At 68.8% G+C, this 224,713-nt stretch carries 218 protein-coding genes, 1 tRNA gene, 57 pseudogenes and 1 riboswitch (1 of these 277 only partly in view); of the genes and pseudogenes, 175 read left to right on the plus strand and 101 right to left on the minus strand.

Features of this window, described 5'->3' with window-relative positions; genetic code table 11:
- The first annotated feature begins 67 nt into the window (after positions 1-67).
- The 11 genes and pseudogenes from KAE78_RS06705 to KAE78_RS06750 all read left to right on the plus strand — a co-directional run bounded on the left by KAE78_RS06705 (position 68) and on the right by KAE78_RS06750 (position 8,282).
- Positions 68-901, plus strand: coding sequence for an NAD(P)-binding domain-containing protein (locus KAE78_RS06705; protein WP_223172252.1), 834 nt, complete (start codon positions 68-70; stop codon positions 899-901).
- A gap of 44 nt (positions 902-945) precedes the next feature.
- Positions 946-1,467: an NAD(P)/FAD-dependent oxidoreductase gene (locus KAE78_RS17480; protein WP_262927794.1), complete on the plus strand. Its 522-nt coding sequence runs from the start codon at positions 946-948 to the stop codon at positions 1,465-1,467.
- Positions 1,464-1,940, plus strand: coding sequence for an NAD(P)/FAD-dependent oxidoreductase (locus KAE78_RS17485; RefSeq protein WP_262927795.1), 477 nt, complete (start codon positions 1,464-1,466; stop codon positions 1,938-1,940). The genes KAE78_RS17480 and KAE78_RS17485 overlap by 4 nt, the downstream gene beginning before the upstream one ends.
- Positions 1,937-2,274 (plus strand): annotated as a pseudogene (gene fdxA / locus KAE78_RS06715) (ferredoxin). The gene KAE78_RS17485 and the pseudogene fdxA overlap by 4 nt, the downstream one beginning before the upstream one ends.
- A 593-nt stretch (positions 2,275-2,867) precedes the next feature.
- Entirely contained in the window at positions 2,868-3,563 is a 696-nt protein-coding gene (locus KAE78_RS06720) for a cytochrome P450 (protein ID WP_223172253.1), read from the plus strand.
- Positions 3,564-3,674: 111 nt separating this feature from the next.
- Complete coding sequence (locus KAE78_RS06725) at positions 3,675-4,061, plus strand: hypothetical protein (RefSeq protein WP_223172254.1); 387 nt, start codon at positions 3,675-3,677, stop codon at positions 4,059-4,061.
- Positions 4,052-4,630 carry a hypothetical protein gene (locus KAE78_RS06730; RefSeq protein WP_223172255.1) on the plus strand — a complete coding sequence of 193 codons (579 nt, stop codon included), beginning with the start codon at positions 4,052-4,054 and terminating at the stop codon, positions 4,628-4,630. Before KAE78_RS06725 ends, KAE78_RS06730 begins: the two co-directional genes overlap by 10 nt.
- On the plus strand, positions 4,582-5,034 hold the full coding sequence (locus KAE78_RS06735) for a hypothetical protein (protein WP_223172256.1): 453 nt from the start codon (positions 4,582-4,584) through the stop codon (positions 5,032-5,034). The genes KAE78_RS06730 and KAE78_RS06735 overlap by 49 nt, the downstream gene beginning before the upstream one ends.
- Before the next feature lie 373 nt (positions 5,035-5,407).
- The gene (locus tag KAE78_RS06740) at positions 5,408-6,328 is read left to right on the plus strand and encodes an NAD(P)/FAD-dependent oxidoreductase (protein WP_223172257.1); all 921 of its coding nucleotides are present in this window, start codon (positions 5,408-5,410) and stop codon (positions 6,326-6,328) included.
- A gap of 74 nt (positions 6,329-6,402) precedes the next feature.
- Complete coding sequence (locus tag KAE78_RS06745) at positions 6,403-7,239, plus strand: amidohydrolase family protein (protein WP_262927796.1); 837 nt, start codon at positions 6,403-6,405, stop codon at positions 7,237-7,239.
- 213 nt (positions 7,240-7,452) lie between these two features.
- Positions 7,453-8,282: pseudogene (locus tag KAE78_RS06750) on the plus strand (Ldh family oxidoreductase).
- A gap of 30 nt (positions 8,283-8,312) precedes the next feature.
- Here KAE78_RS06750 and KAE78_RS06755 read toward each other — a convergent pair.
- Together KAE78_RS06755 and KAE78_RS06760 are read right to left on the minus strand one after the other, a co-directional pair.
- Positions 8,313-8,941, minus strand: a pseudogene (locus KAE78_RS06755) (3-oxoacid CoA-transferase subunit B).
- Positions 8,942-8,950: 9 nt separating this feature from the next.
- A pseudogene (locus KAE78_RS06760) lies at positions 8,951-9,712 on the minus strand (CoA transferase subunit A).
- Positions 9,713-9,965: 253 nt separating this feature from the next.
- Here KAE78_RS06760 and KAE78_RS06765 point away from each other — a divergent pair.
- The 7 genes and pseudogenes from KAE78_RS06765 (at position 9,966) to KAE78_RS06795 (ending at position 14,456) form a co-directional block, all read left to right on the plus strand.
- Entirely contained in the window at positions 9,966-10,745 is a 780-nt protein-coding gene (locus KAE78_RS06765) for an enoyl-CoA hydratase/isomerase family protein (RefSeq protein WP_223172259.1), read from the plus strand.
- A gap of 12 nt (positions 10,746-10,757) precedes the next feature.
- Positions 10,758-11,533: pseudogene (locus KAE78_RS06770) on the plus strand (electron transfer flavoprotein subunit beta/FixA family protein).
- 10 nt (positions 11,534-11,543) lie between these two features.
- Positions 11,544-12,484: pseudogene (locus KAE78_RS06775) on the plus strand (electron transfer flavoprotein subunit alpha/FixB family protein).
- A 54-nt stretch (positions 12,485-12,538) separates the two neighbouring features.
- Positions 12,539-13,165 carry a hypothetical protein gene (locus KAE78_RS06780; protein WP_223172260.1) on the plus strand — a complete coding sequence of 209 codons (627 nt, stop codon included), beginning with the start codon at positions 12,539-12,541 and terminating at the stop codon, positions 13,163-13,165.
- Positions 13,162-13,416, plus strand: coding sequence for a hypothetical protein (locus KAE78_RS06785; protein WP_223172553.1), 255 nt, complete (start codon positions 13,162-13,164; stop codon positions 13,414-13,416). Before KAE78_RS06780 ends, KAE78_RS06785 begins: the two co-directional genes overlap by 4 nt.
- The gene (locus KAE78_RS06790) at positions 13,416-14,111 is read left to right on the plus strand and encodes a cytochrome b/b6 domain-containing protein (RefSeq protein WP_262927797.1); all 696 of its coding nucleotides are present in this window, start codon (positions 13,416-13,418) and stop codon (positions 14,109-14,111) included. The genes KAE78_RS06785 and KAE78_RS06790 overlap by 1 nt, the downstream gene beginning before the upstream one ends.
- Before the next feature lie 24 nt (positions 14,112-14,135).
- Positions 14,136-14,456 (plus strand): ArsR/SmtB family transcription factor, encoded by a 321-nt coding sequence (locus tag KAE78_RS06795; RefSeq protein WP_223172261.1) that lies wholly within the window; start codon positions 14,136-14,138, stop codon positions 14,454-14,456.
- A 256-nt stretch (positions 14,457-14,712) separates the two neighbouring features.
- Here KAE78_RS06795 and KAE78_RS06800 read toward each other — a convergent pair whose 3' ends face one another.
- Both KAE78_RS06800 and KAE78_RS06805 read right to left on the minus strand, forming a co-directional pair.
- Entirely contained in the window at positions 14,713-15,183 is a 471-nt protein-coding gene (locus tag KAE78_RS06800) for an alpha/beta fold hydrolase (RefSeq protein WP_223172262.1), read from the minus strand.
- Positions 15,184-15,235: 52 nt separating this feature from the next.
- Complete coding sequence (locus KAE78_RS06805) at positions 15,236-15,586, minus strand: ArsR/SmtB family transcription factor (protein WP_223172263.1); 351 nt, start codon at positions 15,584-15,586, stop codon at positions 15,236-15,238.
- Between the two features lie 232 nt (positions 15,587-15,818).
- Between KAE78_RS06805 and KAE78_RS06810 the strand changes: the two genes are divergently transcribed.
- The 4 genes and pseudogenes from KAE78_RS06810 to KAE78_RS18530 all read left to right on the plus strand — a co-directional run.
- Positions 15,819-16,238, plus strand: a complete 420-nt coding sequence (locus KAE78_RS06810; RefSeq protein ID WP_223172264.1) for an arsenate reductase ArsC — start codon at positions 15,819-15,821, stop codon at positions 16,236-16,238.
- Positions 16,228-16,884: an arsenate reductase ArsC gene (locus tag KAE78_RS06815; protein WP_223172265.1), complete on the plus strand. Its 657-nt coding sequence runs from the start codon at positions 16,228-16,230 to the stop codon at positions 16,882-16,884. Before KAE78_RS06810 ends, KAE78_RS06815 begins: the two co-directional genes overlap by 11 nt.
- Complete coding sequence (locus KAE78_RS18525) at positions 16,881-17,096, plus strand: aquaporin (RefSeq protein WP_317451886.1); 216 nt, start codon at positions 16,881-16,883, stop codon at positions 17,094-17,096. Before KAE78_RS06815 ends, KAE78_RS18525 begins: the two co-directional genes overlap by 4 nt.
- A gap of 17 nt (positions 17,097-17,113) precedes the next feature.
- Positions 17,114-17,323 (plus strand): annotated as a pseudogene (locus KAE78_RS18530) (aquaporin family protein); the annotation flags it as partial.
- A 506-nt stretch (positions 17,324-17,829) separates the two neighbouring features.
- Here KAE78_RS18530 and KAE78_RS06825 read toward each other — a convergent pair.
- Both KAE78_RS06825 and KAE78_RS06830 read right to left on the minus strand, forming a co-directional pair.
- Positions 17,830-18,114: an AsnC family protein gene (locus KAE78_RS06825; protein ID WP_317451918.1), complete on the minus strand. Its 285-nt coding sequence runs from the start codon at positions 18,112-18,114 to the stop codon at positions 17,830-17,832.
- A complete protein-coding gene (locus KAE78_RS06830; RefSeq protein WP_223172266.1) occupies positions 18,066-18,506 on the minus strand; it encodes an Lrp/AsnC family transcriptional regulator in 441 nt (146 codons plus the stop codon). The genes KAE78_RS06825 and KAE78_RS06830 overlap by 49 nt, the downstream gene beginning before the upstream one ends.
- 235 nt (positions 18,507-18,741) lie before the next feature.
- Here KAE78_RS06830 and KAE78_RS06835 point away from each other — a divergent pair, with 235 nt between their 5' ends.
- The 3 genes and pseudogenes from KAE78_RS06835 to nhaA all read left to right on the plus strand — a co-directional run bounded on the left by KAE78_RS06835 (position 18,742) and on the right by nhaA (position 21,583).
- Positions 18,742-19,194 (plus strand): thiamine pyrophosphate-dependent enzyme, encoded by a 453-nt coding sequence (locus KAE78_RS06835; RefSeq protein ID WP_223172267.1) that lies wholly within the window; start codon positions 18,742-18,744, stop codon positions 19,192-19,194.
- The gene (gene speB, locus KAE78_RS06840) at positions 19,191-20,162 is read left to right on the plus strand and encodes an agmatinase (protein ID WP_223172268.1); all 972 of its coding nucleotides are present in this window, start codon (positions 19,191-19,193) and stop codon (positions 20,160-20,162) included. Before KAE78_RS06835 ends, speB begins: the two co-directional genes overlap by 4 nt.
- A 79-nt stretch (positions 20,163-20,241) precedes the next feature.
- Positions 20,242-21,583: pseudogene (gene nhaA, locus KAE78_RS06845) on the plus strand (Na+/H+ antiporter NhaA).
- A 29-nt stretch (positions 21,584-21,612) separates the two neighbouring features.
- Here nhaA and KAE78_RS06850 read toward each other — a convergent pair.
- Positions 21,613-21,840: a hypothetical protein gene (locus KAE78_RS06850; RefSeq protein WP_223172269.1), complete on the minus strand. Its 228-nt coding sequence runs from the start codon at positions 21,838-21,840 to the stop codon at positions 21,613-21,615.
- A 245-nt stretch (positions 21,841-22,085) separates the two neighbouring features.
- Between KAE78_RS06850 and KAE78_RS18535 the strand changes: the two genes are divergently transcribed.
- Positions 22,086-22,706 (plus strand): hypothetical protein, encoded by a 621-nt coding sequence (locus tag KAE78_RS18535; RefSeq protein ID WP_317451887.1) that lies wholly within the window; start codon positions 22,086-22,088, stop codon positions 22,704-22,706.
- 13 nt (positions 22,707-22,719) lie between these two features.
- Here the strand turns inward: KAE78_RS18535 and KAE78_RS06860 are convergent, their stop codons facing one another.
- Both KAE78_RS06860 and KAE78_RS06865 read right to left on the minus strand, forming a co-directional pair.
- On the minus strand, positions 22,720-23,076 hold the full coding sequence (locus tag KAE78_RS06860; protein WP_223172270.1) for a cupin domain-containing protein: 357 nt from the start codon (positions 23,074-23,076) through the stop codon (positions 22,720-22,722).
- A 7-nt stretch (positions 23,077-23,083) separates the two neighbouring features.
- Positions 23,084-23,287, minus strand: a complete 204-nt coding sequence (locus KAE78_RS06865) for a hypothetical protein (protein WP_223172271.1) — start codon at positions 23,285-23,287, stop codon at positions 23,084-23,086.
- 78 nt (positions 23,288-23,365) lie between these two features.
- On the opposite strand from KAE78_RS06865, the gene KAE78_RS06870 reads away from it, so the two are divergent.
- A complete protein-coding gene (locus tag KAE78_RS06870) occupies positions 23,366-24,031 on the plus strand; it encodes a GAP family protein (protein ID WP_223172272.1) in 666 nt (221 codons plus the stop codon).
- 17 nt (positions 24,032-24,048) lie between these two features.
- Here the strand turns inward: KAE78_RS06870 and ctlX are convergent, their stop codons facing one another.
- Both ctlX and KAE78_RS06880 read right to left on the minus strand, forming a co-directional pair.
- A complete protein-coding gene (gene ctlX / locus KAE78_RS06875; RefSeq protein WP_223172433.1) occupies positions 24,049-24,852 on the minus strand; it encodes a citrulline utilization hydrolase CtlX in 804 nt (267 codons plus the stop codon).
- 117 nt (positions 24,853-24,969) lie between these two features.
- Positions 24,970-25,969, minus strand: a pseudogene (locus tag KAE78_RS06880) (ornithine cyclodeaminase).
- A gap of 213 nt (positions 25,970-26,182) precedes the next feature.
- Between KAE78_RS06880 and KAE78_RS06885 the strand changes: the two are divergent.
- Complete coding sequence (locus KAE78_RS06885) at positions 26,183-26,554, plus strand: Lrp/AsnC family transcriptional regulator (protein WP_262927840.1); 372 nt, start codon at positions 26,183-26,185, stop codon at positions 26,552-26,554.
- A 6-nt stretch (positions 26,555-26,560) separates the two neighbouring features.
- On the opposite strand, the pseudogene KAE78_RS06890 reads toward KAE78_RS06885, so the two are convergent.
- Together KAE78_RS06890 and KAE78_RS06895 are read right to left on the minus strand one after the other, a co-directional pair.
- Positions 26,561-27,189, minus strand: a pseudogene (locus KAE78_RS06890) (GyrI-like domain-containing protein).
- A complete protein-coding gene (locus tag KAE78_RS06895) occupies positions 27,176-28,156 on the minus strand; it encodes a squalene cyclase (protein ID WP_223172434.1) in 981 nt (326 codons plus the stop codon). The pseudogene KAE78_RS06890 and the gene KAE78_RS06895 overlap by 14 nt, the downstream one beginning before the upstream one ends.
- Positions 28,157-28,444: 288 nt before the next feature.
- On the opposite strand from KAE78_RS06895, the pseudogene KAE78_RS17490 reads away from it, so the two are divergent.
- The 4 genes and pseudogenes from KAE78_RS17490 to KAE78_RS06910 all read left to right on the plus strand — a co-directional run.
- Positions 28,445-28,645: pseudogene (locus KAE78_RS17490) on the plus strand (3-ketoacyl-ACP reductase); the annotation flags it as partial.
- Positions 28,646-28,788: 143 nt separating this feature from the next.
- Positions 28,789-29,133, plus strand: coding sequence for an SDR family oxidoreductase (locus KAE78_RS17495; protein WP_262927841.1), 345 nt, complete (start codon positions 28,789-28,791; stop codon positions 29,131-29,133).
- 3 nt (positions 29,134-29,136) lie between these two features.
- Positions 29,137-29,520 carry an ArsR/SmtB family transcription factor gene (locus KAE78_RS06905; RefSeq protein ID WP_223172274.1) on the plus strand — a complete coding sequence of 128 codons (384 nt, stop codon included), beginning with the start codon at positions 29,137-29,139 and terminating at the stop codon, positions 29,518-29,520.
- A complete protein-coding gene (locus KAE78_RS06910) occupies positions 29,517-30,182 on the plus strand; it encodes a cation transporter (RefSeq protein ID WP_223172275.1) in 666 nt (221 codons plus the stop codon). The genes KAE78_RS06905 and KAE78_RS06910 overlap by 4 nt, the downstream gene beginning before the upstream one ends.
- 30 nt (positions 30,183-30,212) lie before the next feature.
- Here KAE78_RS06910 and KAE78_RS06915 read toward each other — a convergent pair.
- The 18 genes and pseudogenes from KAE78_RS06915 to KAE78_RS19530 all read right to left on the minus strand — a co-directional run.
- Positions 30,213-30,910: pseudogene (locus KAE78_RS06915) on the minus strand (response regulator transcription factor).
- The gene (locus KAE78_RS06920) at positions 30,903-31,181 is read right to left on the minus strand and encodes an ATP-binding protein (RefSeq protein WP_223172276.1); all 279 of its coding nucleotides are present in this window, start codon (positions 31,179-31,181) and stop codon (positions 30,903-30,905) included. Before KAE78_RS06920 ends, KAE78_RS06915 begins: the two are co-directional and overlap by 8 nt.
- Before the next feature lie 98 nt (positions 31,182-31,279).
- Complete coding sequence (locus KAE78_RS06925; RefSeq protein WP_223172277.1) at positions 31,280-31,792, minus strand: sensor histidine kinase; 513 nt, start codon at positions 31,790-31,792, stop codon at positions 31,280-31,282.
- On the minus strand, positions 31,729-32,178 hold the full coding sequence (locus tag KAE78_RS06930) for a hypothetical protein (RefSeq protein ID WP_223172278.1): 450 nt from the start codon (positions 32,176-32,178) through the stop codon (positions 31,729-31,731). Before KAE78_RS06930 ends, KAE78_RS06925 begins: the two co-directional genes overlap by 64 nt.
- A gap of 10 nt (positions 32,179-32,188) precedes the next feature.
- Positions 32,189-33,052: an ABC transporter permease gene (locus KAE78_RS06935; RefSeq protein ID WP_223172279.1), complete on the minus strand. Its 864-nt coding sequence runs from the start codon at positions 33,050-33,052 to the stop codon at positions 32,189-32,191.
- A 1-nt stretch (position 33,053) separates the two neighbouring features.
- Positions 33,054-33,961, minus strand: a pseudogene (locus KAE78_RS06940) (ATP-binding cassette domain-containing protein).
- A gap of 95 nt (positions 33,962-34,056) precedes the next feature.
- Positions 34,057-35,028: an acetylxylan esterase gene (locus tag KAE78_RS06945; protein WP_223172280.1), complete on the minus strand. Its 972-nt coding sequence runs from the start codon at positions 35,026-35,028 to the stop codon at positions 34,057-34,059.
- Positions 35,029-35,151: 123 nt separating this feature from the next.
- Complete coding sequence (locus tag KAE78_RS06950) at positions 35,152-35,370, minus strand: hypothetical protein (RefSeq protein WP_223172281.1); 219 nt, start codon at positions 35,368-35,370, stop codon at positions 35,152-35,154.
- On the minus strand, positions 35,322-35,504 hold the full coding sequence (locus KAE78_RS06955; protein ID WP_223172554.1) for a hypothetical protein: 183 nt from the start codon (positions 35,502-35,504) through the stop codon (positions 35,322-35,324). The genes KAE78_RS06950 and KAE78_RS06955 overlap by 49 nt, the downstream gene beginning before the upstream one ends.
- Before the next feature lie 11 nt (positions 35,505-35,515).
- Positions 35,516-37,453, minus strand: coding sequence for a DUF1349 domain-containing protein (locus tag KAE78_RS17500; RefSeq protein ID WP_262927798.1), 1,938 nt, complete (start codon positions 37,451-37,453; stop codon positions 35,516-35,518).
- A 105-nt stretch (positions 37,454-37,558) separates the two neighbouring features.
- A complete protein-coding gene (locus tag KAE78_RS06965; protein ID WP_223172282.1) occupies positions 37,559-37,825 on the minus strand; it encodes a hypothetical protein in 267 nt (88 codons plus the stop codon).
- Positions 37,780-38,364, minus strand: coding sequence for a carbohydrate ABC transporter permease (locus tag KAE78_RS06970; protein WP_223172283.1), 585 nt, complete (start codon positions 38,362-38,364; stop codon positions 37,780-37,782). The genes KAE78_RS06965 and KAE78_RS06970 overlap by 46 nt, the downstream gene beginning before the upstream one ends.
- 120 nt (positions 38,365-38,484) lie before the next feature.
- Positions 38,485-39,435: a carbohydrate ABC transporter permease gene (locus tag KAE78_RS06975; protein ID WP_223172284.1), complete on the minus strand. Its 951-nt coding sequence runs from the start codon at positions 39,433-39,435 to the stop codon at positions 38,485-38,487.
- A 6-nt stretch (positions 39,436-39,441) separates the two neighbouring features.
- Positions 39,442-40,518, minus strand: coding sequence for an extracellular solute-binding protein (locus KAE78_RS06980; protein ID WP_223172285.1), 1,077 nt, complete (start codon positions 40,516-40,518; stop codon positions 39,442-39,444).
- A gap of 270 nt (positions 40,519-40,788) precedes the next feature.
- Positions 40,789-41,289 carry an FAD-dependent oxidoreductase gene (locus KAE78_RS17505; protein ID WP_262927799.1) on the minus strand — a complete coding sequence of 167 codons (501 nt, stop codon included), beginning with the start codon at positions 41,287-41,289 and terminating at the stop codon, positions 40,789-40,791.
- Entirely contained in the window at positions 41,289-42,413 is a 1,125-nt protein-coding gene (locus KAE78_RS06985; protein ID WP_262927800.1) for an FAD-dependent oxidoreductase, read from the minus strand. Before KAE78_RS06985 ends, KAE78_RS17505 begins: the two co-directional genes overlap by 1 nt.
- On the minus strand, positions 42,400-42,864 hold the full coding sequence (locus tag KAE78_RS06990; protein ID WP_262927801.1) for a substrate-binding domain-containing protein: 465 nt from the start codon (positions 42,862-42,864) through the stop codon (positions 42,400-42,402). Before KAE78_RS06990 ends, KAE78_RS06985 begins: the two co-directional genes overlap by 14 nt.
- Before the next feature lie 541 nt (positions 42,865-43,405).
- Positions 43,406-43,513, minus strand: a pseudogene (locus KAE78_RS19530) (LacI family DNA-binding transcriptional regulator); the annotation flags it as partial.
- Between the two features lie 253 nt (positions 43,514-43,766).
- On the opposite strand from KAE78_RS19530, the gene KAE78_RS07000 reads away from it, so the two are divergent.
- The 10 genes and pseudogenes from KAE78_RS07000 to KAE78_RS07040 all read left to right on the plus strand — a co-directional run bounded on the left by KAE78_RS07000 (position 43,767) and on the right by KAE78_RS07040 (position 49,865).
- Positions 43,767-44,741 carry an NAD(P)/FAD-dependent oxidoreductase gene (locus KAE78_RS07000; protein ID WP_317451888.1) on the plus strand — a complete coding sequence of 325 codons (975 nt, stop codon included), beginning with the start codon at positions 43,767-43,769 and terminating at the stop codon, positions 44,739-44,741.
- Between the two features lie 52 nt (positions 44,742-44,793).
- The gene (locus tag KAE78_RS18540; RefSeq protein ID WP_317451889.1) at positions 44,794-44,988 is read left to right on the plus strand and encodes an FAD-dependent oxidoreductase; all 195 of its coding nucleotides are present in this window, start codon (positions 44,794-44,796) and stop codon (positions 44,986-44,988) included.
- A 174-nt stretch (positions 44,989-45,162) separates the two neighbouring features.
- A pseudogene (locus tag KAE78_RS07005) lies at positions 45,163-46,148 on the plus strand (arsenic resistance protein).
- Positions 46,145-47,323: a PQQ-dependent sugar dehydrogenase gene (locus KAE78_RS07010; protein WP_317451890.1), complete on the plus strand. Its 1,179-nt coding sequence runs from the start codon at positions 46,145-46,147 to the stop codon at positions 47,321-47,323. The pseudogene KAE78_RS07005 and the gene KAE78_RS07010 overlap by 4 nt, the downstream one beginning before the upstream one ends.
- A 36-nt stretch (positions 47,324-47,359) precedes the next feature.
- The gene (locus KAE78_RS07015) at positions 47,360-47,584 is read left to right on the plus strand and encodes a hypothetical protein (RefSeq protein WP_223172555.1); all 225 of its coding nucleotides are present in this window, start codon (positions 47,360-47,362) and stop codon (positions 47,582-47,584) included.
- Complete coding sequence (locus tag KAE78_RS07020) at positions 47,581-47,994, plus strand: hypothetical protein (RefSeq protein WP_223172556.1); 414 nt, start codon at positions 47,581-47,583, stop codon at positions 47,992-47,994. Before KAE78_RS07015 ends, KAE78_RS07020 begins: the two co-directional genes overlap by 4 nt.
- Positions 47,991-48,350, plus strand: coding sequence for a hypothetical protein (locus tag KAE78_RS07025; protein WP_223172287.1), 360 nt, complete (start codon positions 47,991-47,993; stop codon positions 48,348-48,350). Before KAE78_RS07020 ends, KAE78_RS07025 begins: the two co-directional genes overlap by 4 nt.
- 381 nt (positions 48,351-48,731) lie before the next feature.
- Positions 48,732-49,145, plus strand: a complete 414-nt coding sequence (locus KAE78_RS07030) for a hypothetical protein (protein WP_223172288.1) — start codon at positions 48,732-48,734, stop codon at positions 49,143-49,145.
- A 23-nt stretch (positions 49,146-49,168) separates the two neighbouring features.
- Positions 49,169-49,426, plus strand: a complete 258-nt coding sequence (locus KAE78_RS07035) for a DUF6364 family protein (protein ID WP_223172289.1) — start codon at positions 49,169-49,171, stop codon at positions 49,424-49,426.
- A 13-nt stretch (positions 49,427-49,439) separates the two neighbouring features.
- Positions 49,440-49,865 (plus strand): PIN domain-containing protein, encoded by a 426-nt coding sequence (locus tag KAE78_RS07040; RefSeq protein WP_223172290.1) that lies wholly within the window; start codon positions 49,440-49,442, stop codon positions 49,863-49,865.
- A 12-nt stretch (positions 49,866-49,877) separates the two neighbouring features.
- On the opposite strand, the gene purB is transcribed toward KAE78_RS07040, so the two are convergent.
- Together purB and KAE78_RS07050 are read right to left on the minus strand one after the other, a co-directional pair.
- Positions 49,878-51,338: an adenylosuccinate lyase gene (purB, locus tag KAE78_RS07045; protein WP_411156001.1), complete on the minus strand. Its 1,461-nt coding sequence runs from the start codon at positions 51,336-51,338 to the stop codon at positions 49,878-49,880.
- Complete coding sequence (locus KAE78_RS07050; protein ID WP_223172291.1) at positions 51,274-51,783, minus strand: low molecular weight protein-tyrosine-phosphatase; 510 nt, start codon at positions 51,781-51,783, stop codon at positions 51,274-51,276. Before KAE78_RS07050 ends, purB begins: the two co-directional genes overlap by 65 nt.
- Before the next feature lie 172 nt (positions 51,784-51,955).
- Between KAE78_RS07050 and KAE78_RS07055 the strand changes: the two genes are divergently transcribed.
- The 3 genes and pseudogenes from KAE78_RS07055 to KAE78_RS07065 all read left to right on the plus strand — a co-directional run bounded on the left by KAE78_RS07055 (position 51,956) and on the right by KAE78_RS07065 (position 54,549).
- A complete protein-coding gene (locus tag KAE78_RS07055; protein WP_223172292.1) occupies positions 51,956-52,531 on the plus strand; it encodes a hypothetical protein in 576 nt (191 codons plus the stop codon).
- 277 nt (positions 52,532-52,808) lie between these two features.
- Entirely contained in the window at positions 52,809-53,453 is a 645-nt protein-coding gene (locus KAE78_RS07060) for a hypothetical protein (RefSeq protein WP_223172293.1), read from the plus strand.
- A gap of 97 nt (positions 53,454-53,550) precedes the next feature.
- Positions 53,551-54,549 (plus strand): annotated as a pseudogene (locus tag KAE78_RS07065) (IS481 family transposase).
- Here KAE78_RS07065 and KAE78_RS07070 read toward each other — a convergent pair.
- Genes KAE78_RS07070 through KAE78_RS18545 form a run of 5 tightly spaced genes read right to left on the minus strand, consistent with a single transcriptional unit; the run spans position 54,546 to position 56,082 of the window.
- A complete protein-coding gene (locus tag KAE78_RS07070) occupies positions 54,546-54,947 on the minus strand; it encodes a phage holin family protein (protein WP_223172294.1) in 402 nt (133 codons plus the stop codon). The pseudogene KAE78_RS07065 and the gene KAE78_RS07070 sit on opposite strands and share 4 nt — an antisense overlap.
- Before the next feature lie 21 nt (positions 54,948-54,968).
- Positions 54,969-55,325 carry a type II toxin-antitoxin system death-on-curing family toxin gene (locus KAE78_RS07075; protein ID WP_223172295.1) on the minus strand — a complete coding sequence of 119 codons (357 nt, stop codon included), beginning with the start codon at positions 55,323-55,325 and terminating at the stop codon, positions 54,969-54,971.
- Between the two features lie 4 nt (positions 55,326-55,329).
- Positions 55,330-55,536 (minus strand): ribbon-helix-helix protein, CopG family, encoded by a 207-nt coding sequence (locus KAE78_RS07080; RefSeq protein WP_223172296.1) that lies wholly within the window; start codon positions 55,534-55,536, stop codon positions 55,330-55,332.
- 52 nt (positions 55,537-55,588) lie between these two features.
- Positions 55,589-55,936, minus strand: a complete 348-nt coding sequence (locus tag KAE78_RS07085; protein WP_317451891.1) for an Lrp/AsnC family transcriptional regulator — start codon at positions 55,934-55,936, stop codon at positions 55,589-55,591.
- A complete protein-coding gene (locus KAE78_RS18545; RefSeq protein ID WP_317451892.1) occupies positions 55,933-56,082 on the minus strand; it encodes a winged helix-turn-helix transcriptional regulator in 150 nt (49 codons plus the stop codon). Before KAE78_RS18545 ends, KAE78_RS07085 begins: the two co-directional genes overlap by 4 nt.
- Positions 56,083-56,206: 124 nt before the next feature.
- Here KAE78_RS18545 and ald point away from each other — a divergent pair.
- From ald to KAE78_RS07165, 16 genes and pseudogenes are all read left to right on the plus strand, one after another.
- Positions 56,207-57,321, plus strand: a pseudogene (ald, locus tag KAE78_RS07090) (alanine dehydrogenase).
- A gap of 83 nt (positions 57,322-57,404) precedes the next feature.
- Positions 57,405-58,487 carry a histidinol-phosphate transaminase gene (locus KAE78_RS07095; protein WP_223172297.1) on the plus strand — a complete coding sequence of 361 codons (1,083 nt, stop codon included), beginning with the start codon at positions 57,405-57,407 and terminating at the stop codon, positions 58,485-58,487.
- Positions 58,423-59,681, plus strand: a pseudogene (locus tag KAE78_RS07100) (thiamine pyrophosphate-dependent dehydrogenase E1 component subunit alpha). The gene KAE78_RS07095 and the pseudogene KAE78_RS07100 overlap by 65 nt, the downstream one beginning before the upstream one ends.
- Positions 59,682-59,692: 11 nt before the next feature.
- A pseudogene (locus KAE78_RS17515) lies at positions 59,693-60,656 on the plus strand (alpha-ketoacid dehydrogenase subunit beta).
- A gap of 25 nt (positions 60,657-60,681) precedes the next feature.
- Complete coding sequence (locus tag KAE78_RS07110; protein ID WP_411156002.1) at positions 60,682-62,034, plus strand: dihydrolipoamide acetyltransferase family protein; 1,353 nt, start codon at positions 60,682-60,684, stop codon at positions 62,032-62,034.
- Between the two features lie 264 nt (positions 62,035-62,298).
- Positions 62,299-63,366, plus strand: a complete 1,068-nt coding sequence (locus tag KAE78_RS07115; RefSeq protein WP_223172298.1) for a metal ABC transporter solute-binding protein, Zn/Mn family — start codon at positions 62,299-62,301, stop codon at positions 63,364-63,366.
- A 25-nt stretch (positions 63,367-63,391) separates the two neighbouring features.
- Positions 63,392-64,224: pseudogene (locus tag KAE78_RS07120) on the plus strand (metal ABC transporter ATP-binding protein).
- A gap of 16 nt (positions 64,225-64,240) precedes the next feature.
- Positions 64,241-65,107, plus strand: a pseudogene (locus KAE78_RS07125) (metal ABC transporter permease).
- 10 nt (positions 65,108-65,117) lie between these two features.
- On the plus strand, positions 65,118-65,552 hold the full coding sequence (locus KAE78_RS07130; protein WP_223172299.1) for a Fur family transcriptional regulator: 435 nt from the start codon (positions 65,118-65,120) through the stop codon (positions 65,550-65,552).
- 62 nt (positions 65,553-65,614) lie between these two features.
- Positions 65,615-66,573, plus strand: a pseudogene (locus KAE78_RS07135) (permease).
- Positions 66,566-66,907 (plus strand): hypothetical protein, encoded by a 342-nt coding sequence (locus KAE78_RS07140; RefSeq protein ID WP_223172300.1) that lies wholly within the window; start codon positions 66,566-66,568, stop codon positions 66,905-66,907. Before KAE78_RS07135 ends, KAE78_RS07140 begins: the two are co-directional and overlap by 8 nt.
- Positions 66,908-67,207: 300 nt before the next feature.
- Entirely contained in the window at positions 67,208-67,420 is a 213-nt protein-coding gene (locus KAE78_RS07145) for a hypothetical protein (protein WP_223172301.1), read from the plus strand.
- Positions 67,421-67,746: 326 nt separating this feature from the next.
- Complete coding sequence (locus KAE78_RS07150; protein ID WP_223172302.1) at positions 67,747-68,061, plus strand: Ig-like domain-containing protein; 315 nt, start codon at positions 67,747-67,749, stop codon at positions 68,059-68,061.
- Between the two features lie 98 nt (positions 68,062-68,159).
- A complete protein-coding gene (locus KAE78_RS07155) occupies positions 68,160-68,513 on the plus strand; it encodes a hypothetical protein (RefSeq protein ID WP_223172303.1) in 354 nt (117 codons plus the stop codon).
- Entirely contained in the window at positions 68,510-69,073 is a 564-nt protein-coding gene (locus tag KAE78_RS07160) for a hypothetical protein (RefSeq protein WP_223172304.1), read from the plus strand. The genes KAE78_RS07155 and KAE78_RS07160 overlap by 4 nt, the downstream gene beginning before the upstream one ends.
- Complete coding sequence (locus KAE78_RS07165) at positions 69,070-69,792, plus strand: DNA-3-methyladenine glycosylase (RefSeq protein ID WP_223172305.1); 723 nt, start codon at positions 69,070-69,072, stop codon at positions 69,790-69,792. The genes KAE78_RS07160 and KAE78_RS07165 overlap by 4 nt, the downstream gene beginning before the upstream one ends.
- Before the next feature lie 124 nt (positions 69,793-69,916).
- Here KAE78_RS07165 and KAE78_RS07170 read toward each other — a convergent pair whose 3' ends face one another.
- Together KAE78_RS07170 and KAE78_RS07175 are read right to left on the minus strand one after the other, a co-directional pair.
- On the minus strand, positions 69,917-71,083 hold the full coding sequence (locus KAE78_RS07170) for an RtcB family protein (RefSeq protein WP_223172306.1): 1,167 nt from the start codon (positions 71,081-71,083) through the stop codon (positions 69,917-69,919).
- A gap of 310 nt (positions 71,084-71,393) precedes the next feature.
- Entirely contained in the window at positions 71,394-72,011 is a 618-nt protein-coding gene (locus KAE78_RS07175; RefSeq protein ID WP_262927803.1) for a DUF4386 domain-containing protein, read from the minus strand.
- A gap of 525 nt (positions 72,012-72,536) precedes the next feature.
- On the opposite strand from KAE78_RS07175, the gene KAE78_RS07185 reads away from it, so the two are divergent.
- The 8 genes and pseudogenes from KAE78_RS07185 to KAE78_RS18555 all read left to right on the plus strand — a co-directional run bounded on the left by KAE78_RS07185 (position 72,537) and on the right by KAE78_RS18555 (position 76,601).
- Complete coding sequence (locus KAE78_RS07185) at positions 72,537-72,890, plus strand: TetR/AcrR family transcriptional regulator C-terminal domain-containing protein (RefSeq protein ID WP_262927804.1); 354 nt, start codon at positions 72,537-72,539, stop codon at positions 72,888-72,890.
- A 150-nt stretch (positions 72,891-73,040) separates the two neighbouring features.
- Positions 73,041-73,277, plus strand: coding sequence for a 50S ribosomal protein L28 (rpmB, locus tag KAE78_RS07190; protein WP_223172308.1), 237 nt, complete (start codon positions 73,041-73,043; stop codon positions 73,275-73,277).
- Positions 73,277-73,447: a 50S ribosomal protein L33 gene (rpmG, locus tag KAE78_RS07195; RefSeq protein WP_223172309.1), complete on the plus strand. Its 171-nt coding sequence runs from the start codon at positions 73,277-73,279 to the stop codon at positions 73,445-73,447. The genes rpmB and rpmG overlap by 1 nt, the downstream gene beginning before the upstream one ends.
- Positions 73,448-73,449: 2 nt before the next feature.
- The gene (gene rpsN / locus KAE78_RS07200; RefSeq protein ID WP_223172310.1) at positions 73,450-73,755 is read left to right on the plus strand and encodes a 30S ribosomal protein S14; all 306 of its coding nucleotides are present in this window, start codon (positions 73,450-73,452) and stop codon (positions 73,753-73,755) included.
- A 316-nt stretch (positions 73,756-74,071) separates the two neighbouring features.
- A complete protein-coding gene (locus KAE78_RS07205) occupies positions 74,072-74,356 on the plus strand; it encodes an HU family DNA-binding protein (protein WP_223172437.1) in 285 nt (94 codons plus the stop codon).
- 196 nt (positions 74,357-74,552) lie between these two features.
- Positions 74,553-75,974 carry a copper resistance D family protein gene (locus KAE78_RS07210; protein ID WP_317451893.1) on the plus strand — a complete coding sequence of 474 codons (1,422 nt, stop codon included), beginning with the start codon at positions 74,553-74,555 and terminating at the stop codon, positions 75,972-75,974.
- A pseudogene (locus tag KAE78_RS18550) lies at positions 75,925-76,397 on the plus strand (cytochrome c oxidase assembly protein); the annotation flags it as partial. The gene KAE78_RS07210 and the pseudogene KAE78_RS18550, both read left to right, overlap by 50 nt.
- Positions 76,398-76,430: 33 nt before the next feature.
- Positions 76,431-76,601 (plus strand): hypothetical protein, encoded by a 171-nt coding sequence (locus KAE78_RS18555; RefSeq protein ID WP_317451938.1) that lies wholly within the window; start codon positions 76,431-76,433, stop codon positions 76,599-76,601.
- A 73-nt stretch (positions 76,602-76,674) separates the two neighbouring features.
- Here KAE78_RS18555 and KAE78_RS07215 read toward each other — a convergent pair whose 3' ends face one another.
- Together KAE78_RS07215 and KAE78_RS07220 are read right to left on the minus strand one after the other, a co-directional pair.
- Entirely contained in the window at positions 76,675-76,992 is a 318-nt protein-coding gene (locus KAE78_RS07215) for a hypothetical protein (RefSeq protein WP_223172311.1), read from the minus strand.
- A 210-nt stretch (positions 76,993-77,202) separates the two neighbouring features.
- Positions 77,203-77,685, minus strand: a complete 483-nt coding sequence (locus KAE78_RS07220; protein ID WP_223172312.1) for a hypothetical protein — start codon at positions 77,683-77,685, stop codon at positions 77,203-77,205.
- A gap of 85 nt (positions 77,686-77,770) precedes the next feature.
- On the opposite strand from KAE78_RS07220, the gene KAE78_RS07225 reads away from it, so the two are divergent.
- A complete protein-coding gene (locus KAE78_RS07225) occupies positions 77,771-79,156 on the plus strand; it encodes an ATP-dependent RecD-like DNA helicase (protein WP_223172438.1) in 1,386 nt (461 codons plus the stop codon).
- A 162-nt stretch (positions 79,157-79,318) separates the two neighbouring features.
- Here the strand turns inward: KAE78_RS07225 and KAE78_RS07230 are convergent.
- Together KAE78_RS07230 and KAE78_RS07235 are read right to left on the minus strand one after the other, a co-directional pair.
- Positions 79,319-79,963: pseudogene (locus KAE78_RS07230) on the minus strand (heme oxygenase (biliverdin-producing)).
- Positions 79,964-80,033: 70 nt separating this feature from the next.
- Entirely contained in the window at positions 80,034-80,339 is a 306-nt protein-coding gene (locus tag KAE78_RS07235; protein WP_223172313.1) for a DUF2470 domain-containing protein, read from the minus strand.
- A 304-nt stretch (positions 80,340-80,643) separates the two neighbouring features.
- Here KAE78_RS07235 and KAE78_RS17520 point away from each other — a divergent pair.
- The 6 genes and pseudogenes from KAE78_RS17520 to KAE78_RS07260 all read left to right on the plus strand — a co-directional run.
- Positions 80,644-80,853, plus strand: a pseudogene (locus KAE78_RS17520) (serine hydrolase); the annotation flags it as partial.
- A gap of 104 nt (positions 80,854-80,957) precedes the next feature.
- A complete protein-coding gene (locus KAE78_RS07240; protein ID WP_262927805.1) occupies positions 80,958-81,716 on the plus strand; it encodes a serine hydrolase in 759 nt (252 codons plus the stop codon).
- A 2-nt stretch (positions 81,717-81,718) separates the two neighbouring features.
- Positions 81,719-82,585: pseudogene (locus tag KAE78_RS19535) on the plus strand (EamA family transporter).
- A gap of 37 nt (positions 82,586-82,622) precedes the next feature.
- Complete coding sequence (locus KAE78_RS07250) at positions 82,623-82,856, plus strand: type II toxin-antitoxin system Phd/YefM family antitoxin (RefSeq protein WP_223172314.1); 234 nt, start codon at positions 82,623-82,625, stop codon at positions 82,854-82,856.
- A complete protein-coding gene (locus KAE78_RS07255) occupies positions 82,856-83,242 on the plus strand; it encodes a type II toxin-antitoxin system VapC family toxin (RefSeq protein WP_223172439.1) in 387 nt (128 codons plus the stop codon). Before KAE78_RS07250 ends, KAE78_RS07255 begins: the two co-directional genes overlap by 1 nt.
- Before the next feature lie 35 nt (positions 83,243-83,277).
- Positions 83,278-84,126: an SDR family NAD(P)-dependent oxidoreductase gene (locus tag KAE78_RS07260; RefSeq protein WP_223172315.1), complete on the plus strand. Its 849-nt coding sequence runs from the start codon at positions 83,278-83,280 to the stop codon at positions 84,124-84,126.
- Positions 84,127-84,142: 16 nt separating this feature from the next.
- On the opposite strand, the gene KAE78_RS07265 is transcribed toward KAE78_RS07260, so the two are convergent.
- From KAE78_RS07265 to KAE78_RS19540, 3 genes and pseudogenes are all read right to left on the minus strand, one after another.
- Positions 84,143-84,562: a type II toxin-antitoxin system VapC family toxin gene (locus tag KAE78_RS07265; protein ID WP_223172316.1), complete on the minus strand. Its 420-nt coding sequence runs from the start codon at positions 84,560-84,562 to the stop codon at positions 84,143-84,145.
- Entirely contained in the window at positions 84,559-84,807 is a 249-nt protein-coding gene (locus KAE78_RS07270; protein WP_223172317.1) for a hypothetical protein, read from the minus strand. The genes KAE78_RS07265 and KAE78_RS07270 overlap by 4 nt, the downstream gene beginning before the upstream one ends.
- Before the next feature lie 38 nt (positions 84,808-84,845).
- Positions 84,846-84,950: pseudogene (locus KAE78_RS19540) on the minus strand (hypothetical protein); the annotation flags it as partial.
- A 227-nt stretch (positions 84,951-85,177) separates the two neighbouring features.
- Between KAE78_RS19540 and KAE78_RS07275 the strand changes: the two are divergent.
- Positions 85,178-86,350: pseudogene (locus KAE78_RS07275) on the plus strand (thiolase family protein).
- A 16-nt stretch (positions 86,351-86,366) separates the two neighbouring features.
- On the opposite strand, the gene KAE78_RS07280 reads toward KAE78_RS07275, so the two are convergent.
- A complete protein-coding gene (locus KAE78_RS07280) occupies positions 86,367-86,513 on the minus strand; it encodes a hypothetical protein (protein ID WP_223172318.1) in 147 nt (48 codons plus the stop codon).
- Positions 86,510-87,190: pseudogene (locus tag KAE78_RS07285) on the minus strand (LysE family translocator); the annotation flags it as partial. The gene KAE78_RS07280 and the pseudogene KAE78_RS07285, both read right to left, overlap by 4 nt.
- Between KAE78_RS07285 and KAE78_RS07290 the strand changes: the two are divergent.
- Positions 87,086-87,538, plus strand: a complete 453-nt coding sequence (locus KAE78_RS07290) for an Lrp/AsnC family transcriptional regulator (protein WP_223172319.1) — start codon at positions 87,086-87,088, stop codon at positions 87,536-87,538. The pseudogene KAE78_RS07285 and the gene KAE78_RS07290 overlap by 105 nt on opposite strands.
- 215 nt (positions 87,539-87,753) lie before the next feature.
- Here the strand turns inward: KAE78_RS07290 and KAE78_RS07295 are convergent.
- A tRNA-Gly gene (locus KAE78_RS07295) sits at positions 87,754-87,827 on the minus strand.
- A gap of 95 nt (positions 87,828-87,922) precedes the next feature.
- Here KAE78_RS07295 and KAE78_RS07300 point away from each other — a divergent pair.
- From KAE78_RS07300 to KAE78_RS07310, 3 genes and pseudogenes are all read left to right on the plus strand, one after another.
- Positions 87,923-88,117: a hypothetical protein gene (locus tag KAE78_RS07300; RefSeq protein ID WP_223172320.1), complete on the plus strand. Its 195-nt coding sequence runs from the start codon at positions 87,923-87,925 to the stop codon at positions 88,115-88,117.
- Between the two features lie 87 nt (positions 88,118-88,204).
- Positions 88,205-88,809, plus strand: a pseudogene (dcd, locus tag KAE78_RS07305) (dCTP deaminase).
- Positions 88,810-89,447: 638 nt separating this feature from the next.
- Positions 89,448-89,708: a GNAT family N-acetyltransferase gene (locus tag KAE78_RS07310; RefSeq protein WP_262927844.1), complete on the plus strand. Its 261-nt coding sequence runs from the start codon at positions 89,448-89,450 to the stop codon at positions 89,706-89,708.
- Between the two features lie 192 nt (positions 89,709-89,900).
- On the opposite strand, the gene KAE78_RS07315 is transcribed toward KAE78_RS07310, so the two are convergent.
- Complete coding sequence (locus KAE78_RS07315; protein WP_223172322.1) at positions 89,901-90,572, minus strand: hypothetical protein; 672 nt, start codon at positions 90,570-90,572, stop codon at positions 89,901-89,903.
- An 87-nt stretch (positions 90,573-90,659) separates the two neighbouring features.
- On the opposite strand from KAE78_RS07315, the gene KAE78_RS07320 reads away from it, so the two are divergent.
- Positions 90,660-91,160 carry a MarR family winged helix-turn-helix transcriptional regulator gene (locus KAE78_RS07320; RefSeq protein ID WP_223172323.1) on the plus strand — a complete coding sequence of 167 codons (501 nt, stop codon included), beginning with the start codon at positions 90,660-90,662 and terminating at the stop codon, positions 91,158-91,160.
- A 66-nt stretch (positions 91,161-91,226) separates the two neighbouring features.
- Here KAE78_RS07320 and KAE78_RS07325 read toward each other — a convergent pair whose 3' ends face one another.
- Both KAE78_RS07325 and KAE78_RS07330 read right to left on the minus strand, forming a co-directional pair.
- Positions 91,227-91,658 carry a sulfurtransferase gene (locus KAE78_RS07325; protein ID WP_223172324.1) on the minus strand — a complete coding sequence of 144 codons (432 nt, stop codon included), beginning with the start codon at positions 91,656-91,658 and terminating at the stop codon, positions 91,227-91,229.
- A gap of 133 nt (positions 91,659-91,791) precedes the next feature.
- A pseudogene (locus KAE78_RS07330) lies at positions 91,792-92,031 on the minus strand (sulfurtransferase); the annotation flags it as partial.
- A gap of 294 nt (positions 92,032-92,325) precedes the next feature.
- Here KAE78_RS07330 and KAE78_RS07335 point away from each other — a divergent pair.
- Genes KAE78_RS07335 through KAE78_RS07345 form a run of 3 tightly spaced genes read left to right on the plus strand, consistent with a single transcriptional unit; the run spans position 92,326 to position 94,535 of the window.
- Positions 92,326-93,228, plus strand: coding sequence for an ABC transporter permease (locus KAE78_RS07335; protein ID WP_223172325.1), 903 nt, complete (start codon positions 92,326-92,328; stop codon positions 93,226-93,228).
- Positions 93,228-93,971, plus strand: a complete 744-nt coding sequence (locus KAE78_RS07340; RefSeq protein ID WP_223172326.1) for an ABC transporter ATP-binding protein — start codon at positions 93,228-93,230, stop codon at positions 93,969-93,971. Before KAE78_RS07335 ends, KAE78_RS07340 begins: the two co-directional genes overlap by 1 nt.
- Positions 93,972-93,992: 21 nt before the next feature.
- On the plus strand, positions 93,993-94,535 hold the full coding sequence (locus tag KAE78_RS07345) for a hypothetical protein (protein ID WP_223172327.1): 543 nt from the start codon (positions 93,993-93,995) through the stop codon (positions 94,533-94,535).
- A gap of 204 nt (positions 94,536-94,739) precedes the next feature.
- Here the strand turns inward: KAE78_RS07345 and KAE78_RS07350 are convergent, their stop codons facing one another.
- The gene (locus tag KAE78_RS07350) at positions 94,740-94,919 is read right to left on the minus strand and encodes a hypothetical protein (protein WP_223172328.1); all 180 of its coding nucleotides are present in this window, start codon (positions 94,917-94,919) and stop codon (positions 94,740-94,742) included.
- A 366-nt stretch (positions 94,920-95,285) separates the two neighbouring features.
- Here KAE78_RS07350 and KAE78_RS07355 point away from each other — a divergent pair, with 366 nt between their 5' ends.
- From KAE78_RS07355 to KAE78_RS19545, 11 genes and pseudogenes are all read left to right on the plus strand, one after another.
- Positions 95,286-95,939 carry a hypothetical protein gene (locus KAE78_RS07355; RefSeq protein ID WP_223172329.1) on the plus strand — a complete coding sequence of 218 codons (654 nt, stop codon included), beginning with the start codon at positions 95,286-95,288 and terminating at the stop codon, positions 95,937-95,939.
- A gap of 38 nt (positions 95,940-95,977) precedes the next feature.
- Entirely contained in the window at positions 95,978-97,387 is a 1,410-nt protein-coding gene (locus KAE78_RS07360; RefSeq protein ID WP_223172330.1) for a sugar-transfer associated ATP-grasp domain-containing protein, read from the plus strand.
- Entirely contained in the window at positions 97,384-97,629 is a 246-nt protein-coding gene (locus tag KAE78_RS07365; protein WP_223172331.1) for a hypothetical protein, read from the plus strand. The genes KAE78_RS07360 and KAE78_RS07365 overlap by 4 nt, the downstream gene beginning before the upstream one ends.
- The gene (locus KAE78_RS07370) at positions 97,629-98,510 is read left to right on the plus strand and encodes a CDP-glycerol glycerophosphotransferase family protein (protein WP_262927845.1); all 882 of its coding nucleotides are present in this window, start codon (positions 97,629-97,631) and stop codon (positions 98,508-98,510) included. The genes KAE78_RS07365 and KAE78_RS07370 overlap by 1 nt, the downstream gene beginning before the upstream one ends.
- Positions 98,498-98,752 (plus strand): hypothetical protein, encoded by a 255-nt coding sequence (locus KAE78_RS07375; RefSeq protein WP_223172333.1) that lies wholly within the window; start codon positions 98,498-98,500, stop codon positions 98,750-98,752. Before KAE78_RS07370 ends, KAE78_RS07375 begins: the two co-directional genes overlap by 13 nt.
- On the plus strand, positions 98,746-98,916 hold the full coding sequence (locus KAE78_RS07380) for a hypothetical protein (protein WP_223172334.1): 171 nt from the start codon (positions 98,746-98,748) through the stop codon (positions 98,914-98,916). The genes KAE78_RS07375 and KAE78_RS07380 overlap by 7 nt, the downstream gene beginning before the upstream one ends.
- Positions 98,868-99,542 (plus strand): sugar-transfer associated ATP-grasp domain-containing protein, encoded by a 675-nt coding sequence (locus tag KAE78_RS07385; protein ID WP_223172335.1) that lies wholly within the window; start codon positions 98,868-98,870, stop codon positions 99,540-99,542. Before KAE78_RS07380 ends, KAE78_RS07385 begins: the two co-directional genes overlap by 49 nt.
- Before the next feature lie 10 nt (positions 99,543-99,552).
- Positions 99,553-99,762, plus strand: a complete 210-nt coding sequence (locus tag KAE78_RS07390; RefSeq protein WP_223172337.1) for an NTP transferase domain-containing protein — start codon at positions 99,553-99,555, stop codon at positions 99,760-99,762.
- Positions 99,759-100,091 (plus strand): hypothetical protein, encoded by a 333-nt coding sequence (locus tag KAE78_RS07395; protein ID WP_223172338.1) that lies wholly within the window; start codon positions 99,759-99,761, stop codon positions 100,089-100,091. Before KAE78_RS07390 ends, KAE78_RS07395 begins: the two co-directional genes overlap by 4 nt.
- 401 nt (positions 100,092-100,492) lie before the next feature.
- Positions 100,493-101,182, plus strand: a complete 690-nt coding sequence (locus KAE78_RS07400; RefSeq protein ID WP_262927807.1) for a leucine-rich repeat domain-containing protein — start codon at positions 100,493-100,495, stop codon at positions 101,180-101,182.
- 227 nt (positions 101,183-101,409) lie between these two features.
- Positions 101,410-102,427 (plus strand): annotated as a pseudogene (locus KAE78_RS19545) (CapA family protein).
- Here the strand turns inward: KAE78_RS19545 and KAE78_RS19550 are convergent.
- The 5 genes and pseudogenes from KAE78_RS19550 to KAE78_RS07430 all read right to left on the minus strand — a co-directional run bounded on the left by KAE78_RS19550 (position 102,407) and on the right by KAE78_RS07430 (position 108,462).
- Positions 102,407-102,649 (minus strand): hypothetical protein, encoded by a 243-nt coding sequence (locus KAE78_RS19550; RefSeq protein WP_411156003.1) that lies wholly within the window; start codon positions 102,647-102,649, stop codon positions 102,407-102,409. The pseudogene KAE78_RS19545 and the gene KAE78_RS19550 overlap by 21 nt on opposite strands.
- Positions 102,553-103,773: a Mur ligase family protein gene (locus KAE78_RS07415; protein WP_223172340.1), complete on the minus strand. Its 1,221-nt coding sequence runs from the start codon at positions 103,771-103,773 to the stop codon at positions 102,553-102,555. The genes KAE78_RS19550 and KAE78_RS07415 overlap by 97 nt, the downstream gene beginning before the upstream one ends.
- 369 nt (positions 103,774-104,142) lie before the next feature.
- Positions 104,143-104,709, minus strand: a pseudogene (locus KAE78_RS19555) (CapA family protein); the annotation flags it as partial.
- Positions 104,710-105,133: 424 nt separating this feature from the next.
- Positions 105,134-106,123, minus strand: a complete 990-nt coding sequence (locus tag KAE78_RS07425; RefSeq protein ID WP_223172557.1) for a hypothetical protein — start codon at positions 106,121-106,123, stop codon at positions 105,134-105,136.
- On the minus strand, positions 106,048-108,462 hold the full coding sequence (locus KAE78_RS07430) for a CapA family protein (protein WP_223172341.1): 2,415 nt from the start codon (positions 108,460-108,462) through the stop codon (positions 106,048-106,050). The genes KAE78_RS07425 and KAE78_RS07430 overlap by 76 nt, the downstream gene beginning before the upstream one ends.
- 554 nt (positions 108,463-109,016) lie before the next feature.
- Here KAE78_RS07430 and KAE78_RS07435 point away from each other — a divergent pair.
- Both KAE78_RS07435 and KAE78_RS07440 read left to right on the plus strand, forming a co-directional pair.
- A complete protein-coding gene (locus KAE78_RS07435) occupies positions 109,017-109,538 on the plus strand; it encodes a helix-turn-helix domain-containing protein (RefSeq protein WP_223172342.1) in 522 nt (173 codons plus the stop codon).
- Complete coding sequence (locus tag KAE78_RS07440; RefSeq protein ID WP_223172343.1) at positions 109,538-110,101, plus strand: DUF6036 family nucleotidyltransferase; 564 nt, start codon at positions 109,538-109,540, stop codon at positions 110,099-110,101. Before KAE78_RS07435 ends, KAE78_RS07440 begins: the two co-directional genes overlap by 1 nt.
- A 12-nt stretch (positions 110,102-110,113) precedes the next feature.
- On the opposite strand, the pseudogene KAE78_RS19560 reads toward KAE78_RS07440, so the two are convergent.
- Positions 110,114-111,525, minus strand: a pseudogene (locus KAE78_RS19560) (MFS transporter).
- 71 nt (positions 111,526-111,596) lie between these two features.
- Positions 111,597-111,770 (minus strand): RIO1 family regulatory kinase/ATPase, encoded by a 174-nt coding sequence (locus tag KAE78_RS07450; RefSeq protein ID WP_223172344.1) that lies wholly within the window; start codon positions 111,768-111,770, stop codon positions 111,597-111,599.
- Positions 111,771-111,838: 68 nt separating this feature from the next.
- Between KAE78_RS07450 and KAE78_RS07455 the strand changes: the two genes are divergently transcribed.
- Both KAE78_RS07455 and KAE78_RS07460 read left to right on the plus strand, forming a co-directional pair.
- Complete coding sequence (locus tag KAE78_RS07455) at positions 111,839-113,110, plus strand: ATP-binding protein (RefSeq protein WP_223172345.1); 1,272 nt, start codon at positions 111,839-111,841, stop codon at positions 113,108-113,110.
- A 491-nt stretch (positions 113,111-113,601) separates the two neighbouring features.
- Positions 113,602-113,817, plus strand: a complete 216-nt coding sequence (locus KAE78_RS07460) for a hypothetical protein (RefSeq protein ID WP_223170398.1) — start codon at positions 113,602-113,604, stop codon at positions 113,815-113,817.
- 584 nt (positions 113,818-114,401) lie between these two features.
- Here KAE78_RS07460 and KAE78_RS07465 read toward each other — a convergent pair.
- Together KAE78_RS07465 and KAE78_RS07470 are read right to left on the minus strand one after the other, a co-directional pair.
- The gene (locus tag KAE78_RS07465; RefSeq protein ID WP_223170399.1) at positions 114,402-114,560 is read right to left on the minus strand and encodes a hypothetical protein; all 159 of its coding nucleotides are present in this window, start codon (positions 114,558-114,560) and stop codon (positions 114,402-114,404) included.
- 100 nt (positions 114,561-114,660) lie between these two features.
- Positions 114,661-114,903, minus strand: a complete 243-nt coding sequence (locus KAE78_RS07470; protein WP_223170400.1) for a hypothetical protein — start codon at positions 114,901-114,903, stop codon at positions 114,661-114,663.
- Here KAE78_RS07470 and KAE78_RS07475 point away from each other — a divergent pair.
- The 14 genes and pseudogenes from KAE78_RS07475 (at position 114,892) to KAE78_RS07540 (ending at position 139,993) form a co-directional block, all read left to right on the plus strand.
- Positions 114,892-117,309 (plus strand): beta strand repeat-containing protein, encoded by a 2,418-nt coding sequence (locus KAE78_RS07475; protein ID WP_223170401.1) that lies wholly within the window; start codon positions 114,892-114,894, stop codon positions 117,307-117,309. The genes KAE78_RS07470 and KAE78_RS07475 overlap by 12 nt on opposite strands.
- On the plus strand, positions 117,246-121,781 hold the full coding sequence (locus KAE78_RS07480) for a beta strand repeat-containing protein (RefSeq protein WP_223170402.1): 4,536 nt from the start codon (positions 117,246-117,248) through the stop codon (positions 121,779-121,781). Before KAE78_RS07475 ends, KAE78_RS07480 begins: the two co-directional genes overlap by 64 nt.
- Positions 121,757-123,280, plus strand: a complete 1,524-nt coding sequence (locus KAE78_RS07485) for a beta strand repeat-containing protein (protein ID WP_223170403.1) — start codon at positions 121,757-121,759, stop codon at positions 123,278-123,280. The genes KAE78_RS07480 and KAE78_RS07485 overlap by 25 nt, the downstream gene beginning before the upstream one ends.
- Before the next feature lie 229 nt (positions 123,281-123,509).
- Positions 123,510-124,061: a hypothetical protein gene (locus KAE78_RS07490; RefSeq protein ID WP_223170404.1), complete on the plus strand. Its 552-nt coding sequence runs from the start codon at positions 123,510-123,512 to the stop codon at positions 124,059-124,061.
- Positions 124,010-124,936 carry a hypothetical protein gene (locus KAE78_RS07495; RefSeq protein ID WP_223170405.1) on the plus strand — a complete coding sequence of 309 codons (927 nt, stop codon included), beginning with the start codon at positions 124,010-124,012 and terminating at the stop codon, positions 124,934-124,936. Before KAE78_RS07490 ends, KAE78_RS07495 begins: the two co-directional genes overlap by 52 nt.
- A gap of 875 nt (positions 124,937-125,811) precedes the next feature.
- Positions 125,812-129,063: pseudogene (locus KAE78_RS07500) on the plus strand (beta strand repeat-containing protein); the annotation flags it as partial.
- Between the two features lie 134 nt (positions 129,064-129,197).
- Positions 129,198-131,393, plus strand: coding sequence for a hypothetical protein (locus tag KAE78_RS17535; protein WP_262927584.1), 2,196 nt, complete (start codon positions 129,198-129,200; stop codon positions 131,391-131,393).
- Positions 131,390-134,113, plus strand: a complete 2,724-nt coding sequence (locus KAE78_RS07510) for a hypothetical protein (protein WP_262927846.1) — start codon at positions 131,390-131,392, stop codon at positions 134,111-134,113. Before KAE78_RS17535 ends, KAE78_RS07510 begins: the two co-directional genes overlap by 4 nt.
- Positions 134,110-135,144: a hypothetical protein gene (locus KAE78_RS07515; RefSeq protein ID WP_223170408.1), complete on the plus strand. Its 1,035-nt coding sequence runs from the start codon at positions 134,110-134,112 to the stop codon at positions 135,142-135,144. The genes KAE78_RS07510 and KAE78_RS07515 overlap by 4 nt, the downstream gene beginning before the upstream one ends.
- Positions 135,145-135,146: 2 nt before the next feature.
- Positions 135,147-135,470, plus strand: coding sequence for a hypothetical protein (locus KAE78_RS07520; RefSeq protein ID WP_223170409.1), 324 nt, complete (start codon positions 135,147-135,149; stop codon positions 135,468-135,470).
- A complete protein-coding gene (locus tag KAE78_RS07525) occupies positions 135,467-137,443 on the plus strand; it encodes a beta strand repeat-containing protein (protein WP_223170410.1) in 1,977 nt (658 codons plus the stop codon). The genes KAE78_RS07520 and KAE78_RS07525 overlap by 4 nt, the downstream gene beginning before the upstream one ends.
- 53 nt (positions 137,444-137,496) lie before the next feature.
- On the plus strand, positions 137,497-138,039 hold the full coding sequence (locus tag KAE78_RS07530; RefSeq protein ID WP_223170411.1) for a hypothetical protein: 543 nt from the start codon (positions 137,497-137,499) through the stop codon (positions 138,037-138,039).
- Entirely contained in the window at positions 138,036-138,776 is a 741-nt protein-coding gene (locus tag KAE78_RS07535) for a hypothetical protein (protein WP_223170412.1), read from the plus strand. The genes KAE78_RS07530 and KAE78_RS07535 overlap by 4 nt, the downstream gene beginning before the upstream one ends.
- Positions 138,689-139,993, plus strand: a complete 1,305-nt coding sequence (locus KAE78_RS07540; RefSeq protein ID WP_223170413.1) for a hypothetical protein — start codon at positions 138,689-138,691, stop codon at positions 139,991-139,993. The genes KAE78_RS07535 and KAE78_RS07540 overlap by 88 nt, the downstream gene beginning before the upstream one ends.
- Here the strand turns inward: KAE78_RS07540 and KAE78_RS07545 are convergent.
- Entirely contained in the window at positions 139,882-140,364 is a 483-nt protein-coding gene (locus KAE78_RS07545; protein ID WP_223170414.1) for a hypothetical protein, read from the minus strand. The genes KAE78_RS07540 and KAE78_RS07545 overlap by 112 nt on opposite strands.
- Positions 140,365-140,483: 119 nt before the next feature.
- On the opposite strand from KAE78_RS07545, the gene KAE78_RS07550 reads away from it, so the two are divergent.
- The 8 genes and pseudogenes from KAE78_RS07550 (at position 140,484) to KAE78_RS07590 (ending at position 145,126) form a co-directional block, all read left to right on the plus strand.
- Positions 140,484-141,215 carry a hypothetical protein gene (locus tag KAE78_RS07550; protein ID WP_223170415.1) on the plus strand — a complete coding sequence of 244 codons (732 nt, stop codon included), beginning with the start codon at positions 140,484-140,486 and terminating at the stop codon, positions 141,213-141,215.
- Positions 141,216-141,270: 55 nt separating this feature from the next.
- On the plus strand, positions 141,271-141,585 hold the full coding sequence (locus tag KAE78_RS07555) for a hypothetical protein (RefSeq protein ID WP_223170416.1): 315 nt from the start codon (positions 141,271-141,273) through the stop codon (positions 141,583-141,585).
- The gene (locus KAE78_RS07560; RefSeq protein WP_223170417.1) at positions 141,576-141,764 is read left to right on the plus strand and encodes a hypothetical protein; all 189 of its coding nucleotides are present in this window, start codon (positions 141,576-141,578) and stop codon (positions 141,762-141,764) included. Before KAE78_RS07555 ends, KAE78_RS07560 begins: the two co-directional genes overlap by 10 nt.
- Positions 141,761-142,564, plus strand: coding sequence for a hypothetical protein (locus KAE78_RS07565; RefSeq protein ID WP_223170418.1), 804 nt, complete (start codon positions 141,761-141,763; stop codon positions 142,562-142,564). The genes KAE78_RS07560 and KAE78_RS07565 overlap by 4 nt, the downstream gene beginning before the upstream one ends.
- The gene (locus tag KAE78_RS07570; RefSeq protein ID WP_223170419.1) at positions 142,561-143,160 is read left to right on the plus strand and encodes a hypothetical protein; all 600 of its coding nucleotides are present in this window, start codon (positions 142,561-142,563) and stop codon (positions 143,158-143,160) included. The genes KAE78_RS07565 and KAE78_RS07570 overlap by 4 nt, the downstream gene beginning before the upstream one ends.
- Positions 143,123-143,290, plus strand: coding sequence for a hypothetical protein (locus KAE78_RS07575; RefSeq protein ID WP_223170420.1), 168 nt, complete (start codon positions 143,123-143,125; stop codon positions 143,288-143,290). The genes KAE78_RS07570 and KAE78_RS07575 overlap by 38 nt, the downstream gene beginning before the upstream one ends.
- Positions 143,287-143,841, plus strand: coding sequence for a hypothetical protein (locus KAE78_RS07580; RefSeq protein ID WP_223170421.1), 555 nt, complete (start codon positions 143,287-143,289; stop codon positions 143,839-143,841). Before KAE78_RS07575 ends, KAE78_RS07580 begins: the two co-directional genes overlap by 4 nt.
- Before the next feature lie 200 nt (positions 143,842-144,041).
- Positions 144,042-145,126 (plus strand): annotated as a pseudogene (locus KAE78_RS07590) (MFS transporter).
- Here KAE78_RS07590 and KAE78_RS07595 read toward each other — a convergent pair.
- Positions 145,051-146,232, minus strand: a complete 1,182-nt coding sequence (locus KAE78_RS07595; RefSeq protein ID WP_223170424.1) for a helix-turn-helix domain-containing protein — start codon at positions 146,230-146,232, stop codon at positions 145,051-145,053. The pseudogene KAE78_RS07590 and the gene KAE78_RS07595 sit on opposite strands and share 76 nt — an antisense overlap.
- Positions 146,233-146,414: 182 nt before the next feature.
- Here KAE78_RS07595 and dnaK point away from each other — a divergent pair.
- From dnaK to KAE78_RS07615, 4 genes and pseudogenes are all read left to right on the plus strand, one after another.
- A pseudogene (gene dnaK / locus KAE78_RS07600) lies at positions 146,415-148,282 on the plus strand (molecular chaperone DnaK).
- A 2-nt stretch (positions 148,283-148,284) separates the two neighbouring features.
- Entirely contained in the window at positions 148,285-148,950 is a 666-nt protein-coding gene (locus KAE78_RS07605; RefSeq protein ID WP_223170425.1) for a nucleotide exchange factor GrpE, read from the plus strand.
- 10 nt (positions 148,951-148,960) lie between these two features.
- A pseudogene (locus KAE78_RS07610) lies at positions 148,961-149,936 on the plus strand (DnaJ C-terminal domain-containing protein).
- 121 nt (positions 149,937-150,057) lie between these two features.
- Positions 150,058-150,498, plus strand: a complete 441-nt coding sequence (locus KAE78_RS07615; RefSeq protein ID WP_223170426.1) for a heat shock protein transcriptional repressor HspR — start codon at positions 150,058-150,060, stop codon at positions 150,496-150,498.
- A gap of 385 nt (positions 150,499-150,883) precedes the next feature.
- Here KAE78_RS07615 and KAE78_RS07620 read toward each other — a convergent pair whose 3' ends face one another.
- From KAE78_RS07620 to KAE78_RS17545, 3 genes and pseudogenes are all read right to left on the minus strand, one after another.
- Complete coding sequence (locus KAE78_RS07620; RefSeq protein WP_223170427.1) at positions 150,884-152,719, minus strand: hypothetical protein; 1,836 nt, start codon at positions 152,717-152,719, stop codon at positions 150,884-150,886.
- A 186-nt stretch (positions 152,720-152,905) separates the two neighbouring features.
- Positions 152,906-153,799 (minus strand): DUF2252 domain-containing protein, encoded by an 894-nt coding sequence (locus KAE78_RS07625; protein WP_262927586.1) that lies wholly within the window; start codon positions 153,797-153,799, stop codon positions 152,906-152,908.
- Positions 153,796-154,295 (minus strand): annotated as a pseudogene (locus KAE78_RS17545) (DUF2252 family protein). The gene KAE78_RS07625 and the pseudogene KAE78_RS17545 overlap by 4 nt, the downstream one beginning before the upstream one ends.
- An 80-nt stretch (positions 154,296-154,375) precedes the next feature.
- Here KAE78_RS17545 and KAE78_RS07630 point away from each other — a divergent pair.
- Together KAE78_RS07630 and KAE78_RS07635 are read left to right on the plus strand one after the other, a co-directional pair.
- Positions 154,376-155,452 carry a DUF998 domain-containing protein gene (locus KAE78_RS07630; RefSeq protein ID WP_223170428.1) on the plus strand — a complete coding sequence of 359 codons (1,077 nt, stop codon included), beginning with the start codon at positions 154,376-154,378 and terminating at the stop codon, positions 155,450-155,452.
- Positions 155,449-156,528 (plus strand): AI-2E family transporter, encoded by a 1,080-nt coding sequence (locus KAE78_RS07635; protein ID WP_223170429.1) that lies wholly within the window; start codon positions 155,449-155,451, stop codon positions 156,526-156,528. Before KAE78_RS07630 ends, KAE78_RS07635 begins: the two co-directional genes overlap by 4 nt.
- Here KAE78_RS07635 and KAE78_RS07640 read toward each other — a convergent pair whose 3' ends face one another.
- The 4 genes and pseudogenes from KAE78_RS07640 to KAE78_RS19565 all read right to left on the minus strand — a co-directional run bounded on the left by KAE78_RS07640 (position 156,529) and on the right by KAE78_RS19565 (position 159,576).
- Entirely contained in the window at positions 156,529-157,101 is a 573-nt protein-coding gene (locus KAE78_RS07640) for a hypothetical protein (RefSeq protein ID WP_223170430.1), read from the minus strand.
- Positions 157,102-157,157: 56 nt separating this feature from the next.
- Complete coding sequence (locus KAE78_RS07645) at positions 157,158-157,985, minus strand: mechanosensitive ion channel family protein (RefSeq protein WP_223170431.1); 828 nt, start codon at positions 157,983-157,985, stop codon at positions 157,158-157,160.
- A 42-nt stretch (positions 157,986-158,027) separates the two neighbouring features.
- Entirely contained in the window at positions 158,028-158,975 is a 948-nt protein-coding gene (locus tag KAE78_RS07650; RefSeq protein WP_223170432.1) for a sulfatase-like hydrolase/transferase, read from the minus strand.
- Between the two features lie 11 nt (positions 158,976-158,986).
- Positions 158,987-159,576: pseudogene (locus KAE78_RS19565) on the minus strand (sulfatase-like hydrolase/transferase).
- Between the two features lie 101 nt (positions 159,577-159,677).
- Between KAE78_RS19565 and KAE78_RS07660 the strand changes: the two are divergent.
- Positions 159,678-160,805 carry an HAD family hydrolase gene (locus tag KAE78_RS07660; RefSeq protein WP_223170433.1) on the plus strand — a complete coding sequence of 376 codons (1,128 nt, stop codon included), beginning with the start codon at positions 159,678-159,680 and terminating at the stop codon, positions 160,803-160,805.
- Here KAE78_RS07660 and KAE78_RS07665 read toward each other — a convergent pair.
- Positions 160,802-161,702 (minus strand): annotated as a pseudogene (locus tag KAE78_RS07665) (formylglycine-generating enzyme family protein). The gene KAE78_RS07660 and the pseudogene KAE78_RS07665 overlap by 4 nt on opposite strands.
- A gap of 117 nt (positions 161,703-161,819) precedes the next feature.
- Between KAE78_RS07665 and KAE78_RS07670 the strand changes: the two are divergent.
- From KAE78_RS07670 to KAE78_RS18605, 4 genes and pseudogenes are all read left to right on the plus strand, one after another.
- Positions 161,820-163,026 (plus strand): annotated as a pseudogene (locus KAE78_RS07670) (glycosyltransferase).
- A gap of 8 nt (positions 163,027-163,034) precedes the next feature.
- Positions 163,035-163,769, plus strand: coding sequence for a glycosyltransferase family 4 protein (locus KAE78_RS18595; protein ID WP_317451723.1), 735 nt, complete (start codon positions 163,035-163,037; stop codon positions 163,767-163,769).
- Positions 163,766-163,909, plus strand: a complete 144-nt coding sequence (locus KAE78_RS18600; protein ID WP_317451724.1) for a hypothetical protein — start codon at positions 163,766-163,768, stop codon at positions 163,907-163,909. Before KAE78_RS18595 ends, KAE78_RS18600 begins: the two co-directional genes overlap by 4 nt.
- Positions 163,906-164,286: a glycosyltransferase gene (locus KAE78_RS18605; RefSeq protein ID WP_317451725.1), complete on the plus strand. Its 381-nt coding sequence runs from the start codon at positions 163,906-163,908 to the stop codon at positions 164,284-164,286. The genes KAE78_RS18600 and KAE78_RS18605 overlap by 4 nt, the downstream gene beginning before the upstream one ends.
- A 12-nt stretch (positions 164,287-164,298) precedes the next feature.
- On the opposite strand, the gene KAE78_RS07680 is transcribed toward KAE78_RS18605, so the two are convergent.
- Positions 164,299-164,994 (minus strand): NRDE family protein, encoded by a 696-nt coding sequence (locus tag KAE78_RS07680; RefSeq protein ID WP_317451726.1) that lies wholly within the window; start codon positions 164,992-164,994, stop codon positions 164,299-164,301.
- 130 nt (positions 164,995-165,124) lie between these two features.
- On the opposite strand from KAE78_RS07680, the pseudogene coaBC reads away from it, so the two are divergent.
- Positions 165,125-166,327 (plus strand): annotated as a pseudogene (gene coaBC / locus KAE78_RS07685) (bifunctional phosphopantothenoylcysteine decarboxylase/phosphopantothenate--cysteine ligase CoaBC).
- 46 nt (positions 166,328-166,373) lie between these two features.
- Here coaBC and KAE78_RS07690 read toward each other — a convergent pair.
- The 6 genes and pseudogenes from KAE78_RS07690 to KAE78_RS07715 form a co-directional block, all read right to left on the minus strand.
- Entirely contained in the window at positions 166,374-166,982 is a 609-nt protein-coding gene (locus tag KAE78_RS07690) for a hypothetical protein (protein ID WP_223170435.1), read from the minus strand.
- A gap of 373 nt (positions 166,983-167,355) precedes the next feature.
- Entirely contained in the window at positions 167,356-167,718 is a 363-nt protein-coding gene (locus KAE78_RS07695) for a TraR/DksA family transcriptional regulator (RefSeq protein ID WP_223170436.1), read from the minus strand.
- Positions 167,719-167,903: 185 nt separating this feature from the next.
- Positions 167,904-168,041 carry a hypothetical protein gene (locus tag KAE78_RS07700; protein ID WP_223170437.1) on the minus strand — a complete coding sequence of 46 codons (138 nt, stop codon included), beginning with the start codon at positions 168,039-168,041 and terminating at the stop codon, positions 167,904-167,906.
- Between the two features lie 153 nt (positions 168,042-168,194).
- A pseudogene (gene purL / locus KAE78_RS07705) lies at positions 168,195-170,496 on the minus strand (phosphoribosylformylglycinamidine synthase subunit PurL).
- Between the two features lie 246 nt (positions 170,497-170,742).
- Complete coding sequence (locus KAE78_RS07710; protein ID WP_223170438.1) at positions 170,743-171,135, minus strand: type II toxin-antitoxin system VapC family toxin; 393 nt, start codon at positions 171,133-171,135, stop codon at positions 170,743-170,745.
- Positions 171,123-171,392 carry a hypothetical protein gene (locus tag KAE78_RS07715; RefSeq protein ID WP_223170439.1) on the minus strand — a complete coding sequence of 90 codons (270 nt, stop codon included), beginning with the start codon at positions 171,390-171,392 and terminating at the stop codon, positions 171,123-171,125. The genes KAE78_RS07710 and KAE78_RS07715 overlap by 13 nt, the downstream gene beginning before the upstream one ends.
- A 108-nt stretch (positions 171,393-171,500) precedes the next feature.
- Between KAE78_RS07715 and KAE78_RS07720 the strand changes: the two genes are divergently transcribed.
- The 9 genes and pseudogenes from KAE78_RS07720 to KAE78_RS19570 all read left to right on the plus strand — a co-directional run bounded on the left by KAE78_RS07720 (position 171,501) and on the right by KAE78_RS19570 (position 176,701).
- Positions 171,501-171,677 (plus strand): hypothetical protein, encoded by a 177-nt coding sequence (locus KAE78_RS07720; protein ID WP_223170440.1) that lies wholly within the window; start codon positions 171,501-171,503, stop codon positions 171,675-171,677.
- 120 nt (positions 171,678-171,797) lie between these two features.
- Positions 171,798-172,478 (plus strand): DUF433 domain-containing protein, encoded by a 681-nt coding sequence (locus KAE78_RS07725; protein WP_223170441.1) that lies wholly within the window; start codon positions 171,798-171,800, stop codon positions 172,476-172,478.
- Entirely contained in the window at positions 172,478-172,894 is a 417-nt protein-coding gene (locus KAE78_RS07730) for a hypothetical protein (protein ID WP_223170442.1), read from the plus strand. The genes KAE78_RS07725 and KAE78_RS07730 overlap by 1 nt, the downstream gene beginning before the upstream one ends.
- Before the next feature lie 6 nt (positions 172,895-172,900).
- Entirely contained in the window at positions 172,901-173,548 is a 648-nt protein-coding gene (locus tag KAE78_RS07735; RefSeq protein WP_223170443.1) for an NAD(P)H-hydrate epimerase, read from the plus strand.
- Positions 173,549-173,724: 176 nt separating this feature from the next.
- Complete coding sequence (locus KAE78_RS07740; protein ID WP_223170444.1) at positions 173,725-174,597, plus strand: Rossmann-like and DUF2520 domain-containing protein; 873 nt, start codon at positions 173,725-173,727, stop codon at positions 174,595-174,597.
- A pseudogene (panC, locus tag KAE78_RS07745) lies at positions 174,594-175,444 on the plus strand (pantoate--beta-alanine ligase). The gene KAE78_RS07740 and the pseudogene panC overlap by 4 nt, the downstream one beginning before the upstream one ends.
- Positions 175,444-175,833 (plus strand): aspartate 1-decarboxylase, encoded by a 390-nt coding sequence (panD, locus tag KAE78_RS07750; protein WP_223170445.1) that lies wholly within the window; start codon positions 175,444-175,446, stop codon positions 175,831-175,833. The pseudogene panC and the gene panD overlap by 1 nt, the downstream one beginning before the upstream one ends.
- A 29-nt stretch (positions 175,834-175,862) precedes the next feature.
- Positions 175,863-176,579, plus strand: a complete 717-nt coding sequence (panB, locus tag KAE78_RS07755; protein ID WP_411155916.1) for a 3-methyl-2-oxobutanoate hydroxymethyltransferase — start codon at positions 175,863-175,865, stop codon at positions 176,577-176,579.
- The gene (locus KAE78_RS19570; protein ID WP_411155917.1) at positions 176,576-176,701 is read left to right on the plus strand and encodes a hypothetical protein; all 126 of its coding nucleotides are present in this window, start codon (positions 176,576-176,578) and stop codon (positions 176,699-176,701) included. Before panB ends, KAE78_RS19570 begins: the two co-directional genes overlap by 4 nt.
- A 52-nt stretch (positions 176,702-176,753) precedes the next feature.
- Here the strand turns inward: KAE78_RS19570 and KAE78_RS07760 are convergent, their stop codons facing one another.
- The 3 genes and pseudogenes from KAE78_RS07760 to KAE78_RS19575 form a co-directional block, all read right to left on the minus strand.
- Complete coding sequence (locus KAE78_RS07760; RefSeq protein ID WP_411155918.1) at positions 176,754-176,972, minus strand: ribbon-helix-helix domain-containing protein; 219 nt, start codon at positions 176,970-176,972, stop codon at positions 176,754-176,756.
- Positions 176,957-178,168: an ATP-binding protein gene (locus KAE78_RS07765; protein WP_223170446.1), complete on the minus strand. Its 1,212-nt coding sequence runs from the start codon at positions 178,166-178,168 to the stop codon at positions 176,957-176,959. Before KAE78_RS07765 ends, KAE78_RS07760 begins: the two co-directional genes overlap by 16 nt.
- A gap of 146 nt (positions 178,169-178,314) precedes the next feature.
- Positions 178,315-178,808, minus strand: a pseudogene (locus KAE78_RS19575) (DUF4188 domain-containing protein).
- Between the two features lie 71 nt (positions 178,809-178,879).
- On the opposite strand from KAE78_RS19575, the gene KAE78_RS07775 reads away from it, so the two are divergent.
- On the plus strand, positions 178,880-179,512 hold the full coding sequence (locus KAE78_RS07775) for a MerR family transcriptional regulator (protein WP_223170447.1): 633 nt from the start codon (positions 178,880-178,882) through the stop codon (positions 179,510-179,512).
- 117 nt (positions 179,513-179,629) lie between these two features.
- On the opposite strand, the gene KAE78_RS07780 is transcribed toward KAE78_RS07775, so the two are convergent.
- The 4 genes and pseudogenes from KAE78_RS07780 to KAE78_RS07795 all read right to left on the minus strand — a co-directional run bounded on the left by KAE78_RS07780 (position 179,630) and on the right by KAE78_RS07795 (position 183,270).
- Entirely contained in the window at positions 179,630-180,652 is a 1,023-nt protein-coding gene (locus tag KAE78_RS07780) for an RES domain-containing protein (protein WP_223170448.1), read from the minus strand.
- 13 nt (positions 180,653-180,665) lie between these two features.
- Positions 180,666-181,594 (minus strand): annotated as a pseudogene (locus KAE78_RS07785) (sce7725 family protein).
- A gap of 11 nt (positions 181,595-181,605) precedes the next feature.
- A complete protein-coding gene (locus KAE78_RS07790) occupies positions 181,606-182,529 on the minus strand; it encodes a sce7726 family protein (RefSeq protein WP_223170449.1) in 924 nt (307 codons plus the stop codon).
- 201 nt (positions 182,530-182,730) lie between these two features.
- Positions 182,731-183,270, minus strand: coding sequence for a YaeQ family protein (locus KAE78_RS07795; protein WP_223170450.1), 540 nt, complete (start codon positions 183,268-183,270; stop codon positions 182,731-182,733).
- Positions 183,271-183,579: 309 nt separating this feature from the next.
- Here KAE78_RS07795 and KAE78_RS07800 point away from each other — a divergent pair, with 309 nt between their 5' ends.
- From KAE78_RS07800 to KAE78_RS19580, 14 genes and pseudogenes are all read left to right on the plus strand, one after another.
- Positions 183,580-183,768, plus strand: a complete 189-nt coding sequence (locus KAE78_RS07800; RefSeq protein ID WP_223170451.1) for a helix-turn-helix domain-containing protein — start codon at positions 183,580-183,582, stop codon at positions 183,766-183,768.
- A 55-nt stretch (positions 183,769-183,823) separates the two neighbouring features.
- The gene (locus tag KAE78_RS07805) at positions 183,824-186,508 is read left to right on the plus strand and encodes a DNA methyltransferase (RefSeq protein ID WP_223170452.1); all 2,685 of its coding nucleotides are present in this window, start codon (positions 183,824-183,826) and stop codon (positions 186,506-186,508) included.
- The gene (locus tag KAE78_RS07810) at positions 186,505-187,617 is read left to right on the plus strand and encodes a DEAD/DEAH box helicase (RefSeq protein ID WP_223170453.1); all 1,113 of its coding nucleotides are present in this window, start codon (positions 186,505-186,507) and stop codon (positions 187,615-187,617) included. Before KAE78_RS07805 ends, KAE78_RS07810 begins: the two co-directional genes overlap by 4 nt.
- 26 nt (positions 187,618-187,643) lie before the next feature.
- Positions 187,644-188,471 carry a hypothetical protein gene (locus tag KAE78_RS07815; RefSeq protein WP_223170454.1) on the plus strand — a complete coding sequence of 276 codons (828 nt, stop codon included), beginning with the start codon at positions 187,644-187,646 and terminating at the stop codon, positions 188,469-188,471.
- Positions 188,468-189,622: a GIY-YIG nuclease family protein gene (locus tag KAE78_RS07820; protein ID WP_223170455.1), complete on the plus strand. Its 1,155-nt coding sequence runs from the start codon at positions 188,468-188,470 to the stop codon at positions 189,620-189,622. The genes KAE78_RS07815 and KAE78_RS07820 overlap by 4 nt, the downstream gene beginning before the upstream one ends.
- A 38-nt stretch (positions 189,623-189,660) precedes the next feature.
- A complete protein-coding gene (locus KAE78_RS07825; protein ID WP_223170456.1) occupies positions 189,661-191,520 on the plus strand; it encodes a DUF262 domain-containing protein in 1,860 nt (619 codons plus the stop codon).
- A 180-nt stretch (positions 191,521-191,700) separates the two neighbouring features.
- Positions 191,701-193,098 (plus strand): IS30 family transposase, encoded by a 1,398-nt coding sequence (locus tag KAE78_RS07830; RefSeq protein WP_223170457.1) that lies wholly within the window; start codon positions 191,701-191,703, stop codon positions 193,096-193,098.
- A 244-nt stretch (positions 193,099-193,342) separates the two neighbouring features.
- Entirely contained in the window at positions 193,343-193,504 is a 162-nt protein-coding gene (locus KAE78_RS07835; protein WP_223170458.1) for a hypothetical protein, read from the plus strand.
- Positions 193,505-193,584: 80 nt separating this feature from the next.
- A complete protein-coding gene (locus tag KAE78_RS07840) occupies positions 193,585-194,205 on the plus strand; it encodes a hypothetical protein (RefSeq protein WP_223170459.1) in 621 nt (206 codons plus the stop codon).
- Positions 194,145-195,323 (plus strand): hypothetical protein, encoded by a 1,179-nt coding sequence (locus tag KAE78_RS07845; protein WP_223170460.1) that lies wholly within the window; start codon positions 194,145-194,147, stop codon positions 195,321-195,323. The genes KAE78_RS07840 and KAE78_RS07845 overlap by 61 nt, the downstream gene beginning before the upstream one ends.
- An 81-nt stretch (positions 195,324-195,404) precedes the next feature.
- Entirely contained in the window at positions 195,405-195,899 is a 495-nt protein-coding gene (locus KAE78_RS07850; RefSeq protein ID WP_223170461.1) for a TM2 domain-containing protein, read from the plus strand.
- On the plus strand, positions 195,866-196,657 hold the full coding sequence (locus tag KAE78_RS07855; RefSeq protein ID WP_223170462.1) for a hypothetical protein: 792 nt from the start codon (positions 195,866-195,868) through the stop codon (positions 196,655-196,657). Before KAE78_RS07850 ends, KAE78_RS07855 begins: the two co-directional genes overlap by 34 nt.
- 153 nt (positions 196,658-196,810) lie before the next feature.
- Positions 196,811-197,269: a nucleotidyltransferase domain-containing protein gene (locus tag KAE78_RS07860; RefSeq protein WP_223170463.1), complete on the plus strand. Its 459-nt coding sequence runs from the start codon at positions 196,811-196,813 to the stop codon at positions 197,267-197,269.
- Positions 197,266-197,544, plus strand: a pseudogene (locus KAE78_RS19580) (hypothetical protein); the annotation flags it as partial. The gene KAE78_RS07860 and the pseudogene KAE78_RS19580, both read left to right, overlap by 4 nt.
- Before the next feature lie 75 nt (positions 197,545-197,619).
- On the opposite strand, the gene KAE78_RS07870 reads toward KAE78_RS19580, so the two are convergent.
- Positions 197,620-198,474: a LuxR C-terminal-related transcriptional regulator gene (locus tag KAE78_RS07870; RefSeq protein ID WP_223170464.1), complete on the minus strand. Its 855-nt coding sequence runs from the start codon at positions 198,472-198,474 to the stop codon at positions 197,620-197,622.
- Between the two features lie 148 nt (positions 198,475-198,622).
- Between KAE78_RS07870 and KAE78_RS07875 the strand changes: the two are divergent.
- From KAE78_RS07875 to KAE78_RS07885, 3 pseudogenes are all read left to right on the plus strand, one after another.
- Positions 198,623-200,577 (plus strand): annotated as a pseudogene (locus tag KAE78_RS07875) (AMP-binding protein).
- Positions 200,578-200,641: 64 nt separating this feature from the next.
- Positions 200,642-201,018, plus strand: a pseudogene (locus KAE78_RS07880) (DUF485 domain-containing protein).
- Positions 201,015-202,602: pseudogene (locus tag KAE78_RS07885) on the plus strand (cation acetate symporter). Before KAE78_RS07880 ends, KAE78_RS07885 begins: the two co-directional pseudogenes overlap by 4 nt.
- Positions 202,603-202,776: 174 nt before the next feature.
- Here KAE78_RS07885 and KAE78_RS07890 read toward each other — a convergent pair.
- The 4 genes from KAE78_RS07890 to KAE78_RS07905 form a co-directional block, all read right to left on the minus strand.
- Entirely contained in the window at positions 202,777-203,307 is a 531-nt protein-coding gene (locus KAE78_RS07890) for a single-stranded DNA-binding protein (protein WP_223170465.1), read from the minus strand.
- A 113-nt stretch (positions 203,308-203,420) separates the two neighbouring features.
- Positions 203,421-203,780, minus strand: a complete 360-nt coding sequence (locus tag KAE78_RS07895; RefSeq protein WP_223170466.1) for a hypothetical protein — start codon at positions 203,778-203,780, stop codon at positions 203,421-203,423.
- Positions 203,705-204,415, minus strand: coding sequence for a hypothetical protein (locus tag KAE78_RS07900; protein WP_223170467.1), 711 nt, complete (start codon positions 204,413-204,415; stop codon positions 203,705-203,707). The genes KAE78_RS07895 and KAE78_RS07900 overlap by 76 nt, the downstream gene beginning before the upstream one ends.
- Before the next feature lie 55 nt (positions 204,416-204,470).
- A riboswitch (SAM riboswitch) is annotated at positions 204,471-204,587 on the minus strand.
- Between the two features lie 156 nt (positions 204,588-204,743).
- Positions 204,744-204,926, minus strand: a complete 183-nt coding sequence (locus tag KAE78_RS07905; RefSeq protein ID WP_223170468.1) for a hypothetical protein — start codon at positions 204,924-204,926, stop codon at positions 204,744-204,746.
- A 339-nt stretch (positions 204,927-205,265) separates the two neighbouring features.
- Between KAE78_RS07905 and KAE78_RS07910 the strand changes: the two genes are divergently transcribed.
- Positions 205,266-206,090, plus strand: coding sequence for an HNH endonuclease signature motif containing protein (locus KAE78_RS07910; protein ID WP_262927849.1), 825 nt, complete (start codon positions 205,266-205,268; stop codon positions 206,088-206,090).
- Positions 206,091-206,172: 82 nt separating this feature from the next.
- Here KAE78_RS07910 and KAE78_RS07915 read toward each other — a convergent pair whose 3' ends face one another.
- From KAE78_RS07915 to KAE78_RS07935, 5 genes and pseudogenes are all read right to left on the minus strand, one after another.
- Positions 206,173-206,469 carry a DUF503 domain-containing protein gene (locus tag KAE78_RS07915; RefSeq protein ID WP_223170470.1) on the minus strand — a complete coding sequence of 99 codons (297 nt, stop codon included), beginning with the start codon at positions 206,467-206,469 and terminating at the stop codon, positions 206,173-206,175.
- A gap of 30 nt (positions 206,470-206,499) precedes the next feature.
- On the minus strand, positions 206,500-206,964 hold the full coding sequence (gene sufU / locus KAE78_RS07920; RefSeq protein ID WP_223170471.1) for a Fe-S cluster assembly sulfur transfer protein SufU: 465 nt from the start codon (positions 206,962-206,964) through the stop codon (positions 206,500-206,502).
- A pseudogene (locus tag KAE78_RS07925) lies at positions 206,961-208,237 on the minus strand (SufS family cysteine desulfurase). Before KAE78_RS07925 ends, sufU begins: the two are co-directional and overlap by 4 nt.
- Before the next feature lie 48 nt (positions 208,238-208,285).
- Positions 208,286-208,516, minus strand: coding sequence for a hypothetical protein (locus tag KAE78_RS07930; RefSeq protein ID WP_223170472.1), 231 nt, complete (start codon positions 208,514-208,516; stop codon positions 208,286-208,288).
- A gap of 2 nt (positions 208,517-208,518) precedes the next feature.
- Positions 208,519-208,827 (minus strand): zinc ribbon domain-containing protein YjdM, encoded by a 309-nt coding sequence (locus tag KAE78_RS07935; RefSeq protein ID WP_262927590.1) that lies wholly within the window; start codon positions 208,825-208,827, stop codon positions 208,519-208,521.
- A 128-nt stretch (positions 208,828-208,955) separates the two neighbouring features.
- Here KAE78_RS07935 and KAE78_RS07940 point away from each other — a divergent pair, with 128 nt between their 5' ends.
- The 3 genes from KAE78_RS07940 (at position 208,956) to KAE78_RS07950 (ending at position 212,363) form a co-directional block, all read left to right on the plus strand.
- On the plus strand, positions 208,956-209,303 hold the full coding sequence (locus tag KAE78_RS07940) for an ArsR/SmtB family transcription factor (RefSeq protein ID WP_223170473.1): 348 nt from the start codon (positions 208,956-208,958) through the stop codon (positions 209,301-209,303).
- A gap of 11 nt (positions 209,304-209,314) precedes the next feature.
- On the plus strand, positions 209,315-210,298 hold the full coding sequence (locus KAE78_RS07945; protein WP_223170474.1) for an SRPBCC family protein: 984 nt from the start codon (positions 209,315-209,317) through the stop codon (positions 210,296-210,298).
- A gap of 109 nt (positions 210,299-210,407) precedes the next feature.
- A complete protein-coding gene (locus tag KAE78_RS07950; protein ID WP_223170475.1) occupies positions 210,408-212,363 on the plus strand; it encodes a BCCT family transporter in 1,956 nt (651 codons plus the stop codon).
- Between the two features lie 112 nt (positions 212,364-212,475).
- On the opposite strand, the gene KAE78_RS07955 is transcribed toward KAE78_RS07950, so the two are convergent.
- Both KAE78_RS07955 and KAE78_RS07960 read right to left on the minus strand, forming a co-directional pair.
- A complete protein-coding gene (locus KAE78_RS07955; RefSeq protein WP_317451727.1) occupies positions 212,476-213,783 on the minus strand; it encodes an Nramp family divalent metal transporter in 1,308 nt (435 codons plus the stop codon).
- A 148-nt stretch (positions 213,784-213,931) separates the two neighbouring features.
- Positions 213,932-214,866, minus strand: a pseudogene (locus KAE78_RS07960) (dihydrodipicolinate synthase family protein).
- A 174-nt stretch (positions 214,867-215,040) separates the two neighbouring features.
- Between KAE78_RS07960 and KAE78_RS07965 the strand changes: the two are divergent.
- Entirely contained in the window at positions 215,041-216,069 is a 1,029-nt protein-coding gene (locus KAE78_RS07965; RefSeq protein ID WP_223170476.1) for a LacI family DNA-binding transcriptional regulator, read from the plus strand.
- Here the strand turns inward: KAE78_RS07965 and KAE78_RS07970 are convergent.
- A pseudogene (locus KAE78_RS07970) lies at positions 216,066-218,567 on the minus strand (DEAD/DEAH box helicase). The gene KAE78_RS07965 and the pseudogene KAE78_RS07970 sit on opposite strands and share 4 nt — an antisense overlap.
- Positions 218,568-218,687: 120 nt before the next feature.
- Here KAE78_RS07970 and KAE78_RS18620 point away from each other — a divergent pair.
- The 8 genes and pseudogenes from KAE78_RS18620 (at position 218,688) to KAE78_RS17565 (ending at position 223,569) form a co-directional block, all read left to right on the plus strand.
- Positions 218,688-218,834 (plus strand): hypothetical protein, encoded by a 147-nt coding sequence (locus KAE78_RS18620; protein ID WP_317451728.1) that lies wholly within the window; start codon positions 218,688-218,690, stop codon positions 218,832-218,834.
- Entirely contained in the window at positions 218,813-219,724 is a 912-nt protein-coding gene (locus KAE78_RS07975) for an ABC transporter substrate-binding protein (RefSeq protein ID WP_317451729.1), read from the plus strand. The genes KAE78_RS18620 and KAE78_RS07975 overlap by 22 nt, the downstream gene beginning before the upstream one ends.
- Positions 219,724-220,766, plus strand: a pseudogene (locus KAE78_RS07980) (FecCD family ABC transporter permease). Before KAE78_RS07975 ends, KAE78_RS07980 begins: the two are co-directional and overlap by 1 nt.
- Positions 220,763-221,820, plus strand: a pseudogene (locus KAE78_RS07985) (FecCD family ABC transporter permease). Before KAE78_RS07980 ends, KAE78_RS07985 begins: the two co-directional pseudogenes overlap by 4 nt.
- Positions 221,817-222,617: an ABC transporter ATP-binding protein gene (locus KAE78_RS07990; RefSeq protein ID WP_223170477.1), complete on the plus strand. Its 801-nt coding sequence runs from the start codon at positions 221,817-221,819 to the stop codon at positions 222,615-222,617. The pseudogene KAE78_RS07985 and the gene KAE78_RS07990 overlap by 4 nt, the downstream one beginning before the upstream one ends.
- Positions 222,607-222,978 (plus strand): annotated as a pseudogene (locus tag KAE78_RS07995) (siderophore-interacting protein); the annotation flags it as partial. The gene KAE78_RS07990 and the pseudogene KAE78_RS07995, both read left to right, overlap by 11 nt.
- Before the next feature lie 73 nt (positions 222,979-223,051).
- Positions 223,052-223,471 (plus strand): siderophore-interacting protein, encoded by a 420-nt coding sequence (locus KAE78_RS08000; RefSeq protein ID WP_262927850.1) that lies wholly within the window; start codon positions 223,052-223,054, stop codon positions 223,469-223,471.
- The gene (locus KAE78_RS17565) at positions 223,468-223,569 is read left to right on the plus strand and encodes a siderophore-interacting protein (RefSeq protein ID WP_262927851.1); all 102 of its coding nucleotides are present in this window, start codon (positions 223,468-223,470) and stop codon (positions 223,567-223,569) included. Before KAE78_RS08000 ends, KAE78_RS17565 begins: the two co-directional genes overlap by 4 nt.
- 25 nt (positions 223,570-223,594) lie before the next feature.
- On the opposite strand, the gene deoD is transcribed toward KAE78_RS17565, so the two are convergent.
- Complete coding sequence (gene deoD, locus KAE78_RS08005; protein ID WP_223170478.1) at positions 223,595-224,305, minus strand: purine-nucleoside phosphorylase; 711 nt, start codon at positions 224,303-224,305, stop codon at positions 223,595-223,597.
- A 153-nt stretch (positions 224,306-224,458) separates the two neighbouring features.
- Between deoD and KAE78_RS08010 the strand changes: the two genes are divergently transcribed.
- A protein-coding gene (locus KAE78_RS08010) for a DUF998 domain-containing protein (protein WP_223170479.1) crosses the window boundary here: on the plus strand, positions 224,459-224,713 show its beginning. It continues 705 nt past the right edge of the window; 255 of the gene's 960 nt are visible here — the first part of the coding sequence; the start codon lies at positions 224,459-224,461; its stop codon lies off the right edge, out of view.

Genomic DNA, 224,713 nt, shown 5'->3' on the forward strand with positions numbered 1-224,713 from the left:
TCGCGTCCGCGACCGCCGCGGTCGGCGGGCAAATCGAACACTGTGGACATGGAGAGGAACGGGATCGATGAGCGATGTTCGAAGGACGAGCGATGAGAGCATCGCGCTGGTGGGCCTGGGAAGCCTCGGATCGAGGATCGCGAGCCGACTGACGGCGTGCGGCGTCCGAGTCATCGGTGTGGATCCCCACCCGACGCAAGGCGTTGCCGCATCGGTCGACATGATCCTGTCCGACATCGGCGAGGTGAGCCTCAACTCGGTCGGGCGCATCCTCCTCGTGGTGCGAATGCCCGATCAGGTCGAGCTGATCCTTGAGCGCCTGATCGGCATGGGGATCACTGAGGCGATGCCGGTCCATGTGGTGACCACCCTCGACGTCGACTACGCCCGGTCGCTGGTTCGTTGGCGTGATCGAGGGATAGCCGTGATCGAATCGCCGGTCTCGGGCGGGTCCACCACGGCAACGGGTGAGCTGACGGTGCTGATCGCGGGTGCGCACACGGAGATCGAGCGTGCCTTCTGGAGCGAGTACCTGGCATCGTCGATCTTCACGTTCGCGGACTACGGACAGCCCACCGTCGCCAAGCTGCTCAACAACGCCACCATGGCCATCAACAGTCGAATCGTCATCGAGTTGCTCCGCGTCGGTGTCCAGCTGGGGATCGACGCACCAACCCTCTTCGAGATCGTCCGTTCGGGGTCGGGCCGGAGCCGGGCGGCAGAACGTCTTCCGACTCTGGACGGCGCGCTCCTCGATAAGGATCTTGGACTGCTTCACAGCGCGGTCGCCGGCCTCGACGTCGGTCCGCTGCTCGACGCCTCCTTCGCCGTCATCACGGATCTCGCGGGTGACCTGGATTCGATCCGTCCTCGGCTCGAATCCGCCGGTGCGACCGCCTAGTCTATAATACTCATTACTATGAATGAAGCGAAGGTTTGATGGCGATGATCAATACCGACCTGGCCATCATCGGCGCAGGGCCCGTGGGTCTGTTCGCCGCTTACTACGCCGGTTTCCGCGGACTGCGCTCGGTCGTGGTCGACTCGCTCACCGAGGTCGGGGGTCAGGTGAGCGCGCTGTACCCCGAGAAGATCATCGAGGACGTCGCCGGAATGCCGGGCATCAAAGGCCTCGACCTCATCACGAACCTGCGGCAGCAGGCAGACCGGTTCTCACCGGCGTACCTGCTCGGCACTACGGTGACCTCGCTCGAACATGAGGCGGAGGGTGTCGTCCTCGAAACCGATCGCGATGTCCGCGTCCGCTGTAAGGCGCTCATCATCGCCGCAGGGATTGGACGGTTCACCCCGCGTTCTCTCGCGGTGGGCGACGAGTTCCACGGCAGAGGACTGAGCTACTTCGTCACCGACCTCGAGTCCCTCGCGGGGCAGGATGTGATCATCGTCGGCGGGGCGACAGCGCTTTCGACTGGGCTATCGCGGCATCCAACCTGTCGGCCCGCGTGACCCTCGTCCACCGCCGCGATCGGTTCCGAGCCCACGCTGCCAGCGTGGAGCTCGCACGCGACCTCGGCGTGTCCATCCGCACGTTCCACGAAGTCACCGCCATCGAAGGCGATGCCGGCGTCGAGCGCGTGACGCTTACGGACGTCCGCACCGATGAGAAGTCCGTGATACCGGCGGGCCGAGTGATCGCCGCCCTTGGGTTCGCGGCCGATCTCTCCGCGATGCGGCACTGGGGATTGACCTTCAGTGAGCGTCACGTCGTCGTCGACAGCCGCATGTGGACCGGTGTCGACCGGGTGTACGCAGCGGGGGACCTGACCGAGTACGCCGGCAAAGTGCGCCTCATCGCCGTCGGATTCGGAGAGGCGGCAACCGCGGTGAACAATGCCGCCGTGCGGCTGGACCCGAGCCAGGACCTGTTCCCAGGTCATTCGACGGATCATGCCAACGAGATGATCGGAGCTGCTACGTGACCTACGTGATCGCATCCCCTGTGTCGACGTGACCGACCAGGCCTGCGTCGAGGAGTGCCCTGTGGATTGCATCTATGAGGGCGACCGAAAGATGTACATCAATCCGACGGAGTGCATTGACTGCGGCGCCTGCGAGTCCGTGTGCCCGGTCGATGCGATCACTGCGGATCGCCGCACTCCTCCAGAGCGGATGGAGCATCTGCACGACAACCGCGCATTCTTCGAGACCATTCTTCCGGGACGTTCCGTCCCGATCGGCAATCCAGGCGGCGCTGCCGTCCTGGGTCGCGTCGGTGTCGACACGCCCCTTGTGTCGGCACTTGAAGAGTCTTGAACCGCGCCGAGGGGAGAGGATATGACGATGAGAAGAGTTCTGCCGAGCGTTCTTTCGACCGCGAACACGGAACCGTTCTCCTATTTCGATGAGCTTCGGGAGTCGGACCCCGTCCACTGGGACGAGGGTATGAAGGCGTGGGTGGTCTCGGACTTCGAGCTGGCCAAGGACGTGATGCGTCGAGACAAGAAGGACTTCCGGCATCCATTCGCCGATATGAAGACCGAGGCGATGATCGCCATCGAAGGCGGTCCGCGTGCGCGAAACTTCCAGCACGGTGAGACGCATCTGGGGATGCATCGCTGGATCCTCAGCCAGTTCCATCCTCGGATCGTGGACGCGTGGCGCTCGACGATCATCCGTCCCGTGACCGACCGGCTCATTGGCCGCTTCGCGGATGACGGCCACGCCGACCTCATGAAGCAGCTGGCGGATCCCCTGCCCATCAGGATCATGGCCGCGGTGATGGATCTGCCGTGGGAGGACGACGACTGGATCAACCGCTGCAAGCACCTGATGGACGCCAAGCTGGAGTATCTGCAGCACCAGGGCCAACAGGAAGACCCCAGCTCGCGCAGCGCACGATCAATGCGATGGCGGAGCTCGACGACATGCTTCGCCCTTTCGTCGATGCCAGACGGCACTCCGACGCACCGGACTTCATCAGCGAGACGTGGCGCAGCGGCTCGACCCTGCTGGAGGACTGGGGTGAGCGCGACACCCTCGGAATGGTGACGGGGATGTTCTTCGCCGGCAGCGACACCACGATGCACACCCTCTCCAACGCGTTCGTGCTGCTCCTCACCAATGACGAGCTCATACAGCGGGTGCGAACCGGTGGCGATGACACGATCGAGCGTTTCGCCGAGGAGGCGCTGCGCCTGCACGGCGCCGTCCAGTTCCGCCTCCGCAAGGTGAATCACGACACCGAGATCGGTGGTGTGCACATCGGAAAGGACGAAACCGTCATGAACCTTCATGCGGCCGCTAACCGCGACCCGGGTCAGTTCGCTCACCCGGGGAGTGTGGTCCTCGACCGGCAGTCGCCGAAGCGGCCGCAGGATCATCTCGCGTTCAGCTTCGGTCCTCGTTCCTGTGCCGGCGCGGCATTGGCGCGCGCAGAGGTGCAGGAGACGGTTCGCGCCGTGCTCGAGTGGTTCCCTGACATCGCGCTGGCCGACACCGCAGAACCGATCGGCCCGTACACCGGATACGCGCTCAGGTCGTACTCGCGGGTGGAGACCACGTTCACGGCGCAGCACGAGCGCGGGGCCGGACTCGCCTCCTAACGGTCGTGAGGGTCCCGGCGATCACTGCCGTTGGGCGTTGCCGCCTTGAGGAGAACGCGCTACCCTTATCATGGTTAGCATAAAACGCTTGCAACGACGTGAGGAATGAGTATGTCAGAGCCCGTCTTCCAGACGGTCTGGCCAGAAGCGCCAGCGGTCGACAATTCGATGAGCGGACTGCGCAACATCGATTCGCTGCAGGGGTCACGCATCGCATTCATCTGGGACGACTTGTTCCGGGGCCAAGACATGTTCAGCGAGTTCGAACGCGAAGCCGAACGCCGGGGAAAGTCGTTTACCGCGATCCCCTGGGAGATCTTCGGCGACATCCATGGGCACACAGACGAGCACGACGTGCTCGAAAGGCTTCCCCGTCTCCTCGCGGAACATGAGGTGGATGCTGCGGTGATCGGTGTCGGCGCCTGCGGCAGCTGCACGCCCGCGGTGATGCGCGCGGCGGAGGCCGTGGAGGCGGCGGGGTTCCCTCATTGGCGCTGATCTCGAGCGGATTCGTCCGGCAGGCCAGGTCGATCGGTCGCTCGCTCGGAATCGAGCACGTCTGGATCGCCGAGTATCCCGGAGTGATCCCGAACGACCCGGAGGACGTGTTCCGGCAGAAGACCCGCGACGCAGTCGTTCCGAGCCTGTTCGAGGGATTCGACCGGCTCGAGACCGGGTTCCGGATCGATGATTCGACGGTCGCCGCGGAGCCGAGACCCCGGGAGACCGTCTTCAGCGGCACGCTCGACGAGGTCCAGGACTTCTATGACGAGCGCCTCTGGAGCGATGGGCTTCCCGTCGTACCGCCGACGATCGAGCGCGTCGACGCCTTCATGAGGTTCACCGATCGCTCCGCGGATGAGGTCATCGGCGTGCTCCTGCCGGCGAGTCGGCAGGCAACCGTGTGGTCCGTGGCGGTCAACGGTGTGCTGGCTGGGTGCCGACCTGAGTACATGCCTATTCTGCTGGCCATAGCCGAGGTGCTCTGCGATCCGCAGTGGCGCATCGAGGATGCGGGATGCACGCCGGGCTGGGAACCCTCGTTGTCGTCAGCGGACCACTGGTGAAGACACTCGACTTCAACTACGAGGGCGGCATGATGCGTGTCGGTCGGCGAGCGAACTCGTCGGTCGGACGTTTCGTCCGCCTCTACATGAGGAACGTCGCCGGCCTTCGCACCGAGCCGGGGGTGACCGACAAGGCGGCGATCGGCCGGACGTTCAACGTGGCTCTTGCCGAGAACGACGATCTCACGATCGAGGTCGGCTGGAACCCCGACCGCGTTGACGCCGGATTCGCGTTGGAGGACACGGTCGTATCGGTGCAGAGCGTGGTAGGTATCAGCGGCCCGGCCTACTCGGGGGAGCGCCCGAAGAGCAGCTGGCCGTCCTCGCCCGCTTTGCGAAGGACACGATCGGCGGCTGGGGGTTCACTCACATCCTTTTCCATGCCAGCTCTACCCTCCTCCTGATGAGCCCTAGTGTGGCGGGATCGTTTGCGGAGCGTGGGTTCTCCAAGAGCGACATCCGCAGATATCTGGCCGAGAACGTCAAGGTTGAGGCCGACCTGATGGAGCGCTTCGGGACGATGACCCGGGGCAACCCGTTCACGTTCAAGGAGATGGTCGAAGCGGGTCGGATCCCGAGCACTTCGCGGAGTCGGATTCGCCCGACAGACTGCTGCCCGTCATCGCGGACGAGCACGAGATCCGCATTGTCGTGGCCGGCGACCCTGCCCGGAACCAGAACCGCTTCTACGCGAACAACCATGCGCAGGGCCTCCCCAGTACCGGCGCGTGGAAGTGAACTCGGCGATGGCCGAGCTCCACGGCTGAGGCCTCCCCGATGGCACATGTCTCGCTCGTCGTGATCGGCGCCGGCGTCGCAGGCCTGAGCTGTGCGACGACGGCTCGCGAGTTGGGGATGGAGGTCGCGCTCATCGAGGCGCTCGCGCCCGGTGGCGAGACGGCCTCGCTCGCTCAGATCGATGGCAATCCCGGGTCCGCGGATGAGATCACGGGACCCGACTTCACCGCATCGCTGCTCGATCGCGCCCTCGACAGCGGCGTTCAGTTCGAGTACGCGGAGGTCTCCCGTTTGAGTTTCGGGCCGCTCGGCACCTGGCTGGTGGACGACGGTCGATTCGAGTCGGACGCGGTAGTGCTCGCGACCGGCTCGGAAGTGGGATTCGCCGTGGTCGACGGCGCTCAGCAGCTCTATGGGAGCGGCGTGTCCATCTGCGCGAGCTGCGATGCGCCGCTGTTCAAGGGCAAGGACGTCGCGGTGATCGGCTCCGGGCGGGATGCGGCGTACGAAGTCGGCGTGCTGCGTCAGTTCGCGAGCAGCGTGATCGCGCTCGGCGACTGGTTGAGCGCTGGCTCGGAGGTGCGGCGCGATGCTGCGGGTGCTTCGCTGGAGTACGTCCAGGCGGCGGAGGACCTCTCGGTCTTCCGTGCTGACGACGGTCGGCGGGTCGCTGTGTCGCGGGGAAACCGCGCCGCGGATTTCACGGTCGATGGTGTGTTCCTCGCCGTACCTCGGGTGCCAAGGCGGTCTCTTCTCGCGTCGCTCGTGGGCGGCGACGGCCCCGTGCTGGTCGACGCGGCACTTCGAGTGGTCGGAGTCGGGGCGGGCGGCGGGAGCCTCTACGCGATCGGCGACCTGCGCGCCGGGTCTTCCCTGACGGTCGCGGGCGCCGTCGGGGACGGTGTGACAGCGGCCTGGAACGTCTGGCGAGAGCACCGGATGCGAGAGGCGGACGTGTGACAGAAACGCCCGTCGTCGACACCCATGCGCACTATTGGCGGCTGCCTCCGTCCGGATCAACCGAGATCCAGCCGATGGACCGCCCGCTCACGCCGACGGCGCTCGTCGGACTGATGGACGCCTCGGGTGTCTCGAACCTGCTGCAGGTCACTCGCTACTTCGATCCCACCGACGACTATTCCCTGGCGGGCTTCGCCGAGCATCCCGATCGATTCCGTGTCCTCGGACGATTCGACGCCTCGCTGCTGCATGATCAGGAAGAGCTGGCCGCTCGAGTCGCGCGTCCCGGAATGGTCGGCCTGAGGATTTTTACCTATCCGACCGACGCGCGCCTGTTCGCGGATGCCGCCGCGGCGTTCTGGGCGATGGTCGAGTCGCTTCACCTTCCGATCTCGATCTATGCGCCGGGGCACATCACTGCCATTCGCGAGGTTGCAGTGTCGTATCCCCACATTCCGATCGTCCTCGATCACGGGGGCACCGATGTGTTCGTGGGAACCGATCCGGAGCGACGATTCGACGAATGGGATGCAGCGCTCGAGATGGCGGCACTGCCCAACGTCAGCATCAAGGCGTCTGCCCTTCCCGAGGCCACCTCGGAGGCGTTTCCCTATCCGGACGCGCAACGGCGATTGCGGGAACTGTGCGCGGCGTACGGGTCCGGTCGGGTGATGTGGGGTCCAACTACCCGCCCGCCGCGAGGGTCGGCTCGTATGCGCAGATGGTCGAGTTCGCTCGGCTCGCGGTCGTGGCGCTGTCGGAGCCCGAACGAATGGACGTCCTCGGCGCGACCGCGGGGCGCATCTTCGGCCTCACAGGCTGGATCGAGGGGACCGGAAGTACACCGAGCGCCTGACCGCGCCGATGCCACCGCTGATCGAAGGGACCATTGTGCCCATATTCCACGCTGACGACGTCGAGTCATTCGCTGTCGACATCCTCTCCGCCGCCGGTGTTCCTCACGGAGACGCGGCTATCATCGCCGCGCACAGCGTCGCCTCACTGCTGTCAGGCGAACAGCTCCACGGAATGGATCTGGGCACCGGCTACCTGCCTCTCATTCGCGAAGGCATCCTGAAGCCGGGCGCGCCCTCGAGATCGTCAAAGAGACGCCCACGACCCTGATGGTGGACGGGCACTTCAACTTCGGGCACGTGGTGAGCCACCGCGTGATGGGCAAGCTCATTGAGAAGGCGGGCGAGTCGTTCGTGGCCGCGGCGAGCATCCGCAACCAGACCCATGTCGGCTGCCTGATCGACTACACCGGCATGGCAGCGCGCGCGGGCATGATCGCGATCATGATGACCGACGGATCGTGGGGACCGAAGCTCATGGCGCCCCACGGTGGTCGCGATCGCCGCCTGGGCATCAACCCTGGTCGATGGCGATTCCCCGTGAGGAGGGCGAGTACGTCGGCTTCGGCATGACGTCGGGCGCCGTGTCAATGACCAAGGTCACCCGCGCGGCGGAGGAAGGCCGCGCGATCCCGGAAGGCTGGATAATCGACGCCCGCGGCCGTCCGACGACCGACCCGCGCGATCTGCTTGACGGAGGATCCGTGCTTCCGCTCGGTGGCGCTCAGGCCCATAAGGGATACGTGCTGAGCTTCATCATCGAGGCGATGGCCGACGTGCTGTCGGGGATGGAGTTCCGCGAGGACCTCTCGCGGCCATGGCCCATCATCGACGGATGCTTCATGGCGGTGTTCAACGTCGAGGCGTTCCGACCGCTCTCGGACTTCCGGCGGGACCTGCGCGACATGACCGACTATGTTACGAGCAGCCGGCCGGTCGTGGCGGGCGAGCGGGTCTACTATCCGGGAGAGCGCAGCAGGCTCCATCGCGCGCATGCCCGTGAGCACGGCGTGGAGATCCCGGATGACGTGTGGATGCGGATTCTCGCCGTCGCGACGGAGTCTGGAGTCGTCGAAGCCGCTCCGACGCCGATCGGGTGAGCGCATCCGGCTGGTCGAAGTTCGGAACGATCACTCGAGCAGATCTGCCCCGGTCTTGTCGATCACTTCGGCGCGCGAGACGCCCGGGGCGAGCTCCACGAGGCGAAGACCGGCTGGCGTGACGTCCACGACTGCGAGGTCGGTGATGATGCGATCCACGACGCCGCGGCCGGTGAGGGGAGTGTGCACGTCTCGACGATCTTGGGCGAGCCGTCGCGGGCGACATGCTCCATCAGTACGATCACCTTTGCGGCGCCGTGCACGAGATCCATCGCCCCGCCCGGGCCTTTGACCATCTTGCCGGGAATCATCCAATTGGCGAGGTCACCGGATGCCGAAACCTGCATCGCCCCGAGGATCGCGGCATCGATCTTGCCGCCGCGAATCATCCCGAAACTCGTCGCCGAATCGAAGAACGATGCGCCTGGGAGCACGGTGACGGTCTCTTTGCCAGCGTTGATCAGATCAGGGTCGACAGAGTCCTCGGTGGGGTAGGGGCCGACGCCGAGGATGCCGTTCTCGGACTGTAGAACAACATCGACGCCGTCCGGCACGAAGCCGGGCACCAGCGTCGGCAGCCCGATCCCGAGGTTGACGTAGCTGCCGTCCTGCAACTCCCGTGCGGCTCGGGCCGCCATCTGCTCGCGTGTCAGGGCCATCGGTGCGGCCTACCTCTCTCGTACGGTGCGGCGTTCGATGGGCTTGGGGATGTCGGTGCCGACCACGACGACCCGGTGGACGAAGACCCAGGCAGGTGCACACTGTCGGGGTCGAGCTCTCCCGGCTCGACCAGTTCCTCCACCTGCGCGATGCAGACCCGGCCGGCCATGGCGGCGACCGGGGAGAAGTTGCGCGCCGACTTCTCGAAGACGAGGTTGCCGAGCCGATCGCCGCGCAGCGCGTGCACCAACGCGAAGTCGGTGCGGATCGCCTCCTCGAGCACGAAGTCGCGTTCCTCGCCGTCCACGAGAAACCGCTGCACGGGCTTCGCGGGGAGGCGACCGCCACCGCGCCCGAGCCGTCGTAGCGACGGGGCAACCCGCCCTCGGCGACCTGCGTTCCCACTCCGGTCTGTGTGAAGAACGCCGCGATCCCGGACCCGCCGGCGCGCAGCTTCTCGGCGAGGGTTCCCTGGGGCGTGAGCTCTACCTCGAGCTCTCCAGAGAGGAACCTCCGCTCGAACTCCTTGTTCTCTCCCACATAGGAAGCGACGATCTTGCGGATGCGATCGGCCTCGAGAAGCAGCCCGAGCCCCATCGGTCGACGCCGCAGTTGTTGCTGACGATCGTCAGGTCACGCGATCCTCGCGCGAGGACCGCTTCGATGAGCGCGACCGGATTGCCGCAGAGCCCGAAGCCTCCCACCGCGATGCTGGCGCCGTCAGGGATGTCGGCGATGGCGACGTCAGCGGTGTCGACGACCTTGTCGATGCTCAAGGCTCCTCCATGTTGTTAGCCGCGCTTCCCGGCGTGCGGCCGGGTCGACGACTCCAGATCACCACAAGTATAACTGTTATTATCAATATTCCGCAGTGACGGTTGTTCCCCGTGCTGGACGGGAGAAGTTCAGGATTGGAGGAGTGCATCGTGTCTATCGCGACCCCGACGGCACCCGCACCGTTCGTGAAAGATCGTGTCTTTGCGCTACGGGCATCTGGCTGGTCTGCGGGATGCGGAGTGTACGGTGAGCGACGTCCGGCTGAGCAACAGCAACAGGATTGCGACGATCACATTCACTCGATCGGACAAACTGAACGCGCTCAGCCTGGGACTGTCCGCGGAGCTTCTCGCAGCGGTCGATGAGATCTCCTCGCGAGACGATGTGGATGCGCTGGTACTGGGTGCCGAGGGTCGCGCATTCTGCGCCGGCGGAGACGTCGGCGAGATGGCCGCTTCACCAGACATGTCGCAGTATCTCGCGGACCTGACGGAGATCATGCACGAGGCACTCACCCGTATCCGCGCCCTCCCGATACCGGTCATCGCTCGTGTGCAGGGAGCCGTCGCGGGCGGAGGGCTCGGACTCATGCTCTCCGCCGACATCGCCGTCATCGCCGATACGGTAAGGCTCTCGGCGGCCTACGGCGAGCTGGGGCTCTCGCCCGACTGCGGCGCGAGCGTCTTGCTACCACGTGCCGTCGGCGAGCGAAGGGCCCGTGAGTTCTTCCTGCTCGGACAGACGTGGAATGCTGCGCAGGCTCGTGACTACGGCTTGGTCACCGAGGTCGTGCCCGCCGAGGCCCTCGATGAGCGAGTCGCCGAGGTCGTTCGCCGGGCTCACCGACCCGGCACGGCCGCCGTAGCCGCGATGAAGAACCTTCTCGCTGAGCCGTCAGACGACTACGGCCGCCGCATGGATGCCGAGTCGCAGGCCATTTCGACCCTCGCAGGCTCGGACCTTGCAAAGGAGCGCGTGATCCAGTTTGCACAGCGCTCTGGACTGCCCAATCGTCAAGGTGAGTGAGGAGCGCTGCAGATGAAGATCGTGGTCCTGGTGAAGGAGGTTCCCGACACGTACGGGGACCGCAAGTTGAATCTCGAGACGGGTCTCGCCGATCGTGGCGCGTCCGAGGCGGTGCTGGACGAGATCGGCGAGAGGTCGCTCGAAGTCGCGCTGTCGTATGCGGATTCGCACGCGGATGCCGAGGTCGTGGTGCTGTCGATGGCGCCGGAGCCAGCGGCGGCCACGGTGCGCAAGGGCCTCGCGATGGGTGCGAGCTCGGCGGTGCAGGTCGTGGACGACGCGCTCCTCGGCGCCGATCTCGGACTGACCGCCGACGTGCTCGCGGCCGCGCTGCGCAGGACTGGGTTCGACCTCGTGATCACCGGGAACCAGTCCACGGACGGCTCGGGCGGTGTGCTCCCGGCGATGCTCGCGGAGCTGCTGGATGTGCCGGCCGCGCTGAATCTCACATCGGTGACGATCGGCGACGCTTCGGTGTCGGGGGTGCGGGCGACGGATGCCGGCACCGCTGACGCGGCGGCGGAGCTTCCCGCGATCATCTCGATCACGGAGGCGCTGCCGGACGCGCGTTTCCCGAACTTCAAGGGCATCATGGCGGCGAAGAAGAAGCCGTTCGAGACGCTGTCGCTCGCCGACTTCGACGTCGATGCGGAGGATGCCGCGGCATCCCGGTCGATCATGGTCGCGCTGAGTGAGAAGCCCCGCGCACGGCCGGGGTCAAGATCGTCGACGAGGGCGACGCGGGGCAGAAGCTCGCGGAGTACCTCATCCAGAACCGGCTCGCGTGAGGTGGGTGGCATGACTTTTTCTGCGGATTCGATCCTCGTCCTTCTCGATCAGACCCCGTCGGGCGAGCTCGCGAAATCGTCGGCGGCACTGCTCGGCGCGGCATCCCAAGTGGGGACGCCGGTGGCGCTCGTCGTCGGCGGTGACGAGGCAGAGGCCGGTGCTCTCGGCGCGGCCTCGGTGCTGACCGCGTCGGGCGATCGTGTCGACGCGCTCGCGGCGGCGGCGGCACTGGTGCAGCCCGATGCGATTCTCGTCTCGCACTCGATCGAGGGCCGCGAGACGGCAGCACGGTTCGCTGCGCGGTCTCGCTCGGCGCTCGCGGTCGATGCGGTCGGGGTCGTCCGCGACGACGAAGGCGTCGTGGCGCAGCACTCGGTGTACGGCGGCGCGTACAACGTGCAGTCGACGGCGACGTTCGGCGCTCCCGTGATCACGGTGCGGCAGGGCGCGGTGGATGCCCGGGCCGACGCGGTCGCGTCGCCTGTCGTCGAGACGCTCACGGTAGAGGCGTCGGGTCGCAGGGCGGCGACGATTGGTGTCGTCCAGGAGGCTGTGGTGTCGTCATCGCGCCCCGAGCTGCGTGGTGCGGCGAAGGTCGTCTCGGGAGGCCGCGGCCTGGGATCGGGGGAGAAGTTCGCGCTCGTCGACCAGTTGGCGGATGCGCTGGGCGCGGCGGTGGGCGCGTCGCGCGCGGCGGTGGATGCGGGTATGTGCCGCAGTCCTACCAGGTGGGGCAGACCGGTGTGTCGGTGTCGCCGCAGCTGTATGTCGCTCTGGGCATCTCGGGCGCGATCCAGCACAAGGCGGGCATGCAGACGGCCAAGACGATCGTCGCGATCAACAAGGACGCGGATGCACCGATCTTCGAGATCGCCGACTACGGCGTGGTGGGTGACCTGTTCACCGTGGTGCCGCAGCTGATCGCTGCGCTGCAGGCTGCGAAGGCGTAACCCCGATGGCGACATACGGGCAGACGCTGCGTCGCGGGCTCCCGCGCCGTCCCGGTGGCGAGCCCTGGCCCCCGCGGGCGAGGCGGTCGGCGTCGTGGCCGCGGTCGCCGCCGAGCCGGCACCAGTCGCCGAGCCCGCCGTGGCGGAGGTGACGGTGGAGGCGGTCCCCGTCGCCGCGGCACCTGTCGCGTCCACCGCGCCGACCGCCTCGACCGTGTCGGTGGTGACGTCGGTGCGCCGTGGCCTCCCGCGTGTGCCGGGCGGAGAGCCCTGGCCTCCGGCATCCGTCGTCGCAGCCGTCCCCGCAGCAGGTGCCCCCGCGCCGGTCGCAGCCGTCGCGGCGGCCCCTCCGCAGCGCCCGTCGCCGCCGAGCCCGTCGACGCGTCGTCGGCTCCCGCCCGCGCGGTCGCCTCGTCGAGCCCCGCGACCGGACGCTCGCTTCGCCGCGGCCTTCCTCGTACGCCCGGCGGCGAGCCGTGGCCTCCCGCGGGCTTCGCTCCCGCCGTCGTCGAAGAGATCGTCGACGAGACGGCGCTGCCCGAGCAGACGATCGAGGTCGCGGTGGCGAGCGGTTCAGGTGCTCCGGCATCCGTCGACGTCAGCACGCCGCTGCCCTTCCCCCGCACCGTGTGGCAGGGCGCAGCCGCCGCCGCCTGCAAGCGGATCAGCGTGCGGGCGTGAAGATCGTCGCGCCAGAGCCGAAGCGCATCGGGCCCTTCACCCGCCTGCAGTGGGCGGGAGCGGTCATCGTGGGCGGCGCCGGACTGCTGTTCGCAGCGGGAATGGCGGTGCTCGCCGTGCGCTGGCTGCTGTCGCTGGAGCCCTTCAGGACTGGCTCGTCACCTACCCGGGCGAGTACCACCTGCCCGAGGGCGCGCCGGTCGGCCTTCCGGCGTGGCTGGGCTGGCAGCACTTCTTCAACGTGTTCCTGATGGTGCTGATCATCCGGTCGGGGCTGCAGGTGCGCACCGAGAAGCGTCCGACCGCGTTCTGGTCGCCGCGCGGCAACCCGAAGCGCAAGATCAGCCTGAACCTCTGGTTCCACCAGTCCCTCGACATCCTGTGGATCGTCAACGGAGTGATCTTCGTCGTACTGCTGTTCGTCAGCGGCCAGTGGATGCGGATCGTCCCGACGTCGTGGGAGGTCTTCCCCAACGCGCTGTCGGCGGTGCTGCAGTACATTTCGCTGGACTGGCCTACCGAGAACGGCTGGGTCAACTACAACTCCGTGCAGCAGCTCGCCTACTTCACAACCGTGTTCATCGCCGCGCCGCTCGCGATCGCGACCGGTGTGCGGATGTCGGGCATCTGGCCCAAGGATGCCAAGACGCTGAACCGTCTGTACCCGGTCGAGTGGGCGCGCGCCGTGCACTTCCCGACGATGATCTACTTCTGCCTGTTCATCTTCGTGCATGTCGTCCTCGTCTTCGCGACCGGGGCACTGCGCAACCTGAACCACATGTACGCCGCGCAGGGCTCTGCCGACCCGAACGCGTACGCCGACAACTGGGCGGGGTTCTGGATCTTCAGCGTCTCGATCCTCGTCATCGCCGGTGCGTGGGCCGCAGCCCGACCCCTCGTGCTCGCCCCGATCGCGAGACTGTTCGGCACCGTCTCCGGACGCTGACGGGCTTAGCGCGGGTGGTGTTCGATGACGGACTGGCAAGGAGACTTGAGTTCCGTGTTTGCGATTCTTGCGAACGACGATCGACTCGCGCTGCTCCGGGAGCTGCTGAAACGACACAACACTCAGTCGGCAGGCACGTCGATCACGACACTGGCTGAGCATGCCGGCGTGTCACGATTCTCAGCGTCACGGCACTTGCATCTGATGCGCCGTGTCGGCCTCGTTGTCGTGGAACGCCGTGGTCCGAGCGCCATACACAGACTCGACATTTCCCGATTCGAGGTGATCGAGGATTGGTTGTATCCCTTCCTCGATGCAACGACCAAGACCGCTCGCAACACTTGAGAGCACGGTGTAGGAATCCGCCATTTCGTATGGAATCCTGAACCCGAAACTGCTGCCAAACACCGTGGAATAGCGGCATTTCTCGCCATCTCGAGCGGGAACCTACACGGGCCGTAGAAGCCCCACGCCAAGACGATAGTCTCCAGAGTAGGTGACAGACGCATGCGGAAGTCGGCCCAGTCACCCGTGAGGCTCCGCCTCGAATATGAGACTCAGGATGTCGAGCCGCCGCGCAAGTCCGCGGCGATCGCGTCGGTCAACCCGTCGAACTGGTGGCCGCCTGTGTCGTGAGGATGCACCGCGGCAGCGGGCAGAAGCGCAGTGTTGAGGGCGAGGTGGGAGAAGGGCACGATCTCGTCGTCGCGACAGTGATGAAGCGAGAGGGTCTGCACAGGTTCCGGACCGTCGAAAGCGTACTCCTCGACGGCCCAGCCCTGGGGTTCCAGTCGGGCATTGCGAGGAGCACCGCGCGCCGCGGCAGTGGGCGCACTCGTTCGGCGAGCACCTTCACCAGGAGGGAGGCGCCGAACGAGTGCGCCGCCACGACGTCATCCGGTTCCAGGGCGTCGAGTGCGCGGCGGATGCGGGATGCCCACCCGTCGAACGTCATGTCATCGTCGGGGAGCCGGGGCAGATGCGCCGGGGTTCCGAGCGCTGCGCCGATCGCTTCGGCGAGGGGGCTATCGTCGTCGTATCCGCCTGCCCCGTGGATGAACAGGAGCGTCATCCTCAGAGACTACGCCCGACTCGGTTCGCCGGACATGGAGGCGGTGGGAAGCTCAGGGCTTCGCCAGGAGGCCGGAGACCTGTTCGAGCGCTTCGGGGACGAGTCGGTAGTACGCCCAGGTGCCGCGCTTCGAGCGGGTGAGGAAACCGGCGTCGACGAGAACCTTGAGGTGGTGAGAGACGGTCGGCTGGGCCAGCCCGAGCGGCTCGGTGAGGTCGCACACGCACGCCTCTTCGCCGTCGTGGGCGGCGACGATCGACAGCAGCCGCAGGCGGGCCGGATCGGCCAGGGCCTTCAGCACGCGCGCGAGACGGTCGGCGTTCTCGGCGCTCATCGCCTCACCGGTAACGACCGAGCGGCACGCCCGCACGTCCGTCAGCGGCAGCATCTCGATCGTGCTCATGCCTCGATCCTGCCACATATATTGACAACCGTCGATGTTTGCCCGCAGACTTCTTATATCGACATCCGTCGATGAAAGGAGGTCTGATCGTGGACATCAACACCCTGTGCCTCGAGTGGGGCTGCCTGCCCGATCTCGATCAGGAGTGCTGCCCACCGGGCTGCTGCTGACCAGACCGGTCGCTCCTGAGTGCACCAGGGGCGACCTTCACGCCACATCAGAGAAGGAAGCCATGACCGCTCAGAAACCGACCGTGCTGTTCGTCTGCGTGCACAACGCCGGCCGCTCCCAGATGGCCGCCGGCTACCTGCAGGCCCTGGCCGGAGATCGCGTCGACGTCCTCTCCGCCGGGTCCGAGCCGAAAGACCGGATCAACCCCGTGGCCGTCGCCGCCATGCGTGAGGAGAACATCGACATCGCCGGGAACGCCCCGAAGCTGCTCACCGTCGATGCGGTGAAGGAATCGGATGTCGTGATCACGATGGGCTGCGGCGACGCCTGCCCGATCTTCCCCGGCAAGCGCTACGAGGACTGGGACCTCGACGACCCGGCGGGCGAAGGCATCGACACCGTGCGCCGCATCCGGGACGACATCCGTGCTCGCATCGAGAACCTCATCGGCGAGCTCTTTCCGGGTGGAGGTGACGCATGAGCGGGATGCGCGGGCTGGAGGGCTGCATTCTCCGGACTCGGTGCTGCATCGCGCTGCGGAACGGCTCGCGCAGCAGTTCGCCGGGATGGTCGGTGAGGAGACGGCGGAGCGGATCGTGTTCGAGTCTTATGCCGCACTGGCGCGCACCGCGATCGTGTCCACCCACCTGCCGAGCCTGGCGGAGAAGTTCGCCCGCGATCGGCTCACCGCGCTCGCGCAATCGCGCGGATTGATCGCCAAGCCTGTCCCGGAGATCCTCTACGTCTGCGTCCAGAACTCCGGGCGCTCTCAGATGGCCGCCGCGCTCACCCGGCACCTCGGCGGCGACCGGGTGCACGTTCGCTCCGCCGGATCGCAGCCCGCTGCGGATCTGCTCCCCGACGTCGTGACGGTTCTGGAGGAGATGGGGATCGATCTCTCCGAGGAGTTCCCCAAACCGCTGACCGACGACATCGTGCGCGCCGCCGACGCGGTCGTCACGATGGGATGCGGCGATGCCTGCCCGATCTACCCCGGCAAGCGTTACCTGGACTGGCAGTTGGGCGACCCGGTTGAGCTCGACCTCGACGGAATCCGGGCCGTGCGCGACGAGATCCGACAGCGCGTCGAGCAGTTGCTGGTCGACCTGGCGACCACCGAGTCGTGAGCGCACCACCGCTCTGGCGGCGCGCGCTCGCCGAGATGCTCGGCACGGGGATGCTGGTCGCCATCGTCGTCGGCTCCGGGATCGCCGCGCAGCGCCTCTCTGCAGACACCGGGCTGCAGCTTCTCGCGAACGCCCTCGCCACGGCTCTCGGCCTCGGTGTGCTCATCCTGCTCCTCGCCCCGTCTCCGGTGCGCATCTCAACCCCGCGGTGACGCTCGCGCTCGCCGTCGTGAATCGGCGCACCCGCAGCGCACTGAACCCGCGCACACAGATCGCCTACGTGAGCGCGCAGGTCCTCGGCGGGATCGGCGGCGCGGTGCTGGCGAACGCGATGTTCGCCGTCCCCACCACGCTGTCCACCACCGAGCGCACGACCTCCGCGACCTTCCTCGCTGAGATCGTGGCGACCGCCGGACTCGTGCTGCTGATCGCCGGCCTCCTTCGCGCCGGGCAGTCCGCGCCCGTCATCGGAACCGCTGTCGGTGCCTACATCGGCGCCGCGTACTGGTTCACGAGCTCCACAGCGTTCGCCAACCCCGCCGTCACCGTCGGACGCATGTTCACCGACACCTTCGCCGGCATCGCGCCCGCCTCGGTGCCGCCCTTCCTCGCCGCCCATGTCCTCGGCGCCGGCATCGCCATCGCGCTCGCCGCGCTGCTGTTCCCCGTCGGCGAAGCGCGCGCTCTCGACCCTCATCGCGAGAGCGAACACGCAGATAGTGCCTCAGTGGGAGCCGGGCGCCCGGATCGTCCGGGCGTAGTCCTCCTTCAGCACAGCGAGGTGGAGCCACGCCTCGGTGCGGATGACGCCGGGCACGGCGCGGAGGCGCTCGAGGCTCGCGTAGAGCGCACCGGCCGCCGATTCGACGAGTGTCACGACGGCGTCGAAGCGGCCGATGGTGAGGGCGGCGAACTCCACGCCGCTGCGTCCCTGCAGCTCCTCGATCAGCGCTGTCGGATCCGAGCCGGAGAGGTTGAGACCCACGCCCATCGACATCTGCCGGCGGGCTTGGCCCCGTGCCTCCACGGCGCTGATTCGGATGACGCTCCCGCCGATGAGCCGCTGCACGCGCGCGGCCACGGCGGACGGGGAGAGGCGGACATCCTCCCGAGTGCGCGGAAGCTTCTCCGGCCGTCGAGCTGCAGGCGTTCGATGAGCGCGATGTCCGTCTCGTCGATCGTCACGCCGCCGCTGTGCTCGGGGATCGAGAACCCACGGATGACGCGCACATAGATGAGCGTGTTGATGTCGGCGACATGGGGATCTCATGGACCCGGGAGAGGAAGCGGTAGAGCGCGGGCATCGAGCCCAGCCGCACCTCCGTGACGAGGTCATAGGTCCCGCCGATGGCCGAGACGAGCACGGTCTCGGCCATCCCGCGCAGGTGCCCGGCGACGATGTCGGCCGAGCCGTCGACCCGGATGGAGACGTGCGCGAGGACCCGTTGCCCGAGGACGGCGGGATCGACCGCGGCCACGACGCGGAGTGTGCCGTCGTCGAGCATCGACCGCAGCCGTGCCGACACGGCGGCGCGCGGCTGCTGCAGGCCCGCCGCCAGATCCTGGATGCTGGCGCGGCCGTCCTCCTGGAGAGCCCGGACGAGCTCCGAGTCGAAGTCCATGGGTCAGACCGTCCTCAAAATACGTGGGAACGCATCGTCGAGCAGCTGATCGCGGCGATGGCCCCTCGGGGAGGGCGACGTCGACCTCACGGGCGAGCGCGCCGCCATCTCGGCGGAGATCCGTGCGGAGGCACCGGATGTCGTCGCCCTGGCGGAGACCATCGCCGAGGCGCTGCCGTCCGACGCGATCGTCGCCGGGGACTCCTCGCAGATCGTCTACCTGGGCCTTGCCAACGTGCTGCGGCAGGCCCGGCCCCACTCCCTCCTCTACACCCCGACCTACGCCACCCTCGGCTACGGGCTGCCCGCGGCGATCGGCGCCCGGGTGGCCGCGCCGGAGCGCCCCGTGGTCGCGGTGATCGGCGACGGCGCCCTCATGTTCTGCGTCAACGAGCTCGCGACCGCCGTCGAACAGCGGCTGGACCTCGTCGTCGTCTGCGTCGACAACGGCGGCTACGCCGAGATCCGGCAGAACGAGGTGGACCGCGGCATCCGGCCCATCGGCGTCGACCTCGTCCAGCCGGACTGGCCGCTGCTCGCCCGCGCCTTCGGCGGAGAGGGCCGCCGCGCCGCGACCGCCGTCGAGATCGGGCCGGCGATCTCCGCCGCGCTCGCCGCGGGCGGCGTGCAGCTCGTGCACATCCCCCAGGCGGCGGTGTCCGCCACTCAGACCGGAGGCGAATCATGACCGAACCCGTCGGCCCCGTCGATGCGTCCGTCCACCCGCGCTACGCGGGGCTCGCGACCTTCGCGCGCCTGCCGCGCATCGAGGATGTGCCCCGCGCCGAGATCGCCGTCGTCGGCATCCCCTTCGACGCCGGCGTGAGCTACCGCCCCGGCGCCCGCTTCGGTCCCTCGCACGTGCGCGAGGCGTCACGTCTCCTGCGTCCGTACAACCCGGCGCAGGACGTGTCGCCGTTCGCGGCGGCGCAGGTCGTCGACGCCGGCGACATCCCGGCGAACCCCTTCAACATCGACGAGGCCGTGACCACGATCGAGGACGCCGCGACCGAGCTCGGCGAGCGGGTAGAGCGGATCGTCACGATCGGCGGCGACCACACCATCGCCCTGCCGCTGCTGCGCACGGTCGCGAAGAAGCATGGCCCCGTCGCCGTGCTGCACTTCGACGCGCACCTGGACACCTGGGACACCTACTTCGGTGCCCCCGTCACGCACGGCACCCCCTTCCGTCGCGCGAGCGAGGAGGGGCTCATCGACCTCACCGCGAGCTGCCACGTCGGCATCCACGGACCCCTCTACTCGAAGCAGGATCTCGAGGACGACGCGCGGCTCGGGTTCTCGATCGTCACGAGTGAGTTCGTCGACGAGCAGGGGATGGATGCCGCCATCCGTCGCATCCGGGATCGCATCGGCGACCGCCCGCTGTACATCTCGATCGACATCGACGTGCTCGACCCCGCGCATGCGCCCGGCACCGGCACCCCGGAGGCCGGCGGGCTCACGAGCCGCGAGCTGCTGCGGATGCTGCGGAGCCTCGCCGACAAGAATCTCGTCGGCGCCGACGTCGTCGAGGTCTCCCCGCCCTACGACCACGCGCAGCTGACCGCCGTGGCGGCGAGCCACGTGGTCTACGAGCTCGTCACGCTCCTCGCGGCCCGGATCGAGCGCGATCGAGACACGACCGAGACCTCCTGAGCACTGCCGTGTAACCTGGACGAGGCGCGTCGGGAAGTCTGGTCGACACCATCTGTCGTCGACCGATTCGGAGTCGCCCGTGAGTTCACCCGACCGCGCCCCTCGCCCCCGCGGCAGAGCCGTCTTCCCCCGTCGCGGCACCTATGCGGAAGCCCTCCGCATAGGTGCCCTCCTGCGCAAGGAGACCGTCGGCGGAGCCCTTCTCGTCGTCATGGCGACGGCGGGATCGTCTGGGCGAACTCCCCTGGGCGCCTGCGTACTTCGCGATCCGAGACTTCGAGATCGGCTACGCGCCGTGGCACCTGCAGCTCAGCCTGGGCGCGTGGGCCGCAGACGGACTCCTCGCGATCTTCTTCTTCCTCGTCGGCCTCGAGCTCAAGCGCGAGTTCGTCGCCGGCGATCTGCGTCGGTTCAGCACCGCGATCGTCCCGGTGGCGGCCGCGGCGGGCGGGGTCATCGTTCCCGCCCTCTTCTACGTGGTGGTCGTCATGCAGCAGCCCGAACTGCTGCGCGGCTGGGCGATCCCCACCGCCACAGACATCGCCTTCGCCGTGGCCGTGCTGGCCATCATCGGTTCGCATCTGCCCAGTTCCCTGCGGATCTTCCTGCTCACCCTCGCCGTCGTCGACGACCTGATCGCGATCGCGATCATCGCGGTCTTCTACACCGCGAGCATCCAGGTGCTCGCTTTGCTGGCCGGGCTGGCGACGATCGCCGTCTACGCGGTGCTCGCGCAGCGGTATCGACACTTCTTCCAGCTCAGGTCGGCGGCGGCGTGGCTGATCCTGCTGCCCATCGGAGGCGTCGCCTGGGCGTTCGTCCACGCCTCGGGTGTGCATGCCACGATCGCCGGGGTCCTGCTCGGGTTCACGATTCCCGTGCTGCATCGCCGCAGGGACAATGTTCCCGACGACGAGCCGGGACTCGCAGAGGTGTTCGAGCATCGCTTCCGACCGCTGTCGGCCGGGTTCGCGATCCCGGTCTTCGCCTTCTTCTCGGCGGGCGTCGCGCTCGGCGGCGTCGAGGGATTCCTCACCGCCATGCGCGACCCGGTGGCGATCGGGATCGTTGCCGGACTCGTCCTCGGCAAGCCCCTCGGCATCGTCGTGGTGACGTGGCTTATGACCAGGGCGCGCGGAATCCGCCTGGATCCCTCACTGAAGTGGATCGACATCGTCGGGGTTGGTCTGCTCGCCGGCATCGGATTCACGGTGTCTCTGCTGGTCACCGAGCTCAGCTTCGTCGTCACCGACCCGCATCACGATCATGCGAAGATCGGGATCTTCGTCGCCTCCCTCTCCGCGGCTCTGATCGCGGCGGTTCTGCTGACCAGCCGCAATCGCAAGTACCGCAGGATCGCCCGCGCCGAAGCGGTCGACGAGGACGGCGACGGCATCCCCGACGTCTACCAGCGGCCGTGACGTCGTCGGGCGGGGTCGCCGGGCGCGCGTCACGGCGTGCTCGTCGGTACCGGATCCTCGGCCGACTCGGCACGGTGTCGGCGCGTCACCGACGCTATGACCAGGCCGAGCAGCCCGGCGAGCGCGAGCAGGCTCGTGACGTAGAGCGGAATCGCCCAGGGCGACTGATTCGCGCCGCTGATCCAATAGGTGTCGGCGAGAGCCATGCCGGGACCGAAGCTCGCGATGAAGTACGCCGGCGTGCCCAGAACGAGCATCGCGAGATAGGCGCTGGTGATCGCCGTGGGCGTCGCATCGGCACGCCGCGCGGCCAGCAGCAGGACGACGACGGCCAGGGCGGGCCGAGCGCCAAGAATGCGATGACGAACCCGGCGGAGATGTGCTCGCCGGCATCCGCCAGGTCTTGGGAGATCTGGGCCAGTGTGGCCCCGGGGCTGCAGCGAGCGGATTCAGCACGAGGATCTGCACCGCCGCGAGCACGGCGTAGGCGAGAACCGCGAGGGTGCCGACACCGGCGATCAACGGTACGGCGATGCGAGGGCGGCTGTGGGGCTCATGCGCCCATCCTCCGTCATTTTCGTGTCATGCGGGTGACCGCCGCCTATCGTGGTCCCATGAGCGTGACGACCGACTGGATCGAGCATCGCCGCGGCCTCGACGGCGAGGTGCTCGGCTGGATCGCCCCGAGGGCGACGGCTTCGTCGTCGTCGACCTGCTCGGGCGCCGGAGAACGGATGCGGTCTCCTGGCATCGAGCGGAGGAGATCCTCGACGCCCTCGGCATCGGCTACCTCGCCGACATCTACGAGCTGCGCCAGGACTCCGGTGAGTGGCTGCGCGTGCGGATCGCAGAGGTGTCGGCATCCAGCATCCGGGTCAAGGAGGACGACTTCGGTGCCGTCGGTGCGCCGCAGATCTATTACGCGCTGCCGTTCCCGGTGCCGGAGGATGCGCTGCGGCCCTCCGGCGGTGATCAGACAGCCTCTCCGGTCGCCCCGCGAGCCGAAGACGAGACGAAACGTAGCAAGACATCCGGAAACTTACGACGTTTCGTCTCCGGCGCTATGCGCATACGCTCAACGACCGGAGGTCCTGGACCAGTTGTTCGATCCCGCGTGATCTGACGCGTCAGAGGTGTCAGGGGCGTGTGCGGATCCCCAGCCCGGGCTTTCGGGCGTGCACCGAGAGGTAGCGCAGGCCCTCGGGGCCGGCAACGAAGCGGCGGCGGGAGCGCGCCGGCAGCCAGACGAGCACGCCGGGGCTCAGCGCGACCTCGCTCTCGGCGGTCTCGAGAGTGCCCCCGCCAGCGAGCACATGGATCAGCACGTCCAACTCGGGGCCGTCGTGCGCGGCGATCCCATCGCCCGCGGGCAGGTCGATGACGTTCGCGTCCAGCCCGCGCGCCGGCGGCTCCAGCCGCCACACCGAGCCGGCGCCGACTGCGAGCTGCGTCGTGTCGCCCACGACGCGCGGAAGCGCCTCGGAGTCTGTCATCGCGTTCTCACTCACCACGCCAATCCAGCCCGCGCGCCGCCAGTTCCTCGGAGAGGATCCGCACGGCCTTCGGCCCGATGCCGTGGATGGCCAGCAGCTCCTTCGGCGTGACCGCGGTCAGCTGGTCGAAGCGGGCGAAGCCGTTGCCGGCCAGCTCACGACGGGCGACCTTTCCGAGCGAGGCCGGGAACTCTGTTTCTGCGGCGTCCATGCCTCCATTGTGCGCCTTGTCATCCTGGAGGGGTGATGCGGCATCCGATCCTTGCGGCGCACGGCGGTAGTGTGCCCCATGAACGGGGTGATCGGCGACATCCTTCCGATGGCGATGGGCGTGGCGATCACACCGGTCTCCGTGCTCGCGACGCTCCTCCTGCTCCTCTCGCAGGAGGGAAGGCGTCGCAGCCTTCCCTTCGCGCTCGGCTGGCTCCTCGGCATCGCGATCATCATGACGGTGTTCGTCGTGGCCACGCTGGTTCTCAAGGACGTGCTCACCGGCGACCCGAAACCCGTGCTGGGGTCGATCCAGCTCGTGCTCGGGAGTCTGCTCCTCATCCGCGCGGTGCGCCTGTGGGCGATCCGCCGCAGCCAGGATGCGGACTGGCCGAAATGGATGTCGACCATTGACGAGGCCGGCGCGGGTGCCGCCGCGCTGCGTGGACTGCACCAGGTCACCGCGAACACCAAGAACCTCCTGCTCACCGCCAGCGCGGCGGCGGTCATCGTCGATGCGACGCTCGGAGTGGGGCCCAGCGCGACGGTCATCGGGGTCTTCACTGCCATCGCGGGCGTCAGCGTGCTGGTGCCGCTGGTGGCGGGGCTCGCGGCATCCGATCGTGCCCGGCCCGCTCTCGCCGCCGCGCGGGTGTGGATCGTGCGTCAGTATGCCGGGGTCATGACGGTCGTGCTGCTGCTCATGGGGTCGGTCGTTCTCGGCAAGGGCATCGGGCACTTCTGAGCGGATGCCGCAGGCTCCTATGCGCGCGGACGCCGGTCCAGATGGACGCCCGCGATCATGCAGCGCACCGACCCGCCCGCGAGCTCCACGGTCGGCACGGGTACCGCGACGATGCGGGCGCTGCGCTCGATCACGCGCACCTGGTCGTCTGTGAGCGCCGCCCGGCCGCGCTCGGAGATCACGAGGATCCGACCGGAGGCGCCGGTGAGCTCGATCGCATTGCCGGCGAACTCCCGCACCTGCCGGGCGTTCAGTTCGACAACCTCGCGCCGCGCGCTCAGGCGCTCGACCACCTGCTCGCGCCGCCCCGGGTCGGTGATGTGTCTCAGGCCGACCAGCGCGAAGTCGGTCGCCACGCACATGAGCACGTTGGTGTGGTAGATCGGGATGCCGTACTCGTCGACGGCCTCGAAGGCGATCGGCTCGTAGCCGAAGTTCGTGCAGAAGCGTTCGAGGGCGATCGGGTCGGCCCGGCGGGATCGGGCGACGTAGGCGATGCGCGACTCGTGATCGAGCACCATGGCGCCCGTGCCCTCGAGGAAGACGTCGTCGAGCTCGAGGCCGGAGTAGTCGGTGACCGTCTGCACCCGGTAGGTCGCCTTGAGGTGCTCGATGATGTCATAGCGGCGCTCGCCGCGGCGGTTCGGCGTGCACATCGGGTAGAGGGCGATGTGGCCGCCCGAGTGCGTGGAGAACCAGTTGTTCGGGAACACGCTGTCGGGGAGGTCGTCGCGTTCGTCCTCGAAAAGCTCGACCCGCACGCCCTCGGCGGAGAGGGCCTCGGCCAGGGAGGTGACCTCGGCGTAGGCGCGGAGGGCGATGTCATCGGATGCGGCGGGGCGTCCGCCTGGAACGTGTTGTCCGCCGCGGTCTGCGCATTCGGCGTGAAGTGGCGGGGGCGGATGAGCACCACCGCCGAGGGCGCCTGCGCGGACATCTCAGCCCACCGGGGCCAGGGCCGCGACCATCCCGAAGAGGTCCTTCGGGTCGTCGGGCTCGGCGACCAGATCGAGGGAGGAGACGTAGCCGGTGCCGGCGACGTCGTCGCGCAGGAACCGCAGCGCCGAGAAGTCCTCGATGGCGAAGCCGACCGAGTCGAAGAGCGTGATCTGCTCCTCGGAGGCGCGACCCGGCGCCTGCCCCTGGATCACCTGCCACAGCTCGGTGACCGGGAAGTCGGCATCCATCTGCTGGATCTCGCCCTCGATGCGCGTCTGCGGCGTGTACTCGACGAACACGTCGGCGCGCTCGAGGATCGCCGGGTCCAGCTCGGTCTTGCCGGGGCAGTCGCCGCCGATCCCGTTGATGTGCATCCCCGGTTCGACCTGCGCGTCGAGCAGCACGCGGGCGAGGGCCTTGTCGGCGGTGCAGGTCGTGACGATATCGGCGCCGCGCACGGCATCCGATGCCGACTCCGCCCGCGTGATCCGGAAGCCGAGGGGGCCAGGTTGCGCTCGAACTTGTCCATGGCGGACGGGTCGGTGTCCCAGACCGCGAGTTCTTCGATGCCGAGCGCGCCGCGGAAGGCGAGCGCCTGGAACTCGGCCTGGCTGCCGGCGCCGATCATCGCCATCCGGGTGGAGTCGGGCGGGCGAGGTGGCGGGCGGCCATCGCCGAGGTCGCCGCGGTGCGCAGGGCCGTCAGCAGCGTCATCTCCGAGAGGAACACGGGATACCCGTTGTGCACATCGGCGAGCATGCCGAAGGCCGTCACGGTCTGGAAGCCGCGCGCCGGGTTGGAGGGGTGTCCGTTGACGTACTTGAACGCATAGGTCTCGTAGTCGCTCGTCGGCATGAGCTCGATCACGCCGAAGGGCGTATGGCTGGCCACGCGCGGCGTCTTGTCGAAGGACTCCCAGCGACGGAAGTCGTCTTCGATGTACGCCGCCATCCGGACGATGAGCTGCTCTGCGCCCTGCTCGATCATCCAGCGCACCATGTTGCGCACGTCGACGAAGTCGGTCACTGTTCCTCCTGCTGCGTTCGGGTACTTACAGGGTAGATCCGGGCGATGCGTAAACACGATGGGCACAACTTGTGGCAGATCGCTACTCTCATGACGAAACGTATCTACTATCTGTACACTTTGTATATGGCGATACTCTCGGACCTCGACCGCCGGCTCATCGGCGCGCTGCGCGAGGACGGGCGGATGCCGGTGGCCGAGCTCGCCCGGCGTCTCGGTGTCGCCCGCGCGACCGTCACCACCCGCATCGACCGGCTCGTCGCCAGCGGCGTCATCGTCGGCTTCAGCGTGCGCGTGCGCGACGAGGCCGAGCTCGATCGCATCCGCGCGATCGCCCTGATCGAGGTCGAGGGGAGGACGACGGATGCCGTCATCCGACGCCTCCGCGGGTTCCCCGAGATCGCCGCGCTCCACTCGACCAACGGCGGTTGGGATCTCGTCGCCGAGCTGCAGGTCGACAGCCTCGCCGAGTTCGACCAGGTGCTCGGCCGCATCCGCTCCATCGACGGGGTCGTCAACAGCGAGACGAGCCTGCTGCTGAGCTCGGTGCTGCGGTGAGGCCGGTCAGCTCCGGGTGACCGGCTGTCGCAGGATCGTCTTGAGCTTCTCGGGGCGGTACGACGCGGGTCGCTGAGATAGATCTCGTGGTGACGGCCGGTCAGGCGCAGACCGTTCGCCGGGACGAAGCGGTCGTGCATCTCTGCCAGCACCGGGCCTTCGTCGTCGTAGGAGCCGACATGGAGGGTCTGCACGCACTGGCCTTCGTCGAGCGTCTCCAGGCGCAGCCGGTCGATGAGCGGAGCGCCCTTGCCGGCGGCGGTGGCCGCGGCATCCGACACGTGCTGGTCGGTGAGCCACTCCGGGACGAGGTTGAGGACCGTCCAGGTCCACTGCGACTTGTCGCGCACGGTCGTGAACGCGGCCATGTCGTCGGCCCACCACAGCGCCTCGAGCGGAGCGACCGTGTAGTCGCGGCCGAGCTGTCGCTTGCTGAAGAACTTCAGCGCGTAGGCGGTCGGGTAGAGCGTGGCCAGGGCATCGGCGTATTCGGCGGAGGTGTTGGGGTCGCCCGCGCCGTGGACCATGAGATACCGCAGCGGCGGCACGTCGATGATCTCGAAGCGGCCGCGCGGGGCGGTGTAGCTCGGGTACAGCTTCTTCAGGTCGACCTTGGGGGACTCAGCGGGAGGCATCCCACCACTCCAGCACACGCGTGCCGAAGAAGGTGAGCCACTTCGACGGCTCGCCTTCTTCGACGTCGATGGGGAACCAGACGCGGCCCGGGAGGCGCCCGCCCTGCAGCCACCTGCCGTCGGGCTGCCGTTGCGTGCCGACCGCTTCCGCGGCATCCGCCAACCGGGGGTCGGGAGCGGCGCCATCGTGCAGGGCCGCTTCACGGAAGTGGTCGAGCGAGGCCAGCGCGCTGTAGCGGTGCCGGCTCGGGGACAGAAATTCGGTCACCCAGCCGCCCACCCGCTCGCCGGTGCTCGCGCGGTACAAGAGTCGGCGCTCGAGCAGATACTCCTCGCCACCGCGCCGGGCGTCGCGCAGGCTCTGGTCGCCGGTGAGCTTCTCGTAGGCGAGGAGGCCGCGCACGGCGTTGAGCGTCGAATGGAACGATGAGCGGGTCGAGCGCTCCTCCTCCGGCCCCTCCTCCGCCGCGCAGTTCCACCCGCCATCGGTGAGCCGGTGCGCGGGGAACCATTCGACGAGGCGCGAGACGTCGGCCCCGAGCCAGGCTCCGGTCGCGAGCGTGTAGGAGTTGATGCACACGTCGACCTCGCCTCCCCAGTAGGGCAGGTCGTCGTATTCCCAGCGGCTGTTCGCGTCGAGTCGTGCGGCGGTGTCGCCGAGCACGGCCGGGTCGACGCCCCATTCGCGCAGGTCTTTGAGCGTCCAGGTCGTCGCGACCCAGGGCTGGCCGGGTTCGTCGCGCTCGGGGCCGTCGAAGAACCCGGCGGGGAAATAGGCGCCGCCCGCCCATTGCCCGTCGGGATCCTGATGCGACAGCAGCTCGGCGCCCATGCCCTCCGTCGCGACGCGCGCACGCGTCGCCTCCCACACCTCGGGTGGCGCGCCGGCGAGGTCGCGCTCGACCTGCCAGCGCAGCGCCGGATCGGAGTCGAGCAGCCAGTCGAGCACGTGCGGATCGGTGGACATGCAGGGCACGCTACTCCCGGCATCCGACGTCCGGAAGGGGTGGGGTAACGTGATGCCCATGCAATCCCGGTGAGCCCCCTTCTTCGTTCCCGCACCAGTGAAAGGCCCACCCATGCATCCCTCTCCTCCTCTCACCGGAAAGACCGCCCTCGTCACCGGCGTCTCCCGCCGCCGCGGGATCGGCTTCGCCGTGGCGGCGCAGCTCGCCTCGCTCGGCGCGAGCGTCTTCCTTCACCACTTCCGCCCCACGACCTCGACCTGCCCTGGGGCGGCGACGACCTGGATGCAGTGCGGGGCGCCATCCGCTCCTCGCTCATCGAGGGCGCGCTACTCGGTGACCTCAGTGCCGACCTGTCGGATGCCGCGGAGCCCGCTCGCCTCGTCGAGGCCGCCGCCGCGCTCACCGGCAGCCTCGACATCCTGGTCTGCAACCACGCCAAGAGCGGCGGCGACGGCAGCATCCTGGACATGACGGCGGAGCGGCTCGACGCGTTCTGGGCCGTCAATACGCGCTCCACGCTGCTGCTGACGCGCGAGTTCGCCCGGCTCAAGGGCGGCAGCGCCGCCGATGCGCGCCCGGGCGACCGCATCGCTTCCGGAAAGCCGTTCGATGAGCCGCAGGGGCACGTGTTCTGGATGACCTCGGGGCAGATCCACGGGCCGATGCGCGGGAGGTCGCCTACGCCGCGAGCAAGGCGTCGCTCGCCGGAGTCACGGCGACCGTCGCCGCCGAGCTCCTCGAGCTGGGCATCATTCTCAACACGGTCAACCCGGGCCCGGTGAACACCGGCTACCTGGATGCGGAGACGACCGATCGGGCGCTGGAGGCGCTCGACGCGCACCTCGCCTCGACGCCGTTCGGTCGCTTCGGGCGTCCCGAGGATCCCGCCGAGCTCATCGGCTGGCTCTCGACGCAGAGCGGCTCGTGGGTCGTCGGTCAGGTGCTCACGAGCGACGGAGGCTTCTCGCTGGGCTGACGTATGAGTACACGCCTTTCTGAATACAGAAAATCATGTACTGTTGCGGACGTGACCACGACAGCCACCCTCACCCACACCGCCGCCGTCGCCCGCCTCGGCTTCGCGCTCTCCGACACCACCCGCGCGGGAGTCCTGCTCGCGCTCCGTGACGGGCAAGGCTATCCCTCCGAGCTCGCCGACGAGCTCGGCGTCTCGCGGCAGGTGATGTCGAATCAGCTCGCGTGCCTCCGCGGCTGCGGGCTCGTCGAGGCGATCCCCGACGGACGACGCACGGCGTACCGCCTCGCCGACGAGCATCTGGCGCCCGCCCTCGACGAGTTCGTGCGCGTCGTGCTCCACGTCGACCCGGAGTGCTGCTCGGGCGAGAGTTGCGGCTGCGCATGACATCGGCCCTGACCGCGTCGCGAAAGCGGGTGCTGCAGCGCCGCATCCGATGGATCGTCACGGCGACCATCGCCTACAACGTCATCGAGGCGATCGTCGCCATCGCCGCGGGCGCCGTCGCCTCCTCGACGGCGCTGATCGCCTTCGGCCTGGACTCGACGATCGAGGTGCTCTCGGCCGCGGCCGTCGCCTGGCAGTTCACGCGTCGCGACCCCGAACGCTGGGAACGCGGCACGCTGCGCGTGATCGCGGTCGCCTTCTTCGCGCTCGCCGCCTATGTCACGGGAGCCTCGATCCTGGCGCTGCTCGGCCGCGACGAGGTGCACCACTCCCCGGTCGGGATCACCCTGGCCGCCCTGAGCGTCATCATCATGCCGTTCCTCTCCTACGCCGAACGGCGCGCGGGCACCGAGCTCGGCTCGGCCACGGCCGTGGCCGACTCGAAGCAGACGCTGATCTGCACCTACCTCTCGGCGGCCGTGCTCATCGGGCTGCTGCTCAACAGCCTGTTCGGATGGTGGTGGGCGGATGCCGTCGCCGGCCTCGTCATCGCCGCCTTCGCCCTCCGCGAGGGCCTGGAGGCCTGGCGCGGCGACGCCTGCGCGACCTCGGTCGGGATGATCCTCGAGTCCGAGCATGACCATCCCGAGCACGCAGCCTGACGTGCGACCACCCTGTTCGGTCCCTCAGATTCAACTCTCCGGGTGCCGAGAAGCTGAATCTGAGGGACCAGACGGCGGCACGAGCCCCATCCGGTGCGCGAGGATCACCGCGTGCACCCGGTCGCGGGCGCCGAGCTTGGCGAGCACGCGCCCGACGTGCGTCTTGACGGTCGACTCGCTCACGAACAGCTCGGCCCCGATCTCGGCGTTGGTGAGGCCGCGACCGATCGCGACGAACACCTCGTGCTCGCGCTCGGTGAGCTCGTCGAGCGCCGGAGGCGCGGCCTCGGATGCCGGCAGGCGAGAGCCGAACAGGTCGAGCATCCGCCGTGTCACCCGCGGGACAGCGTCGCCTCGCCCGCATGCACGGCACGGATCGCGCCGGTGAGCTCCTGCGGATGCGCATCCTTCAAAAGGAACCCGCTCGCCCCGGCCCGCACCGCGGCGAAGGCGTACTCGTCGAGGTCGAAGGTCGTGAGCACGACGACTCTCACCGCGGGGTGCTCCGCGGCGATGCGGCGGGTCGCCTCGATGCCATCCATCTGCGGCATCCGTACGTCCATGAGCACGACGTCGGGGCGTTCCGTCGCCACCGACCGCAGCGCCTCGGCACCGTCGCCGGCCTCGGCCACGACCGTGATGTCGGGCTCGGCGTCGAGCACCATCCGGAAGCCCATCCGGATCAGCTGCTGGTCGTCGACGAGCAGCACGCGGATCTGATCAGCCATCGGCATCCTCCTCGGGAAGATCGGCGACGAGCCGCCACGACGAGGCGCCGACCGGCCCCGCCTGGAGCGTGCCGCCGAGCGCCGAGACCCGCTCCTGCAGGCCCCGGATGCCGAAGCCCGCGCCCCGCGAGGGCTCATCGGCGCGCACCCCGTCGTTCTCCACCGACACCCGCACCCGTCCGTCCGTGTAGTCGAGCGTGACGGCGATCCTGCCCGGGTCGTGCGCGTAGCGCATCGCGTTCGTGAGCCCCTCCTGCACGACGCGGAGCACGGTCAGGCGGCGCGCATTCGAGCCCGAGGGAGTTCCCGCGACCGTGAGCGTGACCGGCAGGCCCGCGGCGCGGGCGGTCTCGACGACGTCCTGCGGCGTCAGGTCCAGCAGGGGCCGAGCGGGAGAGCGGATGCGCCCGGCTCCGACTCCGCATCCGTGCGCAGCACGCCCAGCATGACCCGCATCTGCGTGAGTGCCTCGCGGGCCGTGTCGGCGATCGCGCGGTTCGCCTGCTTCGACCGGTGCGGGTCGTCGATCGCGTGTGCGCCCTCGGCGAGGGCGACGACGACGGCGAGGGAGTGCGAGACGATGTCGTGCATCTCGCGGGCGATGCGGGTGCGCTCGGCGGCGGCGGCCAGCTGCGCCTGCTGATCGCGCTCGACGGCAAGTTGACGGGAGCGCTCGATGAGCGCCTCGACGTAGCGCTTGCGGCCGCCGACGTTCACGCCGATGAGGGCGCCGATCAGCAGCAGCGTCGTCGTGCTTCCGACGAGGACCGTTCCCTCGTTCAGCGCCGTCACACCGGTCCGGGTCCAGATGAAGGCGGTCAGCGCTGCGCAACCGACGGCCGCGGCCAGCGTCCACATCGCCGCGCGCGAGCTGCGGTACACGGCGACCGAGTAGAGGGCGATGACCGGCGCGACGCCGGCGGCGCTCGAGGAGAGCAGGGGTCGAGCACCGCGATCGGGCTGAAGGTGATGATGAACACCGTCAGCGGGTAGCGACGCCGCCACATCAGGCTCACCGAGGTGCCGACGGCGAGCACCAGACCGACGATCAGCCAGCCGATGGCGATGCGCTCCGCCCCCGGCTCGATCGACCCGAGTGCGAAGGTCGGGATCGACAGCAGCAGCGCGAGGACGACGAGCAGGACGTCGGCCAGCCGCGGATGCCGCGCCCAGAACCGCCGGATCACCCCGGGCGGACGCGGAAGACGCAGGTCGTCCTCGGCGGGGATGCTGCTCCCGTCGAGGACGACCCGCGTGCTCTCCGTCATCTGCTCGACTCTACGCGTCGTGCCCCTTCAGGACGGCGGCCCCGGCGGCGATCGCGACGACCGCCCAGGCGATGATCGTGACCAGCGCGGGCCAGGTCTCCAGCGGGATGCCGCTCATCGGTCCGCCCATGAACAGCGACTGTCCGGCGTTGGAGGGCAGGTAGCCCGCGGCGGTCTGCACCCATTCGAAGTCGGGCGTCGCCGGGAAGAACATCACCAGGATGGGCGCGACGAAGATCAGGCCGATGCCGGTCGCGAGCGCGCCGGGGCCGTTGCGGATGACGAATCCGATGCCGACCCCCACGACGGAGACGGCGGCGAGGTAGAGCGCTGCGCCCAGCAGCGGCATGACCGAGCTGTCGGGCTCGGACAGGTCGATCATCCCCGAGGGGAGGATCAGCCCGGTGAGCACGGCGGCGATCGCGAAGACGACGAGACTGAACAGGAACATCGTGGCGGCGACGATGAGCGCCTTCGCCAGGAGCGCACCGAGGCGGCGCGGCGCGGCGGTGAGCGTCGATCGGATCATGCCGGTCGAGTACTCGCCGGTGACCATGATCGTGCCGATGATCACGGCGAGCAGCTGGGTCAGCACCGTCGCGAACACGATGACCATCACGGCGGTGCCGTTCGCCTCGGCGACGGATGCCGGAGCCGCCTCCTGGGCGAAGCTCGCCAGCGCGGAGGCCTGCAGGAGGCTGAGCCCCACCGACACGAGGGCGACGAGGCCGAAGGCCCACCAGGTCGAGCGGACGGTGGTGAACTTGATCCACTCGGCGCGGAGGAGGCGCGCGAAGCTGACGCGCTCCCGCGACGGGGCGGCGGGGCCTGTCGCGGCGGCGACCGGCTCGGGGATGGCGGTGAGGGTGTTCATCTCAGATGTCCTTCGTCTTGTACTCGACCTCGTCGCCGGTGAGGCGGAGGTAGGCGTCTTCGAGGGTCCCGGTCGCGGGGGTGAGCTCATGGAGGGCGAGGCCGCGGGCGGCGGCGAGGTCACCGATGTCGGATGCCGCGATCCCCGCGATCTCGAGCAGGTCGTCGCCGAGGTCGGTGACCGTGACGGCGTCGCCGGCGAGAAGCGCGGCCAGCTCGCGGGCGCGCGGGGAGCGGACCCGGACGGTCGTGCTGGTCCAGTCGCGGACGATGTCGGCGAGCGGGGCATCCGCGAGCACCTTGCCGCGGCCGAGCACGATGAGGTGATCGGCGGTCAGCGCCATCTCGCTCATCAGGTGGCTCGACAGCAGCACGGTCCTGCCCTCGGAGGCGGCATGGCGCACGAAGCGGCGGACCCACATCACGCCCTCGGGATCGAGGCCGTTGACCGGCTCGTCGAGGATGAGCGTGTGCGGATCGCCGAGGAGGGCGGCGGCGATCCCGAGCCGCTGGCCCATGCCGAGGGAGAAGCCGCCGGCGCGCTTGCGGGCCACGCCGCCGAGACCGGTGATGTCGATCACCTCGTCGACCCGGGAGCGGCGGATGCCGTGGGTCGCCGCCATCGCCCGCAGGTGGTTCACGGCGGTGCGGCCGGTGTGCACGGCCTTGGCATCCAGGAGGACGCCGACCTCGGTGAGGGGCGAGCGCAGGTCGCGGTAGTCGCGGCCGCCGACGGTGACCCGGCCGGCAGTCGGCCGGTCCAGCCCGACGATCATCCGCATGGTGGTGGACTTGCCGGCGCCGTTGGGCCCGAGGAAGCCGGTGACCTTCCCCGGGCGACGGTGAAACTGACATCCGAGACGGCCCGCTTGGGGCCGAAGCTCTTGCTGAGGTGCTCTGCAACGATCATGTCTTCGACGCTACGGGCGCCGGGCGGGCGGCACATCGGCCGCGAGGATGGTCTTCGATCGCGGGGGCGTGGTACCTGGGTACCACGGGGCTGGTTCAGGCCGAGAGCAGCCCGGCGAGGAACGCGGCCTGCTTCTCCCAGTGGAAGCCCTGCCCGCCCTCGTGCTGGTTGAAGGGGTAGTCGACGATCGCGGCGTCGCCGGCCCAGTGGTTGCGGGCCGCGTAGACGGTCGAGGGCGGGCACACCGGGTCGAGGAGGGCCACCGAGAACAGCGCGGCCGTGGTGGCGCGCTTGGCGAAGTTCACGCCGTCGAAGTACGACAGGGTCGTGAAGACCTGTTCGGTCGCCCCGCGGTGCACGGCCAGATAGCGGACGATCTCCTGGTACGGGTCGCGCTCGGTCATGCCGACGGCGCGGTCGAAGTGGCACAGGAAGGGCACCTCGGGCATGGCGGCGATGAGGCCGTCGCAGAGCGCCGCCGCGGCGATGGCGATCCCGCCGCCCTGGCTCGTGCCGCAGACGGCCACGCGTGCGGCATCCACCTGGTCGAGTGAGCGGACGGCATCGACCGCCAGCACCGCGTCGGTGAAGACACGGCGATAGTAGTAGGTCTCGGGGCTCTCGATGCCTCGCGTCATGAAGCCGGGCGCGGCCGGCGCCGAGCCGTGCGGGTCGCCGGTGACGCCGCCGGTGCCCCAGCCGCTTCCCTGCCCGCGCGTGTCCATGAAGAAATAGGCGTAGCCGGATGCCGCCCAGGCGAGCTTCTCGTGCGGCAGGCCGCGTCCGCCGCCGTAGCCGTTGAACTCGACGACGGCGGGGAGGGGCTCTGCGGCATCCGACGGCACGATGAGCCAGCCGGCCACCGGGTCGCCGGCGAACCCGGAGAAGGTCATGTCGTACACCTCTACCGCCGTGAGCGGCGAGTCGACGCGCGTCAGCCGCGGCGGCTCCGCGACGGCGCGCGACTCGGCGAGCGTGCGCTCCCAGAACACGTCGAAGTCGGTGGGTTCGACCACGGCGGGGCGATAGGTTTGCAGCTCCGCGGGCGGGAGGTCGAACCGTGGCATCGGGGCTCCTTCTCTGGACGGTCGAGCGGCAGTCTACTGGTGCGGAAAGCGGATCCGGATGCCGCAGACGACTGCGCGCCGCGGCCCAGGGAGGGAGGGCCGCGGCGCGCAGGGGTCAGCGGATCAGGACACTTCCGGTCGACGGCGCAAGCGCGTCACGACCAGGGTGGAGGCGCCGAGCGCCAGCAGCAGTGCGCCGAGCAGACCCCAGGGCCCGAGCTCGCCACCGGTGGCGGAGAGCTCCTCGGCGACGACGCGGAACTGCACGCTCACCTCCCCCGACTCCGCGCCGGTCAGGGTGACCGTGTGGACGCCCAGCGGCGTGTCCGCGGGATCGTCCACGTGAAGGTCACCGCGCCGTCGGCGTCGGCGGACCTGGTTCCCAGCGCAAGCGGCTCGGAGTTCATCACGCCGCTCACGTTCTCGCCGGCGGCGAAGCCGGTGCCGGTCACCGTCAGCGAGCCGCCTCGCTCCACCGTCGCGGAGGTCAGCGTGGCGCGGAGTTCGGTCTCCGGGTCCGCGGGGTCGGTGGGATCGGCCGGGTCCGTCGGGTCGCTCGGGTCCGTGGGATCGCTGGGTCCGTCGGGTCACCCGGGTCGCTCGGGTCCGTAGGTTCGGTCGGGTCCGTAGGGTCGGTGGGGTCCGTCGGATCGGTGGGGTCCGTCGGATCGCTGGGGTCCGTGGGATCGGTCGGATCCGTCGTGCCCGGATCCGTGCACTCCGCATACGCCTCCGCGCTGGGCGAGAAGCGGATCCACTCGAATCGCGGCTCGAGCTCGACAGCGGCGTTGCCACGGTAGGCGTAGGGGCCCACGTGCGTGTAGCGCGGCTCGCCTTCAAGCAGCGCGGCGACCGCCCGGCCGTGGAGAGTGAAGTTCTCACCATCCGTCGACACGGACGCCATGATCGTGCTGCCGTCGCTTGTCAGCCGCAACCACACCTCGGTCGTCTCGGCGTATCCGGTGAAGGTCTGGTCGGTGAAGGCAGGGCTGCCGACGGCGACGAGCTCGAGACCGCGCCCATTGGTGGCTTTGCCCAGGGTGAGCCGCACGTACTGACCGTCGCCCGTGTAGAGCATCAGCCCTGCCTGCTGGAAGTTCAGGGAGGGCCCGCCGTCCGGGTAAGTCAGCCTCGTTGTCACCTCCCACTCGTCGCCTGGCAGCTCCTGCTGCAGCAGGGAGGCGCCGGCGATGCCGCCGGCATAGGTCGGAACGACGAGCGCGCCGTCCTCGACGCGGTGGCGCGCCGACTCCTCGCGAACCACGCGGTCCCAGACATCCGAGATCCCGTCCTCGAACTCGTCGGAGCCTGGGGCGGCGCACTCCTCGAACACGGGGTTCTCCGGGTCGAAGGGGAAGTTGCCGAACGCGGGGAGGACGACCGTCTCGGCCCCGTCCTTCGCCCAGGCGATCGTGGCGCCCAGGCGGTGGCCGGCCTCGTAGAAGAGATAGGTCTCCCCGTCATGCGTGACGATCTCCGGAGAGGCGACACGTCCGGCATCCGCTCCCAGACCGCTGGCCTGGTGGAGGAGGATCGGCTCCTCGCCGACGTTGCGCAGGGTCTCGTCGATCGTGCGCGCATAGCTCTTGCCGCTGGAGGCGTGGTAGACGACGTACAGCTGGTCGTTCCACTCCCAGAGGTTCGCCGCCGAGACGTTCTGGCCCTCCTCGGGGCCGGGTGCGACGACGTAGTCCGGGTCGACCGTCCAGGAGATCCCGTCCACGGACTCGGCCAGGCGGATGCGGCGGATGTTGTCGCGCTCGTTGCCCATGTAGAACATGGCGTAGCCGTACTCGGAGTCGGCGTCAGGATGTGGGAACACGCGTGCGTAGCTGGACTCGGTCACGTTCGGGCCGCCCATGGCGTTGTCGACCACCCGGTCTCCGTACTCGAAGTGGATGCCGTCATCGCTGCTCGCGTAGCGGGTCACCGAGTTCTCGCCGTGGAAGTAGAGGAACATCTTGCCCGCCTCTTCGTTCCAGATCGCATCGGGACTGGAGACGTGACTGACGCTGTAGTGATCGTCCCAGACGCGCTCGATGATCGGGCTTCCCTCGTACTCCGTCCACGGCCCCTCGAGGCTGTCGGCGTACATCAGCACCACGCCGGCGGGAGCATCGTGCGGCGCCGTGTACAGGTACCACTCGCCCAGCGGGTTCTCGAAGTGCGCCCCGGCATGGAAGACGCTCGGGAAGATGAACTCGTTGGTCGGGTTGTAGTTCATCGTCGACTTGTCGGTGATGATCCCCTGGAATCCGAACGACGGCCAGCCCGCAGGAGGCTCGGCGACGGCCATGCGGAGGGCGGTGTCCGCCGGCGGGGGTGCAGCTGCGGCGGGCGCGGCCGTGGCGGCGAGCCCGAGTGCGGCAGCCGCGGCGATCAGCGCAAGCGGGCTGCGCCGGGATCGCGGGACGGTGATGGTCATTTCCTGATCTCCTTCGATGAGGATCCGCGGATGCGGACCGGGTGCGGGGCGCGGAGGCACGACGAACGTGCCCTCCGTGCGGGGAGTGGGCGGGGAGGCTCGGGATCAGCCCTTCAGTCCGGTGTGTGCGAGCCCTTGCACGAACTGCTTCTGGGCGACGAGGAAGACCGCGAGCACGGGCAGCACCGTCAGGGTCGTGGCGGCCAGCTGCACGTTCCACATCGGTCCGCCGTAGGCGTCGACGTACTGCGTCAGCGCCTGCGGGAGAGTGAACATGTCCTTGCTCGACAGGTACACGATCGGCTCGAGGTAGAGGTTCCACGACTTCAGGAACGTGAAGATCGCGACCGCGGCGAGCGCGGGCCGCGCCAAGGGGAACGCGATCCGCCAGAAGATCCCCAGCGACCGAGTCCGTCCATCCGGCCGGCCTCCTCGAGCTCGACCGGCAGTCCCAGGAAGAACTGGCGCATGATGAAGATCCCCAGTACGGCGGGCGCTCCGAAGATCGGGATCACGATCAGCGGCCAGTGCGTGTCGATCAGCCCCATGCTGTTGACCAGGCGGAACAGCGGCACGATCGTCACCTCGGAGGGAACGAGCAGACCGATGAGCACGACGAGGAACAGCGCGTTGGCCCCGGGGAATCGGATGCGGGCGAAGGCGTAGCCGGCCATGGCTGCCAGCAGCAGCGTGCCCACGGTCACCAGCACCGCGATGTAGAGGCTGTTCCAGTACTGCTGCGCGAACGGCTGCAGGCGGAACACCTCGCCGTAGGCGTCGAAGGTGGGATTCTCCGGCCAGAGCGTCGGGACCTTGCGGAGGATCTCGCTCATGGGCTTCAGGCTCGAGGTCGCCATCCACCAGGTGGGGAAGACGAACGGGATGCTGATGACGGCCAGCAGCGCGATCATGCCGATCGACGCCCAGCGTCGCTTGGCACGCGACCATCCGGTGCGTGCGAGGCGTGCCGACGTCGCGGATCCGGTGACGACGGCGGTCGTGTCGAGGGGTTCGATCTCGGTCAGGGGGCGTCAGTTCTCATGGAAGACCCACCTCTTTCGTGTCTGCCACTGGATGAGGGTGAGCACCAGGACGATGAGGAACAGCAGGACCGACAGGGCGCTGGCGTAACCGAAGTCGTTGAAGCGGAACGCCTGCTGGTAGAGGTAGTAGACCAGCACGGTGGTCGAGTTGCCCGGGCCGCCCCCGGTGAGGACGGCGATCTGGGCGAACACCTCGAGGGAGCCCACGATCGTGAGGATCGACACGAGCAGGATGGTCGGGCTGATCATCGGCAGGGTGATCGAGCGGAAGCGTCTCCAGGCGCCGGCGCCGTCGATGCGGGCGGCCTCCATGATCTCCTCCGGAACGCTCTGGAGCGCGGCGAGGAACAGGATCATGTTCAGGCCCACGTTCTTGAAGACCTGGACGATGATCACCGACAGCAGCGCGGTGACCTCGCCGCGCAGCCAGTTCGGCCCCTCGATGCCGATGAGAGCGAGGAAGCCGTTGATGCCGCCGTCGGCCTGCAGGAGGAACCCCCACACGATCGTCCAAGCGACGAGCGAGACCACGACGGGGGAGAAGAAGAAGGTGCGGAACGTGGTCGTGCCGGGAAGCTTCTGGTTGAGCATCACGGCCAGGAACAGGGCGAGCGAGATGTTCAGGACGACCAGCCCGATCGAGAACCACAGGCTGGCCAGGAGGGAGTCCCGAAGTCCCGGGTCGTGCAGCATCCGGTCGTAGTTGTCGGCTCCGGAGAAGACGAAGGTGTTGGCGAGCACGTTCCAGTCGTGCAGCGAGAACCAGAACACGGCGACGAGCGGGGCGATGACGAAGGCGACGGCGCCGAGGACGGCCGGCGCGACCATCATGTATCCGACGGCCCAGTCGCGCCGCTCCACCGCGGAGCGGCGAGGACGTGCGGGTCGTCCCCTCCGCTCCGCGGTTTCGGCCGTCGTGGCGACGGCGGTGGTGGTCATACGGGATCAGCCCTCCAGCAGCGGTGCGATCGTGTCGCAGGTGCTCTGGAGCACGGCCCCGACGTCGGCGCCGGGCGACCAGAGGGCGTCCAGCTGGGCGCGGACCGTGTCCTGCAGACGTGCGAAGTTCACGTGCGTCGGCTTGGTGACGGCGCCCTGGATGCCGTCGATCACGACGGCCTGCAGCTGCTCCACGCTCAGCAGCGGGTTCGCCGCTGCGAGGATCTCGGCCGTCAGCAGCGACTCGCGCGGCGGCGGGAAGTACGCGGCGAGCTTGGCGGCGTTGTCCGGGTTGGTGAAGTGCGCGAGGAAGTCCGCCGCGATCGCGGGGTTGGCCGCGTTGGCGAACACACCGATTCCGGCCTGCCCGATCACGTTCTGCTGACCGGCCGGTCCCGCCGGAAGCGGGACGATGTCCCAGGCGAAGGAGTCGTCCAGGGCCGAGGCGCGGCTGATCTGGGTGATCGTCAGGGCCGCGTCTCCGGCGAAGAAGTCGGCCGTGACGCCCGGTCCGGGCAGCGCGCCGTCCTGGAACGTGGCGTCGTGGATCCAGGTGAGCGCGTCGACCATCGCCGGCTCGGTGAAGGTGCACGTCAGGCCGTCCTCGCTCCAGGGTGCGGCGGCCCAGCCGTTCCACACCGTCGAGAGGTTCTCCCACGTGCGGTACTCGAAGTCGCGCACGACCAGGCCCGCCTTGCCGGACTCCTCCGCCGTGGCTGCGGCGATGTCGCGGGCGGCGTCGAAGGTCCACTCGCCGGAAGCGACGAGATCGGCGGGGTTGGGCTGGCCTGCGGCCTCAAGCTGGTCGGTGTTGACGAAGACGCCGAAGGGGCTGTTCGAGAACGGGTAGGCGAAGAGCCCTTCGCCCTCCTCCCACAGTGCCAGTGAGGAGGTCAGCAGGTCGTCGTAGTCGTAGCCGTCGGCGTTCTGCAGCGTCGGTCGGATGTCGGCCAGCGCCCCGCTGGAGACGAACTCGGGTGCGTAGCTCTCCAGGATCCATCCCAGGTCCGGTGCGTTGCCGCCCGCGATCTGGGTGGTGAGGCTGGTCGTGTAGTCGTCGAAGGGGATCGCATCGAAGGACACCGAGGAGACCAGCTCGGGTTCGCGGCGACGTAGTCGTCGGCGATCTCCTGGAACAGGGCGAGCTGAGACTCGTCGGCCGTCCACACGGTCATGCGGAGGTCGACCGGTTCGTCGGGGGTCTCCGCGCCCGGCTCGGGGGAGCCGCTGCTGCAACTGGCGAGGGTGAGAGCGGCGACGATGCCGATTCCTGCCGCGAGGGGTGCGCGCCTGTGCGCCCGCGGGTTTCTCATGATTGCTCCTTCTCGGTTGTGGTGGTGCGTTGGTGGTGGGTCAGTAGGCGTAGACGCGGCCCTCGGGCCAATGGCGTTCGACGCCGGCGGCGTCCAGCTCGGCCTGGTAGTCGGCCAGGCGCGCGGACTCGGCGTGGACGGCATGCGGCGTGGTCTGCGCATCGAGGCAGTAGGCGGCGAGGTGCCCGGCCGCCTCGCCGATGTTCCACTCGACGGGATGCAGCCGGTAGCAGCCGTTGGTGATGTGGGTCGTGCCGATGTTCTTGTTCGCCGCGAGCAGGTTCGTCACCCGCCGCGGGATGAGGGCGCCCAGCGGGATCTCGAAGGGCGTGGACGCGACGTCGATGTAGGTGTCGCCGCCGGTCGAGGGGTGCAGGTCGATGCGGTACATGCCGACACCGATCGACTCCTCGTAGCGGGTCGCCCCGGCGTCGCCGCGGATCGCGTAGGACACGTCGTTCTCGGTGATGGTGGTGAGGGCCCGGATGCGGCGGGACTCGCGGTGATACGGTGCCTGGGCGAGGCCGTCCTCGGTGCCCATCACATCGGGGCGCAGGCGCAGCCCCGGGAATCCGGTGCCGCCGTCCGGGCGGGGGCCTCGGTCTGCATCCAGTAGAGCATCGAGAGGCTCAGCTGGCGCGCGCGGGCATAGTGGGCGAGCTCCTCCTCGCGCGGCACGTCGAGCACCGGCGCGAGGAAGTAGTCGATGCTCGGCCAGTTCACCAGGCAGATGTCACTGTCGTAGAAGCCGGGGGCGAACTGGTCACGGGCGGCGATGCGCCGGAAGAACCAGAGGTTCTGGTCGCCGGCGTTGCGCGACTGGTCGGCGTCGACCGCGAGGACGTCGTCGCCCGGGTTGGGCGAGAAGGCCCGGGTGTCGATCTCCAGGGTGCGCGGGTTGGGCGCCTCCCACGACAGCATGCGGTGACCCTGCCAGGCGGAGGGGGCGTACTCGCGCCAGAAGTCGTACTCCGCGGGGCGCTCGATCGTGTGGTCGCCTTCGACGTGCTCCACGGCGAAGCACATGCTCAGCGCCTGCACGTTCTCGGGCTGCACCGTCTCGGGGGCGCTGGGCTCCCCGGTCTCCGCGCGCGACTCGAAGCCCGTGACGTACTCGGTTCCGGTCAACGGCAGGAGCTCTCCGGTCTCGGTGGCGTCGAGGACGTACTGCGCGGTCACGGTCACGTCACCCCCGCCGGTCTCCGAGGCGAGCGTCACGGAGGTCACGCGGTCCCCGTCGACGGATGCCGCGACCGGCCGCACGCGCTCGAGCAGTTGCACGCGTCCGGTCGAGCGGTGCGGGGCGAGCATCTCCTCCAGCACGCCGACGGCGATGGCCGGCTCGTGGCAGAGCTTCGAGACCCAGCCGGCACCCGGATTCAGGTCGACCTTGTCGCGCGCCGCGTCGATGAGCGGGTACCGCCGACGGTAGACGTCCCGGATCCCCTCACGCAGCGCGCGGTAGCGGGCCGTGATGCCGAACTCCTCGACCCAGGGGTGCTCGTCCGGTGGGACGGCCTGGGAGGTGAGCTGCCCGCCGATCCACGGGTGCTCCTCGGTCAGGATCACGCGCGCTCCGCGGTCGGCGGCGGCCAGGGCGGCGGCGACGCCGCCCAACCCTGCTCCGACGATCAGGATGTCGGTGGATAGTTCACGCGTGGTCACGAATGGTTCCTTCTGGTGTGTCGGCGGTGGTGGGTGCGGCGGCGAAGGACTCGCCGTCGACGTCGGGGCAGTCGAGCATCTGGTGGTAGTCGTCCTCGTCGAGGGCGGGGGCGTTCGGCATCCGTCCCTCCGGGGTGCGCGGCGCCTCCGGCTCCTGGTCGACGATCCGCGACAGCAGGACGAGCGCCCGGGCGCCCATCTCCTCGCGCGGCACGACGAAGCCGGACCAGTTGCGGCCGCGGTGGCGCGGATGCAGGGGCTGACCGAGCAGCAGCATCGAGACATCCGCCGGGATCCGCAGTCCCCGGGACTCGAGCTCGTCGGCGAGCTCCTCGGGGGAGTTCTCCGGCGCGACGAGGATCGCGGTCAGGCGTCGTTCGGCGATCTCCTCGGCGGCGCCGGGCACGTCGTGCACGTCGACGAAACGCAGCGGCAGGCCGTGGGCGCGCATCGTCTGCCGGTACCCCTCGACGCGGTCGAGGGTCGGCTGGTCGCTGGCCTGGGGCCGGCGTAGCCGATGCGGGTGTGGCCGGCCGCGACGAGGCGCTCGACCTGGCGGGCGGTGGCGGTGACGTAGTCGGCCCCACATAGGGCAGCATCCGCCCCTCGCTCACGCGCTTGCCGATGAAGACGAAGGGGTAGTTCGTGTCCAGCAGGTGCTGGAGCTCGCTCTGGTCCTCGTGCTGTCCGAGCAGGAGGCAGCCGTCGGCGATGCCCAGCCGCTGCCAGCCGTCGCGGGCGAGCCGGCGGCGGCCCTCGACCACGCGGGCGGAGGTGAACAGGAGCGTGTCGACGCCGAGCTGCTCGGCGGCGTGCTCGATCCCGACGAGGAAGGCGCCGTAGAAGTCGCGGCCGCCGCGCGGGAACGTCTTCTCGTAGGTGAACACACCGAGGATCTGGTTGCGGCCGCCCGCGAGACGCTGGGCGAGCGGGTTCGCAGAGTAGCCGGTGATGCGGATCGCGTCGAGCACGCGCGTGCGGGTCTCCTCCGAGATGCGCACGCCGATCGGGGCGTTGCCGTTGAGGACGAAGCTGACGGTCGACTGGCTCACGCCCGCGATGGCGGCGACGTCGGCCTGCGTGACGCGATGGCGCGGCATCCGATCCTCCTTGATCAGCGTTCGGGTGACGAAGAGCAGTCTGCGGGGGCGTGATCACGTCGTCAAGGTGATAATGCGCATTATTTACGGTGCTTTACGGGTTGAAATCACAGGGGTGCTGAGACAAATCCGCATTATCCGGCGGAGGGAGCGGATGCTGCCGGATCCGACCCTTCACGATCGTCGGCACCGTCCCCGAACCCCGCCGCAAGGAGTACGGTCGGAAGTGCCGGAAGCATAGAGGGAGGAAGCCATGGCGCGGGCGATCGTGATCGGTGCGGGGTTCGTGGGGCTCTCCACGGCCTGGCATCTGCAGGAGCACGGCCTGGAGGTCACCGTCGTCGACCGCACCGGCGTCGCGGCCGGATCCTCGTGGGGCAACGCCGGCTGGCTCACGCCGGGCAAGGCCATCCCGCTGGCCGATCCGAGCCTGTGGGCGTACGGGCCGAAGGCCCTGCTGGATCCGGATGCCGCACTCCATGTGCCGTTCCGCTTCGATGTCGGCCTGTGGTCGTTCCTCGCGCGCTTCGCCTCCCACGGCACGAACCGCGCCTGGGACCGCACGATGGCCGCGCTCACCCCGATCGACAAGCTCGCGCTCGCCGCATTCGACGAGCTCACCGACGGTGGCGTCGACTCCTGGACCCGCGAGGGTCCATTCGTGATCGGCTTCCAGGAGGAGTCGCAGGCGAAGGGATTCCTGCACGAGATCGCCGGTGTCGTCCGTCACGGGCAGGAGGTGCCCTTCGAGCGCCTCGACGATCCATGGAAGCTCGCCCCGCAGCTCGCCGAGGGGGTCGCCGTCGCCTATCGCCTGGACGGGCAGCGCTTCCTGGAGCCGGCGCCCTTCGCGTACGCCCTGGGCGACGCGGTCGAGGCGCGCGGGGCGCATATGCGCTTCGGCAAGGCCGTGGCATCCGTCTCCTCGGTCGGCACCCCGATGGTCACGCTCGAGGACGGAGAGGTGCTCACGGCGGATCACGTCGTCGTCGCCACCGGCGCATGGCTGCCGGCGCTCGCGCGCCCGCACGGGGTGAGAGTGCGCGTCCAGGCCGGACGCGGATACTCCTTCACCGTCGCGAGCGAGCACCCGCCCGAGCGCCCGGTGTACTTCCCCTTCCAGCGGATCGCCTGCACGCCGTACCGGGTCGTCTCCGCATCGCGGGCACCATGGAGTTCCGCTCGCCCGACGAGGCCGCGCGACCCCGGCGCATCCAGGCGATCGTGAACCAGGCGCGCGAGCTGTTCCGGGGCATCGACCTCGACGACCGCGAGGACGAGTGGGTGGGGTCGCGCCCGGTCACCCCGACGGCCTTCCGATCGTCGGCGCCACCCGGTCGCCGGGCGTGTACGTCGCCGGCGGCCATGGCATGTGGGGCGTCGTGCTCGGCCCCGCCACGGGCAAGCTCCTGGCGAAGCAGATCGTGACGGGTGAGATCGATCCGGCGATCGTGCCGTTCGATCCGCTGCGCTGAGGTCGGCCGGCGCGTGCTTCGGATCGAGACATCGGATGCCGCGCAGCGCCGGCCGGTGAAGTCCGTGACGCACCGGAGACCGGCTACTTTATGTCAGCTTCTGTCGGGAGTTCTCCGGAGTTGAGCACCGGTGCGCAGGAGGAATGTGTGGGCGGCATCCGTCATGCTGGACTCATGCGCGGAGTGATCGAATGGGGTGAGCGGCACCAGGTCGCGCTGTACCTGGCGGCGATGGCCGCGGGCGTCGCGGTGGGGCTGCTGCTCCCCGGCGCGGGTGCGGGCGTGGAGCCGGCGATCCTCCCCGTGCTGGCACTGCTGATGTACGTGACCTTCCTCGGCGTGCCGTTCGCGAGCCTGGGGCTCGCGGCGCGCGACGGGCGCTTCCTCGCCACGGTGCTCGCCCTGAACTTCCTCGCCGTGCCGGCGGTCGTCTTCGGCCTCAGCCGCTTCGTCGCCTCCGACCAGGCGCTGCTGCTCGGCGTCCTCCTCGTGCTGCTGACGCCCTGCGTCGACTACGTGATCGCCTTCACCGGTCTCGCCGGCGGGCGCGGGATCGGCTGCTTGCGGCGACGCCGTTGCTGATGGTCGCGCAGATCCTCCTGCTGCCGGGCTACCTGTGGCTCATGGCCGGGTCGGATCTGGCCATCGATCCGCATCCCTTCCTGGAGGCGTTTCTGCTCCTCATCGTCCTCCCGCTGGCGCTCGCCGCCCTGACCCAGCTGCTCGCGCAGCGTTCGCCGGCCGCCCGCGCCTTCGAGGGCGGTGCATTGGCAGCGATGGTGCCCCTGATGATGCTGACCCTCGCGGTCGTGATCGCCTCGCAGATCGCCGGCGTCGGCGGCGCGCTGCGGGAGCTGCTGCGGGTGGTGCCGCTCTACGTCGCCTTCGCCATGATCGCCGCCGGGCTCGGACTGCTCGCCGGTCGTGTCGCCCGGTTCGATGTCGCGGGCCGTCGTGCGGTCGTGTTCAGCGGCGTGACCCGCAACTCGCTCGTCGTGCTTCCGCTGGCGCTCGCGCTGCCGGCCGCCTTCGCCCTCACCCCGCTCGTGGTCGTCACGCAGACCCTCGTGGAGCTCGTCGTGATGGTGGTGATGGTCGCGGTGGTGCCGCGCTTCGTGCCCTCGCGGCCGGGAGAAGCGCGACCTACAGTGGAGGGATGAGCACCCGGCACCGCGTGGCCGCCGCGGCAGCGGCGGTGCTCGCCCTCGCCCTCGTCGGATGCGGCACGCCCGACACGCCGGCCGAGAGCTCCGCGGCATCCGACCCTCCCGCGACGCCCGCGCCCGACCCGACACCGACGGATGAGGCGCTGACCACGCCGCAAGACTTCGTCACGGGCCTCGACGCCCCCTGGTCGATCGCCTTCCTCGGCGACACCGTGATCATCAGCGAACGCGACACGGGACACATCCTCGAGGTCGTCGGCGACACCACCCGCGTCATCGGCACGGTCGAGGATCTCTTCACCCGCGCGGAGGCGGGGCTCCTCGGCCTCGCCGTCGACGACCGGGCCCGCCTCTACGCCTACTCGACCGGCAACGACGGCAACCGCATCCAGCGCTTCACCGTCACGGGTGAACCCGGCGCCCTCGCGCTCGGCGCGCCGGAGACCATCCTCGACGGCATCCCCCACGCCCCCACGCACGACGGCGGACGCATCGCCTTCGGCCCCGACGGCATGCTCTACGCCACCACGGGCGACGCCGGCGATCCCGGCCGCGCCCAGAACCGCGACGACCTCGCCGGCAAGATCCTGCGGATGACCCCCGACGGCGACGTGCCGCCCGACAACCCCTTCGCCGGCTCGCTCGTCTACAGCTACGGCCATCGCAATCCGCAGGGCATCGCCTGGGCGGCTGACGGCACGCTGTTCGCCGCGGAGTTCGGCCAGAACACCTGGGACGAGCTCAACATCATCACCCCGGCGGCAACTACGGCTGGCCCGCCGCCGAGGGGATCGCGGGCATCGACCGCTTCATCGATCCCGTGCAGCAGTGGGCGCCCGCAGAGGCCTCGCCCAGCGGCATCGCGATCGCCGGCGACACGATCTACCTCGCGAACCTGCGCGGAGAGCGCCTGCGCGCGGTCCCCGTCGCCGATCCGACGACGTCCGAAGAGCTCCACGTCGGCGAGTTCGGCCGTCTGCGCGATGTCGTCGCGATATCGGACCCTTCGACGCGGTCTGCTTCGCAGGCCTCGCTCAGGACAAGTGCCGAGATCTGGCTCCTCACGAACAACACCGACGGACGCGGCTCGCCGGCATCCGATGACGACCGCGTCATCCGCGTTCCCGTGGGTAGGCGACCGCGTCCGAAGCATAGGATCGCCCACGTAGACTGGGAGGAAGACCCCGGAAGACCGAGGAACCGCCATGCCTGCCCCCGCCGCCACCTTCACGGTGCGCCACGTTCAGCTCGCCCGCGCCGCCCTGGCCGCGATCGCCGCGCTGATGATCACCTTCTCGCCGGACCACTCGGCGGAGGTCGGTCTCGCGGTGTTCAGCGGGTTCGCGATCGCCACCGGGCTGATCATGTTCCTGTCGGCATGGCTCGCGGCGAAGGCGGGGGCCGTTGGCACTACGTCCTGCTCGGCGTGATCGCGATCCTCGGCGGACTCGCCTCGGGCATTCCGGCACTGCGCTCGACGACGATGTTCTTCGTCGTGGTGATCTCCTGGGCCGCGCTCAGCGGGCTGGTCGAGCTGCTCGCCGGCATCCGGAACCGTCGTGCGGGCGACCCGACCGGGCGCGACATGGTGACCGTGGGCATCGCGACGCTGCTGCTGGCGGTCGCGGTGCTGGTGGTCCCGCAGACCTATTCACTCGTGTACACGATCGAGGAGGCCGGCAGCTTCACGCTCACCGGCATCATCCTCGCCGTCGGCATGTTCGGCGCCTATGCGGCGATCGTGGCCGTCTACCTGGCCATCGCCGGATTCTCACCGCGCCGCCGCACGCCGGCGCAGGTCGAGGCACCGGAGGCCGCCGATCAGGGAGGCCCTGCATGACCGAAGACAAGCCCAGCCGCAAGGAACTGCTGCGTCCGCTGCACCTGCTCGGCATCGCCGGCGCCGCCGGTGTCTTCGCCGCGATCGTCACGCTCGTCTCCACGGGCGCGTTCACGGTCCGCGTGAACGACGCGCTCGCCGAGGGCACCTATGCCGGTATGCCTCCGGTGCTGCTGGGGCTCGTGATCGGCGGTATCGCCTTCATCGTGACGTTGCTGGTGCTGTCGATGCTCATGCTCGCGGTCGACCCGGCGCAGGTCACGCGCGAGGTGGATCGCCCGGTGCTCTACGACCCCGAGGGCGAGGGCTCGGATGCCGATGACGACGCCGCATCGGAGGAGGAGCCTTCGGCCTGAGGCGTACTCCGCCGATGTGACGGGTCGTCGCTGCTGGTGCGCAGCCGCCGCGTGAGGGCGTGCCGATCAGGGAGGTGCCCAGGCCCAGCACCGCCCAGGTGACCAGCAGCCATCCCATCCTGCTGCCGGGTCGACTGCAGTGATCGCGACTGCGCCGATCAATCCGAGGGGGTGACCGCTGTGCCGATCATCATCGTGCACACGACGCCGATCCGGTCGACGACCCGAGGGATGGGTGCCCCGCGTCCGGCGACTCTTTCTGCACAGCAGTCGAGATCCGGGATTCTGTCCACATTGCCGTCTCTTCCGTCCCGCGCCTGGTGCCGTTCGACCAGGCTGGCCGTCATGAGCCGACACGAAGAGACCTCCTTACGCGAACGCGTGCTGACCACCGACGACGAACTGCGCGAGCTGCTTGACCTGCTGCTGCTGCGCGCGAACAGGCGTCAGATGTGGCTGCTGTTCATCGACGAACTCGGGCGTCTCGGCGACCCTCTCATGCCTATGGACGACTATCCGGAGGATCCGCGGGCGATGACGACCACGGGCGACCTCGGTGACGTGTCTCAATCACACCTTCTCATGCATCGGATGGGGCTGATCCGCGAGGCGATCGGTCATGAGAGCGTGGTGCTCGTGTGGGAGCGGATCGGCGGATCGGCGATCACCGACGCCGACCGGTGCTGGGGGCGGGCCATGGCCGAAGAGGCTCGACTGCTCGAGATCCCGTTGCGTGCACAGTTCGTGCTTCACTCCCAGGGCATCCGCCAGCTGCATCCCGATGACTATCTGTAGGAGCACATATATAGGTGCTACACATGATTCACATGTCTACGCGGAACATCACCCTCGCGTTGCCTGCCGATCTGATCCGCCGGGCGAAGGTGTACGCGGCGGCGCATGACACGTCGATCTCCGCAATGGTCGCCGAGATGCTCAGCAGTCGCGTCGCGATGGAGACGGACTACGACGAAGCGTGGGCGGCCGAGGTCGAGGTGATGAAGCAGGGTTTCGGCTCGGGCTTCTCGGGTGAGATCACCTGGACGCGCGATGAGCTCTACGATCGCAGAGGCTGAGGCCGGGCAGAGGATGCCTGCTCTGGAGTTCTTGGATACGAACGTCCTCGTCCACGCATACGAACCGGACGCCGATGAACGGCACCACATCGCGCGGAACCTGGTCGCAGACGTGGGCATGACGCGACGGGGTGCCGTCAGTGTGCAGGTGCTGCTGGAGTTCCACGTGACGATGAGTCGGAAGATGCGGCACGGCGGGTATACGCCCGACGTCGCCCTCGCACGCCTGAAGATGCTCTCCCGGTGGCCGGTGCACTCGCCGGTCGCCGAAGACGTCGTCGCCGCGACGGCACTGTCCGCCGCGGCGCAGCTATCGCTGTGGGATGCGACGATCATCCGCAGCGCGGAGCGGATGGGATGCTCGGTGCTGTGGACAGAGGATCTCACTCACGGGCAGGTCATCGCCGGAGTCGAGATCCGCAACCCGTTTCTCGGGTGAAAGACAGCGGCGTTAGGTCGCCAGGCGCTCCGCGAGACCCGTGTAGGTGGCGGGCGTCAGCGCGAGCAGGCGCTGCTTGGCTTCCTCGCCGATCTCGAGTCCTTGCACGAACTCGGCGAGTTCGGCAGCGCCCACGCGCCGCCCGCGGGTGAGCTCCTTGAGCAGCGCGTAAGGGTCGGAGATGGTCGAGCGGCCGGCGACGACCTCGGCGCGCACGACGGTCTGGATCGCCTCGCCGAGCACCTCCCAGTTCATGTCGAGATCGGCCAGCAGCACGTCGCGCGAGAGCGAGATCTCGCCGAGTCCGCGGCGCAGGTTGTCGAGCGCGAGGAGCGAGTGGCCGAGGGCGACGCCGATGTTGCGCTGCGTGGTCGAGTCGGTCAGGTCGCGCTGCAGGCGGGAGGTCACGAGGGTCTGCGACAGGGTCGCGAGCAGGCCGCCGGCGATCTCGAGGTTCGCCTCGGCGTTCTCGAAACGGATGGGGTTGATCTTGTGCGGCATCGTCGACGAGCCGGTCGCGCCGGCGACGGGGATCTGCGCGAAGTAACCGAGCGAGATGTAGGTCCAGATGTCGCTGGCGAGGTTGTGCAGGACGCCGCCGGCGTGCCGCACGCGGTCGTAGAGCTCGACCTGCCAGTCGTGCGACTCGATCTGGGTAGTCAACTCGTTGAAGTCGATGTCGAGGCCCTCGATGAACTCGCGGGCGATCGTCGGCCAGTCGGCGTCGGGGTCGGCGGCGAGGTGCGCGGACCAGGTGCCGGTCGCCCCGGAGAACTTCGCGAGGAACTCGGATGCCGCGATCTGCTCGGCGACCCGCTCCAGGCGCCAGGCGAAGACGGCGAGCTCCTTGCCCATGGTCGTCGGCGTCGCCGGCTGCCCGTGGGTGCGCGAGAGCATGGGGGCGTCGGCGTGCTCGGCGGCCAGCTCGCGCAGCTTCGCGATCACCTCGCGCAGTGCCGGCAGCCACACGTCCAGGACGGCGCGCTTGACGGTGAGCGCGTAGGAGGCGGAGTTTATGTCCTCGCTCGTGCACGCGAAGTGCGTGAGCTCGGCGACCTCGTCGAGCCCCAGCGCCGAGAGCCGGTCGCGCACGAGGTACTCGACGGCCTTCACATCGTGGCGCGTGACGGCCTCCTTCTCGGCGAGCCAGTCGATCTCGGGCTGGCCGAAGTCACGGTAGAGACCGCGAAGACGCTCTTTGTCGGCATCCGACAGCGCATCCGTGCCGAACAGCCCGCGGTCGGTCAGGGCGATCAGCCATTCGACCTCGACCTCCACGCGCGCACGGTTCAGACCGGCCTCGGAGAGGTGGTCGCCCAGCGGGGCGACGGCGGCGCGGTAACGGCCGTCGAGGGGGCTGAGGGGCTGAGGGGGAGGGCGGGCTGCGAAGTCAGGGGATTCCTCCTGATCAGGCGCCGATGTGACGCGACCGAATGGCAGGCTCGAGCTGACGGAAAAGGCCGCGGCTCGCACGTTCGATCATACCGAGCACCTCGTCGAAGGTTTCCGTGTCGGCGTAGTAGGGGTCGGGCACGTCCAGATCCTCCGCGTCGTGGTCGAACGACAGCAGGAGGATCACCTTGCCCTCGTCCTCCTCTGTGCGCGCCCACTCGCGCAGGATCCGCTCATGGGTGCGGTCGAGGGCGACGATGAGGTCGTTCTCGGCGAAGGAGGCGGCGCTGAACTGCTTCGCCCGATGGTGCGAGCCGTCGTAGCCTCGGCGGAGGAGGGCGTCGAGCGTGCGCTGGTCGGCGCGTTCGCCGACGTGCCAGTCGCCGGTGCCGGCGCTGCGCGAGACGATCTCGGAGCCCAGCCCCTGATGCTCGGCGAGGTCGCGGAACACGACCTCGGCCATCGGGGAGCGGCAGATGTTGCCGGTGCACACGAAGACCACCCGGAACGGGGCGCTGCCTGTCATGCGTCCATTCTGCCGACCGTTCCTCCGCGGGGAACCTCTTCTGCACAGTTCGCCGAGTCGGGCGAGTTGTTCATCCTGAGGGCGCGCAGGGGAGGGCGAGGAGCATGGGTCAGCAGCATAGGGGGATGCACATGCCCTTCCCGACGCGATCGCCGCCCAGGAGAGGGCGCGCGTGGCGATGACGGATGCCGCGCACGGACTCGAGGCGGCCATGGCACAGGTGCAGCAGCTCATCGCCGACACGCAATGGTCGTCGCGCGGACTGCGTGCGCTGCAGGAGCGGCTTGCGGAGGTGCACCGGGAGATCGCGCGCAGCCACAGTGCGCTCCAGGGTGCGCCTCGGGTCCCTATGCCTGATCGGATCGACATCTCCCACGGCGGTGCGCTCGCGGTCGACACCGGGGTCCTCCGCGACCTCGTGCCCCGGCTGACGGATGCCGTGAGCCGGCTCGACGGCGTCGCCCGCGATCTCGGCGTCGCGCAGGACGCCCTCCGCTGGCTGCCCGAGGGGTTCGGTGCGACCTTCCCCCTCTGGGCGCTGCGCGGCGAGGTCCTGGGCACGAGCGACAGGCTGCTGGAGACGTGCACGGGGTGCGGCTCATGGCCGACGCCTACGAGATCGTCGAGCAGCGCGCACACCTCGCGGTGCTGCGCGGGGGCGACGTGCGCGGGGCGACGCTCCTGGCGCGGGAGCTTGCGCGGCGGGAAGCGGATGATCCGGATGCCGCGGCGCTCGCCGATCTCCTGACCGCGCAGTGGCAGGACGAACGTTTCGCGGGATTGGTCGAGCAGGCCTGGGGTGTGTCGCTGCTCGGTCTGCACACGCTGTTCTCCGTGCGTGCGCTCCTGTACGGGACGGTGAGGCTCATCGATCGTCACGGGCGGAGCCCCCTCGCGCCGGGTGCGCGCCTGGACGGCGCGGCGCCGCCGGTGCGGGTGACGGCGGTTCCGCGCGCGGAATCGCCGAAGGAAGCGCCGAAGAGTGCGCGCGAGACGTTCTCGCGCATCCCCGAGGGGAGGCGCAGGTGCGGGTCGAGAAGTACTCCCTGCCCGACGGTACCGAGGAGTTCGTCGTCTACATCGCCGGCACCCGCAGCCTGGCCGGCGACGACCCCTGGAACATGTCGTCGAACCTCGACCTCTACTTCGGCGACGCCTCGGCGTCCTACGAGGCGGTCCGGCAGGCGCTCTCGGCGGCCGGGGCGGAGCCGGGCGCAGTCGTTCACGCCGTCGGGCACTCCCAGGGCGGGATGATCGCCGGACGCCTCGGCATGGAGGGCGAGTACGACGTGCGCTCGGTCCTCACCGCGGGAAGCCCGGTCGAGCCCGCTCTGCCGGATTCGACCCTGAGCGTGCAGCTGCGCCACACCGACGACATCGTCTCCAGCTTGGCGGGAGGGGGCTCACCGGCCGGAACGGGCTCTCCTGACAGCATGGTGGTGCAGAGGGTGGGCGACCCGGGGCACGGACTGCACGATCTGTCGCTTCCGCCGCACCACCTGGAGAGATACCTGGACACGGCCGGGATGCTCGATGCCTCCGGCGACGCTCGTCTCGGGGCGCTCGACCAGTTGTGGACGAGGCTCACGTCGGCGACCGCCGTGCAGGCCACGGAGTTCGCCGCGACGACCCGGAACGCCGATCGCGGCTCCGCGGCATCCGGTCGCTAGATGTAGTTCCCCGACACGTTGTGAACGGCTGAGGTAGGGCGAAGACCTCCGGGACGATGTGGGTACCACCCTCACATCGGATTCCACGGAGGTCTTCGTGACTCACGCTAACGCGCCTTTGACGCCGGAGGGGCGTCGTCGTCTTGCTGTTCTCGTCGTTGATCGGAAATGGTCGCTGCGGCGGGCCGCGGAACGATTCCAGTGTTCGCCGGGGACGGCGAAGAAGTGGGCGGACCGGTATCGGGCAGGGCTGCCGCTGACCGATCGCAGCTCGAAGCCGCGCAGGTCCCCGGTCGGCTGCCGCGGAAGACGGAGCGGCGGATCGTGTCATTGCGGTTCAGCCGCCGATGGGGGCCGCACCAGATCGCGTACCACCTGCGGCTGCACCGGTCCACGGTGGGCCGGGTGCGGGCCCGCTATGGCATGCCGCTGCTGGCGCACCTGGACCAGGCCACCGGGCTGCCGGTCCGAAAGCCCAAGCCGAAGCGGTACGAGGTCGCCGCACCCGGTCAGCTGGTGCATGTCGACATCAAGAAGCAGGGCCGCATCCCCGATGGCGGCGGGTGGCGTGTCCACGGGAAAGGATCCCCGCAGGATCGGGCTGCCGGCGTCGCCCGGGGCAGGCAGCCCGGGCGGGAGCGGCGGGCTCCCGCGGCTACCGGTACCTGCATCACGCCGTCGACGACCACTCCCGGGTCGCGTACTCAGAGATCCTCGACGACGAGCGCAAGGAGACCGCCGCAGCGTTCTGGACCCGCGCGAACGCCTTCTTCACGAGCCTCGGCGTGACCGTGACCGCGGTGATGACCGACAACGGCGCCTGCTACCGATCGCACGCGTTCGCTGACGCTCTCGGCGACACCGTCAAGCACAAGTGGACGCGGCCCTACCGGCCACAGACCAACGGGAAGGTCGAACGCTTCAACCGCACCTCGCCGCGGAATGGGCCTACGCCGCGCCCTACGCCAGCGAGGACGAGCGAGCCGAAGCCTACGAACGCTGGCTGCATCACTACAATCACCACAGACCCCACACCGGCATCGGCGGCCAAACCCCCTCAGCCCGCGTTCACAACCTCACAGGGAAGTACAGTTAGCGCTTCGCCTTCTTCTTCTGAGGGCGCAGGATCCAGCCGAACACGGCGTTGATGATCGAGATGATCAGCGCCGCGACGATCCCCCAGCCGAAGTGCTCGACGGTCAGGCCCCAGCCGAAGAAGCCCGTGATCCACGCCGTCAGCCACAGCAGGAACCCGTTCACCACGAAGGAGATGAGCCCGAGGGTCAGGATGTAGAGCGGGAAGGCGACGATCTTGATGAGCGTGCCGATGATCGAGTTGACCAGGGCGAAGATCGCGGCGACCGCGAGCAGCGTTAGCACGAGCTGCAGGGTCTCGCCCGGCGCGAAGGCGGTGATGCCGACCTGGAGCGTGGGGATGAGGGTCACGACCCAGATGGCGAAGGCGTTGACGATGACACGGATGATGAATCGCATGGTCGTCTCAGTCTCGCACGGTCAGCGGATGTGCGTGCGAAAGACCTCGGTGATCTCGCCCAGTTCGAGGCGGCTCTGCGCGACCGCGAGTACGAGGTCGAACGCCTCGTCGTTGGTGAAGGTCAGCTCGAAGCCGTTGAGGCGGATGAAGGCGAACGTCAGGAACAGCGAAAGACGCTTGTTCCCATCGAAGAGCGGGTGAGCGAGCGAACTGATGAGTGCGGCTGCCTTCTCCTCGATCGTCGGGTAGGCGTCTTCGCCGAACATGCTCGCGGAGGGGCGGGCGAGCGCTGAATAGAGCAGCCCTTCGTCGCGAACGTGAAGCCCCAGCTTGTCGACGACGGCGCGCGCCTGCTCCGGCTCGATGTACTCGGTCACGAGGTCAGGCGTCTTCGAGGCGCGTGATGGTGTCGGCGTAGCGCTCGGCGATCTCATCGGCGATCCGCAGCACCTGCTCGGTCTTGGACTCGCTGTTCGCATATCGCGTCGCCGCCTCGATCAGCACCGCGTGCTTCGACGTATGGCGCGCACGCGCGATCTCCTCGAGCTTCGCATCGAGTTCCGCCGGAAGCCGCACCGTCATGGCCATACCAGAATGGTACCACCGCGCGGCCCCAGCAATCCCTCGAGCTTGCGGCGCTTCAGTCGAAGGAGGCGACCACCGAGCTGCGGTAGTAGTCGAAGATGATGCTCGTGCGCGTCGACGCCACCCGCGGGTGACCGGAGATGTGCTCGACGACGAACTTGCGCAGGGTGGACGAGTCGGAGACGGCGATGTGGATGACGAAGTCGTCGTTCCCGCCGATGAAGAACGACTGGACGACCTCGGGCCTCTGCCGCACCTCGGTCTCGAGGTCCTCGATGCTCTCCTTGCGCGCGCCCGGGCGCAGTGTCACTCCCACGAGCGCGTGCAGGGAACGCCCGAGGCGGCGCTCGTCGACGACGGTGGCGAACCCGGCGATGACCCCTTTGTCGACGAGCGTCTTCATTCGGGCGTGCGCGGTCGAAGGGCGATGCCGACCTTGCTCGCGAGCTGCGCGTTCGTGATGCGCGCGTCATCCGCGAGGACCTCCAGGATCCGCAGATCGGTCTCATCGAGCGAGGCCGGTGTTGATGAATCATTCGACACGGGCATGCATGTTCCTCCTCGCACTGATGATTCATCCGAATTTCGATGAGATATCGAAGAATCCTCGAAAGTATAGCGATAACGACGATGTTTCTTTCACACTTGTTTCATCAGCGCGAAGGAGACGAGCATGCGCGTCGGAGTCCCCACCGAGATCAAGGCGAACGAGAACCGGGTCGCCGTCACGCCCGAGATCGTCGACGCACTCGTGCGCCGCGGACACGAGGTCGTGATCCAGAGCGGCGCCGGCGAGGGGTCGAGCATCACCGATGAGGAGTTCACCGCCGTCGGCGCACAGCTCGCGGCATCCGCTGCCGAGGTCTGGGAGCGCGGCGACCTGCTGCTCAAGGTCAAAGAGCCCATCGCCGAGGAGTTCCCGCTGATGCGGGCCGACCAGGTGCTCTTCACCTACCTGCACCTCGCCGCGGCACGCGACCTCACGCTCGCCCTCCTGAAGGCCGGGACGACATCGATCGCCTACGAGACGGTGCAGCTGCCCGATCGGAGCCTCCCGCTGCTCGCGCCGATGAGCGAGGTCGCCGGCCGACTGTCCATCCAGGTCGGCGCCTACAACCTCATGCGTCCCGCCGGCGGTCGCGGCACGCTGCTCGGCGGCGTGCCGGGCACGCGCAAGGCGAACGTCGTCGTGATCGGCGGAGGAGTCGCCGGCGAGCACGCCGCACGCAACGCGCTCGGCCTCGGCGCCCAGGTGACGATCGTCGACATCTCCCTGCCGCGGCTGCGTCAGCTCGAGGCGCAGATCCCCGGCATCCAGACCCGGCACTCCTCGTATGTCGCGATCGCCGAGCTCCTGCGCGAGGCCGACCTGGTGATCGGCTCGGTCCTGATCCCGGGGCGGCGGCGCCCAAGCTCGTCACCGACGAGATGGTCGCCGCGATGAAGCCGGGCTCGGTGCTCGTCGACATCGCCATCGACCAGGGCGGATGCTTCGAGGGCTCCCGCCCCACGACCCACGACGACCCGACCTTCCGGGTGCACGACTCGCTCTACTACTGCGTGGCGAACATGCCCGGCGCCGTGCCGGAGACCTCCACGGCCGCGCTCACGCACGCGACGGCTCCGTATGTGCTCGCGCTCGCCGACAAGGGGGCGGAGCGTGCGATGCGCGAGGACCCGAGCCTGGCGAAGGGGCTGAGCACCCGTGCGGGTCTGCTGACCAACGCGGGAGTAGGGGCCGCGCTCGGGCTCGAGTCCGTCGGCATCGAGGTGGCGCTCGGCGTCTGAGCAGTCGGCCGCGGCGTCCTGCTGGGGGCGCGGGATCGTGCGATGACCGCGACGACAGCCCGCGGCATCCGTAGACTCGTCCCATGTCCGACATCCCCGTGCGCATCCGCCCCGAGATCGCGGCTCTCCCCGCTTACCAGCAGGGCAAGCAGGCCGGTCCCGACGCCTTCAAGCTCTCCAGCAACGAGAACCCCTTCGAGCCGTTGCCCTCGGTGGTCGAGGCGCTGACGAGCGGCGTTCCGATCAACCGGTATCCGGATGCGACGGCCGGCGCCCTTCGCGCCCGGCTCGCGGAGCGGTATTCCGTGGCATCCGACGAGGTGCACATCGCCGCCGGGAGCGTCTCGATCCTGCAGCAGCTGGTCCTCGCCGCCGCGGGGTCCGGAGACGAGGTCGTCTTCGCCTGGCGCTCCTTCGAGGCCTACCCCTGGCTGCCGATCGTCGCCGGAGCGAAGCCCGTGCCGGTTCCCCTGGCAGCGGACTCCCGCCACGACCTGGACGCGATGGCGGATGCCGTGACCGACCACACCCGCGTGATCCTGCTGTGCACGCCGAACAACCCGACCGGTCCGGTCATCACGAGCGCCGAGTTCGACGCGTTCATCGCGCGGGTACCCGCCGACTGCCTCGTGCTGCTGGACGAGGCCTATGCCGAGTTCGTCACCGACCCGGATGCCGTCGACGGCCTGGCCGAGCGCGTCTTCGAGCGGCATCCGAACGTCGTCGTGCTGCGCACCTTCTCCAAGGCCTGGGGTCTTGCCGGACTCCGCGTCGGCTACGCGATCGGGCACAAGAGGGTGCTGGACGCGGCTCGCAGCACCGGGATCCCGCTGTCGGTGACCGCCGCCGCCGAGCATGCCGCGCTCGCGAGCCTCGACGCCGAGGACGAGCTGCGTGCCCGCGTCGCGGTGGTCGTCGAGCGCCGCACGGCTCTCGTCGAGGGTCTGCGCGCCCAGGGCTGGGATGTGCCCGAGGCGCAGGGGAACTTCGTCTGGCTGCCCGCCGGCGAGCGCACCGCGGACGTCGCGGCGGCCTTCGAGGCGGCCGAGCTCATCGTCCGTCCCTTCGCCGGAGACGGGGTGCGTATATCCGTCGGAGAGCATGAATCGGTGGAGAAAGTCCTACGCGTCGCCGAATCCGTTGTCCGTACCCTCCAGAGCAACTGAAGCCCCGTTCGGTAGCGTGGAGAAGGTGACGTCGTCAGAGCCCGCACTCGTGCGCATCCTGGAAGCGGACGGGAGCTACGCGCCCACCGCGGCCGCCGAAGAGTATCTGCCCCTGATCGAGGCGCTCACGGACGCCGACCTCGAGCAGTTCTATCGTGACATGGTCGTGATCCGCGCCATCGACACCCAGGCGACCAACCTGCAGCGGCAAGGGCAGCTCGCCCTCTGGCCGCCGAGCCGCGGACAGGAGGCAGCCCAGGTCGGCTCGGCCCGCGCCGCCCGGGCGCAGGACCACCTCTTCCCCTCCTACCGGGAACATGCCGTCACCCGCATCCGGGGTGTGGACTCGGTGGACATCATCCGTGTCATGCGCGGGCTCTCGCACGGCGGCTGGGATCCCACCGACCCGAAGAACGGCAACACGCACATCTATACGCTCGTGCTCGGGTCGCAGACGCTGCACGCGACCGGCTTCGGCATGAGCCTCGTCTTCGACGGCAAGCAGGGCACGGGCGACCCCGACCACGATGCGGCCGTCATCGTCTACTACGGCGACGGCGCCTCCAGCCAGGGCGATGTGCACGAGGCGATGGTCTTCGCCGCCAGCTACAACGTGCCGCAGGTCTTCTTCCTGCAGAACAACCAGTGGGCGATCTCGGTCCCGGTCTCGACCCAGTCGAAGGTGCCGCTCGTGCGACGCGGGTACGCCTACGGCATCCCGAGCGTCCAGCTCGACGGCAATGATGTGCTCGCCAGCTACGCCGTCACCCGTACGCAGCTCGATGAGGCGCGCGCCGGTGGCGGACCCCGCGCGATCGAGGCGATCACCTATCGTCAGGGTGCGCATACGACGAGTGACGATCCCACCAAGTACCGCGGCAGCGACGAAGAGGAGTCGTGGGCGCAGCGCGACCCGATCACGCGCATGCGGGCCTACCTCGAGGGCGCGGTGCGGCATCCGACCTCTTCTCGTCGGTCGAGGAGGAGGCGGCGGATGCCGCGGAGGACCTCCGCACACGCACGCTGGCGCTCCCGACGCCCGCCGCCGACAGCATGTTCGCCCACGTGTACAGCGAGCCGCATCCGCTCATGGACCAGCAGCGCGCCTGGCTCGCCGAGTACGAGGCGTCGTTCGACCCTTCGACCCCGGTTGCTGAGCCTGGTCGAAGCACAGGGACCGGAGGTGTCAATTGACCCTCGAGACGATGCCCTTCAGCCGTGCCCTCAACGCCGGGCTCCGCAAGGCGATGGAGGACGACGACCGCGTCATCCTCATGGGTGAGGACATCGGTCCGCTCGGCGGCGTGTTCCGCATCACCGAGCACCTGCACCGCGATTTCGGGCCACAGCGGGTGCTCGACACCCCCCTGGCGGAGTCGGGCATCGTGGGCACCGCGATCGGTCTGGCGCTGGGCGGCTACCGGCCGGTGTGCGAGATCCAGTTCGACGGCTTCGTGTTCCCCGCCTTCGACCAGATCACCACGCAGTTGGCCAAGCTCACCTCGCGCCTGGACGGCAAGGTGCCCTTCCCGGTTGTGATCCGCATCCCCTACGGTGGGCACATCGGCGCGGTCGAGCATCACCAGGAGAGCCCCGAGGCGTACTTCACGCACACCCCCGGCATCCGGGTCGTGTCGCCCTCGACGCCCAACGACGCCTACTGGATGATCCAGGATGCGATCCGCTCGAACGATCCGATCGTCTTCCTCGAGCCCAAGAGCCGCTACTGGCAGAAGGGAGAGGTCTCCTTCGAGGCCCCTGCCCTTCCGCTGCACGCGAGCCGGGTCGCCCGGGAGGGCACCGACGTCACCCTCGTCGGCCACGGCGCGATGGTCACGACCCTGCTGCAGGCGGCGACGCTCGCCGAGGCCGAGGGGACCAGTTGCGAGGTCGTGGATCTGCGCTCCTTGTCGCCGATCGACTACGACCCGATCCTCGACTCAGTGCGCTCGACCGGCCGCATGGTCTACGCGCAGGAGGCCCCGGCTTCACGAGCCTGGGCAGTGAGGTCGCGGCGACCGTGATGGAGCGCGCCTTCTATTCGCTCGAGGCGCCCGTGCTGCGGGTGTCGGGATTCGACGTGCCGTTCCCGCCCGCCAAGCTCGAGTCCGTCTACCTGCCCGACCCGACCGCATCCTCGAAGCGGTCGACCGGGTACTGGCCTACTGAGAAACCCGCTCTCGAAAGGACCGCCATGAGCACCGAGACCTTCCACCTCCCGGATGTCGGCGAAGGACTGACCGAGGCCGAGATCGTGAACTGGCGCGTCGCCCCGGGCGACACCGTCGCGGTCAACGACGTCCTCGTCGAGATCGAGACCGCGAAGTCGCTCGTCGAGCTGCCCTCGCCCTACGCCGGCGCCGTGGGCGAGCTGCTCGCCGCCGAGGGCGCGACGGTCGAGGTCGGTGCGCCGATCATCACGTTCGTGTCGGATGCCGCATCCGACACTCCGGTCCCTGCGCTTCGACAGGCTCAGCAACCGGGCGAGGCATCCGCCCCTGAGGACGAGGGCGGCGGCGCCGTGCTCGTCGGCTACGGCTCGGGCGGCGGGGCGACCTCGCGACGCCGCAAGACGCCCCAGCGGCCGGTGCGGGCCTCCGCCAAGGTGTTCGCCAAGCCGCCGATCCGCAAGCTCGCCCGCGACCTCGGCGTCGACCTCGCCGATGTCACCCCGACCGGCGCCGACGGCGAGGTCACCCGCGAGGACGTCATGAGTCAGGCGTCGCAGGAGAGCGTGTTCCGCAACATCCAGACCCCCGAGTGGGGGAACGTGCGTGAGGAGACCGTGCCTCCGCGACCGGCCCAGCCCGTGGGGCTCGCCCGGGGCCTGACGCCGGCCGATCCGGCCCGCTCGGAGTCGATCCCGGTCAAGGGCGTGCGCAAGGCGACCTCCTCGGCCATGGTGCAGAGCGCCTACTCGGCTCCTCACGTGACCGTGTGGAAGGACGTCGACGCGAGTCGCACGATGGAGCTGGTGCGTCGCCTGAAGACCTCGCCCGATTTCGCCGATGTCAAGGTGTCGCCGCTGCTGATCATGGCCCGCGCCGTGATCTGGGCCGTGCGCCGCACGCCGATGGTCAACGCCGCCTGGATCGACACCGACGGCGGGGCCGAGATCTCGGTGCGTCACTACGTGAACCTCGGGATCGCCGCCGCGACCCCGCGCGGACTTCTCGTGCCGAACATCAAGGACGCGCAGGATCTCTCCCTGCGCGAGCTCGCCACCGCGCTGCAGAACCTCACCCACACCGCGCGCGAGGGCAAGACCACTCCCGCCGACCAGCAGGGCGGCACGATCACCATCACCAACATCGGCGTGTTCGGGATGGATGCCGGCACGCCGATCATCAACCCGGGTGAGGCCGGGATCGTCGCCCTGGGCACCATCAGCCAGAAGCCGTGGGTCGTCGACGGCGAGGTGCGCCCCCGCTGGGTGACCACCGTCGCCGGGTCGTTCGACCACCGGGTCGTCGACGGCGACGGCATGAGCCGGTTCATCGCGGACGTCGCATCCGTGCTGGAGGAGCCGGCGCTGCTGGTCGACTGAGTCCGCGCTCATGGGGCTGCCCGGCTGAGTGCCGGACCGGCATTGTGGGCACCCGCTGAGGAGTCGGCGACATCGAAGCGGTATCCCAGCGTTCCATCGCGTATGTCTTGGCGTCACTTCCTTCGTCTCATGCCCAACTCCTCGACAGGTGTTGTCACTCGAATGGCGCGCAGGCGACAACGCCTGTCGAGGAGTTGGCGGTGGGGGTGAGTTCGCGTTGCCAGTTGATGAGAACGGTTCTCATTATCGTGTAGAGTGGATCGCATGAAGCGACCGATCACTGCCCTTGCCGTCGCCGCGGCATCCGCTCTCGTCCTCGCGGGCTGCTCCTCGCCCGCCGCCGAGGGGAGCGATCCCGGGAGCGACCTCATCCAGGTCGTCGCCTCGACCAACGTCTACGGCTCTCTCGTCGAGCAGGTCGGCGGCGACCGCGTCGAGGTGACCTCGATCATCACCTCCGCGACGCAGGACCCGCACTCCTACGAGGCGACCGCCCGTGACCGCCTCGCCGTGCAGAACGCCGTGCTCGTCATCGAGAACGGCGGCGGATACGACCACTTCATGGAGACGCTGCGCGAGGGTGCAGCGGCCCACGTCATCACCGCCGTCGAGTTCTCGCACGACTACCCGGGCGAAGACGGCCACGGCCACGATGAAGAGCACGCCGACGACCACGATCACGAAGACGAGGAGCACGGCGACGATCACGACCACGATGATCACGCCGACGAAGAGCACGACCACGATCACGGCGATGACCATGATCACGACGACGAGCATGCTGAAGACGAGCACGCCGATGACCACGACGACCACGAGGGCCACAACCACATCGAGGGCTTCAACGAGCACATCTGGTTCGACGTCCACACGATCGTCCACGTCGTCGAGGCGATCGCCGAGGAGCTCGGTGAGATCGAACCCGCCGGTGAGGCCGAGTTCGAGGCGGCCGCGGCCGCGCTGATCGACGAGCTGGAGGCGATCGAGGCCGAGCAGGAGACGCTGCACCAGGAGTTCGCGGGCACAGGGGTCTTCATCACCGAACCCCTGCCCGGCTACCTCGCCGAGGCGCTCGGGCTCGTCGACCATGCCCCGACGGATTCGCCTCGGCCGTCGAGGAGGGCAGCGACGTCGCTCCCGCGACTCTGCTCGCCGCGCTCGACGAGATCGAGGACGGCGATGTCAAGGTTCTGCTCACCAATGCGCAGACCGGTGGGCCCGAGACCGACCGCGTCGAGGCCGCCGCCGAGGCCGCGGGTGTGCCGATCGTGGCTTTCACGGAGCTGCTCGAGGACGGATCGTCGTACGCTGAGTGGATGCGTGACGCGATGACAGACCTCGCCGCCGCACTCCGGTCGTGAGCGCGTCGCCCGCTTCGGGCGCGCCGGTGCTGGACATCCGCGGTGCCTCCCTGCACCGCGGCGACCGGGAACTCTGGTCCGGGCTCGACCTCGCCGTCGAGCCCGGCGAGTTCATCGCGGTTCTGGGCCCGAGCGGTTCGGGAAAGACGACCCTCCTGCACACGATCCTCGGGATGCAGGATCTCAGCGCCGGCAGCATCCGCGTCGCCGGTGCGCCGGTGCGGCGCGGCAATCCGCGCATCGGCTACATCCCGCAGCAGCGGCCCTTCGCGGCCGACACGAGTCTGCGCGCACGCGACGTCGTGGCACTCGGTCTGCAGGGCCCGCGGTTCGGGCTGCCGATCCCGCGCCGGGGCGACCATGCACGCGTCGACGAACTGCTGCACGACGTCGGCGCCGCCCACTACGCCGATCGTCGCGTGGGCCTCCTTTCCGGTGGCGAGCAGCAGCGACTGCGCGTCGGGCAGGCGCTCGCCGACGACCCGAGCCTGCTGCTGTGCGACGAGCCGCTGTCCAACCTCGACCTCGCCAACCAGCAGGGGTCACCCAGATCATCGACCGGCAGCGGCGCGAGCGCGGCGCGGCGGTGCTGTTCGTCACGCACGACATCAACCCGATCCTCGGCCGCGTCGACCGCATCCTGTATCTCGCGGGCGGACGGTTCCTGCTCGGCACCCCCGACGAGGTGCTGCAGACGCGGGTCCTCACCGATCTCTACGGGGCGCCGGTGTTCGTCCTGCGTGCCGGCGACCGGCTCGTGGTCGTGGGGGTCCCGGATGCCGAGCCCCACCACGATCACGATCATGACCATCACGGAGGCGTCGCATGAGTGACATCCGGCCCTCCTGGACTGGAGCGACGTGTTCTCGTTCCAGGACTACGGCGCGCTCGTGGCGCTGCTGTCGAACTCGATCATCGCGGGCGCCGTGCTCGGCCTCGTGGGCGGCCTCGTCGGCGTCTTCGTCATGCAGCGCGGCCTGGCCTTCGCGGTGCACGGCGTGAGCGAGCTGTCGTTCGCGGGGCGGCGGCGGCGCTGCTGTTCGGCGGGAGCGTCGTGGCCGGCTCGATCGGGGGCGCGCTCGCGGCGGCGATCCTCATCGGCATCTTGGGGGCGCGGGCCCGCGACCGCAATTCGGTCGTGGGGTGCTCATGCCCTTCGGGCTGGGTCTGGGCATCCTGTTCCTCTCGCTCTACGACGGCCGCAGCGCGAACAAGTTCAGCCTGCTGACCGGTCAGATCGTGTCGGTGTCGTCGCCCGACCTCGGCTGGCTCATCGCGATCAGTCTCTTCGTGCTGGCGGGGATCCTGCTCATGTGGAACCCGCTGCGCTTCGCCTCGCTCGATCCGGAGTCGGCCGCCGCCCGGGGGTGCCCACGCGCGCCGTGGGCCTGGCGTTCATGGTGCTGCTCGGACTCATCGTCGCGGTGAGCGTGCACATCATCGGCGCGCTGCTGGTCATGGCGCTGCTGGTGACCCCGGCCGCCGCCGCGATGCGCGTGGCGGCCGGCCCCGTCGCCGTGCCGCTGCTGGCGGCGACGTTCGGCTTCGTCTCTGCCGTCGGCGGGATCATGCTCGCCCTGGCCGGCACGCTCCCGGTGAGCCCGTACATCACCACGATCTCCTTCCTCATCTACATCGGCTGCTGGCTGCTCCAGCGTCGCCGGAATCGCGTCACGCGCCGCACCCAGCCGACGACAAGCCGCGCGGCCTAGACTCGTCACCATGGCTCAGCGCAACACCTGGCAGCGCGAGCGGGTGCGGGAGGCGCTCGCCGATGCGCGCGGTTTCGTGAGCGCGCAGACCCTGCACGCGACCCTCCGCGAGGCCCAGACGGGCATCGGACTTGCGACGGTCTACCGCGCGCTCGCGAGCCTGGCGACCGCCGGCGACGCCGACACGCTCCAGAGCCCCGAGGGCGAGGCGCTCTACCGGGCCTGCACGACGCAGGGCCACCATCACCACCTGATCTGCCGGAACTGTGGGCTGACGGTCGAGATCGAGGCCTCGGAGGTCGAGCAGTGGGCGCGACGTACGGCGGGCCTGCACGGCTTCCAGGACGCCCAGCACGTCGTCGACATCTTCGGACTGTGCACGCCCTGCGCGAACGAGCGTGACCGTGCCGCATCGGATGCCGCGCGGAACGGAGCCGGCGAGTGACCTCGACCGCGACCCGGCATACGCACCACTCGCCGCAGCCGCGCCGTTCCCCCGCCGTGGGCATCGCGATCGGGTTGGCTTTCATCGCCGTGCTCGTGCTCATCGATCTGTTCGCGCCGGCGCTGTACGACGTGAGCCTGTCCAACCGCGCGCAGGACGGGCTGACGCTCAGTCTCAGTGTGCTCATCGAGGCGCTGCCCTTCGTGGTGCTCGGCGTCGTGCTCTCGATCGTCGTGCAGGTCTGGCTGCCGCCCGATCTTATCCACCGCTGGCTGCCCAAAAACGCCTGGGGCGCCGTGCGGTGCTCTCGCTCCTGGGCATGCTGATCCCGGTGTGCGAGTGCGGCAACGTGCCCTTCGCCCGCGGCCTGATGATGCGCGGTCTCGCCCCGGCCGAGGCGATGACCTTCCTCATGGCGGCGCCGATCGTCAACCCGATCGTGATCATCACCACGCACGCGGCGTTCGGCTGGGATGCGGGCATCCTCGTCGCCCGCCTCGTCGGCGGCTACGTGATCGCCAACCTCATCGGGTGGATCTACTCGAAGCATCCGGATCCCGACGCGATCCTCACGCAGCGCTTCATCGCGACCTGCGAGCGCGTCTCCCACGAGTACGGCACGCCCACCCGCCGCAGCCTCACCCAGTTCCTCGTCGAGCTGCGCGCGGTCATGCCGGCCCTCGTGATCGGCTCGGCCCTCGCCGGGGCCGTGCAGGTGCTCGTGCCGCGCGACGTGCTGCTGGAGATCGGCTCGAACCCGGTGCTGTCGATCGTGGCGATGATGGCGCTGGCGATGGTCGTGGCGATCTGCTCGAACGTCGACGCCTTCTTCGCCCTGTCGTTCGCGGCGACCTTCTCTCCCGGCGCGATCGTCGCCTTCCTCCTGGTGGGCCCGCTCGTCGACATCAAGATGCTCGCCCTGCTGCGCACGACCTTCACGACCCGCACGCTCGTCGGCGTCGTGGCCGTCGTCCTGCTGAGCTCCTTCGCGATCGGGATCGGGGTGAACGTCTTTGTCTGAGCACTCGGCGGTCACTCGTCCTGAGCAAGGCCTGCGCAGCGGGTCGCGTCGAAGGGTCCGGCGCTCCCTGGTCACCCGGTGGCTCGGGGCAGGACTGGCGACCCTGCTGTCGGTCACGACCCTCGTGCTCGCCCTCACCGGTCGCCTCACCCTCTACATCGCCCCCGAGACGGTGTGGTTCGCGTCCGCGGCGGCGGTCGTGACGATCATCGGCACGGTCTGGACCTTCACGCTGCCCTGGGCGCGGAGGACGACCACGATCACGACCACGGGGAGCCGGACCCTTCGACGCGGCCCGCTGCGCAGGCCTTGCTCAGGACAAGCGGCGCGGTGAAGCGCCTCCTGGCCCGCACCGGGATCGCGATCGCTGGAGTTGCGGCATCCGTCTTCGTCGTCCTGGCGCTCGTGCTGCCGCCGGCCTCGCTGTCGGTCGACCTCGCCATGTCGCGCGACACGGGGCGGGGACGCTGTTCGCCGGCTCGGACAACGTCACCCTCGGTCAGGCCGACACGAGCACCTTCGGCATCGGCGACTGGTCGACCGTGTTCGCCAGCGCCACCCGCCCGGAGAACTACGACGGCGAGCAGGTCACGCTCACCGGCTTCGTCACCCCTCGGGCGAGAACCCCGACGAGATGCGCCTGACCCGCATGGTCATCACCCACTGCGTCATCGACGCGCAGCCCGCCGCCGTGCCCGTCACGGTCGACGTGTGGGAGGGTGACTGGGCCGTCGGCGACTGGGTCGAGGTCGAGGGGACCGTCCGGGTCTCTGCCGACGGTTCGCTCGCGATCGAGCCGTCGTCGGTCGTCGCCGTCCCGGAACCGGGGGACCCCTATGAGTACTGAGGGACGGATCAGCCGGCGCCGCGCACCCGCGCGGAGATGCGCGCGCTGCGCGAGGCGCAGGAGGCGGCTGCCCTCGCCGCGACGGTTCCCGAGGCGCCCGAGCCGGTGCGGGGCGCGGGGCGGCTCCGTGGACCGGCGATAGCGTCCACTCCTCGTCGCCCCGCGAGGAGCGCGGCGACGAGTCGAAGCGCCCTGGCGTCGAGTCGGATGCCGCAACCACCGACTCGGACGCGCACCGGGTTTCGTCTCGCTCCGCTCGCGGGGCGACCGGGGAGGTCGCTGCGACAAGACGTTCCGGCCGCTTCACGCTGACGATCGCGGCGGTCGTGGCCGTGCTCGCCCTCGTCGGCGGCGCGCTCGCCGTCATCAGCCTCACCCAGGGGCCGCGCCTGTCGGAGGTGCAGGTCGACCCCGCCGAGGCGATCGTCCTCTCCGGCAGTCGGGTGATCCTCACCGCCAATCAGCCGCTCGAGGCCATCGACGCCGAGCAGGTCACCGTCACCCCCGAGATCCCCTTCACCGTCGACGCCACCGGCCGCAACGTCGGGGTGCGCTTCACCGTTCCCCTCGACGACGCCACCGAGTACACCGTGACGGTGGCGGGGGTCAGCGGGATCGGAGGGGTCCGGCATCCGATCTGACCACGACGTTCACGACCCCGGCATCCGAGGTCTTCCTCCTGCAGCGCTCCGCCGGCGACGACACGATCTTCCGCACCGAGCTCGGGGGAGATCAGGCGGTGCCGGTCTTCACGCATGAGCGCATCAACGACTTCCGGGAGACGGGCGATCAGCTTGTCGTGGTGGTCGAGGAGGGCGACGCCTCGAAGGTGCTCGTGATCGGCAAGGACGGCTCCGAGCCGCGCGAGCTGGCCCTGCCCGGAGACGGCTACGTCAGCGCGGTGCAGGTCTCCGATCGGGGCAGCCTCGTCGGGTTCGTCTACAGCGACCGCGATCTCACCGAGGTGACCGGGCGGGCGAGCGTGCTGGTGACGCAGCCGCTGTCGGGCGAGGGGAGCCGTCGATCGTCGAGGTCGGGGAGGAGCCGGCGAACATCGCCGGATGGCAGTTCGTTCCCGATACGGCCTCGGTGATCTTCATCGACTTCTCCGGCACGCTGTTCGTCGCCGATCGGTCGAGCGATTCCGATCCGAGTCCGATGGGCACGGCGCTGTCGATCCATGGTGTCGAGCGTGGCACCTACACGGCGATCATCGAGCGTGCAGACGGAAGCCTGTTCCGTCTCGACCTGGCCGATGGCGAGGAGACGGCGTTTCCGGCATCCGATCCCGACTACGGCGTCCCCGTTGCGATCGCCGCGTTCCCGGGCGGCACGACCCAGCACATCATCGCGCGCGACGACATCGGCATGCCGACCGGTCAGGCGATCGTGCGCGTCGATGACGACGGCGCCGCCACGCCTCTGCTCGAGGTGGGCGAGGGTGACTCGATCCTGCAGGCGTGCCCCTCGCCGAGCGGTCAGTACGTGGCGATCTCGGTCGCCCCCGACCTGCTCAACAACGACTACGACGACATGCTGCTGCCGCTGCCGGAGCGCGTCGAGACGCATCTGCTCGACCTGCGCACGGGCGAGCTGCTCGTCGCGCTGTCGGGCGTGGACATCTCGTGGTGTGCCTTCGGCCCGGAGCAGTGACGGCACCCGATCTGCGCCGCGCCACGCGTGACGACCTGAGCGACCTGCCGCTCGAGGTCGCACCCCGCCTGCTCGGCGGCGTTCTGCGCACGGTGGTCGCGGACGGGTCAGAGGTCGCCCTGCGCATCACCGAGGTCGAGGCCTACCACGGCAAGGGCACGGGGCCCGTTCCCGATCCCGGCTCGCACGCCCGCAGCGGCCCGACCGCCCGGAACGCGACGATGTGGGGCGAGCCCGGGCATCTCTACGTCTACCTGAGCCACGGCATCCATTCCTGCGTGAACGTGGTGTGCGGCCCTTCGGGGCAGGCGGGCGGAGTCCTGCTGCGTGCCGGCTGGGTCGTCGAGGGGTCGGATGCCGCGGAGCGACGCACCGGCCGCTCCGGCCGTGACCTCGCCCGTGGGCCGGGTCGTCTCGGACAGGCGGTGGGGCTGCGGCATCCGATCCATGACGGGATCGATGCGGTCACCGGGGCGTGGCGGGACGGTGCCCGGGCGGAGCTGTGGCTCGGCGAGCCTCTTGCGGAGGTGGCCCGCGGGCCGCGCGTGGGCGTCGCCGGCATCGCGGGAACGGATGCCTTCCCCTGGCGGTTCTGGATCCCCGGCGACCGCTCGGTCTCGCCGTTCCGCTGGGGGCGCGGGCCGGGCCTTCCCCGGCCTGATCGGACCCGCCGGTCTCACTTGTTGCGGGTTGCCCAGCCACCGACTCGCATCTTGTGAGACCGCCCCGGTGGGTGTCTCAGTTGTTGTGGTCTCTGGGATCCGGAGGTCGCAACAAGTGAGACCGGCGGGCAGAGCGATCGGATGCCGCGACGCACTGTCGTGTGCGCCGCGGCATCCGGTGTCAGTCGCCCTTCACGTTGACGAGCTGACGCAGCGTGTGCCGGATCGTCACGAGGTCGGCGGCATCCGCCATCACCTGATCGATCGGCTTGTACGCCTGCGGGATCTCGTCGATGAAGGCGTCGGTGTCGCGGAACTCGATCCCCGCCATCGCCTCCCGCAGCTGCTCATGCGTGAACGTGCGCCGGGCGGCCGACCGCGAGTACTCCCGGCCCGCGCCGTGCGGCGAGGAGTTCAGCGACAGGGGGTTGCCGAGTCCCTCCACGACGTACGACGCCGTGCCCATGGAGCCCGGGATCAGGCCGGGCCGACCGGCATCCGCCTGGATCGCGCCCTTCCGCGAGACCCACACGTCCTTCCCGAAGTGCTTCTCGCGCTCGGTGAAGTTGTGGTGGCAGTTGATTCTCTCCTGCTCGGCCACGGGCTCGCCCATGACCTCGGAGAGCTGCCGGATCACCCGGTCCATCATCTCCTCCCGGTTCAGCAGCGCGAAGTGCTGCGCCCAGTGCAGCTCCCGGATGTACCGGGTGAACTCCGGAGTGCCCTCCACGAGGTAGGCGAGGTCGGGGTCGGGCAGATCGATCCACCACTGCTTGGCCAGCCGCTGGGCGACCGCGATGTGGTGCGTGGCGATCTTGTTGCCCACGCCCCGCGAGCCCGAGTGCAGGAACAGCCACACCCGATCGGTCTCGTCCACGGACACCTCGATGAAGTGGTTGCCCGAGCCGAGCGAGCCCAGCTGGTTGCGCCAGTGCCCCGCGTACCGGGCAGGGTCGAACCCCGCCGTCTCTGCGAGCTCCTCGAGTTCGGCGATCCGCGGCTCGGCCGTCGCCACGACCTTGCGGTTGTCGCGACCGGCCGACAGCGGCACGGCGCGCTCGATCTGCTCGCGCAGCGGCGCGAGGTCGGCGGGCAGCTGCTCCCGGGCGAACTGGGTGCGGACGGCGATCATGCCGCATCCGATGTCGACGCCGACGGCCGCCGGCATGATCGCGCCGAGGGTCGGGATGACCGACCCCACGGTCGCGCCCTTGCCGAGGTGCGCGTCGGGCATGAGCGCCAGATGCGGGTGGATGAACGGCATGCGTGACGAGGTGCGCGCCTGCTCGACGGTCTTCTCGTCGATCAGACTCGCCCACGACAGCAGCCGTGCGGAGAGCTTCTCCATGGTTCCTTTCCTTGCGTTTCTCGATTCGGCCACAGGCCGGACCGTTCCTCGCAAGAGAAAACGCCCCGGACCTGTCGGTGCGGGGCGTGGGAGAGCGGATGCTTCACACGGCGCGCGCCGGAGGGTACGACTCGTAGCGGTCTGCGGGCTGGAGGCCCGGGAACCGCTTCGTCAGATTCCGCTGTGCGGACATCCGTCGTCTCCTTCGGCTGAAGCTGCGCCGGTCGGCACAGCTTTGCCACCATAGGGACGGGCGGATGCGGCGTCAAGCACTCCGTCCGTCCCCGGCGCGTTGCGGCATCCGCCCGGCTCAGATCGCGGTGCGCTCGGCGTCCTCCCGCCGCGCACGCACGGTGCGGGGACGCGCGCCGAACACGATGAGATACCCGAGCAGCCAGAACTCGCCGATGTTGGCGGGGGCGCTGAGGATCGTGGCGGCGAGCGTCGCCTCGGGCAGGAGCGCGGCGGCGAAGGCGCTCAGCGCGTAGCCCGTGCCGCCGACGACGAGGAACCAGCCGAGCAGTCGCGGCATCCAGCCCGAGCGCAGCACGAGAAGTCCCAGCGGGATCAGCCAGAGACCGAAGAACAGGGCGGCCACCTCCCAGAGGCCCTCGCTCATCAGTGAGGCGGTGCCGACGATCTGGATCGCATCGAGACCGCCGGCGTCTGCGGCCGCGCCGCGGGCGACGGTCAGCATGGCGGCGCTGGCGAGGATGAATGTCGCATTGACCATGCCGAAGACGAGCACCGCCGTCGCCGACACTGCATCCACCTCTCGGAAGAGGCGGAACAGCCAGAGGGCGGCCAGCGCCTGAGTCAGGACGATGCCGAGCTCCAGAGCGATGCCGGCGCCGACGAGGAGCTGCTGCGCCTGCAGGGCCGCGAGGGTGGCGGCGGGGTCGCCGGCCTCGTAGAGCCGTGGGCGCACGACGAGGAAGCCGAGGACGCCGGTCAGGACGAGGGCGAGGTAGAGAAGGCCGGCGGTGCGCGCCGTGCGGACGTCGGGGTGGTCCGAGGACTGCTGTGCGGCATGGTGCCTCCTTGATCCTTACGTTGTAAGGGAACCTTACCGGGTAAGATCGGATGCCGGCAACCCTGGGCAGGAGGTGGATCGTGTGGAGGCCTCACGCACGCGCCGGGACCCGCTGAGCCGCGCCCGCGTCCTGCAAGCGGCGCTCGCGCTCGCCGACGCCGACGGGCTCCCCGCCGTCACCATGCGTCGCTTGGCCGCCGACCTCGACGTCGAGGCGATGTCGCTGTACCACCACATCCCCGGCAAGGACGCCCTGCTGGACGGACTCGTCGAGTCCGTGATCGCCGAGATCCAGGGCGAGCTCGACGGGGGTGCCGCCGCATCCGACTGGCGCGAGACCGTGCGCGCGCGATGCCTGACGGCACGTGCGGTCATGCTCCGTCACCCTGGGCGCCCGGCCTCCTCGCCACGCGCCCGGACATGCCCCTCGGCGCCTACGGGCTCTATGAGGCGGTGCTCGGCGCGCTCGTCGACGGCGGCGTGGGCTATGCGATCGGGCACCGTGCGCTGCACGCCCTCGGCAGCATGGTCCTCGGCTTCGTGCAGGAGCCCTTCAGCCCCGGGGTGGGCGAGGCCGACGAGGCCGAGCTCGCCCTGCTGGCCGAGCGGATGCCGCACCTTACGGCGATGATGGCCGCCGAGTTCCATGCGGCATCCGACCCCGCGCTGGGATGGTGCGACAGCCAGGCGGAGTTCGAGTTCACGCTCTCGTTGCTGCTGGACGGCATCGCCCGGGAGGCCGCGAAGGCCGCGAAAGGATCCGTGCTAAACTGACTCTTTGTCTGCACGCTCTCCTGTGTGCAGTTCGCACCCCATCCACTCGTCCGGTCCCTGAGCTTGTCGAAGGGCGGGTCGAGTGCGGGGCGCAGACAAGGGATCTTGGGTGAGGCCGTCCGGTCTCACGGTAATGAAGGAGTAATCACCATGGCAGCAGTGTGCCAGGTGACCGGAGCTGTTCCCGGCTTCGGTCACAACATCTCGCACTCGCACCGCCGGACGAAGCGCCGCTTCGACCCGAACGTGCAGCGTAAGACGTACTACGTTCCCTCGCTCGGCCGCAAGGTCACGCTGAACGTGTCGGTCCGCGGTATGCGGGTCATCGACGCGCGCGGCATCGAGAACGTGGTCAAGGACCTCCTCGCGAAGGGTGTGAAGCTCTAATGGCGAAGAAGGCTCAGGACGTCCGTCCGATCATCAAGCTGCGTTCGACGGCAGGCACGGGGTACACCTACGTGACCAAGAAGAACCGTCGCAACACACCCGACCGCCTTGTGCTGAAGAAGTACGACCCCGTCGTACGCCGGCACGTCGAATTCCGCGAGGAGCGTTAATCATGGCGAAGAAGAGCAAGATCGCCCGCAACGAGCAGCGCAAAGCTGTTGTCGAGCGCTACGCCGAGCGTCGCGCTGAGCTGAAGAAGACCCTGGTCGACCCGAACGCGACCGACGAGGCCCGTGAGGCGGCTCGCGTCGGCCTGCAGAAGCTGCCGCGCAACGCGTCGCCGGTGCGCGTCCGCAACCGCGACGCCATCGACGGTCGCCCCCGTGGCCACCTGTCGAAGTTCGGCATCTCGCGTGTGCGCTTCCGCGACATGGCCCACCGTGGCGAGCTGCCCGGCATCACCAAGTCGAGCTGGTAAGCACAGTCTCATCGAAAGGGGCGGGGTTCTTCGGAACCCCGCCCCTTTCGCGTGCCTGCGGCGTGGTCTGGGTCGGCATGGCGCACGCATCCCGGATGCCGCGGAAACACGCGCAATGACGTCAGATTCTGTGGCGAATGTGACTGAAGTGAAGAAAGTGAACTCACGACACGCGCGGATCCTCCGAAACCCGCGGAAACACGCGGAAATGTCGCCGGGGATTGATACATTCGAGGCGGTCGAAAGACCGACGGGGGCACTCGCTCTTCGCCCACAGAAACACGACGCGGCGGTCACGCCGTCGCTGGAGGAAGACATGGCTGACAACATCACCAAGACCGAGCTCGTCGCGAGCCTCGCTGCCGCCACGGGCGAGAGCCAGGCCACCGTTTCGCGCGTGCTCGACGCTCTGTTCGCGGGTGTCTCGGAGGCCGTCGCCGGCGGCAAGAAGGTCTCGATCCCGGGCTGGATCTCGTTCGAGCAGGTCGCCACGGCCGCCCGCACGGGCCGCAACCCGCAGACCGGTGCCGAGATCAAGATCCCGGCAGGCAAGCGCGTCAAGGTCACCGCCGGTTCCAAGCTCAAGGCTGCCGTCAAGTAACTCTGACTCACGCGAAGGCCGTCGCCCCGTTTGGGGTGGCGGCCTTCGGCGTCGGCGGGCGCGACGCCACAGGAGGCAGAGGTGCGGTGAGGGGCAGTGCCCGCGGCGAGACGCGGGCGCAGCCCCGCGTAGGCTGGAGGGGTGATCCCGACGCCCCCTCCACACGGCGCGACGGTGCCGCACGGAGCCCCGGCGCGTGGGCCCGTCGCGTGCGCTGCGCGTCCTCGGCCCGGCGATCCTGCTGGTCTCGGCGCTCGTCGCCCTCCTCGTCGCTCTGAACGTGGGCGGCGGCGCCGCGCCACTGCCTCTGCAGGATCCCGGTGCGTTCGTGCGCTGGGCGCTGCCGGTGGCGAAGCTGGTCACCAACCTCTCGGCCGCACTCATGATCGGGCCGCTGGTCCTCGCGCTGTTCACGCTTCGACCCGGAGAGCGTCCTTTCGAGCAGGCGCTGAATGCGGCATCCGTCGGCGCAGCCCTGTTCACGGTGGCCGCGGCGACGACCGTGTTCCTGACGTTCATGAGCATCTTCAACCCGCAGCTGAGCGCCGAGCGCGAGTTCGGCGCCCAGCTGGGGCGCTTCCTCTTCGAGCTGCCGATCGGCCAGGCGTGGGTCATCGCGGTCATCCTGGGGGCGATCGTCACCCTCCTGCTGTTCGCCTGGCGGACCTGGACGCCGGTGCTCCTGACGACCGTCCTGGCGATGGCGACTCTTCTGCCGATCGCGACGACGGGCCACTCGGGCGACCTGTCCGGTCACGGCCTCGCGGTCAACTCGATCCTCCTGCACATGGTCGCCGCCGCGGTCTGGCTCGGCGGACTGCTGCTCCTGGTGCTCCTGCGCGGCGGCGGGTCGGTTGTCGACGAGCCGATCCTGCGCCGCTACTCGTCGATCGCGCTCGCCGCGTTCGTGGTGGTGGCGGCATCCGGACTCGCCCGCTCCTTCGTCGCCCTCGAGACCTGGGCCGACCTGTGGACGCCCTACGGCGCGATCCTGATCGCGAAGATCGCGCTGCTCACCGGTCTCGGAGCCTTCGGCGTCTGGTATCGGATGCGGCTGATCCCCCAGATCGCTTCGCGATCCCGGTCCCTGAGCGAGGCCGGGCGCAGCCCGGCGGAGTCGAAGGGCGCTCAGAGCACCGCATCCGCGTGGTTCTGGCGCCTCGTGGGCGCGGAGCTCGCGCTCATGGGGCTCGCCTCGGGGCGGCCGCGGCGCTCGGGCGCACCCCCACCCGGCGGGGACGAGGTTCCGGCGATGCGGACCCCGGCCGAGCTGCTCATGGGCGAACCGGTGCCGCCGGAGCTGACGCCCATCCGGTGGGTCACCATGTGGGACGTCGACATCCTCTGGCTGCTGGGCGGACTGTTCGGCATCTTCTTCTATCTGGCGGCGGTGTGGCGCCTACGCCGCCGCGGCCACTCCTGGCCCGTGCATCGCACGGTGCTGTGGGTCGTCGGCCTCCTCGCGCTGATCTGGGTCACGTCCGGCTCGATCAACCTCTATCAGGACTTCCTCTTCAGCGTGCACATGCTCGGGCACATGCTGCTGGGATGGGATCCCGCTGCTGCTGGTGGGCGCGGCGCCCATCACCCTGGCGCTGCGCGCGATCCGCAAGCGTGACGACGGCACGCGCGGCGGCCGGGAGTGGATCCTGTGGGCAGTGCACTCGCCGTGGTCGCGCATCGTGACGCATCCGATCGTGGCGGCGGCGATCTTCATCATCTCGCTGTGGGCGTTCTACTTCACCGACCTCTTCCGCTGGGCGATGTACGACCACCTGGGACACCAGTGGATGATCATCCACTTCCTCATCTCCGGCTACCTCTTCACGATGAGTCTGATCGGATCCGACCCGGTCCCCTACCGCCTGCCGTATGCGGGCAGGCTCGTGACGCTCATCACGACGATGGCGATGCACGCCTTCTTCGGCGTCGCGCTCATGATGCAGACCGGCCTCATGGTCGCTGAGTGGTTCGGCGCGACCGGGCGCACCTGGGGGCGACCCCGATGGAGGACCAGTACGTCGGCGGCGGCATCGCCTGGTCGATCGGCGAGATCCCGACGCTCATCCTCGCGGTGACGGTGGCGATCCTGTGGAGCCGCGACGACACCAAGGTATCCCGTCGCCGCGACCGGCACGCCGACCGCACGGGCGAGGCCGAGCTCGAGGAGTACAACGCGCAGCTGGCGAAGCTCGCCGAGCGCGATCGCCGGGCGGCCGAGCGCGAGGCGCAGCGATCGCGGTAGTCGGATGCCGCGGCATCCGCGTCAGTCCGCCGGAGCCCGACCCGGATCGACAGCGAACCGTCCGGCAGCAGCGTCACGGTGCCGTTGACCCGGAAGGGCACATCCTCGCTGACCGACACGATCGAGCCGTCGAAGATCGACTGCACGTCGACGTGGATGTGGGCGACGGCATCGGTCGTGGGATCTGCCAGTGCGCACCGTCGGGCGCGACCTCTACGCTCGGATGCCGGGCGATCGACCACTCCGGCTCGGTCGTGATCCGGTGGTCGACCTCGAAGCCGAAGGGGCACGCGGTCGGCAGCAGCACCCGCTGGGTGGTGCACTCCTCGAGGAACTCCTCCACCCGCTCCTGCACCACTCGGACGAACTCCTCGGTCGGCTGGGTCTGCACGTCGACGGGCGTGACGGCGAGCGGGTGTCGGCGAGGAAGCGGACGCCCGGGGTCTCCGAGACGGCCGTGTCGACCGAGACCGAGTACATGCCGGGGTGAACACGAACAGGGGCACCGGTTCGAGCGGATCGGAGTCGACGCCGCCGGCGGCGACTTGACGCCGGTCGAAGGTGAAGCCGTTGACGGTGAGTTCGTCGGAGCCGCGGACGATCAGGTCGAGGATCGCGAGAGGGACTCGGCGAAGCGCCAGCGCGGCACGACGCCGTTCCAGCCGTCCTGCGTGACGAGGAAGACGCTCGTGCCGGGATGGCCGCCGGCGCGGTAGCGCGCGGTGACGCGGGTGATCCCGTCGTCGCCGGCGCGCTCGTCGACGATGGTGATCTGACTCAGTGACCCGAGGGCGGTCTGACGCAGCAGGGCGTCGGAGGGCGTGGCCTCCAGACCGAGGGGCTCGAGAGCGGCGCGGTCGACGGCGACGCCGGGAACCCGCAGGGCGTCGGCGGCCCGCGACTCCTCCAGCAGACCCAGGTAGCGCTGGACGAAGGCGGAAGGGCTGTAGACCTCGCGGTACAGCGCCATCCCGCCGGCACCCAGCGCGGCGAGGAGCAGCAGGCCGACGACGGACAGGATCGTCAGGTCGACGCCCAGCGACCGGCGACGGCGCCGGGGACGGGTGACTGATCCATGCGGCAAGTCTAGGCAAGCCGGCCTGACACGAAGCCGAACGTCGCCCACAGGCGCCGCCCGCCGCATCCGTCCGAGCATCTAGCATGGGGTGGTGAACCTCCCCGCCCTGTCCGAGGAGCAGCGCGAGCTGTTCCGGCTGATCGAAGACACGAGCGCGCATGTCTTCATCACCGGCCGCGCCGGGACGGGCAAGTCGACACTTCTGCAGTACTTCGCCTGGAACACGCGCAAGCAGATCGCGATCTGCGCGCCCACGGGCGTCGCGGCGCTCAACGTCGAGGGCCAGACGATCCACTCGCTGTTCCGCCTGCCCATCGGCCTCATCGCCGACCAGGACCTGGAGCAGTCGGATGCCACGCGCCGCATCCTGAACGCCATCGACACGCTCGTGATCGATGAGGTGTCGATGGTCAACGCCGACCTCATGGACGCGATCGACCGTTCGCTGCGCCAGGCACGCGCCCGCCGCGCGGAGCCCTTCGGCGGCGTGCAGGTGATCATGTTCGGCGACCCCTACCAGCTGGCGCCGGTGCCGCCACGGGGCGACGAGCTGCGCTACATCCAGGACCACTATCGTTCATTCTGGTTCTTCGACGCGTGGGTGTGGGCGGGCGCGAGCGGCGGAGACGAGGGCGGCATGCTCGACCTCGGCCGCCACGGCGCCGAGCTGCACATCCGCGAGCTCGTGCAGATCCACCGCCAGTCCGACGACGGTTTCAAGGCGATGCTGAACGCGGTGCGCTTCGGCCGCGTCACCGCCGACATCGCCGGCGTCCTCAACGATGCCGGGGCGCGCACACCGCCGGATCCCGAGCCCGGCGAAGTGCCGATCATCACCCTCGCGACCCGCAACGACATCGTCAACAACATCAACCGCCGGCACCTGGCGGCGCTGCCCGGGCGCGAGCAGACGGCGGTCGCCGAGATCAACGGCGACTTCGGGCGCGGCGAGACCGCGTATCCGGCGGATGCCGAGCTGAAGCTCAAGGTGGGCGCCCAGGTGATGTTCCTGCGCAACGACGTGGGCGCGCAGGGCGACCCGCCGCGGTGGGTGAACGGCACGATCGGCACGGTCAACCGCATCCTGGGCGGCTCGGTGCGCGTGGAGATCGACGGCGACGAGGTCGAGGTCGAACCCGCCGTCTGGGAACGCTTCCGCTACGCCTACAACCCGGGCTCGAAGACGCTCAGCCGCGAAGTGGTCGCCGAGTTCACCCAGTTCCCGTTGCGGTTGGCGTGGGCGGTCACGATCCACAAATCGCAGGGCAAGACCTACGACCGGGCGATCATCGACCTCGGCTCAGGGGCGTTCGCGCCGGGACAGACCTACGTCGCGCTCTCGCGCCTGACCTCGATCGAGGGGTTGTACCTCTCCCGGCCGCTGCGCCCGAGCGACATTCGTGTCGACCCCGACGTCGCGCGCTTCATGGCCGGTGCGCAGCGCGTCGCGTCGACACCCGTCCTGGCAGCTGAGTAACGTTCGCGCCACGCGCGAGCGCAACCGGGCCGCCCGCGAGAGCGCAATCCGGTCGTTGAGCGAGAGCGGCGCAGCCGATCGAGTCGAAACGCCCTGGCGTCGACCGCTCGAAGGGAGTGCCGGATCTCGTCACTGCGCGACCCGCCGCTACGCACCCCGCCGCTACGCGACCTGGCGCTCGCGGTCGAGCTCCTCGAAGAGCTCGGTGTTGAACTGGTAGGCCAGCAGCACCTCGTCGATCACGCGGGCCTTCTCGTCGTCGTCCCAGGGGCGGCGTCGAGCTGCTCGCGGTAGACGTCCTTGAATGCCTTCGGGTCGGCGATGTCGTCGAAGAGGTAGAAACCGACGCCGTTGGTCTCGAACCCGAAGCGGCGCTGCATGACGCGGCCGATGAAGATGCCGCCGGAGAGGTCGCCGAGGTAGCGGGTGTAGTGGTGGGCGACGAAGCCGCCCGCCCAGGTGGCGCCCACCTGATTGATGCGGTCGACGTAGCGGCGCGTGGCCGACAGCGGCGCGATGCGCTCGCGCCAGTCGGCGCCGATGAGGAACTCGAGGTCCGACTCGAGGCGGGCAGGCGCGTGAGCTTGTCGCTGATGAAGACGGATGCCACGGGTCGTTCGTCATGCGGGCGGCGGCGCTCTCGAGCGCCTCGTAGATGAAGTAGTGCTGGGCCACCAGGGCGACATAGTCTTCGCGAGACCCTTCGCCCTTGAGGAGGTCGGCCATGAACCCTGCGGTCTCGCTGCGCGAGTGGGAGCCGGCGGAGCGCTCGCGGAGAGCAGCGGAGAAGGAGATGATTTCGGCCATGCTCTCAGTGTAAGGGTAACCTCACCTGAACACAGCCGCGAGATTCCGCGGCTGTGGAGAAGGATGACGCTCAGGCGTGAGGGCGCGGGGTGAGGCCGAGGCGTTCGCAGGCCGCGTCGTAGAGCGCCACGATCTCGCGGCGGACCTCGGGTCGCTCGCTGATGGGGCCGCCGGGCCAGGGCACGCGCAGTTCTTCGGCGGCGTCGTCGCGGGTGATCTCCCACACGCCGGCATCCCCGTCGAATCCGGTCATGACGGCGGCGGTCACGGCATCCGACGCGAACGCGCGGGCGATGAGCATGTTGTCGTCGGCGTGGTCGTCGTTCATATGGTGCAGGACGGCGGTGACGATTGCGGGGTCGAAAGTGTGCGGCACGCCCCCAGCCTACGTCGTGCGCGGGCGGGCGGGCGAGAGCGGCAGCGTGGATGGTTCGGGCTCTCAGGAACCGCAGATTAGACTCATCTGAGATTTAGGGGGTCGAATGTCGTTGTCCCGCAGACTGAGCGCCGTCGTCGCCGGAACCGCCGCCGCGATGCTGGCGCTCTCGGCGTGCTCTGATCCGGCCGCGTCGACCTACGAGCCGCCCTATCAGGTCGAGGGGTCGCTCCCGGCAGACACGGTCGCGCAACTCGAAGATGCCGTCACCCACGCGATGGGCACGACCGGTGCCAGCGGTGCGATCGTCGGCGTCTGGGTCCCGTGGGCGGGAAGCTGGGTCGCCGGACTCGGCACGCAGAGCGCCGACTCCAGCGCGCCGGTCACCAGCGACATGTCCTTCCGCATCGCCGATGTGACCCGGCTCATGACGTGCGACCTGCTCTACATCCTCGACGCCGACGGCGTGCTGTCGAAGGAGGCTCCGGTGTCGCAGTACGTCTCGGGCGTTCCGAACCTGAGCGATGTGACCCTGCTGGACCTCTGCAACGGCACCGCCGGCATCGGCACCTTCGAGGGCACCGTCAGCAGCATGGTGCTGCGCAACCCCGAGCGTCAGTGGGGCCGCTGGAGCTGGCCGCCTACGGCGTCGGCAAGGCGCGCACCGAGATCAAGACGAAGTACCGGAACTCGGATGCCGCTTACATGCTGCTCGGCCTGGCGCTCGAGCGCGCGACCGGCAAGTCGGCGTCCACGCTGTACAGCGAGTATCTCGCCGCGCCCCTCGAGCTCGAGGGCACGGTGCTGCCGTCGCCGGCCGCCGCCCTGCCGGAGGGCAACGCGCTGTCCGGCCACTACCTGCCCCGCGAGGACGGCGAGTTCGTGTGCACCGAGCCGGTGGACATCTCGCGCATGTCGTCGAGCATCGGGTACACCGACTCGGGCGCGGTCTCGACGATCGACGACCTCGGCCGCTACATGCGGGCCATGGCGACGCAGACCCTGGCCGGCGGCGAGAACTCGACCCGGTGGGCCGAGCCGCTGCCGCTGTCCGACAGCGCGGCGCGCTGGCGACAGACGACGGGCGGGGCTCATCTCGTCGGACCGCTCATCGGCCAGTACGGCACGGTTCCCGGATACGCGACGGCCGCCTTCTCCGACCCGGAGACGGGCTTCACGGTCGCCGTCGTGATGAACAACTCCTCGGGCGGCGGGATGCCGATCGGCTATCTCGCCTGGGAACTGGCCGCCATCGCCTCGAAGGTCCCGGCGGCATCCGGTGAGACCGAACCCGAGTTCGCGCTGCCGTTCACCGCCGACACATACCACAAGCGGATCGCCGACCGCGCGATCTGCTCGCCGCCGGCCGAAGACTAGACGTGTCGGGATCGGCGCGCGGCGGTGCCGTCGTCCTCGTCACGATCGGCCTGATCTGCCAGGAGGTCGGCGCCTCGATCGCCGTGCTGTTGTTCCCGGCGGCGGGCCTCTGGGCATGGTCGCGCTGCGGCTGTTCTTCTCCGCGGTGATCCTGCTGATCATTGCCCGACCCCGGATGCGGGGCACACCGCATCCGGATGGCGGGCCGTGTGGGCGCTGGGCCTCTCGCTCGCCGTCATGAACGGCTTCTTCTACCTCGCGCTGGAACGGCTCGCGCTCGGGGTGACCGTGACGATCGAGGTGCTCGGTCCGCTCGCGCTCGCCGTGATCACGGCGCGCCGGCGGATCGTGTGGCTGTGGGCGCTCGTCGCTCTCGTCGGGGTCGTCGCGCTCGGCGGGGCGGGTGGGATCGCCTCGACCCGGTCGGGGTGCTGTTCGCCCTCGGTGCGGCGGCCTGCTGGGCGCTCTACATCCTCTCGGCCGCGAGCGTCGGGCGTGCCTTCGAGAAGCTCGACGGGCTGGCACTGGCGATGATGGTCGGTGCGGCCGTCGCCCTGCCGTTCGGATTCCTCACCGCCGGCACGGCGATCCTGCGGCCGGAGATCCTCCTCCTGGGCGCGGCGGTCGCCCTGTTGAGCTCGACGATCCCCTATGCGCTCGAGCTCGTCGCGCTGCGGCGCATCACCCCGGCGGTGTTCGGCATCCTCATGAGCCTCGCGCCGGCGACGGCGGCGCTCGCCGGGTTCGTGCTCCTGCAGCAGCACCTGACCTGGCTCGAGCTCGTCGGGATCGCACTCGTCGTGCTCGCCAGCGCGGGCGCCGTCTGGGCGGGGCGCGAGCGGCCCGTGGTGTCGGAGCCGGTGGCGTAGTCTGGTCTAGCTTAGCTAAGTCAGGTATCATGGTCTCATGATCCAGGTGAACGTGCACGAGGCGAAGTCCCAGCTCTCCGCGTTGATCGCGAAAGCCCTCGAGGGTGAGAAGGTCACGATCGCGCGCGCGGGCGTGCCGGTCGTCGACCTCGTCGTGCACGATCGAGTGGAGGTCGTCTACGGGCTGGGCGCCGAAGAACCGGAGCACGACCCCGACATCTTCGATGGGGTCGACGACGAGATCGCCACGATGTTCTACGGTGCTCGTTGATGCTTCTCGACACGAATGCGCTGCTGTGGGTGTACTACGACAGCGCAAGACTCGGCGCAGACGCGCGCGACCGAATCGCCGGGGCTTCTCACGTCTGCTTCTCCTCGGTCTCGACGATGGAAATCGTGATCAAGCACACGCTGGGCCGCCTCGACAAGCCCGGTGGTGAGCGGTTCCCCGAGGTCTTTCACCGCTCCGGGCTGCAGGAGCTGGTATTCACCTCCGCGCATGCCTCGGCCATGGAGCGGTTCCCCGCACTTCACCGTCATGATCCCTTCGACCGGATGCTCGTGGCGCAGGCCTCTCAGGAACGGTTGCCGTTCCTGACATCGGATGCCACGTTGCTGGCTCTCGGTGAGGAATGGATCCATGACGCGCGGCTCTGAGCATCCCGGTAGGGTGCAGGGGACGAAGGGTGGCCATGGCATCCGAACAGGCGAAGCATCCGGTGCGCGGCGCGATCGTGCTGATCACGGGCGCTGCCCGCGGCATGGGCGAGCTCTACGCACGGCGGGCCGTCGCGGGAGGCGCGGCGGCGGTCGCCCTCTGGGACATCGACGCGGATGCCGCGGCGCGCCTGGCGGCGGAGCTGTCCGAGTCGGGGGTGACGGTGCGTCCGTACGGGGTCGACGTCTCTTCGCTCGCGGCGATCCAGCGCGCGATGAAGAAGGTGCGGCGCGATCTGGGCGCTCCGACAGTGCTGATCAACAACGCGGGCATCGTGCGCGGGGCACCGTTCTGGGAGCACGACCCGGTCCGCGACATCGAGGGCACCATCGCGGTGAACACGCTCGCGGCGATGTGGCTCACCCGCGAGGTGCTGCCCGACATGATCGCCGACGATTCCCGGCCGCAGCGCATCCTCAACATCGCCTCGGCGGCGGGCACGCTCGCCAATCCGAACATGAGCGTCTACGCCGCCTCGAAGTGGGCGATGATCGGCTGGAGCGAGTCGGTGCGCCTGGAGCTCGAAAGGGTCGGGCATCGGCATATCGCGGTGACGACCTTCTGTCCGAGCTACATCTCCACCGGCATGTTCGCGGGCGCCCGCGGCCCGCTCCTGACGCCGATCATGACGCCCGAGAAGGCGACGCGCGCCGCCTGGCGCGGGATGCTGCGCGGCACCCCGATCGTCATGCGGCCGTGGACGGTCAAGCTCGCCGCGGCGCTGCGCGGTGTGCTGCCGACGCGGGCGTGGGACGCCGTGGCCGGGCGCGTCTTCAAGGTCTACTCCTCGATGGACGAGTTCACGGGGCGCGGCGCGCGCTGAGGTCGGATGTCGCGGCTCACTCCCTCCACGGGTCGATGAGCGCGAGTCCGAGCCCTTCGAAGTCGTCGGTGTTGCGGGTCGCGAGGGTCGCATCGTGCACGAGGCAGACCGCCGCGATCTGAGCATCGGCGACCTCGATCGGGCGGCCGAGGGTGCGACGCAGCTCCAGGATGTGGCCGTAGGCGAGTGCGGCTTCGGTGTCGAAGGGGAGGATGCTGTCCGGGAAATCCTCGACCAGCATCAGATCCAAGCCGTCTTGCAGCTGCGCGCGGCGACGTCCGTGCGGGAGTCTGCTGATCCCCTCCGCCAGCTCTGAGACGACCGTTGCTGTGAGATGGAGCCCCTCTCCGCTGGCGGCCGCCATCCAATCGAGAACGCGACTCTCGGGGCGTGGCCGCTGGGATTCAGAGACGACGTTCGTATCGAGGACGATCATGACGCGTCGTCGGATGCCGAGGACGCGCGTGCTGCGGCTTCGCGAACGGCCCGATCATGTTCGACCTCCTCGGGCGACACCGCCCACTTGGACTTGCGATCGGGCAGGAGTGCGATCACGTCGTCATCCCAGTACGCCCCCGTCGCCGCGAGCCGCTCCCGCATCCGCCGGTACCAGGCGCCCGGCTCCTCCTCGGGCTGCTCCTGCACCGCCTCGGTGAGGATGGCCCGGACCTCCGCCTCCATCGAGACCCCTTCTCGGCGGCGCGCACGCGCAGCCGTCGCTTGACGTCGTCGTCCAGATCGCGAATCGTCAGCGTCGCCATGGGATCTCCCTCTCGCGCGGTGAGTGAGTGCGTTGCTGTCAATGCTAGCGACCCCGAAACCATGCCGCCAGGTTGTGCGTCGGCGTCGGCCCGCAGTGCCGAAAGGGGGTCGATGTGAAGAACCGGCGGATCCGCGCCGATTGTGGAGAGCAGGAGAAGAGCGTGGTCCGCAACTGCGACGACTGGACCGTCGAAGAGCTGCGCCGCCGGCCGCGGTCGCCCCCTTCTTTCCCTTGACAGCCGCTAGCCTCGGATCGAGGAGATCCATGGGTCAGGACAGGAGAACCGACATGACCGCGTCCTTCGTCTACGACGCCGTGCGCACCCCGTTCGGCCGCGCCGGCGGGGCGCTCGCCGGCATCCGACCCGACGATCTCGCCGCCGTCGTGATGAAGGCGGCGATCGAACGGACCGGCCTGGATCCGGTGCGGATCGACGATGTGATCTTCGGCGACGCGAATCAGGCCGGGGAGGACAACCGCAACGTCGCACGGATGGGCGCCCTCCTGGCGGGGCTGCCGACGACCGTGACCGGCTCGACGGTGAACCGGCTGTGCGCCTCGAGCGTCGAAGCCGTGATCCAGGGGTCGCGGGCCATCGAGTCCGGCGACGCGGATGTGATTCTCGCCGGCGGTGTGGAGTCGATGAGCCGGGCACCGTTCGTCGTGGAGAAGTCGGCCAAGCCGTGGCCGGCGACCGGCAACCAGACGATGTGGAACACGTCGATCGGCTGGCGGATGACCAACCCGGCGCTGCCGGCGCAGTGGACGATCTCCAACGGCCAGTCCGCGGAGTTGATCGCCGGGAGTGGGGCATCACCCGCCGGGCGCAGGACGAGTTCTCGGTGCGCTCGCACCGGCTCGCCGCCCAGGCGTGGGCCGACGGCGTCTATGACGGTGAGATCGTGCAGGTCGACGGTGCGCCGCTCGCCCGTGACGAGGGCATCCGCGACGACACCACCGTCGACGTGCTCGCGGGGCTGCGGGCGCTGTTCGCGCCGGAGGGCAGGGCACCGTCACCGCGGGCAACTCCTCCTCCCTCAACGACGGGGCGTCTGCGGTGCTGCTGGCCCGCGAGGGCGTCCTCGACGGCGAGCCGCTCGCGCGGATCACCGGGCGCGCCGCCCACGGAGTGGACCCGGAGCAGTTCCCCATCGCTCCGGTCGAGGCGGCCAACAAGGCGCTCGCGCGGGCGGGCCGCACCTGGGCGGATGTCGACGTCGTCGAGCTGAACGAGGCCTTCGCGTCGCAGTCGCTGGCGTGCCTGGCCGGCTGGCCCGAACTCGACCCCGACAAGCTCAACATCCACGGCGGCGCGATCGCGATCGGTCACCCGCTGGGCGCGTCCGGCGGACGCATCATCGGCCATGCCGCGCACGAGCTGGCCCGCCGCGGCGGGGCGTCGCGGTCGCGGCGATCTGCATCGGCGTCGGCCAGGGGCTCGCGGTGGTGCTCGAGCGGTGACGCGCGTGGGCCGGCGTCAGAGCAGCAGCTGACTGAGCAGCAGATACGCCCCGATCGCGACGAGCGCCGTGCCGGAGACGCGGCTGACGATGCGGGCGGCCGCGGCCGTGACGACAAGACCAGCTGTGAGCCGGCGCCGACGGCGAAGTAGACGAGCGCGCAATTGGCCAGGTGCAGCATCCCGAGCGCGAGGATCTGCGCCGGCAGCGGCCAGGCGCCGGCGGGATCGGTGAACTGCGGCAGCACGGCCAGGAACAGCAGCAGCACTTTCGGGTTCAGCCCGCTCACGCCGAAGCCCTTCGCCCACCAGCGCCAGCGCGAGAGGGCGGGTGCGGCATCCGACGCGAGAGCAACGGCGGTCGGATGCCGCAGCATCCCCACCCCGACCCACACCACGTAGACGGCGCCGCCGATGGTGAGCACCGTGAGCGCGCCCGGGATGCTCAGGGCGAGCGCGCCGACGCCCGCGGCCACGACGAGGGCGGCGAGGAGATGGCCGCGAGCAGGCCCAGGAGGGCCGGCAGCGCGCGCCGCTGGGGCCGGCGCTGATCGCGTAGGCCCAGTCGGGACCGGGCGTGACGATGAACAGTGCGGAGACGCCCAGAACGCGGTGAGGGTGGCGAGCGTCATCCGATTCTCCTGTCGTGTGGGGATGACAGAAGAGTAGAAAAGTCTGCGGAGAAGTCGCTTGCAAGTCTGCAGGGCTGATGGCCAATCGGTGGAAGAATATTGGCCATGGACGCGACTGATCGAAAGATTCTTGCGGAGCTTCAGCAGGACGGGCGCCTGACCCTCACGGAACTGGCCGATCGGGTGCAGCTGACCCTCTCGCCGGCGCATCGGCGACTGCGGGATCTCGAGCAGCGCGGCGTCATCAGCGGCTACCGGGCGATGGTCGAGCCGGAGGCGGTCGGGCTCGGGTTCCAGGCGCTCGTGTTCGTGACGATGCGCGAGGCGACGCAGGCCGCGATCTCGGCGTTCGAGGCGGCGGTCGAACCTCTCGAGCACATCGTCGATGCGCAGCGCCTCTTCGGCGAGCCCGACTATCTGCTGCGGGTCGTCGCGCGCGATCTCCCCCACTTCCAGCAGCTCTACGACGAGGAGCTCAGCGCTCTCCCCGGCGTCCAGCGCGTGGCGACGACCCTCGTGATGCGCAAGGTCGTCGACGGGCGGGCGCTGCCGGTGTGAGGGTGGCACGCTGCCGTGACCGCCGGTCGGTCCGAGGGGAGGGGAGCGGACCGACCGGCGTGCGGAGAGCCGTCCGCACGCGGACATGCGGGGAGCCGAGAGAGCGCCCCGATGCTCTCCGTGTGACGACCTTAGCCACGGGATCGGTGCGCACGCAGGGGTTGAACCCGCGCGTGCAGTGAGGTACAAGCCGAGCATACGAGGAACAGCTGTCTTGGAGGGGCTGACGGGAATCGAACCCGCGCTGTCTGCTTGGGAAGCAGAAGTTCTACCATTGAACTACAGCCCCGGAAGTCTCCAGCGTACCAGCCGCTCAGAGCATGCATGGATCTCCCAGTGAAGCGGCGTAACGTCGCCGGTCCATCAACGGAAGGGAGCCCATCCATGGGTATCTTCGAGGACGCGAAGGAAACGATCGGCGAAGCCGCCAAGCAGGCGGGCCGCGCCGTGGAGGACACCGTCGACAAGGTGAAGGACAAGGCCGACGAGCTCAAGGCCGAGGCCGACGTGAAGAAGGCCGAGGCCGAGCGCGACGCGGTGAAGGCGCGCAACGAGGCCAAGGAGAATCTGCGGGACTGAGTTCCCGGGAAGGCCCCGCCGCATGCGGCGGGGCCTTCCTCATGCCCGCTCGTTTCGCCCGAACCGCGCGCCCGTTAGGCTGGTGCCGTGCTTCTCAGCGATCGCGATATCAGGGCCGAACTCGCCGCCGGACGCATCGGCTTGGACCCGCTCGACCCGGCGATGATCCAGCCGTCGAGCATCGATGTCCGCCTGGACCGCTACTTCCGGCTGTTCGACAACCACAAGTACCCCTTCATCGACCCGGCCGAGGATCAGCCCGAGCTCACGCGCCTCATCGAGGTCGACCCGGACGAGCCGTTCATCCTGCATCCGGGCGAGTTCGCCCTCGGCGCCACCTTCGAGCAGGTCTCGCTCGCAGACGACGTCGCCGCCCGGCTCGAGGGCAAGTCCTCGCTCGGGCGCCTCGGCCTCATCACCCACTCCACGGCTGGCTTCATCGACCCGGGCTTCACCGGTCATGTGACCCTGGAGCTCGCGAACGTCGCGACCCTCCCGATCAAGCTGTGGCCGGGGATGAAGATCGGGCAGCTGTGCTTCTTCCGCCTCACCTCGCCCGCCGAGAACCCCTACGGCTCCGGGCCCTACGGCAATCGCTATCAGGGCAGCGCGGCCCGACGGCCTCGCGCTCCTTCCAGAACTTCCACCGATCGGATGTCGGCGTGACCGACATCGGGTCCACCGGCGGCTGAGCGCTCGCATGAAGGGATCGTCGGATGCCGGTTGAGCTGACGTCTCCGGATGCCGGTGAGCTGCCCGCCGTCATCGACGCCCTGCGCGGATGGCAGGAAGACGGTGCGCCGGTGCCGCTGCATCCTGGGGATCTGGGCTGGCACTGGCGGTTCGGCGCGGAGGCGACGGCGCGGGCGACCCGCTTCTGGAGCCGTGACGGTGAGATCCTCGCGGTCGGCCTGCGCGACGGGGAGGCGTTGCTGCGCGTCGCGATCGCCCCGGCCGCGCGTGACGACCAGGAGCTCGCGGCGCACATGGCCGACGATCTCGCCGACGCCGGACGCGGGGTGCTGCCGGCCGGGGCGGCGGCCGTCGAGGCGCGCGGCGAGGGTGCCCTGCGCGAGGTGCTGCTCGCGCGCGGCTGGGAGCTCGACGAGCTGTGGACGCCGCTCGTGCGCGATCTGAGCGAGCCGGTGCCCGACAGCGGAGTGCGCATCGAGGTCGTGACCGCGGAGAATGCGGAGCAGGTCGCGCAGCGCGCGGCCGTGCAGCGAGCCTCGTTCACGGGGTCGACGTTCTCGGTCGAGCGGTGGCGGGCGATGGCGGAGGGCCCGAGTACGCGCACGCCCGCTGCCTGCTGGCGTACGACGCGCAGGGCGTGCCGGTCGCGACGGCGACGGTCTGGTCGGCCGGCGCGGGGCGCCCTGGCCTCTTGGAGCCCGTCGGCGCGCACCGCGATCACCGGGGCCACGGCCACGGTCGCGCGATCGTCGTCGCGGCGCAGGCGGCGTTGCGCGAGATGGGTGCTTCATCGGCGACGGTCTGCACGAGCTCCGCGAACACGGTGGGCGTCGCCGCGTACCGGTCGGCGGGTTTCACCGCTCTGCCTGAGGTCGCCGACCTGCGCCGCAGCGCCTGAGACCGGGAACGCGCGGCAACAGGCAAGAGCGCGAGAACAGGCAGATATCCGCAGGATCGCCTGCTGTCGCGTCTTTGCCTGTCGCGGCGCGAAGCGCGCGGGGGAACCTGTGCGTGGTCTCCTTGCAGGCGAGCCCGGATACGAAAAGCGGGACGACGGGGTGAGTCCCCGTCGTCCCGCGTGCGGCGTGCGTCAGGCGTCGCGCCCGCGGCTGAAGCCGGCATCGAAGCCGCGCTCGTAGGAGCGCTGCCCGAAGCGGGCCATCTTCAGAAAGCGGTCGCCGCGCCCGTGGTCGTGGCCGTGCATGCCGTGGCGGTCGTGCCCGGGTGCCCGCGGTGAGCGCACTGCTCGCCGCGCTCGTGGCGCCCGCGGCCGTGCCCGAAGCCGGGACCCTCGCCGAAGCCGTGCTCGCCGTGCGGGTGTCGGCGGCCGCGCCCGAAGCGGTGGCCTTTCCGGCCGCGCGGAAGCGGCATGTCTTCGCTCCAGTCGAAGGCGCGGGCGATCTGCTCGAGCGAGGCGAGCGTGACCTCGAGGTCTTCGGCGGGACGGCGTCGGTGACGCGGGACCGGATGCCGGCGACGAGCTCGCCCAGGCGCTCCTTGGCGGCGCGGCCCTCGTCGGTGAGGACGAAGCCGGTGTCGGCGGCGGTGACCCAGCCGCGCTCGATGAGGCGGCCGAGCTTGTGCGCGTGGAGGGGCGTCGCGGGGCGACGGTGCCGTCCACGGCGTTCAGGAGCCGCCAGTCGCGGCGGCCGACGCCCTCGCTCTCGAAGGCGCGGGCGAACTCGGCGGCCAGGAGGCGGTCGACGGCCTTGAGCCAGTAGCCGAGCGGGCGGGTGGTGTTCTGTGTGTCATCGGTGTTCATCGGAAGTCCTTTGCTTGTCATATTGCATGTACATGTAGTGTGACATAGGTATCCACTGCATGTCAAGTTGCATGTAAAGTCGGATGCGTGAGCACACCTGCATCCGACCCCGCCGACGCCATCGCGCACGCCCTCGCCCGCCTCCGCCCGCGCGGGCGCGGCCCTCACGGCGGCCCGCACGGCCACCATCGGCACGGCGGACCGCACGAGCACCACCACGGTCCGCACGGCGGCGGCCCGGCGCTCCTGCGCGGAGGCCCGGCACGGTTGCGGATGCTGGAAGCGCTCGCCGCGGCATCCGATCCGCTTTCGGTCTCGGAGATCGGCGACGCAATCGGCGTCGACCAGCCCCGCGCCTCACGGCTCGTTCAGCAGGGCGTCGCGCTCGGGCTCCTCGTCCGCGAGGCCGACCCCGAAGACGCCCGCCGCACGCGCATCGCGCTGACGGAGGAGGGTCGCCGCGTCGCGCAGGGCATGCGCGGGCAGCGCCGCAAGACGATCGGTCGAGCGCTGGAGACCTTCACCGATGCCGAGCGCGCCGAGCTCGCGCGCCTGCTGACGAAGCTCGCCGACAACTGGGAGTCGTAGAGCTGCGGAGCGTCGGAAGCGCCCCTGCCGGAGAGCTTGCTGCGTTTCGTCTCGCCTTCGGCTCGCTCAACGACCGGTGCTCCGCGCCAGCGGACGCTCAGACGCTGAGCACGTGGTCGCGCGGGTCGGGCCCACCGCCATGGCGCGTCCGGCCGATCGGGACCACTGGCTCCACGACCCCGCGAAGATCCGCGGCCGGATGCCGACGAGCTCGAACGCCAGCGCGGAGTGCGCCGAGGCGATGCCCGACCCGCAGTACAGCACGACCGGTCCGTCGATCCGCACGCCGGCGCGCAGGAGCGTCTGGGTGATGGCCTCACGGGACTTGAGTCTCCCGTCGGCGGCGATGTGGCTGACGGCCGGGACGTTGATCGCACCGGGGATGTGGCCGGTGGCCGGGTCGACGCCGCTCGCGCGGCCGCGATAGTGGTCCGGTCCGCGCGCGTCGACGAGCGTGCCGATCAGCGGGATCGTGGGGATCTCGTCGATGTGCACCACGCCGGGTCGGCGGCGGTGAGCTCGATGTCGCTGGGCCTTGCGACATGGTCTCCGCGCACGAGGGCGCCCCCGAGCGCACCCATTCCCGCAATCCTCCGTCGAGCACGCGCACATCCAGTCCGTGCGCCCGCAGCAGCCACCATGCGCGCGCCGCTGCGACGCTGTCGTTGTCGTCGTAGGCGACGATCAGGTCGTCGCGACGGATGCCCCACCGCCTGGCCGCCTGCGTGAGCTGCGCGGCGGAGGGCAGGGGGTGACTCCCCTCCTCCGGGTGCCCGCGGCGGGCGAGCTCCGTCTCCAGGTCGACATAGGAGGCGCCGGGAGATGGCCGTCGAGGTAGCGCGGGCGCCCCTCGGGTTCGTCCAGCCGCCAGCGCACGTCCAGCAGGCGCACGCTGCGCCCCGCCGCGACCAGCGCGGCGAGATCTGTGGCGTCGATGAGCGGGGCCATATACAGAAGTGTCACCTCAGCGGCACCTGGCGCGAGAGAACGGAGAAACTTTCCGCAAAGCCGCGCAACAGACCGTCACATTCGACCGGGACGGATCCGGATGCCGCAGGAGCGCGTTCCCGCATCCGATAACCTGTCGCGCGGCGCTGTAAGCGGACATGCAGGATGCCTCGGGTAGGCTTTCGGCTGGTATCACTCCATCTGAAAGAATCCGCTTGTGACAACTGTTGATCGCAGCGAGTTCAGCACCCCCGGTCGCGGGCGAGGCGTACTCGACGTCTTCTCCCGGCGCTACCTGCTGAAGCTGCTCGTGCTCAAGGGCACGGTCCTGCGCTACCGCAACTCGGTGCTCGGCTGGACCTGGTCGTATGTGCGGCCGACCGTGCAGTTCCTGGTGTACTACCTGATCATCGGCGAGGTGCTCGGCCTCGCACGTCGGGTCGACATGTTCCCGCTGTACATGCTCAGCGGCATCGTGGTCGTCAACCTCTTCAACGAGGCCTTCGGCAACGCGACCTCGTCGATCGTGGCGAACAAGGCGCTGGTGAAGAAGATCTACCTGCCGCGCGAGCTCTTCCCGATCGCGGCGGTCATCGGCTCTCTCATCCACTTCCTTCCGCAGCTGGTCGTGCTCCTGGTCGTGAGTCTTCTCTACGGCTGGATTCCCTCTTTCGCGAGTCTCGGGATGGTCCTGGCGGCCCTTGCGCTCGTGCTGACGTTCACCACCGGGGTCGGCCTGTGGTTCTCGGCGATGAATGTGCGCTTCCGCGATGCGCAGAACTTCGTCGAGATCGTCCGGCTCGTGGCGACCTGGGCCTCGCCGATCATTTACCCGTGGACGATGGTGGCCGAGCGCCTTCCCGACTGGGCGCTGTGGATCTACATGTCCAATCCGATCACCGTGGCCGTCGAACTGTTCCACCAGTCGTTCTGGGGGCCTGTCGTGGACAAGGCGGCCCTGGACGAGAGTCTGCCTCTGATCGTGGAAGGCGCGAACCACGGTTTCGTCGACAACTTCGGCATCTTCATCGCCATCGCGTGGTGCATCGCGATCTTCATGCTGCTGCTGGGCCAGTGGACCTTCCGCAGCTTCGAACGCACGTTTGCGCAGGACCTGTGATGACCGATACGACGACAGCGAAGCCGAGCATCATCGTCGATGATGTCTCGAAGTGGTTCCACAAGCGTTCGACGCGCTCGCTCAAAGACGCCTTCATCAACTGGGCGCGCCGCAAGCCCGTGCGGGCGCAGCAGTTCCAGGCGCTCAAGAACGTCTCGTTCACGATCAACGAGGGCGAGGCCGTGGCCGTCATGGGCCTGAACGGCTCGGGCAAGTCGACGACGCTCAAGCTCGTCTCGGGCGTGCTCGAGCCTGACGAGGGCGAGGTGCTCACGCGCGGCCGCGTCGCCGGGCTGATCGAGGTCGGCGCGGGCTTCCACCCCGATCTCACGGGCCGCGAGAACGTCTACCTCAACGCCGCGATCCTCGGCATGACCGAGAAGGAGATCGACGCGCGCTTCGACGACATCCTCGAGTTCAGCGAGATCGGCGACTTCATCGACCAGGAGGTCAAGCACTACTCCTCGGGCATGTTCATGCGCCTCGCCTTCTCGGTCGCGATCCACGTCGAGCTCGACGTGCTGCTCGTCGACGAAGTGCTCTCGGTGGGAGATGCGCCGTTCCGGCGGAAGTGCAACGCGAAGCTCAAGGAGATGACGGCTCAAGGCGTGACGATGATGATCGTCAGCCACAGCGCCCGCCAGGTCAAGGCGCTGTGCTCGCGCGGCATCGTCATCCGCAAGGGCGAGGTCGTCTTCGACGGCGACATCGAGGAGGCGCTCAAGCGCCTCGAGCAGAAGTAGCGGCCGGTCATGTTCCAGAGCGTGACCAGGCGTGTCAGACGTATGGCGGTGACCGTCCTCGCGCGCCCTCTTCTGCGTGAGGGCTTCGTGCGTCCGGCCGCTCGGCTCTGGGTGCGCGAGCTCTATCGCGACTGGCAGAACCCTATGGGCGGCCGGCACTTGTTGCGTGCCGCGCATCGCGCCGGCTTCGACACGGCCACGTATGCGCTCGCGGTGTCCGAGAGCGACAAGGACGCGGTCATCTCTCAGCGGGAGTTCCATCAGCTGTATCGGCTCAATCGCCCTCGGCTGGGTCTGTCCAACCGCGTTATCGCCGCGCTGAGACTCCCCGGGCTGGCCGCGCGCATGGAGACGCCGATCGCGAGCTTCTCTTTCTTCCGGGGCACGGCACCGTCAGCTTGCTCGACGACGAGGCGAGCGAAGACGAGGTGCCGCTGTCGGAGCTGCTGCACGTTATCCGCGATCGCGGCACGGTGCGCATCGTCCCGCTCCGCCCGCGTTCCGGGCGCGACTACTTCATCACCTGGATGGGTGAACGATTCCTCATCGACGGTACTGCGGTAGACGCCGAAGAAGTCAGTCGGGTGCTCGCTCGCCGCAGCGGTCGCCAGCGCTGGTTGGCCGTGGAACCGGCTGCAGGCGGCGACGCGCTTGCGGCGGCATTCTCCGCCGAATCCGCGCAACTTCGTCTCCATGTGGCACGGGCTCCCGGGCGCGCGCGAAGGTGGTCGACGCAGAAGTGCTCACCGGACCGAGGCATCGAGCCGATCAGCCGGAATCGGAGTGGGAGTCGCCCCGTACCCGCGACGACGGCTGGACGCTCCACGCCGGCGTCGATCGCACGACGGGCACGGCGACCGTCTCCGGCGTTCCGGTGGCGGTGCCGCGGTTCGCCGAGATCGTCGCCGAGGTCCAGCGGATCTTCAGCAGGCGAGAGGCCCGCTTCACTTTCATCGCCGTCGACGTGTCGATCGGTGAGGGCGGCTTCGTCGTGCGTGCGATCGACGCCTATCCGCGGTATCCGGTCGGGCGCCTCTTCGACGCGGAAGCAGCTCGCTTCCTGAAACGGCTCTTGATCGAGCGCGCCCCGAGCGCGAGCTGCGCGCGGCCGCGCGGTCGCTGCGCAGGCGTGTCGGCGCGAAGGGCGGGCGACTCACGCGTCGCGTCCACGCGTTCCACCTGCGCGCAGCGGGCTTCATCGGCCGCACGGCGCGCTCGTGGGCCCTGCTCGTCAAGGAGAGCCGAGTCCTGGAGGAGCAGTTCTCGGATGCCGAGCGTACGCGTGCCCAGGAATGGGGCTTCACGCCGTCGCTCGTGGAGAACTTCGGCATCACGGAGGGCAACCGCGATCAGTTCATCTCGGTGCGGGACTACCTGTACGCGCAGCCGATGAACGGAAAGTACGCGAAGTGGGTGCGCGACCGCGTCTCCGCGCTCATGGTCTTCACGCCCTTCGCCCAGCACTTCGACGCCGTCCACTATCAGGTGTTCCAGGTGGATCGCGGCCTGCGGATCGTGCCGATCTCGGAGCAGGCGCGCCGGGCAGGTGCCTCGATGGAAGGCATCGTCGCGGTCGCCGCCGATCGCGGGGCCCTGACTGTCACCCGCACGACGTGGCAGTCAGAGGACGCCGCGAAGATCACGGTCGCCGGCGACAAGCTCGCGATCGGTCGCGTCACGGTGAACGCGGGGTACGTCCGCGAGCTGCTCATCGCACTTGCGCGGCGGCGCTCACATGTGCTGCGGGAGGCGCCGCCGGAGGCAGGGCGCGACGATGCGCAGATCACCGTCATCATGATGAACCCGGACGGGGCGCGGCCGGCCGTCGCCGAAGCCTTCATCACCCTCGGTCATCTGCCGTCCGACGACCCCTCCCTTCCCCGCTGCCGCTGGTCGCTCGGATCGACCGCGAGACCGGTGCCTATTCCGGCGCGCGCACGCTCGTCGACGGCAGGCTGCGTACGCTGACGTACGACCCGGAGAGCGGAGAGGAGTTCACGGGTGAGGTGCCCGGTTGGGGCGAGGCCGTCGGGCTCCTCCGCCGGATGGGGGCGTTCGCGCCGCAGCTGCAGTTCGTGCAGTATCAGCTGCATATCGGAGAGGGTGGAATCCGGATCACCGACGTCGCCGCCGACCCCGAGTACAGCGCGCTCTTCCCCTTCTCCGCGCACACCGTGACGTTCCTCCGCGAGCTCATCGAGCAGCAGCGCGGTCGCAGCTATCGCTTCTCGACCCGGGTCGCCAAGGGTCTGCACAACACCAAGCTCAAGATCCGGCGCGAGTTCGCCAGGGCGTTCTACCCGAAGGGACTGCTGCCCTACCAGTCGGTCCGCTGGCCCGGTGACATCCGCCGCGACCTCTTCCAGCGCAACGGCGTCCCGCTGCGCACGAAGTTCTGGGCGTACAAGCGAGGGTTCCTCTCGTACCGGGTGCCGCAGTACGGCATCACGCCCGAGAACGTGGGCGAGTTCATCTCCGACTTCGAGTACCGCTGGCTGCGTCACATCAACGTCCGCTACAAGTACTGGCTCGAAGACAAGGTGAGCATCAAGTACGTGGCATCCGACTTCAACGAGTACCTGCCCGGGTACTACTTCTACACGGCGCGCAGCGGCGGACGGAACCACGTCGTCCCCATGATGGACTGCCCGGAGGGCTACGGCGCGGAGTTCACCGATGTGCTGCGTCTGGCGCGGGAGAAGGGGCGCCTCGCGCTCAAGCCCGATGAGGGGTCTCACGGAGAGGGCTTCTACCGGCTCGCCTGGGACGACGGGGTCTACTCGCTCAATGGCGAGCCCGTGGACGAAGAGACCGTGATCGGTGTGCTTGAGAACCCCGACAATCAGTACCTGGTGACCGAGTTCATCGAGATGCACCCCACGTTCGCCGAGATCTATCCGCACTCGGTGAACACGATCCGCATGGTCGTCTTCAAGAAGGACGGCGTGACCCCGCAGCTGGGCAACTGCTACCTGCGGATCGGGTCGGAGGCATCCGGTTTCGTCGACAACACGGCGGCCGGCGGCATGCTCGCCGAGATCGATGCGGAGACAGGGCACTTCGGCAACGCGAAGATGCTCATGAACGGGCGCGTCGTCTCGCAGCCGACCCACCCCGACACGGGGATCCTCATCGACGGCGTTGTGCCCCACTGGGAGGACGTGAAGACGCAGATCCTGAAGATGGCCGAGAGCTTCTCACAACTCGAGTACCTGGGCTTCGATGTGGCGATCACCGAAGACGGCTTCAAGCTGCCCGAGATCAACCGTTTCCCGGACTTCCCCCGCATCGACAGGCTCACCCCGGAGACGATCGACTACCTGCTGCACAAGCTCGCGCAGAAGAAGAGGCAGTACGGGTACGACCGGCATCGTCCGCGCCGGCTCGTATCGTTGCCGAAGCGGGCCGCCGGATGAGTCGCGTCTCCTTCGCGCTGCTGCGCGGCGCGCTCGCCGCCGTCTACGCCGTCCTCAAGGTGTTCACCAGGGTCGACCCGCGCAAGGTCGTGTTCCTGAGCCGGCGGATGGACGATGTGCCGCCCGACTTCGCGATGCTCATCGAGGAACTGCGGCGCAGGAATCCTCGGGTGAACGTGGCGACGATGGCGGTGCTCGTCAAGGGAGACAGGAGCGAGACCGGTCGCTTCGCCCCGTGCTGATGCGCAGCCTGTACCACCTCGCGACCGCGAAGGTGTGCGTGCTGGACTCCTACTGGCCGGCGGTGTCGATGCTGCGGCATCGCGACAGCCTGGTCGTCTACCAGATCTGGCACTCGCTCGGGAAGATCAAGCAGACCGGCATGCAGTCGCTCGGACGGGAGCAGGGCCGGGCGGCGGAGCTCGCACACGGGATGCGGATGCACGAGGGCTACGACTATGTGGTCGCCGGCGCCGAGGTGTGGAACCCGCAGTACTGCGCCTCGTTCGGCGTGGAGCCGGCGCAGCTGCTGAACTTCGGCCTGCCGCGGGCGGACTACCTGTTCCACAATCGCGGGAAGATCGCCGAGAGGGTGCTGGCGCGCTACCCCGAGCTCGCCGAGAAGCCGGTCGTGCTCTACGTGCCCACGTTCCGCCGCGGCTTCTCCGCCGACGGCGCCCGCAAGCTCGCGGCGGCGCTCGATCTCGACCGCTTCACCCTCGTGGTCAAGAAGCACCCCAGTGACACCCTGGCCATGCCCGAGCAGCCTCACCTGGTGTGCCCGGAGTTCAGCGGCACAGAGCTGCTGACGGTCGCCGAGTACGTCATCACCGACTACTCGTCGATCGCGCTGGAGGCGGCGCTGATCGACGCGAAGACCTACTATTTCCTCTACGACTACGAGCGGTACATGTCAGGCAACGGCATCAACATCGATCTGGAAACGGAGATGCCCCACTGCGTTTTCCGCGATGCCGACGACCTGCAGGCCGCGCTCACGAAGGAGTACCCGATGGCCGAGCTGCGCCGATACCGCGACACGTTCGTGCTTCCCGACCCCGGCCACTCCACCGCCGACCTGGTCGACCACATCTTCGAGGCGGGTGGGCTGTGCACCCGCTGATCAGACGCGCCGTCAAGAAGGCGAAGCTGGCCTATCTGTGGGTCACCCGCATCCTGCTCTCCCCGAACCGCTTCAAGGTCGGGTTCTTCACGAGGATCAGGTTCGCAGTCTTCGGCGGCTTCATGGCCGACCAGGTCGCCCTGTACGACCTGAAGAAGAACCCCGCAACACCAAGGAGTACCTGTCGGAGTTCGACTGGTACCGCTCCCGGTGGATCAACGAGCCCTTCGACCCGATGCTGAACAACAAGGTCGTCTGCAACGAGATCCTGCAGCACCACATCTCGGTGCCGCCGATCGTCTTCATCAAGAACAAGGGACGCATGGTCGTCTACGGTGACCCCGCGCCGGTCCCTCGGTGTCGCACGCGATCCCGCTCCTGCAGAAGGCCGGCTCGCTGTTCATGAAGCCGATCGGTGCTGGGCGCGGCAAGGGCGTCTCGCGATTGGATGCCGCCGACGGCGCGTTCTGGATCGACAGCAGGCCGGCATCCGAGGAGGAGGTCGTCGCACTGCTCTCCCGGGAAGACGGATGGTTCCTGTCGGAGACCGTCGCGCAGCATCCGGATCTGGCGAGGATCTACGAGCACACGACCAACACGATCCGGATCATCACGATGCGGCACGCGACGGAGGACCCGCGCATCTTCTTCGCGGTGCTGCGGATCGGCACGGCCGACACGATCCCCGTCGACAACGGCAGCCGCGGCGGCCTCGTCGCGCACATCGACCTCGAGTCCGGCATGCTCAGTGAGGCGCGCACGCTCTGGTCGCATCAGGTGTTCACCGAGCACCCCGACTCCGGGCACGCGATCCTGGGCTCGGTCGTCCCCGGATGGGACGAGGTCAAGCGGCAGGTGCTGACGGCCGCCGATGCGATCCCCTATGTGCAGTTCATCGCCTGGGACATCCTCGTCACCGAGGACGGCCCGTGCGTGATCGAGGCGAACACCTCCACCGGACCGAACATCATCCAGTTGTGGGGCCGCAGCGCAATGGCGAGCTGGGCGACTTCTACCGCGAGCACGGAGTGATCCGCTGAGCATGCGCTACGTGATCATGGCCAATGGCCACGGCACCCGCTGGGGCGGGCACAGTGGCATCCCCAAGCACCTCATCGAGTTCGAGGGCGAGACGCTGCTGCGACGCATCACGCGTCAGGTGCAGACGATGGATCCGGGCGCCGAGGTCGTGATCTCGGCCAGCAATCCGGAGTATGAGACCGAGGGCGCTCGCCGGCACGCGCCCTCGTGAACGAGCTGGAGCTCGACCGCTTCGCGCCCGAGCTCTTCGTCGACGGCGTCTGCTTCCTCTACGGCGACACCCTGTACAGCGACGAGGCCATGCGGCATATTCTCGCGACACCGGTGGGCGACCTGGACTTCTTCGGCGACGAGCGCGGCATCGTCGCCGTGCGCGCCGGCGACGCAGAGGTGCTGAGGACGCACTTCGATCGCGTGCGCCGGCTCTACCTCGCCGGTGAGATCGCCGCGTGCAAGGGTGGCAGCTCTACCAGTCGTATGAAGGACTGCCGTTCGACCACATCGAGCTCGGCGAGCGGTTCCAAATACTCGATGAGCTGACGGTCGGGTTCAACACCCCGGCGGAGTATGAGGCGTTCGAGGGGAACAACCGACAGAACGGTGAAAAGGCGTCCGGCGAGGTCGACGATTGAGGAACGAGGAGGGGATCGGTATGGCTGAATCCTCGAAAGGAAAAGGCGTGGACTCACTGGTCACGAGCGTGCGACGGAAGGTGGGCGCGGTCATCCGCGGGTGGACGGGGGATCCTCACGAGGACAACTCCTCATCGAACGCGGGTTCCGCTTCGAGGTGACATCCGACGGGGCAGAGGTGCTCGGCTACGTCGGGGAAGGAGTGAACCTGGTGGTTCCGTCCTTCGTGGGCGATGCTCCTGTCGTGGCGATTCGGCAGTCCGCGTTCGAGGGTCGACCACGATCCGCTCGATCGTCATCTCAGACGACGTGACGAAGATCGGCTCTCGCGCTTTCGCATCATGCGAACAGTTGAAGTCCGTGACGCTTCCCGAGTCGTTGGTGGTCCTTGGCAGCTACGCGTTCGCCGGCTGCACGGCCTTGACTGACATCGAGCTTCCGGACAGACTCGAGGTCCTGAACAAAGGAACCTTCGAGGGCACCACCGTTCTTGAAGAGGTCGGCCTTCCCTACGGGCTCCGCCGTATAGGGATGGAGTGTTTCAAGGACTGCACATCTTTGACGACTCTCTACTACTTCTCGAAACGCGGTATCAGCGATGTGATGACCACCGATCGGGATCTGCGCGAAGACGTGCTCCCGACGCTTGTCGACTACATCGGCGTGGGTGCTTTCGAGAACTGCGCCGTCCTCACACGCATGGACGTGCCGTATGGAGTCACCAGCATCGCAGCGCGCGCCTTCGCCGGCTGCTCTTCACTGCGGCACGTCGCGCTTCACAATCGCGTGAGAGAGATCGGAAAGGGGCGTTCCGCGGCTGTCTTGCGCTCGACAGCCTCCGCCTTTCTGGGCGCTGCGAGGCCATCGGCGAAGGCGCCTTCCCCGCCGAGACGGAGATCATCACAGAGGAGAAGTCCAAGGCGGCAGCCGTTCTCCGGGAGAGCGGACAGAAGTGGCGACCGCCAGCGGCAGAGGGCGACCGCCTGGTCAGCCGCATGATGCCCGCTGATCCCTCGGAGCCTCACCGGCGCTTCTACACGGATGCTGAGATGACCGCCGTCATCGAGCGCTTTGAGACTCGGGAGCCGTCATTCCCGGTGCGGAGCGAACGCCTCGCAGCCGAGACCGGCGTCATCCCACGCTCCCGATTCGATTCAGACGGAAATGTCTATCGGGGAGGGGCGTCTGCAGCCGGCAGCGCGCGACTCATGATCGTCGGCGACCTGATGGCGCGTTTCCGGCAGCAGGCGGCGGCGTCCGCCACTCCGGGGTTCTCCTTCGACTTCAGCTTCGATCACGTCCGCGCGCTCTTCGCGGAGGGCGACTTCGTCATGGGCAACCTCGAGACGGCAGTCAGCCCTTCGGTCCCCTACACCCTGGAAGCGGAACACATCAATGCGCGTCCGCATCTGAACAGTCCGATCTCCTTCCTGTCAGCGCTCCGCCGAGCGGGATTCGATGCGGTGACCAACGCGCAGAACCATGTCTACGACGCTGGCACCCGAGGTGTCCTCGAGACCCTTGACGCGGCGAACCAGTGCCAGCTCCTGCACACGGGGCATATGCCTCCGCGGAGGACGACCGATTTCTTGTCATCGACCTCGGAGGAATCCGGGTCGGTGTCGTCGCCTATCTCGACAGCGCCCGTCAGATGATGAAGAAGGCGAATTTCACGCGTGCCGGCAGGCAAACAATGTTCCCCTACTTCGATCCGGATCGTGTCTCTGCCGATATCGCCGCGGCGCGGGCAGCGGGTGCCGAGTTCGTCATCGCATGCTGTCACTGGGGCGGGAGTACACCCCGGAGATCACCGAGCGGCAGCGGGGGTTCGCGCAGGTCGTCGTCGATGCGGGTGCCGACTACATCGTCGGAGCGCACTCGCACTGCATCCAGCCGTACGAGGTGCTGAAGAGCGCAGACGGGCGAGATGTCCCCTGCCTCTGGTCTGCGGGGAACTTCATCTCGGACATCAACCTGAAGCCGCCGATCACTCGCGACACATTGATCCTCGACCTCAGGCTAGAGCGTGACGCGGAGGGTCGCGTGGTCCTGGCCTCTGAGACATACCATCCCTGCCGGATCATGAACATGCGTTCCGGGCCCGAGCAGCGCAACTATGCCGTGGTCCCTGCTTCGGCGAATCTCAGGAGCAACGAGCTGAAGGTGGCTCTCCGAGACGCCCGAGAGCGTATAACGCGTGTTGTCGGTCCTGGCATCCGGCCTTCAGACGACGCGGCCGAATAGGGGATAGACGACCTTCGGTCCGAACTTGCCGGCACCGGCGGCCTTGAACAGCACGCTGTCGCCCGGCCTGATCGAATCCCGGACGCCGCGGACGAGCTTGGTCGTGCTGGAAAAGTGCTCCGCGTTCAAACCATGCTCCATTGCCACTCTCGCTGTGTGGGCAGCTCCCGCACCTGTGCAGAGGAGCAGATCGATCGGCAGTTCAGCGATCTTCGCTCCCACGAGCTCGTGATTCTCACGGATCTTGTCGCCCTGTTCGCCCATGTCCCCATGACGACCACACGGCGTCCGCCGGGTTGCACCGGGAGTTCGCAGAGCGTCTCCAGCGCGCTGACGAGCGAGAGGACATTCGAGTTGTAGGTGTCGATGAGAAGTGAGTACCCGCCTACCTCGACGACATTCTGTCGAGTCTTCGAAACACGGTAGCGCGAAAGTCCGGCCACGATCTTGTGAACGGGAACTCCCGCCTGGTGTGCCGCTGCAAACGCCGCCAGCGCATTGCTCACATTGTGCATCCCGCCGAAGCCCAGGCTCGCGTCGATGGACCCGCCAGGATAGTGCACCTCGAAGTCGATGCCGTCGGGGGTAGTCCGGATCGAATGCGCAGAGTAGTCGTTGGCATCGTCGTTCAGACCGTATCGGATGCTGCGGACGGGCGGCGTCCATGCGCGCAGGTGCTGATTGTCGTTGTTGACGATCACGACACCGTCCGGAGAGAGCCCGGCGATGACCTGGGTGACTTCGTCCACGACGTTGGAGATCGATCCGAGCTGATTGAGGTGCCCTTCTCCGACTTCCGTGATGATAGCGATGTCCGGCTGGATGAGTTGGGAGATTCGACGGGCAGAACCGGGGCTGCCCTCGTGGACCTCCTGGATATAGGCGTCGTCCTTATCCGTGAGCTTCTGCAGGACCATTGACACGGTCAGGCTGGTGTTGTTGTTTCCCTCCACATGCAGCGTGCGGCAGTGGCGATCGAACACCGATCCCAGCAGATCCTTGGTGGTGGTCTTTCCGACTGTGCCTGTCACTGCCAGCGTCAACGGCGAGTAGCGACCCCGGATCTCCTGCATCAGAGTACTGCGCGCCGCCCACGCGTCCTGTACCACAACGCACGGCAGCGCCTCGTGTGGTGCTTCGGATATCACCATCAGCGCTCCTGCCGCGACCGCGTCCTCGATGGTGATCTGATCGGCGTCGGCGGTGGCGCCGCGGTAGTGGCCGAGTACCGCAATGCAGCCGGGGATCAGGTCTCCTCGGCGACTGATGATGCCAGTAGTCGGCTCATCCGGAACATAGCCCGGGCTCGTACTTGCGGAGAGACTCGTGCCGAGGATGCGGGTCACCTCTGAGGGAGTCAGGTCGGCAAGATATGGGGGAGCGACGTACGTCCTGCGAGCCGGGTCGAGCGCGATGTCCGTCCCGAACTCTCGGGCAAGCCTCTCCTGGGATTCGGAGATCCGCTGAGAGTCCGCCTCGGGAGCGTAGTACTCGTGTGCGGGGGAGGCGAAGGGGAGTACGCCATGTCCTGGATTCACTCTGTTGATGGGGATGGCCGAGTCCGACACTTCGATCTCACCGTCGACCCTCGTCCTGATCGTGACTCTCAGTGCCACGGAGAGCGTGCCATCCGGAGCTCCGTCGCCGGCGACCGTCCCGAGTGACGTCGCGATGGGGACTCGCCGTCCGTCTCTGCTCTCGTATGTCGCATACTCGCTCGGCGCGGCTGACGACGTGCAGATCACATAGTCGACCCCGCAGTCGGCCATGCGCTTCGCTGCGGCCAGGCGTGCGGCGCTGTCGTTCTCGCCGTCGTCGTCTGCAGAGCAGTCAAGGTATCCGAGGACAAACTGCGTCCCTGATGAGCGCAGTCGGGCGACATCCTCCTGGATCTGGTCCTCGTCGAAGATGTTCAGCAGCTCTCTTGCACCTGAGGGTGTGATCTTTTCGCGCACGCCGTGGACTGCAAGGGCAGAGGAGATCACGGCGATCCTGATGCCGTTCACGTCGAAGACGGGTGACCGTCGCAACCCCAGGCCGCTCGGCACGAGGGAACGATCGGTGAGCGCCGACTCTGTGGCGAGGATGCCACGCACACCGGCACCGAGGTTGAAGCGGTTCGCGAGTGCCAGACAGTCGAATCCGCTGTCACGGATCGCATCGAGATACTCCACTCGAGCATTCGAGTAAAGGGATTGGCGCGCCGTAGCGATCGCTGTCGGGTACATCTCTGCCGCAAGAGTACCCAGGCTTCCGACGTTGAGATCGCCAGCCTGCAGCAGCGATCGTAGCTGTGCGAGCGCGGGATGGAACTGGTAAGTTCCCCGACGTTGGCGGCTTGTTCGAACGCCAGGTCATAGTCAAGCGTGCCGAAGCACATGAGTACGGCCTCAAGACGGGCATTATCTTTGGTGCGCGTCCAACTGCCCGAGATCTCGTCGTAGTGAAAAGTGTTGCGCCCCGTATCGTCGCTGCTTGATCCCGGACGCTGCAGAGCAAAGGTCGGTTCTTCCTTTGAGTACCGGTCGATCATCACCTCAAGCGGGGGGTCCGTGTTCACTACAACGGGTGATTCTGGCCGGGGCTTCTTCTTCCAGATGCGCACCTGTTCACAGTATCCGCAGGCTCTAAGGATCGCTGTGAAGCAGGCCCGCGCCAGACGGGATGCTCTGAACTGGGCGCCACATCCGACGAGGGGACGAGTTCCTACCCGACGATCTCCAGTGTGGTCGACTCCACGCGCCCGACCTGCGCGCGCGGGCTGATTGCGAGGCAGTCGAACACTGCCGCTGCGCGAGCGTCTCCTTCGAAAGTCACAACCGCGCGCTCGAGCGTCGAGTCGATATCTATGATCCGTACATCGACGGTCCGCGCTGCTTCCTTCAGGTGGGACTGGTATGAAGACCCTGGAAACGTCCCACGAGCGCTGAAACGATAGCGCCCTTCGGCGCGGTACTCGGACAACTTCGCCCCGAGTGCGGCCGCATTGTGCTCGACGTACAGCTTCGCCACCGGGCGCGGTGGTCCATAAGTCGGAAAGCTGTGTGAGGCGATCCCCGGAGAGCTGTTGATCTCGCAGATGTTCACGCTCTGTTGATCGGCGGGGAAGCGATGATCGTCCATGAGGATGTCGATGCCGACGAGTTCCATGGTGGGGAGAACCTGTTTTGCCCGCACAGCCAGTTCCTTGATGGACTTGTGTGTCTCGTCGGTGACCTCGATGTTGTCGCCTCCAGCGCTGAGGTTGGCCGCGCTTCGCAGATACACTTTCTCGCCTGCTGCAGGAACGTCATCCAGGCTCTTGCCGATGCTCGCGAGATGATTCCTGAGGAGGTTGTCCTTCTTGACGAGTCGGCTCGTACCGAGCGGGCTGCGGGTCGTGAGATCGTTCTTCCGGTCGATGAGTCGGTCGATGGAGGAACGACCATCGCCGATGACGTTCGCGGCATCCCGTCGCCACACACCGATGACTTCGTCTTTGAGGACGAGGAAACGATAGTCCTCGCCGGGTACGTGCTTCTCTATCAGAAAGCCGTTCGGCGAGTCGATCTCCTGAATCGCGAGCTTAAGCTGGTCATCGCTGGCGATGTTGGCCGTCACACCCCGCCCGCCCGAACCCTTCAGTGGCTTGATGACGACAGGCCAGCCGTGTTGTTCGACGAATCGCGCGGCGGACTTGTGGCCGCGCTGCGGCAACCGAAGCCCAGGGCGGTGGGAATCTCGTGTGCACGAAGCAGCGCCTTGCAGACCGCCTTGTCCGCGCAGAACTCACCTCCAACCATCGATGAAAGCGTGCTGGCGGCACGTCGGAAGCCCATGAGGTGCCCCTCAGGATCCTGTGCTGTGAACAAAGTGGTCGAGAATCGCGTCACCGAGAGTCCATAAGCGAGCGCCTCAGTCTCGATCAGCGCGCTCTGCAAAGGCTCCTTGCTCAGGTTCTTGAGCGGGCTGTCGCCGTAGTCGTTTGCAATCATCGGTGCATGCTCAGCCGGCGATCGCATCGGCTCAGACTTTGTCTGCGCAGGAACCGCGAGCAGCCGTGTTTCCGCTTGGGGATCACGCAGCCCATCAATGCGGATCTGCGCGTATTGATCGCCCATCGCGTCGGCAATGCGTCTCAAGTCTTCGCGCGCGCGTACGGAACTGTACCCGAGTGCTCCCTCAAGCAGGAGCTCACACGGTACAACGGACACCGAGCCGCCATGGTTGTCGCGCTCGACGATCCGGCACGGCACGTACCCGTCACCCTTGATGATGACGTTCCCATCCTCGGAGCGAGTAAGGGTGAGCGTTCCGATGAAGGTGTCCTGCGTGATCGGTCGTTTCCGCTGGATGTCAGAGAGGAAGTTCCCACCCGAGTAGACGACGGGGACGCGACGTCCGTCGCTCGACTGAAGCACTGTGTAGCGCTGAGGGCAGTGCGAGTGGGAGCCGAAGACGTAATCTGCACCGGCCTCGACCAGCATCGTCGCGTAATCTGCCTGGACGGAGGAGATCTCGTCCGTGTATTCCTTGCCCCAGTGAGCGCAGGCGACCACGAACTCGGCCCCGGAGTTTCGTGCTGCAGTGATGTCTGCCCGGATCTCCTCCTCATCGAAGGGGCTTGCCATGGCGCTGAGACCGACGGAAGTGAAGTTGAGTTGTTTCATTCGCTGCCGCGCCGGATCGAGATACGCGACGATTGCGATCCTCATCCCCTTGAGCTCGAAAAGCAGGTACCTACGCTCCTGAGCGCTGGCGCGAAGGCCACCATGAATGAGGTTCGCTCGGTTCAGCGCATCCAGCGTCTGGAGAATGCCCTTGGTGCCGGTGTCGTACATGTGATTCTGTGCGTTGGTGACAGCATCGAAACCTGCATCCCGTACAGCCGAAAGGAAAGCAGGCGGCGCATTGAGGTTCGGCCGATCATCGACGTACAGCTGCTCGTGCATGTATGGGTAGGCAGAGGCGATCATTGACTCGAGATTCCCGACCGCGAGATCAACGTCGGAGAGGATCGGCTTTACGAACTCGAAGCCTGGTCGGAAATCGAAGCTCCCATCACTCAGCGCTTTGCGCTGCTGCCTGAACCCGCACATGATGTCACCGACCATGGCGATCGTGACATCGCTGTCCTCGTCGGAGGCTTGCTCAGCGCGGTATGCGCCATCCGCGAATCGGAAACGAGGAGTGGGCGCCGCGAATGTGTCGGCAGTGTGCTCGTCGCGCACGGCTTCGGCAGTGGGCGGACGGACCTCGTATAGGTCGAGCAGCCCTTCGAGCATTTCGCGGTCGTCGAGGACATCAGCAACAGTGAGACCTCCGTCGGCGCCCAGATGCGAGCCGATCGGTTCGGCCGGTAGCTTGCCATGCCGGACGGGGTTGCCGTTGTTCCTCGCGAACTGGTGTGCGTAGGTGTCTTCCGCGCAGACGATCAAGGTCTGCGACCGGAGTGCTTCTTCACCGATGCTCTCCACAGAGGCAGGCAGATGCAGGCGGTGAAGCGACTCACAGCCTCGGAACGCTCGCGTATCGATTCTCGAAAGAGACGAATGCAGCCACACAGTGTGAAGAGAGGTGCAACCGTCGAAGACCGAAGCGTTGATCCGGGTGACTCTGTGGGGAATGACAACGGTGCGCAACGCGGTACAGCCTTCGAACGCTGCTTCACCGATGGACTTGAGCGCGATCGGAAACGACGATTCCACGATGCTCCGCACCACCCTGGCATCGTCCTTCGGGCCAGTCCTGACGAAATGTGGCAACTCTTCGAGCGACACGCAACCAGCGAACGCCCGTGGCCCGATCCGAGTCAAGGAAAACGGGAGGCGGGCGATCCGCAGCGCGACGCAACCGCTGAAGGCACGGGCACTGATCGTCCGCAGATCCGCGGGCAGGTTCACGCGCTTCAGCGCCGTGCACCCGCTGAACGCTTCAACCCCGAGGCTCTCCACGGAGGGCGGGATCTCGATCGCAGTAAGGCGGGTGTCCCCTCTGAAGGCGCGACGGCCTATTGATACGACGGGCCTGCCTGCAACGAACGGCGGAACCTTCACTTTGGCATCATCTGTCGTCCTGCTGAGGAGGACGGCGTTGTGCCGACGGATCCTGAACCGCAGCCCGTCTACGGTGACCCAGAGACTGAACCGGTGCGGGAGCGGGCCAGCTGGCGCAGTCGCGGGCGCCGCAGAGTTCGAGGAAGCGGGCGGTCGCTTGATCCTGCGCTTGATCTTTCCGGCCGCGCGACGGGCCTTGCGGAGGAGGGGTTGTGGTCAGTCATCCAGCAGCTTCCGTGGAGTTTGGTCGGCTTCAGCTTACTTGCGCCGCATCAGAAGAGAATCGTTCGTGGGTGATGTCCAGACGCCTGAACTCGCCGACATCCACGACCGTACGGCGGCGAGAAGGCGCTCCTCGACTTCGGGGTAGAGAAGACGCGAGGGCCCACGCTCTGGTCATGTTGTGTGGGCGGAGCCGCCTCACCCCACCCGCGTCGACTTGACCGGCAGGATCAGCAGCAGGCCGATGCCGAGGATGCCGAAGGAGGTCCATCCAGCTCGCTGCTCGATCGGCGCGACTCTCAGAATATAGTAGTTTTTGCTATAGTCTTCTTATGACTGACAGTCGTGGTGACCTGCTTCGCGAAGTGATGCTCTCCACGGGCACCACGCAGTCAGAGCTGTCTCGAATCAGCGGCGTGCGTCAGCCAAGCATCAGCCAGTTCCTCTCGGGCAAGGTCGACTTGAGTGACAGTCAGCTCGACCGGCTGCTGTCATGCCTGGGGTATCGCCTCGAAGTGGTGCGGCGACCCGTCGTTCCTGAGCTCACTCGATCCGAGCGGCGTTCGTGGCTACTGCATCGCTCTCTGTCCCGGACTCTCGATCGCGTGAGTTTGGAGGAATGGATGCCGATGATTTCACGCAATCTTGAACGTCTGAAGCGTGGTGTCACCGGACAGCCGCACGGGCGGAACCTCGAGAGATGGTCGCTGCTCATGCGCGAGAGGGATCTGAACCAGCTCAAGAGGGTCATGGTCGGTTTGGATCGGAGTTCCATCGAGATGCGGGAAGTCTCTCCGATGGGCGGTCTTCTGCCCGAGCGGGAGCGCCGTGCTGTTCTCATGAGCGCTGCCTGATGCGTCGGGAACAGCTGGAGCATGCGATTCGCACCGCCTGTCAGATCATCGGGTCCGCCGAGGTCATCGTTATCGGTTCTCAGGCGATACTCGGTTCGTTCGACGAAGGTGAGCTTCCCGCTGCGGCGACGATGTCCATGGAGATAGATATCCTCCCGATCGCCGAGAGTCACGACGAGGTATCGCGTCTGGCCGATCTCATTGAAGGAGTCGCCGGAGAGTTCTCGCCTTTCGAGCAACTTCATGGATTCAGCATCGATGGAGTCGACTTGGACACGGCAGTTCTCCCCGTCGGGTGGCGGGACCGGCTCATCAGAGTGCAGAACGCCAACACGGCCGCGCCTGCAGGGAAACCAGTCTTCACCGGATGGTGCCTCGAACGGCACGATCTCTGTGTCGCCAAACTCTGTGCCTTCCGCGAGAAGGACCAAAACTTCGTACTGGCGCTTGCATCTGCCGGCCTGATCAGCACCGAGATCATTGTGGAGCGACTCGGCACGATAGCGGCGCACGGCCGGGAAACGGCGGATCGGGCTTTGCGATGGCTGAAGTCAGCAGGATGAAAAGGGTGCCCGTCACCCCACCCGCGTCGACTTGACCGGCAGGATCAGCAGCAGGCCGATGAACAGCACCAGGACGATGCCGAGGATGCCGAAGGAGGTCGATGCGGTGAGGCTGATGAAGACCACCCAGGCGGTCGAGGCCATCCAGCTCGCCGCACGGCCGGTGGTGGCGTAGAGGCCGAAGATCTCGCCCTCGCGCCCCGCGGGGTCACCCGCGCGAGGAAGGAACGTGAGGCGGCCTGGGCGGGGCCCACGAAGGCGCACAGGATGAGGCCGCCGATCCAGAACACGATCGTGCCGGCATCCACCAGGAAGAACACCGCGAGTCCTGCGATGACCATCCCGCCCAGCGATGCGACGATCACCTGCTTCGGGCCGAAGCGGTCGTCGAGCCGGCCGACGAGGATCGTCGAGACCCCGCGATGAGGTTCGCGGCGATGCCGAAGATCACCAGGTCCAGGAATCCGAACCCGAACACCAGACTGGCGATCACCGCCCGAAGGCGAAGACCCCGCCCAGGCCGTCGCGGAACACCGCGCTGGCCAGCAGGAACCAGAACGTCGGACGCGTCTCGGGCGTCTTGTACAGGGCGATGACGTCGAGCACGAGCAGCTTGTACGAGGTGAAGAAGCCGACCTTGCGCTCGGGGCGGCCCAACGACGGCTCGGGCACGTTCAGGAAGATCGGGATCGAGAAGATGATCGCCCAGATCGCGCAGCCGACGGCGATCACGCGGAACGGCAGACCGCCCTCTTCCGGCAGGCCGAACCAGTCCATCACGTAGAAGACGACGACGATCACGAGCGCGACGATGCCGCCCAGGTATCCGAAGCCCCAGCCGAGCCCGAGATGCGGCCGACCGTCTTCGGGTTCGCGATGCCGATGAGCATCGCGTTGGAGTTGACCGCCGCGATCTCCCCGAACACCGAGCCGGCCGCGATGAGCGCCACACCCAGCCAGAAGAGCATCGGCGTCGGCTCGACGAACCACAGGCCGAACATGCAGAGGATGAGAGCGCCCGTCCCGATGCCGAGCCACAGCTTCTGGCGGCCTGCGGCATCCGCCCGCTGGCCCAGCACCGGAGCCAGCAAGAGGATCGCCAGACCCGCGATGGTCAGTCCCATCCCGAGACCGGATGCCAGACCCGCCTCCGCCGCCTCGCGCGCCGGGTCGCCAGTCGGCAGGGCGGCCACCTCGGGCGGGAGGAACGCATCGGTGGTCAGATACAGCGCAGTGAAGATGAAGGTGACGATGACGGTGTTGAAGGGCTGCGTCGCCCAGTCCCACAGCGCCCAGGAGAACACCTGCTTCTTCGGCGCCGGCACATCCCCGCGCAGCTCCAGACCGACGACGGTCAGCGCCGCGCTGTTGGCCGGAACCGGCGGGACGGGGCGGCCTGACTGCTCATCATCGGATGCACTCATGCTCGCAGTCTGGCGACGAAGGGTGAACGGACGGTGACGGCGCCGCCGACCGCCCGTTCGACGGCGCTCTGTCACCCGAAGGCGATCGCCAGCAGCTCGGCGAAGAGCTCCTCGGCATCGCAGTCGACCCGGCGGCGCGCGAACCAGTCGCAGACGTTGACGCAGTCGCGGTGCAGCAGATCCAGTCCCTGCGGGTTGGCGGCGACGTCGACGATCTGTTGCGACGAAACGACTAGTAGAAGCATGACGAAACGACTAGTAGAAGCATGACGAAACGACTAATTCAAGAGAGTCTATGTGCTAGTTTGACACGATGGGCTATCGGCGTCGCGTACTCGATGAGGTATTGGACGCTGTCTTGCCGGAACTTCCCGCGATCGCTCTGGAAGGCGCGAAAGGCGTCGGAAAAACGGCGACCGCAAGCCGTCGAGCTACCTCTGTCCTCTCTCTGAACGATCCTCGAAATCGTGCCAGCGTCGCGGCTAATTATGACCTGATCGCAGATCTGGACACACCGGTATTCATCGACGAATGGCAGCTGGAGCCACAGGTGTGGGACCGTGTGCGTCAGTCGGTTGATGACGATCCCACCGCAGGTGGACAGTTCCTCCTCGCGGGCTCCGCGGGGCTCGCTGCGGGAACTCGCATCCACAGCGGTGCAGGCAGGATCATAAGTCTGACGATGCGCCCGATGGCGCTGAGCGAACGAGGGATCGAGGACGCGTCGGTATCGCTTCGCGACGTGCACTCTGGTGGCGCACTGATCAAGGGCATGACTGGACTCAGGGTCAAGGACTATGTCGACGAGATTCTGAGATCGGGTTTTCCCGGCATCCGGGACCTGAGCGAGGACGCACGCAGCCGCCAGCTCGAAGGCTACCTCGCGCGGATCGTCGAACGGGACATGCCGGAGAACGGGATCATCGTCCGGCGCCCCGCAGCGCTGCGGGCGTGGTTGCGTGCGTATGCCGCAGCGGTCGCTTCGACAGCCGACTATACGAAGATTCTCGACGCGGCGACGGCAGGGCAGCCGGACAAGCCCGCAAAGGCGACGATCGAAAGCTATCGTGAGCATCTGCTGCGTCTGTACATCCTCGACCCCGTCGAGGCTTGGAGCCCGGCGTTCGCGCCGCTGAAGAGGCTGACCTACTCTCCGAAGCATCATCTTGTGGATCCTGCTCTCGCTGCCACCCTGGTCGGTGTGGGCGCGAAAGGGCTCCTGCTTGGCGAAGGCGAAATGGTGTCTTCCACGACAGGTACATGGCTAGGCGCGCTCTTCGAGTCCTTGGCCGTGCAGTCTGTGCGGGTCTACGCGGAGGCGATGAATGCCCGGATCGGTCACCTTCGCACGAAGAAGGGTGAGCACGAAGTCGACATCATCGTTGAGACGAACGACATGCGGTGTACCGCGATGGAGGTGAAGCTCTCCGACACTGTTCACGACTCAGACGTTCGACACCTTCATTGGCTTCGGCAGCAGCTCGGAGACCGGCTTGCTGACGCCGTCGTCCTCTACACCGGTCCTCACGCATATCGGCGTCCGGATGGCATTGCCGTCGTGCCGCTCGCGCTGCTCGGTCCGTAGTGCGGGCGGTAGGTCTGGAGTCTCGTCGACCTCCCGCTGACGGAAGGCGGCGGCCAACAGGCCGGCGAAACGCTCCTCTGCGTCGCAGTCGATCCGGCGGTGCGCAAACCCCTCGCAGACGCCGACGCGGTCACGGTGCCGCAAAGCCGGCTCCGGCGGGTTTGCGGCGATGTCGACGATCCGCGTCAGATCGTCGCCGGCATCCGCCCTTCGTGCATGGGGAGGTCGAAAGCTGACGGGTCGCGGTGGGCGACGCGCGACCACCGCACGTACATGCCGGATCTGGCATGAGCCGATGTGGATTGGTCGGAGTGACCGGTGCGGCCGCCATCAAGTGAACGTTACGAAACACGTCTGGCGCGGGAAGCGTGAACTGCGCTAGTGTCTGAGCCAGCGAGTGCGGTCGAGGGCCCCCACACTAATCGCCAAGACGCGTCGATAGCGTCTCAGCAGTCTTCTGAACCCCTCCGGGCCCTTCAGAAAGACGAACCATGACACGAGCGCAGGCCGCTGACGCGGCATCGTTGCGTCGATACCACCTGCCGCGGTGGGATCGTGCGCTGCGCATCGTCGTCGCCCCGGCCATGGTGTTCTCCCTGCTCATGGCGCCCTCCGGCCCCGCGCAGGCGGCGGAGCCGGCACCGCGGGTGAACTCCTACGTCGCCCCGACCTCGTCGTGCCCAACGCGCCCTGGCCGGCCTTCGTGACCGTGCCCGTGGACGAGCTCGTCGGCACCGACACCACCCCACGGCCGAGATCGCCACACGCGTCGGGCAGCAGCCCTCGCAGCAGATCATCCTCGTCACCCGGCCGGCACCGGCGCCTTCGCCCGCAGCGCCCGTCACGGCAGGCGGGGCGGGGACAGGTTCAGGAACCACAGGGACGGGCACCGGAACGGGCACGGGAGCCGACTCCGGATTCTCCAACTGCGTGCTCAAGAACGTGGAGACCGGCGGCGGCGACGGTGAGGGCGAAGAGGGCTCGTCGTCGTCGACATCCTCCACGAGCAGCACCCTCGTCTGCGGCCCGGGAACCGTCGGCCCGACCACGGTCGGCAGCACGCCTTCCCCGAGCCCCACGCCTTCTCCGACTCCGACTCCCACACCGACTCCGACTCCGACACCGACGCCCACCCCGGATCCGACACCGGATCCCGAGCCTGAGCCGGGCGACGGCGACGAGGGCGAGCCCGAGGCCTTCGGCCACCCTCCGGATCCGGATTCGCCTCCGGCACCGCGGACGACGGGACCGAGGGTGACGAGGCCGAGGGCGGCGACGACGGCACGCAGGATCAGGCGGCCGAGCAGTCCGAGCCCGGCGACGAGGAGAACGGCCACGCCGACGACTCGACGTCGCACGACGACAGCGGCGTCGAGCAGAGCACGACCGACAGCGAGGCATCGGATGCGGGCACCTCCGCTCCGGATGCCGGCACGACCTCGGTCGGCACGCTCAACGAGGACGGCGAAGAAGACGGCGAGGGGACGGTGACGGCGACACGACACCGGATCCGAACCCGAACGTCGCGGTCGGCACCGGCACGGTCCTGATCACCGTCGACGGCGACGAGCTCGTCGTGGGGGCGAGCGCTTCCTGATCGCCGACCTCGACAGCCTCACGGTCACGGCATCCGGTGGCGCCGCCATCGTCATCTCCGCCGCGGCCCTCGCGAGCGGTGTGCCGATCACGGTCCACGGCACGGCATCCGACTCGCTGTCGATCGACACGAGCGGCGACCTGCTCTGGTCGGTCACCGGGGCGGCGCCGGCACGGTCGCCGGGGTGGGCTTCCACGGGCTCGGCGCCCTCGTCGGCGCGGCGGCCGCGAACGACACGTTCCGGATCTCCTCCGGCGGATCCATCGGCTCGGTCGACGGCGGCCTCGGCGGCTTCGACACTCTCGAGCTCGTGGCCGCGGGCGGAGCGATCACCTCGACCCCGAGCGGCGTCGCCTCCGGAGTGATCGAGTTCGAAGGCCACACGATCGCCTATGCCGGACTCGAGCCGATCACGATCAGCGGCGATGTCGACGACGTCACCGTCGAGACGACCACCGCCGACGACGAGATCACCGTCAGCCAAGACGCCGTCACCGGTGAGATCACTGTCCAGAGCACGCTCCCCTCGATGGAGTCGGTCACCCTCGTCGTCCCGAACAGCCTGCTGCAGATCCTCGCGAAGGCGCCGGGCGTCACCGTGCGGATCATCACCGACCTCTCCCTCTTCGGCGTCAACCTCGTCATCGTCGCGGCCTACATCGTCGTCGACGGGGTCGCGATCGATCTCGGCGACGGCGACCTCACCCTCGCCGCCGGCACCGAAGAGGACGCCGATGCCTCCGTCGAGGTCACCGGCTCCACGATCAGCGCCGGTGACATCGCCATCGGCGCCACCGCGACCGTCGACGTCAGCGGCCCCGCCGACGAGCGACTCGCCGACGAGAACGTCGTCGCCTCCGCGCAGGCCCGGGTCACGGACTCGCAGCTCACGGCATCCGGAGACGTCACGATCTCCAGCGCCGTCGTCGCGAACATCGCCGTCACCTCGAGCCCGACGACGGGCGAGGACGACGACGACACCGCCGACAAGGACGTCGCGGTCGCGTACGCCACCGTCGACACGAGCGCGTCGACCCTCGTGAACGGCGCGACCGCGATCACTACCCCGGGCACGCTGACCGTCCGCGCGCACAACGACACGACCGTCACGGTGCTCGCCGATGCGAGCGCGGCGGATGCCGGCGGCGCCGTCGCCGTCGCCGACGTCACCATCACCGCGAGCAGCCTTCTGACCCCCGCAGCGGGCACGGGCATCACCGCCGCGCAGATCGACGTCGACGCCAGCTCCAGCGCGACCGTCGCTGTCACCGCCCGGGCGAGCGTCGGCGGCGCGACCGACACGGATGCCGCGGCCGCGACCCGCACGGATGCCGCGACCGACGGCCACACCTCTACACCGAACGGAACCGTCAGCATCGCGGGGGCCGTCGCCTTCCTCGAGCTCGACCAGAGCACGACTGCTCTGCTCTCGGCTGCGGAGGGCGACGTGATCACCGCCGACACGATCTCGGTGGGCGCGACCAGCGCCGGCGGCGGGATCGCCGCCGCGGACGGCAGCGGAGTCGCCGACGACGCCCCGGGCATCGGCGTCGCCGTCGCCGTCACTTTCGCCAACGTCGTCACCAGTGCCGCGGTGGAGCAGGCCACGCTCGCCACGGATCAGCTCACCGTCCGTGCCCGCACGGCGCCGACGAGCGGAGCGGACGCCAACGAGTATCTCGCCGTGGCGACGTCGGGAGCCGGGTCCGGCAGCGGCGGAGCGGACTCCGGCTCGCTCTCCATCGCCGGGGCCCTCGCCCTCGCGGCCGTGGCCTTGACCACCCTCGCGGGCGTGGGCGACATCGTCTTCCTCGTCGGCGGTGCGGGCGTGGGCGGCTCTGCCGACGTCGAGGCGAGCACGCGTACGGCCTCCGGCGCAACCGCGTCGCCGGGCGAGCCCGCCGCGGGCGCGACGACCGGCCTCGGCACGAGCGTCGCCCTGACGACCGTGAACAACGTCACGACCGCCGAACTCCCCGACGGCGCCGCCCTCACCGGAGTCCACGACCTGCGCATCGCCGCCGACTCGCGCACCGCGGCCGCGACCACCGCCACGGGCGGTGCGAACGGCAGCGAGATCGCCCTCGCCGGAGCCTTCGCGGTCACCGTCTCGACCGACCGCACGACCGCCCGGATCGGCAGCGGGGGACCGCTCGTCGCCACCGGCACCGTGATCGTCGAGGCGCGCCAGAGCGCCCCGGTCACGACCATCGCCCGCGGCGCGGCCGAGAGCGGCGACGACGCCGTCGGCGTCGTGGTCGCCCTGTCGTTCCTCGACCACGCGGTGCGGGTACAGACCGCGCGCGACGTCACCGCCGACGGCGCGATCACCCTGCTTGCCGACGGCGCGTCCGGCGCGACCACCGTCGCGGAGGCGACCGCGGGCGGCGCCCCGGGTGAGGACACCCCCGGCCAGCCGAGTGCGAGCGACCACCTCGAGGGCACCCGCGACTTCGCCGAGAACGCCCCCGGCGGATCGACCGGCGGTGCCGTGCCCGCCCAGCTGCCCGCGCCGACGACCCCGAGGGCACCGTCTCGGTGGCCGCCGCGCTCGCGGTCACGATCCACACCTCGGTTGCCGAGGCATCCGTCCAGGACGTGACGCTCACCGGTTCCGCCGTCACCCTGAGCGCCTCCCGCAACGACTACGCCGACTCGACGGCGAGCGGTGCCCCCGCCGACCGCGGACCCCCGGCCACCGTCACCATCGCAGCGGGCGTCGCCATCACCATCGCCGACGTGACGACCACCGCGAACATCGGACCCGGAACCACCATCCGCACCGCAGCGCTCACCCTCAGCGCCGGCGTCGGAAGCACGAACGCAGAGGGAACCCCCGCCGAATCGCACCGGTTCGCCGCGACATCGATCGCCGGCGCCGGCACCGGCGGCACACTCGGACTCGCAGGCTCGGTCGCCCTCGTCCTCGCCGACGTCGCCGGCTCGGCACAGCTTCTCGACGGCGCCACCATCGAGCTCGACGGCGGCACGCTCACGATCACTGCCGACTCGGCAGCGCAGGCCACCGCCTCCGCCGAGGTCGCCCAGGACGGCGCCGGCGCGAAGGTCGGCATCGGCGCCGCCGTGGCGACCGCCCTCACCACCCACCGCACCCGCGCCGGTATCGGCGACGGAGCGGTCGTCGACGGTGCAGCGGGCATCACCGTCTCCGCCTCGACGAACGACACCACGCGCTCGCTCGCCGAAGGCGCCGCCGCGAGCACGAGCGTCACGGTCGCCCCCTTCGTCGCGACGACGATCGCGACGGTCGAGACCGAGGCGCGCATCGGCACGGGCACGGCGATCGAGGCGACGGGCGCGGTCACGATCGAGGCCGTGCAGACGACGGTCGCCGAGTCCGAGGCCCGCGCGGCGACCACGACCTCCGGATCCGCCGCAATCGGCGTGGGCGTCGCGCTCACGATCGCCGACGTCACCTCGCGCGCCGCGCTCGCCCGCTCCCTCGACGTCGCCGCCCTCACGATCACCGCCGTCTCCGACGCGACGCTGAACGCGACGGCCACCGCCTCCGCCGCCGGCGCCCCGGAGTCGGACGCGGATGCCGGCGCCGGCGGTTCCGGCGTCGACGACGCCGTCGCCTCCCAGCGCCAGCACGCCGAAGGCCTCGCCGGGGGTGCCGCCTCGTCGGCCGAGACCCCCTCGGCGGCCACCTCCTCGGGCGGGGTCAACGCCGCGGCCGCCGTCGCGATCGTGATCGGCACGGTCACCACCGTCGCCGGGATCGAGGCCACCGCGACGCAGGTCACCGTCGCCGGCGAGATCGAGCTCTCGGCGAACGGGCGTATCGCACTCTCCGCCGTCGCCGACGGCTCCGCCGCAGACGGAGGCGCCGCCACGATCGGCGCTGCGGTCGCGCTCGCCCGCCTCAGCGCCGACACGCGTGCGCACGTCCCGGCAGAGACCGCCCTTGCGGCATCCGACCTCCGCCTGCACGCCGTCGATGACCAGACCGTCGCACTCTCCGCGACCGCCGGCGCCGGCGGAGGAAGCATCTCGGTCGCCGGATCCCTCGCCCTCCTGCTGAGCGACGCCCGGACCACCGCCGAGTTCGCGGGCACGGCCGCACTCACCGGCGCGCTCGCAGTCACCGCCGAGAGCACGCGAGCGAACACCGTCGGCGCGGACGCCGCGACCACGGCCTCCGGCGACGGCGTGGGCATCGGCGCGGCCGTCGCCCTCGCGATCGTCTCCGACACCACCCGCGCACTCGTCTCCGACGGCGCGATCCTCTCGGGCGCGACGGACGTGGACATCACCGCGACCGCGACGCACGGCACGACCACCGACGCCAAGATGGGCGGTACGGGCGGCGGCGTCGCGGTCACCCCCTCGATCGCGACGGCGCACGCCACCGTCGTCACTCTCGCCCGTCTTGGCGTCGGTGACGCCCTCACCGCCACCGGCGCGGTGACCGTGCGCAGCACGCAGACCTCCGAGGTGCGGGCACTCAGCGGCTCGACCACCCAGACCGGCAACGTGGGCATCGGCCTCGCACTCGGGCTCATCCTCTTCGATGCCGCCGTCACCGCCGAGCTCGCCCGCAGCCTGAGCACCGGAAGCCTCGCGCTCACGAGCGGCGGCAGCGCCACCCTGCAGGCGACCGGAGCGGCGTCCGCCGAGGGCGCCCCGGGCGACGGCGACGAGGACGCACCCGCCGGAGGCGTCGACCAGCAGATCGGCGCCGAGCGCGACCACGCCGACGGCCTCGCCGGCAGCAGCCCGGGCACCGGCACGCCGGGCGCGAGCACCTCGGGCGGTGCCGTGAGCGTCGCGGCGGCCGTCACCGTCGTCATCGCCGACATCGCCGTCCGCTCGGTCATCGCGCCGACCGCCGCCGCGGTGACCACGACCGGCGCCACGACGATCGTCGCCGAGTTCCGCACCGACGCGAACAGCAGCGCCAGCGGCATCGCGACCGCACCGACCTCCGTCGGCATCGGCGCGGCCGTCGCCCTCCTCCAGGCCGCCGTCGCCATCGCCGCTGTCGTCTCGACGGGCGTCGCCGTCACCGCCGACACGCTCGGCGTGACCGCCCGGGTCGACGCGGATGCCGAGACCCCGGCGACCCTCGGAGCCGCGGCCGTCTCGGGCGCGGGCGGAGGAAGCATCTCGATCGCCGGCGCGGTCGCGATCGCCCTCGTCGACCACCGCACCACCGCCGAGCTGCTCGGCACCGCCGCCGTCGCCGGTGAACTGATCCTCTCGGCCGCCCCGCACCTCTCCGTCACCGCCCTCGCCACGCCCGCCGACATCAGCGCCGGGGCGGGCGACGTCGGTATCGGCGCCTCCGTCGCGATCGCCGTGGTCGACGACATCGCTCAGGCCCGCATCGGCGCCGGCGCGACCGTCTCGGCCGGCACCCTCCGCGTGCTCGCCGTCTCGCGCTCCACGGTCGACGCCACGGCTCGCATCGGTGCCGCCGGCGGCGGCGTCGCGATCGCCCCGGCCGTGGCGACCGCCCACCACACCGTCACCACCCTCGCCGAGATCGCGACCGGCGGCACCATCCCGCTCGACGCCCTCGAGCTGTCTGCCACACAGAACGCCGTCACGAAGACCGCGGCCGAGGCCGGAGCCGAAGCCGGCGACGTCGCCGCCGGGCTCGCGCTCGCCCTGGCCATCGCGCACCACTCGGTCGCCGCGCGCCTCGCCCGTTCGATCACCGCCACCGGAGTGGCCCAGGCCACCGCATCCGGAACCTCGGCCGTCACCGCGGCGGCGACCGCCTCGGCCGAGGGCGCTCCGGCATCCGAGGGCGACGACGCCCCGACCGTCGACGACCAGATCGCCGCCGAGCGCGACCACGCCGACGGCCTGGCCGGCAGCAGCTCACCCGACGCCCCGAACGCCGCGACCTCCGACGGGGCACTGAGCGTCGCGGCCGCCGTCGGCGTCGTCCTCCAGACGCACACCGTCACGGCCACGATCCTCTCCGGTGCCGTCGTGACCGCCGCCGAGATCACCGTCGCCGCCGACGCGATCACACAGGCCGGCAGCAGCGGCGAGGGCTCGTCGTCCGCACCGACCACGGTCGGCATCGGCGCCGGCGTCGCCCTGACCTTCTCCGACGCGGGCGTCCGTGCCGAGGTCGAGTCCGGGGCCACCGTCGCCGCCGGAGCGATCGTGATCCGCGCCACCGATGCGTCGGCGGCGGAGGGAACGGGCGAGGTCAGCGCCGACGCCGCCTCGGGGGCGGGCGGTGACGTCTCGATCGCCGGCGCCGTCGCGATCGTGATCCTGAACCGCGACACCCTGGCCCGGCTCGCCGGCACCGCCCAGGTCGGCGGCGGGCAGCTGCAGATCACCGCGACGTCCGACCTGGTGGTGCGCGCCGAGGCGACACCGGTCGAGGGAGCCGCCGCTGCAGGGACGGTCGGCATCGGTGCCTCCTTCGCGATGATCATCTTCGACATCACCCCGCACGCCGAGATCGCGAACGGCGCGACGGTCACCGGCAGCGGCGCCCTCGCCGTCACCGCTTCGGCGACCACCGCGGCCCGCACGATCGCCCGCATGGGTGTCGCGAGCGACGACGTCGCCATCGCCCCCGCCGTGGCGATCACGCTCTCGACCGTGAACCCGCTCGCCCGCATCGGCACCGGCCCGCTCCTGACTTTCACCGGCGATCTGACCCTCAGCGCCGAGACCGACGCGACGGGCGCCGCCGAGGCCAGCGGCTCCACGACCGCCGGCACCGCCGCGGTCGGCATCGGCCTCGCCCTCGCGATCGGCAACCACGCCGCCACCGCCGCCCTCGCCCGCAGCGTCGCCCTCACCGGCGACCTCACCCTCGGCAGCACCGTCGTCTCGGCGGTCACCGCCGAGGGCGCGGCCTCCGCCGCCGGCGCACCGGCATCCGACGAGGACGAGACCACCCCGAGGAAGACCGCCAGAGCGTCGACACGCAGGTCGCCGCGCAGCGCGATCACGCCGACGCCGTCGCCGGCGACCACGGCCTGGGCGGAACCGGCACGGGCACCACCCCGAGCGCCGAGACCTCCGACGGGCCGGTCTCGGTCGCCGCCGCCGTGGGCGTCGCGATCTCCGATGTGAGCGCCGGCGTCACCCTCGCCACCGGCATCACGATCACCGCCGACGCCGTCGCCCTCCTCTCGAGCGTCACGGCCGCGACGACCAGCACCGCCGACGGGTCGGCGACGGGCGGCACCGCGGCCGTCGGCGCCGGTGTGGCTCTCGCCCTCTCGACGATCAGCAACCAGGCCGTCCTCCCGGCCGGCGTCACCGTCACCGCCGGCTCGCTCCGGCTCGACGCCCTCGCCCCCGCGGCCTCCGAGACCCGTGCCACGGCGACCTCGGGCGCATCGACCCCGGAGGACGGCACCCTCGCGCTCGCCGGCTCCGTCGCCATCGCGGTCGTCGATCACGACACCGTCGCGCAGCTCGCCGGCACCGTCAACCTCGGCGGCGGCGCCCTCATCATCCGCGCCGAGTCCGACTCCGCCGCGACCGTCGAGGCACTGCCCGGCGGCGAGGGCGCCGCAGGCGGCACGGTCGGCATCGGCGCCTCCGTCGGCCTCGCGCTCATCGACATCACCACGACCGCCGGCATCGGCAACGCCAACGCCGTCGGCGGCGCGGGCGCCGTCACGATCTCCGCCGAGACCGCGAGCAACGCCGACGTCACCGCACGCATGGGCGCCTCCGCCGGCACCGCGGCGATCGCCCCCTCGGTCGCGATCACCCTCTCGACGGTCACCACGACCGCGCAGATCTCCTCCGGCACGATCACGAGCGGTGGCGATCTCTCACTCACCGCCACGCAGACGGCCTCGGCCGCATCGACGGCGGATGCGGCATCCGACACCTCCGGCGCCGCCGCGGTCGGCGTCGCCCTGGGGCTCACGATCGCCACTCACCGCGCCCTCGCGCACCTCGGCGGCAGCGCCGCCGCGGGAGGCGACGTCACCCTCGGCGCCACGAGCATCTCGAACGCCGCGGCGACCGGAAAGGCCTCGGCCTCCGGCGCCCCCGACGAGGACGCCGAGAGCGACAGCAGCGTCGACTCCGCGGTCGGCGACCAGCGCTCCTTCGCAGGTGCCGCCGCCGCGCGCCAGGGACTGTCCGGGTCCACCGACGCCCAGGCGCCCGAGGCCGCGACCTCCGACGGCTCGGTCGCCGTCGCCGCCGCGGTCGGCGTGACGATCTCGGACGTGTCGGCGCTCGTCCGCTTCGGCACGCAGAACGCGTCGATCACGGCGGGCGGCACGGTCACACTCGGCACGAGCGCGGCGGCGGATGCCGCCAGCACCGCCGACGGCTCCGCGACCGACGGCGGCACCGCCGCGATCGGCGCCGGCGTCGCCCTCACCTGGTCGAGCCTGAGCAACGTCGCCGCCGTGCCCGCGAACATCACGATCTCCGCGCAGAACCTCGTCGTCTCGGCGACGCAGGGCGCAGACGACGACAACGCCTCGACGCTGTCGGCCCGCGCCTCCTCCGGGCGGCGGGCGGCGTCTCGATCGCCGGCTCGGTCGCGATCGTCCTCGCCCAGCACGACACCCGCGCCGAGCTCCAGGGCACCGCCCTCCTGACCGGCGGCGACCTCACGCTGACCTCGGGCGCGACCCTGGCCACGACCGTGGAGGCGGTGCCCGCGGGCGACGGGGTCACCGGTGACAGCGTCGGCGTCGGCGTCTCCTTCGCCCTGGCGATCATCGAGGCGACGTCGCGGGCGCTGCTGGCAGGCGGTGCGGTCGTCCAGGGGCACACGACGCGACGCTCAGCGCCCAGGCGGCCTCGCACACCGACGTCACCGCGCGCATGGGTGCCGCGCTCACCGATGGCGGCTCGGTCGCCGTCACCCCGGCCGTCGCGATCGCCCTGTCGACGGTGGGTGCGGGCGCGACGGTGGGTGCGGGCGCCGCGCTCGCACTGAGCGGATCGCTGCTCGTCGCCTCGGTGCTCGACGCCTCGGCCGCGACGACGGCGGATGCCGCGGCCACCGGTGCGACGGCGGCCGCCGTCGGCTTCGGTCTCGCCCTGACGATCGCCCGTCATTCCTCGACCGCCGGAGCCGCACGGAGCATCGCCGCGGGCGGCGAGGTCACCTTCTCCGCGCGCGGCGTCTCGGCCGCCACCGCGAACGGCGCCGCCTCGGCGGCGGGAGCGCCCGAAGAGAGCGAGGGCGCCGCCGAGGAGGACGTCGACGCGCAGGCCGCGAAGCAGCGCGACCACCTCGACGGCGTCGCGGGCAGCCGTGGCTTCGAGGGGCGGGAGACACGCAGGCGCCCAGCGCCGCGACATCCGACGGCTCGGTCTCGGTGGCCGCCGCGATCGCCATCGTCATCTCCGAGCTCCTCGTGCAGACCCTGATCACCGCCGCGAGCATCTCCGCCGGCGGCGCGGTCGCTCTCGCCGCCGCGGCGAACGCGGACGCGACGGCCACCGCCGACGGCTCCGCGGTGGGCGGCTCCGTCGGTATCGGCGCCGGCGTCGCCCTCGTCCTCTCGCGCGTCGTCAACCAGGCGACCGTGCCCGCCGGTCTCACGGTCAGCGCCGGCTCGCTCGTCGTCTCGGCGACCGTCGCCGAGCAGGACGGCGACGACGTCTCGACCGTGACCGCCACCGCGACCTCCGGTGCGGGCGGCGACGTGGGCATCGCCGGCTCCGTCGCGATCGCGATCATCGACCACGACACGCTCGCCGCGATCGCCGGACTCGTGCAGCTCAGCGGCGGCGACGTCGCCGTGACCGCCGCCTCCGCGATCGACGCGACCGTGAAGGCCCTGCCCGGCACCGACGGCGCCACGGGGGAGTCGTTCGGACTCGGCGTCTCCTTCGCCCTCGTCATCCTCGACGACGAGACCCTCGCGCACCTGGCGGGCACGGGCCGCATCACCGGCGCCGGCGGAGTGTCCCTCGCAGCCACCGCGCGGACGACGGCGGCGACCGAGGCGCGCATGGGTGCGGCCGCCACCGGCGACTCGGGCGTCGCCGTCACCCCGGCCATCGCGATCACGCTCTCGAACGTCACGACCCGGGCCCGCATCGACGCCGGCGCCGACGGCCTCATCACGCTCGCCGGCGACCTCGCCCTCCGTGCCACGCAGAACGCGACGGCGACCTCGGATGCCGGAGCGACCGCCGCGGCGGGCGCGGCCGCCGTCGGTGTGGCCCTCGCCCTCACGATCGGTCAGCACGCCGCGACCGTCACCCTCGGCCGCAGCATCGCCGCCGGGGCGGGGTGACGCTCGAGGCGACCGCGGTCTCGGCCACGGCGGCCACGAGCACGGCCTCCGCCGCCGGCGCCCCGGAGGAGACGCCGGAGGACACGACCGAGGAGAACGGCAAGACCGGCGTCGACAAGAAGGTCGCCGCCCAGCGCGGCTTCGCCGACTCCGTCGCGGGTGACAACGGCGTGGCCGGCTCCGGCTCCGCCGAGGCACCCAGTGCCGAGACCTCCGACGGGCCGGTCTCGGTCGCCGCGGCCGTCGGCATCGTGGTCTCGACGGTCCTCGCCCGCACGATCATCACCTCGGATGCCGACGAGATCACCGCCGGCACCACCGTGCGCCTCGCCGCGGCAGGGAACGCGGATGCCGCCAGTGCCGCCGACGGCTCGGCCACCGGCGGCAGCGCCGCGATCGGCGCGGGCGTCGCCGTGACCCTCTCGCGCCTGGCCACCGAGGCGACCGTGCCCGCGCACCTGACCGTCGAGGCGCACGACGTCGAGATCGCCGCGGTCGTCGCGGCGGACGGCGACGACGACACCTCGACGATCTCCGCGCGCTCGGCGTCGGGCGCCGCCGCCGACGTCGGCATCGCCGGCTCGGTCGCCATCGCGATCGTCGACCACGACACCACGGCCGCCCTCCACGGCACCGTCCGCCTCACCGGCGGCGACCTGACCCTCACCGCGGCATCCGCCGTCAAGACCACGGTCACGGCACTGCCCGCGGGCGACGGCGTCACCGGCGACAGCGTCGGCATCGGCGTCTCCTTCGCGCTCGCCATCCTCGACGACGCCACGACGGCGCTCATCGCCGACGGTGCGCAGGTCCTGGGCGCCCGCGACATCACCCTCGACGCCTCGGCCGTCACAGAGGTGACCACCGAGGCGCGCATGGGCGCCGCCTCCGGCGCCGACGGCGTCGCCGTCACCCCCGCCGTGGCGATCACGCTCTCCAACGCCGTGACCACCGCCGAGATCGGCATCGCCACCGACGTGCTGACCCTCAGCGGCAGCCTGCGCCTGAACTCCACGCAGCGCTCCCTCGCCGCCTCCACCGCCGGTGCCACGGCCGTCGCCGGCAGCGCCGCGGTCGGCTTCGGCCTCGCCCTCACCATCGCCCCGCACGGCGCGAAGTCCACCCTCGCCCGCAACGTGAACGCGGGCCAGAACATCAGCATCCGGGCGACCTCGGTGTCGTCGGCATCCGCCTCGGGATCGGCATCCGCTGCCGGCGCCCCCGCCGCGGATGACGATGAGGAGGGCGACCCAGAGCCGGACGTCGATGAGAAGGCGGCCGCCCAGCGCTCGCACGCCGACAAGGTCGCCGGCGACAACGGCGTCAACGGCACCGGCGATGTGCCGGCGCCGTCGGCCGAGACCTCCGACGGCACCGTCTCGGTCGCCGCGGCGATCGCGATCGTGATCTCCACCGTCGAGGTCGAGGCCGGCGTCACGACCGACGTGACCCAGCTCACCGCCGGCGGAGAGATCATCCTCGCCTCCGCGGCCAATGCGGATGCCGCATCGACCGCCGACGGCTCCGCGACCGACGGCGAGACCGCCGCGATCGGCGCGGCCGTGGCGCTCACGCTCGCGACCGTCACCAACCGTGCGGTCATCCCCGACTGGCTCACCGTGAACGCCCACGCGCTCACCCTCTCCGCCACGGTCGCCGAGGGCCCGGGCGGCGACACCACCGCCACGATCTCCGCCGAGGCGGCCGCCGGCGCCGCCGGTGGCGTGGGCGTCGCGGGTGCGGTCGCCATCGCGATCATCGACCAGGAGACCATCGCCGCCGTGCTCGGCACCGTCGTCCTCAGCGGCGGTGCGCTGACCCTCACCGCGGCATCCGACCTCGAGTCCACCGTGAAGGCGCTGCCGGTGGGCGACGGCGCGGCGGGCGACAGCGTGGGCGTCGGCGTCTCCTTCGCGCTGACCCTGCTCACCGACGACGTCTTCGCGTACATCGACGACGGGGTCTCCCTCACCGGCGCCGGCGACGTCAGCCTGGCGGCCTCTGCCAAGACCGTCGCCACCACCGAGGCGCGCATGGGCTCGGCGGGCGACGTCGCCGTGACGCCGGCGATCGCCATCACGCTCTCCAACGTCACCACCCGGGCGTGGATCGGCGCCGGTTCTCCCCTCGAGGCGAGCGGATCGCTGTCGATCGTCGCGACGCAGGACGCCTCGGCCACGAGCATCGCCGGCGCCGAAGCCGTCACGACGGGCTCCGCGGCGATCGGCTTCGGGCTCGGCCTCACCATCGCGAACCACGGTGCGCTCACGGTCCTCGCCCGTGATGTCGAGGCCGGCGGCGACGTCACCCTGCGGGCGACGAGCCGCTCGGTCGCCAAGGCCACCGGCTCCGCCTCCGCTTCCGGGGCACCCGAGGAGACCGAAGAGGACGCGGAGGCCGACGACCAGGGCCGCACCGGCGTCGACAAGCTCGTCGGCGCGCAGCGCGACTACGCCGACCAGAAGTCGCTCGCCAACGGCGGCACCGGAGCGGGGGACGCGGAGGCGCCGAAGAGCGAGACCTCCGACGGCTCGGTGACCGTCGCCGCCGCGATCGGCATCGCGATCTCCTCGGTCACCGCCGAGTCGCGCATCACCGAAGACGTCACCTCGATCATCGCCGGCGGCACCGTCACGCTCGCCACGAGCGCGAACACCGACGCGATGAGCGCCGCCGACGGCTCGGCCACAGACGGTGGCACGGCGGCGATCGGCGCCGGCGTCGCCCTCAGCGTCTCGAACGTCCGCAACATCGCGATCGTCCCCGACTGGGTCGTCATCCAGGCGCACGGGCTCACCGTCTCGGCGACCGTCACCGTCGTCGGCGACGACGCCACCTCCACCGTCTCTGCCGAGGCCGCCGCCGGCGCCGCCGGAGGCGTCTCGGTCGCCGGGTCGCTGGCGATCGCGGTGGTCAACCAGTACACGATCGCCGAGGTCAAGGGCACGGTCATCCTCACCGGCGGCGACGTGCTCATCGAGGCGGCATCCGCCCTCTCGTCCATCGTCAAGGCCCTCCCGGTCGGTGCCGGCAGCACCTCGACCGGCAGCGTCGGCGTCGGCATCGCCTTCGCGCTGAACCTCATCCTCGACGAGACCTTCGCGGCGCTCCGCGGCAGCGCGCAGATCACCGGCGCGAACAACCTGACGATGACGGCGAACGCCCGCGTCGACGCCGAGACCGAGGCCCGCATGGGCGCCTCCTCCACCGGCACCGCCGCCGTCGCGCCCGCGATCGCCGTGACCAGCTCGGATGTCGACACCGCCGTGCTCATCGAGGCGCTCGGCGATCCCGAGTCGGCCAACCTCATTGAGATCGACGGCGACCTCTCCGCCGTCGCCCAGCAGCGCACCTCGACCATCACGCGGGCCGGCGCCGAGGCGAGCGGCGCCACCACGGCATCCGTCGGCGTCGCCCTCGCCCTCACCCTCGCCAACCACGCCGTCCTCGCCCGCACCGACCGCAGCATCACCGCCGGCGGCGGCATCGAGTTCGGCGCGCTCGGCTCCTCGCACAACGAAGCGCACGGGCAGGCCTCCGCGAGCGGCGCCCCCGACGAAGACGCCAACGCGGGCGACACCAGCTCGACCAGCGGCGGAAGCGTCGACGAGAAGCTGTCGGCCCAGCGACTCTTCGCGAACGAGAAGAGCCAGGAGAACGGCGGCAAGGGCGTCCGCAACGACAGCGACAACCCCTCGGCCGAGAGTTCCGACGGCACGGTGTCGGTCGCGGCGGCCATCGCGCTGACGATCGCCGACGTCTCCGCGATCGCGATGCTGCCGGACGGCCTCACCCTGGTCGCGGGCGGCCCGGTCGTGCTGCGCGCGAGCCAGAACGTCGACGGCATCACGAGCGCCGACGGCACGGCCACCGACGCCGAGACCGCCGGCATCGGCGCGGCCGTCGCCCTCACCCTCGTCACGCTCGTCAACCGCGCCGGGCTCGGTGCGAACACCACGGTCACCGCGAACGGATTCTCGGCCACCGCGACCATGACCGATGTCGACGGCGACACGACGCACACCTTCAGCGCCGAGGCCTCCTCGGGCGCCGGCTCCGGCAACGTCGGCGTCGCCGGCTCCTTCGCCCTCAACGTCACCGACACGATCACAGAGGCTTTCATCCCCTCCTCGGCCGTCGTCTCCGCCGGCACCGGCGACGTCACCCTCCGCGCCGAGAACCACCGCGTCGACACGGTCAGGGCGAAGGCCGATGCCCGGGCGACAGCGTCGGTGTCGGCGCCTCCGTCGCCATCAACCCCGTGCTCGACAACCTCACCCGTGCCGAGATCGAGGACGGCGCCCGCGTCACCGGCGGCCACAACGTCCTCGTGGAGGCGCTCAGCTCCGACGTCGTCACGACCGAGGTCACCGCCGGCTCCGCGGGCGGCGTCGCCGTGAGCCCCGCCGTCGGCATCACGATCGTCCAGCACACCACGATCGCCCGGATCGGCACCTCGGTCGAAGGCGGCTGGACCGTCACCGGCTGGGTCGCGGTGCGCGCCGGACACACCGGCTCGACGACGACCACCGGCAACGCCACGGCGGCCGGCGAAGACGTCGCCGTCGGCGCGATCATCGTCATCAACGTCGTCGACATCGAAACCCGCGCCGAGACGCTGCGCTCGCTCACCGCGGGCGGTTTCGTCGAGTTCGCCGCCTCGACCGTCACCGCCAGCCGCGCCGAGGCGGAGGCCAGCGCCAACGGCACCTCCAGCGAGGGCGCCGAAGACAGCAACTCCGACACGCAGGCGCAGGACCAGGTCGACAGCACCCCCGCCACCAAGGACCGGGGCATCACGCTCCCGAAGTCCGAGGGCGAGGTGAACAATGCCAACAACACGGCGGATGCCGAGGGCGGCCAGGGCAGCGACGGCGTCGGCGTCGGCGCCGCCGTGACCGTGAACTGGATGATCGTCCGCACGATCGCGGAGATCCCGACGGGCCTGGTCATCACTGCCGGAGGCGACGTCCGCGTCCTGGCCGAGAACGCAGCATCCGCCACGGCGAAGGCCACGGGCATCGCGGTGATGAACGACACCAACATCGGCGCGGCGGTCGCGCTCAACGTCTCCGATGTGGACAACATCGGCCGGATCGGCGCGGGCGTCATGATCGTCTCCGGCGGCGACGTGGTCGTCACCGCGCTCACCCCGGAGGGCCTGCGCAACGACTACATCGTCTGGGCGATCTCCGCCGCCGGCGGCAATGGCGACCTCAGCATCGCCGGCTCCGTGGCCGTGCAGGTGCTGCTGCTGCGCAACGAGGCCACGATCGGCCAGGGCGTCACCATCACCGCCGTCGGTGGCGTGCGACTCCTCGCCAGCAACCCGATGGGACTGCAGTCCATCGCCGCGGCCGGCGGCATCGCGCTCGGCGGCAACGGCATCGGCGCCGCCATCGTCGTCAATGTCATCGACACCGACACGATCGCCCGCATCCATTCCAGCGCCGAGAACCCCACCATCATCGACAGCGGCGGCGCGAGCGCCCTCCACGCCGACTCCTCGCTCCGCGCGCTGCCGCTGTCGATCAGCCCCGAGGCCGACGCCATCATCACACTGCCGAACGTCACCTCCATCGCGCTCGCCGGAGGCGCCGGCACCGACTCCTTCGCCATCGGCGGATCGCTCATCGTCACGATCGTGAACAGCACCACGCATGCCGTCATCGACGACGCGGTGCGGGTCAATGCCGTGAGCGGCCCGGTCGCCGGCCAGTCGCTCTCGCTGCGCGCCACCGACGCGAGCGAGTACTTCGAACTCGCCGGCGCCCTGGGCCTGAGCACCGGCAGCGCCGGCATCGGCTTCGCGCTCGTCCTCGGCATCCACAACAAGGACGTGCTCGCCTCCATCGGCGCCGGCGTCACCGTCCGCATCGGCGGCGACGTCTCCCTCACGGCCGCGGCCGAGGAGTCGTTCATCCAGATCGCCGCCGGAGCGGCCGCCGCCAAGGAAGCGGGCGTGACCGGCTCCTTCGTCGTGCTGCTCATCAACCAGGGCTCGTCGGCGCCGGGCACCCGCGCGGTCATCAACGGCAGCCAGAACACGCCGACGACCGTGTACGCGGGCGGGAACCTGAGCCTGTCGGCATCCGACCACGTCACCGACTCGATCCTCATCGCCGGCTCGGTCGCCGCCGGGGCACAGCAGGAGTCGGCGTCGCCGCCGTCGTGCTCGTGCGCACCGGCATCGTCGACGCCGGGATCGCCTCGTACTCCGTCATCGACGCGAAGGGCGCCGCAGGCCTCTCGCTCACCGCCGATCAGCTCTCCGAGTTCGACGTCACCGCCGTCGCCGGCGCCCTGGGCGGGACCGCGGGTGTGGCAGGCTCGGCCTCCGTCGCCGTGCACAACCACACCACGCACGCGCACATCGACCGCGGCGTCGTCGTCAACGGGGGCAACGAGGGCGCCGCCGCCACGCAGGGCGTCACCATCGCCGCGACCGATCGGATGACCACGGCCGGACGCGCCGGGCAGGTCGCCATCGGCGGCACGGCCGGCGTGGGAGCCGGCGCCGACGTCCAGGTCATCACCAAGGACGTCCGCGCCTGGATCGCGCCGGGAGCCGCGGTCGCCGCCAACGGCAACATCACCATCGACGCCACCTCGAACGACAAGATCGTCTCGATCTCGGCGGGCGGCTCCGGGGGCGGCACCGTCGGCGTCTCGGTCAACGCCTCCGTCTCGGTGTTCAGCCTCACCACCGTCGCCTCCGTCGGCGAGGTCTGCGAGGCCGCGAACCCGACCGCCGCGAACTGCGCCTCCTCGCGGGCGACCGTGATCGCCGGCGGCAGCGTCCGCATCGCCGCCCTCGGCGAGCTCGAGGTCGACGTCATCGTCGGGTCCATCGCCCTGGGCGGCACGGTCGGCGTCGGCGCCGGCGCCGCGGTGCCGATCGTCGACCAGACGACCCGCTCCTTCATCGGCGACAACTCGATCGTCACGGCGCTGGGACTGCTCGGCACCGGCATCCGGGTCCACACCGGCGGCTTCGAGGTCACGCCGATCGACACGCGATTCGTGCCCGTCGTGACCGGTGGCAACGTCCTGAACCTCGGCTACAGCCACGGCTTCCGCGACGGCCAGATGGTCCAGTACGACGCCGGCGGCGGAGGGGCGATCGGCGGCCTCGTCGACGGGAACAACTACATCGTCCACGTCGTCTCCGACACCGAGGTGCGTCTCTCCGCCGTCGACGGCGACGGCACGCCGATCTCCCTGAGCCTGGCCGGCACGACCGGTGAATCGCACCGTCTCACCGACACCGACGTCGCGACCCTCCCGCAGAGCAACGCGCCCTACTTCACGCCGGGCACGGCCATCAGCGGCGACACGATCTCGCTGCCCTACGACATCGAGGACCTCGCCACCGGCGACGCCCTCATCTACACCTCCGGCGGCGGGCAGGCCATCGGCGGCCTCGTCGACGGCACCACCTACTACGTGCGCCTCGTCGCGGGCGGGTTCCAGCTGTACGCCGAGAAGTGCGCCGCCCTCGGCGAATGCGCGGGCGCGGCGATCACGCTGAACGCCGGGACCTCGACCGGACGCTCGCACAGCCTCGTGCCGCAGGGCGGTCAGCCCTCGCCGCCCGCCTCCGCCACCTCGGGCGTGCGCGAGGTCTCCCTCCACACGGCCGACGGCTTCGTCGGGGTGAGCGTCACCGCCAACGGTCGCGTCGACGTCGCCGCGATCGGCGTGACGATGGCCGCCAGCGGCACGGTGGGTGTGGCCGTCGGCGGCACCGTCAACGTCATCACCTCCGACACCGACGCGTTCATCGGCCGCATCGCGCAGGTCGCCGCCGGCTCGGCCACGAGCCCCGGGTCGGTCTTCGTCGGCGCCGGCCACGACGTCAGCGTCCTCATGGTCTCGGCCTCCGTCGCCATCGGCGGCGCGGGCGTCGGCGCCGGGGCGAGCGCCGCCGTCGGCGTCGTGAACATCACCACGGACGCCGCGATCCGCGCCGGGGCGACCGTCACCGCCGCCACCGACGTCATCGTCTCCGCCCTCGGCAGCGAGAGCGTCGTCGCCGCCGCGGCGGCCGCGGCCGGAGCGCTCGTCGGCATCGCCGGCGCCTCCGCAGTGGTCGTGCTCGACATCCACACCCACGCCGTCATCGCCCGCTCCACCGTCCACGCCCGCGGCAGCGTCGTCGTCGACGCGGCATCCGACACCGCGATCGTCGTCGTCGGCGGAGGCGCGGCGGGCGGTTTCGTCGGCGTCGGCATCGGCGTCGGGGTCACCACCGTCACCAAGGACACGCAGGCCTACATCGCCGCCGGAAGCGTCGTCGACGCCGAGGGCCGCGCACCGGCCGTGGCCGGGATCCTCAGCGGCGTCTTCGACGCGGCGGGTCGCTTCGGCATCCGTCCCGGATTCACGGGCCTCGCCGTGCAGGCCCGCTCCACGCAGGAGGTCTTCGGGCTCGCCGTCTCGCTCGGTGCCGGCTTCGTCGGCGTCGGCGTGAGCGTGACCACCACGATCCTCAACATCACCACCCGCGCCTTCATCGACAGCACCTCCGCACTGCGCACGCAGATCAACCAGACGCACGCGGGCGGGCCGAACCAGTCGGTGAGCGTCACCGCCGCGAACGCGAGCAAGACCCTCACGATCGCCGGCGGCATCGGCGGCGGATTCGTCGGGGTCTCCGGCGGCATCGACATCGGCATCCTGGCCGTGACCACCCAGGCCTTCGTCGGACCCTTCGCCGTCATCACCGTGGCGAACGACTTCTCGCTCGCCGCCCTCGCCTCGGCGAAGGTGAGCACCTTCGGTCTCAGCATCGGCGTCGGCTTCGTCGGCGCCGCCGGCGCCGTATCGGTCTGGTCGGTGGGGGCGCCGGGCACCGACGAGTACACCGACGGCACGGACTCCTCGGATCCCACCGCCCGCGACGGCGGCAACGCCCTCGACGACGCCGACCACCGCGCCTCCGGCCAGGGCCAGGGCGGCTACCGTGGCATCCTCGACGAAGCCGGATCCGACACCGGATCCGAGGCCGACAGCCGCATCAACGCGCAGATCGGCGCCGCGTCGGGCAGGCTCGGCGCCGCCGCACCCGACGACCCGGGCATCGGAGCGTCGTTCCGCGCCGACGACCTGCCGCGGGGCACCTCCGCGTTCCTCGGCCAGGGGTCGTCATCAACGCCGGCGGCGCGGTCGCGGTGACGGCCGAGGAGCAGAACTCCTACTTCGGCGTCGCGGGTTCCGCCGCGGGCGGAGTGGTCGGCATCGGCGGCTCGGTCGTGATCGCGACGCTGCGCAGCAACGTGACGGCGACCGTCTCGAGCGGGGTGTCGATCACGGCCGGCGGCAACGTCACCGTCCGCGCCCGCACGACGGAGGACAGCTTCGGCATCGCCGTCGCCGGTGCGGCCGGGGCCGTGACGATCAGCGGTCAGATCGTCATCATCGACAGCGACGCGGCGCAGACCGCGCAGATCGTCAGCGGCGCGGTCATCCCGCACGCCGGCGGCACGGTCGGCGTCGACGCCTTCGCGGACCGCGAGGTGGGCACCCTCGCGCTGGGCATCGGCCTCGGGGCCGCCGCCGTCGGCGTCGCGATCGGCATCTCGACCATCACCGGAGACACCCGGGCGCTCATCGGCAACGTCACGATCGGCGGGGCGAGCCCCTCGGGCGGCCTGCGCGTCTCCGCCGACGCCCGCCTCCGCGCCCCCGTGCAGGTCTACTCGGTGCAGGGCGGTATCCTCGCCAGCGTCCTCGGTGCCGGCGCCACCTCGACGATCTCCGGCCGTACCGAGGCCGAGTTCGCCGGCACCGCCATCCTCTCCGGCGCCGCCGCGATCGAGGCCCGCGGCCGGTACACCTCCGACTCCCGGACGATCGGAATCGGCACCGGCCTCGTCTCCGCCGGCGCGAACGTCGTCAGCGCCGACATCTCGCGCATCACCACCGCACTCGTCACGGGCGCGGCGACACTCACCGCAGGCGGAGCGATCAGCGTCGCCGCCGACACCCGCGCCGCCGCATCCACGAACGTGATCAACGCCTCGGGCGGATTCGCCGCCTTCTCCGCGGCGAGCTCGATCGCCGAAGTCTCCGGCCGCACGACCGCCATCGTCCTCGGCCGCATCCTGGGCTCGGGGCGGTCGCCGTCTCGGCCGTCTCGCAGAACCGGGCGGATGCCGAGGCGACGGTCGTCAGCATCGGCGGATTCGTGTCGGCCGGCGGTGTGAACGTGGAAGGCACAGTGACCGAGGCCGCGACGACGATCGCCCGTCTGCAGTCGCCGGCGACCGTGTCCAGCACCGGTGGCGTGAGCGTGGACGCCTCGACGGCGGTCACCGGTGGCGTGGGCGGCAGCGCCACGGCCCGCGTCTTCAAGCTCTCCGGCGGCGCCTACGCCGGCGATCTGCTCATCGCCGAGGCGCAGTACCTCGCCCCCGTCACCGCCGAGCTCATCGGCAGCGTCGTTGCGGGCGGAGCCGTCGGTGCATCCGCCCACGCGCACCGTCGTGCGGAGACCGACCTCGTCGCGGGCGGCGGGGCGCGGTCTCGGTGAGCGTCACGCGCACCTTCGCCCTGATCGGCGAGGGAGCGCGCACGACCGCGCTCGTCACCGGCGGCACGATCACCGCCGGCGGCGAGGTCTCCGCCACGGCCGAATCGACGCAGACCGCCGCGGTCGACACCGACTCGGTCAGCGTCGCGGGAATCGGCGTCGCCGTGGTCACCCCCTCCTCGCGGATCCTCGCGGCCACCCGCGCCACGCTCAGCTCCCCGATCGCGAGCCAGGGGGCGCGGATCACGGCCACCTCGGCGAACACCGTGAGGACGGACGTCGCCCTGCTCAGCATCACCGGCCTCTCCGTCGGCGTCACCCACTCGCTCGCCGAGATCGCCGACTCCGCCGCGACCGAGGCGCTCGTCTCGCTCTCCGGATCGGCGTTCAACGCCGGTGCCGGCGATGTGACGGTGCGGGCCGCCTCGGCGAACTCGGCGCACGCGATCGTGCGGCAGAGCGGCGGCGGTCTCATCACGGTCTCGCTCCTCGACGCCGAGGCCACGGTCGACGCCGTCACGCGCGCCTCGGTCCAGGCGGCCTCGGCGACCTCGCGCACCTTCACTGTGGGGGCGGATGCTGACAACACCGTCCACGCGGCGGCCTCGCTCTTCAACATCAGCCTCGGCGGCGGCAGCGGCGTCTCGGCGACGGCGACGCTTCCTCAGAGCGCCGGCATCCTCGCCATGGTGACCCTCACCGGCAGCGGCCTCGCCGCGAGCGGCGACGTCACGGTCGCCGCGGAGTCCGACAACACCGTGAGTGCGGATGTCGGGCGCACCGTCGGAGGCGTGATCAGCATCAACGGCGGCGTCTCCTCCGGAGCCCGGATCCAGGCCCCGACCACGGCCTCCTTCACCGGGGCGATCACGGCCTCCACGGGCGTCTCGGTGACGGCCGATGCGAGCAACCGGGTCGACGCCGACATGCGCAGCACGGGCATCAGCCTCGTAGAGGCAGGAAGGTCCAACACGGTCGCGCTGATCGGCGCCTCGGCGGCCACGACGGCGAGCTTCGGCACTCACGCACTCGCGACGACGGGGGATGTCGAGGTCGTCGCGACGGCGGTGAACATCGCCGACGTCGACACCGACACGCTCGCCGGCGGCCTCGGCGCCTTCGACTTCAGTCAGCCGACCGCGCAGATCCAGAGCGCCACGCGCGCGGTCTTCGCGGGTGCGCAGACCGGCGGCACGGGGCTGCGCGTCGAGGCCGAATCGGCCAACACCGCGCAGATCCAGGCCGGCCTGAAGTCCTTCGGCGGCGTCGCTGCGGGGCGGCCTCGCCGATCGCGCTCGTCCACGCCGACGCGGTCACCACGGCCGAGATCACGCAGGGCGCCGTCGTCCTCGCCCCGCCGCCGCGATCGTCGTCCGCGCGGTCTCGCACAACACCGCGACGGCCACCTCCGGTGCCGTCGTGGGCGGCGCCATCGCGGTGAGCACGAGCGCCCCCGGGCCGAGGTGCGCGCCGGGACCAGCTCGTCGCTCCTCGGGCGCGTGGGCACGGCGTCCACTCCGGGCGGTGCATCGCTGACGATGTACACGCACGCCGTCGACACGGCCACAGCCGCGCTCAGCAGCAGTGGCGGCGGCGTCGCGAACATCAACACGGGCCGGGCGACCGCCCTCGTGCAGACCACCGTGGCGACGTACCTGGGCGGCGCCGGCGGCTCGATCGTCCACGTCAGCGGCGACATGGCGCTGAGCGCGCAGTCCAACCCGGCCGCGATCTCGAGCTTCCGCACGAGCGGCGGCGGCGCCGTCAACGTATCGACCAACAACGCCACCGCGACGGCCACCCCGACGCTGCGACTCGTGATCTCCGATGACTCGGTCGTCACCGCCGGCGGCTCGATCACGATGGGCGTCGCCTTCAACTCCACCGCCCGGCCGTCGAGACGCCCGAGTACGTCGTCGAGCAGGTCACCGTCGCCGACAACTCGATCCGCTTCACGGCGCCGCACGGCCTGACCAGCGGCACGTCGCTGACGTACACGACGACCGGCGCGGTCATCACCGGCCTTGTGAACAGCACCGCCTACGGCATCCTCGTCGTCGACGACCAGACGATCATGCTCGGCTCCCAGTTCGAGGGCGCGCTCGTCGATCCGGTCACCAACACGATCCAGTTCGGCCAAGTGGTCGGGTGGGGCGAGCCCGACGAAGAGCATGAGGGAGATCCCGACTTCGAGTGGGAGGACGACAAGCCCGACTTCCTGGCTCTGTACCACGGCCTCGAGGACGGCATGCTCGTCGTCTACCGCGCCCGCGGTACGACGGTGCCGGGGCTCGTGGACGGCAAGACCTACCGTGTCGAGGTCATCGACGATACGACGATCCGGCTCTGGGATCCGCTCGTGTCCGATGCCCCCGTCGCCGTGACCGGCGCGGCCGTCGAGGACGACCGGATCACCGTGCCGCACCACTTCGTCAACGGCCAGCTCGTGATCTACACCGCTCCCGATCCCGCCGGCGAGTTCTCCAGCGGCGTCGTCAACGTCCAGGCAGGACCCGACGGCAAGCCGATCATCGTCGACGATCCCCCCGAGGGCGAGTCCGGTGGGTGATCCCGGAGGACAACAACGTCATCTACATCGAGGACCACCCCTTCTCCACCGGCGACGAGGTCGTCTACGACACCGATGGCGGCGCCGCGATCGGCGGTCTCGTGCGCGGCCAGAGCTATTGGGTGATCGTGCTCGACGCCCACCGCATCCGGCTCGCGGCCAGCTACTGCGAGGCGGTCGGCTTCGCCGGCGACGCCGACTGCTACGACGAGGTGTACAGCCACGACGAGCCGCTGCTCGACGAGGACGGCGACCCCGTGCTCGACGAGGACGAGAACCCGATCATGATCCCCGTCTACGTCGACGTGCCGATCGAGGTCGCCCCGATCACCCTCACTCCGAACAAGACGGATGCCGCAACCCTCGTCTCGCACCGGCTGTACTTCCCCGACGAGCTCCCCCTCGAAGGGCTCGTCGACGGCGGCATGTACTACGTCGTCGGTGCCGACGCCGACTCCTTCCAGCTCGCGCTGACCCCGGGCGGCGCCCCGATCGCCCTCGACGGCAGCAACAGCCCCGGTACGGGCTGGTTCGTGGCCGGTCTCGTCGACATCACCGGCACCACCGACGCGGTCGGGTGGCTGACGCTCATCCTCGGCGGCACCGGATCGGGGACGCAGGTCTTCCGCCCCTCGGTGCGGTCGAGTCGGTGCCGGCCGGCGCCCGGTACACCTCGGCGACGGTCAACAGCGGCGGTGGCGGCTTCGTCCAGGTCGGCACCGCCTACACCGATGTGACCGTCACCGCGACGATCGCCCTCACGATCGGCGACCGCGTCCGCCTGACCAGCGGCGGCGACCTGGACCTCACCGCCTTCGCCCGCGGTCTCGCGGTGGCAGACTCCACCAACGGCGGCGGCGGGTTCATCGCGATCGGCCGATCCGACGCCGACGCTGACGTCACCGTCACCACCACCATCGACATCGGCACCGGCGTCGTCGTGACCTCCGGCTGGGAGCTGCACATCGACGCCGAGACCACCGGCGACGTGCAGGCGAAGTCGGACGCCCGGGCCGGCGGGCTCGGCGCCGGCGTGAACGCGCGTGCCCGCGGCGACATCATCCTCAACACGGTGATCGACATCGACGGCTCGCTCATCGCCGAGCACAAGCTCGGCATCCGCGGCCTGACGAGTCCGAACGGCAACGTCACCGCCTACGCGCGCGCACGCGGCCTGGGCGCGGACTCGACCGCGAACGACTACGACAACAACTACGGCCTGTTCGTGACCGCCAAGACGACGATCGACATCGCGGGGAACAACGTCATCCAGGGCGACGAGATCGACATCCGTGCGCTCATGGGCCAGGGCTCGCTCCGCGCACACAGCGAGTCCGATGCGAAGGCCTTCGCCGCCGACTCGGACGCGCGGTCCAACATCGTGGTCCGCGGCGGCGCCGAACTCACGATCCGCAGCGGCATCCTGCTGCAGGGCTGGGAGAGCATCGCGCTGCGCGCCGAGGTCAGCGGCCTGAATGGAACCTCGCGCGCGCACGCCTCGTGCGGCTGCGCCGGCGGCGACACGGACGCCATCGCCCGGATCGACTACAGCACCGACGCGACGGTGACGGCTCACGCCGGCGTCCTCGTCCGCACCCACGACCTCGACGTCGACACCGTGCAGAGCGTGTCGATGAACCGGAACGCCACGAACCGCAAGGTCGGCCTCGACGTCGGCAGCACGAGCCAGCCGGGTGGCACCACGGGCAACCGCCCGATCCACTGGGATGCCGACGTCGTGCTCCACGGCGGCAACCCGCAGCTGTACATCGGCGAGGACGGCCGCATCCTGAAGCTCTACGGCATGCAGGTCTGGGTCGACGGCGCGCTGCGCGGCGTCGGCTACCAGATCGCCGCGGGCGCGCTCGTCGAGGTCCGTCCGATCGTCAACACCGGGGAGCGACCGCCGACTTCACGATCAACGCGAACAGCATCGGCGGCAACCGCAATCTGACCGGCGACCAGGGCAGTTTCCAGATCCAGGGCAACTTCGACTTCGTGCGCATCTACAACTGGTCCACCAGCCCGCTGGAGATCCAGGGCATCGACGTGATCAACCTCGACCTGCTCGCGGCGACGGTCAGCCAGCGCGCGTACAACCAGGTGGCCGCGCACCGCTACTGGATCCGCCCGCCGGTGTTCACCGAGAGCGTCGTGCGGATCATCAACTTCCGCGTCCCCGGCGCGAGCAACGACATCACGCTCTCCGGCGAGGTCTACAACCCGATCGGATTCGTCCTCGTCGACAACCGCAACGGCGACATCCTCGGCACGACCGACGGTGCCGACATCGTCGCGAACGTCGTGGAGCTGTTCGCCCTCCACGGCTCGATCGGCGGTTACGCGCCCCGTGACGGCGTTTCGGTCCGCCTCGTGGAGAGCACCTACGGCACGACCACGCTGGGCGCGCGCCCGATCTCGATCACCGCCGAGGCGCGGGCGACGTGGTCCTGGACCTCCAGGTCATCCGTCGCAGCGCGTCGACCGCTCCCTATACGTGGACGATCGGCGGCCTGCACGCCGGCCGGAACCTCGATGTCCTCGTGCTCGGCACGCTCGTCGGCCGCACCCCGGCGCCGTTCACCGCGCACGAGATCCAGGACGACGTCTACCAGGCTCCGGGTGCGAACTACGGCGGCACCGTCAACCCGACCGGCCGGTACTCGACGTACTTCTACTGCCCGACCGCGCCGTGGGACCGCCAGTGCAGCAATCCCTTCGTCCCGTTCAGCTACACGGATGCCGTGCTCATCGCCTTCGGCGACGACACCGCGTCGGTCGACAGCCACTATGTCTTCACCGACGTCGCGGCGGGCGAGATCCTGCGCGTCCAGCACCTCGCCACCGACACGGTCGTCTCCTTCGAACTGCTGACGGACGTTGACGCCGACCTGTTCAGCTCCCAGGTGCCGGGCGAGCGGTTCTCGACATCCGACGGCTCGGGATACATCGACCTGCAGACGAACGGCTCGATCGTCTCGCGGGAGACCGTGGGCGACCTGCTCGTCGGCACGATCACCTCGACGGGATCGGATGTCACGCTCTCGACCACGACGGCGGGCGCATCGATCTTCGGGAACACGCCGGTCGCCGACGACCACCGCGTGACGGGCACCGTCATCACGTTGACCGCCCACGGCACGATCGGTCTCGTCGCCCCGACTACGCCTACCTGAACACCGACTCCTCCTACGCCGCGCAGGGCCGGCTCGTGGCCCACGCCCCGCGGGCGTGATCATCCGCGAGGTCGACGGCGACCTGTTCCTCGGCGAAGTGGTCGCCACCGCCGGCGACGCCGCCCTCGACGTGCGGGGCGGATCCCTCCTGAACGACCCGAGCGACGCGTCCGGTCGCGTGGTGATCCGCGCGCACAGCATCGACCTCTTCGCCGAGGGCGGCATCGGGACGACTGACGCCGAGATCCTCCTCGACACCGCGGCGACCGGCCGCCTGGTCGCGATCGCCGTGGACGGCGTGTACATCACCGAGGCCAGGGGGCCCCTGAACGTCGCGTTCGTGGGTCCGAGCTCGGCCAGGTGCGTCTGACGGTGCCGTACGTGCCGGGCGGAACGGATGCCGACCTGAACTTCCTCACCGACCAGGTCCTGCTCGACGGCATCGGTGTCCCGGCGGTGCACGGCGCCGTCGCCGACGAGGAGCTCCTCCTGCTGATCGGCAACGACCTGTTCGCGCCGGCGGGACGCTCCTGCAGGGCTCGACCGTGACGGCGCAGCTCGCCTACGGCCAGACGCCCGCTTCCTACACGGATGTCTTCGCCTACTTCGGCGGCACCGTCGTCGCTGCGGCCGAGGGCGGCACGGTGGACGTGCTCACCGGACTCGGCGACGATCTCGTCCTGCTCGATGCGGCATCCGTGACCGGACTCCTGCGTATCGCCACCGGCGCCGGCGACGACACGGTGTGGCTGGATCAGAGCACGGTGGTCGGCGGCACGCGCATCGAGGCCGGCGACGGCGACGACATCGTCTCCCTCACCCACACCACCCTCATCGGCGACAGCGAGATCTTCGGCGGCTTCGGCGACGACGTCGTGGTGCTGTTCGAGTCGACCTTCGACGGGCAGACGACCGTGTACGGCGGCCCCTCCGCCGCCCTCGCCGGAGCCGACGGCGACGATCTGGTGATCGTCACACGCATCACGATCCTCCCGGGCACGCGCATCGGCGACGCGGGAGACGCCTTCGACGGCCTTCCGATCCAGAACACCCTGCGCATCGACGGCCAGAACGGCTCGAACCACGTCGAGGTGACGGTGTGGGGCATCGACGACCCGCTCGCCCGCGAGACGCACATCGAGGTCGTCGGCACTGGGCGTGACCCCTTCGGGATCAACACGCTCACGATCAACGCCGCAGACGGCGACGACGTGGTGCTGCTGCGCTCGGTCGCGTTCCTCCCGGGCGTGCCGGAGGCACGCCGCCCCGCGATCGTCGCGGTCGCCAGCGGCGAGGGACCTACGAGCGGATCAGCTACGACCGCAGCGTCAACGGCAAGCTCACGGTGAACGGCCACGGCGGCGACGACACGTTCATCCTCGACGACAACAGCGCGCCCACGACGATCAACGGCGGCGACGGCGACGACACCTTCATCGTCGGTCAGTTCTTCGAGACCGAGCGCACGAGCCCGCAGCTGCCCGAGCACGACGCCTTCGAGACGCTCCTGACCGACTACGGCTGGGTGAGCCCGGGCATCAGCCGTCCGGCCGTGCTCTACGGCGGTGCCGGCAGCGACACCTTCATCGTGAACCGCAACCAGGCCGAGCTGCGGCTCGAGCAGGGCGAGGCGGCGGCGAGTTCATCTTCGTCGCGACGACCACGGGCGGAATGCCTCTCGAGAACGGCTTCGTCTCCCTCGACGGCGGCACCGAGCCCAGCACCGTCACGATCCTCACGCTCGACCCCGACGCCCTGGTCTTCGACGCCTACTGGTGGACGGAGATCGGCGGCGGCCTGTCCCTCGACCTCTACGGCTTCGAGGCCGAGCCGGTCCTCCTCCCCATCGCCGGGTCACGCCGCCGATCGGGCTGCCGGGCGAGGCCGGCGTGCTCGCGCTGTTCAGCATGATGGCGCTGGAGGACGAGGAGGAGGAGGAGAGTGACGAGCCTCTCGTCCCGCCGTTCCCCTTCGCCGATCGCGGAGCCGACGACCCGATCGCGATCGTCGAGACCGACGGCTGGACGAACGTCCACCCGAGGGCCCGCTCACCGACTCGTACACGATCCAGGTGACGGTGGAGCTGCTCGAAGACCTCTACATCACGATCACCTCCGCCTACGGCGGCCCGCTCGCCTTCGCCGACTTCTCGATCGACGGCGGCCTGACCTGGCACAGCAGCATCGTGCTGCACATCCCCGCGGGTGACATGAGCCTCTACACCGTCCTCGTGCGCTGGAACGACGCCGTGGCACTGGAGGATGTGCTCGGAGGCTCCACGGTCGTCACCCTCAGCCACACGATCCACAGCTTTGAGGAGATCTTCGACGACTTCGACATCCGCAACATCTACGTGCAGCTGTTCAAGGACGCCGAGGACGAGGAGGAGCCGACCGATCCGACCGATCCGACGGATCCGGACGGCGAGGGCGGCGACGGCGACGGTGATGGCGACGGCGACGGCGACGGAGACCGCGACGGCGAAGGGGAGGGGGATCCCGAGGAGGAGCCCGAGCTCGCCGCCACCGGCGCCGACTCCCGCGGGCTTCTCGCCCTCGCGCTCCTTCTCCTCTTCGGCGGCCTGCTGATGGCACGGCGCCGCGGCATCCGCCCCGTCGACGCCTGAGAGGGACATCCGGACGATCGGTCGGGTGCCCGGGACGGACGATCGGGCGAGGGCTCCGTTCGTCTGCGAGTGTGGGGAATGACCACGACTGCACCCGTCCCCGTCGCCGCGACCGGCGCGGGAGGATCCGCTACGGCGGCCTGATCGCCATGATGCTGATGAGCTTCCTGCTCGTCACCGCCGAGTTCCTTCCCAACGGGATGCTCATCGAGATCGCCGACGACCTGAGCGTCACCCCGGGACAGGCCGGGCAGATGGTGACGGTCACGGCGCTGGTGGGCCTCGTCGTCGCGCCGACCGTGGGGCTCATCTTCCCGCGGCTGGACCGGCGTGCGCTCCTGGTGTGGATGGCGCTCGCGGCGGCGGCATCGAACCTGCTTGTCTCCGTCGCGCCGAATCTCGTGCTCGTGCTGCTGGCGCGGTTCCTGCTGGGGCGGCGCTGAGCGCCTTCTGGGCGATGTCGATCACCGTGGCGGCGCGGATCGCCGGTCCGCAGCGCCTCGGGAGGGCGATCATGTTCGCCTCCGGGGGCGCATCGCTGGCGACGGTCGCGGGTGTCCCCCTCGGTGTCATGCTCAGCGAGCTCATGGACTGGCGGGCGGTCTTCGCCCTCGCCGGCGTCGCCTCGGCCGCGCTCGCGATCGCGCTGGGGTTGCTGCTGCCCTCCGTGCCCGCCGCGAGGGCGGCGAGCCTCACGCTGCTCGGCGACACGATCCGGCGCCCCGGCGTCGCCCTGGGCCTCGTCGGGCATATCGCCATCGTGCTGGGCCACTTCCTCGCCTACACGTACATCCGCCTCGCTCTGGAGCGGATGCAGCCCGGCCCGGACGGCGCCGCCCTCGACGCGACCGGCATCGTGCTGCTGCTGGCGCTGTTCGGCGCGGGCGGTCTGATCGGGAACATCGTCATCGGCCTCATCGTGGACCGCACCTATGCGCGCCTCGCCGTGCTGGCCCCGCTCGTCATCGCCGTGGCGGTGGCGGCGACGATCCTGCTGTCGGACTCGCTCGTGGCGGTCGGGATCGTCGTCCTCATCTGGGGCTTCTTCTTCGCGTCCTGGTTGATCGTCATCAATACCTGGGTCGGCCATCGGATGCCGGACCGGCTCGAGGCCGGCGGAAGCCTGGTCGTCGTCGGCTTCCAGGGCGCGATCATGATCGCGGCCGCGACGGGCGGGGTCCTCGTCGACACGCTCGGCGTCGAGCTCGTCTACGCCGCCGGCGTCGCCGTCCTCGTCGTCGGTGCGGCCCTCTTCGGGGCGTCCAACCGCGTTCGACGCCCCTGACGGCGTTCTCCACAACTCCTCGACACCCGTTGTCGCTGCATACCTCCGGCATCCGACAACACCTGTCGAGGACTTGGTCGCGCCGACGAAGTCCTGGACACCTGTTGTCGCATCATCGACACGGCACCCGACAACAGATGTCGAGGAGTTGCGGCGGGGCGGAGGGAGCGGAGGCGGCGAACTCGGGGCTCAGGCCGGGACTGCCACCTGCCCGGCGGAGGCGCGCCAGGTGGAGGGGTCATCCCGGTGACCCGGCGGAACGCGCGGCTGAAGCCCTCGTCGGAGGCGTAGCCGAGTTCGCGGGAGATCTCCGACACCGCCCTTCCGGCCTGCAGCATGTTCTTGGCGCGGTCTATCCGCACCGTCGTCACGTAGTTGGCCGGCGACCGCCCGAGCGTCCGGCGGAACCGCTCGGTAAAGACCGTGCGCGACATCGCGCCGATCTCGGCGAGGTGCTCCACCGTCCACTCCCTGCCCGGTTCGGCGTGGATCGCCTCGACGACGCGGTCGAGGAACGGATCTCGCGAGAGCGCGGGCCACCCGTGCGGGGCGCAGCCGTTCTCCGCCCAGGCGCGGATGACCGAGAGGAGGACGGTCGTGGCCATCATCCGGCAGATGAGCGGGTCACCGGAACGCAGCGCTCCACGACCGGCGTCGTCTTCGCCCATGGAGGCGGCCAGCGCCGCGGCGGCGGGTTCGTGCCTTGCGAAGCCGGTGACCGAGATGTGCTCGGGGAGGGCGCGCTCGGCGCGGGCGCCGTCGTCCGAGAACGCCAGTTCGGCGATCATGAGCTCGGTGCGGCCCTCGGCCTCCAGCGCGACGTCGTCGCCGCCGCGGGTGAGGAAGACGTCCCCCGCGGCGAGCGTGAGCGCGCGCGGCTGCTCGACGAGGACGGCGTGACTTCCTCGCTCCGGGTCCACGCGGCATCCGGAGATCGGCACCGGGGTGCTGCGCACGCTGCCCCGGGACACGTAGACCAGGGTGAGGGTGTGGGAGGGCAGCGCCACCACGGCGCCGGGTGACAGACGGGTGCGCCGGCTCGCGCTCACGCGCAGCTCGATCGAGGAGAGCACCTGCTCGAGCCCAGCGGAGTCGATCGTCGTCATGGCAGAGGGAACGGCGGCGGGTGGGGTGTATTCCGATAACCACTCTCGCGCAAAAGTTGAGCCATTGCATATCAAGTTTGATTTGACTTCGATCACGCCGCGTTCTATCCTTGAGTCACGGCGACTCAGGTTTACCGGGTCGCCGACAGGCTTTCAGAACCCCCTCACAAAGGAGAACACCCATGGCACGTGCTGTCGGAATCGACCTCGGTACGACGAACTCCGTCGTCAGCGTCCTCGAAGGTGGCGAGCCCAAGGTCATCGCCAACGCCGAGGGCTTCCGCACGACCCCCTCGGTCGTCGCCTTCACCAAGGACGGCGAGGTGCTCGTCGGCGAGACCGCCAAGCGCCAGGCCGTCACCAACGTCGACCGCACCGTGGCATCCGTCAAGCGCCACGTGGGCACCGACTGGACCTTCGAGGTCGACGGCAAGAAGTGGACCCCGCAGGAGATCTCGGCCCGCATCCTCCAGAAGCTCAAGCGCGACGCCGAGTCGTACCTGGGCGACACGGTGACGGATGCCGTCATCACCGTTCCCGCGTACTTCAACGACGCCGAGCGCCAGGCCACGAAGGAGGCCGGCGAGATCGCGGGCCTGAACGTGCTGCGCATCATCAACGAGCCCACCGCCGCCGCCCTCGCCTACGGGCTCGACAAGGGCAAGGAGGACGAGCTCATCCTCGTCTTCGACCTCGGTGGCGGAACCTTCGACGTGTCGCTGCTCGAGGTGGGCAAGGACGACGACTTCTCGACGATCCAGGTCCGTGCGACTTCCGGCGACAACCGCCTCGGTGGCGACGACTGGGACGATCGCGTCGTCGAGTGGCTCATCACCCAGTTCAAGAACACCACCGGCGTCGACGTCTCCGGCGACAAGATCGCCCTGCAGCGTCTCAAGGAGGCCGCTGAGCAGGCCAAGAAGGAGCTGTCGAGCTCGACCTCCACGAGCATCTCGCTGCCCTACCTCTCGCTGACCGAGTCGGGTCCCGCGAACCTGCAGGAGACCCTTTCCCGCGCGAAGTTCGAGGACCTCACCAAGGACCTGCTCGACCGCACCAAGAAGCCCTTCGAGGACGTCATCCGCGAGGCCGGCATCAAGGTCGCCGACATCGACCACATCGTGCTCGTGGGTGGTTCCACCCGCATGCCCGCCGTGGCCGAGCTCGTCAAGCAGGAGACCGGCAAGGAGGCCAACAAGGGCGTCAACCCGGATGAGGTCGTCGCCGTCGGCGCCGCCCTGCAGGCCGGTGTCCTCAAGGGTGAGCGCAAGGACGTGCTGCTCATCGACGTCACCCCCTCAGCCTCGGCATCGAGACCAAGGGCGGCATCATGACCAAGCTCATCGAGCGCAACACGGCCATCCCGACCAAGCGCAGCGAGACCTTCACGACCGCCGACGACAACCAGCCGTCGGTCGCGATCCAGGTCTTCCAGGGCGAGCGCGAATTCACCCGCGACAACAAGCCGCTGGGCACCTTCGAGCTCACCGGCATCGCCCCGGCGCCCCGCGGCATCCCGCAGGTCGAGGTCACCTTCGACATCGACGCGAACGGCATCGTGCATGTGTCCGCCAAGGACAAGGGCACCGGCAAGGAGCAGTCGATGACCATCACGGGCGGCTCGTCCCTCCCCAAGGAGGACATCGAGCGCATGGTCCGCGAGGCCGAGGAGAACGCCGCCGAGGACAAGAAGCGCCGCGAGGCCGCCGACACCCGCAACCAGGCCGAGACGCTCTCGTACTCGATCGAGAAGCTCCTGGGCGAGAATGACGACAAGCTGCCCGCAGACGTCAAGGAGTCGGTCAAGGCCGACGTCGACGCGCTCAAGACGGCACTGGCCGGTGACGACGACGATGCGGTGAAGACCGCGTTCGACAAGCTCAACGAGTCGCAGACCAAGCTCGGCGAGGCCATCTACGCGCAGGCGCAGGCGGATGCCGCAGCCGCCTCCTCGGACCCTTCGACAGGCTCAGGGACCGATTCTGAGGCCTCCTCCGACGAGGACGTCGTCGACGCCGAGGTCATCGACGACGAAGACGAGAACAAGTAACCATGACCGACAAGAACTTCGACGAGAACGACGTCCCCGAGGAAACTCCCGAGGAGGAGCACCCTCCGGTCGTTGAGCGAGACGAAGACGAGTCGAAACGTGGTGACGATGCGGAGACGTCGGATGCGGCAGACAGCGAGTCTGCGGCATCCGACCCCGCCGCCGCATCCGACGACGAGCTGACGGTGGACGACATCCTCGGCACGGCCCAGACCGGCGAGGCCGCGGCCGAAGACGCCGTGCTCGCGGATCTGGAGTCGCAGCTGCTCGACGACCTTAAGCGTCTGCAGGCCGAGTACGCCAACTACCGTCGTCGCACCGAGGAGCAGCGCACGGTCGAGATCCAGCGCGCCAAGGGCGAGGTCGTCAAGGGCCTGCTCCCGGTGCTCGACGACATCGACCGCGCCGCTCAGCACGGCGATCTCGAAGAGGGCAGCGCCTTCGCCGTGATCGGCGAGAAGGTGCGCGGCGTCGTGGAGCGCATGGGCGTGGAGAAGTACGGCGAGGCCGGCGAGCCCTTCGACCCGCAGCACCACGAGGCGATCCTGCAGCATCCGGTGCCCGGTACCGAGCAGCCCACGATCCTCGAGGTCGTGGAGGTCGGCTACCGGCTCGGCGACGTCGAGCTGCGCCCGGCGAAGGTCGTGGTCGCGGTTCCGGCCGAGTAGGCGGTGATCCATGGCTAGCCAGGACTGGTTCGACAAGGACTTCTACAAGGTGCTGGGCGTCTCCAAAGACGTCTCGGATGCCGATCTGAAGAAGACCTACCGCAAGCTCGCCCGCAAGTATCACCCGGATTCGAACCCGGGCGATGCCAAGGCGGAGGCGAAGTTCAAGGAGATCAGTGAGGCGTACTCGGTGCTCTCCGACAGCGAGCAGCGCGAGGAGTACGACCAGATCCGCGCGATGGGCTCTGGCGCCCGCTTCACCGCGGGCGGCCAGGGTGCCGGCGGCTTCGAGGACGTCTTCAGCCGCTTCGGGCAGGGCCGGGGCCAGACCGCCGACTTCGAGGACATCTTCGAGATGTTCAACCAGGGCGGCACCGGCTTCGGGTCGGGTCGCTTCGGGCAGTCGACCGGCGGCTTCCGCGGATTCGGCGGCCCGCAGCGCGGCGCCGACGTGACCGCCAGCACGACGATCGACTTCGTCACCGCGACGAAGGGCGAGACCATCACCCTCCAGGGTGAGGGCGGCAAGCCCTTCAAGGTGAAGATCCCCGCCGGCATCGCCGACGGGCAGAAGATCCGCCTGCGCGGTCGTGGCCGCCCCTCGCCCGACGGCGGGGAGAACGGCGACATCGTCGTGGCGGTGACCGTGCGCCCGCATCCGGTGTTCACCCGCGACGGACTGAATCTGCGCGTGACCGTTCCCGTCACCTTCACCGAGGCCGTGCTCGGGCGACCATCGAGGTGCCCACGCTCGGCGGTGATCCCGTGAAGCTGCGCGTCGCGCCCGGCACCCCTCGGGCCGCGTGCTGCGCGTGAAGGGTCGCGGCGTGAAGACGCAGAAGGGCACGGGCGATCTGCTCGCGGAGCTGCAGGTCGCGGTGCCCTCGCACCTCGACGGCGAGGCACGGGAGGCGCTCGAGCGCTTCCACGAACTGGAGCCCAAGGAGAACCCGCGGGCCGACCTCATCTCGAAGGCGCGGGGCTGATCATGTCTTTCGCTGCGTTTCGTCTCGGTCGCGCTGCGCGCGGCCTCGCTCAACGACCGGTGCTTGCTTCCCGGTCGTTGAGCGACGAGCGCAGCGAGGAGACGAAACGCGGTGACGAACGATGATCAGCTCCCAGCCAGACGAAGACGCCCCCGTCTTCGCGATCGCCGTCGCCGCCGAGCTCGCCGGAATGCACCCGCAGACGCTGCGGCAGTACGACCGCATCGGGCTCGTCGTGCCCGGCCGTACGCGCGGCGGATCCCGCCGCTACTCGGCGCACAACATCGAGCAGTTGCGCGAGGTCGCCCGGATGTCCGCCGAGGGCATGAGCCTTCCGGCGATCGCGCGCCTGCTCGAACTCGAGGAGGACGTCCGGATGCTGCGGCGCCGCGTCGCCGAGCTCGAAGCCGCTCTGCGCACCGAGCGGGAGAACCGGCCCGGCGTGCGTGTCTTCGCCGCCGGCGCCACCGGTCAGGTCATCCCGGTGCCCTCGGGCCGCCGCATCCGCCGCTCCACCGAGATCGTGCTGTGGCGGCCGGGGTCGCGCGACGAGAGCGACTGAGCTCGCGGCCCGTTCCAGATGTCGGAGGCTGTTGCATCTGTCGGAGAGATCGTGTGAGAACACCCGGCATGTGCAACAGCCTCCGACAGATGTAGGTGGGTGCCGCGGGCACCCGTCGCGGCGCCCGTGACAGCGCACGGGCGCCGCAGGCGGATCACCGGGCCCGAGCGGTCACGGTGATCTTCTTGCCATGGTCGGCGGCGCCCGGTGATCCGTGTGCTCCCGAAATCGATGGCATCATCGAGGTCAACCTCGTCGGCGGCGTGGCGGTCTGAGCGGGCTGTCCGGGCATCCAGGAGCGGATGCCCGGACAGCATCTGCTATTCGGCGACGCGCGTCCAGGTGCCGCAGGACTCGCTGTAGAAGCCCTTCTCCGACGTGTCGATCAACGCGAACTGGGGTAGCCATCGTAGGGGCCGTAGTCCTCGATCTCGTTCCATGTCGCGCCGAAGCCGGATACCGTCATCCAGAAGCAGGAACTGTTGGTCGAGCTTCTGTAGTAGATGCCAGGCTTGATGTGCGCGCCGACGACGTGTATGCCGTCGCCGACAGTGGTCTTCGCGGTCCCGGTCTTCACATACGGCACCCATGAGCCGCAGGCGCTGTTGGTGTAGAAGAACTTGTCCTTCGACGAGATCGTCACGATCTCTCTCCCGGAGGCCGGGTAGTAGTAGTCGCTGAGGATGCCGCTCGTCGACCGGTTCGATGTCGAACGGCGCTCCCAGTAGCACCCTGCCTTCGCGTTGTTCGCGACGTAGGTCCCCGGCTTGATCTGGGTGCCGACCTTGTAGGTGCCGGCCTTCGTGATCACGGCCGCGGGCAGCGCGATCTTCGTCGTCGCCGCGCTCGTGCGCGAAGTGGTCGCGTAGCCGCTCTTCTTGCCGGTCACCGTCACGGTGATCTTCTTGCCGTGGTCGGCGGCCTTGAGCTTGTACGACTTGCCGGTCGCGCCCTTGATGGCCACGCCGTTGCGCTTCCACTGGTAGCTGAGCGTCGCCTTGGGCGACCACGCCGCCACGGTCGCCTTCAGCGTGGAGTTCACGCGCTTGGTGCCCGTGATCTTCGGGGCGGCCGTCTTGGTGAACGACTTGGTCACAGCGGTCGTCTTCGCGCTGGTCTTCGCGACCGTCGTGTACGCGGTGCGGCTGGCGGTCACGGTGACCGTGATCTTCTTCTTCCAGTCGGCGGAGGTCAGCTTGTAGGTCGACTTCGTCGCGCCCTTGATCGAGACCCCGTTGCGCTTCCACTGGTACTTCAGCGTCGCCTTCGGCGCCCAGGTGCCCGGCGTCGCCTTGAGCGTCGAACCGACCTTCTTGGTGCCGGTGATCTTCGGCGTGGGCGCCGTCGTGAATTTGCCCTTGGCGATGGTCGCCGACTTCGTCGTGAACGTCACGCTCGGGTACCCCGTGCGCTTGGCGGTGACCGTGAGGGTCAGCTTCTTGCCGAGCTGGGCCGCCGTGGGCGTGTAGGTCTTCGCGGTCCCCACCGTGGTCCCCGCGACCTTCCACGCGTACGTGAAGGTGGCGGTCGGGGCGACGACTCCGGGTGAGGCGGTGAGCTTGGTGCCCACGCGGACGGTTCCGGAGATCGAGGGGTTCTTGGAGACGATGAGGACACCGGTGACCTTGACCGTGGCGCTGGTCACCTCGACGGGCTCGTAGCCGTCGCGGGTGATCGTCGCCCGCACGCTCAGCGATCGGCCGAGCTCCTCTTCGAGCGGCACGTAGGAGGACTCGACCGCACCCTCGATGTCGGCACCGTCGACCAGCCACTGGTACGTCGGTGCGGCGTCGCCGGGGAGGCCGGCGACGGAGGCGTTCAGCAGCTCGCCGACGCGGCCGTTCCCGCTGATCGTTGGCGCCGCCGAGGTCCACGTGCCGAGCGCGATCGGCGCGTCTCCGGAGAGCGGCACGACCACCGGGGTGCCGCCGTCGATCGAGGCGGTGATCTCGACCGAGACCTCCTGGCCGACCCAGCCGGGCAGCAGCGTCAGATCGAAGGGGTCGATCGCCTCGTCGGGGTCGGTGATCTCTTCGTCGTCGACGAACCAGGTCGCGTCGAGATCGACGCCGTCCGGCGCCCAGCCCTCGGTCGGGACCGTCACCGTCTCGCCGACCCGGAGATCGCCGAGGATCGCCAGATCCGCCGGCGGAGCGATCTCGTCGGCCGCCTGCGCCGGAGCGCTCGCCAGCATCGAGATCGCCAGTGCGGCGACGATCATGGAACTGCCGGCGCCGACCGCTTTGCGGCGCGCGGAATCAACGCGGAAGCCACCCACGCTCTTCTCCCCCAAATTCGACCGCGCCGTCGAGAGAATTCGAACGGTCGGCGGCGGTGCGCACCTGTGCGCGATGGGATCAGTATAGGGTCACGCCGCGACATCCGATGAACACGCGGGAGGAGGCGCTCATCCGGTCGCCGTGACGAACGCCTCGTGGTCTCTCCTCGACACCTCCGCGTAGGCGTAGGACCACTCGATGATCGCATCGGCGACCGTCTCGCCCCTGCCCGCGTATCCGACGATCTGAGCGGCGGCACGGGACTGGGCGTGCGCCCGGGCGAGCACCACGGCGCACGCCTCGGCGTAGGTGACGAAGGGCTCGTCGTCGAGCTCCTCGACCTCGATTCCGCCTTTCATGTCGTGGAACTGCCGCACGTAGTAGTCGTGCTCCGGGCCGCGCAGGTGCCCCAGGAAAGGATCCGACAGTGCCTGCAGGACTCTCTGCATCGCCACGACCCTCGCGCCCTCGCCCGAGGTCGCGATGAGCTCGTCGAGCACGGCCGGCTGCGGGATCCTCCCGTACTCGACCAGCACGCTCTGCGCCGCCTCTTTGGGCTGCATGAGCAGAGCGTGCCCGTCGCCGTCCTCCAGCAGCACGAGGAAGCACCGGGTTCCGACGCTGCCCACACCCACCACACGGCGGACGATGTCGGTCGGCGCGAAGTGGTCGAACAGCATCGCGATGTCCTGCGACGCGGAGCGACGGTAGTCGAGCATCAGATCGTGCACGAGCGAGGCCACCGCATCCGGGACCGGCATCGTCGTCGGATGCCGCAGCACGATCCGCCGCCGCCCGTCCTCACCGACCTCGGTGAGCCGGCGCACCGCTCGCTCGCCCGTGCGCTTCTGCGCGCTCTTGATGGCCGACTCGATCGCCCGGCGCGCGGGCTCATCGAGCATCTTCCGCGACTGCTCGATGTCGAAATGCGTGAAGTAGCGCTCGACAGGGCTGAGGCTGCTGGCGTGGCGGACCGCGCCCAGGTACGTCGTCACGGCACGACGCGCCGCGGCATCGATCACCCTGGATCGCGATCGGATGCCGCACCCCCGACGATGAGGCTCGTCACCAGTCGCTTCACATCCCACTCCCACGGCGCCCACGCGGCCTCGTCGAAATCGTTCAGGTCGAAGACGAGGCGTCGCTGGGGGAGGCGTAGAAGCCGAAGTTCGAGACGTGCGCATCACCGCAGGAGGCGACCAGGATGCCGCTGTGCGGCGCCGCGGCGAGGTCGGCGGCCATGAGCGCGGCCGTGCCCCGGAAGAACGCGAAGGGACTCGCGGACATCCGCTCGATGCGCAGCGGGATGAGCTCGGGTTCGCGGGTGGTGTTCTGGCGCTCGATGATGCCGAAGGGGTCGCGGGAACCGCCCGCCTGCCGGGCGAGACCCGAACGGGGCCGTTCCCCGCGCAGAGCACGGCCCTTCTGGAACAGCTCCTCGCGGGACGGCGGCAGCGGTGGCGGGAATTCCATGCGCCCATCATGGCGTGCCCCGGTACGCGGCGCCAGCGCCGGCATCCGTTGATGCACGCCGCGGCTCCTCTCCTGCGGGCGATGTCTCCGTAGGTTCCGCCTCGCCCACCGATAGTGTCTGTGCCATGGCAACCATTGCGGAATCCGCGGGGAACCGCGAGGCCCTCCCCGCTCCTGCGCGTAGCGCGTCGACCCTCGAGTCCCTCTCGCTCGGGCTCGGCGCGATCTCCTTCGTCGTGGTCGCGCTGGTGGCGCTCGTGACCTTCCGCTTCGAGGGGACACCGATCGCCGGTCCGGGCTCGGTCGGGCAGTTCGCCGCGATCGGCGCCGGCGTCGTGGCGGCCCTCGCCTTCGCCGCCGGCCGTTACATCGTGCGCGAGCACTCCGGCAGCACGAAGAGGATCACCCTGCTCGACATCGCCGACGTCGCCGCGCTCGCCTTCGCGCACGCGGTCATCGCGCTCCTGGGCTGGACGCTGCTGGCCGACATCCTCGACGAGTCGTTCCTCGGCGCGACCGTGTACCCCCTGCCGGTGCTGCTGCTCTCCGGCGCGGTCGCCGCGGTCACCGCCTACGTCTGCTTCTTCTCCGCGACGCACATGGACCTGTCGCTCCTGGCCACGGTGCTGGCGGTCTTCCTGGTGTTCGGGGTGCTGGCCAGCATGCTCACCGCGAGCGATCCCCGGTGGTGGGAGGACAACCTCAGCGCACTCGGGATGACCGACGACCTCTCGGCGATGGCCTTCAACCTCACCCTGATCGTGGCGGGCTTCATCGTGACGATCCTGGTGCGCTACGCGACGGCGTCGGCGGTGATCCGCCGGGCTCCCGGGATCCGCTGGGTGCGCACGCTCCTGGTGACCGTCGGCGTGTTCCTCGGCTGCGTGGGCGTGTTCCCCGTCGACGACTTCTTCGCGCTGCACAACACCGTCGCCACGGGAATGGCCGTCGGCTTCGTCGTGCTGGTGATCGGCATGCGATGGTGGATCCCTCGGATGCCGCGAGGCTTCCTGCTCACCGGCTATGCGTTCGTCGCCGTCGTGGTGCTCGTCGCGATCTACTTCGCGACCGGCTACTACACGCTGACGGCCGTCGAGCTGGTCGCCGGGGTGCTGGTGTTCTCCTGGATCATCCTCTTCATCCGGGCGGCATCGGCGCTGGAGGAGGACGACGAGACCGCCGCGACAGGAGAGCGCTCATGACGAAGGAAGACCCTGCAGTCCCCTCGGGAGGCCGGATCCGCGCCGGGCTCTCGCCGAGCCTCACCGTGCTGCTCGGCCTGGCCGCGGGCTTCGTCGTGCTCGCGGGGCTCTCCGCCGCCCGCGACCTGGTCGGCCCGCTGGCGCTCGCCGCGGTGCTCGTCATCGTCTGTCACCCCGTGCGTCATCCGCTCGAGCGTGCCGGCTGGCCGCGCTGGGCGGCGACGACGGCCGTGATCGTGGTCGGCTACCTCATCCTCATCGCCCTCGCGCTCCTGCTCGCCTATGCGGGCACGCGCTTCATCCGCCTCGTCGGCGACTACATCGACGAGCTGGCCGAGACGGCGGCGCGCGTGAACGCCTGGCTGGTGGAGGTGGGCCTGGACCCGGCCGCCTCCGCCGACTCGGCGGGCCTGCTCTCTCCTCAGGCGATCATCGGAGCGGTCGCCTCTCTCGCCTCCAGCGCCCTGGTCGTGCTGACCGCGCTGTTCTTCGTCTTCGCGTACATCATCTTCATGGCCGCCGACGCCTCGCGCTACGGCCGCGCGGTCGAGCTGTACGGAGCGAATGCCGCGCCGGCTATGACGCGGTTCGCCGCCTATTGCGCGAACGTGCGCCGCTACTACGTGATCAACGCCGCCTTCGGCGCGGTCGTCGCGATCATCGACGGCCTGGCGCTGTGGGCGATGGGGGTGCCGGCGCCGGTCGTCTGGGCGATCCTCGCGTTCGTGACGAACTTCATCCCGAACATCGGCTTCGTGCTCGGTCTCATCCCGCCCGCGGTGCTCGCGCTGGTCGTGGGCGGCTGGCCGCTCATGCTCGGGGTCATCGCCGTCTACATCGTGGTGAACGTGACCCTGCAGGTGCTGATCCAGCCCAAGTTCGTCAGCGACGCGGTGAGCCTGAGCCTGACGCTGAGCTTCGCGTCGGTCGTGTTCTGGACCTTCATCATCGGCCCGCTGGGCGCGATCCTGAGCATCCCGCTCACCCTGCTGCTGCGCGCGCTCGTGCTCGAGGGCGACCCGCAGGCTCGCTGGCTGCGATGGCTGTCGGGCGACACCACCGTCCGCGGCGGGTGATCAGGCCGGGTCGATCCTCAGCACGCCCGGCGTCTCGCCCAGGGTGAGGTCGTCGACGATCCGGATGCCGCGCGCGAGAGTGTCGATCTCCGGCACCACCGTGCCGAAGCGCTCGCGGTCGCCGGAGACGGCGGTCAGCGTGATCAGGTGCGTGCCGGTGTCCCAGGTGTAGGTGGCGAAGGCCGGCGTCCGCGGGTCGGGCGGGGAGGGCACGAGGAGCTTCTCGCCCACGCCCAGGTGCGGATTGCGGAACTCCTCGGTGTCGTCGTACTCCATCGGCATCATCGCCCGGGCGGTGCGCAGCTGCGGGGTGAGCTCCTGTGAGGTGACCATCGCCACGACGAGCTCCGGCTCGGGCTTCCACGTCCACACGAGCACGCGGCCGTCGGCCTTGCGCATGAGCAGCGGCGCGGCCTGGCTCATCGCCCAGGCGGCGACGCCCGAGCCCTTCGTGCCGGTCGTGGTGGCCAGCAGCATCCGGATCGCGGCCTTGCGGTGCCGGCGCCCCTTCCAGCCGAGGGAGCCAGTGACGGGGATCCACTGCGCGGGGTCGGCGGAGGCGGCGAGTCTCATGCCTCCACGCTAGGCGATGCGCCTCGGCGGCCGCTGAGTGCCCCGAGTGCCTGCATTCACACCGCGTCGGGCGCCGTCAGCGGGGTGTCCGGGAGGTCGGAGGTCACCGTGCCGTGCACCCCTTCCTCGTCCAGCGTCTCCGCTAGCCGGCGCACCACATCGGATCGGATGCCGACGCCCTTCGTCGGCCGGTGCCAGAACTGCACGTGCGCCACCAGGCGCTCCGGGGATATCGTGCGGGCGAGGGCGCGCACCGGCGTGCCCGAAGAGACGCCCGGCACCGGTGCGATCGCCGATTCGAGCAGCTCCAGCAGATCGTCGACGGCGCGGCCCTCGCGCTTCAGGCGCACCTCGATCGTGCTGCGCCGCGCATGGTCCTCGGAGTGGTTCACGACCGGGTTGCTCAGCAGCTGCGAGTTCGGCACGTGCACGATGCGCCCGTCGCGGGTGCGCAGCAGGATCGCCCGCCCGTTCATCTCGGTGATCGTGCCGATCAGGCCGTCGACGTCGATCTCGTCGCCGACCTTGACCGTGTTGCGCGACTGCAGCACGACGCCCGAGGCGAAGTTGTCGGCGATGCCGCGCATCGCCAGGGCCAACACCGCCACGACGATGATCGTGATGGCGATCACCGGCTGCAGGCCGATGCCGAGGAAGCCCAGGCCGATCCCGACACCGAGCAGGATCAGCAGGTACCGGACGATCCGCGCCCCGACCGTCGCCATCGTCTCGGTGACGTTGGGGAGTTTGCGCAGCCCCGCGCGGGCCGCCCGATAGGCGAAGATCGATGCGATCCACCCGGCGAGGCCGCACAGCACCGCCCACAGCACATCCCAGCCGTTCAGCGCGGTCAGCTGCGCGGAGACGTCAGGCAAGGTCGGCATGCGGTCAGCCTATGGCCCGGATGCGGCGGGGCGGTGTTCGGATCAGGAGTTTCCCGCCGTCGCAGCCTCGAGCTTGGCGAGCACCTGGTCGATCGTGAACGATGCCGGCTTCTGCCGCGGCGGGAACTCCACGAGGCTCGAGAGCATCCTGGCCACATAGGACTGGGCCGGCACCAGCAGGAAGACGCGATCGAGCATCCAGTCGAAGTAGCTGTTCGACGTGCGGTCGGCCCGCTCGTAGGGGTCGGTGCGCAGGTTGAAGATCTTCGGCGCCCGCAGCTCCACCCAGGGGTCCAGCCACACCGCGAGCGTGCCCTCGGCGCGCTGCTCCAGGAACACGATCTTCCAGTTGTCGTAGCGCAGAGCGGTCAGGTCGCCCTCGTCCGACACATAGAAGAAGTGCTTGCGCGGGCTCTCCGTGACCTCGCCGGTGATGTAGTCGAGCTGGTTGTGTCCGTCCAGGTGGGACCTGTACTCGCGGCCCGCGAGGGTCGTGCCCGCCTTGAGCTTGTCGGCGATCTCCGGTTCGCCCGCGGCCGCCAGCAGCGTCACGAACCAGTCGTTGTGGCTGACGATGCCGTTGAGCACCGTTCCCGCCGGGATGTGCCCGGGCCAGCGCACCATCGCCGGCACCCGGTAGGCGCCCTCCCAGTTGGAGTTCTTCTCGCTGCGGAACGGCGTCATGCCGGCATCCGGCCAGCTGTTCATGTGCGGACCGTTGTCGGTGGAGTACATCACGATCGTGTTGTCGGCGATGCCGAGGCGATCCAGCTCATCGAGCAGGTCGCCGACGAGGTCGTCGTGGTCACACATCGTGTCGTGGTACTCGGACTGCCAGCGCCCGGCGCGCCCCTTGCTCTCGGGTTTGCCGTGCGTGCGGAAGTGCATGTGGGTGGAGTTGAACCAGACGAAGAAGGGCTGGTCGGCCTCGGCTTTGTCGCGGATGAAGTCGACGGCGGCGTCGCGGAACTCCTCGTCCACGGTGCGCATGCGCTCGCGGGTCAGGGGCCGGTGTCTTCGATGCGCTGGGTGCCGTCGTCGTTCGCCCAGGAGTGGATCACACCTCGCGGTCCGAAGTTCTTGCGGAACTCGGGGAAGTCCTCCTCCGACGGGTAGTCGTCGTGCTCCGGCTCCTCCTCGGCGTTGAGGTGGTAGAGGTTGCCGAAGAACTCGTCGAAGCCGTGCTGCGTGGGCAGGTGCTCGTCGCGGTCGCCGAGGTGGTTCTTGCCGAACTGCCCGGTCGCGTAGCCGCACTCCTTGAGCGCCGTCGCGATCGTCGGGTCCTCGGCAGGCATGCCGATCTTCGCGCCCGGCATGCCGACCTTCGTGAGGCCGGTGCGGTAGGGTTCTGGCCGGTGATGAAGGCCGCACGGCCGGCGGTGCAGCTCTGCTCGCCGTAGTAGTCGGTGAACCGCACGCCCTCGTCGGCGATGCGGTCGATGTTCGGCGTGCGGTACCCCATCAGTCCGTCGGAGTAGGCGCTGATGTTGCTGATGCCGATGTCGTCACCCCAGATGATCAGGATGTTGGGCTTGTCGGACATGACGCTCCTCTGGTCTCCGGTCGAAGGGCGGGGCCGTTCTCGGCTCATGAAACCATCCCGTCTCTCACGGGCGCAAGGGTTTCACCCGCCGCGGGTGATCGGCATCCGGAATCGGTGCGGGGCCGCATCCGACGACGTATCGTCGAAGGGTGACCGAGCTGCTTCCCTCATGGCGTGACACGCCCACGCGCCAGGCGATCCTCTCTTTCCTCGCCGCGGTATCGGATGCCGCGAGCGCCGACTTCGTGCCGCCCGCGGAGCGGGTCGCCGTCTTCGACAACGACGGCACCCTGTGGGCGGAGAAGCCCATGCCCACCCAGCTGCACTATCTGCTGGAGCAGTGGAGGGCGGCGGCCGACGCCGAGCCCGCGCTCGCCGAGACGCAGCCCTACCGGGCGGCGGTCACGGGCGACTACGCGTGGCTGGGCGGGGCGATCGACAAGCACTACGCCGGCGACGACTCGGATCTCGGGCTGCTGATCGCGGCGGTGTCGCGGGTGAGCGCCGGGGTCGGCGTGGACGAGTACGCGGCATCCGTCCGGGAGTTCTTCTCCCATGCCCGGCACCTGACGCTCGGCGTCCCCTACGCGCAGACCGTCTACCGGCCGATGCTCGAGCTGCTGCGGCTGCTCGAGGAGCACGGCTTCCGCACCTACATCGTCTCGGGCGGCGACCGCGACTTCATGCGCCCGATCACCGAGGATCTCTACGGGGTGCCGCCGCAGCGGGTCGTCGGCACGGCGATGAGCATGACCTACGACGCCGAGACGAACCTCGTGCGCTACAGCTCCTCGCTCGCCTTCTTCAACGACGGGCCAGAGAAGCCGACCCGCATCTGGGACCGCGTCGGCCGCCGACCGATCCTCGCGGCGGGCAACTCCGACGGCGACCTGCCCATGTTGCGCTTCGCGCAGGGCAGCCCGCGCGGGCTCGCGCTGCTCGTCAGCCACGACGACCCCGACCGCGGAGACATCCCCTATGTGAAGGGCGCCGAGAAGGCGCTCGCCACCGCCGAGGACGTCGGGCTCACCGTCGTCAGCGTGCGCGACGACTGGGCGACGGTCTTCCCTTCCCCGAGCGGTAACTCTCCTCCGGTCGTTGAGTCGAGTCCACCGATCGGCAACCCTCCGGTCGGTAACCCTCCGGTCGTTGAGCGAGCGCAGCGAGACGAAACGCCCTGGCGTGACCGCGATCGAAGCCGTGGCGTTTCGTCTCCGCGCCCGCGGCGCTCCGCTCAACGACCGCAGCGGGCGTGCGAGCGCGGTGCAGCGGTCTAGGCGTCCCGCGCGCAGCGGAAGCCGATGTGTGACATGCCTGTGTCCTCGGCCTGGGGGAGCGCGCCGCCGGGCGGAAGCGCAGGCAGTACTCGGGCGTGCACAGCTGGGATCCGCCCTTGAGGACGCGCCGCGGCATCCGGGGCTGAGACTCCTCCGCGCTCGCCGCGGCCAGCAGATTGGCGCGCTTCCCCGCATCGACGGGCTTGTCCGAAAGCCGGACATGGCGCGGGGTGTAGTAGTCGCTCGTCCACTCCCACACGTTGCCGATGAGGTCGACGAGGCCGTAGTCGTTCGCGGGGTAGGTGCCGACCGGCGAGGTGCCGCCCCAGCCGCGGTTGTCGTAGGGGAAGTGCCCGACCCAGACGTTCGCGAGCACCTGCCCGTCGGGATAGGGTTCGTCGCCCCAGGCGTAGGCGGCGCCGTCGAGTCCGCCGCGCGCGGCGAACTCGTGCTCGGCCTCGGTCGGCAGGCGCCGGCCCGCCCATTGCGCGTAGGCGCTCGCATCCTCGAAGGCGACCTGCACGACCGGGTGGTCGAGGCGGTCGTCGATCGTCGACTCCGGGCCGAGCGGATGTCGCCAGCTGGCCCCCGGCTGCCAGCGCCACCAGTTGCGCCAGTTGCCGAGATCCACCGGCCCGGTCGTCGGCGTGAACACCATCGCCCAGGAACGAGATCGGCGGGGTCGGCGCCCGGGAACTGTGCGGGGTCCAGCGCCCGCTCGGCGACGGTGACGTAGCCGGTGTCGGCCACGAACGCGGCGAACTCGGCGGTGGTCACCGGCGCCCGCTCGATGAGGAAAGGGGCCGCCGTCCGCTCGTGCACGGGGCGTTCGTCGGGGTAGAAGTCCTCCGATCCCATGCGGAACGTGCCGCCCTCGATCCGCACCAGCTCAGCCATGCCCCACGGTATCGCGACACCGGGGGCCCTGCTCTCCGGCATCCGATACCCCTCGGGTACCCTGGAGAAGTGTCGCGCACCCCGCGGCACAACACAGAGATTGGCCCCCACTCACCCGTGACTTCCTCCGCGACCCCAGCCGGTCACGCCGCGAAGGCGCAGCCGCTGACGATCCTCATCGCCGCTGACACCTTCGCTCCGCACGTCAACGGCGCCGCTCGCTTCGCCGAGCGCCTCGCCGCCGGGCTCGTCGCCCGCGGTCACGACGTGCACGTCATGGCACCCAGCGCCACGCGCCGGAAGAGCGGGCGCTTCATCGAGGAGATCGAGGGCGAGAAGCTCACGATGCACCGGCTGCCCGCCTGGCGGTACTACCCGCACGACTGGCTGACGTTCGTGATCCCGTGGATGTCGAAGTTCCACGCGCGCCGGGTGCTGAAGGCCGTGCAGCCGGATGTCGCGCACATCCAGTCGCACATCGTCATCGGCCGTGGCGTCACCCGCATCGCCCGCAAGCGCGGGATCCCGGTGATCGCGACCAACCACGTGATGGCCGAGAACGTCCTGGATTTCACCACTCTGCCGCCGCTCATCGACAAGCTCGTGGTCAAGCTGGCCTGGGACGACGCGAAGCGCACCTTCGACATGACCCGCGCCGTCACGACGCCGACGCGCAAGGCCGCCGACTTCCTCGAGGCGACCGTCGACATCTCGGGGTGATCCCGATCAGCTGCGGCATCGACCGCACCCGGTACACGCCGGTGATCGCGCCGCGGGAGAAGAACCGCGTGCTGTTCGTGGGCCGCCTGACGACCGAGAAGCAGATCGATGTCATCCTGAGAGCGCTGACCCGCCTCGATCCGGCGCTCGACGTCACCTTCGACATCGTCGGGGGCGGCGATCAGCGCAAGAACCTCGAGGCCCTCACGCAGGAGCTCGGGCTCGCCGACCGGGTCACCTTCCACGGGCTCGTCGACGAGGGCACTCTGCGCGAGCTCTACTCGCGGGCGAGCGTCTTCGCGATCGCCTCGATCGCCGAGCTGCAGTCGATCGCGACGATGGAGGCGATGGCATCCGCCCTTCCCGTCGTCGCCGCGAACGCCGTCGCGCTGCCGCACCTCGTGCACGACGGGGAGAACGGCCACCTCTTCGAGCCGGGTGACGACGAAGAGCTCGCCGCCCGGCTGACCGATGTCCTCACCGCCTCGCCGGGGAGTACGAGCGGATGCAGCGTTCCTCGCTCGACGGCGTAGCCATCCACGACATCAACCGCACGCTCGACACCTTCGAAGCGCTGTACCGCGGCGAGCCGCTGCCCGAATAGAGCCGCTCGTGCACATCGTGATGTTCGGCGACCAGCACCTGGAGTCCCTCGGAGGTGCGCAGGTCGCGATGCGCCTGCAGCGGAAGTTCCTCGAGAAGGCCGGGCACACGGTCACGGTCGTCGCGCCGCGTCTGCACGCACGCGACATATCGGATGCCGGCTACGTCGACATGCCGTCGATCCCGATCACCGCCGACCGCGAGTACTCGCTGACCTGGCCGGGCCGCCGCACCGATCGCTGGGTCGACGACGCCCTCGCCGCCCGCCCGCCCGCCGACCTCGTGCACGTGCAGGCCGACTTCTGGGGCGCGTTCATCGGCCACCGCTTCGCCGAGCGCCACGGCCTTCCGGTCGTCCACACGATGCACAACCGGGTCGACGTCGGTATCGAGGCGCTCGCGCCCTTCCCCTCGTTCGTGCTGTGGGCGCTCAACCGCTGGGCGCACCGGGCGCTCGGCGACGCCTCGCACGGCAGCGACGGCTGGGCGTACCTGCGGCGCCTGGCGACGCGATCGGATGCCGTGACCGCCCCTCCGCACACTTCGCCCGCCGCCTCGAAGCGCATGGGGCGATCCCCGCCGACGCGGAGCTCGGCTGGGCGGCGCCCGAGCTCGGTGCGGACCAGCGGGCCGGCGTCGACGTCGTCTGGAACGGCATCGACGACGAGATCCGCGACGAGGTCCTCGCCCTTCCGGATCCGGCGCCGCGAGAGCGCCCGCTCCTGGTGTGGGTCGGTCGCATGAGCCCGGAGAAGCGCCTGCTGCCCTTCCTCGAGGCGGTCGCCGCATCCGGCATCGACGCCGACATCGAGGTCATCGGCGGCGGGGCCAGCGGCGCGCCGCGCAGCGGCTGGTGCAGAAGCGGTCGCCCGCGGCGGCGGTGACCTTCACCGGGAAGCTGCCCTACCGTGAGGTCCTCACCCGCCTCCGCGCCGCCGACGCCCTCGTGCAGACCTCGATCGGCTTCGAGACTCAGGGCATGACGCCCTTCGAGGCGGCGACGCTGGGCACCCCGTCGATCGTGAGCGACCCCGACATCGCCGCCGAGCTCGGTGCGGGCGTCTGGGCGGTGCCGGATGCCGCGGGCGAAGCGGCCCGCGTCGACGCCCTCGCCGAGACGCTGCGGGAGGCCGTCGCCGGCATCCGATCGGGCGAGGTCCCGGTGCCCGCCGAGGAGGTCGTCGAGACCTTCCGGCAGTCCTCGCGCACGGCCGCGATGATCGAGGTCTACGAGCGGGTGCGCGCCGAGCGCAAGCGGTAGCCGCCGCCGCGCTCAGTGCGCGGTGCTCCAGTGCCCGGGGTCTGCGAAGGGCTCGTCGTGGATGCGAAGGCCGTCTGCGCCCACTTCGGCGACGCAGTACAGGAGCGACAGGGTCGGGTAGCCGTGCGGGCGGTTGTCGCGGATGATGGCGCGGTCGTCCTCCGCCGGCATGTCTCCGCTCTCGGCGAGCAGTTGCACCCAGTCGTCCCACCAGCGGTCGTCTGCGGCATCCGATGTCCGCGCGCGGAACTGCGGCAGCCAGTGCGCGATGCGCGCGGTCTGGGGATCGTCGAGCCCGTCGTGCGCGATCATGTGCACGCCGGGGCCGATGGGCGTCTCGGTGCGGGAGACGCCGTTCCAGGAGATCACCCGCGCGCCGTCGGGACCTGCCTCGAGCAGATTGAAGCCGTGCGTGCGCGGGTGTGCCGCGGGCTCGGTGCCGGTGACCGCGTCGAGCACGAGGAAGCCGCGGGTGTGCACCTCGTGCTCGGGCAGCGCGACCGTGTCGGCGCGGTTCAGCAGCACGGCGATCCGCCGCGTGGCGGGGTTCGCCGCCAGCCAGGCGCCGCCGGCACGTCGGTCGCGCACGCCGATCACGCCGGGATAGGTCTCCGGCCACCACGGGCCGAGCCGGTCCCATTCGCGCTGCGGATCCTCGTCGCGGACGGCGAGCAGACGCGCGGCCCCCGGTTCGACGTCGATCACCACGGTGCACACGGCGCCAGTCTATGCGCGCAGGTCGTGCACAGGACGAGGAAGACGCTCTCGGGCGAGGAGGAGTCCTCCGGCGACGGGCCCGGCGGCCCATCGGATGCCGCGGTACGGCAGAATCGGAAGGGTGAACATCGTCGTGGGTGTGACAGGCGGCATCGCCGCGTACAAGACGGTGCACCTGGTGCGCCTGCTGATCAAGGCCGGGCACGAGGTGACGGTCGTGCCGACCGCCGACGCGCTGCAGTTCGTCGGCCTGCCGACGTGGGAGTCGATCAGTCGCAATCCGGTGACGGTGAGCGTGCACGACGACGTCGCCCGCGTGCGGCACGTCGCGCTCGGGCAGGCAGCCGATCTCGTCATCATCGCCCCGCCACCGCCAACACGATCGCGAAGATGGCCGCCGGACTGGCTGACGACCTCCTCGGCACGACGCTGCTGGCGACCACCGCCCCGTCGTCATCGCCCCCGCGATGCACACCGAGATGTGGCGGCATCCCTCGACGCAGGCGAACGTCGCCACGCTGCGCGACCGCGGGTGCACATCATCGGCCCCGACGACGGCGAGCTGACCGGCGGCGACAGCGGACCGGGTCGCATGCTCGAGCCGGAGGACATCTTCGCCGCCGCCCTCCCGTTCGCCGGGCCGCGCGATCTCGCGGGCCTGCGAGTGACGGTCTCGGCCGGCGGCACCCGCGAGCCCATCGATCCGGTCCGCTTCCTGGGCAACCGCTCCAGCGGCAAGCAGGGCGTCGCGCTCGCCGCGGCCGCCGCCGCCCGCGGCGCCGAGGTGCGGCTGGTCGCCGCCAACATCGGCACCGAGGTGCTGGCGGAGGCGCGGCATCCGTCGATCCGCATCGAACGCATCGGCACCGCCGCGGAACTGGCGGAGGCGATGAAGGCGGCGGCTGCGGCATCCGACGTCGTCGTCATGGCGGCCGCCGTCGCCGACTACCGTCCGGCAGCGGTCGAAGACGGCAAGATCACCAAGGAGGCCGGGGGCATGGCCGCGATCGAGCTCACCGAGAACGAGGACATCCTCGCCGGGCTCGTGGCCTCCCGCACCGATGCGAGCCAGACCATCGTCGGCTTCGCCGCCGAGACCCCGCGCGATGAGGAGGACCTGCTTGAGCGGGGGCGCCGCAAGCGCGAGCGCAAGGGCGCCGATCTGCTCGTCGTCAACGCCGTCGGCTGGAAGCAGGGCTTCGAGGCGCCCGACAACTGCGTGCACGTGATCGGTCGCACGGGCGAGGTGCTCGTGCGGTCCGAGGGCTCCAAGCGCGAGGTGGCGGATGCCGTCTGGGACGCCGTCGTCGGCATCCGCGCGTAGGACGACGGTCGCTGAGCGAAGGCGGGCCGGTCGGTGAACCCGGATGCTAGGGCGCGTCGCGCTTCGGCAGCGGCAGGCGTTGCGGGTCTGCGGGTGGAGCGGGTGGTGCTGCGGCATCCGATCCTGAGGGCAACTGCTGCGCGACCTTCTTCTCCAGCACCGTCACGGCCTCTTCCGAGAGCACGATAAGGCCCTCGATCTCTTCACGGACGCGCTTGTAGGCGGTGTTACGCTCGGCCTGCGTGGCCGACTCGTCGACGGCGACCTTGAGCAGCTGCTGGGCGCGGTCGAGGCGTTTGCGCTCGGCCTCGCTGAAGCCGGAGGCGCGCACACGCCGGGCGTCCTTCTCGGCGATCTCGAAGGCGACCGCGTAGTTGCCGACGGCGTCGAGATACTCTGCCACGGCGTCTTCGGAGAGCTTCGCCGAGGCGGATGCCGGACGCAGCTGGTCGGCCGCCTTCTTCGCCCGCAGGAACGCGGCGGTCAGCGGCTGGCGTCCGTCGCTCATGGCGGGGAAGGCGATGAGCTTGGCGACGTCCAGCTCGTAGTCGAGCCAGCGGGCGGTGATCTCGTCGTGCTCGGCGAAGAGCTTCTCGAGGAGCTCCTTCTGCGGGAGGGCGGGAGGTGCGGCATCCGCCTTCTTCCTCACCGGCACGGGCCGGGTGCCGGCGCGGGCGGCGGCCTGCGCGGCCTTGATCTCGCCCTTGACGCGGATCGTCTCGAGGCGGCGCTCGTGGCGGCGCTTGGAGGCGCGCTCCCAGCCCTTGCCGACGCTGCCGAGAACCGCGATGGCGGGGAAGGCGAGCCACCAGTAATCGCGCAGAAAATCGAAGAGGGGGAGAGATCCATGGTGATCACAGCCTAATGCGGGTCGGCATGTCGTGCCCGGCCGGTTTCCGCCACTCGCGCTGTCACACCTCCGCCCCCGGTCGCCCCGCGAGGACGCGTAGCGACCGAGTCGAAACGCGGCAAGGAACGCGGCAGCGGTTGCCGGGATCCTGCCGCGTTTCGTCTCGCCTGCGGCTCGCTCAACGACCGGGGGTGGCGGCCGCCGCCTCGGCGCACGGCACGCACAGCCGCGCGAAGGGTCGCACCTCCAGGCGTGCGGCCGGGATCGGCTTCCCGCAGGCGGCGCAGACGCCGTAGGTGCCGGCGTCGAGGCGCGCGAGAGCGTCGTCGACCTCTGCGAGTTCGGTGCGGGCACCGTCGATCAGGCCGCTCAGACGCGACCACTGCGCCGAGAGCGGCTCGCCCTCCGGGTCGTGCTCGTCGTCGTCGGACTGGGTGATGCGATCGCGGGTGAGTGCGGCCAGGTCTGCGTCGAGAGCGGAGAGGCGTGCCGCGGCATCCGACCGCAGTGCGGTCAGTCGTTCGCGGACGTCGGAGGACATGCCCTCACCTTAGATGAGGGCGCGGACGCCCGGCTCCTTCCGGTCGTTGAGCGAGCGAAGCGAGACGAAACGCAGCAAGAATCGCGGCAACGGTGTCCGGAGTCTTGCTGCGTTTCGACTCCGGCGCGCGGTGCGCGGCGTCGCTCAACGACCGGAAGGCAGGAGAGCGCGACGACCGGAGACGCCTACCCGAAAAGCAGCGACAGCACGGTCGCGCCGCCGCCGACGAGGATCATCGAGATGATGACGCTCCAGGCGACGATGCGGATGCGACGGTTGCGGCGCTCGCCGATGTTGCCGTAGTCCTCGTAGTCGGCGTTCATCTGATGTTGCCCTCCTCGGTCGCGTGGACAGGCTCCTGAGCGAGGACGCGCGCAGCGCGACCGAGTCGAAGGGCACTGAGGTTGCTCATGCGTTGTCCTTCCACCGGTCGTTGAGCGAGGCCGCCGAAGGCGACCGAGTCGAAACGCGGGTGCTCATGCGGGGGTCTCCGTCACCGTCGGCCCGAACGCCGCGGGCAGGGTCGCCTGCGACGTCTCGCGCAGCTCGGCGACGCTGAGGGTGAAGTAGTCCTGCACCTCGAGTGCGGCGCCCTCGGGCTGGCTGTCGGTGACACCGATGCGCAGCACCGGGTAGCCGCGTCCCTCGCAGAGGCCGCGGAACTTCACGTCGTCTTCGCGGGGGACGGTGACGATGACGCGTCCGGTCGACTCGGAGAAGAGGGCGGATGCCGCATCCACCCGTCGCGCTCGATGATCTCGTTCAGCCACACCCGGGCGCCGACGCCGAAGCGCAGCACGCCCTCGGCGAGGGCCTGGCCGAGGCCGCCGGCTGAGAGGTCGTGCGCCGAGGAGACGAGCCCTTCGACGGATGCCGCGTGCAGGAGCCCGGCGAGCGTGCGCTCTCCGGCGAGGTCGACCTTCGGCGGGAGGCCGCCGAGGTGCGAGTGCACGGTCTCGGCCCAGGCCGAGCCGCTGAGCTCGGTCGAGGTCGTGCCGAGCAGGTAGATGTTCTCGCCGGCGTCCTGCCAGCCGCTGGGCACGCGGCGGGCGACGTCGTCGATGATGCCGAGCACGCCCACGAGCGGGGTCGGGTGGATCGGGGTGTCGCCGGTCTGGTTGTAGAAGGAGACGTTGCCGCCGGTGACCGGGGTGCCCAGCTCGTAGCATCCGTCGGCGAGGCCGTCGACGGTCTGCCCGAACTGCCACATGACCTCGGGGTTCTCGGGGAGCCGAAGTTCAGGCAGTCGGTGATGGCGGTGGGCACGGCGCCGGTGACGGCGACGTTGCGGTAGGCCTCGGCGAGGGCCAGCTGCGCGCCGGCGTAGGGATCGAGCTGCGTGTAGCGGCCGTTGCAGTCGGTGGAGATCGCGAAGCCCAGGCCCGACTCCTCGTCGACGCGGATCATGCCGGCGTCGTCGGGGAAGGCGAGGGCCGTGTTGCCGAGCACGTAGTAGTCGTACTGGTTGGTGACCCAGCTCTTGTCGGCGAGGTTCGGCGAGGCGAGGAGGGCGAGGAACTGCTCCTTGAGCGCGGCGGGGTCGTTGTCGCGGGGGAGGTTCTCTGCGGCATCCGCCTGCAGCGCGTCGATCCACGTCGGGTAGGCGACCGGGCGATCGTAGACGGGGCCGTCGACGGCGACGGTGGAGGGATCGACGTCGACGATGCGCTCGCCCTGCCAGTCGATGACGAGGCGGCCGTCGCCGGTGACCTCGCCGAGGACGCTGGTCTCGACGTCCCACTTGGCGACGACCTCGAGGAAGGCGTCGAGCTTCTCGGGCGCGACGATCGCCATCATGCGCTCCTGCGACTCGCTCATGAGGATCTCTTCGGCCGTCAGCGTGGGGTCGCGCAGGAGCACGTTGTCGAGCGAGACGTGCATGCCGCTGTTGCCGTTGGCGGCGAGTTCGCTCGTCGCGCAGGAGATGCCCGCGGCGCCGAGGTCCTGGATCGCCTCGACGAGCTCCGCCTGGTACAGCTCCAGACAGCACTCGATGAGCACCTTCTCGGCGAAGGGGTCGCCGACCTGCACGGCGGGGCGCTTGGTCGGGCCCTTCTCGTCGAAGGAGTCGGATGCCAGGATGCTGGCGCCGCCGATGCCGTCGCCGCCCGTGCGCGCACCGAAGAGCACGACCTTGTTGCCGACGCCGGTGGCGTTGGCGAGCTTGAGGTCCTCGTGGCGGAGGACGCCGACCGCGAGGGCGTTGACGAGGGGGTTGGCCTGGTAGACGGAGTCGAAGACCGTCTCGCCGCCGATGTTCGGCAGGCCCAGGCAGTTGCCGTAGAAGCTGATACCGGCGGTGACGCCGTGCACGACGCGGGCGGTGTCGGGGTGGTCGATGGCGCCGAAGCGGAGGGCGTCCATGACGGCGACCGGGCGGGCGCCCATCGAGATGATGTCGCGGACGATGCCGCCGACGCCCGTGGCCGCACCCTGGAAGGGCTCGATGAAGCTCGGGTGGTTGTGCGACTCGGCCTTGAAGGTGACCGCCCAGCCCTCGCCGACGTCGACGACGCCCGCGTTCTGGCCCATGCCGACCATGAGGCGCTCGCGCATCTCGTCCGAGACCTTCTGACCGAAGCGGCGCAGGTAGTTCTTGCTCGACTTGTAGGAGCAGTGCTCCGACCACATGACCGAGTACATCGCCAGCTCGCCGGAGGTGGGCCGGCGGCCGAGGATCTCGCGGATCTTCGCGTACTCGTCGTCCTTCAGGCCCAGCGCACCGTAGGGCTGCTCCTTCTCGGGGGTCGCTTCCGCGTTCGCGACGGAATCGGGCATGTGCGAAGAGTTCACGCGGGCTCCAGAAGAAGGCGGGGCGGGGCGCGTCCAGTCTACCGGCGGTTGCCTCCGGTCGCCCCGCGAGCCGAAGGCGAGACGAAACGCACGACATCCCTCCCGGTCGTTGAGCGAGCACCGCCGCAGGCGGAGCGAGTCGAAACGCCCAGGCAAGTCTCCGCTCAAGGCGGACACCGCACTGTGTTGGCCCCGACCTCCGCTTCCTTGTGTGCGCGCCGGATCAGATGTCTACACCAGCACGCGGATGCCGCGCCCCTCGGCCGCTCGCGCAAGCGCCGCATCCGTCGTCGCCACGGCAGCATGAAGCGCCTCAGCGGTGTGGAGCACCACCGCATCGCGCATGCGCAGGCTCGTCGTGGCTCGCAGGGACGCGAGGGTGTCGGCGGCGCCGACCGGCACGGCCACGCGTTCGATCTGGAGGTCGGTGATGACCCGCAGGACATCCGACTGGCGCCCGGAGAGTGTGGGGCGGACGAGGCACTCGGCAAGCGTGAGTTCGCTGATCGCGAGGGACTCCGGGGCGTGGGCGGCGAACAGTTCCACGACGTGCTCATGCCAGGTGTCAGTGGGGTTGAGGTAAGCGATCAGGGCGCCGGCATCCAGAACGATCACGCAGGCCACTCTTCGCGCAGCGCCTGTGCTTCGTCGTCGAGGTAGACGCCGTCGAGCGCACCGGCATGCATGCGGATGGCGGCGCGCCGCCGCGCTGCTCGTTCGATGCCGGACTCTTCCAGGCGTTCGGCGCCCAGGGCGATGATCCGCCGCAACAGGGCGGCCCGATCTTCACGCAGTTCGGGCCACACCGCCGCGGCCATATCGATAGCGCGCGCGACGTCGTCGGTCTCGGTGATCGCGTGTCGCTGGCGGAGAGTGGGCATGAGAGAAGTGTAACACTGAGCGATAGGTGTGACACCCGGTAGTCGGTGAGTTCTCTATCGGACGCTCGGATGTGAGTAGGGGTGCCGCCGTCCACGTACCCTGGAACCATGAACAAGAACACGCTCTGGACCATCCTCGGCGTCATCGTGGCGGTCATCATCGCCTGGGTGCTGGTGAACGCGCTGTTCAGCCTGCTCTGGTTCGTCGTCAAGCTCGCGATGGTCGCCGTTGTCGCCGTGGTCGTGTTCTTCGCGCTGCGGGCGGCACTGAGCTCGCGGGACTGACCTTCGGAAGCTCGCTGTCGCTCGTGGAGAGAGGTCCTCCACTCACAAGCGGTGAAATCGGTAGTCCACAGGTCGCCCGCTGATCCCCCCGTTGTCTCCGCCAAGTGGGATGATGTGCGTATGGCGATCTCGATGCTTGACCGGGCGATCTACTCCTATTCGGATGTGGATCGACTGGTAGGTGTGCGCCCAGGCACCTCGCGCCGGTGGCTCGAGGGTTACTCGCGTGCAGGGCGGTTCTACGACCCCGTACTTCGCGAGAGCCCGACCGGAAGTGACGCGGTCACATGGGGCGAGATGGTTGAGGCCCGGCTCCTCGCTGAGTTCCGTAGCAAAGATGTCTCAGTGCAGAAGCTTCGTCCAGCGGTTGAGCTCCTCCGCGACGAGTTCGGCCCGTATCCGCTTGCGCACGCTCGTCCGTTCCTCGATGTCGAGGGCCGAGAACTCGTGCGAGTTCTTCAGGAGCAGGTAGGGCTCGACCGGCCACTGCAGCTGGTCGTCGTCCGAAACGGGCAGACCATGATCACTGAGGCCACAGCGAAGTTTCAGAGTGCGGTGGAGTACGAAGGAGGTGTCGTGGGGCGCATGCGGCCGAGCGGTCGCACCCCTTTGGTCGTCATGGATCCCGCACACTCATTTGGTCAGCCCGCGATCCGCAACGTCCGCACCGAGGTGCTCGCCGAGGGCTACCGTGCGGGGAGCAGCCGGGAGGAGCTGGCAGATCTCTACGATCTCAGCCTCGTGGAAGTCGACGACGCGATCCGTTTCGAACTGATCTCGGGTCGTAGCCAGGTCGCCTGATGACCCCGGTGTTCTCCCCGGTGTACTTCGCCGACGAGAACGCGCTGGGGCTCGCGAAGGTACTCATCCGGAGTGGCAGGGATGATGTTCTGCATCCCGGTCACTCACGCCTACCGGAAGTTCCACTGGGCACACCCGACCTCGAATGGATGCCGCTTGTAGGGGCCCGCGGCCTCATCGTCATCACACGTGACCGTCGCATACGGACGCGACCGGCAGAGTTGGAGGCGTACCGTGAGTTCGGTATTCGGTCTGTATGGATCGGAACGAAACGCGACCTGCGCCCGGATGAGCAGGCCGAGCTGTTGTTGCGCCATGAAGCGCGATTGACGCGAGAGGTCATCAAGCTTGGACCTGGGCCGTGGGCATTGGCGATGTCACAGAACGGGGTCCGGCCGCTGGGATTGAGAGAGTAGGAGCCCATGCCGACGATCGTCCCGATCTACACGGCCGCACAGGTGCGGGCGGCAGAGGCGCCTCTGCTCGCGGCGGGGGTGCCGCTCATGCGCCGCGCCGCGCACGCGCTCGCCGGAGTGATCGCCGAGCATGAGCCGAAACGGATGCTGGTGCTCGCCGGTGCCGGAGACAACGGCGGCGATGCGCTCTTCGCGGCAGCCGAAGCAGCCGGGCGCGGCATCCGGGTCGATGTTCTTCAGACCGCCGACCGCGTACACGAGGAGGCGCTGCGCACCGCGACGGATGCCGGCGCCCGCGTGATCAGCATCGATGACTTGGATGCGACCGCCTATGACATGGTGATCGACGGCATCCTCGGCATCGGCGCCCGGGGAGCACTGAGGGGGACGGCTCGCGTGGCGGTGAGCGCGCTTCTGCCGGCGCGACCGCGGGTGATCGCCGTCGACCTGCCGAGCGGGCTCGACCCCGACACGGGCGAGGCCGACGAGGCCGTGCTGCCGGCCACAACGACGGTGACCTTCGGCGCGGTCAAGGCGGGTCTTATCCGTGGTGAGGGCCCGGCGCTCAGCGGACGCATCATCCTTGTCGACCTCGGGCTCGACCTCGCGGACCGGGTCGGGGAGGCGAAGGTCGACGAGGTCCGGCCGGGATGACGGGAACAATCGGCCCGAAGCGCAGAATGACAAGCGAGTTCCGATCTGAATAGCCATATAGGCAAGAAAACTAGTTCGAAAACTGTGCACTCTGTCACTCAATTTGGGTGACGGCCTCGATCGGAGGGATACTCAGGGCATGTCAGAGCCGTCCGTCAACGGCTCTGGCGAGCGACATGAACCCTTCCTCTGCACTCTCTCCTGAGGCGAGCGTCGCCATCATCGGCGCCGGTCGTCTCGGCGGCGTGCTCGCCGGAGCCCTTCGCCACGCGGGGTTTACGGTGCAGGGTCCGCTCGGTCGGGGCGAGGCTGTTCCCTCTGTCGATGTCGCGCTGCTGTGCGTTCCGGATGCCGCGATCGCCGAGGCGGCGCAGCACGTTCGCGGCCGCACGCGGCTCATCGGCCATGTCTCCGGCGCGACGCCCCTCGACGATGTCGACTTCAGCCTGCACCCGCTGCAGACCTTCACCGGTGAGGAGTCGCCGGAGGTCTTCCACGGCATCGGCGCCGCCGTCGCCGGGCGGACGGACGATGCCCTCGCCGTCGCGACGCACCTCGCCGAGATTCTCGGCGCACTCCCGTTCGAGATCGACGACGCGTGTCGTGCCGCCTACCACGCGGCGGCGTCGCTCGCCTCGAACCTCGTGCTGACGGTGCTCGACGCCGCCGAGCAGGTGGCGGATGCCGCGGGCATCCCGCAGGCGGAGGCACGGGCGCTGCTCACCCCGCTCGTCCGGCGCACGGTCGAGAACTGGTCGGATGCCGGCGCTGCCGCCGCGCTCACCGGCCCGATCGCGCGGGGCGACGAGGGCACGGTGGCGCGCCAGCGCACCGCGATCGCCGCGTCCCGGCCCGACCTGCTGGCGCTGTTCGATGAGCTGTGCGCGAGTACGCGGTCGCTCGCTGGAAGAGATAGCCGGCAACCCCCGGTCGTTGAGCGAGCCGCAGGCGAGACGAAACGCAGTGAGACGCCGACGGAAGCGGACCGCGTTTCGTCTCGGTCGCTTCGCGTCCTCGCTCAACGACCGGAGTCGGAGGGCGCCGCATGAGAACCCTCCGCACGATCACTGAACTCCGCGAAGCCGTCCGCGCCGCGCGCGACGAGGGTGCCTCCGTCGGCCTCGTCCCCACCATGGGCGCCTTCCACGACGGCCATCTCTCGCTGATGCGCCACGCGCGCGAGCAGAACGACCTCGTCGTCGTCTCGCTCTTCGTCAACCCCACACAGTTCGGCGCGAACGAAGACCTCGGCTCTTATCCGCGAGACGAGGCGCGCGACGCGGCGCTCGCCGAGGCGGAGGGCGTCGACATCCTCTTCGCCCCGCGGCATCCGAGATCTACCCCGACGGCTTCGCCACGACGATCCATGTCGCCGGCATCACCGAGGTGCTGTGCGGCGCGCAGCGCGGCGCCGAGCACTTCGACGGCGTCGCCACGGTCGTCACGAAGCTGCTGAACATCGTCACGCCCGACGTCGCCTACTTCGGCCAGAAGGATGCCCAGCAGGTGCTGGTCGTGCGCCGCGTCGTGCGCGACCTCGACCTGCCGGTGCGCATCGAGGCGTGCCCGATCGTGCGCGAGGCCGACGGGCTCGCCATGAGCTCCCGCAACGTCTACCTCGACGCGGCGGCCCGCGAGCAGGCGACGGCGCTGAATCGGGCGCTCGATGCGGCATCCGACCTCTTCAGGAGGGGAGAGCGCGACGCCGCACGCATCACGGATGCCGCACGTCGCGTGCTCGCAGACGCCGTCATCACCCCCGAATACCTCGAGCTGCGCAGTGCCGATGACCTGCGCGAGCTCACCCGAATCGAGGGCGAAGCGCTCCTCGCCGTCGCCGCGCGCGTCGGCGGCGCCCGCCTGATCGACAACCACATCCTGAGAGGGGACGCCTGATGCGACGCATCATGCTGAAGTCGAAGATCCACCGCGCGACCATCACCGGGAGCGACCTCAACTACGTCGGCTCGATCACGATCGACGCCGATCTGCTGGATGCCGCCGACATCCTCGAGCACGAGCAGGTCCACGTGCTCGACGTCGACAACGGCGCGCGCTTCGAGACCTACACGATCGCGGGCGAGCGCGGCTCGGGCGTGATGCAGGTCAACGGCGCGGCCGCGCGGCTCGTGCACTCCGGCGACACGATCATCGTCGTCTCGTATGCGGAGTACGACAGGGAAGACCTCGAGACCTACGAGCCGGTCGTCGTGCACGTGGATCGCGGCAACGGGATCATTCAGGTCGACGACGCGGTCGACCAGCTGCTGACGGCGAGCGTCTGATGAGTAGCCACCCGGCAGGTCGGCCGCGTGTGACGCTCGGCGACCTCGCCGCGAAGAAGGCGGCCGGCGAGCCGATCGTCATGGTCACCGCCTACGACTTCCCGGGTGCGCAGATCGTCGAGGCCGCCGGTGTCGACGTCGTGCTCGTCGGGGACTCGGCGGCGATGACCGTGCTCGGCTACGACAGCACGGTGCCGGTCACGGTCGACGAGATGATCATGCTCACCGCCGCGGTGCGTCGCGGGCTGACGGCGCCGCTGCTCATCGCGGATCTGCCGTTCGGGTCGTACGAGGCATCCGACGAGCTCGCCGTCGCGACCGCGCAGCGCTTCGTGAAGGAGACCGGCGCCGATCTGGTGAAGATCGAGCGCGGCGGCACCTCCGTCGATCGGGCGCGGGCGATCGTCGCGGCGGGCATCCCGGTCGTGGGCCATGTGGGACTCACGCCGCAGACGGCGTCGTCGCTCGGCGGCTACAAGGCGCAGGGACGCACGGCGGATGCCGCACTCCGCTTGATCGACGAAGCGGCGGCTCTGCAGGAGGCGGGCTGTTCGCTGATCGTCGTCGAGGCCGTGCCGAGCGAGGTCACTGCTGCGCTCATGCCGCACATGCACGTCCCGGTGATCGGGATCGGTGCGGGATCGGATGCCGACGGCCAGGTGCTCGTGTTCCACGACCTCCTCGGGCTGTACGCCGGGGTGCGGCGCGCTTCGTCAAGCGCTACGCGGACGTGCGGAGCGAGATGATCGCGGGCGTGCAGGCCTATGCCGACGAGGTGCGCGCGGGCGCGTACCCGGAGGCGGCGCACACCTATTCCATGCCGGCGGAGGAGGCGGCGCGGCTGCAGGAGCTTCTGGAGGGCCGCTGACCGGTCGCGTCTTCGGCTGAAACGCCGTGTTTGAGTGCGGAGTTGTGAACCTTCACGCGACGTAAGACTTCAGTGCGTCGCGGATGGCTTCGGAGCGTGTCTTGTGCTCGCGTGTGGCGCGCGCATCGATCGCTGCCAACTCGTCGATGGTCAGGCGGAGTGCGACAACCTGGGAGGGCGACGCGCCGCGCCCGGGTCGTCCGCGGCTGGCGGGAGCGGGATGGTGGGGCCGCGGGCTGAGCGGCAGTTCGCTCGCTACGGCGCAAGGCACCCGAGCGGTACAACGTGGATGCCGTCAGGTCTTGTGTAGGCGTATTGGCCGCCCGTGATGATGACTCGGGCCGCCGGATCTCCGGATCGCGATGTATCGATCTTCGCGACGAGCTTCGTCAGTGATGCGGCGGCCTCTTCGATGCGATTCTGTCCGAGTTTGACTTCGATGGCGGCCCAGCGTCCATCGTGGAGTTGGACGATCGCATCCGCTTCGAGCCCAGCGCTGTCGCGGTAGTGCCGGACCTCGCCGTCTAAGGTTTGCGAGTAGACACGCAGGTCTCTGACGGCGAGCGATTCGAAGAGCAGGCCGAATGTGCTCGGGTCGTCGAGCAGCCGTTCTGGACTCGCGCGGAGCGCGGCAACGGCGAGTGATGGGTCCACAAAGTGTCGGATGCGGCTGCCGCGCACGACATCGCGTGACCGGAGGTGAGGCCCCCAACTCGGCTGCTCCTCGACGACCATGATGCGCTCGAGTGAGCCCAGGTAGTCGGTGGTGGTTTCGTGGCGGACTTCCGTGCCGGTTGCGTCCGCAGAGTCAGCGGTAATCGTAGCGACCGACGCGGCAGTCGCGACATGTCGTGCGTAGGCGGTAAGCACCCGACGCACACGCGCGGGGTCGCGTCGTCTTCCGTCGGCGGCGGGAATGTCGACTCGCGCGATGTCGTCGAGATATGAGCGAAGGAACAGCTGAGCGTCGGCGGGGGACAGCGCTTGCAGGCCGGGCCAGCCACCCGTGCAGATGAGGTCGGCGACTTGCATGATGTCCAAGGTGGATGCGCCTTCGACAGATTCTGTTCCATGAAGGAGGCTCCTCAGAGAGACTTCGCCGGTGGAGTGACCCGACTCGAAGAGCGACATCGGCCGCATGCGCAGACGCAGGATACGGCCGGCTCCCGAGTGTCGTGTGACGTCATCGGTGGGGGTCGCGGAGCCTGTGAGAATGAACTGGCCGGGTTGCTTGCGGGCGTCGACGGCTCGACGCACATGGTTCCAAAGCTCAGGGGCGAGTTGCCATTCGTCCAGGAGGCGAGGTGTGGCGCCTTCGAGCAGCCGAGAGGGTGCGAGGGCCGCAAGTTCGCGTGCGGCATGGTCAACGTCGAGACGCACGACGCTTCGGCTGTGATGCTCTCCGGTCTCGGTCTTCCCGCAGGCGCGGGCGCCTTCGACGAGGACGGCGCCGGCGACGGCGAGCATGTGGCGGAGCGGCTCATCGACCACGCGAGGGCGGTAAGACATGACAACACCATACGCTCAGCCGGAAGAATATGTAACTTCTAACCGGAAGAATATTGAGCACTTAACCAGAAGGATATGGAGATTCCAGTCGGAGAAAAGAGCGACTACGCGGCATCCGCCCTCGTCCGCCCATCCGCGAAGCGTGCCTGCGCGCGGTCGTGGCGCCGGCCGACCTCGACGAGTTCGGTGGCCTTCGGCAGGCCCATCGGTTTGGTCGCGACGTAGATGCTCTCGGCGCGCTCGACGAGGAAGGTCTCGTGCCAGATGCCGACGGCTCCCGTGGCCTTGCGGGCGCGCTTGTTGAAGCGGGTCCAGGCGGGCGGTGCTCCTGGGAGGGGCTCGAGGCGTAGGCGTAGAGCTTGTCGATCGATGACCAGTACTGCACGACGTAGGGGCCGCCCGATCCGAAGAGCAGCTCGAAGCCGAGGAGGCCGGAGTCTGGATCCGTCATGAGCTCACGCAGCATCCGGGGCATGTCCGTGAATGCCGGCAGCCACAGGTCGGGTCGCCACCAGTGATTGATCTGCATGCCGATGTGGAAGACGACGAGCTCGCCCTCGTGGCGGTGGGTCATCCGACCTTTGATCACTTTCGGCATGACACGCTCCCGTCTGGATAGTGGTGCTATCTATTATGGATAGCGCTACTATCGAAGTCAAGAGGTGAGCGATGAGAATCTCCGAGCTGGCTGCGCAGAGCGGTGTGTCTGTGCCGACGATCAAGTACTACCTGCGCGAGGGGCTGCTGCCCGAGGGGGAGCGGAGCGCGCCGACGCAGGCCACGTACGGCGAGAAGCATCTGCAGCGGCTGCGGGTGATCCGCGCGCTGGTCGACTCCGGGGTGAGCATCGCCGAGACGCGTCGCGTGATCGAGGCGCTCGACAATCCACCCGCCGAGCCCGGCCTGCTGCTGGCGGCCGCGCATGCGGCGGTCACCCCGCCGATCGACGAGTCGCTCGACCTCACGGCCGCCGAGAAGCTGGTCGAAGGGCTCGGGTGGCAGCCCGGCACGTGCGACGACGAGGTGCTGCACGCGGTCGCCCGTGCGCTGCAGGGGATGGAGCGCGCCGGGTTCGCGGTTCCGGATGCCGTCATGCCGGTGTATCTGGAGAGCATCCGTCGGATCGCGGATGCCGAGATCGCCGGCGTCCCCACCGACTCGGTCGAGTCGGCCGTGCGCTACGTCGTGCTCGGTTCGGTGCTGGCCGAGCCGCTGCTGCTGGCGCTGCGGCGCGTGGCGCAGCAGGTGAGTTCGGTGGAGCGGTTCGGCGGAGCTGCCCCCGGCGCGGCTTCCGGCCTTTGAGCGGACCAACGGCAAGAAGAGACGCGCCAATGACGCGGGCAGAGCGCGGCTCGGTGAGCCAGTAAGACAGCTCACCGACGTGCGTCATCGCCACGGCGGCCGAATCGAATCTCTCGCCTACACGCCGATCTCGACGCTGACTCGTTCGACCGCGACCTCCTCGACGCTTAGAGGCTTCGTGACGTCAGGATCGAACAAAGCGACATTCGATCCTCCATCTGTACTGACCGAGCTCCGATAGAGCACCCCATCGAAGCCGCAGGTCTTGATGAACTCGCAGAGATACTGCGTCGGAATGTACTCGTAAGGTGCACCGCTAGGCTGCACCGGCCGCGTAAGTTCAATACCCAAGCGTTCAAGCAGGGGCAGTCCGGCGCGAAGCCTGAAAATAAGGTCCTCGTCATCGACAAGCGGTGACGCATGGTTACGCGGGTCCCGAAGATCCGCGTACTTCAGATCAGAACCAGCCAGATCGAATGCTGCGACGGATGCGTGCTCCCCAGTGTGAGGCCTCAACTCGGCGACGGCCGTGGCACGAGTAGATGCCAGATAAAGATACGGGATACCAACAGGGTTAGCGCGACCATGTTTCGCGAGATTCGGGGGTGGTGCTCCCATATCGCAGAGGTCGTGGAGGCCCCCGCTATCCATGAGGCGAGCGCGATACCATTTGTCGCTGTCGAATGCCGACTGCGGCGTAATCAAGTAGCCCAGCAGCTCACGGATACGCCCCATGTCCATAGGTCTATCGAGAAACCAACGGTTCTGATGCATCAGCTCATCGCGAAGGTCTTCCCAGCTGCGCAGCGCCCCTTCGTCCGGATACTCAATCTTCGCGAACGTCTTGCGAACAAACTCCCCATCATCCAGGATCTCTGCCAGCAGCTCTTTTGCTTCCGCGGATCGTAACCCCGAGCCGCGAAACAAATACCATTCCTCGTCAAGCAGTTGAACGAGTGGCTTGCCGCCCACGTCTTCTTCGTATGTCGCAACCAGCGTCGAAAACCATTGGCGAAGACGAGGAGGTTCGACACAGGCGACATCCTTCGCGCCACAGTAATCGCAATTCTGAAACTCGGGATCACATTGATTGATGTACTGATCCCTTATCAGGCGGTCCCGAAGCATGTGGCGCAGCACCTACGAACGCTAGTCATTGCGTGTGATAGTTCGCCAGAGTCTCGAGGTGGTGCTTGATTGAGAGCTTCTTCACGTATCCGAGCCCAGGGAAGTGCTGGCGCGCGTGCAAGTCGCGAAACTCGTGAACTGCTGAGGTCTCTATCACCTTTGAATCGACCTGATTGACCTCGGCGATGAGCTTTCCGAGCGCCTCTGAGAACTTTCCGGCAGGATCGACCGGTGTGTTGTTCGTGTCCGACTTGAAGTGATAAACGAACATCGCGTCTTCTTGCTGAGGATCAATGAACGTCAGGTGAATCGCGACAGCGTAGGCAGGGCCACCCCCTCCGCGTAGTGATCACCGATCGTTAGAAAGTCACCGTATCCGTCTGCGCCCTGCTCCTCGAAGGTAACGTGCAGGTCGGAGAACCGGTCGATTAGGTCGTAGTCGGCGTTCTTCTTTCGTTCAAACCCGTCTTCTACAAGGATTCGACGTCCACCTCTGAAAGGACGACGATAAAGCAAATTCCGGGAGTCTAGGAATACGTGTGTGTAGTTAGTCGTTGGGAGGCCATTCGCGAGCCCGCGACCATCAGTGAACCCAGCATGAACCAACGTGAGCGGTCGAGAATCATGCTGCGCGACTAGAGACAAAGCTGTTTCGGTAGTCATCGCATTGGTGAGCAACAAGGCCGGCGATATCCCATCATTACCCTCATAGTTCTCGCGAAGGTAGCCGGCAAGGCCTTCGCCGTCGTGGCGATGATCACCGTGCCGCGGATTGACGATCACAGACGCGGACGCGCCTTGAATCACGAGTTCTTGAAGCGTCCTGTGAAGCCCGCTAAAGGTCTCCCGAACCGGCTCAATAATTGGGTTGAACCCGGCATCAGCGATGACACTCGCGGACTCTTTGATCGCCAAGAGCTCGAACTGCTTACCGCGGAAGAACGGAAAGTACATAAAGATGTGTCCTAACTCCAGGCGAGAACAGTAGAGAGTGTCTGCCAAGTGGCCGACTGCAAGTTCTTCTGCGCGCTTGACGAGAGGTCGGCAGAGAGAATCGCGGCACTCAGAGGTTTGGGAAGCTGCTTGATGAACGGCTCCAACCCGGCGCGCGATCTACTTGACTTCAGCACTGTTACGGCCTTCGCATGAACATCAACTGAGCGAAGCTCGGCGAACACTGCGCGCAGCTCGCTCCAGCGACGTGTGTTCGGCACATCGGGGAAGGGCACGTTCAGTGCTTGCAGGACTCGTATCGCTTCATCGACCCGCAGCGTGGCGAGGATTGACAGTGAGCGGGTTCGCTCCGGCAGGTTCACGGCCTCTCGGACAGATTGAACCCGAAACCTAGACGACAGGACGAGCACGCCTACGTCATCCGGTGCGAGACGCAATACCTCGTCCGCCTGCGCAGGGCTGGTTACGATGTTCACGCTCGCAAACACCGATCGGTAGTCTGCGAGCTGACTCGGAAGCCGCTGGAACGAGTCGCGTTCGGACTTTATCTCGTACGCGGTCGAGGTCCCATTCAGAACAACGACATCTGCTTTGGAGCTCCCGGCTCGCAATTCGTTTAGAACCGTCGTTGTCCGGAGATTGTGCTTGCCTAGGACGATCTTCTGCGTGACGGCGGACCGATAGACATAATCGTCACGGTTCCCAAGCTGCCTTAGCGTCGAGAAGGCCAGCTCGAATACATCGGCCAGTGACGCATTGGAGGGGAGTTCCTCGGGATGCGCGTCTCCGTGAGCAAGCGCGCCAACAATGGAGATCGGCCCTCCTTGCCAAGTTCGCGCACTACGGAGGGCGAAAAGATCCGGGACAGGGCTGCCAACTCCCGCTTCGTGGAGGCGATCATGGTGTCCTACTCGTTGGGCCTGGGTCGCCCTCATTCTAGCTAGCAGGTAGCCGGACGTGCGCGCGACTCACTCATCAGGAGGCAGGGCGTCTATCAGCCGACGTCGGACCTCCGCCCAGCGACTGCGCGGCGGGATACCCGCCGCGCAAGGACGCGCAGAACTCCGCCTATGCTGACCGCTCGCTTGTGCGTACTTTTGCTGAATGTGTTCAGCTTGGGGGCGAGTGCGTCGCCGTCACCCGATCGCGTGCTCGTGCACGCCCGTGCTCGCTGAGACCCCGTTGAGGTCGAGGTACAGCTGACCTTCGGTGACCGACACGGTGGCGGTGTTGCGGCGGGCGAGGGCGGCGACCGCCGTGTCGATGAAGGCGGGCTCGAACGAGCGCACGACGATGTCGCCGGAGCGGTGGATGGTCTTGCCCTCCCACGCGGCGAGCACCTTCGTCGGATCGCGGTGGGTGTACACGGCGACGCGGCCTGCGAGCTTGCTGCCGAAGTGCAGGCGTGCGGCATCCGGGGCTCCGACTTCGATCCACGCGGTGACGCTCCCGGTCGCGTCACGCACGAGCACCGCCGGTTCTTCGGTGGAGGAGATGCCGCCGCCGAAGGCGATGCCTTCTTCGAGCTCGAGGCAGTAGGCGAGCACTCGCGTCACCATGTAGGCGTCGGTCTCGGACGGATGCCGCGCCACGCGCAGCGTGATGCTGTCGTAGACCCCACGGTCGACTTCGGCGACGTCGATGTCGAAGGTGTGGATCGTCGCGCCGGCTGCCATGGGGTCGAGCCTACGGGAGGGCGAGAGTCGCGTGGCCAGGGTAACGTGAGCGCTCTTCGAAGCCGATCGTCGCGTCGATCGCGCGAACGTCTTCGCCCGGTCGGGGCTCGCCGCAACCGAACTCGGCATGGCTGCAGACTAGCTGCAGGTAGTCCAACGCCGAATCGGCCCTGGACGGCGGAGAGCGACATCGTCGGCGCGGGCGATGGCGTCGACCCGTCTCCGCTGCGCGCTGCCATGTCATCCTGCCCCCGATAGGATCGGGGGAACCGGGCTAGACCCGGTCTGATTCGGCGTAGGAGGTCGCTCGTGACTGAGCCTTGGCTCTCGGCTGACGATATAGCGACTCACCTCGGCGTGACGAAGGACACCGTCTACGCCTGGATCGCAGAAAAGGACATGCCCGCCCACAAGGTCGGTCGCCTCTGGAAGTTCCAGGCGACCGAGATCGACAAGTGGGTGCGTAGCGGTCGCGCGGGAACGGTGGACGAAGGGTGACCGACGTGCCACACAACCAAATCGTGTCCACGCGATGCCGAGCAGGTGTTACGCGATGAGGCTCAACCTGAAGTCCGTCGAGGAGCGCGTCCGCCCGCTCGGCGGGCGCAGCAGCTACGACCGCGAGTTCATCTTCGAGATGCTCGCCGCCTACGGGCGCTCGTCGAGCAACATCACCCGGCTGCGCAACGGCTCGCTCAACGTCGCGGACGATCCGACCACCGAGGTCGCGCAGAAGAACGTCGTCTACTTCAAGGAGACGACGGACGACCTCTACGCCGTCATCGACGATCTTCGCAGTGCGCCTCCTGTTGTGCGCTACAGCACGCGCTTCGTCATCGTCACGGACTACAGCGACCTTCTTGCCGTCGACACGAAGACCGGCGAGACGCTCGCCATCCCGATCTCGGACATCGACAAACACTTCACCTTCTTCTTGCCCTGGGCAGGCATGGAGAAGGCGCAGTACGTTGCCGAAGCGCACGCTGACGTCAAGGCCGCCGAGCGCATGGCGAAGCTGTTCGATGAGCTGCTGGCGATCAACCCCGAGCTCAACACCACGATAATCGGCCGCCATGCCCTCAACGTCTTCTTCACCCGCCTCCTGTTCTGCTTCTTCGCGGAGGACACCGGCATCTTTCGCGAAGGCCAGTTCACCGGGGCCGTTGGCACGCTTACGCAGCCCGATGGCTCCGACGTCAGTCAGCTCCTGACCGATCTCTTCACCGCGCTCGACACGGCAGATACAGCTGACAAGCCGACGCACCTCGCCGGCTTCCCCTATGTCAACGGGCGCCTGTTCGCGGTCGAGGCACATCACACAGTGCCGGCCTTCAACAAGAAGGCTCGCGACCTGCTGCTGGAGAGCGGTCGACTGCTCTGGAACGAGATCAACCCCGACATCTTCGGCTCCATGTTTCAGGCGGTCGTCACGCCCGGCCAGCGTTCCGATCTCGGGCAGCACTACACGTCGGTGCCGAACATCCTCAAGACCATCGAGCCGCTGTTCCTCGACGGCCTCAAGGAGCAGTTCGACGCCGCCTTCGATAGTGTGTCGAAGCTTGAGGCTCTGCTGCGGCGCATCGCGCAGATCAAGGTATTCGACCCCGCCTGTGGCTCGGGCAACTTCCTGGTCATTGCCTATAAGGAGTTGCGCAAGGTCGAGCACGCCATCCTGGAGAGACTGACGCAGCTCGACCTGCGGCACCAGACGCTGTACGCCGAGTCCAAGATCAACATCGAGAACTTCTACGGGCTCGAACTGGATGACTTCGCCGTCGAGGTCGCAATCCTCTCGCTCTGGATCGCCAAGCATCAGATGAACCGCGAGTTCTTCGAGAAGTTCAGGCTCAACATCCCGCTCATCCCGCTGAAGGAGACCGGGCAGATCAAGCAGGGCAACGCCGCCCGTGTCGACTGGAATAGCGTCTGCCCGAACAATGGATCGGAAGAGATCTACCTAATCGGGAACCCGCCGTACGCGGGTGCGAAGGTTCAGAGCAAGGATCAGAAGGCAGACTACGATCACGTCTTCGGCAGGCGTCCTTACTCCAAGAATCTCGACTACATCGCGCTGTGGTTCGTCAAGGGTGCTGACTACATCGTGGGTACGAAGGCGGAGCTCGCCTTCGTGACAACCAACTCCGTTGCCCAGGGCGAGCACGTCGGCCTCATATTCCCGATGATCTTCGACATGGGCCTGGAGATCGGGTTCGCCTACACCTCGTTCAAGTGGGAGAACAACGCCAAGCGAAACGCTGGCGTGACGGTCGCGGTCATCAACCTCCGCAATACGGGGCCGGGACTGAAGTACATCTACACCGATGATCTTCGCATCGAGGCACAGAACGTCAATGGCTATCTTGCTGACGGCGTCAATGTAGTCATCGAGCGGCGCAAGACGCCGCTTGGCGCTGCGCTTCCTGGGATGGTTTTCGGCTCGATGCCTCGTGACGGCGGTGGCCTCATACTGTCACCGGTTGAGCGAGAGCAGATGATCGCTGACGACCCGCGTAGCGAGCAGTTCATCAAGCGCTACATGGGGTCTTCGGAAGCTATCAGCGGTGGCGAGAGGTACTGCTTGTGGATTCCAGATACCTCAGCCGCACTTGCGCGATCGATCGCTCCCATAGCCGCTCGGCTTGATCGCGTCGCCTCCGAACGCGCCCAGAGCAAGGCTGGGAGCACCGCTGCATATGCGGCACAACCCCATCGCTTTGTGCAGATCAGCTACAAGCCGACCGAGTCGATCATCGTTCCGAGCATCTCGTCTGGGCGGCGCGAGTACATTCCGGTGGATTACCTCAGCCCAGAGACAGTCATTTCGAACAAGGGCTTCGCGGTCTACGACGCCGAGCCTTGGGTGTTCGCCGTTCTGACTTCGAAGATGCACATGGTGTGGGTGAACGCCGTTTCGGGTCGGATGCGTGAGGACTACCAGTACTCCAACACGATCGTCTACAACAACTTCCCGGTGCCGCCTCTGACTGCTCCTGCCAAGGAGAAGCTCACGGACGCTGCCCTTCGTGTGCTCGATGTGCGCGAGTATCACTCGGAGAAGACGTTGGCGGAGTTGTACGACCCCGACCTGATGCCCGACGATCTTCGGCTGGCGCATCAAGAGCTGGACGAGCTCGTCGATTCCGTGTATCGCAAGCGGGGCTTCGACAACGACGAAGAGCGTCTGTCGTATCTCTTCGGTATGTATGAACAGTTGAATGCCGAGGAGAAGCGCAAGTGACCGCGATCAAGAAGCCGACGAACGTCGTCAATGTGCAGTACGCGCAGACTGGCAGCAGCGTCCACACCAACGAGCTCGGCATGCGCGAGATGCAGCAGCGGGTGTGGGCGGAGCGTGGTGCGCAGTATCTGCTGGTCAAGGCACCGCCGGCCTCGGGCAAGTCTCGCGCCCTGATGTTCGTGGCGCTCGACAAGCTCTACAACCAGGGCCGAAAGAAGGTCATCGTCGCCGTGCCGGAGCGCTCTATTGGCGGCTCGTTCGCGACGACCAATCTGACCCAGTTCGGCTTCTTCGCGGATTGGGAGATCAAGGAGAAGAACAACCTCTGCACACCCGGCTCTCCTTCGGGCAAGGTGCAGCAATTCATCGACTTCCTAAACGGACCGGATGCCACGCTCGTCTGCACTCACGCGACGCTGCGTTTCGCCTACGAGAAGCTTCCCGCGTCGGCGTTCAATGGCACGGTGCTCGCCATCGACGAGTTCCACCACGTCTCCGCTGACACGGCGAGCAACCGCCTGGGTGACCTGCTCAAAGGTGTGATGGCCGGTTCGGACGCGCACATCGTCGCGATGACGGGCTCCTACTTCCGTGGCGACTCGGTGCCGGTGCTGGTGCCGGAGGACGAGGCCAAGTTCACACCGGTGACGTTCAACTACTACGACCAGCTCAACGGGTACGAGCATCTGAAGTCACTTGGCATTGGCCATCACTTCTACCAAGGCCGCTACACCAGCGCCATCGGCGAGATCCTCGATCTCGACAAGAAGACGATTCTCCATATCCCCAACGTCAACAGCGGCGAGTCGACCAAGGACAAGATCGAGGAGGTCGGCTTCATCCTCGACGCGATCGGTGAGGTGGTTAGCCAAGAGGAGACCGGCATCCTGCGGATGCGACGCCGCGACACTGGGGAGATCCTGCGGGTGGCGGATCTCGTCGATGACACCGATCAGGTCGAGCGCGCCGAGACGCTGCACTACCTGACGTCGGTTGCGTCGAAGGATCGCGACGCCGTGGACATCATCATCGCGCTCGGTATGGCGAAGGAGGGCTTCGACTGGCCGTTCGCGGAGCATGCCCTCACTGTGGCTACCGGGCGTCGCTGACCGAGGTCATCCAGATCATCGGCCGGGTGACGAGAGACAGCCCCGGCAAGAAACACGCGAAGTTCACCAACCTCATCGCTCAACCCGACGCGACCACCGACGAGGTGAAGCTGTCGGTCAACAGCATGCTCAAAGCGATCACGGCGTCCCTACTCATGGAGCAGGTGCTCGCGCCGAACTTCACCTTCAAGACCAAGACGGGCAACGATGACGCCCCGAAGCCAGGCGAACTGCGCATCAAGGGCTTCAAGGAGCCCTCGACAGACCGTGTGAAGCAAATCGTCGCCACCGACCTGAACGACCTCAAGGCGACGATTCTGCAGGACGACACCTTCGTCAAAGCAGCGGCGGGCAACCTCGACGCCGAGGTCACGAACAAGGTGCTGATCCCGAAGATCATCCGCGAGCGGTATCCCGACCTCAACGAGAGCCAGGTCGAGGAGCTGCGTCAGCAGGTCGTCGTGGACTCGGTGATCAAGAATGGCGAGGTGAAGGAGGTTGGAGACAAGCGGTTCATCAAGATGTCGGACAAGTTCGTCAACATCGACGACATCGACATCAACCTGATCGACACGGTGAACCCATTCCAACGCGCCTTCGAGGTTCTCTCCAAGTCCGTAACACCGCAGGTGTTGCGCATCATCCAGGACACCATCACGGCGACCCGAATCGAGATCACTGAGGAAGAGGCGCTCCTGCTCTGGCCCAAGATCCAGCAGTTCGCCAAGGTTAACCGGCGCCAGCCTGACGTGCGCAGCGATGACCTGACCGAGAAGCGCTACGGTGAGGCGCTGCTGTTCCTGCGTAAGAAGAAGCGTGAGCACCAAGCCCAGCAGAGATTGCAGGAGTCATGAGCGGCGTCGACTTCCAGAGCATCTTCGACTCGGACGAAGACGGCCTCCTCGATACTCCGGAGAAGGCGCCCAAGCTGACGAGTTCCGATCGGCTGGAACGGTCGTTCCTGGAGATCGTCGAGTTCTATCGCGAGCACGGTCGGGTACCACGCTCGGACACCCGAGAGATCGCAGAGCGCAAGCTTGGCGCTCGGCTCGACGGTATCCTGGCGAACGAGGACAAGATCGCCGCGCTGAAGCACCTCGATGAGTTTGGGCTGCTCACAGAACCGGAAGCGCCAGCCTCGCTCGATGATCTGCTCGACGGTGACGATCTCGGGCTGCTCGATGACGGCACGGGGATCCTCGACACCTCTGACCTGCCACAGCGCAAGAGTCCCGAGGCGACCGCTGATGCTGCGCAGCGCGTTCGCGCAGAGGATTTCGAACAGTTCGAGCCGCTGTTCCAGCAGAAGCATGCGGAGTTAGCCGACGGTACCGCGAAGCTCGTGTCTTTCCCGGGTATGCAACACATCGTAGAGGGATCCTTTTTTGTCCTTAACGGGGTGATGCTCTTCATTGCCGATGTTGGCGAGACTCAGTACAAGACGACCACGGTGCGCGTGAACCGACGTGAGCGGTTGCGCGTCATCTTCGAGAACGGGACTGAGTCCTCGATGTATCGCCAGTCGCTCGGTATCCGCATGGGCGAGGGACACGGCCAGGCTGTCGTCCCTGCCGCGTTTGAGTCGATCCTCGCCGACGACGTCGCGACGGGATACGTCTACGTCCTGCGCTCGCTGAGCGACGACCCGCAGATCGCAGGCATCGCGGACCTCCACAAGATCGGGTTCTCACGTGGTCCAGTGGAAGCGCGGATCGCCCACGCGGAGAAGCAGCCTACGTATCTCATGGCTCCCGTGGAGATCCTGGCTAGTTATCGCACATACAACATGAAGACCTCGGCCCTGGAGAATCTTCTGCACCGAGTGTTTGCCGAGGTCAGACTCGACGTCAGCCAGGTCGGCAAAGACGGACGCCGCTACGAACCTTCTGAGTGGTACGTTGTTCCGCTCGAGGTGATCGACCAGGCGGTGGCAATGATCGCGTCGGGCGGCATCGTCGACTTCGAGTACGACATGGTTAACAAGGCGCTCAAGCCGCGGGTGTGATGGTGAGCTACGCAAGTTAGAACGGGAGCAGACCGCTAGTGGACGCAAAGACCTACCCTCTTCAAGAGATCCTCAAACCCGAGCGCCGATACGTCATCCCGACGTTCCAACGAGACTACGAGTGGACTCGTAAGGGCCAGTGGGAACTACTCTTCGATGACCTCGCTACCACCGCCGACCGACTGATTGAGGTGCGTACGAGCGGTGCCGAAGGGTCGACACTGAAGTCGAAGGAGCAGAGCATTTCACCGCACTTCCTCGGTGCCATCGTCTGTGCGAGCCTCCCGTTCGCGACGGGTGGGGTTGCTCTTCGATCTGTGATCGATGGGCAACAGCGGCTGACAACGATCCAACTCATGATCCGTGGGTTGCTCGACGTACTAAACGAGTCGGGTTCGGAGCGAACGAAGTCGGTGCGACGGATGCTGTTCAACCCCGATGATGTCGTTGAGTCATCAGAAGAGATCTTCAAACTGTGGCCCCGGCGCAAGGATAGGGAAGTTTGGCCATCCGCGATGGGCGACGAATCTTCAGTGACGCAGACCGACCATCTGTATATGGAAGCGCGTCATTTTTTCGCTGATGCGGCGCGCGAGTACGCGTTGGAGGGCGACGAGATCGACCTGGGTAGGTTGGCGGCTCTTGCAGACGCGGTGTCAAGTCTCTTCAAGCTGGTCGTTATCGATCTTGATGACAACGATGATGCGCAAGTCATCTTCGAGGTTCTCAATGGTCGGCAGACACCCCTTTCGGCAATCGACCTCGTCAAGAATCTGCTTTTCCTGCGGGCAGAGCTCGACGAGGAGGACGTTGAGAAGCTCTACAACGACTATTGGGCACAGTTCGACGACAAGTGGTGGAAGGAGACTATCGGGCGCGGCCACGCGGCGCGTGGCCGTCGCGATGTCCTCCTGTCGGTCTGGCTGACCGCCGCGACCGGTGAGGAAGCTAATGTTGGCCACCTGTACCGGGAAGCGCGAACCTATCTCAACGACGGTCCGGACACGCAAGATGCTCTCGAGGAATTGGACGCATTTGCGCAGGCGTATCAGACCGTTTACGAGAAGCTCCCAGCCCCGGACAAGCGACTAACAGTCGCCTACCGTCGGCTGCGTGCCCTCGACATCACGACCGCCGTCCCGTTGCTGACGTGGCTCGCAACGCTGGCGGAGGAGGAGTTGTCGCTGGAAGACCATGTTCATGCGGTGCAGGCCATCGAGTCGTGGGCTTTGCGGCGCGCACTCGTTGGCTGGCAGACACGTGGGTATGGTGCGCTGCTAGCTAAGATCCTCAAGGACGCAAAGGCGGCTCTTCGTAGTGGCGGGAATATCGTTGGTACCGTCCGGGGAGCCTTGCGTGACAACGCGTTGACCTGGCCGACCGACGACGACGTGCGACGAGCCTTTGATGGACGACAATTTTACAACGGCATGGCGCAAAGCCGTATCCGTGTCCTCCTGGGGTCAATCGACCAGCAGTTGCGGTCAGAGAATCCCCACGAACCCGAGGCGATTGTCGAGTACGACGCCCTGCAAATCGAGCATGTTATGCCCCGGTCGTGGGTCGCTCACTGGCCGATCTTCGACGAGAAGACGCATCCGGTCGCCGCCGACGACTCTGACCCTGATTGGGTTGTGCGGAGGGATGAGCGTGACGCGATTGTGGATCGGATCGGAAATCTGACGCTTGTGACCGGTACATTCAACAACGACGTCTCCAATCTCGGCTGGGACATCAAGCGACCTGAGTTCCAGAAGCAGCGCAGTCTCGTCATCAACTACGACATCGCCGCGTCAGAGTCTTGGGGAGAGGACTCGATTGCGCAACGGGCGTCGATTTTCGCGGACGTTGCCATCCGCATCTGGGGTTCACCACCAATCGCCCGCGAACCAGATTGATGGCAGTGCCATACATCAGTGACCTTGCCTTGCGATGATCTCGCACGTGGTGGGAACCTGCATTCCGAGCGATCGATGCGTCGCTTTGGCGGCACAAAGGCTCTCGATGTCGCATACGTGACTGTTGCTGACAGGGCGGATTCAATTGGTCGTCGCAACACCTCGAGTGGGAGGTGTGTGATGGGACGTCGTCAGCAGGATGCGGATCGGGCGATCAGACCGAAGTTGCGGTCGCCGGGCACACCGCCGATCTCTCGAGAGGTGCAGCACAGGTTCTGGGTCGAGATCGCGAAAGGGTTGCTGCCTGAAGAGGCGGCGGCTCGGGTTGGGGTGTCGCAGCCGGTCGGTGGGCGGTGGTTCCATAACGCTGGCGGCATGCCGCCGTTCGATCTGAGCAAACCACCCTCCGGCAGGTATCTGTCATTCGCGGAGCGGGAGGAGATCGCGATCCTCAACGCGCAAGACTGCGGTGTTCGTGAGATAGCCCGACGCGTCGGACGCGACCCGGGGACGATCTCCCGCGAGCTGCGGCGCAACGCTGCGACCCGGGGCAGCAAACGGGACTATCGAGCGTCCGTCGCGCAGTGGAAGTCGGACATCGCCGCGAAGCGACCCAAGGTCGCCAAACTCGTCGCGAACCCGAGACTGCGGGATTACGTTGAGGAACGTCTCTCCGGGCAGATCGTGATGCCCGACGGTGCTGTCGTGGCTGGTCCTGAGGTGCCGAAGTTCACGGGCCGGAACAAGCCGCACCGGAAGGACCGGCCGTGGTCGTGGGCGTGGAGTCCTGAGCAGATCGCGAACCGGATCCGCATCGACTTCCCGGATGATGATTCCATGCGCATCAGCCACGAAGCGATCTACCAGTCGCTCTATATCGAGGGGCGGGGCGCGCTCAAACGCGAGCTGGTGTGGTGTCTGCGTACCGGACGAGCGCTCCGCGCCCCACGGGAACGCTCCAGGCGCAAGACCTGGGCCCACGTGACCCCGGAGACGCTGATCAGTGAGCGTCCCGCTGAGGTTGAGGATCGCGCCGTTCCCGGGCATTGGGAGGGCGACTTGCTGATTGGACTGGAACGTTCTGCGGTCGGCACCGTCGTCGAACGTGCGACTCGTTACACGCTGCTTGTTCACCTCCCACGCGAGGAAGGCTACCGGCATAAGGAGACCCCGAAGAACGGGCCAGCGCTGGCCGGGTATGGCGCGGTGACGATGGCGAAAGCGCTGACGAACACGATGTCGACGCTGCCGGAGCAGCTGGCCCGGTCGTTGACCTGGGATCGCGGCAAGGAGATGTCTGCGCACGCCCAGTTCCGAGTCGAGACCGGTATCCCGGTGTTCTTCGCCGACCCACAATCACCTTGGCAGCGCGGCACGAACGAGAACACCAACGGCCTGCTCCGCCAGTACTTTCCGAAAGGCACGGACCTCTCGCGATGGTCCGCCGAGGAGATCGACGCCGTCGCCTATGCCCTCAACACAAGGCCACGCAAGACGCTCGGCTGGAGGACACCAGCCGAGGCATTCAACGAGCAGCTACTGTTGCTCCAACAACCCGGTGTTGCAACGACCGGTTGAACCTGGTCAGTGATCGTCGTCGTCGTGGTTGTTGGGTTTCGAAAGACTCTAGAAGGGCACGAGCCGTCGAGGAATCGGCCCGCGCAGCCACTATTCGCCGAGCTGAGTCGAATCCCGCAAATGAGCTCCCCCTCTTTTGATGTGCGGACTCAGCGTGCCAGAGTCCTCCGACATTCGCGGCGCCGCGCACCTGTCACCGCCATTGAGAGGGCGGCAGCCCGCTAGCATCCGAAGCATGACCCGAATGATTCCGCTGCGCCCGCGCAAGGGTGCGAACGTGTCGGAGAAGCGCATCTTCGACGCGTTCGCCGGGGCGACCGGTGCAACTGTCGATAATCGGCGTGAAACGGTGCCGGCATTGAAGCTGCGTTTCGTCTCGCTTCGCTCGCTCAACGACCGGAGGTAGCGGGGCGGGGGATCGTCGTCATCGAGGCGAAGAACCCCGAGTACGTCGAGTACAAGGACGGCGAGTGGCGGCTCGACCGCGTGCCGAACCCGGGCAAGAGCCCGTTCGATCAGCTGGATGGCAGCATCCGGAGCCTCCGCGGCTACTTGAAGCAGCGCGAGATCCTCGTCGGGGACGAACCCATCGCGCGGCTCGTGTGGTTCACCTCGCTCGGTCGGCACCAGTTCCACAACTCCACCCCGGGCGACATGCAGTTCTTCGAGTGGGAGCTCGCGTGGCGCGACGACCTGCAGCATCCGACCGCGCTCGTCGAGAATGTGCTCGGCGAGTACGACGCCTGGTACTCGCAGGTCGACGGGGTCGCGCACAACCCCGACACGATGACCGCCGAGCACGTCGAGACCATCGCCGCGGCGCTGATCGGCGACTTCGAAGGCGGGCGCACCCTCGCCGACCGCAAGCTCGAGCGCCTCGACGACGAAGGCAGCCTGCTCAAGCAGCAGCGGACCGTGCTCGACACGATCGACCGCAACGACCACATCTACTTCGACGGCCCCGCCGGCACCGGCAAGAGCTACCTGCTCGCCCAGCTCGCCAAGCGCTGGCGGCTCGCACCCTCGTCACCTGCTGGAACCTGCTCATGGCCGACGAGCTGCGCGACACGCTCCGCACGAACCGCGACGTGGTCGTCGCCGACCTGAACACGCTCATGCTGAAGATCGCGGGGCTCGACGAGAACCCATCGGATGCCGGCCGGCAGTGGTACACGGAAGAACTCCCGCGCCTCGCGATCGCTGCGCTCGCCGAGGACCCTTCACGCGGCGCCTACGACGCGATCTGCGTCGACGAGTTCCAGGACATCGCGGGCTTCCCCGCCGTGCTCGACCTGCTGCTCGCACTGTCGTCGACGGGGTCGGCGACGGGGGTGAAGCTGGCGTTCGCCGGCGATGCGCGCCAACAGATCCTCCGGCCCGCGGCCGAGCAGGTGGACCCCTACGCGGTCGCGCGGGAGCGCGTGCCCGACCTCGTGCATGTGGCTCTGCGACGCGGGCTTCGGCAGGTCAGCGGCCTGGCGGCATCGGCCGAGAACCTGCTGTCGCGGCGCTTCGGCTACCTGGGTCACCGGGTGACCTCGACGATCGACAAACCGCTGGCGATCAAGAACGCCGCGGATGCGAGTGAGGCCGCGGGTGCGCTCGCCGAAGCCCTGCGGGAGCTGCTCAAGGAGCATCAAGCACACGACATCGTCGTGCTCAGCCCTTTCGGGGAACACCGCTCGCTGGTGGGCAGACTGCTGGCCGCCGAGCACTTCACGAAGGAGGAGCGCTGGCTGCGCGAGCGCCTGCGCCCGGTATCAGGGGAGGGCCTGCGGTGTCGGATGCCGCGGCATCCGACTCTCCGGCCACCCCGCCCGCACCCGCGCCCCAGGCGCCGTCGGGCCGTGTGCGCTGGGGCTCGATCTTCAAGTACAAGGGCCTCGACGCGGAGGCCGTGGTCCTCACCGATGTCGGCGACGACGCGATCGCCTTCGTGCGCGAGCAGGGGCTCGACTGGTTCGACCTGCTCTACGTCGGCCTCACGCGGGCGCGGTATCGGTGCGTGGTCGTCGCGGGGTGACGGCGCCGTCTCCCTCTGCGCCGAGACCGAGCCGAACCGGGACCGTCTCGGCCGTGCTTCGTCGCGGGGATGGCACGGCGGCGCCGTCAACGGCGGAATCGGGCGACGAGGGCATCCTTCATGCTCACGAAGAGATCGCGGAAGAGTTCGCGAAACTCAGGGCTCACCAGCGCCAGGAAACCGACGAAGAGCGGCAGCGTGATCAACGCCAGCACAAGGCCCGCCAGCACAAGGACGACGAAGATCATGTCGCCTCACCTCCCCTTGATGTCGTGGATTCAGCATGCCAGTCGCATCCGACATCGCGCGGGGAGCCGTCGCGCAGGCGACCGGTCCTTCGGGGTCGTTCGGTGGCCCCTTCACGCTGCGCCGGCCGCGGCACCCGATCGCAACGTCGGCGGTGCTCGCTACACTGAGGGCTCAGACGGCAGAGGCGATCGTGTCGGATGCCGCAGACAGCCTGGGGAGGTGCGACGTGTCGGGCAACCCTCCCGCGCCGTACGGGCCCCCTCCGTACGGGCAGCCTTCGCAGCCGCCGCGCTACGCTCCGCCTCCGCAGTACGGCGCGTCGCCGTATGTGAACCTGCCCGCTCCGGTCGTGCCGGGCGGCGGCGTCCCACCGGAGGGCGACAAGAACTATCTCCTCACGGTGCTGCTCTCGTTCTTCTTCGGGATGTTCGGCATCGACCGCTTCTATCTCGGCAAGGTCGGTACGGGGCTCGCGAAGCTCTTCACGTTCGGCGGATGGGGATCTGGTACCTCATCGACCTGCTCATGACGCTCTTCGGAGCGCAGCGCGATGCGCAGGGGCGACGGCTGGCCGGCTACGAGAAGAACAAGACCACGGCCTGGATCATCGTCGGCGCGGTCTTCGGAGCCGGGGTGCTCGCCAACATCCTTCTCGTGACGATCGCCGCTTCGGTCGGGAGCGACGGCCCGACGCCGTTCGGGTGGGGCCTGCTCGGGCTGATCGCGGCCGGGGGCGTCACGCTGGGCGCGATCGCGATCGGGCGCCGTCGCAAGAAGAACCGTGCGGCGGAGGCAGCGCGGGTCGTCGATCCGGTGCCCGCGCGCATCCGCGCGCGTCTCCATGCGCTGGCGGCACTGCGGATGCAGTTCACGCAGAGATCCGTCGCGGGCGATCAGGTCGCAGGCGCCGTGGGCTCCCAGATCGACGCTCTCGTGCAGAACGTGAGCGAGCTCTTCCGGCGTCTGGCGGCCAAGTCCGACGCGCAGCAGCGAGGCATCGCCGAGGTCGAGTACGACGACAAGCTCGCCAGGCTCGCGAGGGCCTTGGGCGATGACTATCTGCTCGACCTGCTCGCGCATCCGCGCCTCTGGGAGGACCCGGACCGTCGCGCCCGCGAAGTGCAGAGCGCGCTCGGAGCGGTCGATGCGCAGGTGATCGCGAACATCCGTCAGGTCAACGCCCACCGCGGCCTCGTCTTCGAGGTCGCGCTCGACGGACTCATGGGTCCGCGCAAGGCGCACGACGACTGGCAGCGCGACTTCGACCAGGCGGCGGGGGACCGGTAGTTCATCCGGCGCTTCGACAGCACCGGCCGCTTCGCGCTTCCGCGGAATCCACGCATCGCATCGCCTGGCTAAGTTGTACACTTTTATGTACATAATCGCGCAATGTGGCGTGCGCGAGTCACTCACACAGACACGGAACCGGAGGTGAGAGCCATGGAGGTCATCCCGGTTGCCGAGGCCCGCGCGGGTCTCTCCCGCGCGCTCGCCGAGTTCCGACAGGACCCGGATGCCGCGCCCGTGATCATCGGATCCCACCGCAGGCCAGAGGCGGTGCTGCTGCCGTACGACGCGTATATGCAGTTTGCGGCATCCGATGCTCCGGGGCCGACCCTTGACCGTCTGCGCCGACTCGCGCCGATCATCGGGCGACTGGCGCAGATGTCTCGCCTGAGCGAGGTTCGCGTGTTCGGTTCGGTCGCGCGGGGCGAGCAGGCCGCCGGCAGCGACGTCGATCTGCTCGTCACGCCCGACCCTGACGCCACGCTGTTCGACATCGCGCAGTTCGAGATCGACATGGAGGCGCTGATCGGCACCCCGGTCACCGTCGTACCCGTGACCTCGCTGGATGCCCAGCGAGACGCGCATATGCTTCGCGAGGCGGTCGTGCTGTGACGCAGGCCGGCCCCGACGACGTACCGGATCGCTCCGAGCGCTGGCTGGCCGACCTCGCAGACGCCCTCCGTCAGGCCGCCGAGCTCGCCGATCGAGGCAAAGACGCCTACCTCGATGACCCGGCGATCCCCCTGGCGTTCGAAGCGCTGTCGAACCGCGTCGGAGACCTGGCGAAGAGGCTCGTGACATCGGATGCCGCACGCTTCTCTCACCCGTCATGGCGAGCGGCCGCGCGCCACCGTGACTTCGTCGTGCATCACTACGATCGCGTGGATGAGGAGATGCTCTGGCGCACGGTGACCGACAGCTTCCCGGCGCTGGCTGTGCTGGTGCGGGAGGAGCGGGGACCGCTAAGGGATGATCCCCTGCTTCCGCGCCGCCGCCACCGCGGCGTGCCGTGTCGAGGCGTCCAGCTTCGACATCGCGGCGCTCAGGTAGCTCTTCACAGTGCTCTCGGTCAGGCCCAGCACGTGGCCGACCTCGGCGTTGCGGTAGCCGAGCGCGGCGCAGGCCAGTACGTCGATCTCGCGCGGTGAGAGCTTGACGTCGGTCATCGCCTGCTGCGCACCCGACAGGCTGAGCCCGGCCAGGCGCCGCTCGACCGCCTGCAGCTTCTCGCGCAGCGCCGGGTCCTCGACGCCGGCGGCGATCGTGCGCAGCTCGGCGTAGCTCTCGCGTAGATCCTGCTGCTGTGCGGGCGCGAGCCGCGGCGCGATCTCGGCCTCGGGGGCGACGAGCGCGAGACGGCGGGCGACCTCGTCGCGCACGCGGATCTCCTGCCCCAGCTTGTCGGCGATCGCGAGAGCGGGTTTGGCGAACACGTCGCCCACCGGCGCGAAGGAGTGCGAACCGCCGTAGAGGATGCCGCGGGTGCGTCCGGAGACGACGACCGGCACCGCCAGCAGCGTCACGATGCCCTCGGGCAGCACCCGGTCGTCGTAGTCGTGCGTGATGTGCTTGGACGTCTCGTAGTTGCCCGTGATGCGCGGACGCCGCTCGGCCATCGCCTTGCCGCCGAGGCCGCGCTCGGGCTGGATGCGCAGGCCGTCGAGGCTGTGCGTGCGGTTGCCGACGAGCGAGGCGATCGTCACCGCGCCGCCGTATTCGAGGCCGCCGAAGGCCAGCGGGAAGTGCGTCGCCGCGGCGAGGTCGGCGACCGCCTCTTCGAGCAGCTGCTGCTCGTTGGGCTCCTCAGGTCGCCGCATCCCTCGCTCCTCGTCGAGTGTCTTCGCCCGGGACACCCCCAACTTTCGTAGGTGGTACGCCCCCGGTCGCGATTCGTACCGTGAACCCTACCACCGTGAATCGGGTCATCCCGAGGTGGAAAGCCCCAGGCATTTCGAAGGAGAAGTGATGGCCGACACGTACACCGACATCTGGACGCGGAGCATCCGCGACCGCGACGCGTTCTGGCTCGAGGCCGCCGAAAGCGTCGACTGGATCACTCCGCCCACCGTCGCGCTCGAAGAGCGCAGCGCGTCGGAATGGCGGTGGTTCCCGGGCGCAGAGCTCAACGTCAGCCACAACGCCCTCGACCGGCACGTCGACGCCGGCCACGGCGAGAACACCGCCCTCATCTACGACTCGGCCATGACCGGCACGAAGGCGCGCTTCACCTACCGCGAGCTGCGCGACCGCGTCGCCCGCTTCGCCGGCGCCCTGCAGAACATCGGCGTCGGCCGCGGCGACCGCGTGCTCATCTACCTGCCCATGACTCCCGAGGCAGTCATCGCGATGCTCGCGACGGCCCGCATCGGCGCGATCCACTCCGTCGTCTTCGGAGGGTTCGCGGCGAGCGAGCTGGCCACGCGCATCGCGGACGCCCGCCCGAAGGTCATCGTCACGGCATCCGGCGGCCTCGAGCCGAACCGCGTCGTCGAGTACCTGCCGCTCGTCGAGCGGGCGCTCGAGATCAGCGGAGAGGGCGTCGAGGCCGTGATCGTGCGCGACCGCGCGGCGGTGCCCGGATCGGCCGCCGACTACGCCGACCACAAGAACGCCACGTGGCTCGACTGGGAGGAGATCGAGTCGGATGCGGCACCCGCCGCTCCCGTGCCGGTGCGCTCGGAGGACCCGCTGTACATCCTCTACACCTCCGGCACGACCGGCAGCCCCAAGGGCGTCGTGCGCGACAGCGGCGGATACACCGTCGCCCTCTCGTGGGCGCTGCGCAACATCTACGAAATCGGCCCCGGCGACACGATCTTCACCGCCAGCGATGTCGGCTGGGTCGTCGGCCACTCCTTCATCGTCTACGGTCCGCTCATCGCCGGCGGCACGACCGTGCTCTACGAGGGCAAGCCCGTCGGAACACCGGATGCCGGAGCCTTCTGGCGTCTCGTCTCCGAGTACGGCGCGAAGGCGCTGTACACCGCGCCGACGGCGCTGCGCGCCATCCGACGTGAAGACCCCGAGCTCGAAGAACTGAAGCGCTACGACATCTCCGCCCTCCAGGCGCTGTTCCTCGCCGGCGAGCGTCTCGACCCCGAGACGTGGCACTGGGCGAACGATGGCCTTGGCGTCGACATCGTCGACCACTGGTGGCAGACCGAGACCGGCTGGTCGATCTGCGCCATCCCGCGCGCCATCGAGAAGCTGCCCGCGAAGGCCGGATCGACCACGGTGCCCATGCCGGGGTTCGACGTGCGCATCCTCGACTCCCGGGGCGACGATGTCACCTCCCCGGGCCGCGAGGGCAACATCGCCATCAGGCTGCCCCTCCCTCCCGGCGCGCTGCTGGGCATCTGGGGCAGCGAAGAGCGCTTCGTCGACTCGTACCTGAAGGCCTTCCCCGGCTACTACGCCACGGGGGATGCCGGACACGTCGACGACGACGGTTACCTCTTCGTCATGGGGCGGACGGATGACGTCATCAACGTCGCCGGCCACCGGCTCTCCACGGGCCAGCTCGAGGAGGTGCTGATCCTGCATCCGGCCGTCGCCGAGGCCGCCGTCATCGGCGTGCACGACGAGCTCAAGGGGCAGCGCGCCGCCGGATTCGTCACGCTCAAGCACGGCGAGACCATCACCCCGACGTGCTCGCCCCCGCTCTGATCGCGCTCGTGCGCGAGCACATCGGCCCGGTCGCCGCATTCCGCGATGTCACCGTGCTCGACCGGCTGCCCAAGACCCGCTCGGGGAAGATCCTGCGCAAGACCATGCGCCAGATCGTCGACGGCGAGCCCTACAAGGCGCCCGCCACGATCGAGGATCCCGCCGTCCTCGACGCGCTCGAGGCCGCCATCGCCACTCCCGCCCACTTCGCGGCGCCGCCCACGGTGCCGGTGAAGACGGCCGCGCTCCGGTGAGCGTCGCCTGCCCGCATCCGATCACTGACCCTTCACCCACCCATCTATGAGGCAAGGAGGCCCCATGTCCCACTCACCTGATCAGAGCGTCGCCCCGCCCGGCGGCGCCCCCGCCATCGACTACCTCGAGATCGAGGACTCGTCCGAGTTCCGCGAGCTGAAGCGCAAGCACCGGAGCTTCGTGTTCCCCCTCGCGATCGGCTTCCTCGTCTGGTACTTCGGCTACGTGCTGCTGGCCGCATTCGCCCCGGAGTTCATGGCGATCCCGCTGTGGGGATGAACGTCGGCCTGTGGCTCGGCCTGGGCCAGTTCGCGACGACCTTCGCCATCACGATGGGATACGTCTCCTTCGCGAACCGCGTGCTCGACCCTCGGGCCGCCGCGATCCGTGAGCGACTCGAAGCCCAGGAACTCGCCCACGCCGAGGAGGCCGCGTCATGAGCATGGAGAACAACCCCATCCTGAACATGTCGGTGTTCGCGGCGTTCGTCGCCGTCACGCTTTTCATCGTCATCCGCGCCAGCCGCACCAACAAGTCGGCGGCCGACTACTACGCCGGCGGCCGGTCGTTCACCGGGCCGCAGAACGGCTTCGCCATCTCGGGAGACTACCTCTCGGCGGCATCCTTCCTCGGGATCGTGGGAGCGATCGCGATCAACGGATACGACGGGTTCCTCTACTCGATCGGATTCCTCGTCGCATGGCTGGTCGCACTGCTGCTGGTCGCGGAGCTCATGCGCAACACCGGCAAGTTCACCATGGCCGACGTGCTCTCGTTCCGGCTGCGCCAGCGCCCCGTGCGCATGGCCGCGGCGACGACCACGCTCGCCGTCTGCTTCTTCTACCTGCTGGCCCAGATGGCCGGCGCCGGCGGACTGGTGTCGCTGCTCATGGGCATCGACGGTCGCATCGGCCAGTCGATCGTCGTCGCCGTCGTCGGCGTCATCATGATCACCTACGTGCTCGTGGGCGGGATGAAGGGCACCACCTGGGTGCAGATCGTCAAGGCGTTCCTGCTCATCGGCGGTGCCGGCGGCATGACCATCTGGGTGCTCGCGATCAACGGCTTCAGCATCCCGGGCCTGCTGCAGTCCGCCGTCGACGCCTCGGTGCGCACGCCTCCGGAGGTCATCCTGGCACCGGGCCTGCAGTACGGCGGCAACCCTGGACTTCATCTCGCTGGCGATCGCGCTCGTGCTCGGCACGGCCGGACTCCCGCACGTGCTCATGCGGTTCTACACGGTGCCCACGGCCAAGGAGGCCCGCCGCTCGGTCGTGTGGGCGATCTGGCTGATCGGTCTGTTCTACCTGTTCACGCTCATTCTCGGCTACGGCGCCGCGGCGCTCGTCGGGCCGGAGACCATCGCGAATGCTCCCGGCGGCGTGAACTCGGCGGCGCCGCTGCTGGCGCTGGCGCTGGGCGGACCGGTGCTGCTGGGCTTCATCTCGGCGGTGGCGTTCGCGACGATCCTCGCGGTCGTCGCCGGACTCACCATCACGGCGGCGGCCTCGTTCGCGCATGACATCTACGCCAACGTCATCAAGAAGGGCAAGGTCGCCCCCGACGGCGAAGTGAAGGTGGCGCGCCGCACGGTGCTCGTCATCGGCGCGCTCGCCATCGCCGGAGGCATCGGCGTGCAGGGGCAGAACATCGCCTTCCTCGTCGCGCTCGCCTTCGCGGTCGCGGCCAGCGCGAACCTGCCGACGATCCTGTACTCGCTGTTCTGGCGGAAGTTCACCACACGCGGTGCGGTGTGGAGCATGTACGGCGGACTCGCCTCGTCGGTGCTGCTCATCGTGTTCTCGCCGGTCTTCTCCGGAACGCCGACCTCGATGTTCGGCGAGAGCGTGAACTTCGCCATCTACCCGCTGAACAACCCCGGGATCGTCTCGATCCCGCTCGGGTTCTTCCTCGGATGGCTGGGCTCGGTGACAGAACGACGGCGCGAGGACAAGCTCCTCGCCGCCGAGATGGATGTGAGATCGCTCACCGGCCACGGTGCCGAGAAGGCGGTCTCGCACTAGGGGCAAGCGAAGAGGGGCGCGGGCAGCGCGTGCCACGGGCGGGGCCCGGGCGCGCGCTGCCCGGTCGTGTGGGGCATGTTGCACGGTCCCGTCGGCGGTGCGCGTCACCGGGATGCGCACGTCGATTCACGCTGCCGGGGACGTCGTCGCCGAGGGCAGCGCCGGGAGAATCGGTCAGAATGGCGTCTCGTCGGCAGACACGGCCCAGTCGCTGCCGCCGCTCGCCGGTGCGCCGCCGGAGCCCGCCGCGGCGGGGGCCGTTCCTGCGCCGGCGGTCGCCCAGGCATCCGACCCTCCGGCCGGAGCGCCCGCACTTGCGCCCGCGCCGCGCCCGCCGCCTGCCCGCTCGGCGCGTGTCACACTCGCCGTCGCGTACCGCAGCGAAGGCCCGACCTCTTCGACGGTCAGCTCGATGCTCACGCGGTTGTTGCCCTCGCGGTCTTGATAGCTGCGTTGCTGCAGGCGGCCCTGCGCGACCACGCGCATGCCCTTCGTCAGCGACGCGCCCACGTTCTCGGCGAGCTCTCGCCAGGCGGAGCAGCGGAGGAAGAGGGCCTCGCCGTCTTTCCACTCGTTCGCCGCGCGGTCGAAGGTGCGCGGGGTGCTGGCGATCGTGAAACTCGCGACCGGTGCGCCCGACTGCGTGTACCGCAGCTCAGGGTCGGCGGTGAGGTTGCCCACGATGGTGATGATCGTCTCGTTCATTGTTCACTCCGGTTCCGTATGCTCTTCATCTCGCGTGTCGAGACTGCCTCATCGGTGAGACGAGATCAGCATAGGGCTCGTCGCCGACATTGGGGTGCGCGGCGATCGCGGTTCTAGAGGATCACCGCCGAGCGTCGCGGCCACACCCCGCCGAGCACCCGCTCGGTCGCCTCGTGCGGCAGGAGGCCCGTGTCGTGCACCAGCCGCGGCCAGGCCGCCCACTTCTCGGCGATGGGCGAGAGAAGCCAGCCGTCTCGCGTGTGCACGCCCTCGCCCTCGAACAGGCGCTTGTCGACGCGTGCCCACTGATCCTCGGTGAGCCTGTCGAGGGTGAGATACAGCACGTAGAGATCCCGGGCCGTGAACCCCGCCGCCTCGAACGCGCGAGCGACACCGTTCAGCGCCTCCTCCCAGGCCAGGCCGTCCTCCCGCGAGACGTACTTGCCCGTTCCCGTGCGCAGCGGGGCGCGCACCGGAGGGAAGACGAGCAGAACCCGCCACCAGGCACGGTAGGCCCCCGCGGCATCCGGATGCGAGAGCACGTTGAGGCCGCTGCCGAGAGGTGCATGCCCGTGCGCGAAGCGATTCTCGGATGCCGCGGGCCGCGGATCGGCCCCTGTCCGCCCCGGCGGGGTGTCGTCGAGGGGACTCCGGGACGCTGCTCGCGGGTGAGGAAGATCGCCAGTGCGCGCTCCCCGGATTCACCGGCGCGGACAAGGTCGAGCCATCCGCGCCACTGGGCGGCATCGATCTCGTAGTAGTCGTCGGCGTGCTGCGGACGGTGGTCGCGCCCGGTCACCAGATGCGCCGGGGTGCGCCCCTGGATGAGTCGACGCAGCGTCGCATACTCATCCGGAGTGAACCCGGCGTCGAAGGCGTTGCGCGCCACACGGATCAGAGACTCGCTGTGCACGATGCGCCCTTGCGCGAGCGATCGCGCTGTGAGGCCACCGACTGCGGCTCCGGGAAAGAAGGGCCAATGGTGTGAGGCGATCCGCAGCCAGGAGAGCCTGTCGGTTCGGGGGATGTCGCCCCACAGTGCGTCATCATCGGAGGCGAAGGGCCTGACGGCCCCGATGTCGTCGGGATCGGGAATGTGCGTGCTCATGGGAGCGCTCCTGTCCGGGTGCGCCGCGGCGCACCCCTCGCGGGCGGCCTGCCGCCCCATCGACTTGCCCGCACACGGATGCGCCGGGCCGGTTCTTCCCCTGGGGCACCCCGCTCGATGGAGGAGGGTTGCCGTGCAGCCGGCCAGGTACCTCTGGCTGCAGCTCTTGAACCTGGACAGAACGATAGCAGAGGTCGGGGACATTCCCTCCGGGCGAACAAAAATACTAATGTGAGGTCGGATGCCGGCGCTGGCCGCGCCGTGAGATACCCTGCCCTTGGCATTCACTCGAATAAATATTCGACAAACGCTGTGGCGTCCGCTACGCTCAAAGTATGTCGAAACTGGCCGCGTTGCACGAGGGATGTCGCTCCTCGATGATGCGTGGGCGGGCGCCGATGACGCGAGTGGCCTGTCGAGGGAGCAGCTCATCGAGGTGAATGACGCGATCGCCGCGCTGCACCGCCGACTGGATGCGGTGCATGCCGAGGTAGCTGCGGAGATCGCGCACCAGTCGCGCCCGGAGTTGGGGCGGAGAGCCTTGCGAAGCAGCAAGGGTTCCGGTCGCCGGCGACGCTCATCGCCGCGGCGACGGGCGGGTCGGCGGGTGACGCCTCTCGTCTGGTGAAGGTGGGGAGGCGACGGCTCCGCGTACGAATCTTCTGGGTGACCGGTTGCCGGCGAAGTATCCGCTCGTGCGTGAGGCGCTGGCTTCGGGCGTGTTGAGCGCGCCGGCGGCGGCGTTGATCATTGCGGTGCTCGATCGGTGCCGCATCGCGGCCGGTGCGGAGCGGATCGCGGAGGGTGAGCGGGTGCTCGTGGCGGGGCGGTTGGGCTCTCGTTGGATGATGTGCGCAAGCTCGTCGTGCGTGCCGAGGCGTGGCTGGACCCGGATGGTGTGCAGCCGCGGGCCGAGGAGCAGCGCGGTAAGCGACAGGTGACGATGTTCGAGCGCGACGGGATGGTGCACCTCACCGCACAGCTCGATGCCGAGAGCGCCGCACCGGTCGTGGCCGCGATTCGCGGGTACGTGTCGGCGGCGTTCGCTGCGCGTAAGGATGCGCCGGATCCGGATGCGGCGGATGCCGACCGCCGGAGTGTGCCGATGCTGCAGGCCGATGCGCTCAGCGCGATCTGCGCGCATGTGCTCGGCTGCAAGAGTGAGAAACTTCCCCTGGCCGGGGCGACGGTCATCGTCCGAATGAGCCTGGAGGACCTGCAGGCGGGTACCGGATCGGCGGAAATCGATGGGATCGACCAGCCGATCAGCATCTCAACGGCCCGCAGGATGGCCGCGAGTGGTGGGGTGATCCCCTGTGTTCTCGGTGGCGACAGCGAGATCCTCGACTGGGGTCGGGAGAAACGACTCTTCACCCGGGCGCAACGCCTGGCACTGGTCGAACGCGATGGCGGGTGCGCGATGTGCGGACTGCCACCCGAGATGACCCGGGCGCATCACATTCAATGGTGGCAGCGACATCGCGGGCGAACCGATCTGTCCAACGGGGTTCTGCTGTGCGAGACCTGTCACCATCGCATCCACGACAACGGGTGGGAGATCCGCATCGACGGGGCCGGTGTCGATGCGCGCGTCTGGTTCCTCCCGCCGCCCTACGTCGACCCCGCCCGCACGCCACGGCTGGGTGGCCGGGCGCGATTCGGACTCGCCGCCTGAGCGTGCCCGCGAACGGCGAGCGCTACCGGGGAGAACACGTCGGGCGTCGTAGGCGCCGGGGTCGTGACGGCCGAGCGTGCGCTCAATCCTCGCTGGAATGCAACCCGCGCCGCGACGACAGCAGCGTGATCTCCGGATGCTCCTCGGCCAGCATCCGTTCGGCACGATCGAGAACGTCGCGCACGTGCGCGACATCCGACCCCACCGCCGACACCCCGATCGCGGCCCGGCGATGCAGATCATGCGCACCGACTTCGGCCACCGCCACCTCGGTGCGCCGGCTCAGATCGGCGATCAGCGGGCGGATCACGCTCCGCTTCTCCTTGAGCGAATGGACATCGCCCAGCAGGATGTCGAACTCCGCCCATCCGATCCACATGCGGCCAGTCTCGCATCCGGGTGGGTGGGATCAGGCCAGCCGCCCCAGATCGTCCTCGAGTGCGACCCAGGCGAGCATCGCGCACTTCACCCGTGCGCTGTACCTCGAGACGCCCGACAGAGCAGCGGCATCACCGAAGACCTCTTCTTCCAGCGGCGTCTTCCCGCGCGAGCGCAGCGCCTCGCGGAACCCATCGATCAACGACGAGATCTCCGCACGCGGCACGACCCCGTCGTTCTCGGCCGCCAGCTCCCGCACGAGCGCGGTCAGCATCGACGCCGACGCCTGCGAGATCGAGCAGCCCGACCCCTCCCAGGTCACCTCGGCCAGCCGGCCCTGCTCGTCGACCCGCGCCCGCAGGGTCACCTCGTCGCCGCAGATCGGGTTCTTCTGGAACGACGTCGCCGACAGCGGCGTCTCTTCGGCGAGACCCTTGCCCACCGGACGCTTCGAATGATCCAGCAGCAGCTCCTGGTACAGCGACTCGAGACTCATGCGTCCGCCCCGAAGTACTCGCGCACGTCGGCGACCGCATAGAGGAACGTATCGACATCCTCATTGGTCGTGAAGACTGATGCCGACGCCCGCACCGTCGCCGTCACGCCGAATCGGCGGTGCAGCGGCTGGGCGCAGTGGTGCCCGACGCGGACGGCGACCCCGCGGGCATCCAGGAACTGCCCCGCATCGTGCGCGTGCACGCCCTCGATGTCGAAGGCGGCCAGGCCCACACGAGACACACCCGCCGCGTCGCCCAGCAGGCGCACGCCCGGAATGTCCCGGAGGCCCGCCAGCATCCGATCCGAGATCTCCTGCTCGTGTGCGGCGACCGCCGGCATCCCGAGGCCGTCGAGGTAGCGCGCCGCCGCGGCCAGCGCGATCGCCTGCGAGACCGGCTGCGTGCCCGCCTCGAACTTCTGCGGCGCGGGCAGATACTCCGCCTCGTCGAGCGTCACCGTCGTGATCATCGATCCACCCGTGAGGAAAGGCGGCAGCGCATCCAGCACCTCGGCGCGGCCGTAGAGGCCGCCGACGCCGTAGGGGCCGAGCATCTTGTGGCCCGAGAACACCGCGAGGTCCACGTCGAGATCGGGGAAGGAGACCGGCAGATGCGGCACCGACTGGCAAGCGTCCAGCACGACGAGTGCGCCGGCGGAGCGTGCCAGTGCGACCAGCGAAGACACCGGATTGACGATCCCCAGCACATTCGAGACGTGCGGGAACGCGACGACCCGTGTCCGCGCGCCGATCAGCGACGCCGCCGCATCCAGGTCGAGCTGCCCGTCATCCAGGACCGGGATGTGCCGCAGCGTCGCACCCGTGCGCGCCGCGAGCTCCTGCCACGGAATGAGGTTCGCGTGGTGCTCGGTCTCGGTGATGACGATCTCGTCGCCGGGCGCCAGCGCGAATCGCTGCGCCGTGGCACCCCGCGCCCCGCCGAGGCGTTGCCGATCGCATAGGCGATGAGGTTCAGACCCGCCGTCGCGCCGGCGGTCCAGACGAGCTGCTCGGGAGCCGCCCCGATGAAGGAGGCGACCGTCTCGCGCGCATCCTCGAACAGCACGGTCGAGTCGGCCGCGAGCGTGTGCGCACCGCGGTGCACGGCGGAGTTCGTGCCGGTGAGGAAGTCGATCTCGGCATCCAGCACGGCCTGCGGCTTCTGGCTCGTGGCGCCGGAGTCGAGGTACACGAGCGGATGCCCGTTCACCTCGCGCTGCAGCAGCGGGAAGTCGGCGCGCAGCGCACGGGAGTCGAGGGCGAGGGAGGTCACCCTTCAAGGGTACGGCGCTTCGAGGGCACGCGGGCGGCCGGTCACGGCTCAACCCTGCGCGGGATCCTCCGGCTCGGCGGTCGCGGCATCCGATGCCTCCGGAGCCGGCGGCGCGACGGGGAAGGCGACGATCGTCGTCGACTCGAAACCGAGTGCGAACGGGTCGACCGCCGGGGCCTCCTCCAGCGCCTCGGCAGCGCTCTTCGGATCGAGCGGCTCGGAGGGAAGGCCCGCCCACTCCACCTGGTGCTCTTCGGGTTTCTGCTGGAAAAGTCCCATCGTCAGACCTTCTTCACCACGCTCGACTTCAGCTGCATCGCGCCGAAGCCGTCGATCTTGCAGTCGATGTCGTGCCCGTTCACCGGGTCGATGAGTCGGATGTTGCGCACTTTCGTGCCCGCCTTGATCGACAGCGACCCCTTCACCTTGAGCGAGGTGACGACGGTGACCGTGTCGCCGTCGGAGAGCACGTTGCCCACCGAGTCGCGCACGACCGCCGCGGACTCGCCGGAGTCGGATGCCACATCCGCTCCCTCCTCGGAAGGAGACCACTCGTGCCCGCACATCGGGCACACCAGCAGCGGCGGCATCTCGTAGACGTGCTCGCTCGCGCACTCCGGGCACAGGGGAGGGAATCGCTCATCTGACCAGGGTACGCCGCGGACGGATCTCGAAAACCCCTTGACGCCGCATCCGACACGTCGTAACGTACAACCAAATGGTTGCACAATTTGAACTGAGCGAGACGGAGATCGACCGTGTCTTCCACGCCCTTGCCACATCGACGAGGCGGGACATCCTGCGTCGCACGATCGATCGCGAGCAGTCCGTCTCCGCACTCGCCCGCGAGTACGACATGTCGTTCGCCGCGGTGCAGAAGCATGTGGCCGTGCTCGAAGAGGCGCGCCTCATCATCAAGCGCGCCGAAGGACGCGAGCGTCTCGTCCGCGCCAACCCCGACATGATCGCCCGTGCCCGGGCGCTCCTCGCCCGTTACGAAGACCTCTGGCGCGCGCGCATCGCGCGCCTCGACGACCTGCTGGCCGAGACGCCGGCCGAGAACTGAAGGAGAACACCATGCCTGTCACCGACATCACCACCGATGCCGAGAACCTGACGATGACCGTCGTCGCCGACTTCGCCGCGCCGCTCGAGCGTGTGTGGGCGGCGTACTCCGATCCGCGTCAACTCGAGCGCTTCTGGGGTCCGCCGACCTGGCCCTCCACCTTCACGCACTTCGATCAGAGCGTCGGCGGCCGCGCGAACTACACGATGCACGGACCGCGCGGCGAGACCTCCTCGGGCAGCTGGGAGTTCCTCGCCATCGACGCCCCGCGCCGCTTCGAGGTGCTCGACTCCTTCACCGACGAGGAGGGTAAGCCGCTCGAGGGCTTCCCGTCGATGCGCATGAGCTTCGCTTTCACGGCGACGGATGCCGGAACCCGCATGGAGGGCACGACCTACTTCGACTCGCTCGAAGCCCTTGAGCAGGTCGTCGAGATGGGCACCATCGAGGGCACCCGCCAGGCGATGGGCCAGCTCGACGCCGTGCTGCAGGATCTGCGCGAGTACGCGCAGGGCAAGGGCACCCGTGTCGAATACCTCGACGACACCCACGTGCGCATCACCCGCCTCATCAATGGGCCGCGCGAGCTGGTGTGGCGCGCGCACCATGATGACGAGCTGGTGCGTCAGTGGATGCTCGGCCCCGACGGGTGGGAGATGACCGAGAACGTCGTCGCCACCGAGCCCGGCCAGAGCCACCGCACCTCCTGGGCGCCGGTCGGCGACACCGAGGGGGAGCCCTTCGGCTTCGAGGGCGAGATCCTGTTCGTCGATGCTCCGCGCCGGGTGGTCTCGACCGAGCGGATGCAGGGCGCCGACGGCCCGGAGACCGTCAACGACCTCAGCTTCTACGAGGAGGACGGCGCGACCCTCGTCACGCTGATCGTCGAGTATCCCGACAAGGAGACCCGCGACATGATCCTCGCCACAGGCATGGCCGACGGCATGGAGGCCTCCTTCGCACGGCTGGAGCGTGTGCTGGGTACGGCCGGCTGAGTCCCGGCGCTCCCTCGCCTCGGCTCACGCGTCACTTCGCCCGGCGCTGTGCTTCTCTGCACAGCGCCGGGCGTCGGTGCTTTTCGGCGATCTGTAAGGATGAGGTGTCATGGACACCCCAGAGGAAAACGCGACAGCACTCCCCGAAGGTCAGGATCCGGCACCGACCGAGACGCGCCGCAAGCGGAAGACGGGCTCGGAGACGGCGCGCAAAGTGCTGCAGGAGCTGTCGGTGCTCCCGCCGAAGGGGATGCATCCGGCGCTGGTCCCCGGCGTCTCCGTCGAGGAGACGGGCCGGACGTATCGCACCGACCCGCTGGTCTTCGGCGCCGCCCTCGCGTTCACGCTCGCCTTCGTCGGCTGGGGCGTCTTCGCCGGCGACAGCCTCGCGAACACCGCGCAATCGGTGCTCAGCTGGGTCGTGGAGTACTTCGGCATCTTCTTCACGACGATCGCGACGGTGGTCCTCGCCTTCATGCTGTTCGTCGGGTTCAGCCGCTACGGACGCATTCCGCTCGGCCGCGACGACGAGGAGCCCGAGTTCTCGATGTTCTCGTGGATCTCGATGCTCTTCGCCGCCGGCATGGGCATCGGCCTGGTGTTCTGGGGCGCCGCAGAACCCCTCACCTTCTTCGAGAACCCGCCGCCGGGCACCGTCGAGGCGAACACGCTCGAGGCGATGCACACCGCGCAGGCCCAGGTGCTCTACCACTGGGGCCCGCAGGCCTGGTCGTTCTACGCTCTCGTCGGCGGCGCGATCGCCTACGGCGCGTACCGGCGCGGGCGAACGCCTCTGATCTCGTCGATCTTCGCCCCGCTGCTCGGCGAGGATCGCACCACCGGCCCGCTCGGGCGCACGATCGACATCTTCTCCATCATCGTGACGCTGTTCGGCACGGCGGCCTCCCTGGGTCTGGGTGCCCTGCAGATCGGCCGGGGCGTCGAGCTCGTCAGCGGCATCGGCGAGCTCGGCAACGGCATCCTCATCGCCGTGATCGCCATCCTCACCGCGGCCTTCGTCGCCTCGGCCGTATCGGGCGTGTCCCGCGGCATCCGCGCCCTGTCCAACATCAACGCGGTCGCGGCGATCATCCTCGCCTTCTTCGTCTTCTTCGTCGGGCCGACACTGCTGATCATCAACGCGATCCCCGCGATCACCGCCCAGTTCTTCGCGGACCTGCCGACCATGATCGGCCGCTCCGGCTCACAGGGGCCCGAGACCCAGGCGTTCCTCTCGGGCTGGACCATCTTCTACTGGGCCTGGTGGATCTCGTGGTCGCCGTTCGTCGGCATGTTCATCGCCAAGATCTCGCGGGGCCGGACCCTTCGCCAGTTCGTCTCGGTCGTCATCGTCGTGCCCGCGCTCATCTCGCTGGTGTGGTTCGCCATCTTCGGGACCACCGCGATCCATCAGCAGATGACGCAGGGCGACCTGCAGGTCAGCCCACCCGAGTCGGTGCTGTTCGGGGTGCTGGGCGATCTGCCGTTCCCGATGATCACCAGCGTCGCCCTCATCCTGCTCGTGGCGATCTTCTTCATCACCGGCGCCGACTCGGCCTCGCTCGTGATGGGCACGCTGTCGCAGCAGGGCCGCCCCGACCCGTCGCGCTGGGTCGCGGTGATCTGGGGAACGCTCGTCGGCGTGATCGCGGCGGTGCTCCTGGTCTCGGGTGAGGAGGGGAGCGGGCTGCGCGCCCTGCAGAACATGACGATCGTCGCGGCGCTGCCCTTCGCGATGATCATGGCATTCATGATGATCGCCTTCATGAAGGACCTGCGCCGAGACCCTCTGATCCTCCGCGACAGGTATGCGCGCCTCGCCGTCCGGCACAGCGTGCGCACGGGCCTGGAGGAGTACGGCGACGACTTCGCGCTCGTGCCGGTCGAGTACGATCACGCCGCCGACGACATCGCCTGGGTCGACGAGGGCGAGGTCGACGAGAGCCTCGCCGAGCTGTACGAGGCGAGCACGGAGGCGATCGACATCATCCCGCCGGAGGCCGGGGCGGAGGCGGATGCCGCAGACGAGACGGATGCCGCAGAGGAGCGGGAACCGCCTGCGTAGTCAGAGCCGGTCGACTGCCGTCACCGTCACGACGACCTCGCCGGCCTCATCGGATGCCGCGGAATCGATGTCCGCGGCATCCGACAATGGGTGCTGGTGCCGGCGCCCGGGCTCAGGGGAGCAGGGTGATCAGCAGTCGCACGGAGAGCGTGAGCACGGCGGCCAGCCCGACGAGACCGAAGAGGTTGTGCCACCACTTGTTCTTCAGCTCGGCCATCAACGTGCCCCGGTTCGCCATGACGACGATCAGCAGGGCGAGGATCGGCGCGATGAAGACCGTGAGGGCCTGAGCGATCACGATCAGCTGCACGGGCGAGGTCTGGAAGATCAGCGTCACGGTCAGGCCGAAGCCCAGGATGACCCCGCTGATGATCTTCGCCGTCGTTGAACCGGAGGACGCGCCGCGCCCGAGGCCGTCCGAGAGCATTGTCCCGCCGGCGGTGGCATTGGCGATCATCGAGGAAAACGCGGCGGCGAAGAAGCCGATACCGAAGATCGCCGAGCCGACCGGGCCGGCCAGGGGCTCGAAGATGCTCGCGAGGGCGAGGATCGTCGGTGCCGCCTCGCCGGTCTGACCCAGAACCGCGGCAGCCACGACGATCACGAGAGCCGTCATGATGCCGGGCGCGACGATGCCCGGGATCGTATCGACGACCGTCACGTCGCGGTAGTCCGCTTCGGTGCGCTTGCGCTCCTTGGTGCCGTAGGAGGTGTAGAAGGCCGCGTTGACGGAGAAGTTCGTGCCGACCAGCGCGACGATCAGGAGCCAGGCGCCATCGGGAACCGTGGGCACGAGCCCGCGGGCGGCGGCCGCCCACTCCGGGTTGGAGATGAACGCAGAGGCGATGAAGGCGATGGCCATGACGACGACCGCGGCGACGAGGATCTTCTCGATCACGCGGTAGACATTGCGGAACAGCAGGATCCCGGCGACGAAGATCGTGCAGATCGCCGTCCACATGACGGGATTGCCGCCCAGGAGCATCGACAGTCCGAGTCCGGACCCGACGGCGTTGCCGACGGAGAAGCAGAGCGTGATCAGGAACACGCCGATGCCGGCGAGGACGCCGACCCAGCCGCCGAGGTGGTCTTTGATCGACGAGATGAGCGATACGGGTGATTTGATGCCCAGACGGACGCTCATATCGGCCAGGAAGATCATCAGGACCGTCGATACCGCGATCACCCAGATCAGGGTGTACTGGTATCCGCTTCCGGCCTGTACGGCGGTGGTCAGGTTGCCGGGGCCGAATTGCCAGGCGCCCACGACGAAGGCCGGCCCGATGAGGGCCAGGCGCTGCCAGAACGTCTGGCGCCGGCGGTGGGACTCGACGATGTTCTTCATTGTCTCGGTGGACACGCGGCCGTAGCCGGTGCCCGGGGTGGTCGACGTGTGTCGCGTCGTGGTGTGTTCGCTCATGCTGATTCTCCTCCATTGGAGTGCGGCCGTGCCGCAGGGTCTTCGTTGACGTCGAGAGCTGTGACTGAGGGGTGGGGGTGAAGTGCGTGGGAGAGGGAAGAGGGCGACGGGCGCGCGCAGGGCGAGATGCCCGTCGCCCCTCTTCGGGTCAGACGTTCGCGGTGACCTTCTCGATGCCGGCGGCGACGAACGCGTCGGCGATCTCCTGGTCGGCGCCGTCGGCGAGCGGGAGCAGGGGGTGCGGACGGTCGCGTGATCCAGGATGCCGCGGTGCACCAGGCCCCATTTGAGCGCCACGGTGCCCTCCATGTGGGATCCGCGGTGGTACACGTTCTGCGTGACGGGCAGCAGGCGCTCGTGGATCGCGTGTGCAGCCTCGTAGTCGCGGGCCTTGCCGGCGGCGATCAGCTCGATCAGCGCCTCCGGGGCGATGTTGCCGTAGCCGACGAGCAGCCCGTCGACATCGAACATCGTCGGCAGCAGGTACTCGTCGTGGCAGGAGAGGATCTGCAGCTCCGGGTAGGCGGCGCGCAGGGTCGGGATCTCGGTGTACCACCGGCGCATGTTGCGCACGCCGTTCTTCGTGGCGAACACGCCCTCCTGGCCGGCGATCTCGAGCTGGGTGTCGAGGTCGTAGGTTGCCTTGGTGTTGTCGGGGTACTGGAAGAGGATCAGCGGAAGGCCGGACTCCTCATAGATCTCGCGGTACCGCGCCTGCGGCGCGCCCTGCTGGTAGCCGAAGCGGAGCCAGCCGTGGGAGGGGTAGACGAGCCCGGCCGCGGCGCCCGCCTCGACGGCCGCCTTCGCCTCGAGCCCGGCGGTCTTGTTGCCCTCCTTCGTGATCCCGGCGATCACGGGAACCCGGCCGTCGGTCGAGGCGACGAAGGCGCGGATGACGTCGAGCTGCTCGGCCTCGGTGAGGAAGGTGCCCTCGCCGGCGTGGCCGAGGACGACGAGGCTCTTCACGCCGTCGATCGAGCCGAGCCAGGAGCCGAGGCGCTGGATCGCGTCGTAGTCGACGTCGCCGTCCTCGGTGAACGGGGTGATCGGTGCGGGGTTGAGTCCGCGGAGGTCGAGGGTCATGGTCGTGCCTTTCTTTCACTCATCGTCGAGATCTGCGTGAGAACGTTAGCGGGAACGTTTGCAGAAACGATTGCAAGTATGCTGAGAGGCGGCGACCTTGTCAAGACCCCGAGCAGATCGAAAGGGAAGGGCGAGGGATGCCGCCAGTAGACTCGCGCAGGAAAGGAGGCTCAGGTGGAACAACGGATCGAACGCCATGTCGTCACGCTCCGTGACGTCGCTGCGGCTTCCGGCGTCAGCGTGTCGACCGTCAGTCGCGTCCTCGACGACCGCACTCCGCGCTCCCGCTCCACTACTGCGGAGCGCGTCCGCCGCGTCGCCGACGAACTCGGATACCGCAGGAACGTCTTCGCCTCCAGCCTTCGTCGCGGCGAGACCGGGACGATCGGCGTCCTGGTCCCGCGACTGACCGACAACGTCATGGCGATGATGTTCGAGGCGATCGAGAGGACGGCCCGTGCGCGCGGCTACTTCGCGGTCGTCGCCACCTGCGGGGACGACCCGACCGACGAGCGCAGCGCCACCGACACCCTCCTCGATCGCAACGTCGATGGCGTGATCCTTGCCACCGCGCGCCTCGATGACACCCTGCCCGCTTCCCTGCGGGAACGCGGCGTCTCCCACGCCCTCGTCCTGCGCACCGATGGCGAGAGCCCCTCAGCCCTCGGCGACGACGAGGCCGGAGGGTATTTCGCCGTCCGGCACCTCGTCGACCTCGGGCATCGCGACATCGCGGTGGTCACCGGGCCGTGGTTCACCTCGAGCGCGCGTGATCGGGTGCGCGGCGCCCGGCGGGCGCTCGCCGAGGTCGGGGTCGACCTCACCGACGACCGGGTGATCTCGACCGGCTACGGAATCGAGTCGGGCACGGAGGCCGGGCGCGCACTGCTGGCGGAGCCCGCCGCGCGCCCGACGGCGATCTTCGCGGCCAACGACAACCTCGCGATCGGTGTGGTCTCGGCGCTCGCCGCCGCCGGTCTCACCGTCGGTGCCGACATCTCCATCGTCGGCTACAACGACATCCCCCTCGCCGCGACGATGCCGGTGCCGCTGACCTCCGTCCGCGTTCCCTTCGACCAGATCGCGGCGAACGCCTTCGACTTGCTCCTGGACGAGAGCTCGGCCGGGCGCATTACCCGTACGCTCCCTACGCTCATCCCGCGCTCGTCGACGCGGGCGCTCGGCCCCGGCGGCGCGCGCTAGTACCGGCTGACGCCCGTCACCGTCACGACCGCCTCGCCGGCCTCGTCGGATGCCGCCAGATCGATCGTCGCGCTGATGCCCCAGTCGTGATCGCCCGCGGGGTCGTCGAGGATCTGGCGCGCCTTCCACACGGGACCCGACTCGTCGAGGACGAGCAGGGCGGCACTGCGGGCATCCGCACCGGTGAGGATCTCGTCGTGCTCGGCGAAGTAGGCCTCCAGGGCCGCATCCCAGGCATCCGTGCCGAACTCCGGGTCCAGCTCTCCGAGTGCGGAGACCTCGTCGCGCGCCGCGAGCTGCACCCGGCGGAACAGCTCGTTGCGCACGAGGATGCGGAACGCCCGCACGTTGCTCGTGAGGCGCTTCGGCGCGGGTGGGACGATCGGCTCGTCGGCGTGCGCCGCGGCGGCTCCCGACTGCAGCTCCTGCCACTCGTCCAGAAGCGAGGAGTCCACCTGGCGGACGAGCTCGCCCAGCCACTCGATGAGGTCGCGCAGCTCCTCGGTCTTCAGATCCTCGGGATCGTCTGGGACGCGGCCCGGTAGGCGTCGGAGAGGTAGCGCAGCACGACGCCCTCGGACCGGGCGATCTTGTAGTGGGCGACATATTCCCCGAACGACATGGCCCGCTCGTACATGTCGCGCACGACCGACTTCGGCCGAAGCTCGAAGTCGCGGATCCAGGGCTGCGAGGAGCTGAAGGTCTCGAAGGCGTGGGTCAGCAGTTCTTCCAGAGGCTTCGGATAGGTGACCTCCTCGAGCAGCTCCATGCGCTCGTCGTACTCGATGCCCTCGGCCTTCATCGCCGCCACCGCCTCGCCGCGGGCGAGGAACTCCTGCTGGCTCAGCACCGGGCGCGGGTCGTCGAGCGTGGCCTCCACGATCGAGATCATGTCGAGCGCGAAACCGGGGAGTCCGGGTCCAGGAGTTCGAAGGCCGCCAGCGCGAAGGGGGAGAGCGGCTGGTTCAGCGCGAAGTTCGGCTGCAGGTCGATGGTGAGGGTCACCTGCATCCGGTCGTTGAGCGTGTCGAAACGCTGCTCCACGACACCCGACTCGCGCAGTGTCCGGTAGATCCCAGCGCCCGGCGGGCGAGCTCGCGCTGGCGCGCACGCGGCTCGTGGTTGTCGTATACCAGCGCGCGCATATTCGCGAAGGCGTCGCCGCCGCGGGCGATGACGTTGAGGATCATGCTGCTGGTGACCTGCATGTGCGAGGTGAGGGTCTCGGGCTCGGCGGCGATGAGCTTCTGGAACGACGGCTCGCCCCAGGTCACGAACCCGGCCGGCGCCTTCTTGCGGATGAGCTTGCGCTTCTTCTTCGGGTCGTCGCCCGCCTTGCGGATCGCCGCGAAGTTCTCCGTCTCGTGCTCGGGCGCCTGCGCGACCACGGTCCCGGCCGTGTCGAAACCGGCGCGCCCCGCGCGGCCGGCGACCTGGTGGAACTCGCGAGCGGTGAGCTGCCGCATCCGGGTCCCGTCGAACTTCGTCAGGGCGGTGAGCAGCACCGTCCGGATCGGCACGTTGATCCCGACGCCGAGGGTGTCGGTGCCGCAGATCACCCGCAGCATGCCGCGCTGGGCGAGCTGCTCGACCAGTCGCCGGTACTTCGGCAGCATCCCGGCGTGATGCACGCCGATGCCCATGCGCAGCAGTCGCGACAGCGTCTTGCCGAAGGCGGTGGTGAACCGGAAGCCGCCGATGAGCTCGGCGATCGCATCGCGCTGCTCGCGCGTGGCGACCTTCGCCGAGGCGAGCGCCTGCGCCCGCTCGAGCGCGGCCGCCTGTGAGAAGTGCACGATGTAGATCGGCGCCTGCCCGGTCTCGAGCAGCTGTTCGATCGTCTCGTGGATCGGCGTCATCTCGTAGTAGAAGTGCAGCGGTACCGGCCGCTCGACGCCCGTGACGACGGCGGTCTCGCGGGACGTGCGCCGGCTCAGGTCCTCGGCCAGCGCGGTCACATCGCCGAGCGTGGCCGACATCAGCACGAACTGCGCCTGCGGCAGCGTCAGCAGCGGCACCTGCCACGCCCACCCGCGATCGGGGTCGGCGTAGAAGTGGAACTCGTCCATGACGACCTGACCGACGTCGGCGTCCGGTCCCTCTCGCAGCGCGAGGTTCGCGAGGATCTCGGCCGTGCAGCAGATGATCGGCGCCTCGGCGTTGACCGCGGAGTCCCCCGTGACCATCCCCACGTTCTCGGCGCCGAAGATGTCGACGAGCGCGAAGAACTTCTCGCTCACGAGCGCCTTGATAGGCGCCGTGTAGAACGAACGGATGCCGGCGCTCAGCGCCGCGAAGTGCGCGCCGACGGCGACGAGCGACTTCCCCGTGCCCGTCGGCGTCGACAGGATCAGGTTCTGCCCCGAGACGATCTCGATGACCGCCTCCTCCTGTGCCGGGTACAGGCTGATGCCGGTCGACTCCGCCCACTCGGCGAACGCCGTGTACACGGCATCCGGGTCCGGACGGCCGGTCAGGGGGTGGAGGGGAGAAGGCATCGTTCTTCGATCTTCCCTCATCTGTGTCTGGTGCTCGCGCCGCAGTCTGATAAATTAGGTGAGCCTAACCAAAGGCATCGACGCTTTCGCGCCACACCCCGAACTCTGAAGGGAACGCCTGTGCGTACTTCTCGTCTCCTCGCCCTCGGCACCGCCGTGGTCCTGGCCGCCGGACTCGCGGCCTGCGCTTCGCCCGAGCCCACCACCCCGCAGAACCCGAGGCTCCCGCCACCGGGGGCGAACTCGTGGACGGTCAGTTCCCCGTGACGATCCAGCACGTCTATGGCGAGACCGTGATCCCCGAGCAGCCCGTCAACGTCGCCACCGTCGCCTGGTCGAATCACGAGGTGCCGCTCTCCTTCGGCATCGTGCCGGTCGGCATGAGCAAGGCCACCTGGGGCGACGACGACGACAACGGCGTGCTGCCCTGGGTCGAGGACAAGCTCGCCGAGCTCGGCGCCGACACCCCCGTCCTCTTCGACGAGACCGACGGCATCGACTACGGCGCCGTCGCCGACACCAACCCCGACGTGATCCTCGCCGCCTACTCGGGCCTCACCGAGGAGGAGTACACGACGCTGTCGAAGATCGCCCCCGTCGTGGCCTATCCCGAGGTCGCCTGGGGCACCTCCCTCGAGGACATGATCCGCCTCAACGGCGCGGCGCTCGGCCTCGCGGCCTCCGCCGAGGAGCTCATCGACGACCTGCACGGCCAGATCTCCGACGCGCTCGACGCCAACGATGCGCTCAAGGGCAAGAAGGTGCTCTTCAGCTACCTCGATGTCAACGACCTCAGCCAGGTCGGCTTCTACACGAGCCACGACACCCGCCCCGGATTCCTCGAGAGCATCGGGCTGCCCGTTCCGCAGGTCGTCGCCGACGAGAGCGCCGGCACCGACGCCTTCTACACGCAGATCAGCGCCGAGGAGGCCGAGCGCTTCGACGACGTCGACGTGTTCGTCACCTACGGCGAGGATGCACTGATCCCGGTGCTGCAGGCCGACGCGCTGCTGTCGAAGATCCCCGCGATCGCCTCCGGCAACGTCGCGATCCTGGAGGCCGGCCCGCTCGCGGCGTCGGCGAACCCCTCGCCGCTGTCGGTCCCGTGGGGCATCGGCGACTACTTCGCGCTCCTGGCGGCGTCGCTGGGCGAGTGATCGCCACCGCACCGACCCTCGCGCCGGACGCCGCTCATCTGCGGCGTCCGGCGTCGGTGCGCACCCTCTGGCTTCTCGTCGGGGTCGCCGTGCTCCTCATGCTCAGCGTCCTGTCGGTCTCCTTCGGGGTGCGCGCCGTGAGCGTCGCCGATGTCCTGGCCGGCCTCGCCGGCCACACCGAGACCGTCGCGCAGGCCGCCGTGTACAAGCGCATCCCGCGTACCGTGCTCGCGATCGCCATCGGCGCGGCCCTCGCGGTCTCCGGCGCCGCGATGCAGGCCGTCACCCGGAACCCCATCGCCGAGCCCGGCATCCTCGGCGTCTCCAACGGCGCCTCTCTCGCGGTCGTCATCGGCATCGCCTTCTTCGGCATCACCAGCACCTGGACCTACATCGGGTTCGCGATCGTCGGCGCGGCTGCGGCCGCGACCTTCGTCTACGCGGTCGGATCGCTCGGCCGCGGCGGCGCGACCCCCTCAAACTCGCCCTCGCGGGGGCCGCGACATCCGCCGCCTTCGCCTCGCTCATCAGCGCGATCATGCTGCCCCGCGTCGACCTCCTCCAGTCGTTCCAGGCCTGGCAGGTCGGCGGCGTCGGCGGCGCCGAGTGGCCCAAGATCGCGATCCTCGTCCCCGTGCTCGCCGTCGGCGCACTCATCTGCTTCGCCTGCGCGCGCGGCATGAACTCCCTCGCCCTCGGCGACGACATGGCCGCCGGTCTCGGCGAGAGGGTGTTCCGCACGCGGCTCGTCTCGGCCGTCGGCGCGGTCGTCCTCGCGGGAGCTGCCACCGCGATCGCCGGACCGATCGGCTTCGTCGGACTCGTCGTCCCCCATCTGTGCCGCCTCCTCATCGGCACCGACCACCGGTGGCTCCTGCCCTTCTCGGCGCTCACCGGGGCCGCGCTGCTGCTGGCCAGCGACATCGTCGGGCGCGTCATCGCCCCGACATCCGAGGAGATCCAGGTGGGCATCATCACCGCGATCGTCGGCGCCCCCTTCTTCATCTGGATCGTCCGCCGCCAGAAGGTGCGTGAACTGTGACCGCCCTTCGCCCTCTCCCCGAAACCGCCGACGCGCAGACACGCATCCTCGCCGGACGCCGCGCCCGAAGGCGCCGTCACGGCCTCGCCAGCCTCGTGCTCGCCGGCATCCTGCTCGCTCTCGCCGCCACGGCCCTCATGGTCGGCAGCACCTTCTACGGCCCGGGCGAGGTGATCCGCGTGATCCTCGGTGAGACGGTGCCGGGCGCCTCCTTCGCCGTCGGCGAGCTGCGCCTGCCGCGCACGATCCTTGCGATCCTGGCCGGGGGCGCCTTCGGCATCGCCGGCATCACCTTCCAGAGGCTGCTGCGCAACCCGCTCGCCTCGCCCGACATCATCGGCATCTCGGCCGGGGCGAGCGCGGCGGCCGTCGTCGGCATCGTCGTGCTCGCGGCGAACGGCCCGGTCGTCTCCCTCCTCGCGCTCGGCGGCGCGCTCGTCACCGCGGCCGCCATCTACCTGCTCTCCAACAAGGGCGGCTTCGCCGGCACGCGGCTGATCCTCATCGGCATCGGCCTGGCCGCGATGCTCCAGAGCGTCATCTCCTACCTCCTCTCGCGTGCCGCCCAGTGGGACATCCAGACCGCGATGCAGTGGCTCACCGGCAGCCTCAACAACGCCTCCTGGGAGAGGGTCGCCCCGCTCGCGCTGGCGAGCCTGGTCATCCTGCCGCTCCTGTTCAGCCAGGCGCGCAGCCTCGAGCTGCTCCGGCTCGGCGACGACTCCGCGGCAGGGCTGGGGTGCGGGTGAACCTCACCCGCGTGCTGTTCATGCTCGGCGCCGTCGCGATCCTCGCCTTCGCGACCGCCTCGACCGGACCCATCGCCTTCGTCGCGTTCATGGCCGGGCCCATCGCCGCGCGCATCACCGGCCCCGGAGCGAACCTTCTGCTCCCCTCGGCTCTCGTGGGGGCGACGCTCGTCCTCGGCGGCGATCTCCTCGGTCAGTTCGCCTTCGACTCCCGCTACCCGGTCGGGGTCATCACCGGCGTCCTGGGCGCGCCGTACCTCATCTACCTCCTCATCCGCAGCAACAGGCAAGGGGCATCGCTGTGACCGCATCCCACACCCTCACCGCCGATCGGGTCACGCTCGCCTACGGCGACCGGACCGTCATCGACGCCCTCGACCTCACCGTCGCGCCGGGGAGGATCACGGCGATCGTCGGAGCGAACGGATGCGGCAAGTCCACCCTCCTGCGCTCCCTCGCCCGCCTGCTCTCACCTGCCGAGGGGCAGGTCGTGCTCGACGGCTCCTCGATCCACTCGCGCCCGACCAAGGAGGTCGCCCGCATCCTGGGCCTCCTGCCGCAGTCGCCGATCGCGCCGGAGGGCATCGCCGTCGCCGACCTCGTCGGCCGGGGCCGGCATCCGCATCAGAGAATCCTGTCGCGCTGGAACACGCACGACTACGAGGTGGTCGCCGACGCGCTCGAGGTCACGGGCACGACCGCGCTCGCCGACCGCAGCGTCGACGAGCTCTCCGGCGGGCAGCGCCAGCGCGTGTGGATCGCGATGGCGCTCGCGCAGGAGACCGACATCCTGCTTCTGGACGAACCGACGACCTTCCTCGACGTGTCGCACCAGATCGAGGTGCTCGATCTCCTCACCGACCTCAGCGTCAGCCGCGGCTCGACCATCGTCATGGTCCTCCACGACCTGAACCTCGCCGCCCGCTACGCCGACGAGCTCGTCGCGATGAAGGACGGCCGCGTGCATGCCATCGGTGCGCCCGGCGAGGTCGTCACCAGTCACCTCGTCGAAGAGGTCTTCGGCCTCCCCAACCACGTCACCACCGACCCGGTATCCGGAAAGCCGTTGGTCACCCCGATCGGAAGGCATCATGTCCGCTGAAACCACGACCGCCCGCACGCGTCCCTCGTACGTGCTCGCCCGCGCCGAGGTGCGCGCCGTCGAGCGCGTCTCGCCGACTTTCGTGCGCATCACCTTCGGCGGTGCCGAGCTCGAGGAGTTCGGCACGCCCGGCGACGTCTACGACGCGCGCATCAAGCTGGTCTTCCCGCCGGCATCCGGCATCCTGCCTCCCCTCGACCGCGACACCGACGACTGGTGGGCCGCCTACCTCGCCGTCCCCGAGGAGGAGCGCGGCTCCATGCGCACCTACTCCATCCGCGAGCTCCAGGTGTCGGATGCGGGGACCGACGTCGTCGTCGACTTCGTGCTCCATCTCGAACCGGGTCTGACCGGACCCGCCTCCTCCTGGGCGAGCCGGGCCGCCGTCGGCGACGAGCTGTTCCTCGTCGGTCCGCGCCGCGGCCGGGAGGACCGTGGCGGGATCGAGTACGCGCCGGGGATGCGGCATCCGTCGTCCTCGTCGGCGACGAGACCGCCGCCCCGCGATCGCCCGCATCCTCGAGGACGCGCCGCGCGACCTGCGCGGGATCGCCTTCCTCGAGGTGCCGCTCGCCGAAGACGCCCTGGAGATCGCCGCGCCCGCCGGCGTCGAGGTGCACTGGCTGCCCCGCGGCGACGTGAACCACGGCCTGCGGCTGCTGCCGACCGTGCTCGACTACCTGGGCGGATCGACCGGGGCGAGGGGCAGACCCTGGAGGTGCGCGACATCGACGGCGAGGACCTCCTCTGGGAGACGCCCGTCTACTCCGGGCTCGGCGAGGAGATCCCCGCCGGGCAGTCGCCGGCATCCGCAGACCGCTACTTCTGGATCGCCGGCGAGAGCGGCGTCGTGACGACGCTGCGCCGCCACCTCGTCAAGGACCTCGGCATCGACCGCGCCCAGGTCGCCTTCATGGGCTACTGGCGCCGCGGCGTCGCGATGCGGGGCTGAGTGGCAGCGCCTGCCGACGCGGGGATCAGGCCGTCGCGGCGGCGAGGGCGATCTCGACCATGTCGCCGAAGGTCTGCTCGCGCTCCTGGGCGCTCGTGGCCTCGTGGGTGACGAGGTGGTCGGAGACCGTGCAGATGCTCAGGGCGAAGCGCCCGTGGAACGCGGCGAGCGTGTACAGCGCGCTCGTCTCCATCTCGACGCCGAGCACCCCGTGCGCGACGAAGGGCTCGTTCAGCTCGGGCCGGGTCGTGTAGAACTGGTCACTGGAGAGCAGCAGGCCCACGTGCACAGCATGGTCCAGGTCGAGGGTCTCGGCCGCCTCGACCGCTGCCCGCAGCAGCTCGAAGTCGGCGACCGGCGCGTAGTCGAGACCGTGGAAGCGCACGCGGTTGATGCCCGAGTCGGTACAGGCGCCTTGCGCGATGATGATGTCGCGCATCCCGACCTTCTCGGTGAGACCACCGCAGGAGCCCACCCGCACGATCGTCTGCACGTCGTACTCGCCGAGCAGCTCCGAGGCGTAGATCGACATCGAGGGCTGGCCCATGCCCGAGCCCTGCACCGAGACGCGGTGGCCGTTCCAGGTGCCGGTGAAGCCCAGCATCCCGCGCACCTCGCTGTAGCACTCGGCGTCGTCGAGGAAGGTCTCGGCGATCCACTTCGCCCGCAGCGGGTCTCCGGGCATGAGGACGACGGGGGCGATCTGGCCGGGTTCGGCGGCGATGTGGGTGCTCATGGATCCAGGGTACGTCGGGCGAGCCCGCGACGTCGGCGGCGCATGGTTCGATGGAGTCATGCACGAACCGTCCCCCACGCCCCGAGGAACCCGTGCGACGTGGACGACGGTGGCGTGCTTCCTGCTCGGCGCCGCCGTCGGCACCGCGGTGCTGTGGGGCGTGGATCGGCCGATCGCCGGAGAGGGTCGGTCGGCGTCCCCGCCGCGATCGTCTCCGGACTCATCGCCGCCTCGGCCTTCGTCTTCAGCACGCTCCTGCATCGACGCGGGGAGACCGTGCCGATGCCGCGCTGGCAGACGGTCGTCTCCGACCTCGCCGGGATCGCGCTGACCGTCGCCCTCGCCGGCGTCACCGCGCTCGGCGTGCTCCTGGCGGGCGAGGTGCTCGCGGTCGGCCTGCAGGGGCTC

The organism is Microbacterium sp. NIBRBAC000506063, assembly GCF_017968845.1.
In the GTDB taxonomy this organism is placed as follows: domain Bacteria; phylum Actinomycetota; class Actinomycetes; order Actinomycetales; family Microbacteriaceae; genus Microbacterium.

Excerpts from the sequence above, each read along its gene's own strand:
- KAE78_RS06705 (WP_223172252.1), top strand. The coding sequence starts at position 68 with ATGAGCGATGTTCGAAGGACGAGCGATGAGAGCATCGCGCTGGTGGGC.
- KAE78_RS17480 (WP_262927794.1), top strand. The coding sequence starts at position 946 with ATGATCAATACCGACCTGGCCATCATCGGCGCAGGGCCCGTGGGTCTG.
- KAE78_RS06720 (WP_223172253.1), top strand. The coding sequence starts at position 2,868 with ATGGCGGAGCTCGACGACATGCTTCGCCCTTTCGTCGATGCCAGACGG.
- KAE78_RS06725 (WP_223172254.1), top strand. The coding sequence starts at position 3,675 with ATGTCAGAGCCCGTCTTCCAGACGGTCTGGCCAGAAGCGCCAGCGGTC.
- KAE78_RS06735 (WP_223172256.1), top strand. The coding sequence starts at position 4,582 with ATGCACGCCGGGCTGGGAACCCTCGTTGTCGTCAGCGGACCACTGGTG.
- KAE78_RS06740 (WP_223172257.1), top strand. The coding sequence starts at position 5,408 with ATGGCACATGTCTCGCTCGTCGTGATCGGCGCCGGCGTCGCAGGCCTG.
- KAE78_RS06745 (WP_262927796.1), top strand. The coding sequence starts at position 6,403 with ATGGACCGCCCGCTCACGCCGACGGCGCTCGTCGGACTGATGGACGCC.
- KAE78_RS06790 (WP_262927797.1), top strand. The coding sequence starts at position 13,416 with ATGGTGCTGATCATCCGGTCGGGGCTGCAGGTGCGCACCGAGAAGCGT.
- KAE78_RS06795 (WP_223172261.1), top strand. The coding sequence starts at position 14,136 with ATGACGGACTGGCAAGGAGACTTGAGTTCCGTGTTTGCGATTCTTGCG.
- KAE78_RS06800 (WP_223172262.1), bottom strand. The coding sequence starts at position 15,183 with ATGACGCTCCTGTTCATCCACGGGGCAGGCGGATACGACGACGATAGC.
- KAE78_RS06805 (WP_223172263.1), bottom strand. The coding sequence starts at position 15,586 with ATGAGCACGATCGAGATGCTGCCGCTGACGGACGTGCGGGCGTGCCGC.
- KAE78_RS06810 (WP_223172264.1), top strand. The coding sequence starts at position 15,819 with ATGACCGCTCAGAAACCGACCGTGCTGTTCGTCTGCGTGCACAACGCC.
- KAE78_RS06830 (WP_223172266.1), bottom strand. The coding sequence starts at position 18,506 with ATGGACTTCGACTCGGAGCTCGTCCGGGCTCTCCAGGAGGACGGCCGC.
- speB (WP_223172268.1), top strand. The coding sequence starts at position 19,191 with ATGACCGAACCCGTCGGCCCCGTCGATGCGTCCGTCCACCCGCGCTAC.
- KAE78_RS06850 (WP_223172269.1), bottom strand. The coding sequence starts at position 21,840 with ATGCTCGTTCTGGGCACGCCGGCGTACTTCATCGCGAGCTTCGGTCCC.
- KAE78_RS06860 (WP_223172270.1), bottom strand. The coding sequence starts at position 23,076 with ATGACAGACTCCGAGGCGCTTCCGCGCGTCGTGGGCGACACGACGCAG.
- KAE78_RS06865 (WP_223172271.1), bottom strand. The coding sequence starts at position 23,287 with ATGGACGCCGCAGAAACAGAGTTCCCGGCCTCGCTCGGAAAGGTCGCC.
- KAE78_RS06870 (WP_223172272.1), top strand. The coding sequence starts at position 23,366 with ATGAACGGGGTGATCGGCGACATCCTTCCGATGGCGATGGGCGTGGCG.
- KAE78_RS06885 (WP_262927840.1), top strand. The coding sequence starts at position 26,183 with ATGCCGGTGGCCGAGCTCGCCCGGCGTCTCGGTGTCGCCCGCGCGACC.
- KAE78_RS06895 (WP_223172434.1), bottom strand. The coding sequence starts at position 28,156 with ATGTCCACCGATCCGCACGTGCTCGACTGGCTGCTCGACTCCGATCCG.
- KAE78_RS06905 (WP_223172274.1), top strand. The coding sequence starts at position 29,137 with ATGAGTACACGCCTTTCTGAATACAGAAAATCATGTACTGTTGCGGAC.
- KAE78_RS06910 (WP_223172275.1), top strand. The coding sequence starts at position 29,517 with ATGACATCGGCCCTGACCGCGTCGCGAAAGCGGGTGCTGCAGCGCCGC.
- KAE78_RS06930 (WP_223172278.1), bottom strand. The coding sequence starts at position 32,178 with ATGACGGAGAGCACGCGGGTCGTCCTCGACGGGAGCAGCATCCCCGCC.
- KAE78_RS06935 (WP_223172279.1), bottom strand. The coding sequence starts at position 33,052 with ATGAACACCCTCACCGCCATCCCCGAGCCGGTCGCCGCCGCGACAGGC.
- KAE78_RS06945 (WP_223172280.1), bottom strand. The coding sequence starts at position 35,028 with ATGCCACGGTTCGACCTCCCGCCCGCGGAGCTGCAAACCTATCGCCCC.
- KAE78_RS17500 (WP_262927798.1), bottom strand. The coding sequence starts at position 37,453 with ATGACCATCACCGTCCCGCGATCCCGGCGCAGCCCGCTTGCGCTGATC.
- KAE78_RS06970 (WP_223172283.1), bottom strand. The coding sequence starts at position 38,364 with ATGATCGCGCTGCTGGCCGTCATCAGCATCCCGTTCGTCTTCCCCACC.
- KAE78_RS06975 (WP_223172284.1), bottom strand. The coding sequence starts at position 39,435 with ATGACCACCACCGCCGTCGCCACGACGGCCGAAACCGCGGAGCGGAGG.
- KAE78_RS17505 (WP_262927799.1), bottom strand. The coding sequence starts at position 41,289 with ATGGGCACCGAGGACGGCCTCGCCCAGGCACCGTATCACCGCGAGTCC.
- KAE78_RS06990 (WP_262927801.1), bottom strand. The coding sequence starts at position 42,864 with ATGCGCGCCCACGGCCTGCCGCTGCGTTTCGTCGACGTGCACGACGTG.
- KAE78_RS07000 (WP_317451888.1), top strand. The coding sequence starts at position 43,767 with ATGGCGCGGGCGATCGTGATCGGTGCGGGGTTCGTGGGGCTCTCCACG.
- KAE78_RS07010 (WP_317451890.1), top strand. The coding sequence starts at position 46,145 with ATGAGCACCCGGCACCGCGTGGCCGCCGCGGCAGCGGCGGTGCTCGCC.
- KAE78_RS07015 (WP_223172555.1), top strand. The coding sequence starts at position 47,360 with ATGCCTGCCCCCGCCGCCACCTTCACGGTGCGCCACGTTCAGCTCGCC.
- KAE78_RS07025 (WP_223172287.1), top strand. The coding sequence starts at position 47,991 with ATGACCGAAGACAAGCCCAGCCGCAAGGAACTGCTGCGTCCGCTGCAC.
- KAE78_RS07035 (WP_223172289.1), top strand. The coding sequence starts at position 49,169 with ATGATTCACATGTCTACGCGGAACATCACCCTCGCGTTGCCTGCCGAT.
- KAE78_RS07040 (WP_223172290.1), top strand. The coding sequence starts at position 49,440 with ATGCCTGCTCTGGAGTTCTTGGATACGAACGTCCTCGTCCACGCATAC.
- KAE78_RS07050 (WP_223172291.1), bottom strand. The coding sequence starts at position 51,783 with ATGACAGGCAGCGCCCCGTTCCGGGTGGTCTTCGTGTGCACCGGCAAC.
- KAE78_RS07070 (WP_223172294.1), bottom strand. The coding sequence starts at position 54,947 with ATGCGATTCATCATCCGTGTCATCGTCAACGCCTTCGCCATCTGGGTC.
- KAE78_RS07080 (WP_223172296.1), bottom strand. The coding sequence starts at position 55,536 with ATGGCCATGACGGTGCGGCTTCCGGCGGAACTCGATGCGAAGCTCGAG.
- KAE78_RS07085 (WP_317451891.1), bottom strand. The coding sequence starts at position 55,936 with ATGAAGACGCTCGTCGACAAAGGGGTCATCGCCGGGTTCGCCACCGTC.
- KAE78_RS18545 (WP_317451892.1), bottom strand. The coding sequence starts at position 56,082 with ATGCCCGTGTCGAATGATTCATCAACACCGGCCTCGCTCGATGAGACC.
- KAE78_RS07095 (WP_223172297.1), top strand. The coding sequence starts at position 57,405 with ATGTCCGACATCCCCGTGCGCATCCGCCCCGAGATCGCGGCTCTCCCC.
- KAE78_RS07110 (WP_411156002.1), top strand. The coding sequence starts at position 60,682 with ATGAGCACCGAGACCTTCCACCTCCCGGATGTCGGCGAAGGACTGACC.
- KAE78_RS07115 (WP_223172298.1), top strand. The coding sequence starts at position 62,299 with ATGAAGCGACCGATCACTGCCCTTGCCGTCGCCGCGGCATCCGCTCTC.
- KAE78_RS07130 (WP_223172299.1), top strand. The coding sequence starts at position 65,118 with ATGGCTCAGCGCAACACCTGGCAGCGCGAGCGGGTGCGGGAGGCGCTC.
- KAE78_RS07145 (WP_223172301.1), top strand. The coding sequence starts at position 67,208 with ATGCGCCTGACCCGCATGGTCATCACCCACTGCGTCATCGACGCGCAG.
- KAE78_RS07170 (WP_223172306.1), bottom strand. The coding sequence starts at position 71,083 with ATGGAGAAGCTCTCCGCACGGCTGCTGTCGTGGGCGAGTCTGATCGAC.
- KAE78_RS07185 (WP_262927804.1), top strand. The coding sequence starts at position 72,537 with ATGCCCCTCGGCGCCTACGGGCTCTATGAGGCGGTGCTCGGCGCGCTC.
- rpmB (WP_223172308.1), top strand. The coding sequence starts at position 73,041 with ATGGCAGCAGTGTGCCAGGTGACCGGAGCTGTTCCCGGCTTCGGTCAC.
- rpmG (WP_223172309.1), top strand. The coding sequence starts at position 73,277 with ATGGCGAAGAAGGCTCAGGACGTCCGTCCGATCATCAAGCTGCGTTCG.
- rpsN (WP_223172310.1), top strand. The coding sequence starts at position 73,450 with ATGGCGAAGAAGAGCAAGATCGCCCGCAACGAGCAGCGCAAAGCTGTT.
- KAE78_RS07205 (WP_223172437.1), top strand. The coding sequence starts at position 74,072 with ATGGCTGACAACATCACCAAGACCGAGCTCGTCGCGAGCCTCGCTGCC.
- KAE78_RS07250 (WP_223172314.1), top strand. The coding sequence starts at position 82,623 with ATGATCCAGGTGAACGTGCACGAGGCGAAGTCCCAGCTCTCCGCGTTG.
- KAE78_RS07255 (WP_223172439.1), top strand. The coding sequence starts at position 82,856 with ATGCTTCTCGACACGAATGCGCTGCTGTGGGTGTACTACGACAGCGCA.
- KAE78_RS07260 (WP_223172315.1), top strand. The coding sequence starts at position 83,278 with ATGGCATCCGAACAGGCGAAGCATCCGGTGCGCGGCGCGATCGTGCTG.
- KAE78_RS07265 (WP_223172316.1), bottom strand. The coding sequence starts at position 84,562 with ATGATCGTCCTCGATACGAACGTCGTCTCTGAATCCCAGCGGCCACGC.
- KAE78_RS07270 (WP_223172317.1), bottom strand. The coding sequence starts at position 84,807 with ATGGAGGCGGAGGTCCGGGCCATCCTCACCGAGGCGGTGCAGGAGCAG.
- KAE78_RS07290 (WP_223172319.1), top strand. The coding sequence starts at position 87,086 with ATGGACGCGACTGATCGAAAGATTCTTGCGGAGCTTCAGCAGGACGGG.
- KAE78_RS07300 (WP_223172320.1), top strand. The coding sequence starts at position 87,923 with ATGGGTATCTTCGAGGACGCGAAGGAAACGATCGGCGAAGCCGCCAAG.
- KAE78_RS07315 (WP_223172322.1), bottom strand. The coding sequence starts at position 90,572 with ATGAACACCGATGACACACAGAACACCACCCGCCCGCTCGGCTACTGG.
- KAE78_RS07340 (WP_223172326.1), top strand. The coding sequence starts at position 93,228 with ATGACCGATACGACGACAGCGAAGCCGAGCATCATCGTCGATGATGTC.
- KAE78_RS07365 (WP_223172331.1), top strand. The coding sequence starts at position 97,384 with ATGAGTCGCGTCTCCTTCGCGCTGCTGCGCGGCGCGCTCGCCGCCGTC.
- KAE78_RS07370 (WP_262927845.1), top strand. The coding sequence starts at position 97,629 with ATGCGCAGCCTGTACCACCTCGCGACCGCGAAGGTGTGCGTGCTGGAC.
- KAE78_RS07380 (WP_223172334.1), top strand. The coding sequence starts at position 98,746 with ATGCTGAACAACAAGGTCGTCTGCAACGAGATCCTGCAGCACCACATC.
- KAE78_RS07390 (WP_223172337.1), top strand. The coding sequence starts at position 99,553 with ATGCGCTACGTGATCATGGCCAATGGCCACGGCACCCGCTGGGGCGGG.
- KAE78_RS07435 (WP_223172342.1), top strand. The coding sequence starts at position 109,017 with ATGACTGACAGTCGTGGTGACCTGCTTCGCGAAGTGATGCTCTCCACG.
- KAE78_RS07440 (WP_223172343.1), top strand. The coding sequence starts at position 109,538 with ATGCGTCGGGAACAGCTGGAGCATGCGATTCGCACCGCCTGTCAGATC.
- KAE78_RS07450 (WP_223172344.1), bottom strand. The coding sequence starts at position 111,770 with ATGCTTCTACTAGTCGTTTCGTCGCAACAGATCGTCGACGTCGCCGCC.
- KAE78_RS07455 (WP_223172345.1), top strand. The coding sequence starts at position 111,839 with ATGGGCTATCGGCGTCGCGTACTCGATGAGGTATTGGACGCTGTCTTG.
- KAE78_RS07460 (WP_223170398.1), top strand. The coding sequence starts at position 113,602 with ATGACACGAGCGCAGGCCGCTGACGCGGCATCGTTGCGTCGATACCAC.
- KAE78_RS07490 (WP_223170404.1), top strand. The coding sequence starts at position 123,510 with ATGGGTGCCGCGCTCACCGATGGCGGCTCGGTCGCCGTCACCCCGGCC.
- KAE78_RS07510 (WP_262927846.1), top strand. The coding sequence starts at position 131,390 with ATGACCACGGCCGGACGCGCCGGGCAGGTCGCCATCGGCGGCACGGCC.
- KAE78_RS07575 (WP_223170420.1), top strand. The coding sequence starts at position 143,123 with ATGATGGCGCTGGAGGACGAGGAGGAGGAGGAGAGTGACGAGCCTCTC.
- KAE78_RS07595 (WP_223170424.1), bottom strand. The coding sequence starts at position 146,232 with ATGACGACGATCGACTCCGCTGGGCTCGAGCAGGTGCTCTCCTCGATC.
- KAE78_RS07605 (WP_223170425.1), top strand. The coding sequence starts at position 148,285 with ATGACCGACAAGAACTTCGACGAGAACGACGTCCCCGAGGAAACTCCC.
- KAE78_RS07615 (WP_223170426.1), top strand. The coding sequence starts at position 150,058 with ATGATCAGCTCCCAGCCAGACGAAGACGCCCCCGTCTTCGCGATCGCC.
- KAE78_RS07620 (WP_223170427.1), bottom strand. The coding sequence starts at position 152,719 with ATGATCGTCGCCGCACTGGCGATCTCGATGCTGGCGAGCGCTCCGGCG.
- KAE78_RS07630 (WP_223170428.1), top strand. The coding sequence starts at position 154,376 with ATGGCAACCATTGCGGAATCCGCGGGGAACCGCGAGGCCCTCCCCGCT.
- KAE78_RS07635 (WP_223170429.1), top strand. The coding sequence starts at position 155,449 with ATGACGAAGGAAGACCCTGCAGTCCCCTCGGGAGGCCGGATCCGCGCC.
- KAE78_RS07640 (WP_223170430.1), bottom strand. The coding sequence starts at position 157,101 with ATGAGACTCGCCGCCTCCGCCGACCCCGCGCAGTGGATCCCCGTCACT.
- KAE78_RS07645 (WP_223170431.1), bottom strand. The coding sequence starts at position 157,985 with ATGCCGACCTTGCCTGACGTCTCCGCGCAGCTGACCGCGCTGAACGGC.
- KAE78_RS07650 (WP_223170432.1), bottom strand. The coding sequence starts at position 158,975 with ATGCGCACCGTGGACGAGGAGTTCCGCGACGCCGCCGTCGACTTCATC.
- KAE78_RS18600 (WP_317451724.1), top strand. The coding sequence starts at position 163,766 with ATGAGCCCGGAGAAGCGCCTGCTGCCCTTCCTCGAGGCGGTCGCCGCA.
- KAE78_RS07695 (WP_223170436.1), bottom strand. The coding sequence starts at position 167,718 with ATGTCCTCCGACGTCCGCGAACGACTGACCGCACTGCGGTCGGATGCC.
- KAE78_RS07700 (WP_223170437.1), bottom strand. The coding sequence starts at position 168,041 with ATGAACGCCGACTACGAGGACTACGGCAACATCGGCGAGCGCCGCAAC.
- KAE78_RS07715 (WP_223170439.1), bottom strand. The coding sequence starts at position 171,392 with ATGCCCACTCTCCGCCAGCGACACGCGATCACCGAGACCGACGACGTC.
- KAE78_RS07720 (WP_223170440.1), top strand. The coding sequence starts at position 171,501 with ATGAACAAGAACACGCTCTGGACCATCCTCGGCGTCATCGTGGCGGTC.
- KAE78_RS07725 (WP_223170441.1), top strand. The coding sequence starts at position 171,798 with ATGGCGATCTCGATGCTTGACCGGGCGATCTACTCCTATTCGGATGTG.
- KAE78_RS07730 (WP_223170442.1), top strand. The coding sequence starts at position 172,478 with ATGACCCCGGTGTTCTCCCCGGTGTACTTCGCCGACGAGAACGCGCTG.
- KAE78_RS07735 (WP_223170443.1), top strand. The coding sequence starts at position 172,901 with ATGCCGACGATCGTCCCGATCTACACGGCCGCACAGGTGCGGGCGGCA.
- KAE78_RS07740 (WP_223170444.1), top strand. The coding sequence starts at position 173,725 with ATGAACCCTTCCTCTGCACTCTCTCCTGAGGCGAGCGTCGCCATCATC.
- panD (WP_223170445.1), top strand. The coding sequence starts at position 175,444 with ATGCGACGCATCATGCTGAAGTCGAAGATCCACCGCGCGACCATCACC.
- KAE78_RS19570 (WP_411155917.1), top strand. The coding sequence starts at position 176,576 with ATGATCGCGGGCGTGCAGGCCTATGCCGACGAGGTGCGCGCGGGCGCG.
- KAE78_RS07765 (WP_223170446.1), bottom strand. The coding sequence starts at position 178,168 with ATGCTCGCCGTCGCCGGCGCCGTCCTCGTCGAAGGCGCCCGCGCCTGC.
- KAE78_RS07775 (WP_223170447.1), top strand. The coding sequence starts at position 178,880 with ATGAGAATCTCCGAGCTGGCTGCGCAGAGCGGTGTGTCTGTGCCGACG.
- KAE78_RS07790 (WP_223170449.1), bottom strand. The coding sequence starts at position 182,529 with ATGAGGGCGACCCAGGCCCAACGAGTAGGACACCATGATCGCCTCCAC.
- KAE78_RS07795 (WP_223170450.1), bottom strand. The coding sequence starts at position 183,270 with ATGGCAGCCGGCGCGACGATCCACACCTTCGACATCGACGTCGCCGAA.
- KAE78_RS07805 (WP_223170452.1), top strand. The coding sequence starts at position 183,824 with ATGAGGCTCAACCTGAAGTCCGTCGAGGAGCGCGTCCGCCCGCTCGGC.
- KAE78_RS07820 (WP_223170455.1), top strand. The coding sequence starts at position 188,468 with ATGAGCGGCGTCGACTTCCAGAGCATCTTCGACTCGGACGAAGACGGC.
- KAE78_RS07830 (WP_223170457.1), top strand. The coding sequence starts at position 191,701 with ATGGGACGTCGTCAGCAGGATGCGGATCGGGCGATCAGACCGAAGTTG.
- KAE78_RS07835 (WP_223170458.1), top strand. The coding sequence starts at position 193,343 with ATGATTCCGCTGCGCCCGCGCAAGGGTGCGAACGTGTCGGAGAAGCGC.
- KAE78_RS07845 (WP_223170460.1), top strand. The coding sequence starts at position 194,145 with ATGGCCGACGAGCTGCGCGACACGCTCCGCACGAACCGCGACGTGGTC.
- KAE78_RS07850 (WP_223170461.1), top strand. The coding sequence starts at position 195,405 with ATGCCAGTCGCATCCGACATCGCGCGGGGAGCCGTCGCGCAGGCGACC.
- KAE78_RS07855 (WP_223170462.1), top strand. The coding sequence starts at position 195,866 with ATGGGGATCTGGTACCTCATCGACCTGCTCATGACGCTCTTCGGAGCG.
- KAE78_RS07860 (WP_223170463.1), top strand. The coding sequence starts at position 196,811 with ATGGAGGTCATCCCGGTTGCCGAGGCCCGCGCGGGTCTCTCCCGCGCG.
- KAE78_RS07870 (WP_223170464.1), bottom strand. The coding sequence starts at position 198,474 with ATGCGGCGACCTGAGGAGCCCAACGAGCAGCAGCTGCTCGAAGAGGCG.
- KAE78_RS07890 (WP_223170465.1), bottom strand. The coding sequence starts at position 203,307 with ATGAACGAGACGATCATCACCATCGTGGGCAACCTCACCGCCGACCCT.
- KAE78_RS07900 (WP_223170467.1), bottom strand. The coding sequence starts at position 204,415 with ATGAGCACGCACATTCCCGATCCCGACGACATCGGGGCCGTCAGGCCC.
- KAE78_RS07915 (WP_223170470.1), bottom strand. The coding sequence starts at position 206,469 with ATGTGGATCGGATGGGCGGAGTTCGACATCCTGCTGGGCGATGTCCAT.
- sufU (WP_223170471.1), bottom strand. The coding sequence starts at position 206,964 with ATGAGTCTCGAGTCGCTGTACCAGGAGCTGCTGCTGGATCATTCGAAG.
- KAE78_RS07930 (WP_223170472.1), bottom strand. The coding sequence starts at position 208,516 with ATGGGACTTTTCCAGCAGAAACCCGAAGAGCACCAGGTGGAGTGGGCG.
- KAE78_RS07935 (WP_262927590.1), bottom strand. The coding sequence starts at position 208,827 with ATGCCGCCGCTGCTGGTGTGCCCGATGTGCGGGCACGAGTGGTCTCCT.
- KAE78_RS07940 (WP_223170473.1), top strand. The coding sequence starts at position 208,956 with ATGGTTGCACAATTTGAACTGAGCGAGACGGAGATCGACCGTGTCTTC.
- KAE78_RS07945 (WP_223170474.1), top strand. The coding sequence starts at position 209,315 with ATGCCTGTCACCGACATCACCACCGATGCCGAGAACCTGACGATGACC.
- KAE78_RS07950 (WP_223170475.1), top strand. The coding sequence starts at position 210,408 with ATGGACACCCCAGAGGAAAACGCGACAGCACTCCCCGAAGGTCAGGAT.
- KAE78_RS07955 (WP_317451727.1), bottom strand. The coding sequence starts at position 213,783 with ATGAGCGAACACACCACGACGCGACACACGTCGACCACCCCGGGCACC.
- deoD (WP_223170478.1), bottom strand. The coding sequence starts at position 224,305 with ATGAGCACCCACATCGCCGCCGAACCCGGCCAGATCGCCCCCGTCGTC.